We start from the raw sequence: 230,686 nt of genomic DNA on the forward strand, positions 1-230,686 counted from the left end.
CGACCAGCCGAAACCCAATCCCCATCAATTCCCCCTTTCTCAAAGGGGGACTTAGAAAGGGTTTCCCCATGATAGAAAAAATTATTGAATATTCTGCCCGCAACCGGGTCATCATCCTGATGATCTTCGGCCTGATCATCGCCTGGGGGGTCTGGTCAGTCTACAAGACGCCGGTGGATGCCATCCCGGACTTGTCCGACAACCAGGTCATCGTCTTTACCGAGTATCCCGGCCGCTCTCCCCAGGTAGTGGAAGACCAGGTTACCTATCCACTGGCGGTAAACCTGCAGGGCTTGCCCCAGGTGCGCGCCGTGCGTGCCTCTTCGGCCTTCGGCTTCTCAATGATCTACGTTATCTTCGAGGACAAGGCGGACATCTACTGGGCGAGGACCCGCGTTCTCGAACGGCTGAACTATGCCGCATCGCTGCTGCCGCCGGGGGTTGTTCCCACCCTTGGTCCCGACGGCACCGGTGTCGGCCATGTCTTCTGGTACACCATCGAGGGGAAGGGCTATGACCTGGCGCAGCTGCGAACCCTGCAGGACTGGTTTGTCCGCTACCAGCTGAATACCGTTCAGGGTGTAGCCGAGGTGGCCTCCATCGGCGGCCTGGTGCGCGAATACCAGATCGACCTGGACCCCAACAAGTTATTTGCCTACGGACTGCCGGTGGGCAAGGTCATGGAGCGGTCAAGGCCTCCAACAAGGACGTGGGGGGCAAACTCATAGAGCAGGCCGATGCCGAATACCTCATCCGTGGCCGGGGCTATGTGCAGTCCAAGGCGGACCTGGAGAACATTGTCGTCGGCGCGACATGCGCGGCACTCCCATCTATGTAAAAAATCTGGGCACGGTGCAGATGGGGGGCGCCATCCGACGGGGCATGCTTGATATGAACGGCCAAGGCGAGGCGGTCGGCGGCATCGTCGTCATGCGCTACGGCGAGAATGCCAAGGATGTCATCGACCGGGTCAAGGTCAAGATCAAGGAACTGGAAAAGGGCCTGCCTCCCGGTGTGAAAATCATGGTCTCCTATGACCGTTCCGACCTGATCGCCCGGGCCATCGACACCCTCAAACACTCATTACTGGAAGAGTCAATCGTTGTTTCCCTGGTCATTCTCATCTTCCTGCTGCACTTCCAGAGCGCCCTGGTCATTGTCCTGACCCTCCCCATCGCCGTGCTCATCTCCTTCATCACCATGAAACTTATGGGGGTCACCTCCAACATCATGTCCCTGGGAGGAATCGCCATTGCCATCGGGGTCCTGGTGGATGCCGGGGTCATCATGGTGGAAAACTGCTACCGCCACCTTTCGGAGATGCCAACCGAAGAGCGGGCGGCAAAGCGGCTCGAAGTGATTATCACCAGTGCCAAACAGGTGGGGCGTGCCATTTTCTTTTCCCTTGCCATCATCATCCTTTCCTTTGTGCCGGTCTTCCTCCTGGAAGGGCAGGAAGGAAAGATGTTCCACCCCCTGGCCTTCACCAAGACCTTCTCCATGATGGGCTCCGCCTTCATCGCCATCACCCTGGTGCCGGTGCTGATGTATTTCTTCATGCGGGGCAAGATGCCGCCTGAAAGCAGCAATCCCGTTTCCACTTTCTTTATCAGGCTCTATTCGCCGGTCATTCGCTGGGTTCTGGTGTGGAAAAAGACCACCATTGCCTTAAACGTCGTGGCCCTGCTGATTGCCATACCCATGTTCATGAATCTCGGCTCCGAATTCATGCCCCCCCTTGATGAGGGATCGCTCCTCTACATGCCGGTCACCCTGCCCAACGTCTCCATCACCGAGGCGAAGCGCCTGATCCTGGTGCAGGACACCATCATAAAAAGCGTCCCCGAGGTGGAGCATGTGCTGGGCAAGGTAGGGCGTGCCGAGACCTCCACCGACCCGGCGCCGGTCTCCATGTTTGAAAGCATCATCATCCTCAAACCCAAAGAGCAGTGGCGGCCGGGGGTAAGAAAGGCCGACATCGTGGCCGAACTGGATGCCAAACTGCAGATTCCCGGCGTGCGCAATGGCTGGACCCAGCCGATCATCAACCGCATCAACATGCTCTCCACCGGGGTGCGGACCGACCTGGGGGTGAAGATCTTCGGCAATGATCTGAATGTGCTCAAGGATCTGGCGGTGCAGGCCGAGGCGATTCTCAAGCCGATCAACGGTGCAGCCGATGTGGTGGCGGAACGGGTTACCGGCGGCAATTACATCGACATCGACATCGACCGTGAGGCAGCCGCCCGCTACGGGGTCAATGTCGGGGATATTCAGGATGTCATCGAAACATCCCTTGGCGGCGAAATGCTCTCAACCACCGTGGAAGGGCGCAACCGCTTCCCGATCCGCATCCGCTACCTGCGCGACTACCGGGACAGCATCCCCGCCATCCGCCGTATCCTGGTTTCAGGTATGGAAGGCGCCCAGGTGCCGCTGTCCCTGGTTACGAAGCTCAAGATCTCCACCGGAGCCCCTGAGATCAACAGCGAAGGGGGGCTATTACGTTCGCTGGTCTTTCTTAACGTCCGTGGCCGCGACATGGGGGGCTTCGTCACTGAGGCCAAGGAAGTGCTGGAAAAGCAGCTGAAGCTGCCTCCCGGATATTACGTGGCCTGGTCCGGCCAGTGGGAAAACCAGATTCGAGCCAAGGCACGCCTGCAGATGTTGGTGCCGGCCGGAATCCTGATTATCTTCATCCTCCTCTACTTCACCTTCCATTCGGCCCTGGAGGCGAGCATGGTCATGCTTTCGGTTCCCTTCGCCCTGATAGGGGGAGTCTATCTGGTATCGGCGTTGGGATATAACATGTCGGTGGCGGTCTGGGTCGGCTTCATCGCCCTTTACGGCATTGCCGTGGAGACCGGGGTGGTAATGGTCATTTACCTCCATGAGGCCTTGGACAAGAAGCTGATCAATGGCCCCTGCACCGAGCAGGATATCTATGATGCAACCTTCGAGGGGGCGGTTCTGCGACTGCGGCCAAAGCTGATGACCGTTGCCGTCGCCCTCCTGGGTTTGGTGCCAATCATGTGGTCATCGGGTACCGGCGCGACGTCATGAAACCGATTGCTGCGCCGATGATCGGCGGGATGATTTCGTCGGCGATCCATGTTCTGATCATGACGCCGGTTATCTTTGTCCTGATGAAGAAGCATGACCTGAAAAAAGGGAAACTCAAATATTCCGGCATGAAACACTAACAGGCCGTTGAAAAACTATTGCGGGGCCGGTCTGCTGTGTTGCCGCTCACTCGGAAACTCAACGTACATCACGGTACGTTTCGCTCCCTCCTTCACTTGAGCCTTGCATCCCGACCGACCCATCACGTTTTTCAACAACCTGCTAATAAAGGGAGGGAATTCCAGATGAAGAAGAAATTATCGTTTGTTTTGCTATTAGCGGGCCTATGGATGCTACAAGCCTGCGCTGTATTTGATGGTACTACCGGCAGCTCTGATCGGAGTTATTACGGCAATGGAAATTACGGCAATGGGAGTTATGGTAGAGGTGGTCATTCTGGCCATTGAAACGCAATGATTATATAGTAGAATATCCTTCGCAAGTGTTGAATATTCTCTATGGCTATCGGCTTGTTTAAGTCTTAAACGGTGAAATATCGGGAACTTATCTGCTGGCATGACAAATGCTCTACTTGGAACATCTTTACAAAATACTCTCAGTTAAAGGAGAAACCGTAACATGAAGAAAATGAATGTACTGATCGCAGCGCTTTTTGCTTTAGCAGCTCCCATTGCATCCTTTGCTGCCATGAATCATGGAGGTGGTCATGATATGGGACATGGTGGACGTCAGGGCGATGTTGCCCATGAAGAGGTGGTAGATGGTGTCAAGGCGACCTTTAAGGTCATGAGCATGAAAGAGCACATGAAAGCCATGAAGATGGAAATGCCGAAAGAGATGAAAGAGACTCATCATATTGCTGTCGAGTTCAAAGACGCCAAAACCGGCAAAGCCTTGACTGAGGGTGATGTTAAAGTCAAGGTTCAGGGCCCCGATAAAGCAGAGCAGACAAAGGATTTAATGGGAATGCAAGGACACTTTGGCGCCGACTTCGAATTAGCCAAAAAAGGGAAGTACGGTATAATGTCTAAATTCAAGTTGAAGGACGGAAAGGTTCGCAGCTCCAAGTTTTGGTATACCGTGAAGTAGGGCTTCCAATGTTGTGTTTTACGGAGAGTTGCCTCTCCGATTTTCCTGAAGGAGGACATGTTTATGAAAAAATGGGCTGTAATCGTGATGGCAGTTGGGATGTTCGGTGCGATGCCGGTTTTGGCTGCCGAGCATGGCACCATGAAGATGGACACAAAAGAGGGAGTAAGGCAGTGCGCCCTTCAGGCCGAGTCCATCCAGCAGAAGATTAAACGACTCCAGAGTGAAGTTAAAAAAGGCAACAAGAGCTATAGCGCCGAAGAGCTGAAGAATCTGGAAGACAAGCTGAAAGAGGCGAACAAACTTCTCGAAGACATAACCAAAGGGAATTAACCCACACAGCAAGAGTTGTAAAAACGGAGGGGGTGGTTTGCCATATAAACCACCCCCCCATTATTTCTGGGTTTCATTAATGAAAATCACTCATGCCATAGTTATTCTGATTTTAACACTGTCTGCGAACGCGGGTTGCAAACAGCAAGAAAACCCATCCGAGCCAGGAAAAGTCACTACCACATCTGCCTACGAAAAAGCTTTCGGCCCTGCTCCCCCAGTGGACAAAGGAACTGCGTTCGCGTTTGTCATCTATTTCCCCTTGGCCAAAGAACCATCAAAGGTCGTACCGTTTCCTTTCTTCACCTTCGATGAAGCAAGCATGAAAAAGGTTGCCATAGAGCGGCTCTTGAGCGGCATGGATACAGGCAGCTACCAGGGCGAGTTTATGACCTTGCCGCCGGGAACTCGAATCGTTTCCATAACCGATGATAAGGGTGCCGTAACGGTAACTCTCAGTAAGGTTCCTGAAAGCCTTCCTCCTGCTATTGCTCTGACTCTTCAGCAATTCAAGGGAGTTTCCACTGTCCATATTCTGGAGGAAGGAAGCCAAAGTCCTCTCAAGGTGGTAGCAGACGAAACTGCAATTAAGCCACCAGGTCCACCCAGACTTCTCAGTGTGGCGGCCATCAGGGATAAAGGAGCAAAAGAGATCGAAGAAGTCGATGCCTATTTCGACCGCCCTGTGGAGGTTCAAGAGCTGAAGCTGATGTCCAGGGATGGCGAACAACTACCCGGTGATCTCTACCACTCGGTATTCGACATGGCCGGCGTCCTTAAACCCAAGGATCAGGCGCAGTTGAAGGAGCGGATGCCGATCCACGTGCGCTGGAAGGTAGTGGACAAGCTGGGCAGGCAGGCGCAAGGGGATAATGTCTGGCAGCTGGAAGTGAAGGAACATTGAAAAAATGGAGAGTATATGAGAAGCACCATCAGTCTTATCTGCATTATTTCTGCGTTAGCCGCTAACGGAGCCACTTTTGCTTACGGTACCGAACAGCATGGCAAGTCGGCGAAGAATACCCACCAGATGAAGAAGCTGCATGCAATTATGCCGATGCTTTCCACTGCTTCAGCCGACTGGAAAAAGCCTTGGATGAAGGCGACACATCTGCCGCTGAGGCAGCAACACGGCAAATTCTAGCAACGATTCCGGATCTGAAAAAATCCACCCCGCACAGGAATATCAAACAGAAGAAACAGTATGTTGGGCTGGCAGGAGATCTTGAACAGGCTGTAAGCTCGACGCTTGATCTGGCAAAAAAGAGAGATAAAGCCGGTGCAAAAGCAGCCTTCAGGAAGGCAGAGGAAGCATGTGCGGCATGCCATGAGAAATTTCGTGATTGATAGGTAGAATATGGATGAAAGGAGCCAGGTTATGGCAAACGAAACCACTTTAGGCGAAAAGATTACGAGCCGCCTCCAACAGCATAAGCGTGACCTTGCCCAACAACAACAGCAGTTGGATAGCAGAATGAAAGACCTGCTTGAAGAGCGTGAGCAGCTGGCTTCGGTTGGCAAGGTATGGATTGAAAAGGTAATTCTTCCACGCCTGAAGGAACTGGAAAAATACTTCGACAACGGTAAAGTGGAAATCCTGAACCTTGATTCGAATCTGAGCTGTGCCTGTGAATTTGCCCATACAACGAGATTTCCTGCCACTGTCAGGCTTAATATCTCCTTGTTGCCTGGTAACGGATACCTGACGGCGCGCTATGACCTGACTATTCTTCCTGTACTGATGGAGTACACACTCACTGTGGAAGAAAAATTTTCCATTGAAGGCGACGAAGAAGCACTGGCCATCTGTAGAAGACCGTATAGTAGATTTCATCGATACATATCTGCGCCTGGAAACGCATCCGCTCTACCAGAAAGACAATACGGTGGTCGATATTGTCTGTGGAATGCGCATCCCTTCAATCTCGGCAACCAGTAAAGTAGAACGTGATGGCAGAGTATTTTATTTTTGTTCTGAGCACTGCAGGGATGCCTTTATCAAACAGAATAACTAACTACGGTTTTAAAGATTCATGTAATTGATTTATGGCATCAATCGTAATACCACACTCTCTATTTGCCTCCAGACTATTATTCAGCTCTTTCCTCATTCAGATTTCAATTAACCTGCCCACCATTATCGTTCAGTTCATCTGCCTCAAATAGAGAATATCCTCCAATCGCAGATAATAAATGGAGATTATTCTGTAAATTTAATCACCATTATCATTTTCTAGTTCTACAATCAAACCTCATTACAGGTAGTTACATCCTTTTTACTCTTTGGCACGCATGTTGATATTGAATAGTTAACAAGTACAGGCTTACACCTGACATATTTCGACTCTAAAGGAGAGAGAAAAATGAAAAGGAAAATTATTATAGGAATCGCTTTGGCAATGGGGATGGTGTCGGCGGCAGCAATGCCGGCTTCTGCTGCAGGTTCATGCCGGGAAGAAGGAAAATGTGCCGACAAACAGATACTTCAGCAGTTTACTCGGGAAACGTCTGGTTTGGTCAGTGCTTTAAAAGCGAAGGATCTGGAGCTGAGAGAGCAATATGCTTTCGATCGTATCGATGCAAGTAAAGTAGGCGAACTTGAGGCGGAGCTTGATGAGCTTAAAGGCCAAATCAACACTGTAGGAGAGAAATTTGGAATCCCTCTCTGTTGCCGGAGTTGATGTATTCCCGCACAAGTGCCATCACCCAGCAAAAGCTGTACGAGAGGAGAGCGGCAATGAAAAAGAAAATGGTTCTCATGATGATGTTGGGATTGAGTATGCTTTCAGTCGGAATCGCATCTGCATCAGGGCTCGATGCCGCAGGTCAGAAAGCTTGCGCCGAGAACCCGGCTTATGGGCAATTTATGGAAGAGACTGCGCCTTGAGAAATGCTTTGAAGGCAAAGGATGCCGAACTGAGGGAGCAGGAGGGCTATGCAGGCATCGAGCGTGGCTATGAAGGTATGGATTTGGAGAAGGTCGATAAACTTCAGACAGAACGTAAAGCGCTTGAAGCCAGAATAAATCTGGCAGCGCAAAAACATGGGATAAAACCAACTGGCGGAAAAGAATAAATGGGGCAGGATAATTCGATACCAGCTGGAGAACCCTGTTACCAGCGGTGCTAAGCGGTTAAGGCAGGTTCTATAAGATTCCAAAGGTGTTATTGGGCGTACCCTTGGATCCCTCCTTCTTCGGGGTACGCCATTTTTTAAAATCATAGGAAGTCGCGCCAGTGGCGGCGCCAGCGGCTGCTTGATGCAACTTCACAAAAAACGTCTATGGGAATTTCCAAGATCCAGGGCTTTTTTACTTAAGGTTGGCACAGACCATCAGCGGCAAGACCTTCATCCGCATCTCCACTGCGCCAGAACTCGTCCACTTCCCCGAGAATACTATAGGAAACCAGTTCCCTTGCATCCGACCGGAACCAGTCGGCGGGCATGGAGCGGCTGTAACCAGGTTCCGTGAACCTGCTGTCCATGAGGACAATCAAACCGCGATCGGTCTCCGAGCGGATGACTCTGCCGGCTGCCTGGACGGCTTTGGCCATGGCGGGAACGATATAGGCATAGTCGAAGCCGGCGCCGTATCGCCGCTGATAATAGCGCCTCATCTCCTCCCTTTCCAGATCGAAGCTCGGCAGGGGCGGTCCGACAATGAAGGCGCCTATCAATGTATCCCCGGCATAGTCCATCCCTTCGGCCAGGGAACCCCCCTGAACGGCAAAAACGATATTTGCCCCATCGGTCTCCTGGAGCTGCTCATGATCGTTTTCACTTGACTGGTCTTGATGTTCCGCTCCTGCAGGATGAGGGAGAAACCGGCAGGAGGTTGAAAAAACGCTGCCAACCGTTCGAGAAAATCAAAGCTGGGAAAGAAGACGAAATAATTGCCGCGGCGCAGGGAGGTAATGCGCACCACCGCTTCGGCGATCCTCGCATAATTCCGCTCCCTTTGGCTATAGCGGGTTGAAACCTGCGGGATCAGCATCAGCTTTCGCCGATGCGTGGGGAAGGGGGAGGTAAACTCCGCCGTCAGGGTCTTCTCCAGGTCCAGTCCGGAAAGGGTTTTATAGTAGTCGAATGGTTTGAGCGTGGCGGAAAAGGCCACCACTTGCTGATAATTGTCATAGCAGTCCCTGATCATGGCTGAGGCATCGCAGCACGTTATTTTGACCGTGCCGGCCGGATGCCAGGTGGTGAAAAATTCTTCCCGGTCAGGGTCTGCCGCATATTCAAGGGCGCTGGTGAATTCCGACCAGTAAAAACTAAGACGGAGAATGACGTCCTGGGGCTGTATTTCCACCATGGACTCCAGGTAGCGGGTAAGAAGGGTGCGCAGTCGAATGTCCTGCTCAAGAAATGCGTCTACAGGGGGCTCGATAACAGCAGGTTTTTTGCCATGGCCGCAGGAGGCAACGGTACTGAGGCAGCCATCGAGAATGTTTTCAGCTTCCCTGCGAAAACGGTGTGCAATAGATTTTATTTCGTTACGCATTTTCTCCAATACCACCGAGGAGAGCGCCGGCGAATAGCATTCCATCGCCCTTGAAGGAAGGTTGTGTGCCTCGTCGATGACCAGATTCGCCTTGCCTGTCTGGTCGATACCTGTGTTGGTCATGCCGGAGAGGGCCGATCGGGGGGCAAAGACGTAATTGTAGTCGCAGATCACCACATCGGCCCCTTCCATACCCTCAAGCTGCAATTCGAATGGACAGACCTGGTATTTCTCCCCCAGTTCCCGAAAACTACGCGCCGTCAGCTTTCTTTTACGGGCAAGAAGGTCACGAATGCCGTATTCACACACCTTGGTGTAGTAATCTCGTGCATATTCGCAGAATTCAGGGTTGCACAACGGTTCATTCTTGAAGCAGATCTTTCCCTTGGCGGTGATGGAGAGGGATTTGAGGTGGGAACCTGCATCATGGAAACGGCGGATGGCATCTTCGGCAACGGAATGCTGGCTGTTTTTCGGTGTGACGTAGACGACCTGCTGCCCCCTGCCCAAGGCCTCTCTCAGTACCGGATAGAGCACGCCGACCGTTTTCCCCAGCCCGGTGGGAGCCTGGATCAGCATCGGTTTCCCTTCGTTCATCCCCTGGTCGATGGTCTCCATGAGTTCAATCTGGCCGGGGCGCGGATCAGGGAAGGGAAAGACAAAGCCTGCGGCTATCTTTCGCCGCCGGGCTGCCCGTTTTTCAGCCAACCGTGCTTCCCTGACCAGTTCGTCAAGTCTTTCCTCCAGCCACTGTTCATAGAGAGCAATATCCAGTTGCAGCGGCAGATCAAGTGAGTCGGCGCTGCGGGAAGAGACCAGATGAAAGGATAACTCAGGGGTAACCCCTTGTCTGAGCCGGTAAAAATAGCCGTAACTGAACAGCTGCAGGCAGTAGGGATGGTCCAGCGGCTGATTGTCAAGCGCCGGGCCAGTTCCGACAGGTTGAAAGTGGACTTTATTTCCTCAATTTTAGGCGGCTCGGTATCAAACAGGCCGTCCATGCGTCCATCAACCCGGAAGCAAAACTCTTCCTTCTGGAACTCTGCGCCGATGGCCACTTCAGAGCGGTAGGACCCGTCGCTCTTCGCCCGCTTCTTTTGCACCTTGAGATGAATTTCCTGGCCCTCGGCGGCTGCGCGGCCGTATCCCGAGAGGGCTCGATGCTTCCTTTCCTGGGCACAGGTACGGCGAATTCCCTCAGGGGGATGTTGATTAATTTTTGAGCTGCAACCATGGCAAGAGTGTAGAGTATTTTACCGCAGAGATAAAGACCGTAGTGGGTTCTTCGGAAATTGAAAGGCCGTGGCACATGTTGTGCTTGTATAGGTGCAACAGAAGATTTCCAGCGGCAATGGCGCCCGGAGGGAAGTAATGACCCCTCCGGGCGTTTTTGTCTTAAAAGGGGGCGCCATGGAAGGAACCAGCAGCAGTATCGTTATCGACGACACCACCCTTCGTGACGGCGAGCAGACGGCAGGTGTGGTATTCAGCAAAAAGGAAAAGATCGCCATCGCCACCATGCTCGACGCCATGGGCATCCAGGAGCTGGAATGCGGCATACCGGCCATGGGTAAGGATGAACAGGCATCCATTCGTGCCCTGGTGGACCTTGGGCTCAATGCCCGACTTATCACCTGGAACCGCGCCGTCAGGGAGGATGTCGAGGCAAGCATAGCCTGTGGTGTCAAGGCGGTGGATATCTCCCTCTCCGTCTCGGATATCATGATTGCCCATAAATTGGGCAAAAATAGAGAATGGGTAAAGGACCAGTTGAAACGGACCCTGGAATTCTGCAAGAAAAAAGGGCTATATGTCTCGGTCGGTGGCGAAGACTCAAGCCGTGCGGAGATTCCTTTTCTCCTGGAGCTGATGTCCATTGCCCTGGAATTTGGCGCCGACCGCTTTCGTTACTGCGACACCCTCGGTATTCTCGATCCATTTACCATGTTTGACAATATAGCCGCCCTACGCCGGGGAGTGCCCGAACTGGACCTGGAGGTACACACCCACAACGATCTGGCATGGCCACGGCCAATGCCATTGCCGGTATCAGGGCGGGTGCACGCTTTGTCAACACCACCGTCAATGGCCTGGGTGAGCGTGCCGGCAATGCAGCCCTCGAAGAGGTGGTCATGGCCCTGAAACTGGCATGGGGCATTGAGCTCGGAATCGAGACCAAGCAGTTTCATCAGGTCTCGAAGCTGGTAGGGTGCGCTTCCAAGCGGCCCGTCCCCCCCTGGAAGGCAGTGGTGGGGGAGCGGGTATTCTCCCACGAGTCGGGACTCCATACTGATGGGGTTATCAAGGATCCTGCAAACTATGAAGGGTTCAATCCGGAAGAGGTGGGGCTCAGGCGGCACCTTGTGGTTGGCAAACACTCCGGCGCCAGTGGGCTCATGGAGAGGTACCGCTCCATGGGGATCGACATGTCGCGGGAGGAAGCCAAGGTGCTCCTTTGCCGGGTCAGATCCACCGCACAACGGAACAAGCAGGCATTGACCGATAAAGATCTCTCCCGGCTGTACCTGGATAACAAGGCAGATAACTGGGCCGCTTGATGATGATTCAGCGGTGATCAAAAAAGCGGCAATTGTCTTTATTTTTTTAAAGTGTTGGAGGAGAGAAATAGAGCAAACATGATGAAAAGTAATGGTTTGAGAACTTGGCACAAGCAATGCAAATAAAAAGGTAAGCACATAATCACATAAGAGAATACGCTGCAGTATTCATGCGAGTCACCGGCAAAGGCGCCACCATTAAAGAAAAATGGGGCGCCTTTTTTTAGTTGCCCCGACAAATCCCAAAGGGTCCACGGATGAGTGGACGAAAGGAGCAGAACATGAGACAGATCGCGATTTACGGTAAAGGTGGCATCGGCAAATCAACTACAACACAAAACACGGTAGCAGGTCTTGCATCCCTCGGCAAAAAGGTCATGATCGTCGGCTGCGACCCTAAGGCTGATTCCACCAGGCTGATCCTCCACGCCAAGGCCCAGGCCACGGTCATGGACAAGGTCCGGGAACTGGGTACTGTCGAGGACCTGGAACTGGACGATATTCTGAAGGTTGGCTACGGAGATGTAAAGTGCGTCGAGTCGGGTGGCCCGGAGCCGGGTGTCGGCTGTGCCGGCCGTGGGGTTATAACTGCCATCAACTTCCTGGAAGAAAACGGCGCCTATACCCCCGACCTGGATTTTGTTTTCTATGACGTCCTCGGTGACGTTGTTTGCGGCGGGTTTGCCATGCCGATCAGGGAGAACAAAGCCGAAGAGATCTACATCGTCTGCTCCGGCGAGATGATGGCCATGTATGCCGCCAACAACATTGCCAAGGGTATTCTCAAATACGCCTCATCCGGTAAGGTTCGTCTGGCCGGTCTGATCTGCAATGCCCGGAAAACCGACAAGGAATACGAGCTGGTCGATGCCCTGGCAAAAAAACTCAGCACCCAGATGATCCACTTCGTTCCCCGCGACAATCAGGTTCAAAGCTGAGATGCGCCGGATGACGGTCATCGAATATTCCCCGGAACATCCCCAGGCCAATGAGTATCGCACCCTGGCCCAGAAAATCCTTGATAACAAGATGCTGGTGGTGCCGACCCCGCTGGAGATGGAAGAGCTGGAAGACCTGCTCATGGAGTACGGTATCATGGAGGCGGAGGATGAGAGTGTCGTCGGCGTAGCCGAGGCCGCTGCTCAGTAGGTGACGAACGCTTTTGGGCCATTTCGGCGTTGCTTCGTCATCGCTTGTGCGACGTGGCTGGGCCACGTCTCCGCGCTCTTCCTCGGCGCCGCCGAACTGACTCCAAAATCGTTCGCCAGTTGGTTTAAAAAATGAACCGCAACGCCGCGATGGACTTTTTGCGGAGCCGTACAATGAGGCTCCACCCCCCTGCTCACTGTGTTCGCTTCCCCCCTATGAAATAGGGGGGATAGAGGGGGTCTACAACGAAACAGAGGGGATTTCTTATGTCAGATGCGATAACGAAAATAGAAGGCATCACCAAAGAATCAACCAAGAGATGATCGACAAGGCTCTTGAGGCATATCCAGAGAAAGCGAAGAAAAAACGGGCTCCCCATTTGGCTCCCAATGCCGGTGAAGGCGCCTGCGTCAAATCCAACCGCAAAACGGTTCCCGGAATCATGAGCGCCCGGGGCTGTGCTTATGCTGGGGCCAAGGGGGTTGTCTGGGGACCGATCCGCGATATGGTCCACGTCTCCCATGGCCCGGTGGGCTGCGGCTGGTACTCGTGGGGAACCCGGCGTAACCTCATGACCGGCATCAACGGGGTCAACCAGTTCGCCATGCAGTTCACCTCCGATTTTCAGGAAAAGGATATCGTCTATGGGGGGACAAAAAACTGAAGCAGCTGCTGGTGGAGGCGAAGGAACTTTTCCCGCTGGCCAAGGGCATCTCCGTCCTTTCCGAATGCCCCGTTGGCCTCATCGGCGACGACATCAACGCCGTGGCAAAGCAGTCGGCCAAGGACCTGGACATCCCGATCATCCCCTGCAACTGCGAAGGGTTCCGTGGCGTTTCCCAATCCCTGGGGCACCATATCAGTAACGACACCATTCGCGACCACATCATCGGCACCCGTGAGTTTGCCGAGCCTGAAACTCCTTACGACATTGCCCTTATCGGCGATTACAACATCGGCGGCGATGTCTGGTCGGTCAAACCGCTGCTGGAAGAAATCGGCCTCAACGTCAAGTCGGTCTGGACCGGCGACGGGGAGCTGGAGAAGATCGCCGCCACCCATAGGGTGAAGTTGAACCTGATCCACTGCTACCGCTCCATGAATTACATGTGCCGGGTCATGGAAGAGAAATACGGCATTCCCTGGCTGGAGTTCAACTTCTTCGGCCCGACCAAGATCAGGGAGAGCCTGCGCAAGATTGCCGACTTTTTTGACGACACCATCAAGGAGAAGGTTGAAGCGGCCATTGCCAAGTATGACCCGCTGATGCAGGCGGTTATTGACGAATACCGGCCTCGCCTGGAAGGAAAGAAGGTGATGCTCTATGTGGGCGGCCTCCGTCCCCGGCACACGGTCAACGCCTATGCCGATCTGGGGATGACCGTGGTGGGAAGCGGTTACGAATTTGCCCACGGCGACGACTATGAGCGAACATCTCCGGAAATGCCCGAAGCGACGGTCATTTACGATGACGCCTCCGAACACGAACTGGAGGAGTTCGTTCACAAGCTCCGTCCCGACCTTGTGGGAAGCGGCATCAAGGAAAAGTACCTGTTCCAGAAGATGGGCATCCCGTTCCGCCAGATGCACAGCTGGGATTACTCCGGTCCGTATCATGCCTATAACGGGTTCCCGATCTTTGCCAGGGATGTGGATATGGCGATCAATTCGCCGACCTGGCAATTTGTGAAAAGCCCATTCTGATGTAATGTAGGGGCGATCCTTGTGATCGCCCAACTTGTGATCGCCCAACTTGTGATCGCCCGGCTAAAGGGTGAATACAAGATTCACCCCTACAATAAACAACAATCTACCGTGGGATGGATGAGTCCCCGGAGAGGAGAACTATCATGGCTAACAACTTAGGCCTTGCCGTCAAACCAGTCACCGAAACCCCCGAATCAGAAGTTAAACGGGTGGCGGAATGGATCAATACCGAAGAATACAAGGAAAAGAACTTTGCCCGCCAGGCGCTGGTCATCAACCCGGCCCACGCCTGCCAGCCGCTGGGCGCCGAGCTGGCTGCCCACGGCTTCGAGGGGAGCCTCCCCTTTGTCCATGGCTCCCAGGGATGTGCATCCTACTACCGCTCCACCTCAACCGCCACTTCCGTGAGCCTGCCCCGCTGTCTCCGACTCCATGACCGAGGACGGCGCGGTGTTCGGAGGCCAAAACAACCTCCATGAGGCCCTGGAGAATGCCTATACCATCTATAAGCCGAAGATGATGCCGATCTTCACTTCCTGCATGCCCGAGATCATCGGCGACGACCTGACCGCCTTCATCAAGAATGCCCGGCAAAAGGGTTGCATTCCCCAGGATTTTCCGCTCCCCTATGCCAATACCCCCAGCTTCAACGGCTCCCACGTCCATGGCTATGATGCCATGCTCCTCTCCATTCTTCAGACCCTGACGGAAGGAAAGGCCGTGGATGGGCGCTGTACCGGCAAGCTGAACCTGATCGCCGGTTTCGATGCCAATACCGGCAACTATCGGGAGTACAAGCGGATTTTGGGGGAATTCGGCATACCTTATACCCTGCTTGCCGATATCTCCGAAACCTTCGACTCGCCGCTTGACGGAACCTACCGCGCTATCCCGGCGGCACCAAGCTGGAAGACGCCGCCGATTCCATCAACGGCAAGGCGACCATTGCCCTTGGCACCTATTCCACAGCCAAAACCTTCGGCTGGCTCAAGGACAACTATGCCGGCAAGCATGCTGCCCTGCCGACCCCCTTTGGCGTGGCAAAGACCGACGCCTTCATCATGAAGCTCTCCGAGCTCTTCGGCAAGCCGGTTCCCGAATCACTCAAGGCCGAGCGCGGCCGCGCCGTGGATTCCATGACCGATGCCCACCAGTACATGCACGGCAAGAAGTTCGCCCTCTTCGGCGATCCCGACTATCTGCTAGGCTACGTCTCCTTCCTGCTGGAGATGGGCGCCCGTCCGTATCACATCCTCTGCAGCAAGGGGACCAAAAAGCTGGAGAAGGAGATCCAGGCCCTTCTCGATGCCTCACCCTACGGCAAGGATGGCAAGATCTACATCAACAAGGACCTGTGGCACCTGCGCAGCCTGGTCATGACAGATCCGGTGGATGCAATGATCGGCGATACCCACGGCAAGTTCGCCGCTCGGGATGCCAACATCCCCTTGTTCCGCTTCGGCTTCCCTGTCTTCGACCGGGTCAACCTGCACCGCTACCCGCTGATCGGTTATCAGGGGGCGATAAACATGGTGTCGACCATCTGCAACAAGTTCATCGAGATGAGGGATGAGACGTGCGAGGACCGGCACTTCGAGATGATGCGGTAATTAGTTAAAAAAATGGATGGTAGTTCGAAGGTCAGTGACAGCATGATGCGGAGTCACTGACCTTCAATTGCATATGCGGTGTACTTTTTTGCGTACTAGGAGTCTGTCTGACTTAGGGAATCGCAGCGAGAGGATAGCAGGCCGAGGACAGATTTACGGAAATTTGAAGACGAATAGTGGACCTATTGGTCGAAAATTTCGGGAATATGGACCGTTCTGCTATTCTTGCAGCAGATTCATTCCTAAGTCCGACAGACTCCTGGAGCCTACGCTAGTCGATACGGGAGTATAGTGAAGGGAACTACTCTTGCGATTGCAGATGTGTTGGACGATGTGGCAACCCTTGCATTGTTGCACACGGTAATGGGGAAAATTACTGTCAACCAGCTATTGAGAAACCTCCTGTATATCAAACGTTAACTTGAGCCCCAGTAATGGCTTTTCTTTGCTTTATCCTGTTGTCCATAAAATCTCCTAAAAGACTGTTTATCCAAGATTTTTGCTGAAAACATCTTGATTGAATCATATCAAGCCGTTTTTTCTATTACAATATTTGGGGAGCACCCTGTAGGATCAGGCAATAAACGCGTAGGATCATTCTACCGGCTTATTCCGTTGAGCGGTTACGATACAGATCGTCAGGATCAAAAAGATTTGCAAAACAAAGGGCTTTTTCAGGGAGGTTCACATGAAATTCGAGTACTACAATCCAACCCGCCTGATCTTTGCTGCCGGCGCACTCGCACGTCTGGGAGAGGTTGCCAGCCAGCATGGCAAACGTGCCCTGCTGGTTACTGGCGGCGGCAGTGTCAAGCGCAGCGGCGTTTTTGATCGGGCAGTCGCCAGCCTGAAGCTTGCCGGGGTTTCAACGGTGGAATGTTCCGGCGTCGAGCCCAACCCGCGGATCACCACCGTCAGACGCGGTGCCAGGATCGCACGGGACGAAGGATGCGATGTGATCATCGCCCTGGGTGGCGGCAGCACCATGGACGCAGCGAAGGTCATGGCCGCCGCCTTTTACTATGACGGTGACCCTTGGGATATGATCTACCACGGTCAGCCCAAGCCATATGTCCCGACCCGCGCGCTGCCCGTCATCACCGTGCCGACCTTGGCGGCCACCGGTTCCGAGATGAATATGGGGTCGGTTATTTCCAACGAAGAGACGAAGGAAAAGTCCTTTGTCCAGGCCAAATGCCTGTATCCCGTCATCGCCCTGGTGGACCCCGAACTGACGATGAGTGTGCCGCAGGATCAGACGGCTTACGGCATCTGCGATATCATCACCCATGTAACCGAAGGGTATTTCAACGGCGTTGACGGCACCCCCATTCAGGACCGCTTTGCCGAAGGCGTCATCCTCACCGCCATGGAATACGGCCTCAAAGCCCTTGAAGATGGAACCAACCTGGACGCACGCGCCCAGGTTCAATGGGCGTCCATTGTCGCCCTCAACGGCTGGGTTAACGCCGGTACCAATGGAGGGTTTCCCGTGCACATGATCGAGCATACCTTGTCCGCCTATCACGACATCACCCACGGGGCAGGTCTTTCTGTGGTCAATCCGGCCTGGATGCGCTTTGCCGCCAGACACCGGCCGGAAAAGTTCGTGCAGTTTGCCCAACGCATTTTCGGCCTTAAGGGCAAAGGTCCGGATGACCTGGCGTGTGCCATGGAAGGAATCGACCGCTTTGAAGGGTTTCTGCGCTCCACCGGCTGCGACCCGCCTGTCAGAGCTGAAGATTGGGGACGAGCTTATGACACAATATGCCAGTGAAACGGTTCGTATCATCCATGATGACAATGGGCGTCTGCCGGGCCGGCCGCCGATGAGCGAGTCGGACATTGTCCATGTGCTGCGGTCGGCGCTGTGATCTAACAAAGTAAGGGCTGGTGCAGAGGGGTGGGCGGCCAAGCCTATCATATAACTACCTGTGCGGATCTGTACGACCGATTGAATTACATCCCCTTTGACAAGCTCACTTCATTTTTTATCAAAAATTTGAAATAAGGCGACACATGAACAAGAGACTCACGATACTTCCGGCAATCATCCTGAACGCAACGTTCAGCATCATGACCATTTCGGAGGCAAAGACAATGGATAACGGAGTCACGATCGCAACTCAGCCGGAGCAGAAGATCAATATAACCCGGAGTGCATCCCTGTCTTCAAGCCAGGGTTCATCTGAATACTTCACAGGTACCGTAAAAGTCGAAATGCTTTTTACGGCCCCCGAACCCGCTCGTACCACAGGCGGTCGCGTCACCTTCGAACCAGGCGCCCGGACAGCATGGCACTCCCATCCCTATGGCCAAACTCTGATCGTTACTGCCGGTGCCGGTCTGATCCAGCGGTGGGGAGGCCCCATCGAAGAGTTCAAGCAGGGTGATGTGATATGGATTCCGGCTGGGGTGAAGCACTGGCACGGAGCCGCCCCTAATACCGCAATGACCCATCTCGCCATTCAAGAGCAATTAGATGGCAAGGCTGCCGAATGGATGGAGAAAGTCAGCGACGAGCAGTACCGGCAGGCGAAATGACACCCGCAAAATTGGGAATCACTCGGCTTGGAACAGCTCCCCCAAAGAGCCTGCCATCATTTCGCTTGCCAAACAACAAAGGTAAAAGGTATGAAGCTTTCACGCACCGGCGTCTGGAATAAAGGGGACATCAAGAAAAGCCCGGCGGTGAGCCAGGCATATGAAATGGGGAAAAATGCATAGGGGAAAGCCCCCCCTCTCCCCGGCCCTCTCCTTTTAGGCCCTGTGGGTCCACAAGGGGGCGAGGGTGAGCAAGGTTTTTTCTGTCCCCTCTCCCCTCAGTGGGAGAGGGCTAGGGAGAGGGTAAGCAGGAACCGATGAAACGAATCATACTTTATTCCCTGATTACAGGAGTTGTTATCGTTATGGCATCTACGCTGTTTAAAAAGAATAGTTCTGCTCAGACCCGCTCATCTCTATCGCTTGATAGTGATCTGAAACACCCGGTGATGGTGACCAAAGGTGGGCGGCTTGAATCTGCCGCATTATGTGGGATTTCTTTTTTAATAAGCCTGTGAATACGCGTCCATCTGGGAAAATCCCGGTACAGGCATTGACCAGAGAGCAGCTCCTGGCGGTCCCGAACAACACGGTCTATCGCCTGGGCCACTCGACCGTCCTGCTGAAGCTGCATGACGCCTTCTGGCTCACCGACCCGATGTTCTCCGACCGGGCTTCGCCGATGCAGTTCGCCGGACCGGAACGGTTCCACAAACCACCCATCAGCATCGACGAACTACCACCGATCAAGGGGGTAATCATCTCCCACGACCATTACGACCACCTGGACCACGCCTCCATCATGAAGCTGGCTGGTAAGGTTGATTACTTCCTGACGCCACTTGGTGTTGGAGACATTCTTATTGACTGGGGAGTGCCGGCCGCAAAGGTGCGGCAACTGTACTGGTGGCAGGAGACAGAGGTTGACGGTGTCAGTTTTGCCTGCACGCCGGCGCGACACTTTTCCGGTCGTGGCCTGTTCAACAAAAATCAAACCCAGTGGGCGTCATGGGCAATCTTGGCTCGTGATCAGCGAGTCTTCTTTAGCGGTGATTCCGGCTACTTTGACGGTTTCAAGCAGATCGGCGCGAAGTATGGTCCCTTCGATCTGACCCTGCTGGAAACAGGCGCCTACAATGCAAACTGGCCGGAAGTTCATATGCACCCGGAAGAGAGCATACAAGCTCATATAGACCTGAAAGGCAGGAGTCTGCTTCCCATCCACAACGGCACTTTTGACTTGTCCATGCACTCCTGGCAAGAACCTTTCGAGAGAATAGCCGCTCTGGGCACTGTTCAGGGTATCCCGGTCATGACGCCCCTGATGGGTGAGCCTGTCAGCATGCACGACATAAAGAGTGCTCGGCACTGGTGGGGAGAGGTGGATAGAGGTAAAGAAACCGAGCGGGTGCAGGTTAAGGGACAACCGGTGGCTGAGCGGTTTTGAAGAGAGCCGATTTGGTCAGCGTTGGATGCTGGTCGGGCGGCTTTTGGCCTTCTTGGTGACTAATAATTAAGATGCCCCCAGAACGCCCGAAGGGTGAAGTGAAGTGACATACTGGAAGGCCTGCTTTTGACGGGCTTTTTTAGTTGGTGAGGTGTAGCGAGAAATCACATTTTATTGATTCGAAATTCGATATCACCTTGGAGCCTGACTCTCATAGACGAGCGTTTGACCGAATAATCGCACTCGGCAATGTTCAAGGTATTCCGGTCATTACTACCCTGATGGGTGAACCTGTTGGCGTGCGTAACACAAAGGGGGGCAGCGGTGGTGGGGAGATGTGGATAAAATCTTCAACAGTAAAGAACAAAAAAGACATTAAAAAGCTGGTTTTTTACATAAATTAATGTATATCTTGATCATGACTTACGATGAGTTCAAACGGCATATAGGGAAAGCAGGGTTAACCATCAGAGAGTTTGCCGTGCTTATAAAACTCAAACCTGCCTCGATTTCAAACTATGCCAAATCGGGAGAGGTGCCATCACATCTTTCAATCATCGCAGTTCTCCTAGCGGAGCTGGCTGAACATAAGGTTGACTTTCGAGAAATACTGGACCATGTCGAGATAGCTGAAAAGAAGCCTCGCGGTGCCGGAAAAGGAAAATTCGGCGGCGATCCGCAGGCCCTTCTGTTTCCTCCACAGACACCACAAACTGCTTCAGGAGCGGCTCTATGAACGAACTCATTGAGACACTTGCGGAATACGGGGCAGACCTCAGTCCGGACGGCGGATTAAGGCTGCTTGCAGAAAAGCCGGAAATGCTTTCGTACGTGAGTCTGATCGCGGCGCGTTATCGTGGACAGGGTGATCTCAAGGCGCTGTTCGGAGTTTACGAATGGCAAAGTTCTCCGCTTGTCTTTCTAGTAAACGGCGCTGATATTACCGAAGATCAGTTTTGCCATATCCGCCGCTGTATAGCCCTGCGTGGCGATGCGCCTTATCTGGGGGTTGTGCGTCCCGGGCAACTGACCATTCATCGGGTTTCACTGGATAAAGACGGTGACAAGGCCAGCCGTATCAAAGGGCTACCAGAAGAGCGACGAATCATCTTTCCCACTCTTGCCAACTCTCGCCCCGACATTGCGCCACACAAAAAATGGATTTCCGGCATAGTGCTCAAGCTGTTACGCGATGCCATTCGGGACTTGCTGAAATGCCCGGTGATTACTCGCAATGATGCCATTTCTCTTGCCGGTCGCGCCCTGTTTCTCCGTTTCCTTGGTGATCGTAATCTTCTGCCTGACCATCTCAGACCTTCGCATGAGATCTTCAATGACTCCCGCCGCGCCGAAGCTGCATCTCAATGGCTGGACGTAACCTTTAACGGTGATTTCCTCCCGTTTTCCGACGGTCTGCTCTCACGCCTGCCGAATGAAACGCTGAAACCTCTCGGCAATATCATGTATCGTGCTGTGGAGGGGCAGTTGTACCTTGGCTGGGAAGAAAAGTGGGACTACCTCGATTTTGCCCATATCCCGGTCGGAGTGCTCAGCGAGGCCTACGAACATTACATGCGGGAGCATGATCAGGAGCGTCAACGCAACGAAGGGAGCTTTTATACACCACGCGCCATTGCCGACCTGATGGTGAACGCCGCATTTCATCCGCTCCGCCGCAAAGGTATTGCCGCCGATGCCAAGGTGCTTGATCCGGCAGCGGGGGCCGGAGTTTTCATTGTTTCCGCCTTCCGGCAACTGGTGATGGAACGTTGGCAGCGAGACAATAAGCGCCCCGACACCCATGTGCTGCGGGAAATCCTCTACAACCAACTCGTCGGTTTCGATATCAATGAAGCGGCGCTCCGCTTTGCCGCCCTTGGGCTTTATCTCATGTCCATCGAACTGGACCCCGAACCGGAACCGGTGGAAAAACTTCGCTTCAACAAGAATCTTAAAAACAAGGTGTTGTACAACCTGAATGATGGCGTTAGCGATGGCCTTGGCAGCTTGGGCAAGGCTGTTAGCGACTCGCATGTTGGACAGTATGATCTGGTTATTGGCAATCCGCCGTGGCCGGGCGATACAAGACTTCCAGATTGGCATATTGTTAAAGAAGTAGTCGATGCGATTGCTCGTGAGCGCTTACCAGACCAAGCCCCACCTCCTATCCCCAATGAAGTGCTGGACCTGCCATTTGTCTGGCGAGCATGAAATGGGCAAAACCTGGAGGGCAAATTGCCTTTGCCCTGCATGCTCGCATTCTATTCCAACAAGGCAACGGCATGGTAGAGGCACGCGCAGCCCTATTTCGTGCGCTTGAGATAAGCGGCGTGATCAATGGTGCTGAACTGCGCAATTCTAAGGTTTGGCCTGAAATAGATGCTCCATTTTGCTTACTTTTTGCTCGCAATCAATTGCCTTCTGCTGATGTCGCATTCCGATTTGTTACGCCTCATTTGGAAAAAGGTTTAAATGGCGCTGGTTCGATGCGAATAGATGCTGCCAATGCTGATTTTGTGACACCAGATCAAGTCATGGAACATGCAGCATTGTTTAAAATATTATTTCGTGGAACTACACTGGATCTGAAAATTTTTGACAGACTGAGGACACGAGGTTTGATCAAGCTATCACAGTATTGGAAGCAGCATTTTGGGGAATCAAGGGGGCATCTAAAAAATGTAAGCACTGGATACCGACGAGTTTGTCCAAGTACAAAGCAACCTCAACTATCAAAGCATTTGCAAAATATGCCTGATTTACCTTCAGGCACATTTTTGCCAATTCTCATTGATCCTAATGCCCTTAAACCATTTACTGATTCAGAGCTTGATCGTGCAAGAGAACCTGAAGCATATAAAGGACCACTTCTGATTGTGCACAAATCACCTCCGACAACAAACGGCAGAATACGTGTTTCCATGTCGGAAAATGATTTAGTGTTTAATGAAGTATATTATGGCTACAGTGGTAAAACACATCCAAACTCCATTATATTTATTAGATATTTAACTCTTCTCGTTGGTAGCAAACCAGCCTTTTGGTATATGTTGATGACCAGTGGCGAATTCGGTTTTGAACGAGAAGTTGTTGAAAAAATTATTATCGACAACATTCCAATCATTCCCTTTGAATCTCTTGACGCTGCCACATTGGCAAAAGTGGACGAACTATTTGACGCCATTGCCCATGAAGATTGTCCGGAGAATTGGACCAAGGTTGATGCTTGGGCTGCCTCGTTGTACGGACTGAACGAGCAGGATTTACAGGTCATTGCCGATACACTGCGCTATAACCTGCCCTTTGCCGCAAACAAGCATGCTGCTCAGAAGACGCGTACAACTGAGGATGTGGCAGTATTTTGTAATACTCTAAAAATTGAGCTTAACTCGTGGGCCAAGCGGGAAGGCTTGCAGATTGAGGTGCAGACGATGCGGCTGCCTACCGCCTCACCGTGGAGTGTCTTGAGCGTAAGCGCAATTGCTCCGGGCAAAGAAAAAAAAACCACAACGAGCGATGAATGGCCGGTTATTTTACAGCTAGCTGACCGGTTGGCTTCCACCGAGGTTATCCTCCCCAACCCGGACAACAACACCCTTTTGATCGCCCGGCTCAATCAGGCTCGTTATTGGAGCCACAGCCAGGCTCGGCTGGTCGCACGCCGCATAGTCTGGGAACATCTGGACACGCTCTTCGGAAGTGAGACGAAATGAGCCTGTCACCCAACTATCAGCTTGAAGAGTTTATGCGAGGTGTTGAACGGCCTGTACCGCCCCTGCAACCCCGACCACTCAGGGCAATTGCCGAAATGCTGGTCGCGGCATGGGAAGGTTTGCTTGAGGATTACGAAGAAGTTCTGCGTCATGATGAAGAAAAAGTAGTCAATACCCTGATGGAATCCCGGCTTAAAAGCTTGTCTGAACTAAATCCGCAGTGGAGCATGCTTGTTGCCAGTGTGGAGCGTGGCAAAGAAACAATTAATTATGATGGCAGCAAGCTGGAAACCCGCCCTGATTTTTCCATCTATCTTACAAACCGCTCTTCAAAGCTTCCACTCATAGTCGAATGCAAACTGCTTGATACAACTGATACCAAAAGCAAGAAAACGATTAACCTCTATTGCACAAAAGCTGGCGCGATTTATTGAGGGGCAGTATGGTTGGTATGCCCGCGAAGCTTCATGCTTGCCTATGTACGGGACAATTCAACCATTGCCGACTGCCTCTCGCCGCACCTTGAGCAACAACAAAAAGAAATTCCGGACTCTTTTCTGACACAACAACTCCCCCATGCACTCGGCCATTCTTCCCACGAGCTGGCGCTATCGCGTCATGGACGGAACTTTCCTGGTAATCCAGGCACAATTGAAGTGTGGCATTTGTGGCTTAGCTGAGCCAAAGGGGACAGCATATTTAATTGTTAAGAAGATGGTTTACAAAGGAGACCGCAGGGGAATTCCCATACTCAATTCAGCCACCGGTTCAATCTGCCGCTCATTAAGCTTAATACTTATCACTTCGTGTTCTTATCGCAAAGCAGCTCATACCGTACGCTCCGCCCCTTGCCGACCCGCTCCAGTACTCCCCATTCATACAGCTGATCCAATTCGCGGAACGCTGTGCCTTTGCTGGTATGGGTTATGGATGCATAGTTCTTTGTGGTAAGCCCTCCCTCGAAACCACCGGGATTTGCCTCCAGCAAACGGTTGATTACTTTCTTCTGTCGGTCAGTCAACTGCAGATGATCATGCCGCCGCCAGAACTCTGAGCGTGAGAACACCCCATTCAAGATATCCTCTGATCTCCGGATAGCCCTTGCATAACAGCCGAGAAACCAGACCAGCCACGGAGTAGTTTCGCAGGTGCCTTTCTGGCACCGCTCCAGGATGTCGTAATACTCTTCCCGGTCAGCCATGATCTGTGCGGACAGGCTGTAGGACCGGACCCTCTGTTGGTCATCCTGGGAAAGGGCCATATCGGTCAGGGCGCGTGCCAGTCGTCCGTTGCCATCCGTCAAAAGGGTGGATGGTGACGAACCAGAAGTGCGCCAGGGCCGCCCTGATGATCCCTTCCATATTCCCGCGCGATTCCTGCCACCACGTCAGAAATCGTTCCATTTCTGTACCTACCTGACTACTTGGCGGAGCTTCGTAATGACCCTCTCTCTACCGATGGGACCAGATATTACTCGCATCGGTTCAGTACCTTCACGCCACTTACCAACCTGGATTTTGTGCATTCCCGAATAGCCGGAGGGAAACAGAGCCGCCTGCCAGCCCCAAAACGCTCGGCAGAAACTGGCGCTTCGCAATTCTGTGTAGCGTCCATCAGTACCGAAACCAGATCGTCAATGCGCCGGTCAACTGGAAGCCCGGCGCTGGGGATGCCGAGCCTGCGGGCAACAGAAGACCGCACTGAGCGGGGGTCAAGTTGTTCCCCTTCAATGGCGGACGTTTTGATTGTTTCTTCCACCAGAATTTCTGCTTGCGCCTGCAGTTCCAGCGACAAGCCTAAACTGGCAACCTTTGCGATCAGTCGGCCCTAGGCGAGACGGCATTCACCCAGGGGGGCCAGAAGTTGTTCCGCATCCCAGGTAAAACTTGGCCAATTGTTGCTTTGCCAGATATGCCGCACCATGAATCACCTCACTAATTACAGCAAAATATGATGTGATTAGTGACTTTATAATGCAACATATTTATCCGCAACAAATTCTGCCGGTGGCTGAGCAGCTCTGATGCCCGGTGCTGCAAGTTATGAAAGCCTCATGTAATTGCTGTTATGGCATTTCCGGAGGGGATAGATGGTTTTACCGGGTGGGCGGGAATTCTGGAGACAGCATACTTAATTGTTAAGAAGAAGGCGTACAAGTGAGACCGGCTGAAATCAGCCGGTCTCTTTTTTAGTCCGCCCCATCGTACTCAGACCGCTCAAAGCTGACCCGGCCGATTTTACCTGCCCGTAGCTCCCGCAGAAACGCCTCGCTGGCGCGATTCATGTCCACCAGCCCTCCGGAGACGAGACATCCCAGGCGGCGGCCGACCTGTTCCAGCAGTTCGGCTCCGGTCTCCGGCAGGTCCGTGAGTTTGTAGCGGGCGATCAGCAGGTCACGGTACTGCTCCATCATGAATTCTGCGGCAAAAATAGCTACTTCCATGTAGTCGAAGGCGTTGTCACCGATTGCACCGCTGGCTGCCAAACGATAAGCCGCCACCTGATCCTTCATGTCGGGCCAGAGCAGGCCGGGGGTGTCGGACAGGATAATGCCGTTGCGCAGGTCGATCCGCTGGTGGCTGGTTGTGATGGCCGGCCGGTCACCGACCTTGGCCACGCTTTTGCCCGCTAGGGTGTTGATGAGGGTGGATTTGCCCACATTGGGAATGCCGACTACCATGGCCCTCAGTGGATAGCCGGGTTGTTTACCCCAGTTTGGCGCCAGGCTGTAGCAGATTTTGATGAGCTGTGCCGTTTCCCGGTGCTGTTTCGCCGACAGGGGGAGAGCCCTGACGCCGTTTTCCCGTTCAAAAGTGCGGACCCAGGCCTTGGTCACGGCGGGATCGGCCAGGTCGTTCTTGTTCATCACTTTGATGCAGGGCTTGTTCCGGCGCAGCTCGTGCAGCAGGTGATTGGAGCTGGATACCGGAAGACGGGCGTCCACAATCTCAATAATCACATGGGTAGACCTTACCAGTTCGGCGATCTCTTTATGGGCCTTGCCCATATGTCCTGGATACCATTCTACAGTCATTGGCGGTTTCTTTCCCCATTGCCTTCGCTTTCGGCAAGATCCCGGCGTTCACGCGGCTGCTGGGTGTTGGCTTCACTGACCTTCAGTGGCCTGCCCAGCAACAGAGTGCCGTTCAAGGTCCCCATCGCCTGCTGGGCCTCTTCGTCCGAGGCCATCTCCACAAAGGCGAATCCCTTGGGCTTGCCGGTGCGAGCGTCAGTGACGAAGTTGATGGCGTCCACGGTACCATATTGGGCAAAGAGCCTCTCAGGGTTTCCTCTGTTGCCTTGAATGCGATATTCGATACATACAGCCTTTTTCCCATGTCGTGAATCTCCTGTTTCTCTTGGAACTGAGTTGCATCGTGCTTCCCGAAGGCGGGTGCGGATTTATGCACGTCAGTATACTATCACAGAAATCCGGATAATGATTGCCAAACCCCTGATGCATGTCTGAAAGGTTATACATTAAACTGAGGGAAAAGTATCAGCAGATCAGCGAACCTGCCTTAGTCTTCCGCAGTACGATAGAATTAAGATAAGGTCAGGAAAAAACGGCAACGAAACCACATCCATCATATGGAGGAATAACCGATGATCTCTCGACGACAATTCAACAAGCAAAGTATAGCCTTGGTGGCCGGGTTGGCTGCGGGGCACCTTCTTTCGCCAATGCTTCACGCAGAAATGAGTCGCGGCAACAATGGAATGATCTACCGCGCCCTCGGCCGCACAGGCGAGCACGTCTCCATCATCGGCCTGGGGGGCTGGCACATCGGCCAGCTATCTCTTTCCGAGCACGAGTCGATTCAGCTCATCCGCCAGGCCATAGACCGTGGCATCACCTTCATGGACAACTGCTGGGACTACAACGAAGGCGTAAGCCAAGTCCGCATGGGCAAAGCTCTTAAGGACGCTACCGCCAGAAGGTCTTCCTGATGGACAAAATCGACGGCCGCACCAAGGCGGAAGCTGCCCGGCAGATCGACTCATGTCTTCAGCGCCTGCAAACTGACCGCATCGACCTGATGCAGTTCCACGAAGTCATTCGACTGGAAGACCCGGACCGCATCTTCGCCGAGGGGGGGCATTCGAAGCCATGGCGGAAGCTCAGAAAGCCGGCAAAATCCGCTATATGGGTTTCACTGGCCACAAGGATCCGTTTGTTCATTTGCGTATGCTTGATTTTGCCCAAAAGCACAAATTCCACCTGGACGCGGTGCAGATGCCGCTCAACGTGATGGATGCGCACTTCCGCAGCTTTGAGCGCGAAGTGCTGCCCGTGCTTAATCGCGAAGGTATCGCGCCACTCGGCATGAAAGCCTTCGGCCACCCCTACATCCTCCACAGCAACACCGTCAAGCCTATGGAGGCGCTGCACTACTGCCTGAATCTGCCCATCGCTGTGCAGATCACCGGCATCGACAGTCAAAAGATCCTCGACCAGGCCCTCGAGGCCGTTCGCACCTTCAAGCCGCTCACGCAGACCGAGGTCGCAAGCATTCTGAAGCGTACCAGGTCCGCAGCCCTTGAAGGCAAGTACGAGCTATACAAAACCAGCACGCGCTTCGACGGCACGCAGCAGCACCCCGAATGGCTTGGTAAGGACCCGCTTGCAGGCTAAAGAAAAAGGGACGCCAGTGATACTGGTGATGTCCCTTTTTCATTTAAAACATTAAACAGCCGCGTCTAGCCTACATGGGCATGCCTTCTCCCCTGATATCCCACACTCCCATCATGCCTATGTCCTCGTGCTCAATAATGTGGCAGTGGAACATGGTCATGCCATCCAGTCCATGACAGGCACCAGCAGCTTAACGCTCCCCCATTTGGGGACGATGACCACATCCTTCCAGGCGGGGATCTTGGTGTAAAGGGACGCATAACCGGCGTCGCCACCGGTGATGGATAAGACTTGGGCCGAGTTGACGTGCTGGTGGAACGGGTGATCCATGCCGCTCTGGTTGACGATCTCCCATACCTCCCAGCCCCCCAGGTGTGACATGATGGTGCAGGCATTGTCCATGCCGAGGAAGGTCTGGCCGTTGATGTATCCTCTGCCCTGCATCATGCTCAGGGTTAGTCTGCGTTGCGGTAAAGCGGCCGTATCCATGACAACCCGTTTGGCGTTCGTATTGATGGAGGCGGGCAGGGAGTTATTTACCGGTGAGCCTTTGTAGGAGAGGGTGAGAAGGGTGACCTGCTGTTGGGTGCTCATGCCGCCACGGTTGTAGGGGAGGGAAAGGAAGCGGTAGCTCTTTTTCGCCTGGTTTGCCTTGACCAGGATATCTACCCGCTCTCCCGGTGACAGGAGTATTGAGGATACAGGATAGGGCTTATCCAGCAGGCCGCCATCCGTGCCGATCAGATTGATGGAATGATTTTCCAGGGCAAGGTTGAAAAAGCGGGCATTGCAGGCATTGACGATCTGCCATCTTTGCACCTGTCCCGGCTGGATATTCAGCACCGGATTCACCTGGCCATTGACCATGACCAGGTTTCCCTCCTTGCCATGCATGTATTGCATGGTGGAGGTATAGGGCTCGGGCACCGATCCGCTCAGGGTCAAGTCCTTCAGCACCATGATATGCGTTTCCAGGCCGGACAGTGCCGGTGTTTCATCCTCCACCACCAATGGACCGGCCAATCCCCCCCAGTATTGTTCGGCGACCACCCCGTGCACGTGAGGGTGGTAGAAATTCAAGTGTCCCGGTTCTTCAAAATCCATGCAGTAATTGTAATCGTAGATGTCTCCCGGATGCAGTTGGATCATCATGCTGTCAGCCGGCGGTTTGGGCGAGACATGGAGACCGTGGGTATGCAGGTTGGTGATGTTTTTGGTGTGGCCTAAAATGTTCTTTTCCGCAGTGGGAGGGAGGAAGTTCTTCAACTGCACCAGAAGATCCTCTCCCCGCTTCGCCCGAATGGTTGGCCCGGGGAACGAACCGTTGTATGTGAGTAGGGTAGCAAGTGTTCCATTGACATTAATGTTTGTTTCCTCGATGGCCAATTCATAGACTCCGTTGATGTTTTTTACCGCCTCGGGTGGATCACGGAAAACAGCTCCCGGCGGCGTTGATGATCGTAGTTCCTCCCCCCATGCGGCTGTTACCCATCATAGCCTGTGCCAGCCCCGTGTGCAGACTCAGATACGCTCCGGTTATGCCACAAGAGCTAAGAGCCATGAACTTCCTTCTGCTGATCCTTTTTCTTGTCACTTTGTTGCCCTCCTTTTAGTTTTTTTACTGATGTTCCTGGTCAGGTTACCTTTAGCCGGCCATCACCAGATTCATGAATAAAAGCATTTTACTTTTTGCGGGAGGCAGGTTTAACTTGACCATTTTGGTGTAATGGACAATAAAAAAGGCCTGCGGAAGCAGGCCATAAGTCTGTTGCGTCGGAAAGGTCTTACATGTCCGCATTAATACTCTCCACGGAGATCATTTGATAACAGGCAGCGTGGTACTTTCTGAGCGGGATGAAGGAGGATTCTTCCGTTAGCAACTATACCTGTTTGTTAGATCTTTTCAATAATTGCCGTCTTCATCACTCAATAATGCTTTTAAAGCGGAGAGTTGCCCAAATTGTAGGCATTTTCTTTGAACCATAACGAAAAGAATCAGGTAACCGGCGGAAATAACGCTGAAGTATAAACCATGATCATGTTGGCACGGCAAATGCTCAGGAGACGGTAAAGGAATACTTCATACGCAGGTTATTGGCAAAGGCGCCAACCATTTCATAGATGGGGCGCCTTTTGTCATTTTTCAGGCTTCGCGTTGAATGAAAGGGAGAAAAAGTATGGCGAAACCCGACTATTACGATGTAACCGACTGCAAAACAAATGACGCGGGGGCGCCCAAATTCTGCAAAAAATCCGAACCGGGGGAGGGTACGGAACGGAGCTGCGCCTACGATGGCGCCAGGGTGGTGCTGATGCCGATCACCGATGTGATCCACCTGGTGCACGGGCCATTGCCTGTGCCGGCAATTCCTGGGACAACCGGGGTGCCCGTTCGTCCGGTTCGCAGCTCTATCGTCGCGGTTTCACCACTGAAATGCTGGAAAACGATGTGGTGTTCGGCGGTGAAAAGAAGCTGTACAAGGCTATTTTGGACTTGGCAGGACGCTATCCCGAGGCCAAGGCCATTTTCGTTTATGCCACCTGTGTCACCGCCATGACCGGTGATGATGTGGAGGCGGTCTGCACGGCGGCTGCGGAAAAGGTTGCCGTTCCTGTGATACCGGTAAATACCCCCGGCTTCATCGGCGACAAAAATATCGGCAACCGTCTGGCCGGCGAGATCCTCTTCAAACATGTCATCGGCACCGCAGAGCCGCCGGTGCTGGGCGAATATGCCATAAACTTGATTGGCGAATACAACATCGCCGGCGACCTGTGGGGCATGCTGCCGCTTTTCGATCGGCTCGGCATCCAGATCCTTTCCTGCTTTTCCGGCGACGCCAAATTTGAAGAGCTGCGCTATGCCCACCGGGCCAGGCTCAACGTCATTATCTGTTCCAAATCTCTGACCAACCTTGCCAAGAAGATGCAGAAGACCTTCGGCATGCCTTACATCGAAGAATCCTTCTACGGCATGACCGATACGGCCAAGGCTCTCCGCGACATTGCCCGGGAACTGGACGATGCGGTGGGGGGGCTGGAAAAGCGGGTCATGCAGGACCGGGTGGAGAAACTTATCGAGGAGGAAGAGGCCAAGTGCCGGACTGCCATTGCCCCTTACCGGGCGAGGCTGGAAGGGAAGCGGGCGGTGCTTTTCACCGGCGGGGTCAAGACCTGGTCCATGGTCAATGCCCTGCGGGAACTGGGGGTTGAGATCCTGGCCGCCGGTACCCAGAACTCCACCCTGGAAGATTTTTATCGCATGAAGGGCTGATGCACCGGGATGCGAAGATCATCGAGGACACCTCCACCGCCGGTCTCCTCAAGGTGATGCAGGAGAAGATGCCCGACCTGATCGTGGCCGGGGGCAAGACCAAGTTCCTGGCCCTCAAGACCAGGACCCCCTTTCTCGATATCAATCATGGCCGCTCCCATCCCTATGCCGGTTACGAAGGAATGGTGACCTTCGCCAGGCAGCTGGACCTGACGGTGAATAATCCATCTGGCCGGCGCTCAATGCACCGTCTCCCTGGGAGAAAGACAAAGGTGAACTGGTTGCCGATGTGGCGCTGGCTGCCGGCCACGGGGAGGCTTTTCTTGCTTTGCCTATGCCGGCAATCGAATCCTTGCTTCCCCCTCCCCCTGTGGGAGGGGGACAGGGGGAGGGGGATGTCTGCGGGGGAGGGAGGATGAAAAATGCTACCGTCAATCCCCAGAAAAACTCGCCGGCCCTGGGGGCGACCCTGGCCTTCCTCGGCATCGACCGCATGTTGGGCCTTCTCCATGGCGCCCAGGGGTGTTCCACCTTCATCCGTTTGCAGTTGTCGCGGCACTTCAAGGAATCCATAGCCTTAAATTCCACAGCCATGAGCGAGGATACAGCCATCTTCGGCGGCTGGGAGAACCTGAAAAAGGGCATTGGCCGGGTGATGGAAAAATTCACTCCGGGGGTGGTGGGGGTGATGACCTCGGGACTTACGGAAACCATGGGGGACGACGTGCGCAGTGCCATCGTGCACTTTCGCTGGGAAAATCCCCAGTACGATCATGTTCCGGTCATTTGGGCGTCCACTCCGGATTACTGCGGCTCCATGCAGGAAGGGTATGCCGCGGCCGTGGAGGCGATTGTGGAGGCCCTGGTGGAAGAAGGGGACGAAGCGACCATTGTCAACCAAGTCAACCTCCTCCCCGGTGCGCATCTGACCCCGGCGGACGTGGAGGAACTGAAGGAGATCATCGAGTCCTTTGGCCTCACGCCGGTGGTGATCCCGGATATTTCAAATGCCCTGGACGGCCACATCGACGGCACCGTCTCCCCCCTCTCCACCGGGGGCATCGCTGTGGAGCACATCCGGGCGGCTGGGCGCAGCGCGGCAACGCTCTATGTGGGAGACTCCCTGGCAAAGGCAGCGCTGAAACTGAAGGAGCGCTGCGGCATTCCTGCCTACGGCTTTACTTCCGTTACCGGTCTTAAAGAAGTGGATATGCTCATGGAGACCCTGTCGGCCATCAGCGGCCGACCGATCCCGGAAAAGCATCGCCGCTGGCGCAGCAGGCTCACGGATACCATGGTGGACAGCCACTACCAGTTCGGCAATAAGAGGGTGGCCATTGCCCTGGAAGCCGACAACCTGAAGACGTTGACCCGGTTTCTGGCCGGCATGGGGTGCCTGGTCCAGGCAGCTCTCTCGGCCACACGGACCAGAGGACTCGACAGCCTGCCCAGCGAACATATAATGGTTGGCGATCTGGAGGACCTGGAGACGGCGGCACAGGGAGCGGACCTGCTGGTGGCCAACTCCAACGGCCGTCAGGCAGCCGGTAAACTGGGTATCAAGGCACATTTACGAGCGGGATTGCCGGTATTCGACCGACTGGGTGCCCACCAGAAGATGTGGGTAGGTTACCGGGGGACGTTGAATCTGGTTTTCGAGGTGGCAAATATATTTCAGGAGAATGGGAAAGAGGCACAAAAACTGGCACATAATTAGTCTTACCCCCCCCGTTCACGTACGTTCACTTCCCCCCTATGGAATAGGGGGGATTGAGGGGGGTCATGGTATCTTTGAGCGCGAATGGAAGGTCTGTCTTACAACTATACTTCCAAGGAGGAATGAAAAATGAAAGTGGCATTTACCAGCAGTACCGGCGAGATAATCGACCAGCATTTCGGCATGTCGGACAGCTTCCATGTCTGGGAGATCGGTCCTGACGAAGCTCATTTCCTGGAGACGGTAAGGGTGGGTAGTCATGGTGATGACGAAGAGGACAAAATCGGCGCACGGCCGATGTGCTTCTGGACTGTGCCATCGTCTATACCATGCAGATCGGCGGGCCCGCAGCGGCCAAGCTGGTGGCGAGAAAGATAAATCCCATGAAAACAAATACGGAAGTTCCGGTTGCCGAGATAGTCAGCAAGCTGCAGGACGTGCTCAGGGGAACGCCGCCCCCCTGGCTGCGGAAGGCGATGAATAAAGACCTGCCGACGTCATTTGAAGACGATTGACCCGTACGGGCAAACCTTGTGTTTGCCCCAAATGGCTGATGATAGCAAGGATCAGGGCGATCACGAGGATCAGGGCGATCACAAGGATCGCCCCTACAACACGAAAATATGGAGGTAATAACCATGGCTTACATTACAGGACTGAGAAGGAACAAGACCGAGTACACCCCGGAGTTCATCAAGGCCATCGATGAGGAGACCTGCATCGGTTGCGCCCGCTGTTATAAGGTATGTGCCCACGGGGTGCTGGCCTTTGAAGAGGTGGATGAGGACGATTCTGCCAAGATGTACATGAAGGTAGCGAATGCGGACAATTGCATCGGGTGTCAGGCATGTGGCAGGACGTGCGCGAAGAAGTGTTTCTCCTTCGAGCCGGTGGTGATGTAATTGGGACGAGTAGGGGCGGCCCCAAGTGGCCGCCCGCCCATGTGGCCGCCCGCATATTGAGGCAGGCACACGGGCCTGCCCCTACAAAAGGAGGAAGATCATGCTGATCGCCGTAGCTTCGAAAGACGGAAAAGAAATAAACCAGCACTTCGGCCATGCCGAGCGGTTCCTGATTTACGACGTTGCAGGCAACGAGGCGAAGCTGGTAGACGAAAAGCAGGTGGAGCGCTACTGCTCCATGGATCAAGATCACCCCATGCGTGCTCATCTCCTTTCAGCCATTGCCGAAGCACTTATGGACTGCCGGGCGTGGTCTGCGCCCAGATCGGACAGGCCCCACAAATGGAGATGGAGCGCCTGGGGCTGGACGTCTTCGTGACCGAAGGGCCGATCAAGCCGACGCTGGTGGAACTGGGGAAGATGCTGTGAGAGCCAAGACGGACCCCCTGCTCACGTACGTTCGCTTCCCCCCTATGGAATAGGGGGGATTGAGGGGGGTAAATAAGCCTTTTATGGAAAATACTTCTTTCAATCACTGTAATCTTCCCCCCTGGGTCATCGCTTCCCGTCATTTCAACGATAACCCGCAGCCGCTGGAAATCCAGGGAGTCAGGCAGGCGAACCGCTTTCTCTTCGAAAAGCTGGATACTATCCCGGATGCCTCTGAGCGCGCCTTGATTTTCAACGACTACATGTCGGTGAAGTTTCAGCTTCACCAGTGGCAGAACCATACGGTTGCTGCAGGCAAAAGCCTGAAAAACAGCTACCTCCGCTTTCTCCGGGGGTGGATGATGGACTCCAACTCCGTGGAAGGGGCCGTCCTTAAGGGTTGGGTGGAGAGCCGCATGGGGCTTCCTCCCACCTTTCACAAGCTGCGCATCCCAGGGATCCATGGGGAGGAATATATGGTATTTGCCATGGATCGAACCAAGGGGAGCGCCCGCACCAATGCCATCAACTCTCAGCTGGACCTGCTCTATGAATACTGCCAGTATGAGCTGGAAAAGCGGCATCAGGAGAGTTGGCTTACCCTCTACCGTGGGACCTTCGACGCCAGCGAGCACGATATCCTGGAAAAGTTCGACAAGCGGCGGCAACTGGTCCGGCTCAACAACCTTTCATCTTTTACTTCCGTTGAGGAGCGGGCCTGGGAGTTCGGGTTCACTGTCTGGGAGGTACGGGTACCCCTGAGCAAGGTCTTTTTCTATAATGATCTGCTTCCCAACAGCATAATGAAGGGGGAAGGGGAGTACATGGTGATAGGGGGAGAGTATCAGGTGCGGGTGGTGCCATGCACGCTGTAACAGTCAAGGCTCCCACTGCGGCGATAGCCGGACCAGACGCTCGGCAAGCACCGTTACCTCGTCCATGACCTTACTGTCCATCTTCTTCTGCCATCTTCGCGGTATATTTTCCAGGCCATAATAGGCTCCGGCGAGCATACCCATGATGGCCCCGGTTGTGTCCGCATCCCCACCCTGGTTGACCGTATTCACCAGGCAATCCTCGAAATCCTTTCCCCTGAAAAAATGATGGAAAACCGTCTGCATGGTGTCCACCACATAACCGGTGGCCAAACCTTTGTATGGTTCGAAGCGAAAACCGGGATGGGCTTCGATCAGTGCATCCACTTCTTTCCGCAGGCGGGGTTTTGAGTGCCCCTGTATGGAAAGTTGCACCATTTTTCCGAGGCAGATGCAGGCCGAGTCCGAAAGGGGATGATTGTGGGTGAGATGTGCCTGGGCAATGACCTGTCGCTCACATTCCCCACCGTCCCCCATGGTGGATAGAACCACCGGCAGGATACGCATCACTGCTCCGTTACCGGCATCCCATTGGTTGAAGGAGGTTTCAAGCGCTCCTTTCAACATATAATTCCTGATTCCCTTGCGGCAGGTATCACCCACATCAAGGGGCCTCGATTTGAGCCAGGCCGCGAAGTTTTCGGCAATTCCCTTAAGGTCCCACCCACCGGCTGCGACAATTGCCCGGGCGATGCAGAGGGACATCTCGGTATCGTCTGTCACACGGCCGGCCTTGATGCGCAACCATCCGCCTCCGACCAGGTCTTTGAGAAGCCCATACTTGGCCTTGATCTCTCCGGTGGTCATGAATTCCAGCGGCGCGCCCAGGGCATCTCCGATGGCAAGTCCCAAAAAAGCGGCCTGGCTTCGGGAAAGGATTTCCCGCAGCTGGGCATTCATGAACAGCTGCAACCGGTGCAGGAGCCGGTGCAGATGTTCAATTGTCTCTCCTCCGGGGCAGCAGCCTGCCAACGGGCCACCGATTCACTGGTGACGAGCCATTCACCTTCGCACAGTCTGCCTGTCAGGGACTTATTCCTCATCAGCATCAATACCTGCACGTTGGTCGTACCCAATCTGTCTGCCGCTTCTTCGGCAGTGACGAAGGAAGTTTCGTCGATTATCTTTGCCATGATCATTTTCCTCCCAGGATGTCCATTACATATAGCATGCCGGAGTTGTCGTTGCCCATTTTGTACGGCAGGGCGATGGGCTATCGGCCTGATTGCTTAAATCATGGACATTTCTGCCATCATATCCGGCATTATCGGGTCGAATTGCCGCCATTTCTGCCCAACATTTTTGCATAAGGCGGGAAAACGGCCACCTGCCGGGCTGGCATGATACTGGCAATATAATGAAAAACTGAATAATAAGGAAATACAGCGACGTATTTCCAATAGCGCAATGAAGCCCGGTGGATATTTTCTGCCGGGCTTTTTTCGTCCAAATCAAATGATCGGAAGGAGAATTTCTATGGCAAATTCATGCTCTGGAAACAACAAGATGCAGGGGCATCCCTGTTTTGGCGGCAACCATCACCAGAACGGCCGCATGCACCTGGCGGTAGCTCCCCGCTGCAATATCAAATGCGGCTACTGTTCACGCCGTCACGACTGCGCCAATGAGTCCAGGCCTGGCGTGACCAGCAGGCTCCTCACTCCTGAAGAGGCCATGGTAAAGGTGCGCGAGGTGATGGCCAGCAAGGTTCTTGGCTCCATGATAAAGGTTATCGGGATTGCCGGCCCTGGCGATCCCCTCGCAAATGAAGAGACTTTCGAAACTTTTCGTCAGGTGGGGGATGAATTCCCGCATCTGATCAAGTGCATGAGTACCAATGGACTGCTGCTGCCTGAAAAGATCGACCTGCTCCAGGAACTGGGGCTGCACAGCCTGACCGTTACCATAAATGCCATCGACCCAGCCGTTGGCGCAAAAATCTATTCCCACATCCTTTACCAGGGTCGAAAACTGAACGGCTCCCAGGCGGTGGAAATGCTCATTGCTAATCAGCTTGCGGGGTTGAAGAAAGCAGCAGAGTTCGGTATGACCATCAAGGTAAATACGGTGTTGATACCCGGAGTCAACGACGGGCAGGTGCCACTGATTGCAGAAAAGGTCAAGGCACTGGGGGCATTTGTCATGAACGTGCTGCCCCTCATCCCCCAGGCAGACTTTGCCGCCCACTTGCCGCCAACTGAGGCACAGCTGGAGGAGGTGCGACGCGCAAACGAGCGGATCATCGGCCAATTCAGGCATTGCCGCCAGTGTCGAGCCGATGCTGTAGGCTGCTCGGCGCTGATTTCAAAGTCGCAGAGGTCGGCTGTGCGGCCTGAGGTTACCATTGAACCGTTTCGCCCTTACCAGGTGCCGCTCCTTCTTGCCCTGGCGGCAAAAGAAGGGTGGAAATGCGGGCAGTGGGAATTTGATTTTCTCCTGGAGAGCTTTGGCCAAGGGTGTTGGGTGGCGCGTCATAACCAGCACGTCGCCGGTTTCGTAACCTCTGTGAAGTATGGGAAAAGCGGGTGGATCGGTAATCTGCTGGTGCGGGCTGAGTTGCGGGGACAAGGCCTTGGCCGGTTCTTAATGGAGCAGGCCATTGCTTCCCTTGATCGTGCCGGTACGGAGACGATCTGGTTGACTGCTTCCCAGGCCGGCGACCCCTTTACGAAAAACTTGGATTTCGGGCCATCGACAGAATCACCCGCTGGCGCGGGTGTGGCACCGTTCATGGCCGGGATCTGCCCCAGGAGAGCGCGTTGGAGCTGATTGAAGAACTCGATTGCCTTGCATGGGGAGACAATCGAAGCCCCATCATCGGGAAAATAGCAGAACTAGGAACGGTAATAGGTGCTGCTGATGGTTTCTGCATGGTCCAGGGCTCCGAAACAGCACTGCAACTGGGACCATGGTGTTGCCGCAGCCTCCCGGCAGCGGAAAATCTGCTGGAACAGGCTTTGACGATGATGGGGCGGGGAGATGTCTTTCTCGACGTCCCTGATTCCAATGGTAATGCCGCTTTTATCCTGCGCAAGCGGGACTTCACCCCGTGCGGTGGGACCGTCCTCATGTACCGGGGGGCGTCACCCGCCTATCGGTCCCAGCTCATTTATGCCCTTGCCACCATGGGCAGCATCGGCTGATTCCTTTTGCAGTGGCCTGGAAGCAATCCAGGGAGAGTGTAAAAGCTGAAGCCCTGGTTGCAAAGTAAAAAGGAGCGCTCCCGAGGGAACGCTCCTTTTTTGTCTGCTGTGGAATATTTTTCAGATATCCCAGTTGTCGATCTTCATGGTGCCGTTCTTGGCCAGGTTGACCTGCATCTTGAAGACCCGGTCCAGAAGCTGGGGCTCGTGGCCGGCCTTTCTCGCAATGCAATCCTTGGTCGCCATATCAAGGTACTCCTGGAGGAGCGGCTTGTAATCCGGGTGGGCGCACTTGTCGATGATGAGCTGGGCGCGGCTTTTCGGATCGAGGCCTCGCAGGTCGCGAGTCCCTGCTCGGTGACCAGGACGTCCAGGTCGTGCTCGGTGTGGTCCACGTGGGGCACGTGGGGCACGACGCAAGTGATGCCGGTCGGGTCGGTCTTGGTGGGACGTGCCGACGGGGTATGCATGATGGATAGGTAGGCGTTGCGCAGGAAATCGCCGGAGCCGCCGATGCCGTTGATCATGCGGGTGCCGCCTACCAGGGTGGAGTTGGCATGGGCATAGATATCGAACTCAACCGGGGTGTTCATGGCAATGCATCCCAGGCGGCGGATCGGTTCCGGGTGGTTGGCCACGGAGAGGGGGCGCATCATCACCTTGCTGCTATACTTGTCCCAGTTGCCGTAAAAACGCTTGAAGCCGTCAACGGAGAAGGAGAGGGAGACGGTGGAGGCGAAGTCCAGCTTTCCTGAATCAAAGAAGTCGAGCATGGTGTCCTGGAGCACTTCGGTCCAGACATTGAGACCGCTGAACGGTCCATTGGCCAGGCCGCCGATGACGGCATTGGCGATGGAACCGACGCCCGATTGCAGCGGCAACAGGTTTTTCGGCAGCCGGCCGTTTTTCACCTCGAACTGGAAGAAATCGATGATGTTATCGGCAATGGCTTTAGAGGTGTCATCCTGTTCGCTGAAGGAGCGGCCGTTGTCGGGACGGTTGGATTCGACGATGGCGACGATGCGGTCGATGTCGATGCGCACGTAGGGAGAACCGGCACGATCGTCAACCCGGCTGATGAGGAACGGGAGGCGGTGGGAGGATTGACCGGTTCGATGATGTCGTGGAGCCCTTCAAAGCTGGGGATGGAGGTGTTGATTTCGATGATGATCTTGTCGGCGATCTGTACTATTTCAGGGACGGCCCCGCAGGAAGCGGTGAGGACCAGGCCGCCGTTTTCGGTGATGGCGGAACATTCGATGATGGCGATGTCCAGGCGGCCGCCGTTATCCTTGGTGTAAAAGCCATATCCCAGGTCTTGGGCAAACATGGAGAGATGACGGTCTCCCATGCGGATGCGCCCTTCGTTGATGCCGGCCTGGATGTTCTTGCCGGTCTGGTACGGCCAGCGGCGGTCGATCATGTCCAGTGATGCCCAGCGGTCTTCGGTCTCAACCCCGACCGATGCACCGATGAAAAGGTTGAACTTCAGTTTTCCCTGCAGGCCGTTTTTTTCCACATGATCGGCAAGGGCGATGGGGACCATTTTCGGGTAGCCGGCCGGGGTAAAACCGGACCAACCGACATTCATTCCGTTCTTGAACAGCGGAATGACTTCTTCCACCTTGGTGATCTTGGCGTGAAGGCTTGTTTTTCTAATTCTGTCATGAATTTCCGACATCTGCCTACTCCTCTTCTCAGTAAGAAATATCTGCATCAATTGCAGGTCGAACGTTCGTTCGAATTCGGGGGAGGATATTAACATCTAAAAAATTACCCTGCAATCAAATTTGTATACAGTAAGTGGGAAGAGTGGCGGTGGCGGCGTGTGACGGAGCTAGGTGAGAATCCCCTTGCCGAAAAGGTCCATGTAATGGCGGATCAGTTCTTCATCCCTTTCGGGTGAGTGGCTGACGATTTCCCGGGTGGCGAGGGTGCTGAGAAAGTAGTAATTGACCATGCCTATCATGCCAGCACCGTATCCACAGCTCAGTCCCTGGCGAAAATGGCGGATGCGGATGCCCTCCTCAACGGTTTCCATGAGGATGCGAATGACTTTCTTGATGGCCGGATCGACAATGGTGGCAAAATAGGGGGTGGGATTGGTAAGCTCGCTGGTATAGAAACGCATCAGGTATGGGTATTCCCGGTGGCGCCTGATGCTCCAGCGGATGTAGGCCTCGATTTTTTCCAGGGGTGCGGCCTCCAGCTCCCTGATGGTTTCGATCTGCTCGAAACAGGCGAACTGTTCCTGCAGGACCAGTGAATAAAGTCCCTCCTTGCCGCCGAAGTGATAGGAGATCATTGAAATGCTGACCTCTGCAGCTTTGGAAAGCTCGCGGATGCCGACCCCTTTGAGTCCCCGCTCGGCAAAAAGGCGGGTGGCCGTGTCAATAAGGTTGTTGCGGTAGTCTTTTTTTACCATTTCTCACCTTTGGCGTTTGTCTGGGAAATATAACCAAAAAGATGAAACAAGGCAAATGATATGGGTATTCCTATTCATCAAGGGAGGGGGGATCCCAGAGATTCTCCCCCATCGAAACTTTTTGCCGAATAAAAAAAGCCCCTCGTGAAACAGAGGGGCGAAAAGGAGCATCCATGGGCATTCTAACCTACATGCTCTTCACCAGAATCGCACTCACCTTGCCATAATCTTTGGTACTGGTGAATTTGACGGTGATGGCGCCGTTGGTCGCTGTGACCGGAATCACCACGTCATAGGCGACGTTTTTCCCCACTTTGGCATAGATGTCCAGGTTGCTGATGACGGTTTGGCCGTTGATGGCTACGTTGAAGACCCGTCGACCGGCTGCAGAGAAGTATATCTCGCAAACTTCAGCGTGACCAGGTAATTGCCGTTGGCTGCCGGGATGGTGTAGGAGAAATTGCCCCACCGTTCGGACTGGTAGAGGACGTCATTGGTGGTGCCGGCGATGGTCGCAGTGGTCTTGGCGGAAGATCCGCCGCTGAATCTGCCGTCAGCCTGATACACGGCGCCGGTTGAGTCGGTGAACCTGGCGCCGCCGCTGTTGACGGCAAACAGTACTGCCGATGTTGTCGGGACGAAGGCTGCCGCAATAGTGTGATTGGCGGTGACGTTGCTAAAGGTGTAGGTGGATACTGCCCCGACCGAAGTGCCGTCGACGGTAACGGCAGAGATTTTGTACCCGCTGCCCGGAATAATGGTATAGGTCTGACTGCTTCCGCCAGTGACCGTGGTAGTGCCGGCAGGGCTTATGGTGCCGCCGGTTCCGGCGGAAGCTGTGATGCCGTATGAAGCAATGCCTGCTGAGGGGCTTATCTTGATGGCGCTGATCTTACCGTAGTCCCTGGTGCTGGTGAAACCGATGGTTACGGCGCCGGTGGTGACGTTGATCGGAATCACCACGTCATAGGCCACGTTTTTGCCCACCTTGGCGTAGATGTCCAGGTTGCTGATGACGGTCTGACCGTTGACGGTGACGCTGAAGACCCGCTGGCCGGCGGCAGAGAAGTAAATCTCGGCGAATTTGAGTGTTAGTGAGTAGTTGCCGTTAGCCACGGGGATGCTGTAGGAGAAATTGCCGTAACGCTCGCTCTGGTAGAGGGTATCGTCGGTGGTGCCGCCGATTGCGGCTGTTGTTTTTGCGGCACTTCCGCCGCTGAAGGCGCTGTCGGCACCGTAAATCAATCCGGTTGCATCGGTGAATGCCGCACCGCCGCTGTTGGCGGCAAAAGACTTCAGGGTACTGCCGGCGGCTACGAAAGTGGCCTGAATGGTGTGGTTGGCGGTGACATTGCTGAAGGCATAGGTGGTAACTGCCCCCACCGATACGCCATCTACCGTAACTGCGGAAATCCTGTAGCCGGTGGCCGGGGTGATGCTAAAGGACTGGCTCATCCCCTGGGAGAGAACCAGCGAACCGGCAGGCGTTATGGAGCCGCCGGCTCCTGCCGATGCCGACAGGGTATAAACCGGGACTGCGGGCGGCGGTGTCGGTGTCGTGTAGAGCAGTTCGTTGGAAAAGGCGCTGGCCAGACCGGCGGTATCGTAGGCGGTAACGGCGAAATAGTAGGTGGTGGCGTCGTTCAAGGTGGTGAAGGTGTAGGAATTGACATTACCCACGTTGATATTCTGGGAATAGCTGCCGGGGGCCGTTCCGGCATGGACCGGTAGCCTCCCACAGCGGTCAGAGGGCTTCCGTCTGCGTAGGTAGTGGTAGGGTCCCATGACAGTGTTGCCTGGGCTGCCATGGAGTGACCGGCACAGATGTGGGATGCCATGAGAAAAACTGCAAAAATGAAGAGGGCCAGACGGAAAACTGCTGTTGGTGAAGCTTCGGACTTGATGCGATGCACGGGTTACATACCTCCAGGACCTTTTTTTGCCACCGGTGTTGTGGTTGATTGATGTAAGTAACTGCTTGTTAAAAATGCAATGAGAGGTCGTGATGCAAGGCCCGAGCAAGGAAGAAACCAGCCTTGTGGAAGGTGGCTGGTTTCCCGTGTGCGGCAACGCAGCAAACCCCGCAGTGGATTATTGCCGAAGCGATAGCGGGAGTATGTTCAGATTACGGGGAGGTGCAAAATTTTGATGTGATGTAAGTCACCTTACCGGCATGGGGAGGGGGATGGGACAAAGATCTTACTTGCCGGCGAAAAAGATATCCAGGGCGGCGCGGCCCAGTTGCGGGGCACGCAGCCTCAACAGATCGCCGTTTATGGTGAGGGCGACAAAGGCTATCCGGGGATTGTCTGCCGGGGCGAGGCCGGCAAACCAGTTGTAATGACCACGGGGATCATAGCCGATGATGGAACCGGTTTTGCCTGCTACTGGAATAAGGCTGTGGTAGCGAAGGCCTTTGCTATCCCTGAAAGCAGTCTTCGCCGTCCCGGTAATGACCGTGCCGGACATGGAGCGGATCAACTCACCGGCCACATGTGGTGAAGTCATTGTAAAAAGAGGGGATGGTTTCATCTGGTAAATCTCTTTTCCCCCGGGTTTATGGATAGTGTCGACGAAGGAGGGAACGGGCATTGTTCCCCCATTGCCAAGTGCGGCAAAAATCATGGCCACATGGAAGGGGGAAATCTTGATCCGGTAATCGAGTCCGGCCGCCATGCGCATCAGCTCGCCACTGGTGGAGGGTGTGGGAAGTTCCTCTGTGGCAATGAAATTGCCACCGAACGGGGCGGTGCCGAAACCGAACTGTTTAGCCGTCGAAGCAAGCATCGACATATCGAGACATTCCTCTGCAAGCCTGCCGAAGGCCGGGTTTACCGAACGTGCCATGGCATTGCACAAGGGAAGGGTGGTATCTCCGCCTCGCCCCGGCTTGCCCCATCGGCTCGGGCTTTCCGAAGATGCCCTGCCGCGGAAGTGAAGTGGGGTGAGCGCATTGGCCTTACCGGACTCGAAGGCTGCTGCTGCAGTGACTACCTTGAACAGGGAGGCCATGGGATAACCGGTGAATGGGGCGCGATTCTCCCACTCCGTCGACAGGGATGAATGGGAGACACTGGCCAGCACTCGTCCGGTCTTCGGTTCTATGGCGATAAAGACGGCATAGGGGACCCTGCTTTTCTCCATCACGGCACGCAAGCCTGCCTGAAGATCCCCATGCAGGGAAAGTCGTGCGATGTTGCCGTCCTGCAGGAGAAGATCGCCGCCTGATGAGGGGGGGAGCCCGGCAGTAGTGCAGACATAACGGAAGAGGTCCAGGCCGGCAAGAGATGCATAGCGGAAAAGCTGGGGCTTTGCAGGGGCTGAGTCCTTGCCGAAAAGCCTATTGCCCGTGGGGCTTGCGGTCAGAAAAACAGCGCCCGAAATGCAGACACCGGCAATGATAATGGCGTAAAGTACGGTTTTTCTCATCATGCTATGAAGCTGCTCCTTGTTCCGGATCATTCAAGGCTGCCATGGCTTCGGAAAAAAATCAACACCCATGGCCGTTGGAGCACAGCTTTTTAAGGGCTAAGGTGATGGTGGTCACTTGCCGGTCATTGGTCCCATAAAAAACGCTTTTCATTCCTCATAATTCACCATTGAAAAAGCCATTGCAGTTCCAAGTGATATAATTTCTTTCGTTGAGGCACATCCAATGTTAGCTGTGGGGGCTTGTAGTCCTGCCCCCTCTACTAACATATTTTTGTGCTTATTAATCTTCATTGTCAGCCGATACATTCAATAGGCAACGCCGTTACTTTTTATTAAAAGGAGGGCACGCTATGTTGAATTCATTTCTTCCTTCGGTCTTTTCCCCTTTTCATACTCTTCTTACCTGTTCCCGGCGCGTAATCGTTCTGTTGTTTCTATTTTTGCCGATTGTATCTTTTTATGGATGCAGTGTCACTCACAGCACCTTTACCGTATACGACCTTAATGAAAAGACTGTTGCGTCATTGAGACAGGATGTTGGCCTGTGCCGTGCTGCAGGCGCCAGGGCCTTACCGGATCGCACCATGTTCTGGCTTTCCATGGCTGCCCTTTATGGTATCGAACATAATACCAGCGTTGCTACCAACAATTGTCTTCTTTCCCGCGGCTGGCGGCCGAAACTCCAGTTTGCCGGGCCTTTCGGAGCTGTACCGGGGGACCTGGAAACAGCGCTGAAGAAATGCGGAGCTGAGGGGGGATATTCCGGCTTGCTGGCAAAGGCAGAATTCAGCGGCATGGTGGCAGAAAACGTTATAGCCAAGCTGTCGGTGCCGGAAATGTTGAATCGGGCCTGAACGGGCTCAGGCAATGTCTGGACTCTTTCGGGTGGCAGGTCATCGACAGGCCTCCGTGGATATCGCCGGACGACGCTTCTTCCAGTTATGTTGCGGACCCGGTTGCTGAAAACATAGCTGAAAAATTTGTAGTAAGACAAAAAGTAGTGAGGGACACCGGCAAAGCCATTTATTGGCTGCAGGACAATCCCCATGATGCCACCGATTGTGACTGGCACAAGGCCAGACGCTATGTCATCGGACTTAACAAGGGGCGTTTCAGCGGCTATTCCGACTGGCGAATTCCACGCAGGGACGAGGTTGAAAGCCTGCTTGATTTTGCAAGGTGGAACGCAGCCAGCGATATGGCAGCTCTACTGAAGAAATTGGGTTTCAACGGCATTGAAGGTGCAGTCTACTGGACCTCTTCCCCCATCATTGACGATGTTTCCGGAGATGGCATATGGGGGGTGAATTTTGCAACCCGGGAATATATCAGGCTGGGCAGATCTACGTCCTTCAGTGCAAACGTCCTTCCGGTCAGAGGTCGTGGCTGGGGCTCCAGTGAACCGGAACTTTCCCTTTACGAACCGACGGACAAGGAAGGAGAGGGGGAGCTTATAGCTGCCCGCTATCATCGCTGCAAAGCAGGTAACTGTGCTTTAGTTGCCCAAAAACCTAGGAGTCTGTCTGACTTAGGGGATCGTAGCGAGAGGATAGCAGGTCGAGGACAGATTTACGGAAATTTGAAGACGAATAGTGGACCTATTGGTCGAAAATTTCCGGGAATATGGACCGTTCTGCTATTCTCGCAGCAGATTCATTCCTAAGTCCGACAGACTCCTATATTTATCCCTTTAAAACCTCCTTATCAAGGCGCTATTTTCAGGATCTGTTCTGCAAATAGCGTTTTTCTTGTCAGGCCTATCTCGCCCCTGTTGTTAATTGACATGTTCTAATTTACCGGTAGAGTAAAAATGGTGATTCTTCCAAGTCATGTAACGCTGCTGCAAAAATAATGGGGAGACCGTGGCCGAGCAAAACAATTCCGAGGATAATTCAAAAGATCATGTTTCCGGAAAACCTGTGGGAGAGCAGCGATTTAAGAAGGCCTTGCTGTGGGTTTTCAGTATTCTGCTGTTTGTTGCAGTAGTGCTATATGTGGCCTCATTTTTTCTCGACGAGCCGTTGCGCCGCTATACGGAAAAAACAGCCAACAAGCACCTCAAGGGATATTCCATCAGCCTTTCCGGAATGCACCTGCAACTGGTGGGAGGGACAGTGACGTTGGATGGTTTGAAAGTTTTACAGGATGCCCATCCTGTTCCACCCATTGCTGTAATTCCAAACGCCAAAGGCTCCATAAGCTGGCGTGACCTCTTGTATGGAAGAGTGGTGGCGACAATTGGTATCGATCGTCCCATGATGCATATAGACCTGCAGCAGTTAAAGAGTGAGACGGCCAGTAAAGAAAAGTTGAAGGACCGTGGTTGGCAGGAGGCCATTGAGGCGGTTTCTCCGTTAAAGATAAACAATTTTGTCATCCGGAATGCTTCCGTTACCTATGTGGACAAGGATGCCGGCAAACCCCTGCATCTGACTAATTTAAATATAACAGCCGGCAACATCCGCAATGTCCGGGGAAAGAACAAGGTTTACCCCTCTTCTCTGCACATGGATACCGTCATTTTCGGGTCAGGCAGGGGACAGTTCGACGGTAATGCAAATTTTCTTTCACAGCCTGTGCCCGGCATCAAAGGGACATTCAAGCTGGAGGAAGTACCCCTTGATTATTTCAAGCCGGTGGCTTCCCACATTAATCTTTCCGTTCGCAAGGGCGTGCTCTCCCTCTCCGGAAATATGGAATATTCTCCGACAATAGCCGGTGTCCAAGTAAAGGATCTGCAATTTAAAGGGCTGGAGATGGATTATGTCCATTCGGCAGCTACTGCAAAAGCAGAGAAGAAAAGGGCAAAGAAAGTTGGCAAGGCCGCGGGCAAGGTGAGCAACAAGCCGGAGATACAGCTGCGCATCGACCGAATGAGGCTTACAGGGAGCAACATCGGCGTTATCAACAAGGATGCCGACCCCCCCTATCGTGTGTTTATTGCCGAGACTGATTTTTCCATGACGAACCTGACCAATCACTTCATCGAAGGCCCGGCTAAGGCTGAACTGTCAGGCAAATTCATGGGGAGCGGGATAACGAAGGCTTCCGCAGAGTTCAGGCCCGAAAAAAACGGGCCAGACCTTGATCTGCAGGTAAAAATCGAAGATACCAGGCTCAAAGACATGAATGACCTTTTCAGAGCCTATGGCAATTTCGATGTGTCGGCCGGCTTTTTCCTCTTTTACGCAGATATTCATGTGCGGAACGACAGGGTTTCCGGTTACCTGAAGCCGTTGTTCAAGGACATAAAAGTCTATGACAGACGGCGAGACCAGGAAAAGACCGTTTTCCACAAGCTTTATGAAATGCTGGTCGGGGGAGTCGCCAACCTGCTGGAAAACAGACCGAGGGAAGAGGTTGCTACCGTAGTCGACATTGCCGGGCCGGTGACAAAACCGCAGACGAGCACCTGGCAGGTCTTGGCGCAGCTGGTTACCAATGCTTTTTTCAAAGCGATATTGCCGGGATTTGAGAGGGAAGTAACCTCTGCCAGCCGCTGAAATAAATGCATATTACCGGAGTAAAACTGAGCGGGGGATCATGGATATTTCTTCTGCAGGTAAGACAAGAATTCTGATCAATCTGGGCAGCGCTCTTCTGGGAAGAGCGCTGCAGGATGTCATCAGCGCCAATCCGTCTTTTGAGACCTTTGTCGCCACTGACAGCAGATCAAGCCATGTTTTTGATCCCCATCACATCGTGGTGGACGTCCATGCCCTGGCGAAGGACCCGCAGTCCCATTGGCCAAACGCAAAGATGATTCTCATTGATACCGGCTTGCCGGAGGATGAACTTATCTCGCTGCTTCTGCATCATAAATTTTATGGTGTCATCTCAACGGATACCCCTCCTGAAATGTTTTCCAAAGCTCTGCATACGGTGAACAAAGGACAAATCTGGATTGACAACGACAAGATCAAGGCCTTGCTTCACAATCAGCCGTCTCATCTTAAGCCCGCAGGTCGTGCCAATCTCAGCAAGAAGGAACAGGACATAGTGGCCTTTATTGCCCAAGGGTTGAAAAACAAAGAGATAGCCCAAAGGCTCTGCATCAGTGAACAGACGGTGAAGACGCACATAAGCCGTATCTTTAAAAAAGTGGACGTCGTCAGCCGTTCTCAACTTGTCCCTTTAGCTCTGAAACTGAGAATCTGAACTTTGCGAGCCTGCCCCTGTTGTTTGTACAGCCATCTTGACCAGAGGAGCGCATATGTTTTCATTTCGTCGCTACTTCAAGCTGGGTGACCTAAGTTACAAGGAACTTGGCAAGCGGGTTTATGCACAGGTGACTGATCACGGATGTGCTGCCTATGCCGCCGCCATGGCCTACTATCTACTCTTTGCCCTGTTTCCGTTTTTTCTGTTTCTCACCACACTGATCGGATACCTCCCCATACCCGGGCTGCTGGATTTCATCCTCACTACCATGCAGAGATTTCTTCCGGAGCAGGCTTTCAGTCTGGTGCAGGACAATGTAAAATCGCTCTTTGGCAACAAGCAGGGGGGACTCTTGTCGCTGGGATTTGTCCTGGCTCTCTGGACCTCATCCAATGCCATTACTTCCATCATGGACATCATGAACCGGCTTTACCAGGTCCAGGAAGGTCGGCCGTTCTGGAAGGTGCGGCTGACGGCAATTGCCCTCGTGGCGGTTCTTTCCGTTTTATTCATCCTGTCGCTTGTGCTCCTCATGTTCGGGCCAAAGCTGGGTTCCTTCATCGCCGGCATAACGCATTTAGGCCATTTTTTCGAGATCCTCTGGAATATCCTCATTGCACCGGCAACCCTGTTCATGCTGGTGCTGGCCATAGCCATCATTTATTACTTTACGCCCGACGTTGAACAGAATTGGAAATGGATTTCTCCAGGCGCAGTTATTGCCATTCCGGTCTGGATCCTCGCTTCTTTGGCCTTTTCCTTCTACGTTAATAATTTCGGCTCCTACAACAAGACCTATGGCAGTATCGGCGCGGTCATCATTCTTCTGTTCTGGCTTTACATAAGCGGCTTCATCATACTTGCGGGGGCGGAGATCAACTCGGCGGTTGAGCATTCCTCGGAGGAGGGGAAGGAGCCGGGCGAAAAAGTTGAAGGTGAGCGTGAAGGTGAGGCCGGCGCCAAGGGGAAGAATGGCTGAATGGTCAACCCCTGGGAATCGGCCGTTTTAGTCCTTCATCATCTACAGCCACATAAGTGAACGATGCCTCTGTAACCATGAACAACGGGTGTTCCTTCCCGTAACACGTTACGCGCAACACCGGTTTTACCCATACTTCCAGCCGGATGGTCACCGAGGTGTTGCCTATCTTGACTGCTTTACCGTAACAACAGACCACATCACCGACCTTGACCGGCTTAATGAACTTCATGGCATCAACAGCGATGGTAACGCAGCGTCCGCAGGTTATCTCTATGGCCATCATGCCGCCGGCAATGTCCATCTGCGACATGATCCAGCCACCAAAAACATCGCCGTTTGCGTTGGTATCGCTCGGCATGGGCGAAGTCCTCAAAAGCAGTTCCCCATCAGGTCTTGCATACTCATTTGGCATGTTCCCTCCAGTTGTTTTAACAGGCTGTTGTAAAACTATTGCGGAGCCGATCTGCAGCGTTGCCGCTCGCTCAAAACCTCTCCGTACAAGGTATACGCTTCGGCTTTTCGCTCGCTTGCGCCTTGCATCTAGGCTTCCTCATGACGTTTTCTAACAACCTGTTAATTTAGATTATAAAAGGTCGATCCAAATATAACGCAATTTTTGCAGTTTCATCGCCCGGTCCATAAAATTTAACCGATTGAAATGATACAGCGTTTGTACTATAAATAACGAGACACGTTCTTGTCTATATATTTGGTGCTGACATTGTGGCGAACAATGTTTTAAAAAGGGGTTTATGGAGAGCGATAGCAAAAAAAACGGGTGTCACCCCGAAAGCTGCAGTTCCGGCGTCATCAGGCTCGATGCCGACCTCTGCATAGTTTATCTGGACAAAGCGGCTGAAGCAACGCTGGAGCTTCCTTCTGCCGGTCTCATTGGTAAAAAAATTGAACTTGTAGCCGATCTGGCAAACCTTGGCAACTTGATGCACGGGGGAATCAGTTTCAGCGACCAGGTTATTCTCATCGGTGGGCGCCGCATCGTCTGTGATTTCGTTCCCCTTGTGGAGAACGATCTGATGGTTGGCGGAGTTCTGTCACTGCTCGGATCAATCCCGGACAGTTGCAACACTACCGATGACAACCTCAGGGAAATCCTCCGCTCAACCAGTGCTTTCATGAACTTCGATTTTGACGGCATCATTGTCGTCGATCGCAACGGTATAGTGGTTATGGTTAACCAGTCCTTTGCCAGGTTGCTGGATACGACACCACAGGCGATGATCGGCAGGCACGTGGATCAGGCCTACCAGAACTCCCAGCCTTCCCATCTGCCGATGGTCATGGAAACAGGCAAGCCCGACCTGGGAATTATCCATTATTTTAACGGTAAACAGGTTTATGCGAACCGTTTCCCTCTGATCAAGGATGGCAGGGTTATCGGTTGCGTCGGCAAGATCCTCTTCATGGATATCCGTGAGATTCCCCTCATAGCACGACAGTTGCAAGCTGCTCCGGAAAGCAAGGGGCACCCTCACACCCTGAACAGGAAGGAGATCCTTTTCAAGTATGACACCAACAGCATCGTCGGTCAGAGCAGAAAAATTCAGGAACTGAAAGAAACACTGCTCCGGGTTGCCCAGAAAAACTCCAATGTGTTGCTTCGGGGGGAAAGCGGTACCGGCAAGGAACTCTTTGCCCATGCCATTCATGCTGCCAGCACCCGTCATTATTCGCCGTTCGTCAAGGTGAACTGTGCAGCCATCCCCGAGCACCTTCTGGAGTCGGAGCTTTTCGGTTATGCGGAAGGGGCATTTACCGGCGCAAAAAAGGGGGGCAGATCGGCAAATTCGAGCAGGCCCATACCGGCACCATTTTTCTTGATGAAATAGGGGATATGCCCCTCTATATGCAGGTGAAAATCCTGCGGGTGCTGCAGGAAAAAGAGCTTACCAACCTGGGAAGCACAAAGCAGAAAACGGTCGATGTGCGTGTCGTTGCTGCTACAAATCGCAACCTTGAACAGATGGTGAAAGAGGGAAAATTCAGGGAGGACCTGTATTATCGGCTCAATGTCGTTGCCCTCACCATACCGGCTTTGCGGGAGCGAAAGGAGGATATTTATCCCCTGACGATGAATTTTATCGAGCAGTTCAATGTGGAGTTTGGATTGTCGGTAAAGGACCTGGATGCCGATGCATGGGAAATATTCAAGAGCTATGACTGGCCGGGCAATATACGCGAATTGCGCAATGTTGTAGAAAGCGCCTTTAATGTTGTCAGCGGCCACCTGATCACCAGAGCCCATTTGCCGGAACAGCTTACCCAGTTATGCCCGGACACCACTGTGGATTCCGTAGGAATCGAAGATTTCATCCGTGCCAGTCTGGGTAAGAAAGACATCACTCAGATAATGGATCAGTTTGAAAACCTGCTGCTGCGGAAGGCTGTCGAGTTCTGCCATGGGAATAAACAGCAAGCGTCGAGGCTCTTGGGTATTTCCCGGCAAGGCCTTTATAAAAAATTGGGCCGGCAAGCGATTGGAGGAAGCGATATGGACGACTCCGAAACGTGAGGTAGTGTGCCATTCCATCTGCCCGTACCTCATCATGGGTGGGCAGTTTTTAAACTCCTAAACAACGTTTTATTGAAATTTTTAATTTTCAACCTGCCTCTTTCAAACCTTTTATAATCCTCTTTCTTTATCCCTTTATCTCTAAACACATGCTGTGTCGGTCAACTGTAAACTAACGTTGACAGTGTCGCCGAAAATGTAAATAACAGCCAAACCGCTGTAGACAGCGGATCAAGCCTTTATTGATGTTTGTCTTCGAGAGTTGTGTAAACAATTGGTTACAGTACCGTTAGGGCTTATGGTCCAGGTGTGGTCAAGCGAATAAAAAAATTGGCTAGTAATATCAGGTACTAAAGCCTGGATGCGGTTGTTGTGTAAATATAAAAACGCTGTTTGGTATTTCCGTTGCTATATGGAAAGTAGGCACGTTGATGGGGATGGGCGTGAAGTGAAAATCAAATAACAGCAAACCGGAGTTTTATATGGGAACGAACGGTTATTTAGAAAAGACATCAAAGGAGGCTACGATTATGAATTTGGCACTTACCCAGCGCAGCTATGAAAAAGAATATCAGGAAAAGCTCTGTTCTGCCCAAGAAGCGGCGGCAATCGTCCAGTCCGGCGATCATCTCTGTTTCCCTCTCGGGGTAGGGGAGCCCACCTTGATGGTCAGGGCATTGGCAGCACGTAAGCGCGAACTGGAAGGGGTTGTCGTCAATCAGCAGCATCATCTGTGCCCCGACTATTTCACTGAGGATTCCGTACCCCATATCAAGGTAAACGCCTGGTTCACCAGCCACGTATCACGGGAGGCGGTGCAGAAAGGTTGGGCAGACTTTGTGCCTAACCATTTCAGCGAGGTCCCCAGGCTCATACGTGAATACTGGCCTGTGGATGTGGCGGGCACGGTAGTTTCTCCCATGGATGAGCATGGCTTCTTTACCTGCAGCTTGTCCGTCGGCTATACCATGGAAGCGGTGAAGAAGGCGAAGAAGGTTGTGGTGCAGGTTAATCCGCAAGCGCCAAGAACCCACGGTAACTGTCACATTCATATTTCCGAGGTTGCCCATATCATCGAGTGCGATGAACCGCTCCAGGAACTGGCTATTCCCCCCGTTTCTGCTGTGGAGGAGGCAATTGGCGGCTATCTGGCGGAGATGATCGAAGACGGTTCAACTCTGCAGATGGGCTGGGGGGGGATTCCAAATGCGGTATGCAAGGCTTTGCTCAGGAAGAAGGATCTTGGCATCCACACCGAACTAATTTCCAATGGCATTGTCGACCTGATGATCGCCGGCGCGGTAAACAATTCCCGCAAGACCATTCACCGGGGCAAGAGCTCGGCACTTTTGCCTTGGGAACGAAGAAGGTTTTTGAATTCATGAATGAAAATCCCATGATCGAGATGCACCCGGTCGATTATGTGAACGATCCCTATGTAATCGGCCAGATCGATAACATGGTTTCAATCAATGCCACTATCCAGGTGGACCTCCTCGGACAATGCTGCTCCGAGTCCTTTGGCCATCTCCAGTGGAGCGGAACAGGGGGGCAGGCAGACTTTGCCCGTGGCGCCAACAGATCGCGCGGCGGCAAGGGCTTCATCTGCACGGCGTCAACAGCAAAGAACGGCACTGTCTCTTGTATCGTACCCACATTGACCGCCGGCTCATCGACAACAACCAGCAAAAATGATGTGGATCATGTAGTGACGGAATTCGGCGTCGCCAAGCTCAGGGGGCAGACGGCGAAGCAGCGCGCCATGAACCTCATCAACGTTGCCCATCCGGACTTCAGGGGTGAGCTCATGGAGGCTGCACGCAAGATGAACAGGATTTAGATTTACCCGCTTCAGCAAAACTACTCCCATGTTATGCCCCCTTGTCTCAAGGGGGCCTTTTTCATACCTCATTCAATAAGGAGAAATTGCAATAGCTGGAAATTGGCAGGTAGGCACACCCCGCCCCATCTCCGTGGTCATTTCAATCCTTATCATTCCCATATTTGTGCACTGCTCCAGTTTGCCCTGGCCCAGGCTTTTTCCGTTCTTTATGTCAAAATAGTCGACACCGCTCCGGGCAGGGCTATAATTAATCTATTTAGCCATTTGTCAAAGACGGGAATTCCATGTTGACGGTCGGAATCGTTTCCACCATGACTGTTCTTTATCTTGGCTTGCTGTTTGCCGTGGCCTATTATGCGGACAACAAGCGCAAGACGGGGCAGAGCATAATTGCCAATCCCTATGTCTATTCCCTTTCCCTTGCCGTTCATTACACCTCCTGGACCTTCTACGGCGTCATCGGGCTTTCAGCCACCAACGGTATCGCTTTTCTCGCCCTTTATCTGGGCAACACCCTGATGGCCTTCAGCTGGTGGTTTCTGCTGCGTAAAATGGTGCGTATCAGCAAAGAGCAGCACATTACCAGCATCGCCGACTTCATCTCCAGCCGTTACGGCAAGTCACCCCTTCTTGGCGGAATAGTCACCGTTTTCAGTATCATGATAATAATTCCTTTCATTGCCTTGCAGCTTAAGGCAGTGGCCTATACCTTCGATCTGCTGACGGTTTCTCCTGGTGCAGACGGATTCAGGCACATGGTGCCAGCGCTTCCCGAATCCGTCGATACCGCTTTCATTGTCGCCGTATTTCTCGGCATTTTCGGCATTCTTTTCGGGGCACGGCATCTGGATGCCTCGGAGCGACACGAGGGGCTTGTGGCTGCAGTTGCCCTGCAGTCGGTTGTCAAGCTCATTGCCTTTGTTACTGTGGGCATCTTTGTTACCTACGGTATTTTCGATGGTTTCACCGATATCTTCAGCCGTTTTGCCTCGCAATTTCCCGAACGGAAACATCTCTTTCTCCTGGGGACTGGGCAGGCGCCTTATGCCACCTGGCTTACCCTCCTTCTTTCCACCATGGCGTTTGTAATGTTCCAACCCCGCCAGTTCCAGATCATGGTTATCGAGAATTCCCACGAAGAGCACATCAGGGATGCCATGTGGCTTCACCCGGCCTACACTTTTCTTATTACCCTGTTTGTCATCCCCATAGCCTTGGAGGGGTCATTGCATACGGCGGCAATACAACAATGGCCGACTTTTTTGTTCTTAATTTTCCGCTGCAGACAGGGCATCCCTGGTTGGCCCTGCTGGTATTCATCGGCGGCTTTTCTGCTGCTGCAGGGATGGTCATGGTGGAGGCGGTGGTTCTTTCCACCATGATTCTCAACCATCTGATAATCCCGCTCATCATTCATCTTGGCATCGGAGGCTCAGACATATCCGGGGTTCTCATCAACATCAAAAGGGTTGGCATCCTTGGGGTGGTGTTTCTCGGCTACCTTTACTACCAGTTCATCGGCGAGTCATACACTCTGATCAATATCGGCATTATTTCGTTGATAGCTGCCAGTCAATTCGCACCCTCCATAATCGGTGGGCTTTACTGGAAGAGGGCAAGCCGTTGGGGTGCCACCGTCGGCCTGGTGCTTGGCTTTTTTACCTGGTTCCATACCCTCGTCATTCCACTGTTGGTCAAAGAGGCTGGTTGGATAACGGCATCATGCAAAACGGCCCCTTCGGCCTCGCTTTCCTGCGCCCGCTTCACCTTTTCGGTATGACGGAACTGGACATGTTGCCCCATTCCCTGTTTTGGAGCATGCTGTTCAATCTTGGGACGTTCATTGCCTGCTCCCTCTTGAGCGAGCCTTCGGAAGGCGTGGCCGAGCAGGCCGTCAAGTTTGTGGATGTCTTTGAGGCGCGTGAGGAACCGGTCAGGCGCAAAAGGATGAGCAGAGCCCCTGCCATTGTGGAGTTTATCGACCTGATGACCAAGTTTATCGGCGAGAAACAGGCTCACGCGGCATATCCCAGTATCTTGGCGACAAGGAGATCGATGAGCGGGGGAGCCTTTCCGAGTATGAACTGCCCGTTCTGAAGCGTTTCACTGAAAAAGTGCTGGCCGGTTCGGTGGGGGCCGCCTCGGCCGGAATTATCGTCGAAAGCTATATGGCGGCAAGGGGAAGCAAGCTGGAAGATGTTTTCGATATTTTCGGCACGGTGACCCTCAGTCGTACCGCCAGCCGCGAACAGCTCGGTCTCCTTTATGAGGCAGCAAAGGCCGTGGCAGGCAAAGCTGACTTGCTGGCCATATTGGACAATATTCTCGATCACATCAAGCAGCAGTTCAAGTTCGATGCCTGCACCATCCGCGTTCTGGAAGAGAAAAAAAGGCGCCTTGTCCTTTTAAGCCAGAAGGGGATGAGTCTGAAACACCTGGAAGAATCGGACCGTGAACTGAATATGGAGACCTATGCCGGGGCTGCCTTTCTCAACAATTCACCGGAGATAGTCAACGATGCAGATGGGATGAACAAGCCGCTTTCGGCCCAAGTCATCCGCAGAGAGGGAATTAAATCCTTCGTCCATGTCCCTATCACCATTGAAGGACAACCGGTCGGGATACTTTCTGCATTCTCCAAATCCATGAAAGGGATTTTCACAGAAGAATTCATTGAGTTGTTCAACAGCCTGGCGGGACAAATCGGCATTGCACTGCGTAACGCCCGGCAGGCTGAAAAGCTCATTCAGGTAAAGGAACACGAAAAGGAGATGCAGATTGCCAGGGGAATCCAGTCCGGACTACTGCCGGCCAGTCCTCCGGATATCAACGGTATATCCCTTGCCGGTATATGCGTCCCGGCCAGGGAAGTGGGAGGGGACTACTTCGATTATCTGCCCATGGCGGTGAGGACCTGGATTTGATCATCGCCGACGTGTCCGGCCATAATGTGGGTGCTGCACTGATTATGACCGAAGTGCGTACCTTCATCCATGCGGAGGCACGCAGTATCCGCAGCCCCCGCGATATTATGAACGCCCTCAATGAGTTTCTCTATGAGGACCTGACCCGTGCCGAACTCTTCATCACCATGTTTTACCTGAACTACGATGCAGGTCTCAGAAAGCTGTCTTTCGCCAATGCCGGCCATAACCGGCCCATATTGTGGCGGTCGGAATCTGGGGCATGTGAGTATCTGGATGCCGAAGGGCTGATTCTCGGCATAAAGCGGAAGGTCGCCTTTGAGCAGAAACAGTTGTTGCTTGAACCCAATGACGTTCTATTGCTTTACACTGACGGCATCATAGAGGCAGCAAATCCTGCCGGAGAACTATTCGGCGAAGACAGGCTCTGTGAGCTCCTTCAAACGTATCGCCAGCTTCCCCCTCAGCAGCTTGTCGATAATCTTTTTAGCCAGGTCAGGTCTTTTGCCGGCAGCCAGGGTTTTGTGGATGATGTTTCGCTGGTGGTCATGCGGGTGGAGGAATGAACTGGATATGCCGGAACAGGCAAAATTAGGTTGACAACTCTGTTCGATACTTCCTATAACTCCTGCAAATTTATTGTCGCCGGAAGTTCATATGCCCATTGTCAAACTCACGGACGCGAAAACATTGCCTCTCCCCGATGCTGTGCTTGAGGCCCTTGGCCTGACGGCAGGGGATCCTGTCTCCTTGGAGATCGGAGAAGACGGGGCGCTGATGGTGCGGCGGGTGGTTGTCGCTGAGCCCGTTATCCGAGAGGCAACCTCAACTTTGCAGCAGTCCATTCATCGCAAGAACCTGCAAACGCCCATGCAGTTTATCAAGGGAGTTGGTCCTAAACTGGCGGAACAGCTGGCAAAGAAGGGAATTTATGTCGTTGAAGATGCCCTGTTTTTGCTCCCTCACCGTTACGAGGACCGACGGAGCTTGAGTAAGGTAAGCAAGCTTCGTCCCGGCGCCCATGAGGTTTTTTACGCAGAAGTGCTCTCTTTTGAGGCCAAGTCCACCAAGGGAGGGAAACGTTTTCTTGAGGTAACTGCCGGAGATGAAAGCGGCTCGATCACTCTCAAGTGGTTTCGCTTCAATCCTGTCTTTATGAAGAAGACCTGGCGCGTGGGGAGAAAAGGGGTATTTACCGGCGAGGTGGTCCAATACGGTTTTCAGAAGGAGATCCATCATCCCGAGGTGGAGTGGCTGGATGAAGGGGTCGATCTGGCGGCGCTCACAGCAAGGGATCCTCTCAATTTCGGCCGTATTCTGCCGGTTTATCCGCTGACGGAAGGACTCCACCAGAAGACACTGCGCAAGGTGATGAAGGAGGTCGTCGACCGGTTCGTAATTGACGTGGAAAACCACCTGCCCCGGGGGTAATGGAGAGGCACCACCTGATGCCCCTGGACGAGGCCCTGCGAGAGACCCACTTTCCGGGACACGATGCGGACCTGGCCAGACTGAACAACGGCGCAACCGTTGCCCACAAGACCCTTTCATTTGACGAACTTTTTTTTTCTCGAACTGGGGCTGGCCCTGAAGCGGAGCGGCATCGTCCTTGAACAGGGGATTGCTTTCCAGGTGACGCACAAATACACCAGGGAACTGCTGAAACTGCTTCCTTTCCATCTCACCGACGCCCAGCGCCGTGTCCTTTCCGAGATAAAGAACGACATGATGCTCCCCCATCCCATGCACCGGCTGGTACAGGGGGATGTGGGCTGCGGCAAGACCCTGGTGGCCCTTATGGCTGCCCTGGTGGCAGTGGAAAACGACTACCAGGTGGCGATCATGGCGCCGACGGAGATTCTTGCCGAGCAGCATTTCCTTACCATCCACCGCTGGTGCGACGCCTTGGGCATCAAGGTATCCCTGTTGACTTCAGGCATGAAGGGGAAGGCTAAAAGTGCCGTTCTCGAAGAAATCGCCGCCGGCAGGACCAGCATCGTCATCGGCACCCATGCGGTCATCCAGGAAAAGGTGGAATTCAACAGACTCGGCCTGGGAATCATTGACGAGCAGCACCGCTTCGGCGTACTGCAGCGGGGCATACTCAAAAGGAAAGGGATCAATCCTGATATCTTGGTGATGACCGCCACCCCCATTCCACGGACCCTGGCCATGACGGTTTTCGGCGATCTTTCCCTGTCGGTCATCGACGAACTGCCTCCCGGCAGGACGCCGGTGGAGACTCGCGTCGCCTTCGAATCCAGGCGCTCCCAGGTGTACGGCATCATCCGCGAGGAGGTTAAGAAGGGACGGCAGGCCTACATCATCTACCCCCTGGTGGAAGAGACCGAAAAGTCGGAACTGAAGGCAGCGGCGCAGATGGCCGAACATCTGGCACGGGATGTTTTCCCTGAGTTGCGGGTTGGGCTGCTCCACGGCAGGATGAAGCCGGAAGAGAAGGAATCGGTCATGGGTTCATTCAAGGCCAGGGAGACGGACATCCTCGTTGCCACCACCGTCATTGAAGTGGGGATCGACGTGCCCAATGCCACGGTCATGGTCGTCGAGCATGCAGAGCGCTTCGGTCTTTCCCAGCTGCATCAACTGCGGGGCAGGGTAGGACGCGGCAGCGGCCAGTCCCGCTGTATTCTGCTCTCGTCCGGACAACTTTCCGAAGACGGCGAAAAGCGCCTGCGGGTGATGGAATCCACCAATGACGGCTTCCGCATAGCCGAGGCTGATCTGGAGATCCGCGGCCCTGGAGATTTTCTCGGCACCCGTCAGGCAGGTCTTCCCGACTTCAGGGTGGCCAACATACTGCGTGACGGACGTATCCTGGAAGCGGCTCGTGGAGAGGCCTTTGCCGTTGTTGAAAAAGATCCCGGTCTGGTTGACGGCGAAAATGCAGGTCTGCGCCAGGAACTTGCCAGACGCTGGGGTGGCCGCCTTGAACTGGCCGCCATTGCCTGATCCCACCCCCCAAATTGTTATCCTTCCTATACTTCACTCTCCAGCCTGAAACATACTCTCGCGCCGGATAAAATTTCAGCGAAAGTCAGACAGGCAATTATCCCTGATTTATTAGTCCCCATTCAATTGATAAAATGACAATTCTTATTAAAATGTAGGTTGTGGAAGCGCGGCCAGCAGATACAACTTCATGGGGAGGGAGTCATGGCGGACAGCGAATTGAACAGAAGGATCGTCTCCTGCGGAAGAGAGATGTTCGCCGGCATCTATGGAGAGACTCCCTCGCTCTTTGACAAGGGGCGGTGGCTGGGTAAGCTGATGGCCTGGAGCATGAGTGACGAGGAGTTCAAGACCCGGCTGTTCCGTTTCGTCGACGTATTCCCGACCCTTTCCACAGACAGGATGGTAGCCGACCATCTGGAAGAATACTTTGCCGGTGCGCAGCCTCCAGTACTGGCTCTGCTCCGCCAGGCCGCCGGTGTCTTCGGCCCATTCGGCAACTTTATCCAGAGGAAGCTGTCTCAACGGCTATCCGAAAAATGGCGCAGCAGTTCATTGTCGGAGAGAATACCACGGAGGCAATCAGCAACATCGAACGCTTGCGCCATCAAGGTTTTGCTGCCGTTGTCGATGTGTTGGGCGAGGCAACCCTTTCCGAAAAGGAGGCCGATGCCTATGTGGACCAGTATCTGAATCTTATAGGTTCCATTGAGCGGGCCATGGGCCGCTGGAAACCCCTTGGCGCCGGCCGGACTTCAGGCAGTATGGATTGGGGACATGCGCCCCGGATCAACGTTTCCGTTAAGGCAACAGCCCTTTCTTGTCTGGCAAGCCCGATGGATTACGAGGGAAGTGTTGCGGCCATTCTTCGCAGGCTCCGCCTTATCTGTCGTCGCGTGAGGGAGGTAAACGGTTTTCTCTGCCTCGACATGGAGACCTATCGCTACAAGGAAATCATACTTGAGTCTACCGACGCCTGAAATTGGAGAATCCCGACTATCCTCACCTGGGGCTTGTTCTCCAGTCCTATCTGAGGGATACGGACCATGACCTGGATAATCTGGTTACCTGGGCAAGGGAAAATTGTCTTGGTATCTCCATCCGCCTGGTGAAGGGGGCATATTGGGATTATGAGATGATCAGGTCCCGCCAGAGCGGACTTCCCGAACCGGTCTGGACCATGAAGGCGGAAACTGACGCCGCTTTTGAACGTCAGGCACGCCGAATCATGGAAAACAGTGATGTCTGCCATTTTGCCTGTGCTTCCCACAACATCCGTTCCATTTCCGCTGTCATCGAGCTTGCCCAGGAACTGGCCATCTCTGATGATCGATATGAATTTCAGGTCCTGTACGGTATGGCTGAACCAGTGCGCAAGGCAATCCTCAACCGTACCGGCCGATTGCGTCTCTATTGCCCATACGGTCCCATGGTTCCGGGCATGGGTTATCTGGTACGCCGGCTTCTGGAGAATACCTCCAACGTCTCTTTCCTGCGACAGACCTTTGTGGATGCCGCCGGAGCAGAAAAACTGCTGGAGGACCCGGTACATGTGGTGGAACGGCAGCGGCTTGCGGTTCAACCCAGACTGCGTGAGGGGGCAAAACCTTCGGGGAAGGTGATTCCTTTCAGCAATGAACCGGTCATCGATTTTACCAGAGAAGAGCAGCGCCAGGCGTTTCGTGAACATATCGGGCAGGTGCGCAATCGGTTCGGCCGGAAGTACCCGCTGTTCATAGGGGGGCAGCAACTGGAAACGGAGGACTTGCTTCCTTCAGTGAATCCTTCTGATCCGTCCGAGATCCTTGGCTGGGTGTGCCAAGCCGGAACCGATGAGGTAGCCCAGGCGATCGGTGCTGCCAGGAAGTCCTTTGAAACTTGGCGTGATGTAACTCCGGAAATACGTGCTGAATTTCTCCTCAAGGCATGTACAGTCGTCCGTCGGCGCATCTACGAGCTTTCCGCCCTGCAGGTGCTGGAAATCGGCAAGCAATGGGATCAGGCCTATGCCGATGTGACCGAAGCCATTGATTTCCTCGAATACTATGCGCGGGAAATGATGCGTCTCGGCTCTCCCAGATCGATGGGAAAGGTTGCCGGAGAGACGAATCAATACTTTTATGAGCCGAAAGGGGTTGCTGCTGTCATCGCCCCCTGGAATTTCCCCCTGGCTATCAGCATGGGCATGGTCTCTGCCGCCATTGTCACCGGGAACTGCGTTGTTTTCAAGCCTTCCGGCCTCACATCCATCATTGGCTGGCAATTGGTGGAGATATTCAGAGAGGTCGGGCTGCCTGACGGTGTCTTTAACTTTGTCCCCGGTCGTAGCGGCATCATGGGCGATTACCTGGTTGACCATCCCCATGTCAGCCTCATTGCCTTCACCGGTTCCATGGAGGTGGGGTTGCGGATCATCGAGCGCGCTACCAAGGTGCAGCCCGGCCAGGAAATGATAAAAAAGGTCATCTGCGAAATGGGGGGGAAAAACGCGATTATTATTGACGAGGATGCCGATCTGGACGAGGCGGTTCCCCATGTATTCAATTCGGTCTTCGGTTTTCAGGGGCAGAAATGCTCGGCATGTTCCAGGGTCATTGTCCTTGATCGGATCTACGACAAATTTGTCCAGCGGATTGTCGCACTGGCCGAAGCTGTTCCGGTTGGACCAGTCGAAGATCCTGCCAATCTCATAGGTGCGGTTGCCGAAGAAAATGCCCGAAGACGTATAATGAACTACATTGAAGTTGGCCGGCAGGAAGGGAGCCTTCTTTATCAAGGGCAGGTGCCGGAGGTCGGATTTTTCGTACCACTGACCATCATCGGCGATATCCGCCCGGAACACCGGCTTGCCCAGGAGGAAATTTTCGGACCGGTGCTTGCCGTAATGCGGGCAAGGGATTTCAATGAAGCTCTGGCCTGGGCCAATTCCACCCGCTATGCTTTGACCGGCGGCGTCTTCAGCCGCAGCCCCGAACATATTGCCATTGCCACCAAGCGATTCCGTGTCGGCAATCTCTACCTCAACCGCAACTGCACGGGTGCCCTGGTAGGTCGTCAACCCTTCGGCGGTTTCAGGATGTCCGGCGCCGGTACCAAGGCGGGCGGGCCTGATTATCTCCTTCATTTCATGGATCCGCGGGTGGTGACCGAGAACACCATGCGCAGAGGCTTTGCTCCTGTGGGTGCAGGCGATGGATCTTCCTGCCGAAAACGTTAGAACATTTTTGGTTATTTATTGTTGCAAATAGTCCTCGAATGGTTTAATAGATGGACCCTCAGCAACGGGGGGACAGGGTGCGCCGGCAGTTTTACCTTGACAAATGGTGATCCGTCTATATACTGGGTAGCTTTGAATGCTGTGCCCATTGGTGATACTTTGAAAGTTCGGATAGCCGATTTAAAAGATAAAGCGTTGCACATGGAGGCTGAGGAGCCGGTTAATGACTATCCGGACTTGCTTGCCATGACTGGGACCGGCGAGTGCGAATTCCTGTCTCCGCTACGGCTTGATTTTACTGTAGCCAGGGAGTTCGACCATATCAGGGCTTCCGGCAAGGTAGAAACGGCCGTAAGAGTTTCCTGTGCCCGTTGTCTCACTGAATTCGACATCGAGATAGCATCATCCTTTACGATTTTTTATACGAAATCTGCCGAGCCGCTTGACGAAGAGGTCGAGCTGGCCGAGGAAGACCTGATTTCCAAATCCTACCAAGGGGAAGAAATCGATTTCTCCACTGAGGTGGCGGAACAGGTAATCATGGAGATACCCTTCAAGCCCATATGCCGGGATGATTGTAAGGGATTATGCAGTAGTTGCGGAGCCAATCTCAACGACACCGCCTGCGGCTGCGTTACGAGCGAAGGCAGTTTCAAATTCAACGCGTTGAAGGGTATCAAGATAGACAAGTAAAGGAGAATTATTTTATGGCAGTACCTAAGAAGAAGACATCCAAGTCACGCAAGAACATGAGAAGGCCCATGATTTTCTTACAGCCCCGACAGTTTCCACTTGCCCACAGTGCAAATCCCCGAAACTTCCCCACAGAGTTTGTCCCTCCTGCGGCACTTACAAAGGCAGAGAAGTAATTAAGGCTGAAGAGCTTTAAACTGCCATCCGAGGTTCTTTGTATTAAGAGCCGCTGCTAGAGGTCATATGAGAGTTGCTGTAGATGCGATGGGTGGCGACAACGCGCCTGGTGTCGAGGTGGAGGGCGCTGTCGCAGCTGCCAGGGAATTCGATATTGCCATAACCCTGGTAGGCGATACGGAAAAAGTAAACTGCGAACTTGCAAAGCATAACTGCAAAGATCTGGATATAACAGTCAAGCATGCCAGCGAGGTGGTCGGCATGCATGATTCCGCTTCCGATGCGGTAAGAAAGAAGAAGGATTCTTCTATCCGCGTTGCCTTTGAACTGGTGAAGAACAATGAAGCGGACGCTGTTGTCAGTGCCGGTAACTCAGGTGCCACCATGGCTGCCGGCATGTTCGTACTCAAGCGTATCAAAGGTATAGATCGCCCGGCCATCGCCCAGATATTTCCCACTCTCCGCGGAAAAACCCTAGTGCTCGATGTTGGCGGCAACGTTGATTGCAAACCTCTCAATCTCGTCCAGTTTGCCATAATGGGTGAGGTCTATGCCCGGTCCGTTATGGATGTGGAAAACCCGAAGATCGGCGTTCTTTCCAACGGAGAGGAAGAAAGCAAGGGAAATGACCTGACCCGCGAATCAAGCACACTCCTTAAGAGCACTTCCCTCGATTACATGGGATATGTGGAAGGGCGGGATATCTTCAACGGCATGGTGGATGTTGTCGTCTGTGACGGATTTGTCGGCAACGTGGTGCTCAAGCTTTCCGAAGGACTTGCCGAGGCTGTCAGCACAATGCTTAAAGAGGAGATCAAGCAGAGCCTGCTGTACAAGATCGGCTATATCCTGTCTCGCCGGGCTTTCATCAACTTCAAAAAGAAGGTCGATTATACGGAATATGGTGGCGCTCCTCTGTTGGGAATAGATGGTGTCGGCATGATCTGCCATGGCGGTTCCAATGCCAAAGCCATAAAAAATGCCATCCGTTTTGCCCACGAATATGCCCGAAAGGGCGTTAACCAACGCATGGTCGAAAAACTCCAGGAAAACTATCCTCTTTATATGCAGCAGCTGGAAACACTAAAAGCACAAGCGGCAGGGTAGGAAGGTTGTAAATCATGATTCGTACCAGGATAACCGGGACCGGTTCTGCCCTTCCCGATAAGGTGCTGACAAATTCCGACCTGGAAAAAATGGTCGATACCAGTGACGAGTGGATAACAACGCGAACGGGGATCAAGGAACGCCGCATCGCTGCCGAAGGTGAGTATACCTCCACCTTTGCCACCCGTGCTGCAGAAAAGGCCCTGGAGATGGCAGGAGTCAAGGCTGAAGAGCTGGATCTGATCATCGTCGGGACCGTTACCCCCGATTTCCCATTTCCCTCGACTGCCTGCGTGATCCAGAGCAATCTCAAGGCAATCAATGCGGCAGCCTTCGATGTTTCCGCTGCCTGTTCCGGTTTTATATATGGGCTCTCCATTGCCGACCGGTTCATCAGGACCGGCACCGCCAAAAAAGCCCTGGTCATTGGCGGTGAAGTGCTCTCCCGCATTCTGGACTGGACCGATCGCAATACCTGCCTCCTTTTCGGCGACGGAGCGGGAGCTGCCGTGGTCGAGGCACAGGAAGGAGATTGTGGTGTACTTTCCACCCATATCCGCAGTGACGGGTCCTACTGGGAACTTCTTTATCAGCCGGTTGCGGCGGCAGAAATCCCGCCACACAGAAAACCATCGATGAAAAACTGATGTTCATCAAAATGCACGGTAACGAGGTCTTTAAACTGGCGGTGAGGGCTATGGAGGATGTGGCACGTCAGGCACTTGCCGCAAATGACCTGACCACTGACGATATCGACCTTTTCATACCCCATCAGGCCAACCGGCGCATTATCGATGCCATCGGCAAAAGACTCGGCATTGCCGAGGAAAAGGTTTTCATCAACCTGGAGCGCTATGGCAATACCTCGGCAGCTTCCATTCCCATAGCCCTTGATGAAGCCAATCGCTCCGGGCGCCTCAAGGAGGGGGATGTTGTCCTGCTTGACGCTTTTGGTGGCGGACTTACCTGGGGATCGGCGCTGTTTCGCTGGTAATACAAGAAAGGAATGTTTCCATGAGCAAGAAAGCGTTTATCTTTCCCGGCCAGGGATCTCAATTCGCAGGCATGGGCAAGGATCTTGCCGATAATTTCAAGAAGGCAGCCCTCGTTTTCGAGGAAGCTGACGATGCCCTTAATTTCAAGCTTTCCCGACTCTGTTTTGAAGGTCCGGAAGAAGATCTCAAACTTACGGCCAATACTCAACCTGCCATTCTCACTGCAAGCATTGCCGCTCTGAGAGTCCTCGAAGAAGAAACCTCCCTCAAAGCAGATTTTATGGCAGGTCATTCCCTTGGAGAGTATTCGGCACTCGTTGCCGCCGGTGCCATCAAGTTTGCCGATGCCGTTCGTACCGTTCGTGCCCGCGGCACTTTCATGCAGGAGGCGGTTCCTGTCGGCGTTGGTTCCATGGCTGCAATCCTGGGCGTAGAACCCGAAGTGTTGGCTGAAATATGTTCAGAAGCAGCACAGGGTGAGGTGGTTGCGCCAGCTAATTTCAACTCACCCGGCCAGATCGTCATAGCCGGTAACAGCGGCGCCGTCAACAGAGCCATAGAGATTGCCAAAGGGAAAGGATTCAGAAAGGCGATGCTGCTTCCCGTAAGCGCACCCTTCCATTGTGCTCTCATGATACCAGCCGGTGAACGCCTTGCCGGTGTATTGGAGCCTGTTGTTGTTTCACCGTTGACTGTTCCCGTCGTAACCAATGTTGAAGCATCGGCCAATAGTGACGCCGAAAGGGTGAAGGAGCTCCTGGTCAGGCAGGTGAGTGCCCCCGTCAAGTGGGACGCATCCGTAGGGGCTATGGTTGCCGCCGGCGTTGATAAATTTGTCGAAATCGGACCGGGCAAGGTTTTGGCTGGCTTGGTAAAACGGATCGACAAGAGCGTTGCTACATCCAATGTGCAGGATCAGGAGAGCCTCAGGGCTTTGATCCAGGAGGGCTTATGAGTCTTAACGGCAGAGTGGCTATCGTTACCGGTGCTTCGCGGGGCATAGGCAAGGCAGTGGCATTGAAACTGGCTGCCGATGGCGCCGATCTTGTGGTTACCGCCACCTCCCTTGAGACCGCCCAGGCCACAGCTGACGAAATCACCAGCGCAGGGGGCAAAGCTCTGGCTGTTAAGGTCGATGTTTCGGTAACTGCAGAGGTGGAAGGTCTTTTTGCCGCAGCTGTCAAAGAATTTGGCAGGATCGACATCCTTGTCAATAATGCCGGAATAACCCGGGATGGCCTTCTGCTCAGAATGAAAGATGATGACTGGAATGCCGTGCTGGACATCAACCTCAAGGGTGCCTTCAACTGTACCCGTGAGGCTGCCAAATACATGACCAAGGCCAGGTATGGTCGGATCGTCAATATCAGCTCGGTGGTGGGCGAAATGGGCAATGCCGGGCAGGTCAACTACTGTGCCAGCAAGGCAGGCATGTTCGGCTTGACAAAAGCCACTGCCCGCGAACTCGCAAAGCGTAACATTACCGTCAATGCAGTGGCTCCTGGGTTTGTCGAGACAGATATGACCGGAACCCTTTCGGAGAAAGTACGGGAAAGCCTGCTGCAGCAGGTTCCGCTGGAGCGTCTTGGTCAACCTGAAGATATTGCGGCAGCAGTTTCTTTCCTCGTTTCGACCCAGGCAAGTTACATTACGGGGCATATTCTGTCTGTCAACGGCGGCATGTATATGTAGCCCCGTTTAAGAACCGATTAAAACTGATTTTTGTTCGTAAAATACCTTTTGCAAATTTAGCTTTTCATGTTATGTAGCTACAGAGTTGATAAATAAACCAGCCTGAAAAGGTACTAAAAAAAATGGAGGTGCAGGAAATGTCGTCAATCGATAAACGTATCAAAGAAATAGTTGCTGAGCAGCTGGGTGTGGATGAGGCTCAGGTAACCAACGAAGCTTCTTTTATGGATGATCTGGGAGCCGACTCCCTTGATACTGTCGAGCTGGTTATGGCTCTTGAGGAAGAATTCGACATTGAGATCTCCGACGAAGACGCCGAGAAGATCCAGTCCGTTCAGGACGCCATCGATTACATCACTGATCACACCTAAGATGGATTGAGGGGAGGTTTACCTCCCCCTTTTTTGCAGTTCGGTTTAAAGCATGTTTAGAGGATCAGAAACATAAGGAGCTTCAGTCTATGAGAAGAGTTGTTGTAACGGGAGTTGGTGTCGTCTCTCCGCTAGGCACCGGCAACAAGGTAAACTGGGACGCCCTGACCGCCGGAAAATCGGGCATTGCACGTATTACGCGCTTTGACCCTTCCGATTTGCCTGTTCAGATAGCTGGTGAGGTTAAGGATTTCGTTGCCGAGGATTTCATCGACAAAAAAGAAATCAAGAAGATGGACAACTTTATCCAGTATGCCTTGGGCGCCGCCCATTATGCCATGGAAGACTCAGCTGAAGATAACCGAAGAAAATGCTGAACGGGTGGGAGTTCTTGTGGGAGCCGGCCTTGGCGGCTTGCCTACCATCGAGAGATACCACTCGGCTCTTCTGGAAGGCGGATACAAAAAGATATCTCCTTTCTTCATTCCCATGCTGATCATAAACCTTGCTCCCGGCCACATATCTATCAAGTACGGTGCCAAGGGCCCCAATATCTCATCGGTTTCTGCCTGTGCCACCGGCACCCATTCAATTGGCGATGCATATCACATGATAAAGCGTGGTGATGCCGACGCATGATCGCCGGCGGTACGGAATCTACCGTGACCCCCCTTGGTATTGGCGGCTTTGCTGTAATGAAGGCATTATCGACCTGCAATGATGATCCTTCTGCAGCGTCGAGACCTTTTGATAAGGAACGTGACGGTTTTGTTCTTGCTGAGGGCGCTGGTATTGTTGTCCTGGAGGAATATGAGTCGGCGAAGCGTCGTGGTGCCAAGATTTATGCAGAAGTTGCAGGATACGGCATGAGCGGAGATGCTTTTCATCTTACCCAGCCTGCCCCTGACGGAGAGGGTGCTGCCCGCTGCATAAAGATGGCTTTGGCGACCGCAGGTGTGAAGCCTGAGGAGGTCGATTACATCAATGCCCATGGTACTTCGACCCATTTTAACGACCTCTACGAAACAATGGCGATCAAACGCATTTTCGGTGACCATGCAAAAAAACTGATGGTATCTTCCACAAAATCCATGACGGGCCACCTTCTTGGCGCAGCCGGCGGCATTGAAGCTGTTTTTACCGCAATGGCCATGGACAAGGGAGTTGTTCCTCCAACCATCAATTACAAAACGCCCGATCCCGAATGTGATCTCGATTACGTTCCCAACACTGCCCGTGATGCTTCCATTCGTTGTGCCCTGAGCAATTCCTTCGGCTTCGGCGGCACCAACGCCTCACTGCTTTTCAGAAAGATTTAGGGAAGGGTGGGACAATGATAGCACTGGGTAGTGATCACGGCGGACTTGCACTCAAGGTTGAAATCAAGAAACTTTTGCTGGAGCGGGGCATTCCTTTCGAAGACTGCGGGACCGATAACGGTGATTCCGTGGATTATCCCGACTTCGGCGAAAAAGTTGCGAGGAAGGTATCAACGGGTGAAGTGGAGAAGGGAATCCTTGTCTGTGGCACCGGTATCGGCATGTCCATTGTTGCCAACAAATTTCCCCATGTCAGGGCTGCCATTGTTACAGACAGCTTTATGGCCCGCATGGCCAAGGAGCACAACAACGCCAACATCCTCGTTCTTGGAGGCAGAGTCCTTGATAACGATGGAGCAAGAGAAATGGTATCTACCTGGCTCGATGCCGCCTTCGAGGGAGGCCGTCACCAGGGAAGGCTTGACAAGATTGCACTGATTGAAAAAGAACTCTACAAGTAGCCTGCCAGAAAGCGGTGAATGAGCTGTAAAACATTACGGGACTACCACAGTCCCGTTTCCTTTTTATACCATAGCAAAGGAGAATCTATGTCCATACTGGAGAATTTTGATCCCGCCGTAGCAAATGCCATACGAGTTGAAACTGAGCGGCAGGAGTTTAACCTGGAACTGATCGCCTCGGAAAACTTCGTTTCGGAAGCGGTCATGGAGGCTCAGGGTTCGGTCCTGACCAATAAGTATGCCGAAGGATATCCCGGCAAGCGCTACTATGGCGGCTGCCATAATGTGGACATAGTGGAAAATCTGGCCATCGAACGGGCAAAGGAGCTGTTCGGCGCCGAGCATGCCAACGTGCAGCCTCACTCCGGCTCACAGGCCAACATGGCTGTTTACTTTACGGTACTTAAGCCGGGGGATACCGTGCTCGGCATGAATCTGGCCCATGGCGGCCACCTGACCCACGGCAGCCCGGTCAACTTTTCTGGAAAATTTTTCAATATTGTCCCCTATGGGGTGACCAAGGAAAACCAGACCATTGACTATGCCGAGGTTGAAAGGCTGGCTGTTGAGCATAAACCGAAAATGATCGTTGTCGGTGCCAGCGCCTATCCGCGTACCATTGATTTTGCCGCTTTCCGCAAGATCGCCGACAAGGTGGGAGCCGTGGTCATGGTGGATATGGCCCATATCGCAGGGCTTGTCGCTGCAGGACTTCATCCGAGTCCGGTGCCCCATGCCGAATTTGTCACCACTACAACCCACAAGACTCTGCGCGGGCCCCGTGGCGGCATGATTCTCTGCCGTGAGGAATTTGCCAAGGCACTCAATTCCAACATCTTCCCCGGGATCCAAGGCGGTCCCCTGATGCATGTCATTGCCGCCAAGGCTGTGGCATTCAAGGAGGCGCTGTCGCCCGAGTTCAAGCAGTATCAGCAGCAGATAGTCAATAATGCCAAGGCACTGGCGGCAGCACTGATGGAAAATGGATTCAAGCTCACCTCCGGCGGTACCGACAATCACCTGATGCTGGTTGATCTGTCCGAGACACCGTTGACTGGCAAGGTGGCCGAGGAAGCCCTGGACAAGGCCGGAATTACCGTCAACAAAAACGGCATCCCCTTCGACACCCGTTCTCCTTTTATTACCTCCGGGATCAGGATCGGTACCCCTGCTGCCACTACCCATGGCCTGAAGGAGCCGGAGATGGCGCAGGTGGCGGGTTTTATCGCCGATGCACTGGCCAATGTTGACAATGATGCTAAGCTGGCTGAAATAAAGGGACGGGTAAACACCATGATGAAGCAGTTTCCCCTGTATTCCAGCAGACTCGCCTGATAAAAACAACAAAAAGGGGGAGTATCCTGCTCCCCCTTTCTTTCTTTGTCTGTTGCTCTCCTTATTTTCTCTCTTTTCAGCCTCGTTTTTTCTCAAGTTGTTCGTGCTTGCCATGCACCCGGTTATTTTTCAGGTTAACTGATGCAAAAGCTGTGTATAAACAACTGTCTCAAAGAGTTGCTTCTCATGCCAAGGAGGGGAGTATGAAAAATCGCAGGCTTCTCATTCTCGTTATTAGTCTTTGCCTGATTCTCGACATCTCCTGCAGCATTGCTGCAGACAAAAAAAATGCTAAAAAGAGCGCGTTCATTACCCATGGTGAATTTGTCACCGATCTTGTTACAGCGATGGGATGGGACGCAGGTTTGCCCATTAAACCCAGGGAAAAGGATTACTTGGTCATCCTGTCTGGAAAAAGGTTCTTCAAGTTTGAAGCGGAAAAGTACTATGCAGCCCAAACCGACAATGTATCTGTCCGGAACTATGCCCTGTTAGGCCCTTTTTCCGGGAGTGGATGGGTGAGTGGTATTGCCTCGCCGACTACCGCTCATTTCAAGGTCTTGCTTCCCATTGGCGGCATTTATTCTCTAACCGTTGCAGCCAAAGGGGACGGCCAGAAATGGCAGGTAGGCGGCAAGGAGTTCACTGTCAGTACCGGCTCAAAAATCGCCGAGGCAAAGGTTGCCGACATTTCGCTGAATGCAGGCTTCCAGGAGATTAATGTAGTTCTTCCACCCGACGGTGCTGTCGATTATTTTATCCTCGATGCGCCGACACTGCGAGCCATTGCTCCCATTGACGGCTGGGAGACCAAATCCGTCTTCAATCATGGGGACCTGGCAGAGGTTACAGCTGCCTTGCTCGGCCTTGAAAGCAACCTGCCCGATGACGGCAAGCCCCTTGTTTTCCCTGTAGCTGATGTGGCAGAGCTGCCAGTATCGGCCAAGATCACCACCGTCGATTATCTTGGCAAACCGCTGGCCCCAAAATGGGTGCGTGCCGATTATCGCGGAGCTCAGCTGGAAATGCCTTTCGCTGTGGATAAGGATGGCGCCTACAGAATAAGGATAAGAGCTCTTGGAGATACCATTTCTGCCGAGGTGGATTCCGACAAGGTAAAAGGAAACGGCAAGCCCTATCTGGAATGGGTAGACCTGGGACTTTTCCGTCTCGACCAAGGCAGTCACAAGTTGCTGATAAACCTGAAAACCAACCAGGGAGTGGACGTGGTTGAAATAGCCGGGAAAAAATCTTCACCGGCTGAGTACATGGCAGTATCCGCCATAAAGGGCGAACCTGATGCTCCTGTAAAGAGGACTGACCTGGATAAAATCCTTGCTTCTCTGGTGGAACGTTTCAAGGAGAGAAAATAAAAGGTGCAGGGGGTGAAAGGAAGACCACTTTTCATTCCCCTTGCTTCCATTATTGCCGGCATTCTGTCGGCAGGTCTTTACTCTTTCTTTGTCCCGCAAGGAATCCTGCTGCCCCTTCTGCTTTTATCCCTTTTTGCCGTTTTCCTGCCGAAAAGGTACCCATATCTCCTGGCCATTTCTCTTCTGTTCTTTTGCTGGGGTAACCTTTCCCTAAAAGACCTGCTGCACTCTGACTTTCAAAAAAATCATATTGTCAGGTTTGTTTCCGATGAGCTGTGACTCTGGAAGGGGTCGTTGACAGCCGTCCTGAGGCCAGGGCAGCGGGATCACGGCTCCACCTTGAGGCTGAGCGCCTGTATCGGGCTGGTGGTTACGTTCCGGTGACCGGCCGGGTTTTGTTGTATGTGGGGGAGGGGCATCCTGAGGTACTCGCAGGAGACCGGGTAAGAGTTGTTTCGCGTCTCCATAGACCCCGGAACTACGGCTTGCCGGGCGAATTTGATTTTGTTCGCAACCTTGCCCTGAAAGGTATCTTTGCCACCGCATTCGCAAGTCGTGCCGACGATGTGGTGCTGGTCATGGCCAATGTCAGCCATCCGCTGCAGCGTTTCATCGATCAAACGGCAGCGGGCATGGGCAATTTTATCGGTAAGGCCGTGCCCTCAGTAGAAGGTGGCATTCTCAGAGCTCTTCTCATTGGGGAGCGAGGCTATACTCCACCATATATTGAGACCGCCTATGCCAATACCGGGGTCAATCACATCCTGTCAATCTCAGGTTTTCACGTGGGAATCATCGCCCTGTGTGTATTTCACCTCCTGCTGGGTGTTTGTCGAAACTTCCAATGTTTAACCCTCAACTTTAATCTGCGCAAAAGCCTCCTTATCATTACCCTGCCTCTCATTATCTTTTATCTGTTGCTCTCGGGGACGGCCCCGGCAACTGCCCGCTCCGTTATTATGATAGCCGCATTGGTTTTTGCCCTCGCTGTCGAGCGTGAGGTGGAGCCGGTGAACAGTCTGCTGCTGGCCGCCATGGTTATTCTTGCCGTTACGCCAGGCGCCCTTTTCGATATTTCTTTTCAATTGTCATTTGTCGCCCTGTGGGGAATCATCATTCTAACCCCTATTTTCATGTTGCCTTTTGCCAGATTTGCCAGCGGCACGATAGCGTACAAACTGCTGCTCTTTCTGATGGCTTCACTTGCTGCCATCACTGGGACGCTTTTTCCCGTGGCATTTTATTTTCACCGGGTTTCATTCACCGGTCTTATCAGCAACCTGATTGTGGTGCCGCTCATGGGCTATGGTGCTGTAGTGCTGGGTTTTATGGCACTTCCGTTCATTTTCCTTTTCCCCTTTGTTGCGAGACTGCTGCTTGTTGCTGCCGCGTTTCCGGTTAAAATAGCCAACTCCTTCGTTCTGCTGGTTTCAAATATTCCAGCGTTGCCCCTTTTAAATCCAGATTACTTCGATCTTTTTTTATTCTATCTCCTGCTTCTGGTGCTGACCTTTGTCTCCTCAAGAAAATTCCAGATTGTCTTTTGCATTGTCACTACTGTTGCCATTGCCGGTAACGCCCTGTTTTTCAAGGGGCCGGATAAGGGGCTCCTGCAGATAACCTTTTTCAGTCTGGGCCAGGGAGAATCCACGTTGATATCGTTTCCCGGCGGTAAAACAATGCTGATAGACGGAGGCGGTTCTGCCGCGAGGGGGAATCAACGTGGGCGAAAGATTGCTGGCGCCTGCACTGTGGGCACTGGGTGTCACGACCGTAGATTACATGGTGTTGACCCACGCCCACCCGGACCATATTCAAGGCCTTCTTTACATTGCCGATAATTTTAAGGTGGGGGAGTTCTGGGAGAGCAGGCCGGCAATGGACGATAGCGAGAACTACCGCAATCTCAGGGCAATTATCGATAAGCGAAAGATCCCGGTTCGCGAGATCCATGCATCGGACCATCAGATGGACATAGGAGGTGCGAGGCTTGAGTTTTTGTGGCCAGAAGCTGATAGCAGCAACCAGTACCCCGATTTGAACCAGAGATCGCTGGTCTTTCGTCTCGTGTATGAAAAGGGAGCGGTTCTGTTTACCGGTGATATCGGCATGGAAGTGGAGAAGCGACTATTTGCTCACAAGGGGCAGCAGAGCAACGTTCTTAAGGTCCCCCATCATGGGAGCAGATATTCATCTTCCCCTGAATTTCTTCACTGGGCTTCCCCGGAAATTGCCCTGATCTCCGCCGGCTATGGCAACAGCTTTCACCTTCCCGCCGAACAGACGCTGGCGAGGTTGAAGGAGAAGCATGTGGAAGTATATAGAACCGACCTTAACGGGACTATCCGCCTTATTTATGACGAAGGTAAGGGAAAGTTTATCGCCCGTAGGCAAAACTGGCATTTTAATTGACAGAATTCCGATTTATCTGTTAGTTTGGGTCCACAATCGCCTGGATGCCCAATAAAAACCGACTCAGGAGATATTCCTCATGGAGAGGATTCTTGTAGTAGAAGACGACAGTTTCTTCAGGGAGGTATTTGCCGATCTGCTGCGGAGTGACGGCTTTGCTGTCGATGTGGCTGGTTCCGGAGAGAAAGCCCTGGAAATGTTGCATAGCAGCGAATATGCGTTGGTCGTCACCGATCTGGTCATGCCCGATATAACCGGACTTGATCTCCTGTCCAAGGTAAAGCAGTTTGATCCCTCCATAGATGTAATTCTGGTCACCGGCCACGCCAACACGGAGACCGCCGTGTTTGCCCTGAAAAACGGCGCCCGTGACTATCTTGTCAAGCCCATAAACAGCGAGGAATTCAAGCATGCGGTCGCACTCTGTTTCGAGCAGAGGAGGCTTCTTGATGAAAATCAGGAACTGAAAGGACTGCTGAACCTTTTTCAAATAAGTCAGACCATAGCCAATTCTCTTGATTTCGACCGCATTCACACAATACTTGTCGATTCACTGGCCAAAGAATTTGGTCTCAGTCGCTTAACCGGCTACTTCCAGAATGATGACGGTACGCTGGAGTTAAAAGAGATAAAAGGGTTCGACGAGGAAACCGCTTCTTCCCTTGGGGAGCTCATATTCGATATTTTCGATGTTCGCGAAGAGGATAATAGAAGTTTTGTCCTGCTTAATGATCTCGAGCAGCGGTCCCGGTTCTTTGCAGAACACTCCATTACCGAAGCAATGCTGTTCTTCGTCAGGGCAAAAACAGCACTTCTTGGCATCATAATCGTTTTCAACGAATCGCAAAGCGTGTTTCCGGCCCAGTTGGATTTCAAAAACATAAATTTCCTGCTTGATCAGGCATCCCTTGCCCTGGAAAATGCGTCCCGTTACAACAGTGCCAAGAATCTTCTCTACATCGACGAACTGACTGGGCTCTTCAATTACCGTTACCTTGATGTAGCCCTCGAAAGGGAAGTCAGGCGCGCCGAGCGTTATTCTTCCAACATATCCATCATCTTTCTTGACATAGATCTCTTCAAGCGAATAAACGATCAGTACGGACACCTTGTGGGAAGCAAGGCCCTGGCCGAAGTGGGGCTGTTGCTGAAAAAATCGGTGCGTGACGTGGATACGGTAATCCGTTACGGGGGGGATGAATATACGATAATACTCATCGAGACCGGAATAGACGGGGCTTCCGTAGTTGCTGAACGTATCCGCAGCACCATTGAGGGTCATGTCTTCATTCAAAGTGAAGGTCTTGACATAAAACTTACCGCCAGTCTTGGCTGTGCCAGTTACCCGGAAGATGCATGTACCAAACTGGAGCTTCTCGAACTGGCTGACCAGGCAATGTATCGAAGCAAGGCCTGCGGGAAAAACATGGTCTTTCACATATCTGCATATAAAAAGCAATGAACGAGGAGATAAACAGGCGTGAGCATTACCGGCATCAAGGGTTTTAACGATATACTTCCCGGAGAGGTTGAAAAGTGGCAGCATATTGAGGCAGCGGCAAGGAGGGTTTTCGGGCTGTATGGATTCTCTGAGATCAGGGTGCCGATTCTGGAAAAGACAGAACTTTTCTGCCGTTCCATTGGCGACTCTACCGATATTGTCGAAAAGGAGATGTACTCCTTTGTCGACAAGGGAGAGAACAAGGTTACCATGCGCCCCGAGGGCACGGCCAGCATCATGCGCGCTTCATCGAACACAAGCTTTATGCGGCTGATCCGGTTGCCAAACTCTATTACATGGGTCCCATGTTCCGTTATGAACGGCCCCAAAAGGGGCGTTACCGCCAGTTTCACCAGATCGGTGCCGAGGTAACAGGGATAGCCGATCCCAAGGTTGATGCCCAGGTACTGACCATGCTTTGTCACTTCTTTGCCGAGCTGGACCTGACCGAGCCCCATCTGCAGATCAATTCCCTTGGCTGTCCCGAGTGCAGACCGAAATATCGTCAGGTCCTGAAGGATTTCCTCAAGAGCAGGATCGACAAGCTGTGTGATGATTGCCGGAGGAGAATCGACACTAATCCCCTCCGTGCGCTCGATTGTAAAGCCGCCGGCTGCAAGGAAGCCACAGAAGGCGCGCCCTCTGTTCTTGATTATCTGTGTCATGACTGCAATGATCATTTTGCCAAAACCAGGTGCCACCTGGAATCGGTGGGCACGTCATACAGCATAAATACCCGCATGGTCCGTGGCCTTGATTACTATACCCGCACCACCTTCGAGCTTGTCACCGGCCTTTTAGGCTCACAGAGTGCTGTTGCAGCCGGGGGCCGTTATGATGGCCTCATATCAGATCTTGGTGGGCCATCGCTTCCGGGCATCGGTTTTGCCATGGGAGTCGAGAGGGTTGCTCTGCTTTTGGCAGAAAAAGATTTCCGCAAACGCCCGGATTTCTTCATAGCAGCCCTTGGAGAAACAGCACAGGCGGAAGCCTTCAGGCTTATGTCAGGACTGCAGCAGAAGGGCCGCTCAGTGGAAATGGATTTTGCCGGAAAAAGCCTGAAAAGCCAGATGCGGCGAGCCGACAAATTCAACGCCCACTTTACCCTGATTCTGGGTGAAGACGAGCTGGTTAAGGGGTCAGCTGCCCTGAAGAACATGGATTCCGGCACTCAGACCGATGTCAGATTGGATGTGGACGTGCTCTGCAAGGCAGTGGCCTCCTGATCCCTTCATTTTTCATTTAAGGCCGCCTGACTGGTATGCTTTATCAGCAGGCGGTTTTGTTTATAAGGTCCAATGGACAACGTATTCGCACATAAGCTGAGGGTCCGCTACTACGAGGTGGATTGCAACGGATCGGTCAAGCCGGCCGCCATTTTCAATTTTATGCAGGACGCGGCAGCTTCCCATGTGAGACAGCTGGACTTATCCGTTGCCGATCTCGGTAAAAAGAACCTGACCTGGGTAATCTCCCGTTTTCACCTGCGCCTGTTGCACTACCCTCGGGGAAATGACAGGATCACCATTCACACCTGGCCCTCCACAAAGGATGGACTGTTTTCATGCAGGGAATACACAATCAGGGACGAAGACGGAAAAGTCATTGCCCTGGCCACCAGTTCCTGGGCCGCCGTCAATATTACCACCCGCCGGCCTGTGCGCCTTAAGGACCATCTCCGCGACTTTCCGCTTAAGTCAGAGCGGGCAATTGAAGATGATTTCCCCTCTTTACCCCGTCCGGGCAGGATCGATGGCGAGCAGAGTTTCCAGGTACGCCGCAGCGATCTGGACATCAATCGGCATGTTAATAATGCCGTTTATGTGGACTGGGCGTTGGAAACCGTGCCGCCAAGCATTGCCGAAAAATACAGGCTGGCAGAAATCGAAGTTAGCTTTCGCGGAGAAGCATTGTACGGGGACAATGTGGTGTGCAGCTGCGAAGTTTTTCCGGTTTCGGCCGAAGAAGTTGAGTGTCTGCATCAACTGGTAAATGAAATTGATGGCAAAGAACTGACACGCTTCCGTTCCTTCTGGCGGCTGTTGGTTGACAGACAAAAGGCAGCGGCCTGAAAAGCGGAGGATATCTACTTGGCAAAAAAGAAGGGGAAAGGGACAAATAGGCGCAAGAGTTCAGGGGGCAAATACCGGCAACTGGTTACGCTCCTGGCTGTAATAGTTTTGATAGCGCTGGCTTTTTTCCTATTGGAACAGTCCAGGCACACCTTGCCTGGAAAGCAGGAAAGGCAGGGGAGCCTTGAACGACAGAAAATGCCTGCTCGTCCTGTGGCGAAACCCGGGAAGCATGATGTCTATACTGCAGCCAAGGCGAGACCCGTTCCACAGGCAAGAACGAGGCCGCACCTGACCGGTCCCGGCACCGTTGCCATCATTATCGACGATATGGGACGCAGCACCAGAGAAGCCGATTCTTTACTGGCAATCAATCTGCCAATTACCTTCGCCGTTATTCCCGGATATGCCAAGCAAGGGCTGTTGCCGAAATTGCCCATGGCAGGGGAGGGGAGGTCATGGTCCACATGCCCATGGAGCCACAGGGATACCCGGAGAAAAAGATGGAAAAAAACGGCCTGCTGCTTGGGGAGAGTAATGAACAGATAGCCTCCAAGGTGAAGGGGTATCTGCAGGAAATTCCTTATGCGGTCGGCGCCAATAACCATATGGGGTCCAGTTTTACCGAGAGCGAAGAAAAGATGCAGCCGGTGCTGCAGATCCTGCAGGAAAGGGGCTTGTTCTTTGTCGACAGCATGACATCCCCCAAATCGGCAGGGTTCCGCCTCGCCAGAAAGATGGGACTTAAATCGGGGACCAGGCAGGTGTTTCTGGATAACGTGCAGAATGTGCAGGCGATCAATGCCCAGTTGCAACAGGTGGCAGATGCCGCCAGGAGGAGGGGCAGTGCCATTGCCATCTGTCATCCTCACCGGACCACCATTCAGGCACTGTCAGATGATGCCCCAGTTGAAAAAACAGGAATCACCTTCGTTTATGCATCACAAATTGTCAGCTGACCTTGCCTTCCTTATTCTTCAGCAGATCTGTTCCGCAATATGTCTTTTCAGTTTGGCGAATGCCCGGTAGTTTTCCTCCATGAGGATCGCCTCAGGATTGCCGGTGGTTATGGGATGAACAAAAAGAAATGCATCTCGCAAGGTTTCCCCATATCCTCTTAAAGTGTCCAGGGGAGGGGCCAATTCTCCAGGTTGATACGCCTTGCTGGACATGGGCAGGCCGCTGAGATCGAAACGATGGCACTCAACTTCTGTTCCGCTACCTGCGGAGACCGGCTTGAAGGCAAAGGCCGATTCCTTTATGGTGTCCTGCAGCATCAGCCGTACCGGGTCATCGCCCGGCAGACCCTGTGGCAGATTATAAATGGACGACAGCAGGAAACGTGAGAAACATCTTTCTTCCATAAAACCTGCATCACTTCCGTCGGATGTCTCATAAAAATAGGTAACGCCGCTCTTTGCTTGGCTGGATGGGCTGCCGCACATTATGCAGTGGGATTTGACGCCGCTCAGCCGAGCAAAGAATTCCTCTTTCTTGCGGGTGTCTTCAGCGGTGAGCCATTGATGGAAGAGCTGTGACCGTGGTTCGGTGGTGGCATTCATTTCCTGGAGCACACTTCTGGCCAGTTGGGTAAACTGGTTGTAAACGTCGGTACTGCGGGCATGGGTCAGGATCGGATAAATCTTGCCCTCCGGATTGGTGTTGAGACCTTCGACCTTGGGGCTTTTGGATATATAGGTATCGTGGCAGCGGTAACCGCGGTTAATGGCGTAGGCTTGAGGAGTGTCTTCTGATCGCTGAACATCCCTTCGAATTTCACCCTTTCATCCACCAGGCAGGGGATCAGAGAAAGGGTCTTCTTGTCCATGCCACGTTTGTCGAAGAGGTCGAAGATGTTGCGGCAGTTTTCCATGCTGGCCATGTCCTTGATGGGAATGATCACCTGGTCGGCTGCAAAGAGCGCATTCTGAGTAAGTATGTCCAGGTCAGGTCTGGTATCGATGATCAAGACGCCTGAGATTCCGGAAGATGCCAAAAGCCTTGCCAGAACCATGGGACCCTTCATCGAGGTTTTCAGACCGGAGAGTGCGCCGGAAGAGGGTATGTAATTGACCCCATACTGCCCCGTGTGAAGCAGGTCGAGACCAGGCGTTTCAAGGAGCAGGTCGGAGACATCCTTATCCTGTTTCTGTCCCTTGATGGCGAACATCTTGTCTATGGTGAAGTGATTGTCGAAGGAGAAAATGGAAACGGGCAGGTTTTCATCCAGTGCCTTAAGGAATATGGCCAGGTTTGTCGCCAGGGTGGTCTTGCCGACCCCCCCTTTTTCCGAAGAGATGGTGATTACATATGGATAGTTTTTCATGGCGGCATCATACAATGAAGCTATTCCCATGGTCAACCGGTAGTTTGACAGGCTATGGCGCCTATGGTAGAAACAGCTGTGAGTTGGGGGAACACAGGGGGCATGGTGCTTTTTGCCGAAAAGAATATTCTTAGCGTAAGCCAGCTGACCGGACTCGTCCGCAGCGTGCTGGAGGATAATTTTGATCATGTCTGGGTGGAAGGGGAAGTATCAAACCTTGCCACGCCGGGTTCCGGCCATCTGTACTTCACACTGAAGGATGCATCTGCACAGCTCCGCTGCGTCATGTTTCGCGCTTCTGCCCGCGCTCTGAAATTCAAGCCCAGCGATGGCATGGGGCTTATTGCCCGTGGCCGGCTCTCGGTCTTCGACGCACGTGGGGAGTACCAGCTTATTGTGGAATACCTGGAACCGAAAGGTATTGGCGCCCTGCAGCTCGCATTCATCCAGCTAAAGGAGCGACTGGCCAAGGAAGGACTTTTTTCCGATTCACACAAGAAGGAGATACCCAGACTGCCCCAGCGCATAGGTATTGTGACCTCGGCCACCGGTGCGGCTATCCATGACATTCTGAACGTACTGAACCGGCGCTTTGCCAACGTGCAGGTACTGCTCAGGCCGGTGAAGGTTCAAGGTGAAGGAGCTGCCGAAGAAATAGCGGCTGCCGTGAACGATTTAAACAGATATGGAAGCATAGATGTCATGATTGTCGGTCGTGGCGGAGGTTCGCTGGAAGACCTGTGGGCCTTCAACGAAGAGATCGTGGCGCGTGCATCTATCGATCCTCTATTCCTGTAATTTCTGCCGTAGGCATGAGATAGATTTTACCATATCAGATTTCGTTGCCGACCTGCGTGCCCCAACGCCATCCGCAGCGGCGGAGATGGTGATAAAAAGCAAAACGGAAATCTCCGCCGAACTGGAGGCGTTGTCCCACCGCCTGGGGATGGCCATGCGTCGACTGCTCAATGAACATTGGGGAGAGCTCAATGGCTTGGTCCGTGCTGTCAAAGATCCGTCGATGCTCCTTGGCCATCTGGCCCAGCGGCTTGATGACCTGGAAGGCAGATCATGCGCTGTATTCGTCAGTTGCTGATCAGAAGCGCCGATAAAAATCATTTTCTTCATGACCGCCTTAGCTTGCAAAACCCCGTCCTGCAGTTGGAGCGGTGCCGGGAGCAGCTCCTTCTTGTGCAGTCCCGAATGGAAAAGACAATGATGCATACTGTCGAGCGGGCGGGGCAGTCCCTTGCCTTCAATGCCGGCAAGCTTCAGGCCCTTTCACCGTTGGCCACCATGGCCCGTGGGTATTCTATCGTGAAAAAGCTTCCGGGTGGTGCGGTGGTAGCCGATCGGGACCAACTGGCCGCCGGCGATTCCATAGATATATTGCTTAAAAAAGGACGCGCTACCTGTAGAGTGGAGTGCACCCATGACTGACAGCGGTCATCAAACCTTGACTGCTTGGCACTTATCTGTATAATAACGCTGTTTTTTCCCAAAACTCCTGTCGGAAAGAGCTAATCCATGGCCGTTGAAAAATTCGAGACCGCACTGAAAAAATTGGAAGAGGTAGTGAAGAAACTGGAAGGTGGAGAGCTTTCCCTTGAAGACTCGCTTAAAGCCTTTGAGGAAGGGATCAAGCAGGCCGCTTTTTGCTCGAAGAAGCTCAATGAAGCAGAAAAACGGGTGGAGGTTTTGCTCAAGCAGAAGGATGGCCGATTTGTAACCGAACAGTTTCAGCCTGAAGATGAATGAATGTCTAATATCCCAACGTATGAAATGAGATTTGAATGGATTTGAAAAGTTACCTGAAAGAACGCTGCCAGCTGGTAGATGATGCACTCGACCGATTTCTGCCCCTTGCCGATGACCTTCCTGCTTCGCTCCACAAATCAATGCGTTACTCCATCTTTGCGGGGGGGAAAAGGATCCGCCCCATACTGATGCTCGCCGCCTGTGAAGCCGTGGGAGGGAATATATCCCAGGCCATGCCTGCCGCCTGTGCCATGGAGATGATTCATACCTATTCACTGATACATGATGACCTGCCTGCCATGGACGACGATGATTTTCGTCGCGGCAATCCCACCAACCACAAGGTTTTCGGCGAGGCCGTAGCAATTCTTGCCGGAGATGCCCTTCTTACCGAGGCATTCATACTGCTCAGCAATGTGGCAGCGGCCCAAACTATCCCGCCGGCTGCATTGGTCCAGGTAATTCAGGAAATTTCCTGCTGCGCCGGATCAAGAGGGATGGTTGGCGGACAGGTGGTTGACATGGAGAGCGAGGGCAATGCCGAGATAGATCTGGCGACAGTCCAGTACATTCACACCCATAAAACCGGCGCATTGATCAAAGCTTCTGTCAAATCCGGGGCACTGCTTGGCGGTGCAGGCAGCAAGGACGCCGAAAGTCTCACCCGTTACGGTGAGGCTATAGGGCTGGCTTTCCAGATTGCCGATGATATCCTCGACATTGAGGGAACCACTGAGGAGATCGGTAAGGACGCCGGCAGTGACGAAGCCAGGGGAAAGGCGACCTATCCCGCTGTGATGGGCTTGGCAGAAGCCAAAATACGTGCTGCGGAACTGGTGGACATCGCCCTTGATGCCCTGTCTGCTTTTGATAGAAAAGCTGATCCCTTACGTGAAATTGCATCTTACATCGTGAAACGGAAGTCCTGATGGCTGGTTTACTAGAGACAATCAGCGGTCCTGAATCACTGAGGAAACTTTCGCTCAGAGAGCTGAATATCCTGGCCGGTGAACTGCGTGAAGTCATCATCAGCACTTGTTCCGGCAATGGCGGACACTTGGCGCCCAGTCTTGGGGTTATCGAGCTTACCATTGCTCTGCACGCTGTCTATAACAGTCCTAATGATAAAATAGTGTGGGATGTGGGACACCAGGCCTATGCACACAAGCTGCTGACCGGTCGCCGTGAACAGTTCGGCACCCTGCGCCGGTTGGGAGGCATAAGCGGGTTCCCCAAGCGCTGCGAGTCACCCCATGATGCTTTCGATGTGGGACATTCTTCCACTTCCATCTCCGCTGCCCTCGGCATGGCCTTGGCCCGTGACCTGAAACGGGAGAAAAACAAGGTGCTGGCCGTTATCGGTGACGGCTCCATGACCGGCGGACTTGCCTATGAGGGGCTCAATCACGCCGGACACCTCAACCGGGATATGGTGGTGATTCTCAACGACAACGAGATGTCCATCTCCGAAAACGTCGGAGCCCTTTCAAGCTTCCTCAGCCGGACCATCACCAGCGAATTTGTCCACAAGATCAAGAAGGATGTGGAGGGATTCCTGGAAAATATGGACGGTCTTGGCCGTGGTGTTCTGCAGGTGGCGAAGAGGGCGGAGGAAAGCCTTAAAGGGCTTTTTACCCCTGGCATGCTCTTTGAGCCTCGGCTTCGAATATGTGGGGCCCATCGATGGCCACAACATCGAACTGCTCATGCAGACCCTGGAGAACGTCAAGCGTTTCGACGATGCAGTGCTGATACATGTATTGACCAAGAAGGGGAAGGGTTACGGGCCTGCCGAAACCAATCCGTCCCTTTTTCACGGGGTCGGGCCTTTCGATGTAACCACCGGCAAGGTTGCCAAGGGGAAAGGGGGGGCAGCCTCCTATACCTTGCTCTTCGGTGAGGCTCTGAACAAGATAGCCGATGACAATGAAAAAATCGTTGCCATTACCGCTGCCATGCCCGATGGTACCGGACTTTCGGCCTTTGCCGCCAAGCATCCAGACCGTTTCTTCGATGTGGGGATTGCAGAACAGCATGGTGTCACCTTTGCCGCGGGTCTTGCCGGCCGTGGATTAAAGCCGGTGTTTGCCGTTTACTCCTCTTTCCTGCAAAGGGCCTATGACCAGATCTTTCACGACGTCTGCCTGCAGAACCTGCCGGTGGTTTTCGCCATCGACAGGGCAGGAGTGGTGGGCAGTGACGGCCCCACCCATCATGGGGTCTTCGATCTGTCATACCTGCGTTCCTTTCCCCAGATGACCCTGATGGCGCCCAAGGATGAAAACGAATTGCAGCACATGCTTTTTACGGCCATCAATCATGATGGTCCTTCGGCCGTTCGCTATCCGCGCGGCAACGGTCATGGAGTTGCCATTGATCAGGAGTTCAGGGAATTAGCCATAGGAACAGGTGAGCTTCTCCGTGATGGTGACGATGTCGCCATTCTGGCCCTTGGCACCATGGTTTACCCGTCCATGGAGGCAGCCGATCTCCTTGCTGCTGAAGGCCTCAATGTGGCGGTAGCAACATGCGCTATGTAAAGCCCATTGACAGGGAGCTGGTCCTTGAAATGGCTGCCAAGACCGGCAGACTGGTAACGGTTGAGGAAAATGTCCTGCAAGGGGGCTTCGGGTCGGCTATTCTTGAGCTTCTTGAAGAGGAAGGCCTGAGCCACTTGCCAGTCACCCGGATCGGCTTCCCCGACTGTTTTATTGAACAGGGTGAACAACCTGAGTTACGGACCCGGTATGGACTGGATCCCACCGGGATTGCCAAAAGCATTAAAGGAAGTATGCTGTAGCAGTGAGAGCCGGGCCATGCCCGGCTTTTTAAATTTTGAATTAACGAGGCTGTCATGCAAAAAATGACCTTTGCCTGTTTGTCCGTTGTATACCTCCTTGCTTTTCTTTTTTGGCCAATTCCTTCCTGGGCCGACGATCCTTTGATCCGCAATGATTATGCACTTGAGTTGTTGAATAAGGGGGAATACGAAAAAGCCCTTGAACAGCTGCAGAGGGCCTTTTCTTTCTACCCCTACGATGAGACATTGCGCAAGAACCTGGCTGTGGCCTACATGTATATGGGTAAAAAAGAGCTGGAAAACAATCGCTATCTGGAGGCTGCCGAAAATTTTGACCATGCGCGGGAACTTTCCCCAGGAAATTCCACCTACGGAATGATGCGCGGAATAGCATTTTACCTGGCAAAGAACTATGATGCTTCAAAATTCGAACTGCGCAGAGCCATTGATGACGGCAACAGGACCACTGATATTTACTATTTCCTTGGGCGTGCCCACTATGATTCCGGTGAGCTGGAATCAGCCGTAGAAACCCTGGTCAAGGCCCAAGAGCTTGAACCAGGCAATAAAGTTGTGGCTGAGCTTCTGGAGAAGATCCGCAGGGAGGTCGCTGTCGAGTCAAAGATGGGCAAAGGGCACAGCTCTAAATTCGAGATATCCTATGATACGGAGGCTACCTCCAGTCTGGCCGATGCAGTTCTCGATGCACTGGAGACAGCCTATAATCAGGTAGGTTCGGACCTTGATTACTTTCCTTCAGCAAGGATACCGGTCATCCTCTATACAAAGAAGGACTATCGACTGGTAACCTCAAGTCCGGAATGGTCGGGAGGGCTTTACGACGGCAAAATCCGTCTCCCCATAGGCGGGGCGGCGGAACTTACTCCACAACTCAGAGCAATTTTATTCCATGAGTACACTCACGTTGTCGTCAATGAGCTTGCAAGGGGCAATGTTCCCACGTGGTTAAATGAAGGACTTGCAGAGTATGAAGGACGAAGGGAGTATAATCCCCCTATGGCTGAGCTGGGAGGGGCTGCAAAAATCGGCAGTTACCTGCCGTTCTCTTCCCTTGAAGGCTCTTTTGGAGGTCTGAGCAGCAAACAGGCTTCACTGGCATATCAACAGAGCTATTCCCTGGTCAACTACATGATCGGCGCCTATGGCTGGTTCAATGTGAAAGAGATTCTGGTGAATCTCGGCAGGAGGATACCAGTAGACGCCGCTTTAAGTAAAGCCCTGGGTGGTTTTGCCATGGATTATGCCGGCATGGTGCGGGAATGGCAAAACTACATGCGGAAAGAATTCGGCAGGTGAATGCGCCCAAGAGGTAGTTCCCTGGAATCTTTTCCTTGACAGAGGAGCATACTTCAATTATAAAAAGACAAAACTGGTCCTAAAGGTTGTTTTGATGATGGAGTTGACCCGCAAGGGAGAATATGCAATCAGGGGCATCATTTATCTGGCCCAGCAGCCCCCGGGCAAGGTATCTCTCATAAGCGAGATTGCTTTGGCCACTGATGTGCCCCAGACATTTCTTGCCAAAATTTTTCAGAGCTTTGCCAAGCTGGGTATGATAAATTCATCTCGTGGCACCGGGGGCGGGTTTGTTCTGGGACGTCCTGCTTCTTCCATAACCCTCCGCCAGGTGGTCGAAGCCGTTGAAGGCCCGATCATTCCCAACCGCTGTCTTATGGATAGCGGCGCATGTGACAGGGGAGGATACTGCAATGTGCACAATGTGTGGAGAACCGTGCAAAACAACGTGATAGGGATTTTGGATAGCGTGACCATCGAGGAACTGGCAAAGCGACAAGCTAAGAATTTTGGCAATAAAGAGAGTAAAAGGGCAGGATGATTAAAAGAAGGCCCTTTTACCACGCGAAAGGGGCCTTTTCCTTTTTTGCTGCTGGTTTCAGCAGTAAATACTTCTTTCTTGACACAGATGGCATCGTTTGTTATTTTTACAAATCCATTTTTAAGTGCGTAGGTAGCTTTAAAGCCCATCAAGAGGGGTTCGATAACCATCCTAAAATTCTGCTCCTGTTTTTCCCGCCCAATATCCATGTCTGAACCATGGCAGTAATCCTGCCTGTTAATTACCTGATAAGAGAGGAATAAAATGCAGATCAGTGTCGAGTCGTTAACTTCCGTGAAAAAAAAGATCAATTTTGAGATCCCGGCAGCGCGGGTTGCTTCAGAAGTGGAAAAAGTCTATGACGAAATCAGAAAACATGCCGCCATTAAAGGCTTCCGGAAAGGCAAGGTGCCCAAAGATATAATCAAGAAGCATTACCATGAAAAGATGGCTGACGACGTCCTGAAAAATATTGTTAACGACACTTACTTCAAAGCCTTGACTGACGAAAAGATTTATCCTGTATCATACCCGGTCATAGATAGCGATGAACTGAAGGTAGGGGAAAATTTTAAATATTCTGCAACCGTCGAAGTGTTTCCGGATGTTGAGGTTAAGGATTATGACGGGCTGGAAGTTAAAAAGGAAAAATTCGTTCTGAACGATGAGGTGGTTTCAGGCCGCCTGCGGGAGATGCAGGAGAATATGGCCCATCTTGAACCTGCTGAAGCCGGTGTTGCAGCAAAAAGCGGAGATTATGTTACCTTCGATTTCAAAGGCTCCATTGATGGTGTACCCTTTGAGGGAGGAGCTGCTGACGATTTCCAGCTTGAACTTGGTTCAGGCCGTTTTATTCCCGGTTTTGAAGACCAGCTTGTGGGTATGAAATCCGGTGACGAAGGTGAAATCAAAGTGACTTTCCCTGAAAACTACGGCCAAAAAGACCTTGCCGGTAAAGATGCCACCTTTGCCGTTAAAATAAAGGAAATCAAGGTAAAGGAACTGCCCGAGCTGAATGATGATTTTGCCAAAGACTTCGGCGAATTCGAAACATTGGAAGATCTGAAGAAAAAGATCGCGGAAGTGCATAATCTGCAGGAAAATGAGCGAATAGAGGCTGACCTCAGGGATCGACTGATAAAAGCCTCATCGAAAAAAACAGTTTCGAGGTTCCTGACACTCTTGTTGACAAACAGCTGAATCTGATGCTTGAGAACAGCAAAAGAAGGCTGGCCATGCAGCGACTTACCATGGAGATGATGGGCCTTAACGACGAGGGCTATAAAGCACAGTTTCGCAGTGCTGCCGAGACACAGGTCAAAGGTTCCATACTGCTGGATGCACTTGCCCGCAAGGAATCCATAGAGATCACTGCTGCTGAGGTGGATGAAAAGCTAAAGCAGATCGCTCAACAGAATAATCAGGACTTTGAGCAGGTGAACAAATTTTACCAGCAGAATGCCCAAGCAAAGGAAAATCTGAGCGCCCAGTTGAAGGAGGACAAGGCAATAGAGCTTTTATTGTCAAAAGCCACCGTAACTGAGGTTGAGCGCAAAGAACTGGATAAATAATTTAGCCCTAGGAGTTGACATGCTTGTGCCAATAGTAGTTGAGCAAACCGGAAGAGGTGAACGGTCCTACGATATATATTCCAGACTTCTCAAAGACCGGATCATCTTTCTGGGTGGAGCAATAGATGACACGGTTTCGAATCTTGTCATTGCTCAACTCCTCTTTCTTGAAGCGGAGGACCCTGACAAGGATATCCATCTTTACATAAATTCTCCGGGTGGCGTAGTTACTGCGGGGATGGCTATTTACGATACCATGCGCTATATCAAGGCACCGGTATCGACCATCTGTGTCGGTCAGGCTGCTTCCATGGGTGCATTTCTGCTTTCTGGTGGTGAGAAGGGAAAAAGGTTCAGTCTCGCCAACTCCAGAATAATGATTCACCAGCCGCTTGGAGGATTTCAGGGGCAGGCCACCGACATACATATTCATGCTCAGGAGATATTGCGCATGAAAAAGAAACTCAATGAGTTGCTGGCTGAACATAGCGGACAGACGGTGGAAAAGATCGAGGCGGATACGGAACGTGATTATTTTATGTCTGGTGAAGATGCGAAAACCTATGGTATCATAGATTCCATAATTACCAGAAACACCATTACGGGAGGTTCCCGGTGAGTAGAAGAGACGACCGGTCCGATAATCTGATCTGTTCCTTTTGCGGCAAAAGCCAGGAAGAGGTAAAAAAACTGATCGCAGGTCCCACAGTTTACATCTGTGACGAATGCATCGAGTTGTGCAACGACATCATAGCCGAAGAGTCGAAACTTGAAGAGGCAACGGGACCGGATGTCAAAAAACTGCCAAAACCCCTTGAAATAAAAGATGTCCTCGATGAGTATGTGATAGGACAGAAACAGGCCAAAAAGGTTCTTGCCGTTGCAGTCTATAACCACTACAAACGCATTGAAGCCATGACCAAACCGGGCGAAGTGGAGATGCAGAAAAGCAACATCCTGCTTCTGGGTCCGACAGGTTCGGGTAAAACCCTGCTGGCTCAGACTTTGGCAAGGATCCTTAAGGTTCCATTCGCCATGGCAGATGCAACCAACCTGACAGAGGCTGGTTATGTAGGTGAGGATGTGGAAAATATCATTCTTAACCTTTTGCAGGCTGCCGATTATGATGTTGAGCGGGCACAGAAGGGCATAATCTATATAGATGAAATCGACAAAATAGCCCGCAAATCGGACTCTCCTTCCATAACCAGGGATGTTTCCGGCGAAGGCGTACAGCAGGCTCTTTTGAAAATCATCGAGGGCACTGTTGCCAGCGTGCCTCCCAAAGGCGGACGAAAGCACCCTCAGCAGGAATTCCTTAAGGTAGATACGACAAATATTCTCTTTATCTGCGGTGGCGCTTTTGCTGGTCTGGAAAATATCATCCAGCAACGGATTGGGGTCAAGACTTTAGGTTTTGGCGCTGACGTTAAAAAAGAAAATCGAGAAAAAAGCCGGGGAGCTGCTTATCGGCGTAACGCCAGAGGACCTGCTGAAATTTGGATTTATTCCTGAATTCGTAGGGAGGCTGCCTGTTCTTGCTTCTCTCACCGAATTGGATGAAGAAGCAATGGTTCAGATACTCAAGGAACCCAAAAACGCCTTGGTCAAACAGTACCAGAAACTTTTCGACATGGAGCACGTCAAGCTCAAATTCACGGATGGTTCCTTGGTTGCCATTGCCAGAGAGGCTTTAAAAAGAAAAACCGGAGCGCGAGGCTTAGGTCCATACTGGAGAATGCCATGCTCGACATCATGTATGAGATACCATCTCAGACCATGGTTAAAGAGGTGGTAATCAGCGAAGATGTTATCTACAACAAGGAAAAACCAATTATAGTATATGAAAGCGTGGCGGAGTCAGCCTGACGCATGGGAAACTGTTAAATGTCTGAGAAAACCAAGACCAGCAGCATCAAGAGAGGGAAACCGACCAGGTTCCCTCTCTTTCCTTTAAGAGATATGGTGATTTTCCCCCACATGGTGGTGCCTCTGTTCGTGGGGAGGGAAAAATCGATCCATGCCCTGGAAGCGGCGATGAATGGCAATAAATACATCTTTCTTGCCACCCAGAAAAATGCCAAGGTTGAAGACCCTAAACCGGATGAAATATACAGCACCGGAACCATCTGTCACATCATTCAACTACTTAAACTTCCTGACGGCACGGTAAAAGTGCTTGTCGAAGGTGAAAAACGTGGAACGATCCTCTCCTACCTGAACTGTGACGGCTACTTTACCGTGGAAGTCGCAGATGTTTCAGAATCTTCCAACAAGACGGCTAAATTGGAGGCTTTTGTCAGAGGAATCCGCAGTTCTTTTGAAAGGTACGTCAAACTTACCAAAACCATACCTGCTGAAGTGACCAATGTGGTTTCCGGTATTTCGGAACCTTCCAGGCTGGCAGACAGCATAGCTACCCATTTAAACCTGAAAATAACGGACAAGCAGGACCTGCTTTCCCTGGCTGATCCACTGAAAAGATTGGAAAAGCTCCTGGTATTCATGGAATCAGAGATTGAAATACTGCAGATTGAAAATCGCATTCATTCCCGCGTCAAAAAACAAATGGAGAAAGCCCAGAAAGATTACTATCTCAATGAGCAGATGCGGGCAATCCAGAAGGAACTGGGAAATAAAGATGAGTTCAAGCAGGAATTGGCAGAATTGGAAAAGAAAATAGCCAGACTGAAAATGCCTGTTGAAGCCTCAGAAAAAGCTCTGTCTGAATTGAAGAAGTTAAAGTCGATGTCTCCTGCCTCCGCTGAGGCTGCGTTATAAGAAATTACCTGGATTGGCTCCTTTCCGTGCCCTGGACTGAATCGTCTGCTGAAAACAAGGATATAGCCACTGCCGAATCTGTTCTCGATGCTGATCACTTTGGACTTGAGAAGGTAAAAGAGAGGATACTGGAGTACCTGGCAGTTACTTCTCTTGTTGCCTTGAAAGGACCTATAATATGTCTTGTCGGGCCCCCAGGGGTCGGCAAGACATCCCTGGTTAAATCCATCGCCAGAGCCACGGGACGGAAGTTTATCAAAATGTCTCTTGGAGGAGTGCGTGACGAAGCAGAAATCAGAGGACACAGACGTACATATGTTGGAGCCATGCCGGGTAAGATCATACAGAGCATGAAAAGAGCTGGTACAATCAACCTGTCTTCCTTCTGGATGAAATCGATAAAATGAGCACGGATTTCAGGGGGGATCCTGCTTCAGCTCTTCTTGAAGTGCTTGATCCTGAACAGAATTTCACCTTCACCGATCATTTCCTCGATGTTGACTATGATCTGTCCAGGGTAATGTTCGTGACGACCGCCAATTCCCTTCATTCCATTCCACGACCGCTTTTGGACAGGCTTGAGGTTATAAGGCTGGATGGTTATCTGGAAATGGAAAAACTTGCCATCGCAAAACAGTACCTGGTGAAAAAACAGCTGGCAGCCCATGGCCTGCAGGGAAAAAATGCGACATTTACCGATAAGGCCATATTGGAGATAATTCGCCACTATACCCGTGAGGCAGGAGTAAGAAACCTTGAGAGGGAAATAGCCAATATTTGCCGAAAAACCGCCCATGCTCTTGTAAAAGGTGAAAATTCAAGATCAAAGAAGATTGCCATTTCGGACAGAGAGATTAAAAACTTCCTCGGGGTTCCGCGTTTCAGATATGGGATGGGAGAGGAAACGGATTCCATAGGAGTTGTTACGGGACTTGCCTGGACAGAAGTGGGGGGGGACTTGCTGAAGATTGAAGTTGCCACTCTTCCCGGTAAAGGTAAAATGATCATAACAGGTAAACTTGGTGAGGTGATGCAGGAATCCGCCCAGGCTGCCATGACCTATGTCCGTTCCCGAGCATTGATGCTGGGGCTGGAGCCCGACTTCTATCAGAATCTGGACATACATATTCATGTCCCTGAAGGAGCGATCTAAGGATGGTCCATCTGCGGGGATAACCATGCAACGGCGATAATCTCTGCTTTGACAAATAAGGCAGTTCTGAATTCCATTGCCATGACCGGTGAAATTACTCTTCTGGGCAGAGTTCTTGCCATAGGCGGTTTAAAGGAAAAGATTCTTGCTGCCAGGCGTGGTCTGATAAAAAAAGTGCTTATCCCGGTAGATAATGAAAAGGATCTGGTGGAAATGCCCAAAGAACTCATTGCAGGGTTGGAAATAAGATCAGTAAAACATATGGATGATGTCATTTTGAACGCTTTTGTTTCCAGTCCATTAGTTGCAAAAGCGGAGAGTTTTCAGATACTGGCGGTATGATGAAATCCCAGTCTGAAAAAGTTACATCCCATTGAGGCTTTTTTTGCAAAATAGTCTTGACACAATTGGCGTTGTTTTGATATAAGATGTGTCTGCTTAAGACGGGATGTCAAGTCTAGCAGGTCATGGGGTCGTAGTTAAGATGGTTATAACGCCGGCCTGTCACGCCGGAGGCCGCGGGTTCGAGCCCCGTCGACCCCGCCATTAAGGGCGAATAGCTCAGCTGGGAGAGCGCCAGCCTTACAAGCTGGATGTCACAGGTTCGATCCCTGTTTCGCCCACCAAAACACTCGCGGGAGATAACATCTCCCGTTTTGTTTTACCACCACCACAATTTATTTGGGGTCGTAGTTAAGATGGTTATAACGCCGGCCTGTCACGCCGGAGGCCGCGGGTTCGAGCCCCGTCGACCCCGCCATCTAGAGAAGCCATGCTTATAGCATGGCTTTTTCTGTCAGATTTACCTCTCCTCAACAGTCTGCCGGTCCTTTCGCTTGACTTAGAAGCTCCAAATCGTTTATCCTTCAGAAGTTACGACACCACAATTCAGTTTCCCAAAAGTCATGTCCTCTATAAATATGGCTCAAAATATATGAAGTTTAAGGGGGGTATCGGTGAAGACTGTTGTAGTTATACCCACCTACAACGAGTGTGAAAATCTTGAGAGACTGACGACGCAAGTCCTTGCTCAGGATGTATCCATCTCCATTTTGATCGTTGACGACAATTCCCCTGACGGGACCGGTGACCTAGCAGATAAAATGGCTGCATTAAATCCAAGGATCAGCGTTCTTCATCGCAAAGGAAAGCTTGGCCTGGGATCAGCGTACAGAGAAGGATTCCGTCTCGCGATGCAGCAAGGTGCAGATTATATAATCGAAATGGATGCAGATTTTTCCCATGACCCGGAGATACTGCCGCACTTTCTTCAAAAAATGTCCGAATTTGATCTGGTCATAGGATCGCGGTATCTGAATGGGGTCAGTGTTGTTAATTGGCCCATAAGACGACTTATTCTCAGCTACTCTGCCAGTGTCTACACACGCCTTATTACTGGCCTCAAGATTTCCGACTGCACCAGCGGGTTTAAATGTTTCAGTCGTAAGGTTTTAGAAAAGATAAACCTGGACGAAATAAAATCTGATGGATATTCCTTTCAGATTGAGATGAATTTCCGCTGCGTCGAGCAAGGCTTTAAGGTCGGGGAAGTGCCGATCATATTTATAGACAGGCATGCTGGGTCATCCAAGATGTCAAAAAAAATCGTCCGCGAGGCGGTGATAATGGTCTGGAAATTGAAACTCGGCTCACTTTTACACTATAAATAAGGATATGAATAAGGAACCACCATGTCGTCCCAACAATGGGCCATTCTTACATTACTCGGTTTTTATGGCTGGATTTCATCTACTGTAGCTTTCATTCTGACCAGCTTTCCATCAAATGGAGGATTTCTGATAAAAAAAGGAATCAGAATCGGAAGCTGTGTTGTTTTCTTTTTTGCCATGTGGATAATCGGCATGCTTAACGCCTGAAAGGGGAGTGGCTATTGCTTTGTAAAGCTTTTCTTACCGTTTCCCTGCTCCTGCTTACTGCCTGTGCAGCTGTTGAGCCGCTTACTCTCCACGATCCCCAGATTAATCTTGCTTGGCCTTATCCCCCCAACGAACCTCGAATCAGGTTTCTCCGGACCATCAACGGCCCGGACGATATTCTGCCCCCTCGTGGAAAGGTCAGAAAATATTTTGATTATTTGACGGGTGAGTCGGACCAGGGAATAAAGCTCGATCTGCCCTTCGCTATTGGAGGGGATGGCGAATCCGTATTTTACATAGCAGATTCCGGCATGGGGATTGTTCACAGATACGACTTGGAGTCACGGGAGGTGGGATACCTTTTCATGGCCGGGGAGGATCTGCTGTCCAGTCCTGTAGGGGTCGCGGTTGATTCCGCTAAAAACCTGTATGTCTCCGATTCGTTGAACGGCAAGGTGTATAAATATGATAAGAATGGAAAATTTCTTAGGGAATTAAAACCGGAAAAACCCTTCTCCAGGCCGGCCGGTATTGCAGTAAACAGCAAAGACGAAAAGTATGTGGTGGATGTTCTGGCACACAAACTGTATCTTTTTGACAAAGATGATCGCTTTAAGAGTCCTTTCCCACGACAACGTGAAGATCAGGAACTTAGTTACCCATCCAATGTTGCAGTGGATAGCAGTGATAACGTGTATATTACCGATTCAATGAACTTCACCATTAAAAAGTTTACGCCTGATGGCGAACTTAAGGGCAAAATCGGCGACATAGGCGATGCACCCGGTTCTTTCGCCAGGCCAAAAGGGATAGCTATTGACGGGGAAGGTCATCTCTATGTTATTGATGCCACCCTTGATGATTTCCAGATCTTTAACTCCGAGGGAAAACTCCTTCTGCATGTGGGGAAAAATGGCGCAAGACCTGGAGAATTTTATTTGCCCAGCGGTATATATATCGATAAAAAGGATCATATCTTCATCGCAGACACTTACAACAGCAGAGTGCAGGTTTTTCAGTATTTGAGAGAGGGTACGAAACAGTGAAAAAGGTTCTTGTCGGATTGGCTGTTCTCATTAGCCTGATAATTCTCCAGAAAAACAGTTTTGCCATTTATGGTCCCAAGGTAACCGAGACAGGCAACAAGCACAACTTGTCCTATGACAATACCGGGGTTACATACAAGGCCTCCGATTCCAGTGATCCTCGCGCACGCCAGATATGTATATTCTGCCATACACCTCATAATGCGGTGATCAATCGTGGATTGTGGAACAGGATGGAGACCACCCAGGTCTTCGGACAATACACCGCTACAGGTCTTCGCATCAGAACCGATCTCAAAGCCATAAGCGATTATAACGAACCAAATGGTGCATCACGGCTCTGTCTCAGTTGTCATGACGGAGTTACTGCACTCGGAGCCGTTGCTCGTGGCACCAACATAGCCATAAACGGTGATCTTGCCAAGGTTATGGCCGGAATCAACGTTTTCGATCGCACTAAAGTTACCAATTCCCATCACCCTGTTTCCTTCAATTATGCCCGAGTGCAGCAAGCCCTGCCTGATTACAAGGTCGTTTCTTCCGATGGGAAAGTAAAACTTGACGGACAAGGCAGGATGCAGTGCACCACCTGTCACGATCCTCATCAGACCAGGGATACGACCATGCCTTTCTGGGTATGGGACTACATACCGCCGGATCCCCCTTCGGATCCTGCGAACTCACACGATGCAGTATGTGTTACCTGTCATCAATTTCCTAACAATACCTTTTAAGGAAATTCCTTATGTATAAAATACTTTTCATATCTGTGTCGCTGCTAGCCATGTCCCTATCGATATCAGCGTTCGGGGCCGACAAAGTTACCCACCTGGATGGGACAAAGGTACCTCGTGGTTGCGCCACCTGTCATAATCGTTTCAATTTCAAGACAGGGGGCGGCGTTGCAATATGCATTGTTTGCCATGGTGATCCTTCCCGGATTTCCCAGGAATACAAGTTTATGCCGAAAAAGTTTGCTCCCAAAATGTCCGACCAGAAAAACGTCGAGGCCGAGTTTAAAAAGCCCTATCGCCATCCTGCCTTCGAATTTTCAGCAGGAGTGCACCGGGCTCAGGAGAATTTTCCTGAAACGGATTCCAGGGCACAGCGTCATGCAACTTGCGGCGATTGCCATAATGTTCACTATTCCACCCCTACCAACAAATTTGCCGGATTAAAGAATAAAAGGGGGTTGGTAACGTCCATATCCAATGAGTATGAGCTTTGCTACCGGTGTCATGGCGATAGTGCAAATCTTCCCTCACGATCTACAAATAAAAGAGTTCTGTTCGCTTCAACAAATCCATCCTTTCATCCCATTGAAGCCGAAGGTAGAAATTCGGCTGTAGTCAGTCTGTTGAAACCATACAAGGAAAAGAAGATTATTCCGGGAGATGTATCCCGAATTTCATGCAGCGACTGCCATGGAAGCGATAATTCCTCATCTCCTTCCGGACCACATGGCTCCAACTATGAGTTCATCCTGGTAGAGAATTACTCTATCAGGGACAACCAGTCCGAATCGCCGCAGAATTATGCTCTATGCTATCGGTGTCATAGTCGCACCAGCATCATGAGCGATGAAAGCTTCAAGTATCACTCGCTGCATATCAACGGAAGGGCCGCCGGTTCATCTTTTTCAGGTACTTCCTGCCACACCTGCCATGATTCCCATGGAAGTACCGAATACAAATATCTTATTAGATTCAACCAGGAGATTGTTTCCGCCAATGCAAACGGAACCTTGAAATTTGTGGAAAAAGGAGTGGCTTCATTCCGTGGTGAATGTTATCTTTCGTGTCACGGCGTGGATCACGATCCAAAAAAATATTAAATATCTACATTTATCTGTTAAAATGTGATAATTAAAAACCACAGTCTTTTGTGCTGTGGTTTTAATTATTCTAATTTCAAACTTTTTATGGTAGATTCTGCCTCTATGCCTCTCTTTAAATGTAAAATCGGTGCCGCAGACGGCAAAATTCTTGAAAAGGAACTTGAAGCTGCAAATGTTTCCGTTCTTAAGCAAAGTCTTGAAGAGCAAGGCTTTTTTGTTTTTGAGCTTAGGAAAAAACCAATGCAGTTTCTTCAGGACGTTGGTATCAGTCGACGCAAGGTCGACAATAAAGCCCTCCTTACCTTTAACCAGGAATTACTGGTGCTGATCAAAGCCGGTCTACCGATCATTCAGGCGCTTGATACCATTTTGGAGCGGGTAGAGAAGGGGCGTTTGCCGGAAATACTGAATGAAGTCCGGGAGGATGTTAAGGGAGGCGCCGCTTTATCAACAGCATTTCAAAAGCACCCGAAGGTCTTCCCCCATCTGTACATCGCTTCGGTCCAGGCTGGCGAGAGAACCGGCGATCTACCCCAGACCATTTCCCGTTATATTGCATTTCTTAAGAAATCAGAAGGCTTTAAGAAAAAGGTCATCTCCGCCCTTATTTATCCCGGAATCATCCTGACTGTTGCATTTCTCGCCGTAACCATGCTGCTGGTCTATGTAGTTCCCACATTCAGCCAGGTTTACGCCGACTCAAAATCGAGTCTTCCGTTACCAACGCAAATGTTGATCGGATTTACCAGCGTTCTCAAACGTTATTTCCTTGTCGCTGTCGGTCTCATTATCATTTCAGCTTTCCTTTTAAGGAAATGGTCGGAAACGGAAGCCGGCAGATTCAGGTGGATAGCCTCAAGATCAGAATTCCGTTCATTGGTCCGCTTCTCATTAAGTATGCCATGACCACCTTCATGCGGACTTTGGCTACTGTTATGGGGAGTGGTATTCCCATTGTGGAGTCACTCAGAATGTCAGTGGGTACCCTGAATAACATGTTACTTGAGCGGAAGCTTTTGGCTGCCGTTGTGAGAGTGGAAGAAGGGGTCCAGCTATCTTCAGCCCTTGAAGGAACCAGGATGATGCCTCCCCTTGCTTTGCGCATGTTGGGTGTCGGTGAGACAACCGGTTCGCTGGAAGAAATGCTGGGGGACATATCTGAGTATTTTGAGGAAGAAATAGAACGAAACCTGAACGTGCTGACAACTTCCATTGAGCCTGCCATCATGGTAGTTATGGGAATAATTATCGGCGGCATCATCATAACCATGTACCTGCCCATATTCAAAATAGCAGGGACAGTAGGTTGAAGGTATACATGAACAAAACGTTCAAAAGGAAAAAACTCGGAGATATTCTGGTCGATAACCAGACTATTACTCCGGAACAACTTACTTTTGTCATTGATAAACTGAAAAGCACCAGTGAGCGCTTTGGGGCCATCTGCCTCAATGAGGGGCTGATCACCGATGCCGATCTGGCTCGGGCTTTGGCTGAGCAGTTTGGCCTGGAATATCTTGACCTGCAGGATTTCAAGCCTGACGAGACGGTTCTGGAATTACTTCCTCCCGATGCAATGCAGCGTTTTCATTTTGTACCGCTTGAACTGCTTGGGGATGCTCTGGTAGTGGCCATTTCAGATCCCACTGATGTTCTTAAGCTCGATGAGATGGAGTTACTGCTCGATAGGCCAGTAATTCTGAAAATTGCTCCTGAGTCACAGATTCTGATCTTGTTAAAAAAAGGAGAAGGAGCAAGAAGCGTCCTCAAGGAAGTCTCTGAAGACTTCATGCTCCAGTTGGTAACCGAGACGGATAAAGGGGAAGAAGTCCTGTCGGTGGAAAAAATTTCAGCCGATACCAGCCCCATTATCAAGCTGGTCAACTCAACGATCCTTGATGCCTTAAACCGCCGTACCAGCGATATTCATATAGAGACCACCCAGGAAGGGTCATCATCAAGTACCGCATCGACGGGGTGTTATACAAAGCGACAGAACCTATCGATTTGCACTTCCAGGGGCCGATCATTTCCCGTCTCAAGGTCATGAGCGAGCTGGACATCTCAGAACGCCGCATCCCCCAGGATGGGAGATTCAAGGTCCGGATCAATGGCAAATCCATAGATTTTCGTGTATCCATCATGCCCAGTGCTTTCGGCGAGGACGCCGTAATAAGGATTCTTGACAAGGAAAGCATTGCAACGGATCTCAAGGGACTTACCCTTGAGACACTGGGCATGGACAGCAGGGAAATAAAACGGTTTCGCAAGATGATCAAGGAACCGTACGGGATGGTGCTGGTAACGGGGCCTACCGGTTCGGGGAAAACTACGACCCTTTATGGCGCACTCACGGAGATCCATTCAGGCGAAGAAAAAATCATTACCATAGAAGATCCGGTTGAATATGTTCTTCGTGGCATTGTTCAGATCCCGGTAAATGAAAAAAAAGGCCTTACTTTCGCACGGGGGCTTCGTTCCATTCTTCGCCACGACCCCGACAAGATAATGGTAGGCGAAATAAGGGATCCTGAAACTGCGCAAATCGCCGTCCAGTCGGCTCTTACCGGCCATCTTGTATTTACTACCGTTCATGCAAACAACGTCTTTGACGTGATCGGGCGTTTTACCCACATGGGGATCGATCCCTACAACTTTGTCGCCTGTCTCAACTGTGTCATGGCCCAACGCTTGGTACGAAAGATCTGTCCGAAGTGCAAGTATCCAGTAGTCATTCCCGATGAAAAGCTGATAGAGTCAGCCATAGACCCGGAAAGATGCCGAAACGTTACATTTTACGAGGCCAAGGGCTGCGACGATTGCAATGGTACCGGTTATCGCGGAAGGTCGGCCATTGTAGAGCTTCTGGATCTCAACGATGAAATACGGGAGCTTATAATAGCCAAGGCTTCGGCAATTCAGCTGAAAAAAGCTGCCAAAGAGGCGGGAACCGTTTTTTTACGTGAGTCTGCCGTGGAAAAAGTACTTGCAGGTGATACCACATTACGGGAAATAAACCGCGTCACCTTTGTTGAATAAATAGAACATTCGGGTCCACATCATGTTTTTGTCGAAAAAAGCCATAGGAGTTGAAGTATCGGGGGAGGCCATCAAAATGGCCGTTGTAGACGGAAGTCGTAATTCCTTAAGCCTTGCAGCTTACAATGCGACCCCTGTTCCACATGATCTTCTGAAGTTCGGCATGAAGGAGCAGAATGTTCTCAATCCTTCTGCTTTTGTTGGCATTATCCGAGATGCCTATCTCAGACTCCTGACAAAAGAAACAGTCATTTCCCTGTCTTTGCCAGAAACCGCAGGACGAGTCATGCTTGTGGATATTGAGACCCGTTTTAAAAGCAAGGAAGAAGGAAAAGAAATCATCCGCTGGAAGCTGAAAAAGAATTTCTCCTTCAATATAAGCGAGACTCACCTGGATTATCAGGTGCTAGAAGAAAAAGATGACGGTGCAATGTCCCTTCTTGTGTCTATCATAGCCAAACCGGTGATTACACAATTTGAAGAACTCTTTCTTCAGGCAGGGCTTGAACCCAAATTTATAGATTTTACCGGCTTCAATGTTTACAGGCTATTTTCAAACCGTTTGTCGGTAACAGAAAATGTAACTTTCTTTACTTTCCATAACGGCATTTTCACCATGATGGTTTTTTATGGCGAGGTACTTGTCTTTTATCGCTCCAAAGATCTCTCACAAGGTATTTTCGAGCCTAACCGACTATATCGGGAGATCAACAACTCACAGCTGGTGTTTAAGGACAAATTTCCCGGTTTCTCTGCCAATGAGGTCTTTTGCTTTGCTGCCGGCGAAGACGCCGAATCTTTTAGTGGTGTAGTTAGTGATGCAATAGGCGCGGAACCGATTTTGCTCGACGTGAGCCGCGTGATCTCCAGCCAAAGCGGAGTCGCCACAGATCGAAGATTGCTGCAATCTCTGGCTGGTGCTTTAGGTGCCGCAGTGAGGGATTTCTGATGCAGTTTACTACCAATCTTGCAACCAGAAGCTATATCAATCTTCGTCAGCTGCATCTGATTATTGCCATTACGGCAATTCTTCTCATACTGTGGCTTGTTTTTAACATCAGGGAAATATTCTTCAATCTTGGCGAGACCAAACGCCTTGAGACGCAAATCATATCTCTGGACAGGAAAATTAAGGGTGATTCAAAAGGTGTACCCGCAAAAGAATATGAAACGGTGCTGGCTAAAATCCGCTTTGCCAATTCGATTATTGAAAAGAAAAGCTTGAACTGGCTTAATTTTCTGGAACAGCTCGAATCGGTAGTCCCGGAAGGGGTTACTCTTAGTACTGTAGAACCTGATGTGGAGAAACGCACTCTCAAGCTGACCGGCTATGGTAAATCCTTTACCGATTTGCGGCGCTTTTTTGAAGTTCTTTCCTCTTCAGCATATTTCAAGAACGTTTTCCTGGAAAATCAATCGGCAATCAAGGTAGGACAGAATCAGAAAGGGGTAAGTTTCACCATTACCTGTACGGTAATATACAAATGAATCTCCAACTTTTAAAAGAGACGCTAATAGCCAAGAAGCGCTTGGTTTTACCGATAATTTTTTTGTTGTTCATCAACATTGTTTCCTTCATTTATCTTACTTTCTATCAGGAACCACGGGTTGCATCACTGCAAAGCAGTTGGTTTGAAAAACGGCAGAAGAGCAGCCAGATGAGTGTCCTTGACACTGCCACAATCTATGCCCAAGGGAAGAGAGACCTACAGACGTGGCACTCAAGAATCCTTTCTAAGAACGATTTTGCACGCATGCTGGGCGAGCTTTTTGAAACTGCGAGCAACAATAGTCTGGTCGTAAACAATGTTACCTACAAACCGAACAGCATGAAAGAGCAAGGACTTCTTGCCTATACCATCGATTTTTCCGTTTCCGGTAATTATGCCGGGATGAAAAGCTTCATTTCCGATTTGATGCGCTCCCGGCAGATAATTTTATTGGACAATCTGTCCCTTGCCAATGCCAGCCAGACAAAAGAGGACGTGCAACTCAAGTTGAAACTGATCACCTATTTCCGGATGGAGGGGCCATGAACAGGAAAAAACTGACCCTCGCCATTCTGGTGCTTTTGCTTATCCTGTCCATAATTTACAGTGTTTTCAGCCAACCCAGACAAAAAAAGGCCGGAACGCTCAAATATCCAGGCAAAGGCGCCACCGTCAGTCAAACGGGCTCCAAAGCATTCTCCAGCTCCACTTCCGCCAGGTTGGATGACAAAAAGCTTCATCTGCAATTACTGGACAAAGAGTATCCAAAGTTTGCCGGTTTTAGACGTAATATTTTTGCTCCCATTTTTCACGAGGATGTTAAACCGGAAAGCAGGCCCACCGGCAGAATCAATTTGCCAATACCGCCGCCTCCACCTGTGAGGCCTGCCCCACCTGTGGCGCCTCCTGCGATGCAGATGCCCGAGCAGACTCCGGTGCAGCGTGACATGGCCAGGTTTACCTTTCTTGGTTTTTTGAAAAAGGACAACAGTAAGACGATCTTTCTCTCCAGCGACAAGGAGATTTTTCTCGTGAAAAAAGGGGACACCATTGCCGGTAAATATGAGGTTGCCAATCTTACCGAAGATGCGTTGACCATTCACCCGCTGTCAGGTGGGGGGGAGATAGTTATCCCTCTGATCGAGAACAAATCCCTGGCTGCACCGAAACGCTGAAAAGACTGCCCATAAGGAGTTTCAATAATGCATCCCATAAAACAGCTGCCCACCATAATTCTTGGACTGGCCATTTTAGCCGGTTGTGCCGGCGGTCGCTCCGCACTCAGCAATGCCGAAAAGCTGGAGCGGGAAGGGCGTCTGGATGAAGCCGTTTTGAAATATGCAGAGGTTTCCGGCGCCAACCCCGATGTGGGGGAATATCGCGTAAGGTTTCTTCAGGCCAGTGCGGCTGCTGCAAAAAAGCACATGAAAAAGGGAGAAGAATTCCTGGCGGCAGATAAATATGATGAAGCGCTACGCGAATACCAGACAGCCTTTGCTCTCGATCCTTCACTACAGCAGGCAAAGCAGCAGAGCGATCTGGTAATCAGGTTGAGGAACTCTCTGGTTTATCTGAAAGAAGGGGAGGAGTTCGAAAAAAGCCGGAAACCCAAGGAGGCCATACGCTCCTATCAAAAGGCTCTTGAATTCAATCAAAAGAATGAGGCAGCGAAAAATGCAGTTGAACGCCTGCTAAAGAGCAAGAAACCGAAGATGGACGGCTATGAGCTGAACCTAAAATCCAACAAGCCACTGACCCTTAAATTCAAGGACGCCAAGATAAAAGAGGTCTTCAATATAATTTCGCAACTTTCAGGCATCAATTTCGTTTTTGACGAAGGGGTAAAAGACCAGAACTTTTCCATTTATCTGGAAAACGCCACCTTTCAGCAGGCACTGGATATTATTTGCGGCGTAAACAAGCTTGGCAAAAAAGTGTTAAACGAGAACACGATTATCATTTATACCAAAAGCCCTGAAAAGACCAAACAATATGAAGAACTCATTGTCCAGACCTTTTATCTTAACAAGCTCGATGCCAAAAAAGCGGTAAACCTGATCCGCACCATGCTGCAGGTGAAGAAGATCTATGTAAATGAAGAGATGAATGCACTGGTGATCAGGGATACTCCCGAGGTAATCGAAGTGGCTCAGAAAATCCTGGATGCCAATGATGTACCCGATGCCGAGGTCGTACTCGAGGTTGAGGTCATCGAAATATCCAAGGGCAACGTGGAGAACTTCGGTCTGGCTTTGAGCCAATATGCTGTTTCAACCGCTGCAGCTAAAGAAGGGGCATCGACTTTTCTTTCCGACGTGTTAGTACCGCCGACAACAACCTCGTCATCAACTACACCGTCTACAACCAACACAGACAATCTTCTTAATCTTTTCCGTTGGCGTGGCTTCAACGGTTTCCTGACGGTGCCCAACGCCACCTTCAACTTCGGCAAGACCCTTTCCAATGGCGAGACCCTGGCAAATCCGAAGATAAGGGTGAAAAACCGGGAGAAGGCAAAGTTCAATGTGGGTACCAGGGTGCCGATAACCACCACATCGACCAATGGGACGAGCATCGGCGTTAACGTCAACGTCCAGTACGTGGATGTGGGGGTCAAGATGAATGCCGAGCCCACCATCCAGCTGAACAATGAAGTCTCCATCAAACTGAGCCTGGAGGTAAGCTCCATCCTCAGCAAGGACAAGATCGGCGATGCAAGTTCGCTGACGACCGTTGTCACCATAGGTACCGCAACCTTGACACCGTGTTGAGCCTCAAGGATGGGGAGACCAGCATCATCGGCGGCCTTATTCAGGACTCCAAGACCAAGGGCAAACGTAAAGTGATGATTCTCGGCGATATCCCGATTATCGGTCCGTTATTATCCAGTAACGATAATTCCAACAGCAAGTCAGAACTGGTGCTGGCGATTACTCCCCGGGTAGTTCGCTCCATCAGCGTGCCGGAAGGTGATGCTGCCGGATTCTGGTCGGGTAAGGAAGATGAACCATCCTTGTCCAAGCCCTATTCATCCTTTGTTCAGGAGCCGGAACTCGTTCCAGCCGTGCAAACCACGCCGCTTCCACCGGCCGAAGCACCAGTAAAACCCGAAACCGAGCCGAAGGCTGCCCCATCTGTTCAGCCTCCACCACCAGTTCCCGCACAACCAGAGCCCCCCACTGCTGCCGAACCGCAGTCGCCGGCTCCCAAGGTTACTGTCAATCTGGCTGCCCCTGCTTCGGTGGAGCTTAATAGTCAGTTCAGCGTCGAGATCAAGGTTGCCAATACGACCAATCTTGTCAGCGCGCCCTTCACTTTTGCATATGACCCGATCTTTCTTGAACTGATCAGGCTAACAGAGGGCCCCTTCATGAAGAAAGACGGTAAGCCTACCACGTTTCGTCCAACCATAGACAAAGTCACCGGGCAGGTTGCAATCAGTCTTTCTCGACCGGCAGAGGTAGGGGGGGTAACCGGCAGCGGGACACTGGCAATCGCCACCTTCAGGGCAAAAAATCAGGGACCGGCAAGTATGGGATTTCTTGATACCAATCTCACAGCCGTCGGCGGGAAGCCTGTAGATGCCCTCTCCTATAGTGCCGTCGTTGAAGTGAAATAGAATTTGACGTGAAAACCAATTCTCTGATTAGAAATAACAGCGGCGTAAGCCTGGTTGAGCTTGTTGTGACCTTGGTCATTCTTTCCATTCTGGCCGCAATAATACTGCCGTCGGCGCAGATGACGGCACGACGTACCAAGGAACTGGAGCTGAAGAGAAACCTGAGGGTGATCCGCACCGCCTTGGATGAATTCAAGAAGAAATATGACCAGGCTGTGGCCGACAAAAAAATTACCCCTTCGTTGAACGATATGCAGTCCGGGTACCCCAAGACCCTCAATATGCTAGTGGAGGGATATGATTTTGGCGGCTTGACGGAGAGCAATATCAAATTCCTGCGCAGGATTCCCCGCGACCCCTTCAACCCAGCAAAGCCGGGCGAAGAAGTCAAAGAAGAGGAACTCTGGGGGCTTCGCTCCTATAAGGACAAACCGGACAGCACTACTTGGGGGAAGAGGACGTATATGACGTTTACTCCCTCAGCGAAGAGACTGCCATCGACGGTACAAAATACAAGGATTGGTGATGAAAATATCCGTATCTGACAAGTCGCCGCAGATGATCAGGCCATGGGCCAACAAAAAAGCATTCACCCTCATAGAGTTGTTGATAGTCATGACCATTGTTGGTATCCTTGCCTCCATAGCCGTTCCCAACTACAGATGGGGAATAATCAAGGCAAAGGAAGCGGTGTTGCGGGAGGACCTCTACAACCTGCGTACCACCATTGACAATTTCTATGCGGATCAAGGAAAATACCCCGATGCCCTCCAGGAGCTGGTGGATAAAAAATACCTGCGTGATTTGCCGAAAGACCCTTTCACCAACGATAAAGAAACTTGGAAAGTTGTGCCTCCTCCTGCCGGAGCTGAGGGAGAAGAAATCAAAGGCTCCGTGTACGATGTCCATAGCGGCTCCGATCTCATCGGCACCAATGGCATATCCTACAACGAGTGGTGAAGTTCTTGCCGGTAGTTGCTTATGCTAACAATGAGGCGTGATAAATGATCCAGTTGCATAACGTATCCCTTGCCTATCAAAACGATATGGCTGCTCTCAACAATGTCAGTCTAAAGGTCCCCAAAGGGGATTTTATTTTTTTAACCGGCCAATCAGGGGCTGGTAAATCGACCCTTTTGAAACTGCTCTATGGGGCGCTGGATCCTACCCAGGGGCAGGTGGTCATAGACGGCCAGAATATCTCTCGCCTCTCCCGCTCCCAGATTCCCCACCTGAGAAGAAAAATTGGCGTCGTTTTCCAGGATTTCAAGCTGCTGCCTCAAAGAACGGTTCTTGAGAATGTGGCCGTCACCCTGGAAGTCTTGGGTTGGGGGAAAAAAGACATCGGCAAGAAGGTCTACCACATTCTGAAGCAGATGGGGTTGGAGCATAAAATCAACAGCAATACACTGAGGCTTTCAGGTGGGGAGCAGCAGAGGGTTGCCCTGGCCCGTGCACTGGTAAACGATCCTAAAATTCTCTTGGCCGATGAACCTACTGGAAATCTGGACGAAGAAAATAAGGAACAGATTCTTTCCATTTTCAAGGAAGCAAACATCAGGGGAACAACAGTTGTTGTCGCGACCCATGATCGGCGTGCCATTGAAAACTCCCATCGAAGATTGGTGGTGCTGGAAAAAGGGCGCATCGTGGAGGACTCAAATGTCATCGCGGAATAGACCGACAAAAAGGCCGAAGCTGGATGGGGATGGCTCTTTTGGCAGGCTTGGCTACTTCTTTTCCAGGGCTGTTGCCAATTTAAGACAGAATATTCTTGTCAGTGCTCTCACTGTTGGTACGATCTCACTCTCCCTGTTGATTATCGCCCTTTTTTTGCTCGTATATGTGAATCTTGAGAAAGTGGCGGAAACCTGGAGCGAAAAGGTCCAGTTGACTGCCTTCTTTGAGAAAGAGCTTTCCAATGAGGAGTTCTCTGCCTTCAAAGGTCGCATTGCCTCCCTCGGCGGCACTGAAAAAATTGTCTATGTCTCAAAAAATGAAGCGATGAAAAGGTTCCGCGACAGGCTCAAAGGACAGGAAACATTTCTGGAAGGGGTTGTCCCGGATGTCTTGCCTGCAGCCATTGAAATAAGTCTCAACAAGGCCAGCAGAAACAGCGAAGCTGTCGATTCCTATGCTTCCCGCCTGAAAAACATCCCCGGTATCACTGAGGTCCAGTACGGTGAGGAATGGGTAAGGCGGTTCAACACCTTTCTAAATTTCATGCGCCTGATCGGCGCTCTGGTGGGGGGATTTCTCGTTCTTGCCGGGCTCTTCATAGTTTCAAATACCATTAAACTGACTATTTATGCACGAAAAGACGAGCTCGAGGTGCTGGGGCTGGTTGGAGCAACACGGTTTTTCATAAAAGCTCCTTTTCTAATAGAAGGGATAATTCAGGGAGCAGCAGGAGGACTGGTTGCACTTGTGACGCTTGCCGCCTGTTATTTCGGGTTTCTGCATAATGCTGGAAACTTCTTGTCATTTAATGTGACCACAGCAGGTCTGTCATTTTTGCCCTTATCCCATCTGATTGCCATCTTTGCAGGGGGAGTCCTTGTAGGGTTTATCGGGAGTCTCACTTCCCTTAAGCGTTTCATCACCATTTAAAAATGCACCTTCTAACGTTAACCATCTTGGTCCTTACTTGCCTGTTTCCTCCATTTCAGTGTCTGGCTGATGTGAAGGACGATCTGCAAGGTATTAACAGGGAAATCAACCAGAAAAAATCTCTCCTTAACAAGACGAAAAAGGTTGAGACAAAGGTTTCGGGTGAATTGCAACAGATCGAGAAAAACCTTCAGGAAAAAGAGACCAATCTTCTGTCTCTCGGACGTGATCTCCGTGGCGTGGAGAATAATCTGGGCCGTATCAAAGGGCAGATAGAATCGGTGGAAGCGGAAGCTCTTCGGAAAAAACAGCAGATCAACAGTCGGGTTTCCGCCCTATACAAAGCAGGCGATGCTGGAAATATTCGCATATTCTTTTCTTCCGGCTCCTTTTCACAGATGATGGAAAACCTGCGTTACATGAAGGCGGTTCTGGAGAACGACAGGAAACTTTTTACCGATTACCAGTCTAAAACTGAACAACTGAGACTGCTGAAAACGGAGCTTGAGCACGATCAGGCGAATAAAGAAAGAATCCGAAGCAAAATAGAGGCGAAGAGACTTGAGATTGCAGAGGAGAAAAAGATAAAGACCGGGCTGCTTCTTAAAGTCAGAGAAGACAAACAGGGTTACATAGTCTCTTTAAAAAAGCTGCAGGCCAATGCAAAAAGGCTGCAATCAATGGTTGAAAGGCTTGAAGCAAGGAGTAGAAAGGGTTATACTGTTCGAAAAAACAAGGCGGTAACTGGTGCAGAACGTTACGTCTCCATTCCCGATAAGGGTTTGGGCGCACAAAAGGGTAAATTGTCATTACCGGTAAAAGGCAGTGTAACAGCCCAGTTCGGCAGGCACAAACATCCCCAGTTCAACTCCTATACCGTTAACAACGGCATATCCATCAACGCTCCCGTCGGCACGCAGATACATGCCATTTATGATGGGCAGGTCATATTTGCCGATTACTTCAAGGGTTACGGAAATATGATCATTGTCGATCACGGTGGTGGGTTCTTCAGCCTCTACGCGCACGCATCGTCCATAAACAAGAGAGTGGGCGCCACCGTGGCCAAAAACGACGTTGTGGCCAGTGTCGGGGATTCGGATTCAAGCAATGGGGCGATGCTGTATTTTGAAATACGATATCAGGGGAAGCCGGTTGATCCTTCCCCATGGTTCAGGTAAAAGCAGGGCGAGTTACATAAAGCTAATCAGAAATATAAACAATAGTTGCGGGAGGAAAGATGTCGAAAAGCGGTAAGAGCAGGAAAATGCTGGCCATTGCCACCGTTGTCACCGTTGTGGTGGTATTCTTTGGCGTAGGAATTCAGCGTCGCTGTGCAGCTCAAGGAGGAAACGACTATGAATCCATCGAGCTCTTCACCGATGTCCTTTCCATAGTCAAGAAAAGTTACGTGGAAGATGTGGACACGAAAAAGCTCATCTATGGAGCTATCAATGGCATGCTGTCATCCCTGGATCCCCATAGTTCCTTCATGCCTCCTGATACTTACAAAGAGATGAAGATCGATACCAAAGGCTCTTTTGGAGGACTGGGCATCGAGATAACCATCAAGGATGGCATTTTGACCGTAATTTCGCCTATTGAAGACACCCCGGCATTCAAAGCGGGAATCAAGGCCGGCGACCAGATCCTGAAAATCGACGACAAGTTCACCAAGGATCTGACCATAACGGATGCGGTCAAACGTATGAGAGGACCCAAGGGAACAAAGGTCACCATTTCCATTTTCCGTGAGGGTCTCGACAAGCCGAAAGATTTCACACTTGAACGCGACATAATTCAGGTAAAGAGCGTCAAGTTCAAAACCCTGGATGATGGCTATGGATATGTGAGAGTTTCCCAGTTCCAGGAAAAAACAGATGACGACCTGGAGAAAGCGCTGAAGACCTTGCGTGAGGAAAACGGCGGGAACCTGCGTGGCCTGGTTCTTGACCTGCGCAACGACCCGGGCGGACTTCTGGACCAGGCGGTCAAAGTGTCCGAACATTTTATTGATGAAGGCAAGCTGATAGTTTACACGGAAGGGCGTGAAAAGGATTCGAAGATGAGGTTCACCTCCCGGAAGGGGGGTAAGGAGCAGAACTATCCAATCGTGGTGCTGATCAACAGCGGCAGTGCGAGCGCTTCAGAAATTGTTGCAGGGGCATTGCAGGACCATAAACGGGCAGTGGTAATGGGCACCCAGAGCTTCGGCAAAGGATCGGTACAGACGATAATTCCCCTTTCAGACAACTCAGGCTCAGGCTCACCACGGCCAGATATTTCACTCCGAGCGGCCGCTCCATCCAAGCCAAAGGAATAACTCCCGACATCGTTGCCGAGCGGATCGAACTTTCTGCAGTGGAAAAGAAAGAGGGAATGCACATCAGGGAAAAGGATCTTGATAATCATTTCGAGGTCGAAAGCAAGGAAGCGACTGAAGATAAAAAACCCATGAAGATATCTACCAATAAAATGGATGAACAGATGAAATCCGATTCCCAGTTGTTGAGAGCACTTGATTTACTCAAAGGATGGGACATACTAAAATTGATGAATAAATCTTCATGACAATATCGGCTGGAGGGTATCCCCTCCAGCAGGAGGCATTACAACATTCCAGTTAAAAATACGATTGAAAGGAGTAATTATGCGAAAAAGCACTAGTTTTCTCCTTCTGGGTGTCTTTCTGGCTGTTGTTCTTTCGGCTTGCGGTGGGGGTGGGGGCGATGCTTCCGCTCCTACTCCCAGTCCTACTCCCAGTCCTACTCCTACTCCCAGTCCCAGTCCCAGCCCCAGCCCCAGTCCTAGTCCTAGTCCTAGTCCTAGTCCTAGTCCTAGTCCTAGTCCTAGCCCCGGTCCTGCTGTAACTGCTTCCAAAGGTGTTGGCCTGGCTGATAATGCCGACACTATTACCATAACAACCACCTTTACGGGAACTGTTCCGGCGGATGGTACAGTTGTCAATTTCTCGGTCACTCCAGCGACTGCCATACTGGGAAACACTACTGCAACTACGACTAACGGTGTTGCAACGACAACAGTCAAATCTGCAACGGCCGGAGCAGTTGTGATTACCGCTGTCTCTGGCGCCGCAACGGCTAACACTACTGTTAAATTTATAGCCCAACCGACCACCATGGATGTTTTCATTGCTTTAAACCCAGCTGTAAGCGCTGGCAAGTCTGCAAATTTCCCTGGTCAACGGTTCAGGAGCAACTTTCACCTCTGGTTCCGAGACTGCCGTCAATGGGGCGACAGGGTCCCTTATTGTTGCCAACCAGGCTTCCGGCAGTGACACCACGGTGGTTGCCCTGATCAGCGCCGCCGGTTTCAATACCGGGACTACGCCCATCATCAAACTTTCCTATGGTATAACTTCGGGTCTGCCCGGCGTGCAGGTGAGCACTTCAGGGATTTCGGCGACCAGGCTGGCCAATCCAGCTGATCCGTTGAGTGGTGTGCCCTTGGCTCTTACTCCGCAGAATTTCATAGTTACCATCAAATATAACACAGACACGTTTTGAAAACTGACTGAAGGGGCGTTTTCGCCCCTTCAGCATTAAAGGAGAAGCTTTACATGAAATTATTTGATTCTGCAGTGATGTTTATGCTTAGTCTCTTTTTCGCTGCATCCGCTTTCGCCGCTGCAAATGTGTCAATGGTCCCGTCAGATGACGGCAAATCATGGACTCTGAAGGCAAGCGATTTCGAAAACATTAGCGGAATCGATCTCACCATCACCTACGACCCTTCCATCCTCAGCAATCCCAATGTCACGCAGGCTCCTTTGTTGCCGGCTCAATGCTGGTGCCTAATGCTGATGTCGCGGGAATTGTTCGTATCGGGATTGTTACAGCCAAACCCCTGACCGGTTCCGGGCCGATAGCTACAGTGACTTTTCAACGTAAAGCCAGCGGTTCGGCCAAACTCAAGCTTGCAGCGAAAATTGTCAACAAAGATCTTGCTCCTACACCGGTAATTCCCGTGAGCCCCACGGATTCAGAGGCAGAAGCTACAGATACTTCTTCAGACGGCACTCAGGGATCTTCGGGCAGAAAGGCCAACCAGCAAGCACAGACGCCTCAAACATCTGGAAATCAGTCACAATCTAACGGCTCATCCACAGTTGTAGTTGGTGGTAATGTCACCCTGCCGTCCGACATGACAGCGTCAACCGAGGAGAAAAAAGCTCAGCAGACAACGCCCGAATACAGGGAAGAGCAGCAACGCGAAGCACCTTCGTTTCCAGACCAACGTCTGCACCTGAGGCTAAGCAGGAGGCGGAAGCAAAAGCCTCTGCGCTCAAGATCGAGCCACCTGAGAATATCCTTGGTCGGTTCAACGGATACAAGGGGGAGATGACAAGCAAAGCTTTGATCCAGTTGTTCGCCGTGGATGAAAAGGCCACGGTTAAACAGGACCCGCCCATACTTTTGGCTGATGGCAAGGCAAATCTCAAATTAACCGTACGAAACCCGCAAGGCAAACATGCTCCCAACTTTGCACTGAAGAAGGCCAAGCTGGTGAGTCTGAAGGTAGCTTCCAACAGCACCTGGGTTGTGGTGGCCAAGCCTGAAAAAGGGGCATATGACGCATCCGTAACCATGCTTGTTGATGATACCGCAGTTGAAATGCCCTTGACTGTTGCGCCAAAGGTAGACATTGACCTTGACAAATCCGGGAAGGTCGATGACAACGACTTCAAGATCTTCCTTAAGGACCGAGGCAGCAGCAAGGCGCCTAAACATGACCTGGATAAGGATGGTCGCCGTAACCATATTGACGATTACATATTTACCGCCAACTTCCTCGTACTCGATCAAATAGCAAATGAAAAACCAATGGCAGGCAAGGTTCCGGTGGGAACCAAACAGAAGTCTGATACTGTCCGGGGGGGCAGTAAACCCCAGGAAAAATAAAAATTTACCTTTTATATGAAGAAGTGCCTTTTAAAGGTCGGCTTGTTTTCCAAAAGCCGGCCTTTTTTGTCCATTGGACAACATTTCAATAATTGACAAAACAGCTTAAAAATTGTATACAGTATGCCATTTGATCGTCGGCATCTGCAGTGTTCTTAAGAGTTTCTACGTATTGTCTGTAAAAAAGACGACAATAAAATAACCGGAGGATTGAAAAATGATCGAAGCCTATCTGGCCCATGAAGCCGAACGTAAAGCGCAAGGCATTCCTGCGTTGCCGCTGAACCCTGAGCAGACAACAGGGTTGTGCAAGTTGCTGGAAAACCCGCCCGCAGGCAAGGAAGAATTTCTCCTCAACCTCCTGAAAGAGCGTGTTTCTCCTGGTGTTGATCCTGCAGCAGAAGTTAAAGCGGCCTTTCTGGCAGAGATTATCAAAGGTTCCAAGAAATCCCCGCTGGTGAGCCGCAAGGAAGCAGTACAGATCCTGGGTACCATGATGGGTGGGTACAACGTCACTCCTCTCATCGAGGCCCTTGGCGATGCAGAGCTTGCTGACGTAGCCGCAACTGCTCTCTCGGGCATGACTCTTGTCTATGACGGCTTTGACAAGGTAGTTGCACTTTCCAAATCCAATGCTGCGGCCAAAAAAGTACTAGAGTCCTGGGCCAATGCGGAGTGGTTCACCAAGCGTCCGGGGGTTCCCGAGACCATCAAGGTCAAGGTTTTCAAGGTGGAAGGGGAGATCAATACCGACGACTTTTCTCCTGCCGGTGATGCCTGGAGCCGTCCCGATATCCCGCTCCATGCTCTGGCAATGGGCAAGACCCGCTTTCCGAACCGCCTTAAGGACATCGCCGCATGGCGTGCTGCCGGCAATCAGGTAGCCTTCATCGGCGACGTTGTCGGTACCGGTTCTTCCCGTAAATCCGCCTGTAACTCCGTCCTTTGGCACATCGGTAACGATATTCCTGCTGTCCCCAATAAGAAGACCGGCGGTGTCATCATCGGCGGCGTCATCGCTCCGATTTTTTTCAATACCGCCCAGGATTCCGGGGCACTGCCTCTGAAAGCAGATGTAACCAAGATGAATGATGGTGACGTCATAACCATAAACACCAAAAAAGGTGAGATTTCAAACGAGAAGGGTGAGGTTATCTCCACCTTCAAAATTGCACCCAATACCCTGGCTGATGAATTCCGTGCCGGTGGTCGCATTCCTCTGATCATCGGTCGTGCTGTTACCGATAAAGCCCGTGCCGCCCTCGGCCTTGGCGCTACCGATATCTTTACCCTTCCTGTCAATCCCGAGCCCAAGGCTGGCCAGGGCTACTCGCTGGCACAGAAGATGGTCGGCAAGGCCTGTGGCGTTACCGGAGTTCTTCCGGGAACAGCCTGCGAGCCAAAGATGACAACGGTCGGCTCCCAGGACACAACCGGACCTATGACCGCCGACGAACTGAAGGAACTTGCCTGTCTCAAGTTCCTCTCACCCATGTTCATGCAGTCTTTCTGTCACACTGCCGCCTATCCCAAGCCTGCTGACGTTAAGATGCACAAGACCCTGCCCAATTTCATCACCGACCGCTGCGGCGTACCCCTCAAGCCGGGCGACGGGGTCATCCATTCCTGGCTGAACCGCCTGCTTCTTCCTGATACTGTCGGTACCGGCGGCGATTCACATACCCGTTTCCCGATCGGCATCAGTTTCCCGGCCGGTTCCGGTCTGGTGGCATTTGCCGGCGCCATGGGCTTCATGCCGCTGGATATGCCCGAGTCTGTGCTGGTGCGATTCAAGGGTAAACTGAACCCAGGCATAACCCTGCGCGATGCGGTCAATGCCATTCCCTACTGGGCCATAAAGCAGGGCAAACTCACGGTGCCCAAGAAAAACAAGATCAACATTTTCAACGGCCGTATTCTTGAAATGGAAGGTTTGCCTGAATTGACCGTTGAACAAGCTTTCGAGCTTACTGATGCTGCTGCCGAAAGAAGCGCCGCGGCAGGCTGCATCCAGCTGTCCAAAGAGTCAGTTGCCACCTACCTCCGCTCCAACGTGGCACTAATGAAAAAGATGATCAAGGATGGCTATCAGGATGCAAAGACGCTGCAGAACCGGATTGATGCTGTCAATGCCTGGTTGGCCAAGCCCGAGCTGCTTGAGGCAGATAAAAATGCCGTTGAGACTGGTGCCTATGCCGATGTAATCGAGATTGATCTGGCCCAGATCACCGAGCCGATCCTGGCTTGCCCCAATGATCCCGATGATGTCAAGCTTCTCTCCGAAGTGGCTGGTACGCCGATTCAGGATGTGTTCCTCGGTTCCTGTATGACCAACATCGGTCATTTCCGTGCAGCTGCTGAGATATGGCGCGGACTGAAATTTAACCCCAATGTTCGTACCTGGATCTGTCCTCCTACCCGGATGGATCAAGCTCAGCTCAAAGATGAAGCTTACTTCTCGGTCTACAGCGCCTTTGGCGCCCGGATTGAGATAGCCGGCTGTTCCCTCTGCATGGGTAACCAGGCTCGCGTTCCCGATGGAGTCAATATGTTCTCCACCTCGACACGCAATTTCGATGACAGGATCGGGGATGGCGCCAAGGTATTCCTGGCTCCGCCGAACTTGGTGCGGTAGCTGCGACAATGGGTAAGCTGCCTACCGTTGCCGAGTTCATGGCTGCCTACAAGGAAAAGGTTGAGCCTAAGAAAGATGTAATTTACAAGTACCTGCAGTTTGATGAGATGCCTGAATACAAATAGTCACTCTGCATAATAAGCCACAAAAAAGCCCTTCGCCTGAAATCTCGGTCGAAGGGTTTTTGTGGGTGTTGGGAGTGATTCGGAAGAAATGTCAACTGAGTAAAGGGTGCTATAATAATGATAAACAAATAATGTACAGGAGGGGTGAGATGCTTTCTGATACCTATCGTATTTCCATTAATGCTCAACCGGACACTGTCTGGAACTTGCTGCCAAGCTTGCTGGAGAGGCCGGATATGTATATTCACAAAATAGATTCGATGAAAACGATCGAAAAATCTCAGGATATCCTTGTCCGGGAGATGTCGTGGCGAGGAACGCTGTTCAGGGAAACGGCAATCTTTGACTCAAACAGCAGGAGTATCAGGCATGTGTTGCAGGAACATCCCCTTTACCAGGGAAAGTATGGCACCAGTGTCGTGCCGACTTCTGTTCAGAACCCCATGTCACCTGTGGAACTTCAGATTTACCTGGAGTTGGAGCGAAGATCATTCAAGGTAGAAAGAATGGTGCAGACGGAAGCAGAGCTGGCTGCAGACATAGAGAAGGTGCTGAAGTCTGTAAAAGGAATGGCTGAGGAACGGGAACATGAACTGGAGGGTAGGGGGCAACACCTCAGCGAAGGTGTGACACATCGCTGAGGTGTTGTTTTGTTTGTTCTAGCTGGTATACATGAACTTGCGTTCCAGATCCATGGAATGTGACAGTCGTTTTGCATCTTCCAGTGTTATAAGATCCTGTTCATACATCTGCAACAGATGCTGATCCAGTGTCTGCATATGGTACTGGGTCTGTCCATTCTCAATGTGCTTTTCAATCTCATCGAGCCGCCCTTCGCGAATACAGGCCTGGATGGTCGTAGTGGAACGCATTATCTCAACCACAGGGAAGATGTTATCTCCTGTTTTGTCTTTGACAAGCCGTAATGAAACGGTAGCGACGAGGATGTCCGCCAGTCGCTGGCGGATGATTTCCTGGGCATCGGGTGGGAAATGTCCGACAATCCGGTTTATGGTTGAAACTGCGCTCTGGGTGTGCAGGGTAGACAGGACCAAATGCCCGGTTTCTGCCGTTTTTATGCAGGCATCGATAGTCTCCTTGTCACGCATCTCTCCAACCATTATCACATCCGGATCCATTCTAAGGGCTGATTTGAGTGCAGAGTTAAAGCTATCCGTGTCAATCCCCACTTCTCTCTGAATGATGCAGCTTTTTTGCGAAGTAAAGAGAAATTCAATCGGATCTTCAATGGTAATGATATTGTGGTTGAAATTTTCATTGAGGAATCTCAACATTGAGGCAAGGGTGGTTGACTTTCCGTTACCGGTTGGGCCGGTGACCAGGATCAATCCATTGGGAGCAGTCGCTATTTCCGAAAGGACAGTCGGTAGGTGCAATTCCGAAAATGTGCCGATATTAGGTGGGATGACACGCATGACGACACCGAAATTGCCCCTCTGGCGGAATATACTTACCCTGAAACGACCGCCGCTGGATAAGGAGTATGATGCATCGAATTCACGCAAATCGGCGTTGAATTCACGACCATTATGTTCCATTACTGTTTTGGCGATAAAAAGGGTGTCATCTGCCGAAAGGTTGGGCATTTTAGCTCGGATCAGCTGTCCTCTTGCCCTGAAAAACGGAGGATTGTCCACTTCGAAATGGAGGTCGGATACCTTCTTCTGAAAGGCGATTTCTAATATCTGGTGTAAAGTTCGCGCGTCCATAATAGCCCTTTTCGTTGAAATGTATTTTTATCTATTGCTATTGAGCTTGTTTTTCAAGTTTTTTTCGCATCAGAATATTATCGAAAATAAGGCTTGCATGTTTTGACAGAGAGGCGATCATATCTGTCGGAGCCGGTGTTGCGGCCTTGGCGCCAAAATCGGCGTAGGTTAGGGCGATGACACGGCCAAAACTCACTATGGGCACGACCAGTACCCTTGTCTCGGCTGGTGGGCCGATTTCTTTGTATAGAGATCTCAATGCCTCATCCTCACCATGTTCAAAGGATATCTTTAAGTCATCTATGGCTTTCTGGAAAACTGAGAGTGGCGCAAGTGAAACTTTAAAACGTAATGGAGCCGTTGCCCCGGTGCTTTTGTCGGATCTTATGCCAATACCGCGTTCAGCTATCAATTCTCCGTTGGTAACAATAAAAGTTATCGATCGTTCGAAAATTTCCGAGATAAATTTAAGCAGGGCAAATGAGAGGTCAGGTATCTCCTGGGCGATACCCAGTTCATGTATGCATCTGTTAAAAGCATCAAGTGGGATATCGGCGTCGTGTGAAAAAGAATTTTTCTGCATGTAAGAGCGGAAAGATTCTGTGAAACTAATGCTCCCTTCTGCGAAACCGACTTTGGATTTATTTATATCCGGTTTGGGGAATATGGTGCGAACACCATCTTTCAGAGCCGCCAAAGAGGAATCTATGTCACCTGATACCAGCTTTATCACAGACAATGTCTTGTAAGCTGAAAGCTTTGTGTTTATGAGTCGTGAGTATTTCTCATCAGTTCCAAAACTATCTATTATCAGAACAGGTGAGGCCTTTTTGGCAAGGGTCTGATCGATGATAGGGTCAAGATCGGTTTCATTGTCGGTTGTAAAGACTGCCAATTCATCAGCCTTGCAGGCAGCTGACAACAGGTTTGTGATCAGCCTGTCGCAGCTGTATATTATAACGACAGGTCCGGGAATTCGGGGCGAGCCTGCATCTTTTTTGGGTGCGTTTCCGCACAAATCAACCATGTATGAAACAAGCTTTTGTTGTTGGTCTGCCGGTACGTCAAGAAGTTCTTCCTTCAGTCTCTGGCGCAAGTCTTCTGCCGGATCGAAAAATTTTACCCCGGTAAATACCTCAGGGATTTTTTTATCAAGCTATCCAGATCATCCAGGCCAAGATCGCTTGCCGAGATCAGAGGAGCGTCGCTTTCACATTCAAGAAAACCGGGTTGCTCTGCATCACTGGTAACAAATGTAGGTTCATTCAACGTCCCGTCACGTTTTTTCTCATCGTAGATGCGGAGTGCGTCCATGAGAATGCTTTGGGTGTTAAGGTTCAGGGTTTCTTTCAGCGTATCGGGAAAATACCTATATTCGTCGGAGACTGTCAACTTGTCGATTTCCAGTTCAAAAGTACCGGTGGTCCAAGTCAAAACATCGACGATAGTCATCTCTATCAACATCTCCAGCCCTTTGAAAGCTGTGTCCCTGTTGATCAGACCATTTTCTATCAGTGTGGCAATTAAAGGCTTGCGGTTGTTACCAGCATTCTTCTGTTCCTGCAGAGCGTTTTCCAACTGCGCGGCACTGATGGCATTCAGGTCCACCAGTATCTGACCAACTTGTATGCTGTTGTTATGGTGATTTGCACTGACAATGTAGCCTTCATTGAAGACAATCTGACTCTGGCCCCGTTTGCTTTTCAGCAAGGTGCCGGATTTCTTGGTAGAGTGAAGCAGTTGAATCAAATCGACAATGGGGAGATGTTCAAGATCGCCGACAAAGGACATGCACCACCTTCACTTTCTGTAGATTTTGAATTTTCCTTCCATACTTCCCTTTGGGACTGGGATTATAACCAAAATTTTCCAGAAAATCCTCAAATATTATTATTTGAAAGACCAGACCAGTGTTTTTTTGAAACTTTTATTGTTTTCATGGCTTTAATCCTTGAAGCGTTAAAGCTTTTTGAGTATAATTTGCAGGTTTTTTAACTGAGACAGGACAGGGGGATTCTTTAAATGATAGATTTTCTGGGCGATTGGAAGAGAACACACTACTGCGGTACTCTGACTGCAGATGATACAGGAAAAGAAGTTGTCCTGATGGGATGGGCTCATCGGCGCAGGGATCATGGCGGACTGATTTTCGTTGACTTGCGCGATCGAGAGGGTTTGGCGCAGATTGTTTTCGATCCTGATAACAGTGCTGAAGCTCATCACAAAGCCGAAACCATTCGCAATGAATATGTCGTTGCTGTGAAAGGCAAGGTTATCCCCAGGCCCGAGGGGACTGTAAACACTAACCTTCGGACCGGAGCTGTTGAAATACTTGTATCGGCATGCAAGATCCTCAGTCGCTCCAAGGCACTTCCATTCACCCTGGACGATTATGTCGATGTGGCTGAAAACCTGCGCCTTAAACATCGATATCTTGACCTGCGCCGTCCCGTATTGCAGGATAATCTTATTCTACGCTCCAAGGTGGCTCAGGTTACGCGCCAGTATCTGACAGGCAATGGTTTCCTTGAACTTGAAACTCCCTTTCTCACCAAATCGACCCCTGAAGGCGCCCGGGATTTTCTCGTTCCATCACGCATCAACCGCGGCGAGTTCTATGCATTGCCGCAATCGCCTCAACTATTTAAGCAAATTTTGATGATCTCCGGCTTTGATCGTTATTTTCAAATTGTACGCTGTTTCAGGGACGAAGATCTTCGTGCCGACCGACAGCCGGAGTTTACCCAGATCGACTGCGAAATGTCGTTTATAGATCGTGAAGATATCATCACGGTTATGGAAGGACTTATTGCCCGCATTTTCGCCGATGTGAAGGATATGTCGATAAGCCTTCCCATCAAGCGCATGACCTATGCCGAGTCAATCAGCCGTTTCGGCGTTGACAATCCGGACCTTCGTTTCGGTCTCGAACTGGTTGAACTCTCCGACATTGTCAAGGGCTCAGGGTTCAAGGTCTTTGCCGATGTGGTCGCCGGCGGCGGAATTGTCAAGGGACTCAATGCGAAGGGCTGCGGTGGCATGTCCCGCAAGGAGATCGATGATCTCACGGAATTCGTGAAAATTTACGGGGCTAAAGGCCTGGCCTATGTAAAAGTGACCGAAGATGGCTGGCAATCCCCTATAACAAAGTTCTTTACTGATGAAGAAATATCGGCAATGACAAAAACTTTTGCCGCTGAACAGGGAGACCTGCTCCTGTTCGTTGCCGACAAGCCCAAGGTAGTCAATGATTCATTGGGGAAATTGCGAAATCAGCTGGCTAAAATTCTTGGTCTGCTGGACAAGAATACCTTTAACTTTGTCTGGATTACCGATTTCCCCCTTCTTGAATGGGACGAGGAGGAGAAGCGGTGGGCTGCTGTGCATCACCCCTTTACCGCCCCCATGGATGAAGACCTGGAATATGTTGAAAACGACCCGGGACGTTGCCGTGCCAAGGCTTACGATCTAGTATTGAACGGTAACGAAATTGGTGGAGGAAGCATAAGAATTCATCAGGAAAAAGTTCAATCTCTCATGTTCAAGATGCTTGGCCTTAGCGAAGAGGATGCAAAAGCAAAATTTGGATTCCTTCTAGATGCCTTGGAGTATGGTACACCTCCCCATGGGGGAATTGCTTTTGGTCTTGACCGCTTGATCATGTTGCTCACGGGCAGCGATTCCATCAGGGATGTAATTGCTTTTCCAAAGACTCAAAAAGGAGCCTGTCTCATGTCGGAGGCGCCTTCTCCGGTGGATTTGAAACAATTGAGAGAACTGGGTTTGAAAACGACCGGCAAATGAAGGTAAATGATGTATCGTTTTCATCTAATAAAGTATCTGCAGACTCTTATGCTCATCTGCCTGTTCGCCGGGTGTTCAGCCCCGGCTCCGGTATGGAGCAGGACGCCCTCAGCCTCTTGGAAAGGGTCAGGATTCATGACGGGCAGAAGATTCTTCCCGCTGAATACAAGAGTATCGAGGATCTGGTATTGAGAGGCGATGCCCTGGTGAGGAAAGAGGAGATCGAGGCGGCCGACAAGCTGTTTCTCCTTGCCTGGTCAAAGGCTAATCTCCTCGAAAAAAACCTCCTGCTGGAAAAACGAAGGCTTGCTGAGGAGAAACTGCGCAAGGAACAGGCAGAGCGTCTTGAAGCTGATCGCAAGCGAGCCATGGAAGAAGAGATTCGGAAGCAGGCGGAGCAAAAAACAGTCGAAGAAAAAGCCGCCCGAGCAGCAGAGACACGCAGGCTTGCGGAAAAAGCCGAAAGAGCCAAACAGGCCAGAGAAAGGCAATCCCCCGCATATCACACTGTCAAAAGAGGGGAGAGTCTACCGTTTATAGCTTCACAGCCCGAGGTTTACAATGATCGGAATCTTTGGCCTCTTCTCTACCGTGCAAACCGTGATCAGATCAGTAATCCTAAGCATCTATGGCCTGGGCAGGTGTTGCGTATCCCTCGAAACCCAAGTCGAGAGGATATTGCAGAAGCAAAGAAATATGCTCAGGATCGGCCTCTTCATTAGTTTATTTCCCCTGTAGCCACCGATGATTCTTTAAAGATACTGGTGTCTTAAAAGTCGTAAATTACACCGTTTTCGTCTATATTTTTCCTTGACACTGAAATCGCTTTTGTATACTGTATACAATTTCTCGCAACTATAATGATATTTGTCTAATTTAACCTGGTGGGTGATAGCTTCGCGCGATGTATGCTTCCGGCTCAAATTTTCAATTACGGCGTCAAAGCATGAACTGCATTATTTTCCATTATAGCTCCGGCGATGGCATAAAAACTAAGGAGAGAATATGACAACAGAAACAGCAAAGATTATCTGGTCGAAAATTGATGAAGCCCCCGCACTGGCAACATACTCTTTACTGCCGATCGTAAATGCTTTCACCAAGGCAGCTGGTGTTGTAGTTGAAACCAGGGATATTTCCGTTGCCGGCCGAATTATCGCAAACTTTCCTGATTATCTGACCGAGAGCCAGAGAATGCCGGATTATCTGGCTGAACTGGGCGAGCTCACCCAGAAGCCTGAAGCGAATATTATTAAGCTGCCGAATGTTAGTGCTTCTATCCCCCAGTTAAAAGCCGCTATCAAGGAATTGCAGGATAAGGGATACAAGCTCCCGGATTATCCTGAGGAGCCGAAAAACGATGCCGAAAAAGAGTTGCATGCACGTTACGCTAAATGTCTTGGAAGTGCTGTAAACCCTGTTTTGAGAGAGGGTAACTCCGACAGAAGATCGGCACGCGCGGTGAAGGAATATGCAAAGAAGCACCCGCACAAAATGGGAGCATGGACCCCCGAGTCAAAGACGCATGTATCGAACATGGACTGCTGCGATTTCTTCCACAATGAAAAGTCCATTACCATGGAGAAGGCCGGTAACGTAAAGATAGAGCTCGTCGATAAGGCCGGCAAGGTCACTGTTCTGAAAGAGAAGCTCTCCCTTCAGGCGGGAGAGGTATTTGACGGCACGTTCATGAGCGTGCGTGCCCTGCGCAAGTTCATTGAGGAGCAGATCGAAGACGCCAAGGCGAAGGGTATTCTGTTCTCTGTTCACCTCAAAGCTACGATGATGAAGATCTCCGATCCCATCATGTTCGGTCACTTCGTCTCCGTCTACTTTAAGGACGTTTTTGAAAAGCATGCCGCTACCTTCAAGGATCTCGGAGTCAATCCGGACCTGGGACTGGGCGACCTTTACCTGAAACTCCAGAAACTACCGGACGCTAAGCGTGCCGCGATCGAAGCCGACATCAAGGCTGTTTACGCTAAGAGACCACCACTGGCGATGGTTGATTCTGACAAAGGGATTACTAACCTGCATGCCAGCAACGACATCATTATAGATGCTTCCATGCCGGTTGTTATCCGTGATTCCGGCGGCATGTGGGGCCCGACGGGAAACTGCACGATGTAAAATGTGTGATCCCCGATACGTCTTATTCGGAGTGGTATCAGGTCTGCATTGATTTCTGCAAGAAAAACGGCCAATTCGATCCGACTACCATGGGCAGCGTCTCCAACGTCGGCCTCATGGCGCAGAAAGCAGAGGAGTACGGCTCCCACGACAAGACATTCAAAGTCTCGGCCACCGGAACGGTGCGCGTAGTTGACGAGTCAGGTGCTGTGCTTATGCAGCATGACGTGGAGGAGGGCGATATCTGGCGCGGATGTCAGGCCAAAGACCTGCCAATTCAGGACTGGGTAAAGCTTGCGGTGAGAAGGGCACGGGCTACCGGTGCTCCTGCAGTCTTCTGGTTGGACAAGAACAGAGCGCACGACGCCAGATGATCGAAAAGGTGAACAAGTATCTGAAAAATAATGATACCAATGGCCTTGATATTCGCATTATGGGGCCCGTCGATGCAATGCTTTTCGCTTGTCAGAGAGCAAAAGAAGGTAAAGATACCATCACGGTAACCGGCAACGCTCTGAGGGACTACCTGACCGACCTCTTCCCGATCCTGGAACTCGGCACCAGTGCAAAGATGCTTTCCATCGTGCCGCTTTTGGCAGGTGGCGGGCTTTTCGAGACCGGTGCAGGCGGCTCGGCACCCAAGCATGTTCAGCAGTTTGTTCAGGAGGGGTACCTGCGCTGGGATTCACTGGGTGAATTCCTTGCTCTAGGCGTTTCTCTGGAGCATCTGGCTGCAACCTTTAAAAATGAAAAAGCTCAACTGCTTGCTGACACCCTTGATCAGGCAAACACCAAGTTCCTCGAAAACAACAAGAACCCGGCACGTAAGGTTGGTCAGATAGACAACAGGGGGAGCCACTTCTACCTCGCCATGTATTGGGCTGAGGCGTTGGCCGCGCAGACTAAGGACAAGGACCTTGCGGCACGTTTTGCCAAGGTTGCGCAGCAGCTTAAGGACAACGAGGCGAAGATCAACGAGGAGCTGATCGGCGCCCAGGGGAAACCCCAGGATATCGGTGGCTACTATATGCCTGACCCGGTAAAAACGGAAAAGGCAATGCGTCCCAGTGCAACTTTGAATGCAATAGTAGACTCTATAGCATAAGGTGCAGTAATAAACCCTAAAACTACTCAAGGAGGAAATCATGGCAAGAAAGAAAATTGCATTAATCGGTGGTGGGCAGATTGGTGGCGTGCTGGCTCAGCTTTCAGCCTGCGTGAACTGGGCGACGTGGTTCTTTTCGATATCGTCGAAGGCCTGCCACAAGGCAAGACCCTCGATATCGCTGAGGCATCACCTGTCGATAACTTTGATGCAACTCTTACTGGTGCAAACGATTATGCAGACATCAAAGGCGCAGACATCGTCATCGTCACTGCCGGTCTTCCCCGTAAACCAGGCATGAGCCGTGATGACCTCATTGCCACCAATGCTAAAATCATGCAGTCCGTTTCCGAAGGCATCAAGCAGTATGCACCCAACTCCTTCGTCATCGTCATCTCCAATCCCCTTGACGCCATGGTCACCCTCTGCCAGAAAATTACCGAGTTCCCCTCCAGCCGTGTCATGGGTATGGCCGGAGTTCTCGACTCCGCCCGCTTTGCTGCTTTCATCGCCTGGGAACTAGGCGTATCTGTAAAAGACGTCAACGCAATGGTTCTTGGTGGCCATGGAGATACAATGGTCCCCATCATCCGCTACGCCAACGTCAATGGTGTTCCGGTCATGGAATTGATTGAGCGCAAGTACAACGGCGACAAAGCCAAGGCCAAGGAAGTTATGGCTGCTCTGGTCAAGCGTACCCAGGGTGCAGGCGGCGAAGTTGTCGGTCTGCTCAAGACTGGTAGCGCTTTCTACTCACCTGCTTCCAGCGCCATTGCCATGGCTGAAGCCATCCTCCGTGACCAGAAGCGTCTTCTCCCGGTATGCGCACTGCTGAATGGTGAGTTCGGTGTTAAGGGATACTATGTTGGCGTACCTTGCGTTCTCGGCGCCAATGGCATCGAGAAAATTGTCGAATTCTCTCTGGATGCGGAAGAGCAGGCAATGTTCGACAATTCGGTTGCAGCAGTCAAAGAACTCGTCGACAGCATGAAATAATTAGTTTTAAAGGATGTAAGCTGGAAAAGAAGGGCAACAACAGCTGCCCTTCTTTTCCTTTTTTAGCGTCCCGAAAAGACCCTAAAACGTTGTTACATGACTGAAGAGGGTCAGTAAACAACTCTTTCTTGCTTTTTGTATACAGTATGTGCTATACAAGCACAGTTTTGCCTGAAAAGGCATATTCCAGCAAAGGAGTGTACGTAGATGGATAAGAAGCTTCCGACAATTGAGATCATCGAGAAGTACTGCAAGGGATGTCACATCTGTGTCGAGTTCTGCCCGACCAAAGTTCTCGAAATGAAGGGCTTTGTGGCGTCGGTTAAAAATCTTGAAGCCTGCATCAAATGCATGCAGTGCGAACTGAGGTGTCCGGATTTCGCAATTAAGGTCAGCGCTTAATAATTAATCAGGAGGTAGAGAAAGTGGCAAAGAAAGTTGCTTTTATGCAGGGTAACGAAGCTGGTGCCCAAGGTGCATTGTATGCCGGCTGCAAATTTTTCGCCGGTTACCCGATTACTCCGTCAACCGAGGTTGCGGAAGTGATGTCGGCAGAGTTGCCTAAAATAGGTGGCAAATTCATACAGATGGAAGATGAAATCGGGGCGATGGCTGCTGTCATCGGTGGTTCACTCGCCGGCTCCAAGGCTCTTACCGCTACTTCCGGCCCTGGACTGTCGCTTAAGCAGGAGCTGATCGGCTATGCCTGCATTGCTGAGACACCTGTTGTCATTTTTAACGTTATGCGTGGCGGCCCTTCAACGGGTATGCCGACAGGCCCAAGCCAGTCAGACGTCATGTCTGCCAAGTGGGGAACCCACGGCGACCATCCGGCCATCTGCCTTGTTCCTGCGTCGGTTCAGGAAATATTCGAAGAAACTGTCCGTGCCTTTAACCTTGCAGAAAAATACCGTACTCCCGTTATGGTCATGCCTGATGAAATCGTTGCCCATATGAGGGAGAGAATTGTTTTCCCCGAGCCGGGCGAACTCAAAGTTATCGACCGCACCGCTCCTTCCGTTTCCCCTGATCAATATAAACCATACGATACCAAATTCGGCGATGTTCCTCCCTTGGCTGCATTCGGCTCCGGCTATCGCTTCCATGTGACCGGCCTCAATAAAGCAGAAGACGGCTTCCCCACCACCAAGGCTGCTCTTGTTCAGGCCGAAGAAGAGCGTCAGGTACGTAAAGTGGATGCAAACATCGATGATATCGTCACCTTCGAAGAATACATGCTTGACGATGCCGAAGTTGCCATTGTCGCTTTCGGCTCCACTTCCCGTTCCGCACGTTTTGCAGTTAACGAAGCTCGCAAGGCTGGCATCAAGGTGGGCTTGTTCAGAATCAAGACCTTCTGGCCATTCCCTGACAAGCAGATTAAGGCACTTGCTTCAAAGGTAAAAGCAATCATAACACCGAGATGAACCTTGGCATGTGCACAATTGAGGTACAGCGTTGTGCCGAAGGCAAGGCACCGGTTCACGGCATTTTCCGCGTAGATGGAGAGCCGATCAACCCTGGTCAGATCCTCGATAAGATCAAGGAGGTTAAGTAAAAATGGCTTTTGATTATGATAAATATATCCGTCCCGGCAAACTGCCGCATATCTGGTGTCCAGGCTGCGGCCACGGCATAATTATGAAAGCTGATCCGGGCCATAGATACCCTTGGCCTTGAAAAGAACAACACTGCAATCGTTTCAGGTATCGGTTGCGCTTCCCGGCTTCCCGGTTATTTGGATTTCTGTACGTTGCACACTGCCCATGGGCGTGCTGCAGCTTTCGCTACCGGCGTAAAAATGGCCAAGCCGGAGATGAACGTCATAGTAGTCGGCGGTGACGGCGACGGTACTGCAATCGGCGGCAACCACTTCATCCATGCCTGCCGTAGAAACATCGACATGACCTACATCATCATGAACAACAACATCTACGGCATGACCGGTGGTCAATTCTCTCCCTGTACGCCGACCGGCGCCAAGGCTTCCACAACTCCTTATGGAAACCCTGACCCTGCATTCGACATAGCCAAGCTTGCTATCGGCGCAGGTGCTACTTTTGTTGCCCGTGGCACTGCCTATCATGCGACCCAGATCGACAAGCTCATTGCTGAAGCAGTTCAGCATAAAGGCTTCTCCGTCGTCGAAATCCTTGACGACTGTCCTACTACCTACGGCCGTCGTAACAAATTCAAGTCCGTTATCGAAATGATGAACAGATTGAAGGATATTGCTGTTCCCGTTAAAGCTGCCGAAAAAATGACCCCTGAGCAGCTCCAGGGCAAGATTCTCACCGGCGTGCTTTACAAGGAAGAAAAGCCGGAATACACCACCGAGTATGCAAAGGTTATCGACCGCGCCAAAGGCGGCAAGTAATTAAATCCTAAAGGAGAAAGTCAGATGTCACAAAGATATGAAATCAGATTCTCCGGGGCAGGCGGACAGGGTTTGATCCTTGCCGGAGTTATCATGCTGAAGCCGCCTCGATATATGATGGAAAGCAGGCCGTTCAGTCCCAGAGCTATGGCCCCGAGGCTCGCGGTGGTGCATCCAAATCCGAGGTTATCGTTTCGGACTCCCTTATCGACTATCCCAAGGCCACTGTTGTTGATGCGCTTCTGGCACTGACACAGGAAGCCTGCGACAAGTATTCCCATGACCTTAAAGAAGGGGGCATACTGCTTATTGACTCCGACCTGGTGACAAGGCAGCCCAAGGGCAACTTCAAGGTTGTTTCATTTCCCATTATCAATACCGCTAAGAATGATGTCGGACGCGAAATCGTTGCCAACATCGTAGCGCTTGGCGCGATGGTGGCACTGACCGGTGTCGTCACCAAGGAAAGTGCAGAGAAGGCAGTTCTTGCCCGTGTTCCCGAGGCATTTGTGGACCTGAACAAGAAAGCTTTCCAGATGGGCTATGACAAGGCTATTGCCGCAAAATAATCCAGTTTGTATCAGCTGAAAAAAGCCCGATATTGTCATCGGGCTTTTTTTTTCTCTTGTAAGAACCCCTCTCACCCATCAGGCCACCCTGTCCATTTTCCGCAATGTGCTTCTCGGGGTATTTTTCAAGATCGAGCATCTCTTTGACAAGATTTATGAGAGCTTCAACGTTAATCCTGCCAATTGATACTTTTATTTCCACCCATTTTGACATATAGTATCAGCATTTTATTTCCCGGATATTCCTGCCGAAGAAGGAGCCTCGGATGTTTCTCTTGCCAAAGGGAAATCCATTGTATGAAAACGTTGCTGCAGCCAAAGTCAAGCTGCCGGAAATACTGGACAAGCTGAAAAACGGCGGTTTCACTGGATATCTCAACTTTGTTTTTCCATCTTCAAACGTGATTCTTTTCTTTGAGGGGGGAAAACTTATCAGCACCATGTGTGAGCAGGGCAATACCAGGTTGTCGGGCTTTGAGGCTTTAGCCGCATTGTGCAGTCATATTTTCGCTGGAGGCGGCAGCCTTTCCGTCTACAGGCTCTCACGTGATCTGGTTATGGGACTGCACGCACTGTTGCATGGCGAAGTTCTATACAAAGGGCAGGAACTGAAACTGATCGATGTGAAGGGACTCCTTGAAAAGATGAGGCGCAACAGCTCAACGGCTGCCTGAGAATTTACACCGAGGACAGGTCGGCACTCATTTTTTACAAGGAGGGGTCCCCCCTGGGCTTTTTCCATGATGGATCCAATGATATAGAGACCTCTGCCACCGAATCACAGAAGATTGCCGGGCTACCGGGTGCAAAGGTAGACATTCTTTCCACAAAAAGCGCTGACGAGTTGATGCTCCTTGACCTACTCGAAATGGTCAATATCGATAAAATATGGGAATCGACCAAAATCCGCCATGAGGCCCAGCTGCAGCAACAAAACAAGGACGCCCGGGAGCGGGACAACAGGCAACAGGATGCGAAACTGCTGGAACTGGAGGAAGATCTGAAAGAAGTCGCCGCAGCCTACCTGGGCAAAATGGGGCGGACTCTGATCGATAAGGAGCTTGCGGACTGCGGCGGCAGAAAGGGCCTGCTTGATGCGGATCAGGTGGCAAAATTCCTGGCAGGGGTGGAGAAATCATCGAAGCTGCTTACCAGTCTTACCAAGTTGAAGGAGATGACCGATCTTTTGCGGAAGGAAATCAGCCGCCTTTCCATTTAATGTGACGTTTTGCAGGAGGAGCAGCAATGGATTTATTTTCTAATGTCAGTACCATTTCACTGATCCAGACCGTTTTCTGGTTTCTGGCAGGCATCATCAGTTTTTACTTCAGTATCGGCAACGCCCGCATCTGGACCAGCATTTCCCTTGGGTTTTTCCTGATCTTCATCAGCCAGGCGTACATGCTTGCCCCTTGGAGTGATTATCCGCGGCTGGCTGCCATTCATTATATAATCGGCACCGTCTCCATAATGGTCATGACCCATGGCTTTCAGGAATACTATGTTTTCAGCCGGACGCTGGAGGTTGGAGGGAGCAAGGCCATGGTATACTTGACCTGCCTGGCCGTCATCCTGCTTTCGGCCGCATTCGTCTTTATAAACCCGGAACCCACCTACAACATTCTGCGTAACATCCGCATGATCGAAAATGCCAACTGGGTCTTTCTCTCTCTCATAAATATCGACATGATCAGAAAGATATATCTGCAGGTTCGGGACTCCGTCATAGCCAACGGCTTTATTGCCTTCGGCATCGTCTTTGTCTGCATTTTCCTCTGGAAAGGATCGGAGCTTTACCTGCAGGTATTCTGCTGGGATAACGACTGGCACCTGTTCATGCAAAGCATCGGTGCCTATCACAACATAGACTATCCGGGTCGAGTCAACTTCTCTTTAATGGTGAATCAGGCTGCTGGCCTTCTATCGGGTCTTTCCGTGGGAGGGACCTTCATCTATCTGCTAAGGCTGTTGCGCTGATAACGTTTCTGCAATTGGCTTTCCTCGGAAAAGCGTCATTATCGGCGCTTTTCTTTTTCATATGCAGACCGCCTGTCCTTGACCTCTCACTTCATATCAGTTATCTTATCAACCTCAACGGAGCTATTTATGAGCCGTCCCAGCTGGATGAATATTTTATGGGGATTACCCACCTGGTTGCCAAAAGATCGACTTGTCTGCGCCGTCAGGTTGGGGCCATCATCGTCAAAGACAAGAACATTCTGGCAACCGGCTATAATGGAGCTCCGTCAGGTGTTTCCCACTGCTTGGATGTGGGGTGTCTGCGGGAGAAGCTTGGCATTCCGTCCGGAGAACGCCACGAGCTTTGCCGTGGTCTGCATGCTGAGCAGAATGCCATAATACAGGCGGCAAAGCACGGCACCGGTATCGAAGGGTCAACTTTGTACTGCACGACCATGCCGTGTATCATATGCTCCAAGATGATTATCAATGCCGGGATCAAGCGGATTGTCTTCGAGATGGGATACCCTGACCAGCTGGCCGAAGAAATGATCCGGGAGTCGGGGATTATCGTGGACAGCTTTCAGAAAAGGGATTCTGCACAGGAGGAACGATGAAGTGTCCATTTTGTGCCTTTGCCGACAGCAAGGTGGTTGATTCCCGTCCCGACAAGGAAGGTTCGACGATTCGCAGAAGGCGGGAATGCGAATCGTGCGGCAAAAGGTTCACGACCCATGAACGGTAGAAGAGATACTTCCGCTGGTGATCAAGAAGGATGGCCGCCGCGAGCCATTCGACAGGATGAAGCTGGTGGCCGGCGTCATGAAGGCATGCGAGAAGAGACCGGTCTCGGTGGAAACAATCGAGCGGCTCATCGACCGCCTAGAAGTACAGATGCAGGAGAGCGGGGAGAAGGAAATTCCCAGCAAGTCCTTGGGGGAATGGGTGATGACGGAACTTCATGCAATCGATCAGGTTGCCTATGTGCGTTTTGCCTCGGTCTATCGCTCCTTCAAGGACATAACCGAATTCATGTCCGAATTGCAGGAACTGTTGAAGAAGTGACGGACTTTGCCGAAAACATGATGAAACGTGCCGTGGCCCTGGCACGGAAAGGTGTGGGAAAAACCGCACCCAATCCGGCTGTGGGCTGTGTAATCGTCAAGGATGGCGCAATAGTAGGTGAGGGGTGGCATAGGAAGGCCGGTACACCCCATGCCGAAATTCATGCCTTGAGGCAGGCAGGGGCTCTGGCAGAAGGTGCCGATGTCTTTGTCACGCTTGAACCTGCTCCCACTTCGGCAAGACCCCGCCGTGCGCCGACGCCTTATTGCCGCCAAGGTTGTCCGCGTTTATGTGGGCATGGTCGATCCGAACCCGAGGGTTTGCGGCAAGGGAATTTCCAAGCTGCGTGCTGCCGGTATTCAGGTGGAGGCGCCGCTGCTGGAAGAAAAATGCCGGGCCCTTAACGAACCCTTCATCAAGCATGTGACTACCGGACTTCCCTTTGTCATTTTGAAAACCGCCATGACCATGGATGGGAAGATTGCCACTGCCGGGATGGACTCAAAATGGGTAACATCTGAAAAGTCAAGACGATATGTCCATAAACTTCGATCAGAACTTGATGTTATCATGGTGGGTGTGGGAACCATAATCAAAGATGATCCTCTTCTGACTTCCAGGATCCCAGGTGGCAGAAATCCCCTTCGGGTTGTTGTCGATTCAAAGCTGAGAATTCCTCCGGACGCTCAGGTTTTGCATTGCGATTCCACTACAAAGACTGTCGTTGCCACTATCTCTTCAGATGAGGTACAGGTCTCCCGCTTGGCAGGTTTGGGCGCCGAAGTGCTTTCTTGCGGCGAAGATGGCGATCGGGTCGACCTGTGTTGCTTGATGGCGGAGCTGGGAAAGCGAGGGGTGCAGTCCGTCCTTTTGGAGGGAGGGGCTGAACTGGCCGGCGAGGCACTCCGCAAGGGCATCATTGATAAGTGCATGTTCTTTTATGCCCCTAAACTGGTTGCCGGCGATGGGCTCGGGCCCTTTGCCGGCAATGGGGCAGGTAAAATGGCTGATGCGCTCAAGCTTCAAGGAGTGACCGTGACGAAAATCGGTGTCGATATCCTGGTGCAGGGGTATCCGGAGAAGATATGTTTACAGGGTTGATTGAAGAGATCGGTACGGTTGCAGGGATGGAGATGAAAAGTAGTGCGGGTATCTTGACCGTTTCCGCCGCATTTCCGTCTGACCGGATCGCCATAGGCGATTCTATCGCTGTAAATGGAGCTTGTCTTACGGTCGTCGGCAAAGGAGCCGGCACCTTTTCCTTTGATGTTTCGCCGGAAACAGTTAACAGAACCTCTCTAAAGGAACTGAAAAAAGGGACGCCGGTAAACCTGGAACGTGCTCTTGCCGTTTCGGGACGGCTTGACGGCCACCTGGTTTCAGGCCACGTGGATTGTCTGGCCGTGGTCCGTGATCGACGCACTGTTTCGGGCAACACAGTCTTTTTCTTCCGCATGCCGGCAGAATATCTCAGATATGTGGCGGCAAAAGGCTCCATTGCCATCGATGGCGTAAGTCTGACCGTAAATACCGTCGATGATGACGGTTTTTCAGTGAATATCATTCCCCATACCCTTGCAAAGACCACTCTTGCTGGGAAAAAGGCCGGCGATGTCGTCAATATAGAAACGGACATACTGGCTAAATATGTGGAACGGCTGTTGGGGCATCGCGACAGGGGGGAGAGCACTGGCATCACATTGGAACTGCTTGCAAAAAGCGGCTTTATGTGACATAAGGTTATGCTGTCCGATATAATATCGTTTTATTACTTTGAAAGAAGGAAGGTTTGGTTATGACCGTAGCAAAGATAGAGGATGCCATCGAGGATATCAGGCAGGGAAAGATGGTTATTCTGGTTGACGATGAAGACCGGGAAAATGAAGGTGACTTGACCATGGCGGCTGAAAAGGTCACGCCTGAAGCTATCAACTTCATGGCCAAATACGGCCGTGGCTTGATTTGCCTGACCTGACCGGGGACAAATGCGATCAGCTAAATCTACCGCCCATGGTTTCCACCAATACCTCCTCATTCGGCACAGCTTCACTGTCTCCATAGAGGCGAAGAAGGGGGTCACTACCGGGATTTCCGCCGCTGATCGTGCCCATACCATACTAACGGCGGTTGCTGATGATGCATCGGCCGATGACCTGGCCAGACCGGGCCATGTTTTCCCCTTGAGGGCAAAGGCTGGCGGCGTTCTTGTCAGGGCAGGGCAGACTGAGGCTCTGTTGACTTGGCCAGGCTGGCCGGGCTTAAACATGCAGGGGTCATCTGCGAGATAATGAATGATGACGGAACCATGTCCCGCATGCCCGAACTGAAAAAATTCGCCAAGGAGCACGGCATCAAAGTTTGCACCATTGCCGACCTGGTTGCATACCGGCTGAAACACGAATCGCTGGTGCGCAGGGCTGCCGAGGTAAGGCTTCCCAGCCAACTTGGTGAATTCAGCGCCATTGCCTTCGAAAATGACATCGACAAACTGGAACATCTTGCCTTGGTCAAAGGGGAGATTCGCGGTGACGAGCCGGTGTTGGTCCGTGTCCACTCCGAATGCCTTACCGGAGATGTCTTCGCCAGCATCCGTTGCGATTGTGCCGAACAGCTGCATCGTGCCATGGAAATGGTCGAAGCTGAAGGGAAAGGGGTTGTCCTTTACATGCGCCAGGAAGGGCGTGGCATCGGCCTGATCAACAAGCTCAAAGCCTATGCACTCCAGGATCAGGGAAAGGACACCGTTGAAGCCAATCTTGCTCTTGGCTTCAAGGCCGACCTGCGCGATTACGGCATTGGCGCCCAGATTCTCGTCAACCTCGGGATTAAAAATATCAGGCTGATGACCAACAATCCCAAGAAAATAGTCGGCCTAGAAGGATACGGTATCAACATTGTTGAGCGGGTACCCATAGAGATTGCCCCTTCCATGAGCAACAAGAAGTATCTGAAGACCAAAAGGGAAAAAATGGGGCACCTGCTGGAAAACATCTGAGATTAAAATGGAGGGAGTCATGCCTAAATTTATAGAAGGAAAATTGGATGCTAAGGGCCTTCGCTTCGGCATCATTGTCGGACGTTTCAACAGCTTCATCGGTGAGCGGCTTCTGGAAGGTGCGCTGGACGCCCTGATCCGCCATGGGGCTGACGACAAAAACATAGAGGTTGCCCGGGTCCCCGGTGCCTTTGAAATTCCCCTGGCCACCAAGAAAATGGCTGCAACTGGTAAATACGATGCCATCATTTGCCTCGGCGCCGTCATCCGTGGAGCAACGCCACACTTTGATTATGTGGCTGCCGAGGTTTCCAAGGGTGTTGCCCATGTCTCACTGGACAGCGGCGTTCCGGTCGCCTTCGGCGTTCTTACCACCGACACAATTGAGCAGGCCGTGGAAAGGGCAGGTACCAAGGCCGGCAACAAGGGCTTCGATTCGGCCATGACGGCAATTGAAACGGCCAATCTGTTCAAGGGGATAAAGTAGTGAGCAGCAGAAGAGAAGGGCGAGAACTTGCCCTGCAGGCACTGTATTCATCCGATGCGGAATCCCTCGGCGGAACTTTTGCTTTGAAGAAGATCATGGATAATTTTGCCGATGGCTCGGAGCCCTCACTGGATGTCCATGGGCGATCCTTTACCTTTGCCACAGAACTGGTCAATGGGGTACTCTCCAACAGCGAGGCGATCGACCGCAAAATCGAAGAGAAATCCAAGAACTGGTCCATAGCCAGAATGGCGAAAGTGGACTTGAATATCCTGCGGCTTGCCGTATTCGAGCTTTTTTACCGGCCGGATATACCGAAGAACGTTACCATCAACGAAGCGATTGAAGTGGCGAAAAAATCGGCGCCGAAGACTCACCAGCCTTTATCAACGGCATACTTGATGAAATAGCGTCATCGTTGCCCGACAAGGAATGACGCCCAGTGGCAAGACATGTTATCTGTTAGCGAGGGAATATGAACGAGATCAAGATTGGTCTGATCGGCTTCGGCACCATTGGTGCCGGTGTCGTCAAATTGCTGGATAAAAATGGCAGCCTTCTGGAGGAAAAACTCGGAACAAGACTCTTCCTGAAAAAGATCGCCGATCTGGACATCACTACCGATCGTGGCGTGGAGGTGGAGCCTGGAGTTCTCACTACCAATGTGGACGAGGTCCTGTGTGATCCAGAAATATCCATAGTCATAGAATTGATCGGCGGTTACGAACCTGCCCGCAGTTTTGTCCTCAAGGCCATTGCCAACGGCAAGCATATCGTCACCGCTAACAAGGCTCTTCTTGCAGTACACGGCGAGGAGATATACGCCGCTGCCGAAGAGAAAGGGGTAGAGGTCCTTTTCGAGGCTGCAGTAGGAGGCGGAATACCAGTCCTTTCTTCCATCAGGGGAAACCTGGCCGGCAACAATTTCAGCACCGTGCTCGGTATTCTCAACGGCACTTGCAATTACATCCTCACTAGAATGACACAGGAAGGGGCCGACTTCGCCGAAGTACTGAAAAACGCCCAGCAGCTGGGCTATGCGGAGGCTGATCCTACCTTTGATGTGGAAGGGATCGATACCGCCCCATAAGCTGTGCCTTCTCCTTTCCCTTTGTTTCGGCACCAGTTGATCTGAAAGAGGTCTCCACTGAGGGAATAAGCTCCATTGCAGCGGTCGATATCAATTTTGCCAGGGACTTCGGCTATAAGATCAAGCTGCTGGCCATCGGCAAGCGTGATGGTGAGCGCATCGAGGCCAGGGTCCATCCGACAATGATTCCGGTAAATTATCCCTTGGCGGATGTGAACGGCGTCTTCAATGGCATCAGGTTGTCAGGTGACTTCGTGGGCCCGGTTATGTTCTACGGGCGCGGTGCCGGGATGGAACCCACTGCCAGCGCAGTAATCGGCGATGTGGTGGATATCGCCCGAAACCTTGTGGCAGGAATCTCCAGACGCTCCGCTCCTCTGGGTTTTGGTGACGACAAGGTGAAGAACCTTACCATAAAGCCCATGGGAGAGATCACCAGCAAGTATTACATCCGCTTCAATGCATTTGACAGACCGGGGGTCCTGGCCAAGATTTCGGGGGCGCTGGGTGACAATAACATCAGCATCGAATCCATGATGCAGACGGCGCGGAGCACCAATTGCACCGTACCTATCGTCATCATGACCCATGAAGCCCGGGAAATGGATATACGCAAGGCGCTTTCAGTGATCGACAACTTTGACGTTATCAAAGAAAAGAGCAACGTCATCAGAATAGAGGATAACCTGGAATAGGTCATCTTCCATTTGGATTGCACCTAACCGCTTGTTCGGCCACCTGCCGACGGGCGGTTTTTTTTGTGCTTGAAGAAGGCAAAGAATGCCAGCCTTGAGGATGGAAAGATGGCTGTTAAGATAATAATAACAACATGTGACCAAAAGGCGATACCTCAAAGGAGGTTGACAATGCTACTTAACGCGGGTTTTTTCAATCGTTTTCGTGCAAACAAACGGAAAAGGGCAGATATAGAGCCGAACAGCGACAAGCCACTCAATTTCAACCGGGATCAACTGCCTAATATCAAAGGAAAACTAAGACATTTAAACATGGAGCGAGGCCTGGACATGGCGATGACTTCCACAGCGCTCATGTTGCTGGGGAGTGGTCTGGGCTTCCTGATGGCGCGCAGATACAGGCTGGCATCTTTTTTGGGTGTCGCTTTTATTGTCCAGCAAGTTTTGGAAAACCGGCGGATCGATCGTCATGACCCCAACGAGATCGAGTTCGAACGCCGAGCCTTGAAATTAGAGAGGGGAGATTTCGGCAAGCTGGAGGTGATTCCGTTCAAATAGAATCAGGCGGCAACATTTTTACCTCGGCAAGATCCACCCCCGTAGAGCCTTCCTTGGGGATCAGCTGGCTGAAATAGTGAATGGATGAGAAGTTGGCAGAGGGTCTCGGTGTGAGGGCGGAACTGAAACGGCTTACGTAGATCAGATATTTGATGCCGTACTGGGCCGCTGTGGACAAGTTTGTCTCGCTGTCTTCACCAAGTAGCGTCCTTTCGGGATCGTAGCTGATGCGGGAGGCCAACGCAGGCCAGAAAGCCACATCTTCCTTGGGCAGGCCAAGATCGTGGGCGGAAATGATGCCGTCAAAGTAGGAGCCGATGCGGGTTTTTCTCATCTTCAGGGTCAAAGTTTTGCTGTGGGCATTGGTCACCAGGTAAACGGCCTTGCGCTGCTGTCTGAGATAAAGCAGGAACTCGACGACAAAGGGGTGGACGGCGATAAGATGATCCACCTCTTCCTTCAGCAGTGGTATATCCAGACCTAGCTGTTCGGTCCAGTAATCTAGGTCTGTCCAGTTGAGGGTGTTTTCCTGGGAGCGGAAACGGCTGATTAGCATGGCCTTGGCATCTTTCAGCGCAATGCCGTGCTTGTCGGCATAACGTCTCGGCACATGTTCCAGCCAGAAATGATCGTCGAAATGGCGGTCCAGGAGGGTCCCGTCCATATCCAGCAGGATCGTGTCTATGTCTTTCCAGTTCAGTTCCATGGATTGTCTGGTTACCTTAAGTAAATGAAAAACCCCGCCTGAAAGACGGGGTTCTCTTGTCATTACCTATTTAAAGAGCCTTTTCAGCCACGTAGTTCTGTATTGTTGCCCGGTCCGCAGGCATAATCTCGCAACGGGTCGGCAGCTGTTCTATCCCTTCCAGTGAGTCCGGCAGGGGAGGGGGATTGCCGGTGGCCTTTTCTACTGCTTCGGCAAATTTGGCCGGGTGGGCCGTAGCCAGACATACTACTGTGCTGCCTGCCGCACAATCCTGAGCGGCCTTGACCCGACCGCGGTATGGGGATCCAGGATATAGGAAGTTTCCCGGTGAAATGCGGCAATGGTTTCAAGGGTTTCCTCTTCGTTGACAGAGCGGGAAGCAAAGTCTTTGCGCACCCTCTCCAATTCTTCGGCCGTAAAGGTCATCCTGCCCGTTGCGGCAAACTGACTGAAACATTCGCGGACCCGGGCAGGGCTTTCATCGAACAGGTAGTAGAGGTAGCGCTCGAAGTTGGATGCCACCTGAATGTCCATGGATGGAGAGACCGTCTGGACTACCGATCCTTTGGAGTAGTCGCCATCATTGATGAAACGGGTAAGAATGTTGTTCTCATTGGTTGCCAGCAGCAGTTTTGCTATGGGAAGTCCCATACGTTTTGCCACATATCCGGCAAAGATATCGCCGAAATTGCCGGTGGGAACGGAAAAAACCACTGGGCTTTCCTGGGCATCGGTTACCCGGAACCATGCGTAGAAATAGTAGACGACCTGGGCCAGGACCCGTGCCCAGTTAATGGAGTTAACGGCGCCCAGGGCATACTGTTCCTTGAAGGGAAGGTCGTTGAACAGGTCCTTGACTATATTCTGGCAGTCATCGAAGGTGCCATTGACCGCGATGTTGAAGACGTTTGCGTCAAGAACGGTGGTCATTTGCCGCGCCTGAATGGGTGAAGTCTTGCCGTATGGATGGAGGATGAAGATATTGATGTTTTCCTTGCCCCTGACGCCATAGATGGCAGCACTTCCCGTATCGCCGGATGTGGCACCGACGATGTTCATTTTTCTGCCGCTTTCTTTCAGCAGATATTCGAAAAGGTTGCCGAGAAGCTGAAGGGCCACATCCTTGAAGGCCAGGGTAGGTCCATGGAAAAGCTCCAGGATATGGACGCCGTTTTTGGCTATGACCGGGGTGATTTCTTCGTGGGCGAAGCTGTCATATGATTTATCGATGAGGTTTTTCAGGTCGGTGGCGGGAATATCGTCCACAAAGCGGGAGATTACCTGAAATGCCAGTTCACGGTAGGGGAGAGTACGCCATGCAGAAAGGGTTCCGGCGTCTATGACCGGAAAACGTTCGGGTAGAAGCAGGCCGCCATCTGTGGCAAGGCCCATCATTACAGCGTCTTTGAAGCCAACCGGAGCGATATTTCCCCTGGTGCTGATGTATTTCATGGTCTTGTTCTCTCTGTGGAAATTGATGGTGTTGCCATTGAATCCAGGCATCTTAGCAGGTAAGAGGCGAAAAGTGAAGGGTTGCAAGGCCGTTTTTATTCCTGTGGCCGAAATTATTGTTTTTCTGTCTCCTTGAGCAGTGATTCCCGCTCTTCCATGAGCTGCCGGCATTTCTTCTGGTTGCCCATCTTGTCATGGAGCCTGGCCATGAGGAGCAGGTCTTCCGCCGCAGCTTGCCGATCTCCATCGTTCATGCTTACGCTCTGGGCACGCCCGTAGAAGGAGATGGCTTCTGCATTACTATTCGTATAAGCATGAACAGCGGCAATACCACGCAGATCAGCGGCGATTTTTCGACTTTTGCCGAGAGTCTTGTCCAGTTGGAGAGCCTTGCCGAAAGCATCAAGAGCTTCAGCGGTGCGTTTACCGTTGGAATGAATAGTGCCCAAAAGGCGCAGCGCATTCGCCTCTTCTTCTGTCTGGCTGTTATTTCTACTTAAGATAAGCGCCTTATCAGCCTGCTCTTTTGCCGCATCATGCTGTTTTCCCAGATACAGTATCCTGGCAAGCAGGTTGGTTGCCGCCGTTGTCTTGCTGCCAGTTGCTGCCGCAATTGACTTTGCTGCCCATTCCTGTGCGCCGGCCAGGTTCTTCAACTGGAGTTCGACGCTACTTTTTTCGAAGGCTACTTCAGAAAAGATATCTGATTCAGGCGTTACCAGTTCCAGTGCCTGATTTACTGCTTTCAGGGCCGAGTCTGCATCTCCCGTGTGGCGATTGACCCTTGAGATGTTCACCAGTGCCACTAACTTGCCTTCCGTATTATCGACAGACCCGTTTATTCTCAGTGATTCACTAAACTCTTCCAGGGCCAGTTCGTGGTTTCCCCGGGCCTCGGCCTTGATCCCTCGCAGGTTGTGATTGACAGCCTCCAGCTGAGGCCCCGACAGGCGCGGCAGGTCCTTACTGCAACCGGAACCGATAATTGCCAAGAGTGAAAGCACGATGTAACAGAAGGTGAATATTCTGGGGCTAATCATGGCTGTCACCTGGGACGAACTGACGTTGATCCGCAGCCGGGACGTGGTTTTTAAATGGCCACATATCCTTGACGGCATTCAGCACCGTATCTGCCCCGCCATGACGTCTTCAGCCTTGTTCATCAGCTTCGGAACCCTCGGCATGGCTTTTTCCGATGTTTTCTGCAACTGCAGTGTGGTCTTTTCCAGATGATCCATGCTTGCATCGACCTTTTGCAGTAATGGGGGAAGGCTTTTCTCCAGATTGGCCACTGACCTGTCCACCTTTTCCAGGGTAGGACAGGGCTGAAACCTTGGCGTTGGTGTTGTTCAGAACATCGACTCCGCTTTTGGTCAGGGTGCTGACATTGTCCCTGGAGGAGACGAGCAGGTCGTCCACCTTTTCCCTGGTACCCTGCAACTGCTGAGTCAGCAGCTTTATGTTGCCCAGCGACTGCTTGATATCACCATTGGGGTCATTGATATAGCTGATGATTTCCTTGACCTCAATCAACACCGGCTTGACCTCTTCGGCTATATCATTGGCAACTTCTTCCAGGCCTTTGCTCTTTTCAAAATTTATCGTATCGCCGTTCTTGAGGACCATTGCCTTGGCGGAACCTGCTGTTACCTCTATGATGCTGTCACCAACCAGCCCTTCCTTTACCAGTCTTGCACTGGAATCACTCTTGATCCATTTTTGATATTTCTTGTTAACCTCTATCTCGATGTCAACCATGGCCTGTTCATTGAGGTTTATGCTTTTAATTCGCCCTATCCTGAACCCTGAAAGTTTCACGGGCATTCCTTTGGCGAAGCCGGTGCCCTTTTCAGTAGTAAACTTCAGCTTGTACTTGGGGGTGAGAAGGTCCTTGTCGGCCCCGATGAACAGTACGACTGCCAATGCGCCTACTATGGCAATAGCTGCAAACAGCCCGATCTTCTTTTCCAGATGTTTGAAACGGACATCTTCTTCTTTTATCATGATAGCAGTCCCTGGTTTATGTGGATGGCCCTGGCAGCCTTTATCATGGTAAGGATATCAGGGCTGGATGAGATGAAAAGGGAGGTTCTCCCGGCTTTTTCCCCATGGAATTCCATGGCTGTGTTTATAAAAAGACGTCTTTCCTCATGGTTCAGCCCCAGAAGTGGGGATTCATAGACCATCAGTTCCGGATCCATGAGCATGGCCCTGGCAAAACCTGCCATTTTTTTATGATGGAACGGCGTGTGACCGGGCAGTTGCATCAACTCTCCCGGATAACCCACCCTTTTCAGAGCAGAACTACCAATCTTTTCAATCTCGCGTCGTTCAGTCTGGTCATGTATGAAAGGGGCAGGGTGACGTTTTCCCATATTTTCAGATTCGAGATGAGGCCACCGTTGGCATAGACAAGGCCGATCCGTTTTCGAAATTCATACAGCTTGTTTCCGGTCAAGGAAGACGGGGTGTTGCCGAAGACGGAAAATTCTCCCCGGTCCGGATCGATGAAACCAAGGATCAGCCTTGCCAGCCAGGCGTCAACTTCTTCCTTGGCAGTAATGATGACGGTCATGGATCCTTTTGTTACTGCAAAAGAGACATCATGCAGCAGGTCGCTCCAGGCGATCTTTTCAGCTTTTATTATCTCAGGCACATTGTCCATAGTTGATGTATTTGCACCTTATAAAAGAGAGATCAGCGTTATGATGCCATCGAGCACGAATACGAGAAAGAGACTCTGCATGACCCCCTTAGTCGCCGCCTGGGGAATCTGTGTCGCACTTTTCCCTACGCCAAGTCCATGTCTGCAACAGGCGGCAGAGAGAAAAAGGCCGAAAAACAGGCTCTTGATGAAAGACATCCCCAGCTCTTTGAGGGTCAGTATTGAGAATATGCTCTGGGCGAATTTGTCGAAAGGGACATGCCAGCCGATTGCAGCGACAACAAAACCTCCCAATATGGCGGCAATCTCGAAATAGATCGTCAGTATTACTACAGAGGTGGTGACACCGATGATCCTGGGCATTATAAGGTAACGGTCAGCAGGAATTCCCAGGGATTCGATGCTTTCAATCTCATTGTTGATCTTCATGTAGCCAAGTTCTGTGGCGATAGCAGTGCCACTTCTGGCAATGATAATGATGGCCGTCAACACAGGGCCCAGCTCTCTGATAACCACCCACACCAGAACGCGTCCGGTCAGTGTCTCGTTCGCCCCGACCAGGCTGATTATCTGGGTGATGATGACAATGCCAATCGTTACCGAGATGATGACAATAACTTTCAACGATTCAAGGCCGGTGAAATAAATCTGTTTTCGCAGGACAGCCATGATCGGACGTCTGCCCTGTTTAAAGGAAAGGAACAAGTTCCTGAAGGCCTGGATGATGGTTTCAACAAGTCCCATCCCGGTCAGCAGCAGTTTCAGTATCCATTTACCGAGGGCTGTGATCATCGGTTGGGCACGCTGTCAGAATTCATAAATATTGCCGTCACGCAGCAGCTCGATCTGTTCCACGCCCAGATCGTCAAGTTCGGATGCTATTTTGTCGTAGTGCTGCGGTTTCGGGTGGGTGATCAGGATGCGTGGCGGCAGATTTTTCATCTTCTTAAGTTCTGTGGCAAGCAGGGCTGGCGTAAGATGTCTGGTCAGAAGCGCCAGCTTTTCCATTTCATTGGGAAAGGATACTTCGACAATAAGAGCTGAAATGTTGTCTGTGAAATCCCAGAGCCTGTCAGTGGGGCCGGTATCACCGGTATATATGATGGACTTGTTACCCTTGCGGACAATGTATCCCACCGCAGGTACGGTGTGATTGACTTCGACGGCCATGACCTTATAATCGCCGACTTCCAGTTCCACCTCCGGAACAATCGGATTGTATCGTATGACCGGATGGGTGGACGGAATCTTGCTGAAATCGGGCCAGATCACATCGTTGAGTAGGTGTGTACTCAGTGATTCAATGGTTTCCCTGATGCCGTAAATGGTCAGACTCTTGTTGAGTTCCTTGATGACGATGTTGTCGGCAAGCATGGGAATGCCACGAATATGGTCCAGATGAGCGTGGGTGATGAATATCTGTGCAATCGCCCATTGTTCATGTTCTGAAAGCACTGCGCCAATGGTGCCTGCATCGAGCAACAGGCTGTCATCCACCAGAAATGCCGAGGGGTGAAAATGGGGGAACTCAGCCCCGGCACAACCCAGTACACGTAATTTCATGCGATTTCCTCAGTACTTCCGTATTGGCGAATGGACTTGTTTGCCTTTAATTCATGTGCCGCAATTCATACTCGCGCTATGTTATATCTTTTGACTAATGAAAACCAGCAGTTTCTATCAAATACTACCGTGAAACGCTTTTTCGTCAATGCAAGCAGAAGACCGTTGGGAAAAGGATTTATACGATAAAATTTTCTAAAATAAATGCTTGCCTTTTGGCCATCTGCATGATAAAGAGAAGATCACAAGTAAATGTTCACTGAAAGTGAGCTCCTCCGGCTCACTTTTTTTTATGGGAAAATTATGGCAAAAGTCGATGTGGTCTCCCGGGTAACCGAACTTGCAGAACAGGTACTGTCCTCTCTGGGCATGGAACTTGTTGAGCTTGAATATAAGCACGAGGGAAGAGAACTGGTGCTGCGGCTTTTCGTAGACAAGGATGGCGGTGTTACCCTGGACGATTGTACAGCGGTCAGTCGTGAATTGTCCGAGATTCTCGAAGTGGAAGATATTATTCCTGGACATTACCGTTTCGAAGTCTCTTCCCCCGGTCTGGATCGCCCCCTGAAAAAGGATTCAGATTACGAGAAATACGCGGGGAGGCTGGTAAAAATAAGAACTTTTGAAGCCCTGGCCGACGATGCAGGTAACAAGCGAAAAACCTTTCTCGGCGAACTGAAAGGCCTCAAGGAGGGACAGGTGCATATTGCCCTGAAGGAAGGACAAAATGCCGCCATCCCCCTGGATAAAATTGCCAAAGCCAATCTGGAATTCGAATTCTGATTCAGTGAAATAATCTATATCAAGCAGGTATTAAGGAGATAGAAACGTGGAAACGAACTTCAACCTCAAGCATACTATCGATCAGATCGTAAAAGAAAAGGGGATTGATAAAGATGTGGTGCTGGAGGCTCTTGAGCAGGCGGTTCTGACCGCTGCCAACAAAAAATTCCGCAACACCCGTGACCTTGAGGCCCATTATAATCCCGAGATCGGTGAAGTTGAATTGTTCGAGTTTGTGACCGTTGTTGATGAGGTGCAGGATTCCTATAAGGAGATCGACCTTGAAGAGGCGCGGGAGATCGACCTGAAGTGGAAGTAGGGGACTCTCTCGGGATGAAGATGGATGCCAGCGGTTTCAGCCGCATCGCTGCCCAGACTGCCAAGCAGGTCATTATTCAGAAGGTGCGTGAAGCGGAACGGGAAACTATCTTCAATGAATTTCAGGAGCGCCAGGGAGAGGTTATCAATGGCGTGGTCCGTCGTTTTGAAAAGGGAGATCTGGTGGTGGATCTTGGTCGCGCCGAGGCACTGCTTTCGCATAAGGAGCAGGCTCCGCGGGAGGTATATCGTCAAGGGGATCGCGTCAAGGCACTCATTACCGAGATCAGAATGACCACCAAAGGGCCGCAGATTCTTCTTTCCCGTACCCATCCCATGATGCTGGCCAAATTGTTCGAGCTGAAGTGCCGGAAATTGCAGAGGGGATCGTCGAGGTAAAGAATGTTGTCAGGGAGCCGGGCAGCCGGGCGAAGATAGCAGTCTATTCCCACGATTCGGATGTGGATCCGGTTGGCGCCTGTGTAGGTATGCGCGGCAGCAGGGTGCAGAACGTAGTGTCCGAACTTCGTGGAGAAAAGATCGATATAATTCCCTGGTCCGAGGATGTGGCACGTTTTGCCTGTAATGCGCTGGCTCCGGCAGTTGTTTCCAAGGTCTACGTGGATGAAGACAATCGGGCCATGGAGATAGTCGTTGCCGACGACCAGTTGTCCCTTGCCATTGGCAAGCGGGGACAGAATGTGCGCCTGGCGGCAAAGCTTACCGGCTGGAGGATCGACATAAAGAGCGAGACCCGCGTAGCCGAAGCCGAACTGCTGCAGTTTGCCTCCTACGATGCACCGAAGAAGAGGCCGTTGAAGAAGAAACCCCTGAGGAGATTACTCCTACCGAAGAATCGGAGGAGTGATAATCAGAAGTCTGCCCATGGTAGAAAACGGCCCGGAAAGAACCTGCATTTTTTGCAGGACCACCAGAGGCAAACAAGAGTTGCTTCGCTTTGTTCTGTCGCCGGACCGTCTGCTGGTTCCCGACCTTTTGGCCAAGCTTCCCGGTCGAGGTGCTTACACCTGCATGGCCGTATCCTGTGTGAAGGGTGCTGCTGAAAAAAAACAATTCAGCCGCGCATTCAAGGGAGAGGTCAAGGGGGCAGATGCTGCAGCTGGTAAATCAGCTCAGGATCAGGATGGAGGAACGGATAGCTTCCTACGTCTCACTGGCTAACAAGGCTGGCAAGGTTTCTTCAGGAACGGATATGTTCTGGAGCGGATGAAAGACCGCCTGCCCGGCTTTCTTTTCATCGCCTCGGACATCTCCGCGGATATCGGACAGAAGGTAAAAACCCAGGCTGAAAGAAACGGGGTTGAATACTGCACCCTTTTTGATAAAGAGAAGTTAGGTGCATTGATCGGCAAAGAAATGAGAGTTGTAGTGGCAATCCAGGTGGGCGGTTTCATTGGCCCACTAAAGCAGGAGACAGCAAAGTTGAGGAACTTCTTCGAGGAGGGACGATAGTAGATGAGTAAAACCCGTGTATATGAGCTGGCACAGCAAATGGGCATCGATAATAAGGAACTGATGGCGAAGTTGGCTGCGGTAGGTGTGGAAGTGAAAAACCACATGGCAGCCATTGATGATGCCGACATTAAAAAGCTGAATGCTCCGGCTACTGTCAAGGAAGTCTCTCAGGAAGAAGTTCGCGTCAAGCCTACCCTGATCCGTCGTCGGGCCAAGGTTGTGGAAGCTGTTGCTGAAGAGCCCCCCGTCGAGTCAAAGGCGGAACCTGCACCGGCAGAAGTGACCACCGAGAAAGTTGCCGAAAAAGCCAGGGTAGAGGAAGCTCCTGCCCCTGAGGCTCCTGCTCAGGTTGCAGAACCTGTCAAGGCAGCAGCAGAGGAGGCGGCACCGGAGAGGGCCACCGCAAACAAGGCGAAGATTCTTGGCAGGGTGGAAATCCCCGGATTGACCCAGAGGGCGAAACCACCGGTGCAACGTGAAGCCCAGCCGGCTGCACGGGGCATTGAAAGGCCTGAAACACGGCCCTCTGCGGAAAGACCAGCCCCTGGCCAGCGGCCCGAAGGCCAGAGACCAGGGCAACGACCGGAAGGCGGATATCGTCCCGCCGGACCGCGGCCTGCAGGTCAGCGACCGGAGGGACCGAGACCTGGCTACACCGAACGACCTGTCTCCCGTGGCCCTGAAAGGCCCGGACAAGCCCGTGGACCTGAGAGGCCGGCTCCTGTCGTGCCATTGGAAATGCCACCCGCTGGTGAAGACAGGAGAAAAGGACGCAAGGGGAAAGAAGTTGCAGGCGCCGGTAAAAAAGGTCCTGCAGGCGCCGCTGTACCCAAGCGCAAGGAAGAGTTCAAAAAAACAGAGTTGTTCGAAAAACATGAGAGGGTTTTTGAACCGGGGCCTAGGGGTAAAGGAAAGAAGAGGCAGGCCGAAAAGATTCAGATCGGTAAAAAGACAGAAATCACTGTTCCAAAAGCCATCAAGAGGATCATCAAAATATCTGAGACCATCACAGTCGCGAGCTCGCCAAACGTATGGGGACCAAGGCCAATGATCTGATCCGCGCCCTGATGAAGATGGGGGTCATGGCCACCATCAACCATGCCCTTGACTTTGACACTGCGACCATCCTTGCCACCGATTTCGGTTATGAGATCGAAAACGTGGCCTTGGACATAGATGAAATTCTCGAATCGACGCCTGATACTCCGGAGAGCCTGGTCAAGAGACCGCCCGTGGTCACCATCATGGGTCACGTCGACCACGGCAAGACATCACTGCTGGATGCTATCCGCCAGGCCAACGTCATCGCCGGCGAGGCCGGAGGCATCACCCAGCATATCGGCGCCTACGATGTTACCCTAAATGGCCGCAAAATAACCTTCCTCGATACCCCGGGTCACGAGGCATTTACCGCCATGCGTGCCCGCGGAGCCAAGGTTACCGACATCGTCATCCTGGTCGTTGCGGCGGACGACGGCGTCATGCCCCAGACGAGAGAGGCTGTCAATCACTCCAAGCTGCAGGCGTACCGATAATTGTTGCCGTCAACAAGATCGACAAGCCGGAAGCCAAACCGGAACGGGTCAAACAGGAACTGATGGAACTTGGGCTCGTCTCCGAGGAGTGGGGTGGAGATACCATTTTTGTCGATGTATCCGCCAAGAAGAGGGTGAATCTTCCCACATTGCTGGAGATGGTACTGCTTCAGGCCGACGTGCTGGAGCTGAAGGCCAACGAAGATAAGGCCGCCCGTGGAACCATCGTTGAAGCCAAGCTGGATAAGGGGCGTGGACCGGTGGCAACGGTACTGGTTCAGGAAGGTACCCTCAAGGTGGGTGACTACTTTGTTGCCGGTATTCATTTCGGCAGGGTAAGGGCTATGCAGAATGACCGTGCCGAAAAAGTCCTCTCGGCAGGTCCCTCAATGCCGGTCGAAGTGATCGGCTTTACCGGCGTACCCGATGCCGGCGATGTTTTTGTGGCCCTGGCCGATGAAAAGCAGGCCAAGGAGATCGCCAGCCTCCGCCAGCAGAAGGTCCGGGAGACCGAGCTTGCCAAGCACAGCAAGCTGTCTCTGGAACAGCTCTACGAAAAAATCCAGATGGGCGAGGTCAAGGATCTCAACACCATCGTCAAAGGTGACGTCCAGGGTTCAGTGGAAGCTGTATCCGAATCCCTGCGCAAGCTTTCCACCGACGCATCCGTCTCAATGTCATTCACGCTTCGGTCGGCGCCATCACCGAGACCGACGTCAACCTGGCAACGGCAAGCAACGCCATCATCCTCGCTTCAACGTCCGTCCCGAGGTCAAGGCACAGACGCTTGCCGAAAAAGAAGGAGTCGATATCCGCCTCTATAACATCATCTACGACGCCGTGGATGATATCAAAAAGGCCATGGAGGGTCTGCTTGAGCCGACTCTGAGGGAGAAGTTCCTCGGCCGTGCCGAGGTCAGGGAAACCTTCTCAGTGCCTAAACACGGCACCGTTGCCGGTTCTTATGTCCTGGACGGTAAAATGATCAGAAATTCCCAAGTCCGCCTGCTTCGTGACAACGTGGTGGTTTTTGAAGGGAAAATGGGCAGCCTGCGCCGCTTCAAGGACGATGTTAAAGAGGTTGCCTCGGGCTACGAATGCGGCATTTCCATCGAAAACTACAATGATATCAAGGTGGGCGACATCATAGAATCCTTCGAGATGGAGAAGGTTGCCACCAAGCTCTGAGAGATTCACCAGAGACAAACAGAGGAGTTCAAGGTTGTTCAAACGTTCTGAAAAAGTAGCAGAAGCGGTCCATGAGCTGGTCTCCGAGTTGCTGGTCAAGGGACTCAAAGACCCGAGGATCGGCTTTGTCACAATTACCGGGGTCAAGGTGACCGACGATATGCACCTTGCCACCATTTATTTTACGGTAATCGGCAGCGATGAAGAAAAGAAGGCTACTGAGCAGGGGCTGAACAGCGCACGGGGCTTTATCCGCAAGGAGATGGGCAAAAGCTTCCGCATGCGCTATGTCCCGGACATTGTCTTCAAATACGATGCATCAGTGGAATATGGCTCACGCATTGAATCGATACTCAAGGAAATCGGCTCACCGGAACACGATGATAATGATAAAGAGAATAGCTGAAGAAATTGCAGCCCTGAATTCGTTCCTCATTACCACCCATGAAAGTCCCGATGGCGACGCCGTTGGTTCAAGTCTGGCTCTGGCCCGATATCTCACCTGCCTCGGCAAGGATGTAACCGTTTATCTCTGCGATCCGGTGCCCGATGTCTACCAGTTCCTCCCCATGGCCGAAAGGGTCGTCCAGGAACTTCCCGACCGTTCATTCGACGCCTGCTTTGTCCTGGACGTGGGTGAATTCAGGCGTGCCGGCAAAGCCATTACCGATTGCCGGACCATCGGCAAGTTCATCAACATTGATCATCACCTTAATTGTGAAGATTTCGGTGAGATCAATTATGTGGACACCACTGCCTGTGCAACCGGCGCCCTTGTCTACCGCATCATTGAAGCGGCAGGCCACGAGATAGATTACGATATCGCTCTCTGCATCTATACTGCAGTAATTACCGATACCGGTTCCTTCCGGTATTCCAATGCCAATCCTGAAGCCTTTGCCATTGCTGCCAAAATGGTTGAAAAGGGAATCAATGCCTGGGATGTGGCTGAAAAGCTCTATGAGAGTCAGCCACAGAACCGCCTGCAACTTCTTGCCATGGCACTGGCCACCCTGTCGTTTTCACCTTTTGGCGATTATGCATCCATCGCCGTCACCCTGGACATGTACCAAAAGTGCAATGCCAGTGCCGAGCTGACCGACGGCTTCGTCAACTATCCCCGCTCGATCAAGGGGGTCGAGGTTGCCATCTTCTTCCGGGAGATCAGGGACGGGCTGTTCAAGGTCGGCTTCCGATCCAAGGGCAAGGTGGATGTTTCGGCTCTTGCCGCTGCCTTTTCCGGCGGGGGACACCACAACGCTGCCGGTTGCACCATTGAAGGTTCGCTGCCAGCCGTCAAAGAGAAGGTATTCACCCTTCTTGAAAAATCCCTTCGCAAATGATCGATGGCTTTATCGTAGTTGACAAGCCAATCGGCGTGACATCCCACGACGTGGTCGGCATGGTGCGCAGGATGGCCGGACAGAAGAAGGTCGGTCACACCGGCACCCTCGATCCTTTCGCCACGGGTGTACTGCCGGTAGCCCTCGGTGAAGGTACCAAGGCCATTACCTTCCTGGACGAAGGGGTCAAGGAATACCAGGCGGTGATGATGCTTGGTTCAGCCACCGATACCCAGGACTGCACTGGTACCGTTACCAGCAGCAGCGACTGGTCGAATCTGACAGAACAGGCAGTTGCAAAAGTATGTCTTTCCATGGTCGGCAAGCAGAGCCAACTGCCCCCCATGTTCTCCGCCCTGAAAAAAAATGGCGTGCCCCTGTACAAGCTGGCCAGGCAGGGAACAGAGGTGGAACGTGAGGCCAGGGAAATAGAAATATTTTCCCTGGCCATTGACCGGATGAATCTCCCCCAGGTGAGTTTCACCGTCAGGTGTTCCCGCGGTACCTATGTGAGGACCCTGGCCCACGATATGGGCCTGAAGCTTGGTTGCGGCGCTCACCTGGTGCAACTTCGCCGAACCATGAGTGGCCCGTTTACCATTCAGGATGCCGTTACTCCCGATCTTCTGCAGGAGCGTCTTAAACTGGGCGCAAATGCTGTAGGACTGGTCTCTCCCTATGCCGCTCTTTCCCATTTGCAGGACCTTGTTCTTACGGAAAAAGGTGCGGCCAAGGCGATGTGCGGTATTGCCCCTGGGGAAGGGGATTTCCTGAAAATGCCGGGCGCAAGACCGCATCAGGGGCAACTGGTTCGGCTGTCCATTGGCGGGGGCCTTCTGGCAGTAGCCGCGGCAGTACTTCCGTCAGGGGATGGGGGACAGCTGTCTTTTCGGCTCTGCCGGGTATTTAATCATGATAATTCCTTTACAGATCAACGGGTTTGTGATAATAGTATCTAGCTTTATCCGATATTTTGCTTGTGCATCAAGCTAAAATCCTAATCTTAAAGAAAAAGGGGGTGTAGTAAATGTTGGCAACTGACAAGAAACAGGAAATCATAGGTGCGTACAAACTCCATGACAGCGATACCGGGTCTCCGGAGGTTCAGATAGCAATCCTCACCGAGCGCATCACCTATCTGACTGAGCACTTCAAGACCCACAAAAAGGATCACCACAGCGTCGTGGGCTTCTGAAGATCGTCGGTCAAAGAAGGGGACTGCTTGATTACCTCAAGAAGAAAGATGTGGAAAGATACAGAAGCATTATTGAAAAGCTTGGTATAAGAAGGTAAGAGAAGGCAGTATACCTCTTCCGGGGTATATTGCCTTTATTTTTTCTCTCAAAATGGGCTGTAATGGCCCTTTTATTTTGTTGGGGGCGTGGATAAACAAGTCATTGACCGGTTGTGAAAAACATCCGCAGCGGTTTTCAATGACTTCTTTATCGGCGGCCCCAACAGTCAACGAAAAGGCTAGGAGACCGAACGAAAATGGAAACTAAAGTACAGGTTGAATGTGGTGGAAGAACCATCACCATAGAAACAGGCAAGATGGCCAAACAGGCCAGCGGCGCCGTGGTTGTCAGCAGCGGCGATACCAGGGTACTGGTGACTGCGGTTGCCACCAAGACTGCCAAGGAAGGCAGGATTTCTTCCCCCTGACCGTCAATTACCAGGAAAAAGCATATGCGGGAGGCAAGATTCCCGGCGGTTTCTTCAAGCGCGAAGCGCGTCCTTCAGACAACGAGACCCTGACCTGCAGGCTCATCGACCGTCCGATCAGGCCGCTCTTTCCGGATAATTTCCTCAATGACACCCAGATCATGGCCACGGTCATCTCTGCCGACAAGGACAATGATCCGGGTATTCTCTCCATGGTTGGCGCTTCCGCCGCCCTGATGGTTTCGGACATCCCTTTCCAGGGGCCGATCGCCGGGGTGAAGGTGGGCAGGATCGATGGCCGCTTCGTCGCCAATCCCGGTTTCGAGGAGATGGAGAAGAGTGACATAGAAATAGTTGTGGCAGCAAGCAAAGACGCCATCATCATGGTTGAAGGAAGCGCAGCAGAGGTTTCGGAAGAGGATATGCTGGAGGCCATTTTCTTCGGTCACGCAGCCATTCAGGGCCTTTTGTCCGCCCAGGTGGAACTGGCCCAAAAAGCCGGTGTTGCCAAGCGTGAAGTTCTTCCCCCGGTTGTAAACGAAGCGCTGAAAGCCAAGGTAAAAGAACTGGCCTATTCCCGCATGAAAGAAGCCGTGAGGATCAAATCCAAGGTTGAGCGGCACAACACGATAGATGCCATCACCGGAGATGTTCTGGTTGCCCTGGCCGAAGAATTCGAAGGCGCCGCCAAGGAAATCAAGGGTTTCCTTGGCGATTTCGAATACGATCTGGTGCGTGAGCACATCATCAAGGACGGCGAGCGCATCGACGGTCGGGATACCAAAACCATCCGCCAGATAACCACCGAGGTCGGCTTGCTTCCCAGAGCCATGGTTCGGCTTTTTACCAGGGGGGAGACACAGGCCCTGGTTGTGGCTACGCTTGGCACATCCATCGACGAGCAGCGCATCGACTCCCTGTTCGGCGAGAGTAAGAAGCGCTTCCTCCTCCACTACAACTTCCCGCCGTTCTCCGTTGGTGAGACCAGCTTCCGTCTCGCTCCGGGGCGCAGGGAAATCGGCCATGGCATGCTGGCCGAGCGGCTCTCGCCAGGGTAGTGCCCAAGCATGAAGGTTTCCCCTACACCATCAGGATCGTTTCCGACATCCTGGAGAGCAACGGCTCTTCATCCATGGCCTCCGTCTGCGGTGGTTCCATGTCCATGATGGACGCCGGCATCCCCATCAAGGCCCCGGTTGCCGGTATTGCCATGGGTCTGATCAAGGAAGGTGACGACTTTGCCATTCTTTCCGATATTCTCGGTGATGAGGATCATCTGGGGGATATGGATTTCAAGGTTGCCGGAACTTCAACCGGTGTTACCGCCCTGCAGATGGACATCAAGATCGGCGGCGTCACTCGCGAGATCATGGGCGTTGCCCTCAAGCAGGCCCATGAAGGGCGTCTGCATATCCTGGGCAAAATGGCCGAAACCATCGGTACCTCCAAGGCCGAGCTTTCCACCTTCGCACCGCGTATTACTACCATCTATGTGAAGACCGACAAGATCCGCGACGTCATCGGTTCCGGCGGCAAAAACATCCGCGGCATAACCGAGGCCACCGGCGTCACCATCGACATCGACGACACCGGCAAGATCAATATCGCCAGCACCGATAAGGCTGCCTGCGACATGGCTATCAAAATGATCAGGGATCTGACCGCCGAGGCCGAAGAAGGCAAGCTCTACATGGGCCTGGTGAAAAAAGTCATGGAATTCGGCGCCTTTGTCGAGATATTCCCCGGCACCGATGGCTTGGTTCACATCTCCGAGCTGGATACGGAGCGAGTCAAGAACGTCACCGACGTCCTCAAGGAAGGGGACAAGGTACTGGTGAAATGCATCGGCATTGACAAACAGGGTAAGATCAAACTGTCCCGGAAAGAAGCATTGGGTGCCAGCCTGCCCGAGTAGCGGCTGGTAATTTCCCGATTCCGGGGTATAGTTCTTACCATGATAAAAAAAACCACCCTTAAAAACGGCGTACGTGTCATTTCAGAGGCACTGCCTAACCTAAGCTCAGTATCGATCGGAATCTGGGTCGCCAACGGCTCCCGCCATGAACGGCGGGAGTCGAATGGCGTCGCCCACTTCATAGAACATCTCCTGTTCAAGGGAACAACCAACCGTACCGCCCTCGACATCGCCCGGGAAATAGACTCGGTCGGGGGCATCCTCAATGCCTTCACCAGCCGCGAATATGTCTGCTACTACGCAAAAGTGCTGGACCGGTTTCTGCCCAAGGCGGTGGACATCCTTGCCGACATCTTCACCAATTCCATCTTCGACCCCGAAGAGATCGAAAAAGAACGGAAGGTCATCCTCCAGGAAATAAACATGGTGGAGGACAACCCCGAGGATTTGGTCCACGATCTTTTCCACCAGAAATTCTGGAAACACCACCCCCTCGGCATGTCCATCCTGGGGGACCAGCAGTCGGTATCCGGTCTGACACGGGAAAAGATCATCGGCTTCAAGGACCGCATGTACCGGGCTGAAGACATCATTATCGCCGCCGCCGGCAATGTGGATCACCAGGAACTGCTGGCTCTGCTGGAGAAAAACCTCCCCCAGATTGCCACCGGCAACGGCCGGGAAACTGCGACCGAACCGGTGCATAAAAAGCGTATCGAGACAATGGAGCGGGACCTGGAACAGGTGCATATGTGCCTGGGTATCCGCGGCCTGCCCCAGAACCACCCCCGGCGTTTCGACGCCTTCGTCATGAACACCATCCTCGGCGGCAGCATGAGTTCCCGCCTCTTTCAAGAGGTGAGGGAGAAGCGCGGCCTTGCCTACTCCATATATTCTTACATGGCTTCCCATGCCGATACCGGCTCCCTGGTCATCTATGCCGGGTCGGGGCCGGACCACTACCGTGAGGTGATGGAACTGTCCCTTGGGGAGCTGAAACGGCTGAAAAGGGAACCGGTGCCCCAGGTGGAGCTGGATGCTGCCCGGGAGCAGCTTAAAGGAAACATGATCCTTTCCCTGGAGAGCAGCGACAATCGCATGTCCAAGCTGGCCAAGAACGAGATCTATTTCGGCCAATACCAGCCCATCGATGCCATTATCGCCGGTTTCGACTTGGTCACTACCGACTCCATCATGGAGATTGCCGGCCAACTACTGGACGACGATTACCTGACCCTGGTGATGCTGGGCAAGGTGGAAGCCGGCCACACCTTTTCGGGCATTTCCCTTCAATAACTATCCATGAATTCAATTGACGTAAAAATAAAACGCATCAGCCTGAAAAAGGCAATCCGCTTCCCCGGTACATGACCGCCCATGCCGCAGGCGTGGATCTGTGTGCCGATCTGGACCAGGAGCTGGTGCTTGAACCGGGGGAGAGAACCCTGGTCCCCACCGGCATTGCCATCGAACTGCCGGAAGGTTATGAAGCGCAGATCAGGCCCCGTAGCGGTCTGGCCCTGAAACACGGCATTTCTCTGGTCAATTCGCCCGGCACCATCGATGCCGATTACCGGGGGGAGATCGGGGTGATTGTCATCAACCATGGCAATGAACCGTTCGTTATCAGCAACAACGAACGGATTGCACAGATGGTCTTCGCACCCTTTACCCGAGCCGTCTTTCAGGATGTCGCCGAACTTGGAAAGACCGAGCGGGGAGAAGGTGGTTTCGGCCACACCGGTAGATGATATCTCCCTCAAGCTTCCCTGCTGCCATAGGGGGAAGCGATCGTAAGCGAGCAGGGAGGGCGGGGCGCTCCCATCGTTTTCGGATGGAAAATAGATAACTGGCAGTCGGGAGGTCATATGAAAGACACGCGCGTCAGGCAATTGGCCGAGGTGCTGGTAAATTATTCGACCAAGGTAAAGAAGGGGGACGTGGTCCTCATCTCGGCGACCGGGATGGAGTCGATTCCCCTGGTCAAGGAGCTTTACGCCCTCTGTCTGGAGAAGGGGGCCAAGTATGTGGAATACGAGTTCAACGTCCCCGACATCAACCGCTATTTCTACAACAACGCCAGCGAAGACCAACTCTCCTACTTCCCCGAGCATAAGCTGGACCTGATGAAGAAGGCAGATGTCTACATCGGCCTCTCCGCTGCCGATAACTCCATGGTCATGGCCAAGGCCGACCAGAAGAAGATGATTGCCTGGTCCAAGCTGACCCGTCCCATCGTCGACTGGCGGGTAAAGAACACCAGGTGGGTCATCACCCGTTACCCTACCCACGGCGCCGCACAGGAAGCCAAGATGAGCCTGGATGAGTATGAGGACTACCTCTTTGCCGCCTGCTGCATCGACTGGCATGCCGAATCCCTGAAACAGGACAAGCTGAAAAGGCTGGTGGATGCCGCCGACCGGGTGCGCATCAAGGCTTCCGATACGGATCTTTCCTTCAGCATCAAGGGGCTGCCCGGCATCAAGTGCGACGGCCGCTACAACATCCCCGACGGCGAGGTCTACACGGCGCCGGTGAAAAACTCCGTTGAAGGACATATCACCTACAACTGCCCCACCGTCTACCAGGGCAAGGAATTCAACGACATCCGCCTGGAATTCAGCAAGGGGCAGATCGTCAAAGCCACCTGCCGCGGGATGGACAAGGAGTTGAACGGCGTCCTGGACACCGACGAGGGTGCCCGCTACGTGGGGGAGTTCGCCATCGGCGTCAACCCCAACATCCGTGTCCCAATGCGCAACATCCTTTTCGACGAGAAGATCTTCGGTTCCATCCATTTCACCCCCGGCCAGTGCTATGATGAGTGCGACAACGGCAACCGTTCGGCCGTCCACTGGGACATGGTCAAGATCCTCACCGGAGACGGCGAGCTGTGGTTCGATGATCAATTGATCCAGAAGGATGGCCGTTTCGTTCACCCCGACCTTCTGGAACTCAACCCTGGTGACTGATGCTACTGGAAATAAACCCACAGAATCCCCAGCCACGGCTTGTCGCCCAGGCTGTAGAAATCCTCGAAAAGGGCGGGGTAGTGGCTTACCCCACCGACACCACCTACGGCATCGGCTGCAGCATCTTCAACAAGAAGGGCATCGAACGCATTTACGCCATCAAACAGCGTGACAGGAAAAAACCCTTTTCCTTCATCTGCGCCGACCTCTCCGATATCGCCCATTACGCCCAGGTGAGCAACTACGCTTTCAAGGTCATGAAACGGTTCCTGCCAGGGCCATACACCTTCATTCTCGACGCCACCAGCGTTGTTCCCGACCTGTGCATGACAAAGCAGAAAACCGTCGGTATCCGCATTCCCGCCAACAAGATCTGTCTTGCCATAACCAAGCTCCTGGGGCATCCCATCATCACCACCAGCGCCAATCTATCCGGGGAAGACCCCATCGGAGATCCCTTCCAGGTGGAAAGAACGCTGGGCAAGCTGATCGACCTGACGGTGGACGGCGGGGTACTGACAGCGGATGTGAGTTCGGTTGTGAGCCTGATCGGCGACCGCCCGGAGGTGCTGCGTAAAGGGGTAGGGGACGTGAGCTGGTGCGAGTGAGGCTCTGCTGAATGCGCAAGAGAACGGTCAGGCTCGGACTCAACTACATCCTTGTCGCCATGGTGCTGATCACCATCGCCACCTTTTTCCACGAGGAACTGGCCTGGCTTTTCATGCTGTCGCCGGTGGGGGAAACGGAGCTTGCCCTGACCGGGCTGGTGGTGGGCTGGATGTTCGGCGGGGTGGGGGTAGTGATCGCTGCCGTCGGTTTCCTGCAGAGTGCGACGCGGGAAGCGGATGTGCAACTGAGGCCGATCATCATCATCCTTGCGGCAGTCCTTGCCATCTTCATGATGCTTTTCTACACCTCCCTCATCAAACCGGAGGAGCCAAGGCTGCGGCCCGGCGAAACCATTACCATTTAGGACTGGGGCCAAAGCTGCCGCTCATCCTTGATGTACGCCTCGTCTCCTCGTTCGCTTGGGCCTTGCATAGCGACCTCCTCGTTGACGTTTTTCAACACCTGTTAGGCACTGCGGGTCCTCGCTGCCTTTTTCAAATGTCTCACTGAGGCCGGCTGTCGCGCCTTCGTCCCTTAGTTCTTCAATGATCCATCACATATCTATCGATCAGCTCCTCTATCATCTCACCGATGGTGGTCCGCCGATGGGCAGCGGCGATCTTCAGCTTCAGGTGCAGGTCCTGGCGAATATTTGCCGTCAGGCGCACGTCCCCTTCAGGAACCAGCCCGATACCGCCTTTACGGTTGCAGCCTTCACCGCTCTTTTCACCGGTTTTGCCACCGGCTGCCTCTGCTTCTTTAACGCCTGGTTTTGCGTCTTCTCAATTGCTTTCCTTACCGGTGCAGCCTTCTCCGCAGCCTTTTTTACCGGTGCCGGTTTATTGATCTTCGGTATCTCGAAAAGCCCCATCTGGTTTTCCACATCGTCCATATGTCCCTCTGTTGCATCGGCAGTATTATTTGCGAGCAGGAAATATATCAACAAATACTTACCTGTTCAAGTAATTGTGCCGCGTGAGGCAGGTTTTTGTGACAACAAGGCCTCTTACCGGATGGGAAGGGGCCTTGTTTCTGGCAGAGGATATGATTAATAAAAGAATTATAAATTTTAATGTATTGAACCGGAGGCAGTATAGGCATATATTCACCCGAAATCTCAATTATCTTAATGATATATTTGTTGTAAAATTTTTTTACACTGTAAAGAATTTTTACACTATCACTTCACCCTTTAAAAAACGGAGGTTTTTCGTGAATATATTGTGGTGGCATTGGCTGGTGCTCGGTCTGGTTCTCATCGGTCTTGAGCTGGTCCTTCCCTCCTTCACCATCATCTGGTTCGGCCTTGGCGCGATCCTGGTCAGCATCTTCCTGGCTATTTATCCTACCTTTTCCCTTCCTCTGCAGATACTCACATGGAGCGTCGCCTCCATCATCTTTACCTTCGTCTGGTTCCGATTTTTCAATCCCCGCACCAGTAAGACCTTTTCCGGCTCCGCCAAAGGGACCGTCCTTGGCGAAACCGGTCTCGTCATCCGTGGCGCCCAGCCGTACACCAAGGGCACGGTCAAGTTTCAGCTGCCGCTTCTGGGGGCCGATGAATGGCCGTGCATGGCCGATGAACCCTGGAGATAGGGGACCGGGTGAAGGTGGTCGACGTGGAAGGGCACGTTATGAAGGTGGCAAAACTCAAAAAAGGAGAAAGCTGATGAATCCAGGTACCGTTGTCTTGGCTGTTCTGTTTGCCTGGTGGTAATAACCGTCTTCATGGGGGTGCGGCTCGTACCCCAGGGATACGAATTCGTCGTCCAGCGTCTCGGCAAGTACCACTCCACCCTCAAGCCGGGCTCAATTTCATCATTCCCTATGTGGACATCGTCGCCTACCGCCTGACCACCAAGGACATTGCCCTGGAAATCGGCGCCCAGGAGGCGATCACCAAGGACAACGCCGTCATCGTCGCCAATGCCATCGCCTTCATCAAGGTCATAGATCCGGTGAAAGCAGTCTATGGCATCAGCAACTACGAGTATGCCATCCAGAACCTGGTCATGACCTCGCTTCGGGCCATCATCGGCGAGATGGAGCTGGACAAGGCGCTCTCCTCCCGGGACATCATCAAGGCACGCCTCAAGGAGATCATTTCCGACGATGTCACCGACTGGGGCATCCTGGTCAAATCGGTGGAGATCCAGGACATCAAACCCTCCGATTCCATGCAGCGGGCCATGGAGCAGCAGGCCACCGCCGAGCGGCTGAAACGGGCCATGATCCTGGAGGCGGAAGGGAAGAAGGAAGCCATGATCCGCGAGGCGGAAGGAAAGCTTGAGGCAGCCAAGCTCGAAGCAGAGGCCCAGGTCAAGCTGGCCGAGGCTTCGGCCAAGGCAATTCAGGATATTGCCGGAGCAGTAGGGAGAAGGAGTTGCCTGCTTTATTCCTCCTCGGGGACCGGTATGTGAATGCGATTCAGAAGCTGTCGGTATCTGCCAATGCGAAGACGTTTGTGTTGCCTGCGGATATTCTGGGGGCGGTGAAGGGGATTGCGGGAAGGTCGTAGAATAGGAAATACGGGCAGTGTCCCGAATTTTTCCCGAATTTTTCCCCCAGGAAGGAGGCCTCTGCCTTCAGAAGAAAATTCGGTGATGCAATCTTATTACGGAAGGCACTGGTTGGCGATGGGAAGCAGTAAGCAACGAGGAGTGCTGTCAGGATTGCGATGTGGATTTCTGACAGTAAGTCAACGGTTTGGGCGGTGCGTCCAGAGAAGGTGGCGAAAAGTATCGAGAAATACGGGGAGTGTCCCTAGTTTCCCCTAGTTTTCCTAGTTTTTCCTAGTTTTCCCCTATTTTTCCCGATGGCGTTGAAGAAGGAATACATTTATGAAAAAGTGGAAGATATTAAGAGTTTGTGCCAGTTTTTGTGTTTTTGCAGCCATAGGATCGTGTGTTGCTGGATCGCCAGCGCCGGAATCTAAAATATTAATGACATTGTCGAGTATATTCTGGTTGCTTGCTATTAGCATTTTTATTTGGTACAGAGTTGGTGAATGGTGGCATCGCAATTAGATTAAGCTGAGTCTCAGTTAGTCAAACGATATAACAACAAAAGGAGTGTCAAATGTTACTAATAACAGGAGATTACAGGGTCGGGTCTACATTCACATTTTATGTAGAATGTAGATCCGCCCCCTAAGCCTTTCTCTAACTTTGATACTGTATATACTAGAGAGTAAAACTTAATGATACTTACAGCAAACTACATCACTCTACCAGACCTTTACCTCGCCTATCGTAAAGCTAAGGCCGAGGCTTTCTTTGCCAAAACTCAACAATCTGCGCTTGCATTTACTGATTTTGAACAGTCTCTTGATACCAACTTATCTCAGCTACTAAGTTCTATTAGATCTAAGACAGCACCTTGGTATGAAGACAGCGCAATAATCGGTGGGTTCTATTACATTCCCAAGAGTATTGATTTATCGGTTTGGAACGGGCATGACACAACTCATTATCGCGCTATAGATCCTTTTGTTGATTGGAATAACAGATTTCAACAAAGCGGACAGGTTCTTGTGTCGGCGAAATATCGGCTAATGATGGCGCCTACAGTTCAGTTCCAAATCTTGTCTGCCCTATGGATACTGAAAGTGGGCCATTTATACGAGGCAGCCCTTGATCATGATAAGTCATTCGGAAACAGATTGAGACGGATTCACGACTGGGGATCCTCGCGTCGCCCAAGGTATGGTGGGATCAACGAAGACAGCTCGGTTTGTTCCAGCCTTACTTTACTGGGTATCAGCGCTGGAGAGAGAGTGGATTGTCAACGATGCGAAAGGCCATTGTTGATGGTAATTCGGTTGACGCAATTACCATGGACCTAGCCAGCTTTTACCACCGTGTCAGTCCCGACTTTTTGCTGCGGAAGGCTTTTCTGGAACAGATGGGAGTGCGGTTAAGGCGCGAAGATAGGATATTCACAAAACATTTCGTCTCAGCAATTTGGACTTGGTATAGGTCGACTCCCGACTATGCCGATCGCCCTGAAGGAGCATTGCCTGTAGGGTTGTCAGCGTCAAAAGTCATCGCCAATGTGTTTTTGCACCAATTTGATAATGAAGTATCTGAACATTTAGATCCTTTATATTATGGAAGATATGTAGATGATATTTTCTTGGTCATTAACCCGAATGAGGATGCTATAGCCGGTGATGATGTTATTTCATTCATTGCTGATAAAGTACCATGCATTTCTCAAGAAGATAATGGAGCCCTCCGTATAAATTTTTCATATGGGAAAGACTCAGACCTCATCTTTTCGGGCGACAAACAAAAGATTTTTTGCCTCACCTCAAAGCACGGGCTTGATCTAGTTGACCATATCGCAAGTCAAATCAGGAAGCATTCGAGTGAGTACCGACTTCTCCCCGATGTGCCTGACGCAGGTCCTGACATGGCCTCACGCGCACTGTTGGCCACTCCGAGTGCTGCTTTAGAGGCAGATGCCCTTCGTAAGGCTGATGTTGTATCAGTACGAAGACTGGGTTTTTCTCTTCTTTTGGGTGATGTTGAGGGATACTCCAAGGATTTAGATCCCAAAGCTTGGCCTGCCTTACGCAAAGAGTTCTATGGCTTGGTCCATAGACATTTGCTTACACCACTGGGGATTTTTGAGTTCACCCAGTATTACTCTCGCATTTTCTCACTTATGATAGCCTGTGGTGATTTTGTCGATGCAACACTCTTTGTAGATTCTTTAAAGCGTGTTTTTGATGTTTTAGGAGAGACAACAAGAGATGGTACTGACGACGAGACGAAAGCTACGTCATGTAAACTTTATTTGGCTCAGATGCTATCGGAAACAGCGCTGAAGGCATCAACTGCTCGGAAATTTTCAGACTGGCGAAAGCTTCAAAAACTCTTTAGGAAGGTATTTGAAGTTGATCGCCGTGCATCTGTCACAGTTACAAGACCACGGATCCAACAGAGAAGTGCACAGATCTTACTGGCTGATTTTGGTGTTCGCCCATACAAAGACTATTGGTATTATGATCAACCAGCAGACGCTGACGGTCCTGCTATCCCTCGATCGAGGAACGTTAGGAAAACACTGCGGCTGGCAACTATTCGTAAATTCCGAGATTCCGCAAATCTGAAGCTCCCACACTGGCCTGCTCTTGCGTTCCCTACAAGACCTTTGACCATTAACGAGATTGCGCTAGTGTCACCCGAGGTTCTGGATGACACTTCGATTTTTCAAAGGTTTATCTGGGGCTTAAGAGGTGCGCGTGTACCAGATAGCCCCAATATTGGCTTCATCGAGCAGCGGAAGAATCAAAAGCTGCTGTCAGTTCCGTTCGGCAAAGACAACTCTCAAAGAGACAAAATCAGGATTGGTCTTACGAGTATCAAAACTTCTGATGAACAATGGACTTCTGCTGCCTGCGGTACTCCTGATCGTTCACTTGCACGCTACAAGAACATCATTCGATTAATAAACAGAATTCTAAAAGATGATCCTCGGCCTGACTATATTGTTTTTCCCGAACTAAGCATTCCGCGACGCTGGGCTTTTAGTATAGCCCAGAAGCTTGCGAAGGACGGAATCTCATTTATAGCTGGACTTGAATATTTTTCATTGGAAAGAAGAGGGGTTAAGAAGAAGCTGATAAATGATTGCATGGTGTCATTGGCAACAAGGTGGCCGGGATATGACAGTTCAATTGTCTGGTTACAGCGCAAACTCGAACCAGCGCATGGTGAAAAGATGGAGCTCAAGAAGCTTGGAAAGGTTCTTCAGTCGCCGACAAAAGAAGAAAAGGACCTTGTAATTTACGACCACGGGAGGTACTTCTTCGGTATTCTAATTTGTAGCGATATGACTAATATAAGCCGTAGATCAAACCTTCAAGGGAAAATTGATACTCTATTTGTCTTAGAATGGAATCCTGACCTGGAGACCTTCGGGTTTTTGGTTGAAGGAGCTGCGCATGACCTCCACACATTTGTTGTTCAGGTAAATAACAGAACCTACGGTGATAGCCGAATTAGGGCACCATACAAAGAAGATCACAAGAGGGATTCGATACAAATCAAAGGGGGAATAAGGGACTTCTATGTCCTTGGGGATATCGATTACCTAAGCCTGCGTAAGTTTCACAATACTCGGAGGCATTCTAGATACCCTCTTTTTAAGCCACTACCAATCGGATTTGAGGTTGCAAGGTGGCGGAGGAGGTAAATGAATGCAACTGACCTTCCCCCCTTATTAGGTTAGTGTTTTCGGGGAATTCCGGGGACACATACGTATTCCTTAGCTCTCTTTGAGGGGCTTAAATATGCGAGCTTAACTTAGTCTGTCAACTCTAAAAATCGGAGCACTTTTTGTTCTGATAGGGAGTAATAAGGGCCTTGAAAAGGGAAAACGCAATCAGAAAAAAAGATAGCCAAAATTCTCTTTTCAAGACCCTTCTTCTCCCATTATTCGAGCGATAACAACCGCGGTTCAACAACCAGCTTGAAAGAAAAAGGTCCAACAATCGCCCTTTGAGGGGCCTAACCATTCGAACTTAGCCTTTCAAAAATCGGAGCACTTCTTGTTCTGTCCCCAATGCAAAACCGAGTACATCGATGGCATCAAAGAGTGCGCAGACTGCCGGATTTCCCTTGTCCATACCATCCCTGCAATCGTCCCGAAAGCCGCTGTTATACCTGAACCAGGATCAAGGTTGATCACGATAATGGAAACCGGCGATTCCTACGAATTTCTCACCGCTGCAGACGGTCTGCGGAATGCCGGCATACCGTTTACCGGCGATGAACACTACACCGGCGAGTTCCGCCCCAGCAAAATAGCACAGGCACCTTATGTCTGGACTCTGCTCGTGCCGGAAAACAGGGCAGAAGAGGCACGGCAGGTGCTTGATGGCGAACCGATCAGCGGCCCGGCTGCAGTCCACCTGATGAGCCACGACACCGCGGCACGAGAATACAGCACCACAGAAAAGGTGCTGCTTTTGGCTGTCTCCCTTATTCTTCTCAGCGGAATCGTGTTGCTGCTGAAGAAATGAGAGAAACAGAGGAACATAGTCTTATAATGGAACTGTTTTCACCACCCTGTCGGTGTGAAAGCCTTGGGTAGCTTCTGATGACCAACCTCACCAACCATAAAATCAACTTCACCGAGCGCTTAAAGCGCCGCCATGCCCTGCGGTTCCACATGTCGTTGATCCTGCTGGCCACGTTCAGTTCAGGCTCCTGGCGACCAAGCTCATGCTGGTGCTGGATATGACCAACGTCATGTGGCGCTACCCACTGGCGGTCTTTTTTGCCTATGGCGTATTCTTCGCTTCAGTCAAGATCTGGCTGCATTACATATCTCCCAGCGCGGCGGCAAAGAAAGCCCATGACAGTCATGTGGATGCGGGTGACCTGCTGCCCGACTTGCCCATCTCCGGTGGTGGGAGTTCAAACATCACACCTGCCTTTGAAGGGGGTGGGGGAGAATTCTCCGGCGCCGGCGCATCGGGAAGCTTCGAGGTTGACGGTCTACTTGCCGATACCGGCAGTCCCGTATTAGACGGTGCGGTCGATACTGGCAGCGGCATAGGGGATGTGGTTGGCGACGCGGCGGGGGAGGCCGTTTCGTCGGCATTGGGAGATGAAGGCGGTTGTCTGGTGGTGGTTATTATCGGCGTGCTGGCTGCGATGCTGGCGGTAATTGTCGGTGCCGGGGCCTACCTTGTCTACGAAGCGCCGTTCATTCTGTCTGAGGCGGCATTCGAATTCATCCTGGCGGCGAGCCTTTGCGCGGGGCCAGGCGCATGAACAGCGGCGACTGGTGGGGGAGTGTGTTCAAAACGACCGGCATTCCTTTCTTCGTCACCCTGGCACTGGCATTTCTTGCCGGCTACCTGATGCACCGTTACTTTCCCGGCGTAACCAGAATTGCTGAATTGATAGCACATTTATGAATTTGGGGTCATGCATGTGTCGCAGTAACTGTCGAAAAGTGACCAGGCTCTGCCGGATCTTTGTCTATGGACATAACCTATAGGATCGATGGGAGGAAATATGCCGATCAAAGTAACTTGCAGTTGCGGCGCAACAGCCATGGTAAAGGATGAATATGCCGGACGGACGGGAGAATGCCGTACCTGCAAGGTCCAATTGTCGTCGGGCAATCGCCAGTCCTTGATGCTGTAACTATCCCGGCTGCGCCGACTCTTGACTTTACCCAGCCAACGGTTGAGCGGATGGCTCCTGAACCCCCACGGGTAAAGCCGTCCTCTCCGGCGTCGGATCCCACCTTCAGTCGGGACATCTTTCTGCTGCGGCAAAAGCACCTGGCGATCAACGAGAAATATGCAGTGTGGGACGAAAATGGCAGCGATCTCCTCTTCATCGAGCGGCCGGCACATCTGTTGCGCAATCTGCTGGCCTTGTTTGGTGGATTGACTGCCGGCGGAGCCATGTTCGTCCTGCTTGGATTCACCTTTCAGAGCATGCCCCAGGCCGTGCAGGTCGGCTATCTCCTGTTCGGCAGCCTTATTGCCGTCATTGTCATCATTGCCGTTTACGTTCGCCTGGAGCAGAAACGCCACGTGGAGTTTTATCGGGACGAATCCCGGAGCACCAAGGTCTTGAGGGTAATTCAGGATAAGAAGTTCGAGATCATCACCGCAACCTTCACGGTTACCGATGCGGCCGGCAAGGCCGTCGGCACCTTCCGCAAAAATTACCTCTACGACCTGCTGCGCAAGAAGTGGGAGTGCCGTGACCTGCACGGCAACCTGCTCTTCATTGCCCGGGAAGATTCCATTATCAAATCCCTGCTGCGGCGTCTTTTGGCCCATTGTTCGGCCTATTGCGCGTCAACTTCATTTTCTGCGAACCGGTGAACGGAGAGGTCGTCGGAATGTTCAATCGCTCGTTCACCATTCTCGATCGGTACGTTCTCGATATGACCCAGGACAATGGACAGCGGATCGACCGGCGGCTGGCGCTGGCCATGGGGGTTCTGCTGGATACCGGCGAGCGGCGGTGAAAGGGAAGGAGTTTCCAGGAGTTACAGAGTCAGCTGATTACCCGTCATCAAAATTTCTCCACTGGCAGTGTGCCAGTAAGAAGCAATGGTGCCAGGCTTGCAATTATGCAATTCGCCTTTGTATAGGGTTCTGAGGGCAGTACTATAAAATTTGTAGGAGCAAATATTATGATCTTTTCAATTAGCTGTACCCGTGACATTGTCGGTTATCGCATTGACGTGCAGATAAAGGCTGAGGGATCAGAAGCAATTACTCTGGTCAGTACGAGTTACGAAGGTTCTTCGTTGGCTGACGACCAATTATCTCCACCTGAAGTTCAGTATCAACGCATTTTTTCACAGGTGGGCGGATACACGCCGGGAGTGGAACGCACGGTTAAGGTAACAGCGACCACCGATGCCGGCAAACAAAAAACAGCAAGTAAAAGGTGGCAAGATTAGCCATTGTTCAGGAAGTAACGCAGGGGAGCAGGTATAGCACAGACGGTTTATAGTTGCCCCCGCGCAATCACCAATAAGGGAAAGGATAAAGGCCGGCCCTTGACATGGGACAAAGTGCAGTAGTTGAGGACGAAACAGCCGGGGAGTCTCGTGTCGAAGGCGACCTTCTGTTTTTCAAAAATTTGCCGGCCAATGAGGCTACGTAGTCTGACCCAGAATCCACAGACTTAATATCGGAGGGCTGGATGGCAGGAGAAACTGAAACAAAATCATGCTCGGTCTGTGCAGAGACAATCCGCAGGGATGCACGGAAATGCAAGGTCTGCGGCTGTTATCAGACGTCTTTCGCCCGTGCTATGGATGTTGTGAGTTCATCCTTTGGAGTCATAGCCGTCATTGTTTCGGTGTGCACGACGCTGTATGTGACCTATGTTACCTATGCCTCTATTTCCGGCAGAATAAAGATGTTCTGCAGGCTGGTAGATAATAGCTCCATAGCGATTAATGCCGGCAAAACGGGCAATATTCCCGCAACCATAGAAAAGGTTACCATGCGGGTCATATCCAGAGGGAGCAGTACCGAACCTAAGGAACTTGCCAGGAAAGAGAAATCGACATTTCCGGTTGTCACACCCAGAACCTATTCCACGTACATCTACCAGAATGAAGCCAGTGATGTGCCTACGGCATTCGATCCGGGCGGGGATAGCGAATGCAAATACGAGATTACGGTGCTGTTTCGGGATCTGACCGATAATGACACGACTCTGAAGGAGACGTTGCCATGCATAAAATGATTGTCGCTCTGCTGCTGCTCTGCATAGGGACTCCTGCTGTCGCGACAGGGGAGGACCCACCTCGCCTGAAAATTACCGTTTTCAGGTATATCGGCATGAATGAGAGGGAGAACTCCTACAACGACCTTGTGATGAGACGGCTTAAAGAAAAAGTGGACGATATCAAGCGGGAGTTTGCCGATTCAACGTATATCAAGGGGCTCTTCGTCGAACGGGGCATCCGTGAACCCAGGAGTTATGAAGAATTTGTCGATCAAGCCAAGGCTCTGCAGGCATTCACCGGAGCCATGGACCAAAGCCGCCTCCATACGACCATCTACCTTTGCAAGTTGCGGGGAAGCTTCCCAAGGAAAAGGTAACCATTTCGACGAAAATTGCCATGGCTGAATACCAGGAGCTTCGAGATCTCTACAAAATGGTTACCCTCTATGCTCTTGCGATGGATGCCAAACGGCTGCACAAGACCGCCGAGGCAATCCGATTCCTGCAGAAGGCTAACAGTCTGAGCTATGGGAGAAATGTAAGCAAAGGTGATGACACTGCCATGTTGATAAGGGCCATAAAAACCGAGTTGAAGAATCTTAGCGGGAAGGGGTAACCGTGATGTTGATACGTCTTGTTTTGGCTCTGATGGTTTTGCATCTCATTTCCGGCAATGCATCTGCCGAAAAGTTTCGGCTTCTGCTTCCTCCCTTCTCCGGCGATCCTGTAGGCAAAAACGTCTCATCCTTTCTTAACATCGAGATACTGAAGTCCTTTCGGATAAACACTCTGGAAAAAGGCCGCTCAATCAGGCGTGCCACCATTAATCATAAGGATCTCGTGCTTTCGAACCATTCAAGTGCAGAAGGAGCGGGGCGGAGAACAAAATCGGATATGGTGTACTGGGGAAAGGCTTTCAAATACGGTGACGGTGTTATCGTTGAAAGTTCTCTGACCATTCCTGCGGACAAGCTGCCGAAAGGTTCGTTCTGGGTGGTCAAAAGCCCAAAGGCGAAGGCACAGCTTTCTATCGACTTACCGAACCGCTACTATGAGTTCAAACCATTCCTTTTGGACAGAAAGATCTACAAAGAGTACACCGATGTCTCCCAGGCGGTCGTCTACACCGACCGTGCTTTCAGGACCCCTGTAGGAAAGGTTGGCCCGGTGTTCAGGGCCATATCCATGGAGTATGAATCCATAAAGGTGAAGTATCAGGGAAAAGAAGGGTACATCAAATACCCGGCAATATCAGAGAAACCCGAGGGCGCCATTAACTTCATCAACGGGATTATCAGGGTCTTGCGTGGCGATCGGGTCCGCGGGAAACAGAGCTGCTGAAGGTTCTGGACGCTCAAGATGTTTCCCGTGAGGTACAGGAAGATACCCGGTTGTTTCTTGGGTATCTTGCTTTCGCTACAAAGGACTATGCCCAAGGGAATAAGTATCTGCGAGAGGCCTATGACATAAACCCGTATTCTGTAACGGTTGTCAAATACTACCTGACAGGTCTTATAGCAGCGTCACTGTCACCTGATGGGACGCCAAATATAGATGTTGTCGAGCAGGTCGCCGGTTTATTGAAGCAGAATGAAAAATTATTCGAACCGGGTGACACGTGGCTTGCTGCATGTCAGAAGATTCTTGAGGCTGGGAAGCAATAGTTGCTCTGTGAGAAAGAGGTATGTGGGAGGATAAAGGTGGGGAATTCCAGGGACAGCATACGTAATTTCGGCTTCGGGCGATTGTAGTGCCCTTGAACCAGCCCCAAACGGCCACTCAAAGAGAAAACCAAGGGGAAGTTTAATACGAGGTGGACCCCAAGGTGGACCGTACTTGAGGCTTGACACCGGAGAAATATGAAGAAACAGTTTTGTGCCTGGGATGGTGATACGCTGGTGCTTAATATACTCGGCACTCCCAATGCCAAACGGGACGCCATCGGCAAGGTGAAGGGGCATCAGCTTTGTGTCAGTGTGACGGCGGTTCCCCGTGCCGGGCGGGCGACCGACCATATGGTGCGGTTTCTGGCCGAAGAGTTTGGCGTCTCCGTCAGCGATATTCAGGTTGTGTTCGGGCGGATGAATGTCAATAAACAGCTGCGGATCAAGGCGCCCAAACGGTTGCCCTCAGTCATCGGGCAGCAGGAATTATGATAGTTCGGATAACATTCAATCTAATTTAGCGGAGGACGTCGTGGGAAAATTCTTGTTTATGCCGATGGTATTACAGCAGATGGCCCAGGAAAAATTCTTCAGGAGGATCTGCGCAATCGCCCTGCGACTTTTGGCCCTGGTCGCGATATTTGCCGGGCTCAGCGGTTTCGTCCACATCTGGAATCATATTGTCAAGCAGCGGGGAAGCGAGATCCCCGGCGGCGTCATTTTTATCCTGCTGTTTGCGGTGGCGGTGTACATGGTGGCGCATACCCTCCTGATCCGCGCCGAACAGTTGCTGGAGCTGCCGGAGACCGAATTCGGCATCGTCTCCATCGCCTCTGTTTTTCTCAGGCTCGGCGGCGAAGTCTATGCCGGTTTTGCAGTCCCCATAGCGGTCGGCGGCGGCATCTTCATCTGGTTCGGTGGTGAGGACGCGAGGGATTTCATCGGAAGCATGACCCCCATGGTGAAGGGGTTCGGCGACGGGACCTTTCTCGGTGGGATCGAATACATGCTGGGAGGTGGCTTCTGCGCTTTGTTGGTACTGCTCCTCTCCTATCTCCTGGCAGAGCTCCTGGAGATCGCGCTGAAGCTGACTGGCCCCCGTTAAATTCTATTCTTCAAAAATCAAAAAGGATTCAAGACCGACACATCCCTGAAGACCTTCATCGGCCGGGGCAGCGGAGAATCGCTGCAGACGAAGGTCCAGGGAGACAGCATGTCCTGGCACCTTCAGGCCATGCGGCGGTATGAGCGAAATGCTGAAAGTGACATTGCGAGGGTCAATGCCGAATTTAAAGCACGGCACAGGCAGTTTACGGTTTCAAAATATTCCATAGCCTGCTCTGCAATTAGCCTTGGCCTTGGCGCAGCACTTCTCATTGCCGCAATTATCTTTGCTCTTACCTGAAAAAAGCCCGAGGTTCTTTAAAAGTGAGTTTTTCAGGATCTCCGGGGCTCCTTGATTTGCCGATCTCTGTAAAACAAATTCTTAAGCCGATAATCAGCGCGTCAGGCACAGGTCGCGATTTTTAGGGCGAGATTTTATCTTGCACTGCGTCACAAAGAGTAGCACTTTATGGGGAGCCCGAAATTTAGACCTGATCAAATCAAGAAGAGGACCGGTTTATGAGTGTCATTTACCTGCTGATATCCGCTCTCTGCGTCCTAGCGCTGGCGTACCGTTACTACTCGGCCTTCATTGCCGCGAAGGTGTTGATGCTGGACGACCGCAACGTGACGCCCGCCGTTACCTGCAATGACGGCAAGGACTATGTGCCGACCAACAAATGGGTTGTTTTTGGCCATCACTTTGCGGCCATTGCGGGAGCCGGGCCGCTGATCGGTCCCACGCTGGCAGCCCAGTATGGTTGGGGGCCCGGATTCTTCTGGATTCTGCTGGGATCTGTTTTTGCCGGCTGCGTCCATGACATGGTCATCCTCTTTGCCTCGATCCGCCACCAGGGGCAGTCCCTGTCGGTGATCGCGAAAAAGGATGTGAGCAGGCTGACCGGTATTACCACCGCCTTCGTTACCCTGTTTATCATCATCGTTGCCCTGGCCGGGCTGGCCGTGGCCGTTGCCAATGCCCTTTACAACAACCCCTGGGGTGTGTTCACCATCGGCATGACCATTCCCATAGCCATGGTGGTGGGTCTCTACATGTTCAAGTTCAGGCCGGGAGCAATCCTGTCGGGGACGGTCTTCGGCGTGATCGCCGTCCTTGCCGCCGTCTATTTCGGGGCGCCCCTTGCCCAATCCTCCATCGCCCCATGGTTCACCTTCAGCAAGGAGAGCCTTTCCATCATCCTGCCGGTCTACGGTTTCTGTGCCGCGGCTCTGCCCGTATGGCTTTTGCTGGCGCCGCGGGATTATCTCAGCACCTACATGAAGATCGCAGTTATCGGCGGGTTGGCACTGGGGCTTCTCTTCGTCAACCCGACTGTGCAGATGCCCTTTGTCACCCGGTTCATCAGCGGCAACGGACCGATCATCCCCGGACCGGTCTGGCCCTACGTTTTCATTACCATCGCCTGCGGCGCCATTTCCGGGTTCCATGCCCTGATCGGGTCCGGCACCACCCCGAAAATGCTGGAAAAGGAAACAGAGGTACGCATGGTGTCCTACGGCGCCATGCTGACCGAAGCCTTTATCGGCCTGATGGCGCTCCTTGCTGCGGTGACACTGGTGCCTAACGATTACTTTGCCATCAACACATCGTCCGCTGTCTTTGCCAAACTCAACATGCCGGTCAAGAACCTGCCCGAGTTGTGCAGCCTGGTGGGGCTCGACGTGGCCCACCGCCCCGGCGGGGCCATCTCTCTGGCGGTCAGTACTGCGTACATCTTCTCCAATATCGGCGATGGGCTGCAGCATACCATGAAGTACTGGTTCCAGTTCATAATCATGTTTGAAGCGCTCTTCATTCTGACTACGATCGACGCGGGAACCCGGGTGGCGCGGTACATCCTGCAGGATATCCTGGGGCATCTCCATGCCCCGTTCAAACAGACCAACTGGCTGCCGGGAGTCATCCTGACCAGCGGTGCAGTCTCATTTGCCTGGGGGTATATCCTCTATACCGGCGATGTATCCTCCATCTGGCCCATGTTCGGGGTAACTAACCAGACGCTGGCAGCCCTGGCGCTGGCCATCGGCACGACGATCATCCTCCGTATTTCGGCCAAAAAGAAGTACGCCCTCATCACGCGCTGCCCTGTGCCTTCATCACGGTGACGACCTTTGCAGCAGGGTTAATGAACATCAAGCTCTACCTGGCGAAAGGGATGATGCTCAATACCGTTCTCAGCATCGTCATCATTGCTCTGGTGACAGTCATCATCGTGGAAAACGTCCGGGTCTGGCTGACGCTTCTCAGGACGGCTAAGCCGGTCGGCATGAATGACGAGCGGGAGAAAATATACTGCCCCCTCGTTTCCCCTCACGCACCTGATGATCTGCCCCTTGCGTGAGAAAAAGGCACTATACAAGGTGTCGCCCCTTCGGTTGGTCGTCGAACCACATGAATAGGTAATTTTTCTGAATTATCGGCACCGTGGTTTCTCCCTGCTGTGTCCCAGGGGCATCACTTCTTCCGGGTGTAAGTACCTCCATCATCTTCTCTTCTTTGCCACTTTTGCCGGTGCTGTACATTTCCATGGCCAAAGTATCGTTATCCACGATCCTTGTCACGGAACGCCACTCCATGGGACCTTGGATAGGGTCGTCGTATCTGCTTACCTGGGTGATACTTCTTTCATCCGCGCCCATATCTCCTTCAAATAAGTAGATGCCGGTGCCCATGGTATCCATCCAGGTAGAGACAAACTTTTTGGTGTTGTTGTCGTACCCCATGAAGCCGATGCCGTTGAATGGACTACCCATCATGTCGCCGCTGAACTCCTGCTGTAAAAAACGTCCATCGAGAACCATTTTCTGTTCGCAGGCGCCAGTGGTTTCCGTGGGAGGCTTGTCAGGTTCCATCCACGACTTCATCCTGGCATTCCAGCTTCCCGCCATCCTGGACAACAGCCTGTGGGGAGCGCCTGGCGTTGCCAGCTTCTTGTACGCTTCCATCATCGCCTGCATATCCATCTTGCCTTCTTGTCTCTCTTCTGCGGCCATGAGATACCTCCCTGTAGAGTATTCACCCGAGGCCGCCGCCGGGCAGCGGTCTGGTGAATGGGCTTATCAGCAATGGGTTCTTAATCAAAGTCTATCGAAAAAGGATTGTGGCACAAGGGAACCGGCAAGAGGGGATTCTGATTAAATAATTATAGTGTTAATGTCGTTGAATCCACTCTGCACTTGCCTTATATTTCCATAAACTTAATTAAGATAACCATATACTGCCACTATTTCAGAATTCCTGGTAGTTGCGCAAAAGAAAAGGTACTCCTCCTGTCAAGTATCCCTGTGTCTATCCAAAAAACAAAAGAAGGGGCGTCATGTTTAAAAATGTTTATAAGCTTTTAGCAGGTGCATTTTTAGTTGTGACATTCATATTGTGTTCGTCGCAGCGTGCCAGCGCGACCGAAGAGTATGCCAAAGAGACCGGTCAGACGTGTGCGTCCTGCCACCTTGACCCGGCCGGCGGCGGCGAACTTACACCGGCAGGCAGGGCATTCGCTGCTTCACATTCCCCTGAGACACATAGCTTCAAGACAGGCATTGCCCCCAGAGTATTCCGCCTTCTGATCGGCTACATCCACTTCTTGACCGCCATTTTCTGGTTCGGAACGATCCTCTATGTGCATCTGGTCCTCAAACCGGCATATGCAGCCAGCGGTCTGCCGCGCGGCGAGTTGCGTGTTGGAATTTTCTCCATGGCCATCATGGGGATGACAGGCGCAATACTTACATTTTACCGGTTTAACGCCCTCGACACCCTGCTTCATACCCGCTTCGGAATTCTCCTTCTCATGAAGGTTTCCCTCTATTTGGTCATGGTTATTTCTGCCGTGATCGTCATTACCGTAATCGGCCCGCGTCTCAGGGCGAAAAGGAAGGAACCGGTATCTGTTGTCGAAGCAGGTGATTTAACACCGGAGGGACTGGCACACTGTGACGGGAAAGAAGGGCGCCTGCATATTTTGCCTTTGAAGGTAACATCTATGACGCATCTGGAAGCCGTTTGTGGAAACAGGGGCTGCACATGGGTCGACACCAGGCTGGAGCCGACTTGACAGAAGCCCTTAAACTTGCTCCCCATGGACAGGATAAAGTATCGGCAATGAGGGCGGTTGGTTTACTTCTTGCCGCTGAACCCAAAAGAATGGCACTGCACGAAAGAGTTTTCTACTTCATGGCATACATGAATCTTTCCATCGTTCTCATAATCATTCTGATTCTTTCTCTCTGGCGTTGGGCATAATTGCAGTGCCGATGATGATGTGGATGCTATCAAGGACACCACAGAGATCGTACGAAAGGCTTTCCCTTTCCTTTTTAACTCCTACCGCTCTCTGCTCCGCCGCCGACCGAGCTTGGGGGCGGGGCGCTCGATGGCGGCCTTATTCCGGCCGAGAGATGAGGCCTTCGACGAAGCTTTCGCCTGCTTCGCCGGAGCTTTCGCCTGCTTCGCCGGAGCCTTCGCCTGCTTCGCCGGTCTTGCCTCTCTCTTCCTGGCCTTTGACGGGCCGTTGTCCGGCTTGATTTTGTTGGCGCCACTCCGTTTGACTGCATACTGGGGGAATTCCGCCAGCTCTTTCAGCGGAATGTTAAATTTAAGCAGCTTTTCTATCGCCTTCAGCAGCGGCTGTTCTTCATGGCTCACCAGCGAGAGGGCAACCCCGTCCTTTCCGGCACGGCCGGTACGACCGATGCGATGGACATAGTCTTCGGGAACCTGTGGGAGGTCGTAATTCACCACATGGGGCAGGTGCTCGATGTCCAGTCCCCGTGCTGCCACATCGGTTGCCACCAGCACGCGAAATTCACCGCGCTTGAACTCGGCCAGGGTGCGATTCCGAATAGACTGGCTCTTGTTGCTGTGGATTGCGGCAGCTTTGATCCCATCGTAAAGCAGCTCTTCAGTCAGTTTATCGGCGCCGTAGCGGGTGCGGGCGAAGACCAGCACCTGGCTCCATTTCCCCCTGCTGATCAAGAACGAAAGCATTTCCCGCTTGCGGCTCTTTTCAACCTGGTAGACTGCCTGGGTCACTGCGTCAGCGGTGATACTGCGGCGTGCTACTTCTATGTGCCGCGGCTTGTTGAGCAGGTCGTCTGCAAGCTGCTTGATGCTCTGGGAATAGGTCGCCGAAAAGAGCAGCGTCTGGCGCTTTTCGGGCAGGTACTCCGCCACTTTCTGGATATCATCTATAAAACCCAGATCGAGCATCCGGTCGGCCTCGTCAAGGACCAGAAACTTGATCCGGGAAAGGTTCACCGTCCCCCGTTCCGCGTGATCCAGCAGCCGCCCGGGCGTGGCGACGACAATATCGACTCCTCGGTGCAGCCGCTCGATCTGGGCCTGAATATTTACCCCGCCATAGATCATGGTGGAGCGAAGCGACAGGCGCCGGGCGTAGTTGTTCATCTGTTCGCTGACCTGGGCTGCCAGCTCGCGGGTAGGAACCAGAACCAGGGCGCGTGGCCGACGACGCTTTTCCGGGGGAATGTTTTCGCCCAGCATCTGTACGATCGGCAAGGCAAAGGCTGCTGTCTTGCCGGTGCCGGTCTGGGCGCCGGCAAGCAGGTCGCATCCCTCAAAGATAACCGGGATCGCTTGTGTCTGGATGGGGGTCGGCATGGTGTACCCCTGGCTGGCAATGGCACTCAACAGTTCGACGCGCAGGCCGAGAGGATCAAAGGACATGTATCGTACTCCTGAATGTAAGCGTGGCAGCTTGACTGGGAAAACAAAAACCACAGGCAGAACCTGTGGTTCGAAAGTATTTCATGTATAGCACGTCATCCCTGTGGCGACAATGTCTTTCATGGCCAGATCTGTTTGGGTGGGTTTGAATTCATCCAGCCACAGTGGTATCCTCTTTTCAGGTATCGAGGTGACAATGAACGGCATCATTTTCGTTTACAACGCCGACAGCGGCCTTTTCAACACCCTCACCGACATTGCCCACAAGGTGTTTTCACCAGAAACCTATTCATGCAACCTCTGCGCAATTACCCACGGCAACTTCGGCATGCGACAGGAGTGGAAGGATTTCCTGGAGACGCTGGAGATATCCATGCAGTTTCTCCACCGCGACGAGTTCCATGAGCGTTACGGGATGCAGGGACTGGCGCTGCCGGCGGTGCTGGTGCAGGAAGGGGGACAGCTTCGCCTGCTTGTTTCGGCAGACGAAATCGGCCGATGTGCCGATATGGCGGATCTGAAGGGGCTGTTGCAGGAAAAATTGAAGTAGTACATGGTTGATTCGGGAGAGGACAGGCTGTCTTGTCTCAGGGTAAGAATGCAGCCTGTCCTTTCAATATTGTGTGGCGCTAAACCGGTGCGCTCAGCATCAAATGTCCACCAGCTCCTTTTCCAACTCCTCCGTTCCCGCAACCTCCCAAAGGTTTCCCCCTCCATCTGACGGAATGCGGCGAGCTCCAAGGAAGCGGGAGAGGAAATAGGGGGTATCTACTCTGGAAATCATCACTCTCCCACCTTCGGAAGAGGCGTGAATCATCAGTCGTTGCCGATATAGATCCCGACATGGGAAGGGAAGCCTGCATATGTACGGTAAAAGAGAAGGTCACCCTTCTGCAGCTCTCCGGGTGACACATCTTTCCCAAGTGCATATTGCTCTCGTGCCGTTCGCGGCAGCGACAGACTTTGAGATGCAAATACCTTTCTCACGAAAGCGGAGCAATCGATACCGGCATAGCTGCTTCCTCCGAAACGGTACCTGATCCCGAGCAGACCGAAAGCCTTTTGCAGCACTGCATTTTCCTGAGGTTCCAATTCCGATACGAGATATTGTTCTTCCAAATGCAAGGGACGCTGACGGGAATCATTGTGTGAAATCTTTCTGGATGACTGCTTCATTTTGATGGCAACAGCTTTCTTCTTGCTGGCAGCTGCTACTTTTTTCTCCTTGATGCGGGCAGCTTCACTGTTGGACACGACAACCAGAAACGAAAAAACCATGAACAGGGAGAAGAGCAGAAGCAAGCGACGACGAATCGACATGGTGCAACACCTCCATTTGTTATTCCAGCGGCCAGAACTCTTTAATCACCTCCTTGCCCCGCTTTTCAATCCGCTGTAAAAAAGAAAGCCGGGTGCCGGAAATGTGATATTTCGGCAGCCCGGCTGTCTACTGGAGACCCATGGGTTTTCCGCCCCATCCTCGCGGATGGTTTAGTATTGTCGTCTATCGTGAAAATTTTTAATCTATGTGCAAGATGAATTCCTTCTTTTTCGAATTACAGATAATCTACTGAGATTATTTAATTTATTTTCTGCCATTTTTCGGCCTGAGAAATTTTTGATAGACAAATAGCTACTTAATAGGTCCCATCTCTGACAAAAATTGTCACCAATGAGGAGTCATTAGGAGTGTTATCATCTTACATGCCTGCATGCCTGGGCTGCGCTTTTCTGCGACTCATGGCTACCGCGCCAATGGCGATGGCTCCGATACCCAGGGCAGTACGGACTGTCGGGGTCGGCATCCACTTCATGGCTGTGAGCATGGCCTTGGGCGGCTCATTCCTCTGGGGCGCCGATGCTGCATGGGCAGGCGCCCGCTCTGCATAGGGGGCGGCACCGGAGAATGCATCTATAATCGCCGGAACAAAATCCATCAAGTCCTGTGGACCTCTGCTGGTGATAATGTTGCCGTCGCGGACCACGGCCTGATCGAGCCAGGTCGCCCCTGCATTTACCACGTCATCACGGATACCGGGCCACGAAGTTATGGTCCGCCCCCGCAGCATACCAGCCGAGGCCAACACCCACGCCCCATGACAAATGGTGGCAATGGGCTTGCCGGATACATCGAATGAATGGACGAACTCTCTGGCCTCGGCAGACTGGCGCAACAAGTCCGGGTTGATGAAGCCGCCGGGGATGAATATACTCGTAGTTCTTGGGATCGGCCTCTTGCACAGTCATGGTTACCTGAACCTTTCCGGCAGGCTCATGCATGTTCACACCTCTGATACGACCTGGCCTGAGCGAGATCACGTCTACTGTCGCCCCTGCCAGCCGTAGCGCTTTAAGGGGGACCTCCAGTTCCACCTTTTCAAAGCCATCTGCGGCAAGTAATGCGATGCGCTGGCCATCGAGCCTGGTGCTTTCGATCATGGCAACCTCCTTTTGTGGATATCACTTTAATTTTCTTTCACCATTTGAGCATGTCAAGGGGATGCGGTTATATCTGCCCATCTTTAGCCCTTGCCGTCGGAACTAAGCGATGGCTGGAAATTCCTTTATTATTTCAGGGAATTTGACAAATCCCATTACGACAGTATTATTTCCACTGACATTTCTGACCTGTTATTCGCATCCCCCTTCGGGAGAGGGAATTTTACTTCTAAGGAGGCACATATGAAAAAGGTTCTGTTGTTATTGGCTTTAACCATTGCCCTGACAGGCAGTGCATTCGCAGGCCAGGCTACCCAGAACACCGGCTGCGGTCTGGGGACCTTGCTCTGGCAAAACAAGGCAGATAACTCCATCCTGTTCCAGGTATTCCAGGCTACCACAAACGGATCGTTCGGCAATCAGACCTTCGGCATTTCCTCCGGCACCTTGGACTGTCAGCAACCCTCCAAATTCGTCCAGAACGAGAAGCTCATGCACTTTGTCCAGTCCAACATGGATAATCTGGCCAAAGATATGGCCATGGGGAAAGGTGAGACCTTGAACACCTTTGCCGAAATGCTCGGTGTCGCTCCCTGGCAGCAGGCTTCCTTCAATACAAAGGTCCAGGCCAACTTCGGCAGGATATTCACTTCTGAAAAAGTTGTCCTGGCAGAGGTGATCGACAATACCATCACCGTCATGAACAACTGACCAGCCAAATCAATTGAAGCAAAGGTAGACAGCATTTTGTCTACCTTTGCTTGTCTTAGCGGATACGAATAGTGACCTTTTCTTTACCATTTCCCCCTCTGTCGCTGCTACTTTCACTCCTCTTAAGCATTTCTGTTTACCCCATATTCTTGTCGCAGGCCAAGGCTGAAACTGAACCGCACATGGATAGCATGTTGGTGCGGGCCGGCCAGCTCGTGCTGGACGAGGAACGAACGTGGGAGGTGCTGCTCCACTATACCAAAACCTATGGGGGAGGGTATAAAAGCAGGATCGATGATGGGAAGTTTTTCCTGGCCCCGAACGGCAGGACCGACAAAAAGGCCGAACTTGAAGCTACCGTGAAAAGCTTTTTCAAAACTGCCAAGGACGGAGAGCATACCGCTTGCCGTTTTCCGGCACGTTACGAGTGGCTCAAAGAAAAACTGGAGATTGACCCGGCACAGCTGCCGGCGTTTACCTGTTCTGAAAAGGATAAGATCTTCAAGGAAGTGGATGCAAAATCGGCGGTGCTGGTTTTTCCAGTGGGCCACATCAACAGCCCCGCATCCATGTTCGGCCATACTCTGCTGCGCATTGACGGCAGCAGCCAAAGCAACCTTGTCTCATATGCAGCGAATTATGCTGCCATTACCACCGACAGCAATGGCCTGGTCTATGCCTGGAAAGGGCTGTTCGGCCTGTACCAGGGCTTTTATTCCATAAATCCATATTACCTGAAGGTGAAGGAGTACAACGACCTGGAACACCGTGACATGTGGGAATACCGACTGAAATTATCCGAAGATGAGGTCAGGCGGATGCTGAACCACATCTGGGAGCTGCAGAATATCCATTCGCCCTATTACTTCTTTGACGAGAACTGTTCCTACAATCTGCTTTTCCTCATCGAGTCGGCCCGCCCGGAACTGCACCTGACAGACAAGACAGGTATTTTTGTCCTGCCAACCAATACCATCAATATTGCCATGGAAAAGGGACTCCTGGAGAGTGCCCGTTATCGGCCCTCCCAAGGCACGAGGATCAGAAAGATTCTCTCCCTCCTGGACCGGACGGACCAGCAGTTGGCGTTCCATATGGCCATGGGAGCAAAAGCCCCGGAGGTTTTGAGGGTTCTTGATCGCGCGGACGTGACAAGGATCAAGGTACTGGATCTGGCTGCCGAGTTCGTTCAGTTCAGGCTGTCGAGGGAAGAAATAGACAAGACTGCTTATTCCGGGCTGTACCTGAAGATTCTGGCGGAGAGAAGTCGCCTGGGAGCGGCTCCCGATGATTTGTACAAGCTGCATGAGCCATCGACGCCGGAAACAGGTCATCGAACTACAAGGGTATCAGTGGGGGGAGGGATACGAAAGGGGGAGCCATACGGCGAGGTCAGGCTTCAACCGGAGTTTCACGCTCTGCTCGATCCTGACCAGGGATACCTCAGGGGGGCGCAGATCAAGTTTCTGGACACTGCTTTAAAATACAATTTTTCCACGGATAAGCTGCAGCTCAGGTACCTTCACGTCATCGACATCTTCTCCATTGCTCCCAGGGACGTCTTTTTCAAGCCGAAGTCCTGGAAGGTCAATGCCGGGATGGAAAGGGAAGCCATGGCAAGCGGCGAAGACCACCTCATTGGCAGGCTCAATACCGGCGGGGGCTATGCCTATGATTCACCATTCAACGGCATCATGTACTTGTTTGGTGAAGTGGATATCAACGGGGGTGGTGGAATCAGAGCCGGAGTTACAGCTGGTCCCGGAATCAGCATTGGCGATGTGGAACAGCTGACCGACTGGTGGAAACTTCACTTTTCAGCCCGAGGTTTCATCTATAAAGTCGGAGATGATCGCCATAGCCTGAAGTTTTCCCTCGGGCAAAACTTCCGCCTGAGCAGGAACAACAGTATCAACATCGAAAGCTCCCAGGAATTCGTCAATGGTCATTCCATACCGGAAGCCTCAATATTCTGGAATCACTACTTTTAATCAGGTAAGTATGTATCCCGGTACGCCGGTCTGTGCATGTACCAACCCCGGTTTTCTTCATCAAGTTACACAGAGAAAGAAATCCTTTCTCCAAAATTCACTTTATCAGGTAAAAGTTAGCCTTGAAAAAGGTGTGATTGTCTGTATGATCGAGCTCAAATCAACCTCATGCGGCTCATTACCGCAGTATGCAATGGAGATGGCATGCCTATTAAAACACTTGATCTTAACTATGCGGCTTACGAGCAGAATTTTAATTACCGAATGGGCTTTGACACTGCCTACCACACCCAAAACTTCATCTATAGCAATCTGGTTAATGGGGTCTTCGTCGATCCTCCAATGGTGCAGGTGTTGACCCAGTTCCTGCAACCGGGAGATACGTTTATGGACATCGGGAGCCATATCGGCTACTACTCCCTGCTGGCCCGGCAAGTTATAGGCCTTCCGGACGAGTGTTCGCCTTTGAGCCGAATCCAGCTACATTCAGCGTGCTTGTTCTTAATAGCCTGTTGAACAACCTGGGTAACCTGCATGCCTTCAACTGTGCTTTAGCCGACCAGCCCGGTATTGCCACCCTTCATATCAACCAAACGGACGAGGGGTTGTCATCTCTCCACAAGCCGGCTGACAGCGGGACTGCACCAGCAGAACAAAAGAGCGTAATGGTAACGGCCATGACCCTCGATCAGCTTTATGACCTTTATTCCTTTACCCGCGTACAGGTCGTAAAAATAGACGTCGAAGGCTACGAGTGGCAAGTAATTCAAGGTGGTGCCAGATTTTTTAAAGAATGTGCACCGCCGTTCATTGTCTTCGAAGTAAACAATATGGACGATTCTCGTGTCAGCGACGACTTTGTCATACGCAACCACTTCCATGCCATGGGCTATCATGCCTATTTGATACGTCCCTGGCCTGCCAATGCCGATAGCGAGGAACAGTTCAGGGATAAAGCGGTGTTGCCTCTGGCCAGTGATGTGAAATTGAATATCGGTTATGGCAATATTCTGCTCAGTAAGCATGTTCTATAGCGGAATTTGTGGAAGGCGGGTGCTTGGCACTGAACAGATCGGAAAAAATGGAACCAACGATGAAAATATGGATCGATGCCGATGCCTGCCCGCGTGTCATCAAGGAGATCGTCTTCAGGGCGTCCGGGAGGTTGAAGATTCCTGTCTGCCTGGTGGCCAACAAGAGCCTGGCAAAGCATGAGACCCACCTGGTCCAGTGTGTCGTGGTAGGTGAGGGCTTCGACGTTGCCGACGATTACATTGCCGACAATGCTGCTCCTGAAGACCTGGTAATTACGGCGGATATACCCTGGCGGCCAGAATCGTCGCCAAAGGTGGCGTGGCACTGGATCCACGGGGAGAACCCTATACGGAAGACAATGTGGGGGAGCGGCTATCCATGCGCGACCTGATGGCGGAACTCCGTGGGGGAGGCCTCCTGCAGGGAGGTCCCGCCCAGTTCAGCCTGACCGATCGGCAACGATTCGCTTCGTCTTTGGATCGTCTGCTTACCCGAATGGTTCGAGGAGAGAAACCGTTGTGAGATGATTACTTGTGTGGAGGCTTGTTACTACTGGAAGGGGAATCAATGTAACTTTTAAACTATACCCTGAAATTTTTTTTTTAAATAGCCTGTTTTTTAAATTTTTCGGTGCTAAATTAAAATCAGCAGGAAGGAAGTAGAAACTGCATAAAGGAGGATAATCTTATAGACGATACTCCACCAGGCAGGTTAAATAAAAGGCAAGTTGCATAGATCCGGAGTTAATAAGAGCCGGAACAGACCTTGAAAAGGTATCCAAGATTCAGAATAAAAAGAAGCCCACCTAACGCTGGTGGGCTTTTCATTTTGCGAAATTTTACGGCAACTCCAGCGGCGGTTCTTCAATGGCCGCCAGTTGTTCGCGCAGCTCCAGAATGTGCTCACCCCAGTAGCGTATGGTGTTGAACCAGGGGAAGGTGCGGGGGAAAATGGGGTCTTGCCAGCGGCGCGCAAGCCAGGCGCTGTAATGGAGCATGCGCAGAGCCCGCAGGGCGCCGATCAGCCGCAGCTCTGCCGGATTGAAGTCGCAGAACTCGTTGTACCCTTCCATAAGGCCGCCAGCTGGGCCGTCTGGCGCGGTCGCTCGCCTGAGAGCATCATCCACAGATCCTGCACCGCCGGCGCCATCCGGCTGTCGTCGAAGTCGACAAAGTGAGGCGCCTCGCCCCGCCAGAGGATATTGCCGCTGTGGCAATCGCCGTGGACACGGATGGCACGGAACGGCACTTCTGCCGTGATTCTGTCGACTGCTGACAATAACTGGCCGGTGAGAGCTGTATAGCTGTCCCGGTACTCATCGGGGATGAAGTGTTTGCCGATGAAAGAAACACTGGCATGGCCGAAGCTCTGGCTGTCCAGGGTGGGGCGGTACTGAAACGGGCGAATGGCGCCGATGCGATGGATCCTGCCCAGCAGCCGGCCCAGGATCAGCAGGTTGTCCAGGTTGTCGAACTCCGGGGCGTGTCCACCCTGGCGCGGATACAGGGCGAAGCGAAAGCCGTCGTGGTGAAAGAGACTCTCGCCGCCAGTGTTGGTGCATGGAGCTACCACCGGCAGTTCATGTTCCGCCAGTTCAAAACAGAAGGCGTGCTCTTCGATGATCTGGCTGTCGCTCCAGCGGCCGGGGCGGTAAAACTTGGCAATGATGGGCTCGCCGTCTTCAATCCCAACCTGGTAAACGCGGTTCTCGTAGCTGTTCAGGGCCAGGGTGCGGCAATCGCAGCGATACCCCTGGCTTTCGACGGCGTCCATTATGAAGGTGGGGGTGAGGGTGTGAAACGGGTGTGGGCTTGCAGACATCGGTTCTCGCTCCAAGCGTTTAATGGTCCGGATGGACCACCATACCATCGATTCCCGCCGGAACCAAGGGGAAGCGCCGTCAGGTCTGCCAACATACGGTCATACCTGAGAAGAAGTACCGCCCATTCGCCTGGTTCCTTTGGATCGCCGGGATTGTTAATTTTATTTTATTTAATATAATATTATCGCTCCCCGGACCAACTTGATCGACAGGGGGAAGAATGTCCAGGTTGCGAAATAGTGCCATGTCAGTATTGCATATTACGGTAGTGGCCATCTTTTTTGTGGCAAGCGGTATCTGTCCACCTGTCTGTGCCGGCGGATCGTCCACGGTGACCCCAACTCCGGCAGGGAACCCTGTCGCTGGTATACCTGTTTCGTTACAGGACAGCAACACGATCTTTACGCTGCTCCTTGGAGTAACCCTTTTCTCCTATAGTCTTATAATCGCGGCAATCATAGCAGGTCTGCTCCTTTATGTTCTGATCTTTCATTTTCTCCATAGAGCGGAGAAGTACGGCTGGATATTGTCCGATCCGCGAATGGTGGACCGGTTGGCTGCTCCAGCTCGTATCATGCTGCCATTGTTATGCGTCATTATCATCTCGCCCTATCTGTTGTTCCAGGAACAGATAACAGCTTTCCTGCAGCATCTGTTTGAAATTTCCCTGATCGTGGCTTGTACCTGGTTGCTCATGAGCCTGGTTCTGGGACTTCAGGATGTCATTCTCAGCAGGTATGATTTGATGGTCCATGACAACCTGAAGGCGCGTGTCGTTCATACCCAGGTGAACGTTCTAGTCAAGATTGTACTTGTTGTCTTTCTCATTCTGGCTTTTGCCTGGCACTGACCACCTTCGAACAGATCAGGCGAATCGGTATCAGTATCCTTGCATCAGCGGGCATTATCGGTGTGATTGCTGGCATCGGTGCCCAGCGATCCATAGCCATATTTTTGCCGGTATCCAGATAGCCCTGTCCCAGCCGATTCGCATTGATGATGTGGTAATAGTTGAAGGTGAATGGGGGGTAATTGAGGAAATCACCCTTACCTACGTGGTGGTAAGGATCTGGGACTTGCGGCACTTGGTGGTGCCCATCACCTATTTTCTCGAAAAGCCGTTTCAGAACTGGACGCGTGCCACCGCCCACCTGCTTGGAACGGTGATGATCTATGCCGATTATACGGTGCCTGTGGAAGAGCTGCGGTCCGAGTTGAAACGGATTCTCGACCACGCGCCGAAATGGAACGGAGAGGCCTGGGCGCTGCATGTAACCGATGCGAAGGAGCGGTCGCTTGAACTACGAGCTTTGGTCAGCGCCGACAATGCCGGTAACCTTTGGAACTAAGATGCCATGTGCGCGAGAAGCTGGTCGAGTTCATGACCAAAAGCCACCCGGAAAGCCTGCCCCGCTTCAGGGCCGACTTGGGGAGCTGACAGGTCAAGGGTGTAGAAATTCAAGCAACCAGTGTCTTGCTTGGTTGCAGAGAGCCGATAAGCAGCGCTTCCTTCATCTTCCACAGCTTTATGAACTCCCAGGGAGGTTGGGGATTATCCTGTTTCCATAGTCCGCGGCGCTCCCCCCTGGCCTGTTCTTCGGCTTTCCCGTACTCTGTAGCCAGAATTCCCTTTGAACGGGACTGACGAGCCCAGGCCAAACCTTCCCGTACCATTTCCAGCCCGATATTTCGCTTGTCCAGCCGTATTATCCCCATCTGTTTTTCTGAACGACCTTCAATTCCGATTATCTCGACCTTTACCTTTCGGTTTTGCAATTTGCCCTTTAGAGCCTGAAATGCTTCTTCGCCGAAAAGTTGTCCCGGTCTCTTCAACATTCCCGTTTGCGCATCTCTTTTCTCCTTTTTAGGAGAATCAATTCCGTAAAGGTGAATCTTTATCTTTTCGCCGGAGGGAATAGTGATCGCAACGGTGTCGCCGCTAAAGACATCGGAGATAATACCTTCCAGCACTGACTCTTTTGCCGGGGCAGGGGAAGCAGCACAGATTGCCAGTAGACAGAGGCAGACCTTTTTCAAAAAATGTCGCATATTTTGTATTACCTTCTAAACGGGTTTGCCTGGAACCATCACAATCTGAATGACTTTATTCCTCATTAGAAAAATTGGCAACATTTTTCTGAAGTCTGCACTTTCTTTGTCGGATGCCGATGAAGCCTTTGTTGATACATGATTGCATATAACTGTGAGCAGGTAAGTATTTACTTCGATAAGTCCATACGTCGCCTTTTTTACCTAATCTGTTCTCATCTCAAAGACCGGAATTCCCGTAGGTATGGTTTGGTTTTCATTTTACAACGATCCCCGTTTTTGCTAGGATGTGAGCCGCAATCCAGCTGTAAAAAAGGTTTCCATGTCTCAAATCACCCCCATGATGCGGCAGTATCTGGAAATAAAGGCCGACTACCCCGACGCGGTCCTTTTTTTTCGCCTTGGCGACTTCTACGAGATGTTTCTGGACGATGCCGTCAAGGCATCACGTATTCTGGACATCACCCTGACTTCCCGCAATAAGAACTCCGATGGCGCCGACGTACCCCTGTGCGGTATTCCCTATCATTCAGCCGGTCCATACATAACGAAACTCATCGAAGCGGGCGAAAAGGTAGCCATTTGCGAGCAGGTTGAGGACCCGAAGAGCGCCAAGGGGATCGTCCGCCGCGAAGTGGTGAAGGTGATAACACCCGGTCTGGTTGTGGATGGTTCCAGCTTGTCCCCCAAAGACAACAATTACCTCTTGTCCATCCACAACGATGACGGCAACCGCTGGGGGCTTTCTTACCTGGATCTCTCCACGGGAGAATTCCGACTCACCGAACTGGATAGCCTTGATGCAGTCGTTGCCGAGATTGCCTGCGTCGGCCCCAGGGAGATCCTGCTGCCGTCATTTTTTCGCGATAACGGCAAAATGAAGGAGCTGGCCCGTGCCACTGCTGGTCTGGTAGTTACCCACGTGGAAGATTGGGTATATGACCATGAATACTGTCGGCGGCTTCTGGCCGGTCATTTCGCCGGCGCCTCACCGTCGTCCCTGGGATGTGACGGTCTGGTGAGTGGTCTGTATGCAGTAGGTGCGGTCCTCCATTACCTTCAGGAAACCCAGAAGGGGAAAGCGGCCCATGTTACCTCAATCAAGGCCTATACCAACGCCGAGCATCTGCTTCTGGACGAGGCTACCCGAAGAAACCTGGAGTTGACTGCCACCCTTGCCGAGGGAAAACGCAAGGGCTCTTTGCTCGGGCTCATGGACAGGACAACGACGGCCATGGGGGGGAGAAAGATAAAGCAGTGGATTAACTATCCACTAGTAACTATTCGGGGTATAACGGATCGGCAGGATGCGGTTGAGGCTCTGCTGCAGGATGCTGGCTCCCGTGCCGAGATTACCGCCCTTTTGAATGGCGTCTATGATCTTGAAAGGTTGAACGGGCGGATAAGCCTGGCCAGTGCAGGGGCCAAGGACCTGGTAGCCATGAAGGAATCACTGGCTAGAATTCCTGCAATCAAGGAGATGCTTGCCACATTTTCTTCCAATCTGCTGGCAGGGCTGAACGAGGGTCTGAATCCATTGCCTGAGCTGATAGAGCTGATCGAGCGGGGTATCGTCGAAAACCCTCCCTTCGTACTGCGTGAGGGAGGTATCATCGCCGACGGCTACAACGCCGAACTGGATGAGCTGAGGGCCATCAGTCGTGAAGGGAAGGGCTTTATCGCCAGGCTTGAGGCCCAGGAAAAAAAGCGCACCGGCATCAGTTCCCTGAAAATACGCTACAACAAGGTCTTTGGTTATTACATCGAGGTCACCAGGACCAACCTTGATTCCATTCCTGCCGATTACATCCGCAAGCAGACCCTTGCCAATGCGGAGCGATATATAACGCCCGAATTGAAAGAGTATGAAGACAAGGTCCTGGGGGCGGAAGACCGGATCCGGGATCTTGAATTTTCCCTCTTTCAGGAGATCAGGGAGCTGCGGCCGGTCATGGGAACTTCATCGCCCGTACCGCCGATTGTCTGGCAACGGTGGACGTGCTTGTATCCCTGGCAGAGCTGGCCCATGAGAACAACTACTGCCGACCAAAGGTGGATGACGATACCAACCTGGCCATCGTTGATGGGCGGCACCCGGTCATAGAGGCCCTTAACCAGGGGGAGCGTTTCGTCCCCAACGACACACTGCTGGACAATGACGAAAACCAGATCATCGTCATCACCGGACCCAATATGGCAGGCAAATCCACCTTCATGCGTCAGGTGGCCCTGATCGTCCTCATGGCCCACATGGGAAGCTTCGTGCCTGCGACAGAAGCACGAATAGGAATGGTTGACCGCATTTTTACCAGGGTCGGCGCTTCCGACAACCTGGCGCGTGGCCAATCCACGTTCATGGTGGAGATGATGGAGGCAGCCAATATTCTGCGTAACGCCACGCCGAAAAGCCTGGTTATACTTGACGAGATCGGCCGTGGTACTTCCACCTTCGACGGGGTGTCCATAGCCTGGGCCGTGGCCGAATATCTTCACGATAATGGAGAGCATGCGGCAAAGACCCTCTTTGCCACCCATTACCATGAGCTGACCGAACTGTCGGTGACACGGAGGCGGATCAAAAACTTCAATATTGCGGTAAAGGAGTGGAACGAGCAGATCATCTTCCTGCGCAAGATCGTACCTGGTGGCGCTTCCCATTCATACGGCATCCAGGTGGCGAGACTGGCGGGGCTTCCCCTGGAAGTTATTGAGCGGGCAAAGGAGATACTGGTCAATCTTGAAAAAGGGGAGTATGCCGAAGAAGGTATTCCCCGTATCGCCCGGGGGAAAAAGGCCACTGTACCTACTTCCCAGCTTTCACTGTTTCAAAGCACCGAAGACCTGCTGCGCAAGAGGTTGCTATCTATTGATGTGGCGACACTGACTCCTCTTGAAGCGCTTAACCTGCTGGACGAACTTAAAAGGATGGCATGAAAAAATGCGAAGGATTCTGATTTTTTCCTGGATAACGATAGTTGCAGTTTTATTCTTTTCCACAATGCCTTCATGGGCAGAAGAGGGTACCACCGCCAAAACGGCTAAGCATGCCAAAAAAGCCGGCAAAAAAGTGAATGTAAAGCAGAAAGAAAAGAAAAAGTCAGGCAAGAAGGACTCTGGCAAGAAGAAAAGCTCTGGCAAGAAGAAGACCAAACAGAAGACTGCTGCACACAAGCCTGTCGTTACCAAGGCTGAAGAGCCGGAACCGGCTGCAGTGGTCACGGAAATCCGCCACTGGTCCAACCCTGACTATACCCGTATAGCTGTTACCCTAGATCGAGAAGCCAGATTTGAATATCACAAGATTCCCGCCACCGGTGACGCGGGCGCACCGAGGGTTTACATCGACATCACGGATGCCCGTCTGGATTCCGGCGTCAAGGATCACCCCATCGGAGACGGACTGCTGAAGACAGCTCGCGTTGCCCAGTACAAAGCCGATGTGGTCCGTGTAGTTCTGGATCTGGACAGCATCAAGGACTACAAGATCTTCTCCTTTTCCAATCCTTTCCGCATTATTATCGATGTTAAAGGTGATCGTAAACCGGAGATCTCGGCCATAAAAGAGACCATTCAGGAAGCGCCTCCCATGGCCGAGGCAGCGAAGATTTCGGCTGTGGAAGAAAAAAATCTTCCGGCAAAGAAGGGGAAACCGGGCAAAATCCGCAGGATCGTGGTCGATCCCGGACATGGCGGCCATGACCCGGGTGCTGTCGGTGCCGGTGGTACCAGGGAAAAGGACGTCGTGCTGCAGATCGGGCTGAAGCTCGCCCAAAAGTTGAAGGAGGAGCTTGGACTTGACGTTGTCATGACCCGTTCCACCGATGTTTTCATCGAGCTGCAGGAGCGCACCGCCATCGCCAACAAGGTCGGAGCCGACCTCTTCGTTTCGGTGCATGCCAATGCCTCCTTGAATCGAAACGCAAGCGGCATGGAAACCTACTATTTAAATCTGGCCAAGACGGAAAAGGCTGCCCAGCTTGCAGCCAAGGAAAACGGCACCTCGCTTGAAAAAGTAAGCCTGCTTCAAGCTGTGCTCTTCGACCTGATGGCCAACTATAAACTGAACGATTCGGCTCACCTTGCAGACGAGGTGCAGAAGGCTGCCTATGGGAAAGCCAACGGCTTGTTCCCCATGAAGAATCTGGGGGTAAAGCAGGGTCCCTTCTATGTCCTGGTGGGGGCAACGATGCCGAGCATCCTGGTGGAGGCCGCTTTCCTCAGCAACGAGCGGGAAGAGGAGCGCCTGAAGGATGCGCGCTATCAGGAAGCAGTGGCAGAAGGAATAATGGCAGGGGTCAAAGGCTACATCTCAAGCCTCAAATAAATAAGCACGGCGTATTTATCCAATACAAATCCTGCGGGGCGCAATGGAATACCAAATCGATCATTATTTTCCGGAAATGGGCAAAAAAGGCCACGGCTCATTCGAGGAGATGCGTCCGGTTCTACTGTCGGCCAGCAAGGAGTATCTCGGCTACTATCGCGAGCAGATAAAGGAACGGCATCGTGCCGGAGAGTCCGGCGAATGGGTGGTAAAAGCAATTACCGCCATGACCGATACCCTTATCCGCAAGCTTTTTCTCAGCATCACCAAGTGGCTGGACAACTACAAGCACGCCAGGGAGCAACTTACCCTGATTGCCGTGGGCGGTTACGGCCGTGGCGAGCTCAATCCCTATTCAGATATCGATCTGATGTTTCTCCATGGGGGTAAGGATTCCCAGAGGATTGAAGATATTGCCCAGAAGCTTCTTTATTTTCTCTGGGACATGCGCCTCGATGTGGGGTATTCGGTGCGCACCCTCAACGATTGCATTGAGATGTCCAATGCCGATACCACCGTCAAAACGGCTATGCTCGACGGCCGTTTCATAATCGGCAGCAGGTTGCTTTTCCAGGCCTTTCAAAAAACTATGCTGACCCAGATACTTGCCAAGAGAAGCGATGCCTTTATCAGGGAAAAACTGGATGAGCTGAAGAAACGCCGGGATAAATACGGGTCCAGCATCTATATTCTTGAGCCGAACATCAAGGAGGGGGAGGGGTGTCTACGGGATCTGCATACGGCAATCTGGGTCGCCAAGATCAAGTACAAGATCGATGATCCCCGCGAGCTGATCGTCAAGGGGGTGCTGTCCGAAGAAGAACTTGCCGTTTACAACGCTTCGCTTTCCTATCTGTGGCGGATACGGAATGAAATGCATTACCTTGCCGGGCGCAAGAACGATCAGCTGACCTTCGACACCCAGACCAGCCTTGCCCAGTTCTTCGGCTACAAGGACCGGGGAAAGGTATTGGCGGTAGAAGATTTCATGCGCGATTTTTATCTCCATGCAACAAGGGTCGAGCATTTTTCATCTCTGGTCATCACAAAGTGTGCATTGCGTGAGGATGGCCCACTCAAGATACTGGGCTACTTCACCCGCCGCCCCGTGGGAGAAGGCTTCTATGTGCTGAAAGGGGAGTTGGTGATCCCCGATGAGATGATCATCGAGAAGGACCCGGCCCGGCTGATGAAGCTTTTCGAATACGCCCAGAAGCACAGCGTATCCCTGAACATCAAGGTAAAGGCATTGGTAAGGAGAAACCTGGACCTGGTTAACGACAAATTCCGCCGTTCGAAAGAGGTTAACAGCTCATTTTTTGCCATCCTTCGCTCGGAAAAGGGGGTTGCAGAAACACTGAAACTGATGCACCACCTGGAGTTTCTCAACGTGTTCCTCCCGGAATTCGAGAGGATCTACTGCAAGGTTCAGCACGACATCTACCACATTTATACGGTGGATATCCATTCCCTGTTCTGTGTTGAGGAGATTGTAAAACTTTGGAGAGGCGAGCACCGAGGATCTGCCGCTGCTGACACAACTTGCCTGCGAGGTGGACAAGCGGGAGTTGCTTCTGCTTGCCGTGCTGCTCCATGATGTGGGCAAAGGGGAAGGTGGAGGCCATGCGGAAAAGGGGGCTGACCTGTCCCGGACCATTGCCCGCCGTATGGGGCTCAGCAAGGAGGACAGCGAACGTCTCGATTTTCTGATCAGAAACCACCTGCTTTTCGCCCATATTGCCCAGCGACGTGACCTGCACGACGAGAAGATGATCATCGAGTTTGCCCGACAGATGGGTAAGAGCGAAAACCTGAAAATGCTCTATCTCCTGACCTATGCCGATATAAAGGGAGTGGGTCCCGAGGTTTGGACCGAATGGAAGGCCCTGCTTCTGCAGGAACTGTATGAAAAGGCTTTCCAGGTTCTGGAGCGAGGAGACTTCGAGTTTGAGGCCAGCAGTGAGCGGGTGAAGAAGGTCAAGCGGCAGGTTCTGGAAATCATCGATGACGAATATCCTGCTACTGTCGTCAAAGATGAACTCAAAGCGCTTACGACGAGGCATGTCCTTTCCAATGCCCCGCCGGTGATTGCCGACCACGTGCGAATTCTCCTGCAACTTGAAGAAAAACCGCTGGTGCTGAAGGTATCCCATGAAATAGACAGGGGTTTTTCCAGCTTTACCATCTGCACCTTTGATACCCCCGGCCTCTTTTCCATGATAACGGGGGTTATGGCGGCAAACGGCATGAACATTCTCGGAGCGCACATCCTGACCAACCTCAACGGCAAGGTGCTGGATGTGCTGCAGGTCAATTCTCCCCAAGGCTTTGTCATAACAGATGAGGCGCGCTGGCAGAGAGTTGAAGACGACATGCGCCAGGTTCTTGAAGGTAAGACAAAGATCGCTGCCCTGGTGAAAAAACGGCACCGGGCCGCCTTCCTTGCTGAAAAGGCAAAACCGAAGTTTCCCACCAGGGTCGAGATCGATAACGAGGTTTCCGCGGATTACACGGTTATCGACATCTATACCCACGACAAGGTGGGACTCCTCTACAGGATCACCAGCACCCTGAGCGAACTTGGTCTCTATATCGGTGTCTCCAAGGTTTCCACCAAGGTCGACCAGGTTGCGGACGTATTTTACGTGAAGGACATTTTCGGCCAGAAGATTATCGATCAGGACAAACTGGAGGAGATCCGCGGCCGGTTGCTCCAGAGCATAGATGAGGCATGAACGAATATCTTGACCTCTTTCTCAACTACCTTCAGGTGGAGAAGGGTTTGACAAAAAACACCCTTGAGCCTATAGTCGTGATCTTAGCGTCTATCTTGATTTTCTTGCAGGCCAGGGACGCCTGGATCTGGACCACATAACGGCCATGGATGTTATTGAACACCTTGCAGGTCTGAAGGAGAGGGGACTTTCCCCCAGAAGTCGGGCCAGGGCCCTTTCTGCTGTTAAAATGTTTCACCGTTTCCTGATGGTGGAAAACCATTGCCCGAATAATCCTGCTGTCATTATCGAAGCACCAAGGAGCCTGAACAGGCTGCCTGACATACTGTCGGGGCGAGAGGTCGAACTGCTGCTTGATTCTGCTCGCTCTGCGGACTTAAATGACCTCAGGGACCTGGCCATGCTTGAGGTACTCTATGCCACCGGTCTCCGCGTTTCGGAACTGGTGGCGCTGAAGCTTCGGGATGTCAACCTGGACGCCGGCTATCTTCTTACCATGGGCAAAGGGGAAAAGGAGCGTCTGGTTCCGTTGGGAGAAACTGCACGGCTTGCCACAGCCGAGTATCTGCGCTCTGCCAGGGTAAAAGCCGATCGAAAAGGAGACTGCGAGATCCTTTTTATCAGCAGGCTGGGTGACGGGATGACCCGCCAGGCCTTTTGGAACATCATCAAGAAGCGTGCTGCCGCCGCCGGCATCAGGAAAAGCATCTCGCCCCACAGTCTGAGGCACTCCTTTGCCACCCATCTGCTGGAAAACGGGGCTGATCTGCGCAGTGTGCAGATAATGCTGGGCCATGCGGACCTGTCTTCTACACAGATATACACCCATGTGACCAGAGAGCGGCTAAAGCAGCTCCACCAGGATATACACCCAAGAGGTTAGCTTTTTTGTAATGCATTAATTCCATTAACGAAAGGAAGTTCCATGAAGTACATTGTCTTGCTCGGCGACGGCATGTCCGACGAAAAGGTCGGGGAACTGGGGGGTAAAACTCCACTGCAGGCGGCTAAGACGCCGAATATGGATTTCATGGCAAAGCGCGGCAGGTTGGGGCTTGCCAGAACAGTTCCCGATGGTCTGCCGCCGGGTAGCGACGTGGCAAATCTTTCCGTTTTCGGTTACGATCCTGCAAGTTGTTACACCGGCAGGTCGCCGCTGGAAGCAGCGAGCATGGGGGTTGAGCTGGGAAAGGATGATGTTGCTTTCCGGGTTAATCTGATCAACCTTCAACCCCACGCCGGCAAGCTTTACATGCGCGACTATTCGGCAGGGCACATTTCCACCGATGACGGCAGAGAACTGATCGAGGCGCTGCAGGAGAATCTGGACAGCGATGAGTTCCAGTTCTATCCGGGGGTGGGCTATCGCCATCTCATGGTCTGGCGAAAGGGAAAGGACAAGATTTCTGCCACCCCTCCCCACGATATCACCGGCAAGGAAATCCTTGAATTTCTGCCCCATGGAGAAGGGGCTGAGGAGCTTATCAACCTAATGAACTCTTCCCAGCTGGTTTTCTTCAACCATTCCCAGTATAAGCGGCGTCTGGAGAAAGGCGAAATGCCGGCCAACTCCATCTGGCTCTGGGGACACGGCAAATCCCCGAAAATGGCCACCTTCGCCGATAAATTCGGCCTCAATGGCGCCGTCATCTCGGCAGTGGATCTGATCAAGGGGATCGGGGTCTATGCAGGCCTCGACATTATCAATGTGCCGGGAGCGACCGGTTACATAGATACCAACTACAAAGGAAAGGCTGATGCTGCTTTGCAGGCTCTGCAAGAGCACGATTATGTCTATCTTCACGTTGAGGCCCCCGATGAGGCTTCACATTCAGGTAACCTGCAGGATAAGATAAAGGCCATCGAGCAGTTCGACTCACTGGTAGTGGGCCCGGTCTTGGAAGGAATCCGTCAGTTCGGTCAGTATCGGATTCTCTGTGCACCGGACCACCCGACCCCGGTCAGCCTGATGACCCATACTTCCGACCCGGTTCCTTTTATCCTCTATGGGGGCGAAGAGAAGGTCAATGACGGCGTGGCCGGATATGACGAGGAATCTGCAGCTGCCACAGGCCTTTTTGTCGAAGAGGGCTTCAGATTGATGAATATGATGATGGCTAAAGCCTGATTCAGGACATAAAGGCGGCTTTTTTCGCCAGGCATTTTTCTTGATTTGCACTATTGTTTGAGCTAAGCTTACAAAAATTTAATTTCATTTAAGGGGGCAACAAAATGTTAAGCGAGCCGGGGAAGTCAAAATTTCAAATCGATCTGCGTCGTCATCTGCGCAGTCAGAATATCTGTGACAAGCTTGTACACCTCATCTGCGAAATTGCCGAGGCAAGCAAGTATGTGATTAATGCGGTTCGTACCGGCGATCTGGGTGTTGCCGGTACCTCCAACCTTTACGGTGAAGAGCAGCTGGCTCTGGATGTACTGTCCGACCGGATCATGAGGAAGCGGCTCATTCATTCTGGAGTAGTCTGCAACATAGCCTCCGAGGAGATGGATGAGATCTATCAGGTTACAACAGATTCCGACGGCCTTTACTCGGTTGCCTACGACCCCCTTGACGGCTCGTCTCTGGTGGATGTCAACCTGGCCGTAGGCACCATCGTTTCCATCTTCAAGGGAGACAACCTCCTGCAGGAAGGACGCAAGCAGGTAGCTGCCATGTATATCCTTTACGGACCCCGCGTCTCACTGGTATACTCCGTAGGTGACGGTGTACATGAGTTCACCATGAACCAGTTGATGGAGTACAACCTGACCAGGGAAAACGTCCGCATGCAGCGTGACGGAAATATTTACTCCCCCGGAGGACTGCGCAACAAGTACAACGAGGGGGATGAGAAGTTCATCCGTTACCTTGAGGCAAAAGGTTGCAAACTGCGCTATTCCGGCGGATTCGTGCCTGACATCAACCAGGTTCTGATGAAAGGGAAGGGGCTTTTCATGTACCCGGCGCTGAACGGTTCACCCAATGGGAAACTGCGCCTTCTGTTCGAGCTCAATCCCATGGCCTTTCTTATTGAACATGCAGGGGGGGCTGCAACAAACGGCAAAACTCCCATACTGGACCTGAAGCCGGAAAGCCTGGACCAGCGAGCACCAATTTATATCGGGTGTGTGGAAGACGTAAATCGCGCCATGGAGTACGTGGACAAAGCATAATGATTCAACGGAGTAAATTATGGAAGATGTACAAAATCAACGGAGACTTTGCACGGAAATACAGCTCTTTGACCTGTGTGACAGGGATGCCTGTTCGCACCGCGATGGGCGCTACTGCACCAAAGGAGACATCCTCGCAAAATTCGAAGCAATAAAGGAAGAGGACGAGCGCTCCCCCGAACAGTTCATGGCCGAAGAACTTGATGACACTGAAGCGCCGGTGACATGGGCTATGATGAATCATTCGGCGTCGACGAATACGGGGATGATGAACCTGACGAAGATGATCTGTAATTGCACCATCAATAACCACCATCAAAAAGCCGCTTTGCAAAAGGCGGCTTTTTTATGGATCAACGCCAACCGCTAAAGGAGTATGTTTTGCAGCCGATACGTATTTATAGAAAGAGGAGATCCAACCAATGACGGCAAAACTGCTTATCCTTGATGACGACCCAGATATTCTCCTGATGCTGAAAACTGTTTTTCATGGTGAGGAAATGGAGGTAATGCTTGAGAGCGAAAGTGATGCCGCACTCAAGCTGATACTGACCGAACGTCCTAATGTGGCCATTTTCGATATAAGCATGCCAGGCAAATCGGCTTTCAGGTTTTGCAGGAGGCGAAAAAAATTGACCCCGGGCTGTCAATTATCATGACCACCGGCCACAAGACTACCCAGAATGCAATAGAAGCCATGAAATTTGGCGCTTACGATTATGTAACGAAACCTTTCGATACCAACAAACTTAGATCATCCGTGCAAAAGGCTTTGGAATGCAATCTGCTCAACAGGAAGGTGAGATACACCAAGGACACCAATCAGCTCAAACTTGAAGAAGACGCAGATGACATCATGATCGGTTCCTCTGCGGAAATGATCGAGATCTGGAAGATGGTGGGCAAGGTTGCCGATTCCGATGCCACGGTTCTGATTCAGGGTGAAAGCGGGACGGGCAAGGAGCTCCTGGCCCGGGCCATCTATGACAATTCCCGGCGGAAAAACCGTCCGTTTCTTGCAGTCAATTGTGCGGCCATGCCGGAAGCTCTGCTGGAATCGGAACTCTTTGGCCACGAGAAAGGGGCCTTCACCGATGCCTATGCCAGAAGAATAGGCAAATTCGAACAGTGCAACGGCGGCACCATCTTTCTTGACGAAATAGGGGAGATGAGCCCGGCTAATCAGGGTAAGCTTTTACGGGTGCTGGAATGCCAGGAGTTCGAGAGGGTCGGGGGCAACGATACTATCCGCGTCGATGTGCGCATCATTGCCGCCACCAACAAGAGCCTGGTGACCTCGGTCAAAGAAAAGACCTTCAGAATGGATCTCTTTTACCGGTTACGGGTTGTCAATTTTTTTCTTCCTCCCCTGAAAGACCGGGCAGAAGATATTCCGCTGCTCATTGACCTGTTCGTCAAGAAATTCTCCCGCAAATACGGAAAAACCATCAGGCGCGTCGCGCCGGAAACAACGGACCTGCTGCTGAAACACCCCTGGGAGGGAAATATCAGGGAGTTGAAGAATGTCATCAATTCGGCGACGGTATTCTGCAAGAGCGACGTGCTGATGCCGGAAGATCTGGAATCATTTCTCACCGCAAAAGCCGGATTCAAGGAAGTGGACCTGGACTGTGCCGGGGATGATTACTACGAGGTATTCTGGAAGATGCTGGAGCCGGTTTTCGACGGGATCTGCCTCAAGAACAAGGGGACCATTTATGAAAGCGTCAACATGGGATTGGAAAAGGCCCTGATCCATATGGCCATGGAAAAGAGCAACAATAACCAGGTCTTCGCTGCGAAACTGCTGGGAATCAGCAGAAATACTCTCCGCGATCGGCTGGAGAGGTACAAGAGCGGGGCAAACGAATAAGCTTCAATTCTTAGGTAACTCTGCAAACTCATTTAATTCTCGCCGGGGGGAATGCCTCGCCATTGGCTGATCCGGCGTTTCCAGATGAAAACTACCTAAGAAAAGAATTTTCCTGCCGCAGCTTCCCATTCCTTTTTATCGATTTGCAAGAAGATGTCCACGAGTTCGGGATCGAACTGAAAGCCTCTGCATTTGATGACTTCATCGACAACTGCCTGGAAAGGCAGAGCTTTTCTGTAAGGCCGGTCTGAGGTCATGGCATCCAGAGTATCGATCAGACCGAAAATGCGGGCGCTGACAGGTATGTCCTTCCCTTTGAGGCCATTGGGATAACCATTCCCGTCAAAGCGTTCATGGTGGCAGAGTACCAGTTCTGCAGCCCCTTTGAAGTATCTGATTCCCTTCAGAATATCATGTCCCACTTGCGGGTGCCGCCTCATCAGTTCCCACTCTTCAACATCCAGTTTCCCGGGTTTCAGCAGAATATTGTCGGAAATACCTATTTTGCCTATGTCATGGAGCAATGCTCCCTTTGCCATGGCAGTTGAATCCTCCTTGTCGATGCCAAGTTTTTGCGCCATGAGGAGGGTATATGTCATGACCCTTTCTGAATGGGAACCGACTTCTCTTTCCCGTGCGTCCAGCGCCCGTATGAGCGCCGTCAGTGTGTGCTCATAGGCAAGGTTCACCTCACCCATGGCTTCTCTGATTACCTCTGTCTGTTCACGGACCTTTAGTTCGAGATTTGACTGATACTCCCTGTTGTCTTTTATCAGGCGGCGCTTTTCCGAGATATTCCGCACTGTCAAGAGCACCCTGTCCAGATTGAATGGTTTGGTGATGTAGTCCTCTGCGCCCAAATGTATGCAGGATAGAGCCGTATCCATGTCGTTAAGTGCCGTTATCATGAGGACGCTGATGTCGGGCTTGACTTTCCTGGCGTCCTTCAACAGCTCCACACCCGACCTGCCGGGCATCATGATATCGAGAAATGCAACTTCTATGGGTTGGCTTTCCAGTACGGTCAGGCCTTCATCGGCATTACTCGCCTGGTGGCAGTGATAACCTTCCTTGCCCAGGGTTGCGCAAAGCAGGTCCCTGATCATTTCCTCATCGTCGGCAATGAGTATGTGTTCTTTCATCTGTCCGCTCCTAGCTCAGTAGTTCTATCCTCTAAATTTGCAAGTGTACGGGCTATTTTCGTCACCAGCGCCCCGTTGGTAAATGGTTTGGCTATAAAGGGAGTGCCATTTTCCAGGATCTTCTCGAAGTTGACCTTGTCATCGGTGTGTCCGGACATGAATATGACTTTCAACGCGGGTTTTTTTCGGGTTAATGCCTCGGCCAGTTTCGGCCCGTTCATGAACGGCATCACCACATCCGATAAAAGAAGGTCTATTTCATTCCCGCGCTGATCGAAAATTTCCAGGGCCTCAAGGGGATCGGTCGTCCCAATGATATTGAAGCCTTTGTTTTTCAGGGTATGGGTGACCAGGTTCAATACTCCCGGTTCATCTTCGACCACAAGTATGGTGTGGCTTCCCTCAGCAGGTACTTCTGATACAAGTTTCACCGGCGTATTCTGCTGCTTTAACCTGGGCAGGTAAATTCGGAAGGTGGTGCCTTTCTCCAACTCACTGGCCACGTCAATATAGCCGCCATTCTGCTTGACGATACCATAAACCGTGGCCAGCCCCAGACCTGTACCGCGTCCCATTTCCTTTGTAGTGAAAAAAGGCTCGAATAGCCGGCTTTTTACTTCTTCTGTCATGCCGGTACCATTGTCGGTAACGGCGAGCATGACATAGCCTCCCATGACGGAACCAGGGTGTATCGATGCGAAAGACTGGTCAATTTCAGCATTCGTCGTTGCAATGCTTATCACACCACCGTCTTTCATGGCATCCCCCGCATTGACAACCAGGTTCATGACGATCTGCTCCACCTGTCCCGGATCAATCTTGATCAGGCCGATATCCCCGGCCAGAGATGTCTCCAGATAAATATGCTCACCGACAACCCTGTGGAGCATTTTTTCTATGCCACATATCTGATCATTGAGATTCAACATCCTGGGGGCCAGAATCTGTCTGCGGCTGAAGGTCAGCAGCTGCCGTGTCAGGTCTGCTGCACGGTCTCCTGCCTTCAAGATCTGTTCAGCCTCCTGATGCTGTGGGCTTTCCCGGTCCAGGGACCGGAGCAACAGAGTGCTGTAACCATTGATAATGGTGAGAAGATTGTTGAAATCATGTGCTATGCCGCCGGCAAGCTGGCCCAATGCTTCCATTTTCTGTGCCTGTCGCAACTGTTCGAATGCTTTTTTCCTCTCAGTTATGTCCAGAAGGGTGCCTATGATGCAGGTCTGCCGTTGAGCTCGGTTTTGGTCCCGTGCATTTCCAGCTGCAGATCTTTGCCGCACTTACCCTGTCCCCTGAAATAACAGGGGGGACCATTGTCGGAATAACCCAGTATTGTCTCGCAGATTTCAGCGACAGCCTGCCGGTCTTCATCAATAACCAGATCGAGAAGCGCCCTGCCGTCGACCAGTTCGCTCTGTTGAAAATTGAAAATCTCCGCAAATTTGGGATTAACATAGGAAAAAATCCCGTCCTGCAGGAGGTATATGCCCACAAGTGACTGCTCGACCAGGCTTTTAAAGCGCGCTTCGGTGGCATGAAGGGCTGCTTCAGCTTTATGTCTTTTATCGCGATCCGATGCTTCCTTAAGCTCCCGTTTTATTGCCGGTATGAGACGGCTGAGGTTTCCCTTGACCAGATAGTCATGGGCGCCGGCTCTCATTGCTTCAACGGCAAGCTCCTCGCCCATCTGACCTGAAACCATGATGAACGGGAGATCCCGATTCTGCTGATGAAGGATGCTTATGGCCGCAAGTCCATTGAACTCCGGCATGACGAAGTCGGAAACAACCACATCCCATTTTCCCTTTTCAATGGCGGAAAGCATTGCCTCTTCCGTTTCGACACGCTCCATTACCGGACTGAATTCCTTTTTCAGTTCCCTGACGAGCAGGACGGCATCTTCAGGAGAATCATCGATAATAAGTATTCGGAGCGGCGGCTTCATGATCACCTGCTTGAAAAGTTGACAATCAGTGTTCTTATCGGGCTGCAGCAGGAATATGTTAACAAATTGTTTGCAGTTGCGGCAATATGAAGAAGTTTAGTGCCTGCCGCTTCGCAAGTAGCTGATTTATTGACACAAGTTGCCTTGGTGCAAGTACGGCCACAGCGAATATGGATAATAGCGGGAGAACTAGTTTAATAAATCCGATAAATATGCTAAAAAACAAATGACCTGAAATCATTGCTGGAGGCCCCGGGTGTTCAAATCTACCCATAAGCGTAATTATTACATAAGCCTTCGATTAATATTGTTTCTGCTTTTGCTCAACTTTCTGTTGACCGGCTGTGCCAAGAAAAAGGAAAAACCCAAAGGAAAGCCTCCAGTGCCGGTTGCCGTAGCCACCGTCCAACAGAAGACTGTGCCCATAACCGTCAATGCCGTCGGCAATGTGGAACCCTTTAACAGCGTACCGGTCAAGGCACAGGTCAACGGGATTATTTCCAGGGTTCATTTCCGTGAGGGACAGGATGTGCAGAAGGGGGACCTCCTTTTTACCATAGACCCCGGAACTTACCGTGCCGCGTTGAAACAGGCGGAGGCAAACCTGGCCCGTGATCTGGCCCAGGCCAGGAACGCTGAGGAGCAGGCAGGACGTTATGCAGCGCTGGTGAGAGATGGAATCGTCACCCAGGAACAATATGACCAGCTAAGGACTAATGCAGAAGCCTTTTCCGCAGCGGTGGCTGCAGACAGGGCGGCAGTGGAAAATGCCAGAATACAGTTATCCTACTGTTATATCCGTTCACCTATCCCCGGCCGTACCGGCAGTCTGCTGGTAAATGTGGGCTCTCTCGTCAAAGGCAACGATACTGCTGCTCTGGTTACCATCAACCAGATATCTCCCATTTATGTCAGTTTTACCGTTCCTGAAAAACAGCTTACCGTCATCAAGCCGCAAGTGGCTGGTGGCAGTATGACTGTGGAGGCACTGGTGCCCAATGATGCGCAGGGAAGTTTGCGGGGTGTCGTCAGCTTTCTCGACAATACCGTCGACACGACCACCGGCACCATTCGTCTCAAAGGCACTTTTCCCAATGGAGACAGACGTCTGTGGCCCGGGCAGTTCGTTAATGTATCGCTTATCCTTGGCACCAGGCCAAATGCCATTGTAATCCCTGCCGCCGCTGTGCAGACCTCCCAGCAGGGCCAATTCGTCTTTGTAATCGGCGCCGATAAAAAAGCGGAGCTTAGACCCGTATCTCCCAGCATTAGTGACAAGGGCCTGGTAGTGATCGACCATGGGCTGCGTCCTGGAGAAGTAGTCGTTACCGATGGGGTGATGAGACTGACCCCTGGCGCTCAGATTGAAATCAAAAAAGGGGGATCGGGAAATCTGCAGCCGTCTTCACCAATGGGACAAAAATAGCTTTCTTAACCCTGAGTTACCCGCAAATAACAGTTTCAGGTCCAAGGTGCCATGCACATCTCTGAACTCTTCATAAAACGTCCGGTCATGACATCGCTGATCATGCTGGCTGTCATGATTTTCGGCCTTTTTGCCTATCGTCTTCTGCCGGTCAATGACCTGCCGCGCATCGATTACCCCACCATCCAAGTTACCGCAAACCTGTCCGGGGCAAGCCCCGAGACCATGGCCAGTGCCGTAGCCACACCGTTGGAAAGGCAGTTTTCCACCATCTCCGGATTGGATTCCATGAGTTCCACCAACGGCCAGGGCGTTTCCATCATTGTTCTCAAGTTCGACCTGGACCGGGATATCGATGCTGCTGCCCTGGACGTGCAGGCGGCAATCTCCAAGGCCGCCCGTCAACTGCCACAGGACATGCCCAATCCACCGTCGTTCCAGAAAGTTAATCCTGCCGATCAGGCCGTGCTCTATCTGGCACTGAGTTCACAGACCCTTCCATTGTCGGCGGTCAACGAGTACGCGGACACGATCATCGCCCCACGGATTTCCATGATCAGCGGTGTTGCCCAGGTACAGGTCAACGGTTCGCAAAAATATGCCGTTCGGGTACAGCTGGACCCAAATGCCTTAACTTCCTTGAAAATAGGCCTGGACGAGGTTGCTGCCGCACTTGACAGGTGGAACGTCAATCTGCCCACCGGAGGCCTGCAGGGGGAACGTCAGGCATTCACCATCCAGGCCACAGGACAGTTATACAATGCTGAGGCTTTCAAGCCGCTCATTGTTGCCTACCGCGGCAACTCCCCCGTCAGGCTTTCAGACATAGCCACGGTTTCGGACAGTGTTGAAAACGACAAAGTCGCTGCCTGGTACAACACCAAGGGGAAATCCACCGGGCCATCATTCTGGCCGTCCAGCGCCAGCCGGGGACCAATACCATTGAAGTCGTCGACAGCATCAAGAAGCAGATTCCCAGCTTTCGCAGCCAGATTCCAGCTTCGGTACAGCTCGATGTTTTTTTCGACCGCACGGTTACCATCCGGGAATCGGTTGCCGATGTGAAGTTCACCCTGCTGTTGACTATCGCCCTGGTTATCCTGGTCATATTTCTCTTTCTGCGCAATCTCTCCGCTACGGTCATCCCCAGTCTTGCCCTGCCGCTGTCCATCATCGGCACCTTTGCCGCCATGTACGCCTTCGGTTTTTCCGTCAACAACATCACGCTGATGGCACTTACCCTGTCGGTGGGTTTCGTTGTCGATGATGCCATCGTCATGCTGGAAAACATCGTTCGCCACATGGAGCATGGCGAGAATCCCCACGAAGCGGCATTACGCGGCTCTCGGGAAATAGGTTTCACCATTATTTCCATGACCATTTCCCTGGTGGCGGTCTTTATTCCGGTGCTGTTCATGTCGGGGATGCTGGGCAGGATGCTCCATGAATTTGCCGTCACCATTACCGTCGCCATTCTTATCTCCGGCCTGGTGTCACTTTCCCTTACCCCCATGCTCTGCAGTCGCTTTCTCAAACCGCCGGCAGAGGTTCGGCACGGCAAGTTCTACAACTTCATGGAGCGTTTTTTTCAGGGAATGCTTGAGCTGTACCGGCTGACCTTGTCCAGGGTTCTAAGGTACCGGCGCACGACGATGCTGATAACTCTGGTGATGACTGCCGTCACCATCTGGCTTTTTATGATAATGCCCATGGGGCTGTTGCCTTCCGATGACATCGGTGCCATCTCGGCTCCCACAGAGGGTGCCCAGGGCGTGTCATTCGAGGAGATGAAGAGGCACCAGCAGGAACTGGCAAAGATTGTCCTGCAGGAGCCGAATATAGAGGCTTTCATGTCCACAGTGGGGGCCAGCGGCTCCCGCGTCGGCTCCAACAGCGGATTCATGTTCATAAAGCTGAAGCCGCGCCATGAGAGAAACCTGAACGCGGACCAGATCATCCAGAAACTGCGGCCGAAGGTGATGGGCATTCCGGGCATCACCATGTTCATGAACAATCCCCCACCGATCCGTCTCGAAGCGACATCATCCAAGTTACAGTATCAGTTCGTCCTGCAGAGTCCGGATACGGAGGATCTCTACCAGAACGCCTCTGCATTCGAGGCGAAGCTGCGCGGGCTGCCCATGCTTCAGGAGGTGACCAGCGACCTGCAGTTGAAAAACCCGCAGATCAATCTGCAACTGGATCGTGACCGGGCTGCTGCCTTGGGGATAACTGCAGAACGCATCGAAGATACCCTTTTTTCCGCTTACGGAAGCCGCCAGGTTTCCACCATCTATTCGCCCATAAATCAGTACAGGGTAATCATGGAACTGGCTCCCCAATATCAGTCTGATCCGGCAGCCCTGTCCATGCTCTATGTGAGGTCCAATGCCGGACAACTGGTGCCCCTTTCCTCCCTGGCAACTCTGACTACGGGGGTGGGGCCACTGTCGGTCAATCATCTGGGCAGATAACCTCGGTCACAGTCTCCTTCAACATCAAACCCGGAACTCCATTGGGTGATGCGGTGGCAGCCGTGGAAAACGAAGCAAAATCGCTGCCTGCGTCCATTACCACCGGTTTCCAGGGAACGGCGCAGGTTTACCAGGCCTCCACCAAAGGGCTGGCCCTTCTGCTGATCATGGCCATTTTAGTCATATATATCGTTCTGGGGATCCTGTACGAGAGCTACATCCATCCGCTGACCATTCTTTCGGGGCTACCCTCCGCCGGTTTCGGCGCCTTGATCACGCTTCTCATCTTCGGCAAAGACCTGAACCTGTATTCATTTGTCGGGATCATCATGTTGGTGGGAATCGTCAAGAAAAACGCCATCATGATGATCGATTTCGCCCTGGAGGCGCAGCGGAATCAAGGCCTGAGCCCCCTCGACGCCATCTATGAAGGTTGTCTCGTCCGTTTTCGGCCGATCATGATGACGACCATGGCGGCGCTGATGGGCACATTGCCCATTGCCATGGGTTTCGGTGCCGGCGCAGAATCCAGACGGCCTTTGGGGCTGGCAGTTGTCGGCGGGCTTCTCGTTTCCCAGCTCCTGACCCTCTTCATTACGCCGGTCGTCTACTATTACATGGACCGTTTTCAGCAGTTTCTCCGCAGCAGGGCAGGCGATCTCTGAAACAAATGTGCCATGAACCGGCAGGGAGCTGATAATGCTGATCAATGATGAGATTCAGAAACAACTTCTCCAATTATTCGCCAAGTCTTCCAACTTGCCTAAAGTCGAGGCAGAACAGCAATCGGCCTCCCAGCTGCAACTGACACCCGGGCAGCAGGTCCAGGCCGAGGTTGTGGCAAAACTCCCCAATCATCTCTTTCTGGCCCGCATTGCCGGTGAACTCTTCAAGATGGAACTTCCCCTGAATGTGCAACCGGGCGAGACCATGCACATGACCTTCGTCAGTGCCGAACCTCGCATTACCTTCGAGTTGGCGAGGGCCGATAACGGGAAGGTTCCAGTAACTATCAGCACCACCGGAAAGTGGCTCAGCTCGCTGATGAACAATGTGATTGCCCAGGAAAGTAGCAGCTCCCAATCCCTGTCACCGATATTGAATGGACCGCCGACAGATACCGAGCTCTTTGCAGTCAGGCTTAAGGAGGCCATGACATTGGGCGGCCTGTTCTATGAATCCCATTTGGCCGAGTGGGCGAGGGGAGATCGCCAGATCGCCCAACTCCTGGTAGAACCCCAGGGAAAGCTGTCCCGAAGGTTTGTGAATCCTGATCCAGACGTGCTGCAGAAAGGAAACGAAGGAAACGGCATTTTGCCCAAGAGCATTGCCGAGGAAGCGACAGCTTCTAAACCAGCTGCCGGCTTTATTGCAGACCCTCAGACCCTTCACATTATCAAGGACCAGTTGGCAACCCTCAACTCAGGTGTGCTCATCTGGAATGGTCAGGCCTGGCCGGAACAAAAGGTGGAAATCTCGGTACAGGAACGTGAAGCTGACGGTTCAAGCCCGCAGGAAAGGGGGTGGGAAACATCTCTCCGGCTGCAGCTGCCTGCCCTTGGCGAAATCTCAGCCACACTGCGCCTTTCTGGAGCCGGTCTGAATATTGTTTTGCAGACTGATGACACCAGGACTGCGGCAATTCTCCGGAAAGGGTTTCCTGTATTGAAAGAGCGGGTGGATGGAGCGGGGATTAATTTGACCGAGATGGTGATAAAAGATGAAAAAGGCGGAGAATGACCTGAAAAAGGCTGTGGCCTTGGCATATAACCCGGCTGGAGATTATGCGCCGAGGGTTGTGGCGAAAGGCTGTGGTGTAACTGCAGAAGCGATTATCGCATTGGCAAGGGAAAATGGTGTTTACGTCCACGAATCGCCCGATCTGGTAAATCTGCTGCTCAAGGTGGACCATGATCGCTATATCCCCCCTGAACTGTATCGCGCAGTAGCTGAATTGCTCGCCTGGCTCTATCAGCTGGAACAAACTTCCGCTACGCCTTCCGGCAATGCCGGTAGAGAGGAAAATAAGTCTGGAGAATAAATTTAAAGGTTGAATTTAATAGTAAAAAAAACTTTAATAGGCGGATATCTTTTCGAAGAACCGGCTGTCAAGCGGTTGTTCGTGATGTGATGTATCAAGGAGGGTTGGACGATGTCTTCCACAGAACCGGAAAAACTGTTTGCACGGGGCCTGGCTGCCTTCAAGAGTAATGACACCCTGTCAGCTCTGGTCCTTTTTGAAAAAGCCTGCCAGCTTGATTACAATCCCGGCTTTGTCTCCTATCTGGCCTTTTGCCTGGCAAAAGAGCGCGGACAATACAAAAAGGCAATAGCCCTTTGTAAGGAATCCGTGGAGAAAGAGCCTGCCAACCAGGCCCATTACCTCAACCTGGGCAGGATTCATGTGTTGATGGGCAATAAGCCCGATGCCATTCTGGCATTCAGGGAAGGGCTTTCCTACGGCAACTGTCCCGAGCTTTCAGACCACCTGGAAAGGCTTGGCGCGCGCAAGAAACCTTTCATTCCGTTTCTGAAAAGGAACCACCCCATCAACAAGTTTATAGGCATTATTCTGGGCAAGCTGGGACTGAGATAGTTCAGGCGGGCGTCCTACTTCGAATACACGACTTTTCTTCCATCAACTTTCAAGCGACCCTCTGCGAAGAGCCTGATGGCTTCAGGGAAAATTCGATGTTCTTCCATCTGGATCCTGGCAGAAAGGGTGTCTTCGCTGTCGTTTTCCTCCACCGAAACAATGGCCTGCATGACGATCGGCCCGGTATCGGTGCCTGCATCGACAAAATGAACCGTGCACCCGGTTACCTTTACTCCATACTCCAGGGCCTGTCGTTGGGCATGCAGGCCGGGAAAGGCCGGTAAAAGGGCCGGATGGATGTTCATGATGGCGTTGGGGAATGCCTCAATGAAGCCGGGGGTGATGATGCGCATGAATCCCGCCAGGACCACCAGTTCTACGCCGTGAGACTGTAAGACCTTAACCAGCTCGGCGTCGTAAGCAGTTCTGCCGTTGAAATCGGTGTGTTTCAGGCAGATTGCTGTTATTCCATGGCGGCGGGCTCTTTCAAGTGCATAAGCTTTTTCATTATTACTGATGACGCAGGATATGACTGCCGGGAGGGAACCATCCTGGCAGCGGTCAATGATCGACTGCAGGTTAGTACCGCTACCGGATACAAGTACTCCTATTTTAAGCCGTTTGCCCATTGGATGACCTATACCATTTCGACACATTCGGATCCGGCATCGCACTTGGCGATTTCACCGATTACAAAGGCAGTTTCGTTCAGACCGGAAAGCCTGATCAGGATCTCTTCCACTTCCTTTTCAGGGGCGGAGAGAACCATGCCGATTCCGCAGTTGAAGGTTCTGAACATTTCCTGTTCTTCAACGTTACCGGCATTCTGTATCAGGTTAAATATTTCCGGAACCTGCCAGGTTGTTTTGTCGACGACTGCCTTGCAACCGTTCGGCAGTATCCTCGGTATGTTCTCCAGCAATCCACCGCCGGTTATGTGGGCAATACCGTGGATGGTGAAATCCCTAAGCAGGTTGAGTATGGATTTGACATAGATACGGGTTGGGGTGAGAAGCTCATCGGCAACGGATTTGTCAAGGCCGGGGATGGTGTCGTTGATACCGAGTCCCATCACATCCATAATCACTTTACGGGCGAGGGAATAGCCGTTACTGTGCAGACCGCTGGAGGCAAGACCGATCAGTTTGTCGCCGACGGTGATGGACGAGCCGTCGATAATCTTGTCGCGCTCGACAACGCCCACAGTGAAGCCTGCCATATCATATTCACCACCAGCGTAGAATCCTGGCATTTCGGCGGTTTCGCCCCCTATAAGCACAACCGGCCTGAAGACAGCCTTCTGCAACTCCCTTGATAATCGCAGCGCCTTTTTCGGGATACAGTTTGGCTGTGGCAAGGTAATCCAGGAAGAACAGCGGTTCTGCCCCCTGGACGATGATATCGTTGACGCACATTGCCACGAGATCGATGCCGATGGTGTCGTGACGGTCGGCGAGAAAGGCTATTTTGAGTTTTGTTCCCACTCCATCCGTGCCCGATACGAGCACAGGGTTTTTGTACTTGCCGGAACTGAGGGAAAAGAGCCCGCCGAACCCACCGATATCGGCAAGGACTTCCGGTCTTGAGGTGGCCTTAACGAGTGGCTTGATCAATTTGACGAAGGTATTCCCGGCATCTATGTCTACACCGGCGTCTTTGTACGTAATCCTGGCTTTGCTCAAAACATTCCTCCCTTTAAATGGAACGAAAAATCTAAACCATCGGAAGGTAAATGTCAAATTCAAACTGGCCACCAAAAAAGGGTTTACATTGAAACCCTCTTTGCTTATGATGCCCGTAAATGGACAACCGGCTTGAAGAAATCACAATCTGCCCCATGTCTGAATCTGATCTCGATGGCGTTCTCGCCATCGAGATCAATTCATTCCCCCCGTCCCTGGACCAGGACTCATTTTCTTGCCGAACTTGAAGCCCCGCACTCTTTTCCCCTGGTGGCACTGGGCGCTGAGAACAATGTCATGGGTTACATCTGTCCAATGCTTGTGCTGGACGAGGGACACATTCTTGACGTCGCTGTCCACAGCAATTACCGCGGCAAAGGGATTGGCAGAATGTTGGTGGAAAGGGTGCTGCACGACTGCAGCGAAAGAGGGGCGGAATTCGTCTCCCTCGAAGTGAGGCAGTCCAATGAATCCGCCATAGGCCTGTACCGGCAGCTCGGTTTCCTGGAAACCGGCCGCAGGAAAGCCTATTACGAGAACGGCGAGGATGCTCTACTGATGGAATATATTTATTAACGGAAAAGGCAGGTCTTGCATGCAATTCAAATCCATGGTCATATCAAATGTTGAAGTCTCCCCTGATTATTTCAGGATGAGAATGACGGCCCCTCCGGCCATTGTCGAAGCCATACCGGGTCAATTTGTCATGGTCAGGGTGCGCGACGCCATTGATCCCCTTCTCAGGAGGCCCTTCGGCATTTTCGACCTGGGTACCTTCGCGACGGAATACACCGATTGCGGCAGACAGACCTTCTGTGAAATTCTTTACAAAGTTGTGGGCAAGGGAACGGAGATGCTTTCTTCCCTGCACCATGGCGACCATCTGGACATTCTTGCCCCGCTGGGAAAGGGATTTGCTGCCGGTGATCCTGCAGACGAAAAGATTCTGGTCGGTGGCGGAGTCGGTCTTGCCCCCCTTTACTACCTGGCAAAGGAACTGGCAAAGAATTCCAGGGTCCGGCTTTTTGCCGGAGGCAGAAACAAGGAGGATATCCTCTGCATCACCGAATTTGAACGGCTGGGGGTGGAGACGTATGTTTCCACCGATGACGGTACCTTAGGGGCGAGTGGTCTTGTCACCGAAGTTCTTGAAAAACATCTGGCAGAGGATAACGGCAGAAAAAGCCTTTTCGCCTGCGGGCCGTTTCCCATGCTTAGGGCCGTGGCCGGGATCGCCGGCCGTCATGACCTGGAGTGCCAGGTGTCTTTAGAGGCGTATATGGCATGTGGTGTAGGTGCCTGCCTGGGATGTGTCATAAAAGGCAAAAACCACTCCGATCAGACCCCCGATTTTCGCTGCGTGTGTAAGGATGGGCCGGTATTCTTTTACCAGGACTTGAAGTGGGATTAAAAAACTGCTGATGACTGTATCGAAGGAGATGTGATGGCAAAACCCGACCTGTCGGTTGAAATTTCAGGCATCAAGCTGCGCAACCCGGTAATGACAGCATCCGGCACTTTTGGTTATGGGAAAGAGTTTTCCGACTACCTTGACCTGGAGAAGATCGGTGCCATTATCACCAAGGGTTTGTCCCTCCGCCCTAAAGCGGGTAATCCGACTCCGCGCATTGTTGAGACCCCTGGCGGTATGCTCAATGCCATCGGCCTGCAGAACGTCGGGATCGATGCTTTCATTGGGGAGAAACTGCCCTTTTTGCGCACCGTTGATACGCCGGTGATTGTCAACCTATATGGCAATACCCTGGAAGAATACGGGGAGTTGGCGGAAAAACTCGACAGGTTGCCGGAGGTTGCCGGGCTTGAGGTAAATATTTCCTGCCCCAACGTGAAGCAGGGAGGAATCGTTTTCGGAACCGATCCCAATGCCGCCGCCGAAGTGGTCGGGCTGGTTCGCAGATCCACCTCGAAGCCACTGATCATCAAGCTTTCGCCAAATGTTACCGATGTTGTCCGCATGGCAGATGCATGCGTCAGTGCGGGCGCCGATGCGTTGTCACTGATAAATACCTTACCGGGATGGCCATTGATCTGCAGAAGCGCCGCCCGATTCTTGCCAATATAACCGGCGGACTCTCCGGTCCTGCGATCAAACCGGTGGCATTAAGGATGGTCTGGCAGGTATCACAGGCTATGGCTGTTCCCATCATCGGCATCGGTGGTATAATGTCGGCAACGGATGCCCTGGAATTCATACTTGCCGGAGCGACTGCCGTCCAGGTGGGCACGGCAAATTTCCTTGATCCCTCGGCAGCCCAGACCATTGCTGCCGGCATTGAAGATTACCTGGCAAAGAACGGTATTGCAGACGTCAAGGAGTTGATCGGGGCTTTGAAAATCTGACCTAAGCTAGCTGCAGGATACCCGAAAAGGCGGAGAATGATTTCCCCGCCTTTTTTCATTTCAAGGAATAAATGCATGAACCGTTGGCAAAAAAATCTGCAAACCTGTGTTACCGCACCGGATGAATTGTCACCGCTTTTCAATCTGGATACTGAAGACATCGCACAGGTGGTGAAACGCTATCCAATGAGGATAACACGCTATTACCTGGGGTTGGTAGAGAGGCCCGGCGACGCATCTGGCGCCAATGTATACCGGACCCCCTTGAATTTGAGGATCAAGCCCAGATGGAAGACCCCCTCGATGAAGAACTGCTCAGCCCGGTACCCGGATTGATACATCGTTATCCGGACCGTGTTGTGTGGCTAGTTTCCTCTGTCTGTGCAGTTTACTGCCGTTTCTGCATGCGCAAACGGCGGGTTGGCTGTACAGAAGCCACAGGAACCGGCACGCGGCAGGCGGCACTTGCATATATAGCCAATCATCCGGAAATCAGGGATGTGATATTGTCCGGAGGGGATCCGCTTCTCCTGGAGGACGATGCCCTGGAGGAAATACTGTCCGGCCTGAGACGGATACCCCACGTGGAGATCATCAGGATCGGCACGAGAACAACGGTTACCTTGCCGGAAAGGATTACCACCGGTCTCTGTCGAATGCTGAAAAAATTTCATCCGATTTATGTAAATACCCATTTCAACCACCCAAAAGAGATCACCGCCGCATCGGCTCGGGCATGTGCCAGGCTTGCCGATGCCGGCATTCCACTGGGGAACCAGACCGTGCTTCTGAAGGGAATCAATGACGACCCACAGGTGATGAAGCGGCTCATGCAGCTTTTGCTGAAAATCAGGGTCAAGCCCTACTATCTCCATCAGATGGATCTGGTCAGAGGAACGGCGCACTTCCGAACAAGCATAGACCGGGGCCTACAGATTATGGAAGGGCTGCGGGGACATACTTCGGGGCTTGCATCGCCATATTATGCAATAGACCTGGAAGGGGGGAAGGGGAAAGTGCCGCTTTTGCCGGAATATGTGAGGCGGGATGATGATAGTCTCCTGATCAGGAGTTATCGAGGTGAAGTGGTTAGGTACCGGGACGTGGAAAAATCATAGGTCCTCGTTGGTAAAAGATACTACTCCATCGATTTCCGGAACGTCGAGAAGAAGCATGACAAGCCTGTCAACACCCAGTGCGATGCCGGCGGCCGGCCCCATCCCAGACAATTCATCAAGAAATCTGTCCGGCGACGGATAGGCCGTTTTACCCATTGAAGCCCTGAATTCGGCTTCTTTTGCGAACCTTTCCCTTTGTTCCTGGCTATCGTTTAGCTCAGAAAAGCCGTTTGCCAGCTCGATTCCTCCCATATACAGCTCAAAGCGCTCCGCCAGTTTCCGGTTTTCCTTTTTCAGGCGGGCAAGAGCTCCTCGTGCAGCAGGGTAATCGTAGATAAAAGTAGGGTGGTTAACACCAAGATTAGGTTCTATATCGTTAACCATCAGTTCATCGAAAAGGTCCTTTTCCTCAGCTTCTTCCACAGACATGGCAGTATAACGGAGAAAAGCCTCTTCAACGGTAATTTTTTCCCAGGGAGCTTCCAGTTCAATGATCTTGCCCAGATAGGATATGCCGGCGCTTTTGTGCACAGCACATGACAGAAACCGCACCAAGGCCTCGCAGTCATCCATCAGATCACGGTAGTCGGACTCAAGTCTATACCACTCCAGCATGGTAAACTCAGGAAGGTGCCGTTTCCCGCGTTCTCCCTCTCTCCAGCAACGGCATATCTGGAAGATGCGCTCGTAGCCCGCAGCCAGCATTCGCTTCATGCAAAGCTCCGGAGATGTCTGGAGAAACCAGTTTCCTGAAGGAACGGCATCGATATGGGATTCGGGCGCAGGAGCGGGAATGCGAAGGGGGGTATCCACTTCAAGATACCCCCCTTCGTTAAAAAACTGCCTGATTTTCTGGATTATAAGACTTCTGCCCTTGAGTGCCTCTTTACGATTGGCCAAGGACCTGTTTTGCACCATCCAGTTATCCTTTTACCCTGGTCGAGTACTCTCCGGTGCGGGTATCTATGGTTATAAGCTCCCCTTCTTCAATGAAGGGGGGAACACGCAAGGTATAACCGGTCTCTACCGTTGCCGGTTTGGAATCACTGCCAGAGGTGTCTCCCTTGGCCCATGGATCTGTCTGAACAACACGCAGATTGACAAAGTTGGGAACATCGACACCAATCGCCTTGTCCTTAAAAAGAAGTACATCGACCGGGAGATTGTCGATCAGGTAGTTTTTAGCGTCTCCGAGAGCGTTTTCATCCACATGGAACTGTTCGAAGGACTGGTTATCCATAAAGCAGTAATGATCATCTTCCTTGTAAAGGTATTGCATCTTGCGGTCTTCAAGGCTGGCAGGTTCGAAGGTTTCACCGGAACGATATGTTCTGTCAAGGATAGTGCCGTTAATCATATTGCGCATTTTTGTACGATAAAGGGCTTGTCCCTTGCCGGGTTTGGCAAAATCGAAGGCGATGACGATATATGGATCGCCGTCGAGGGTAATTTTCAATCCTTTTCTCAGGTCCGCGACTGTGTACATTTTTGCTTCCTCTATTCCAATATAAATGGAGTTTTGCCTTATAAAGGCAACTTATGACCGGCACGTTAAAACGCAGAGGTTATTTAAAGATGATTCGATTTGATGGCGGGTTATTTTGCTCGATAGGTTATACGGCCCCTGCTCAAATCATATGGGGATAGTTCGACGGTAACCTTGTCGCCGGGAAGGATCTTGATGAAATACTTGCGCATTTTGCCGGAAATATGGGCGAGGACGATATGGTCGTTTTCCAATTTCACCTTGAACATTGCATTTGGCAGTGGTTCAATGACAGTTCCTTCAACTTCTATGGCCTCTTCTTTACTCATCTCAGCTCCTTAAGATCCCGTTTTCAACCGCAAATTATACGAGATGCTGCAACCAATTGCAACCATTGTTTTCTTTTTCATGTCAACCCGCCACGACAAGCTCTGCGATAAATGCCTTTACAAAACAATAAAAACCATATTATTAGTAACTTACACATAATTGTAAAAGGGACGTACTTTCATGCACAACTGCTGTCAGGAGAAGCTATTCCGGAATGAAACCTTAAACATCACCTGTCGGGACCTTTCGCATCGATATTTTGGAGATTTTCATGTGGTTTCTCTTGAAATTAAATGCGAAATGGATATACTGCCTCGTCATTTTAAAAACGTATCGATTCCCGAAGAAATCAAGTCCGCCATCGGCGAAAAAATTACTATCCTCAGGAAAATACAGCAAATGGGGGTTCCCTCGGCACGAGTAAACCAGGTGAAAGATGAAATTATTCACAACTTCAAACGAAATTCACTTCCCTATTTTACCTCGTCTTCCTTCCCTGCAAAGGCCATATTGTCTGAAATTCGTAAATCGAGAAAATCCGATCATATTTCTGCTGCAACCATTGAATTTCTATGCGCCAGGTAGAAGTCGCCATTGAAAAGCTCGCCAATGGCGGTGCCGGCTTCGGCCGTTGTGACGGGAAGGCCTTCTTTGTACCCTTTACAGCTCCCGGGGATGTTGCCCGCGTTCGCATCACCTGTGAAAAAAGGTCCTATGCCGAGGGCGAACTGATCGAACTGGTAAGTTCTTCTGCGCTAAGGGTAAAACCACCGTGCCCTGTCTTCGGCATATGCGGCGGATGCAACTGGCAGCATATGGAGTATTCAAGCCAGATCAGGGAAAAGACCCAGATATTTGCCGACCTGTTATGGCGGGCGGCGCGTATTTCGCCGGAAACCCTTTTGCCGCTTTTGCGGGCGCCAGATCCCTATGGATACAGGTCAAGGGTGCAGTTAAAGGTAAATTGCCAGGGAGGGAAGACCCGCTTGGGCTTTTACCGGCCGAAGTCCCATCAAGTGGTAGATATTCCGGGACATTGCGCCATTACCCACAAAAGCATCAATGATACTCTGGAAAGTCTGCGCTTGCTACTGGAAGGGTGTCCTGATCCAGGTAACATAAACCAGATCGACATAGCCAGGGGGGATGACGAAAGCATCAGTGTCATTGTCAACTATGCAGGTGCTTCTGTCGCTGAAGTCTCGGAGTATCTCCTGCAGTACAGGGAAATCTCTGACTTGATCGGTTCCATGTTTGTCAGGCATAAAAACAGCACAACCAGTATTTTCGGCACTGAGCATCTTTCCTACAGAATCAGGGGAAATATGCTGCCAGGTGGGTCTGAAAAGACGCTATTCTTCAGCAAAGATGCATTTTCTCAGATAAATTACCAACAAAATATGCAGTTGATTAGTGTCGTCTCGGATTTCGCCGCCCTGACCGGCAAGGAAAAGGTTCTCGATCTTTATTGCGGCAATGGTAACTTTTCCATACCTCTGGCTGATAGGGCAGCACATGTCACGGGTTTTGAAGGATATGAGCCTTCCATTGCCGATGCCAGAAAGAATGCTGAGTGGAATGGTGTGACGAATATTTCCTTTCATTGCAGTGATTCATTGGCCGCTGTCAAAAAACTTGCTGCCGCCGGAGAGACTTTTGATGTGGTTGTGCTCGATCCCCCTAGAAATGGTGCAGCAGAAGTGATGCACCACATCCAGGCACTCGATGCCGACAGAATTATCTACGTTTCATGTGATCCGGCGACCCTCGCCCGTGATTTGGATATTTTGAAAAAAAAGAGTTTCCAAGTGATAAGTATCCAGGGTGTCGACATGTTTCCCCAGACATACCACTTGGAAAGTGTCACACTACTGACAAAAAGTTGACCAGAACGGGAGGTATATGTTCAGTCTTTTCAAAAAGGATTATCGGCATTATCTGGCAAAAGGGGAGAAGTATTTACAACAGGGACGGTATGTGGACGCAAAATTTTCCTTCCACAAGGCGTTGGAAACAGTGGATAAGTCCAGCGGCGAAGGAAAAAGTAACGAGGCCTGGTTGCTGACAAAATTGTCAGGAATTAATAACTCCCTAGCCGCGATGAATCTCAAGGAAGCAGAGTATGCAGTAAATTGCGGGAATCATGGAAAAGCTGACGAACATCTGCAGATCGTCATGGAACTGGCAGAAGACGTAACCCTTAGGGAAAAGGCTGAAAAACTTACGGCTAATTTAGTTAGCCGAAATGATATTCATAACTTAAGCAATAATAATAATGCCTGTTCCAGCTGCAAAGGGTCTCACGTCCAAACATCTGAAAGCATGGAAAGCAGCTTTCATGCTGATTCACATCTGTCCATGGAGGAGAAATTCGATCTTCTGACCAGCACGTTACCAGCGCCTCTTCCTGAACGCTACGCCTCTTTGGGAAAGGAATTTGCATGTTGCTACCTGTCCATTAATGACGGCGAAGATGACAAAGCACAGCCGATACTGGAACAACTTCTGCAACACACTGAAGATGATATTCTGTATTATGAGCTAGCCTTAATAAAATTCAGGCAGAATGATTTCATCAACTGTGAACAATATCTGAAAAGAGCCATTGCAATAAACTCGCAAAACCCGTTATGCTATCTGGCACTTGTTCAACTGAAGATCGAGTCTGGTAGTTTTGCCGATGCCATACCTCTGTTGGAACATATGATAATGTCCAATCTTCTTTCAGGACAGGCACAGATCATTCTCGGTGATGTCTATGCCATGCTCGGTGAAGATGTAAAAGCTTCCGAAATTTTTTCTGTGGCACTGTCCTTGCCGGGTATCTCACGTGAGGCAGCCGAAAGGCTGGTGCCTTTACTCTTAAAGCAGGATAGGGTACCAGAAGCCGAATACATCAAAAAACAATTTCTCAAGAAATGCTGTTGAATATTTGTTACATCAATTCTGGTGGAGGCTGTGAAATATGAACAAATCTGAATTAATCGAGCTCTGGCCGCTAAAAAAGGTTTGTCCTACAAAAAAGCTGAAGAAATAATAAATTCCATTTTTGAATCCATGACCAATGCGCTTTTGACCGGTGACAGAATTGAGATCAGGGGATTTGGCAGTTTTGTCGTCAAGTCTTACCAATCCTATATGGGAAGAAATCCGAAAACGGGCGAATCCATAGCCGTCAAATCGAAAAAACTGCCATTCTTCAAGGTCGGTAAAGAACTCAAGGAAAAGGTTTCCGGCTGAACTTGTTGTTTCGGGTTTTAATTGCTGACGGCATTTAAGCTATGGTTATTACTGTGTTAATTACATGAGAATCTTCCTTCTAATTTTTATTTTATCTTTAGTCTCTGCCCAGGCTTTGGCCAACCCCACGCAAACAGGTGTCACAGGGCTTATCAACGTTCCAAGCGCTGATACCCTCGATGCCGGCAATATTTGCGTCGGTGTGTGGGGAAATGTCGGTAAAGCAGCAGGCAAAGACTTTGCAATTATGCCGGCTACGATCACTCTAGGTATAGGCTCATTCTGGGAAATTTACGGAACCTACCCGAACCTGCTGTTCAATGGTCAAGAAAGCAGGTCAGGTAGAGGAACCGCTGACATCGGCTCCAAGATCAGATTTTTCGGCAAACGCAATTCAAATATTAAACTTGCGGGCGACGTATTTTTACAGAGACATGTTTCCGAAGATATGACCATAGACGGCGCCACAGATATTGGCGGCAGGCTTATTGCGTCATTGAAAATGGACTGTGAGTTTCCATCTCAACGGCGGCTACCTGTCAACCGATGCTGGTGAAAAGGAATATATCTACGGCGGTGGAGTTGAATATCTTCTTACTCCAAAAACCAAAGTGACCCTGGAATTAACAGGAAAGGGTTCAGCTCCTGTCGAAGCACTTGTCGGCTTGCAATATTATCTATCACCGCATCTTACTTTGAATTTGGCAGGTGGAGGGGGTATTACAGCCGGTAGCCCTGACTGGCGAGCAATTGTAGGTTTCAGCACTTGTCAGGGGGTTGGTAATTATATCAAAACAATACCGACAATTGCTTCCGAGGAAGAGGAAAAAGATAAAAAAGCCCAGGTGGTCAGGCCGGTTAAAATAATGCCGATCAGTTCCTTGATCAAGACGGCATTGCCAGCTGTACCGGTCAGTAAACTGGAAGTGCCTGTTGACCCTGATAAGGAAGAAATCGTTATAAAACCCTTCGGCCAGATAGTAATTCCTGCGCAACCGGTTGCTCCTCCTGTCGTTTTGCCTCTGATGCCCCGTGAACCTAAAGCGCAGCCGGTCCAACCGAAAGTCCAGCCGCAGGTTCAGCCAGTAGTACAACCCAAGGTTCAGGAACCTAAAATAACAAAGCTGGAAACTGAAATAACGGTAGAACCTAAAAAGGAAATTCCCACGAATCTTAATCCCATAGAGGAATCAACAGCTGAAGGCGTATCGCCACTTTACGGAATTGAGACCAGGGGAGACAGCCTGGAAATATCCACCGCCAAGGCTGCACCCATTGCAACCAAGATGTTGGTTTATCGCAAATTCCGCTTTGCCGACATCATGTTCGAATTCGGCCAGGCGGATTTGTCCAACGAGGTTAAAAAATCCCTGTCCGAGGTGGCAGAACAGGCCCGTACTGACAAGAATTGGACCTATATGCGCATTGACGGCCATACCGACAGTATCGGCTCAACTGGCTACAATATGGATCTTTCCGTTAAACGGGCAATAGCCATAGCCAGCTATTTGATCATCAAAGAGGGCATCGATCCTTCGAAGGTATTTATCAAAGGGCTCGGCAAATCAAAACTGATAGGTGACAACAGCACCACCGAGGGACGAAGGTTGAACCGGCGTTTCGAGATTCTTTTCCTGGTGCCGAAGGGAAATAAATGAGAAGTCTTCTTTTTATATGCTGCCTACTGATAATAAGTAGTCATTGGCTGGTTTTTGCCGAAGAGGGTAACAGTTTCTCGGAAGACTCCCTGTTGGTCGGAGAAGCAGTCGTGAAATCGGAATCTTTCAAGAAAGACAAAAATGCCATGCGCAGCGTGGATGCCATGGTTCCTCTTTTAAGAAAACTGGGTAAGGGGAAGGTTGTGAGGATTGAGGGAAGCTTCGCTCCAAGCCTGAACAAGGCTGAAAAAGTCAAAAAATCACTGAACCTTGCCAAAGAAGTGGAACAGTATCTTCGCCAGAAGCACAAGCTACCCCTTGACTTGTACATAGCCACTCAGGATGATATTGTTGATAAGCATTCACGAAAATCTGTACGGATCCTGGTTTTTCAGACGGAATTCAGCGAGGCCAGATTATAAAATTGCACCCGAATTTCAAAGGGAGAAACACCATGAAACAGTCTTTATTTTCCTTTGTCATATGCATGTTCCTTATAACAGGTTGTTCTCACAAGGTAGTGCCTGTACCGGTAGAGTCGGGTGTAATTGATTCAAAGCAGCTCGCCCAAACCATTGCCAGGGAAAATATCTCCATAACTGCGGGCAGCGCCGAGTCACAACTCTATAGTTATAACCTTGACGGCGCGTATCCGCTTTTTCCCTTGTCATAGACAATCTGGGCAACGGTGAAGTGGCTGTCGATCCGGGTATGTTCCTGCTGGTTGATGACGAGGGAAACCAGTATTTCCCCCTAACCCCGGAGAAGGTAAAGGAGATTATCTCAAGAGACTCCTATTATCTTATTCCCTATCCGTATGTGGGTTTTTATTATCTTGAAGATTATGAAAAATCCTCCTTTTACAACACATTCACCTCTGAGAAACCTTATTACTATGAGGTCTATCCCCAGGATATCTACACCAAAGCCTTGGCTGGCGGAACACTGATTCCCAAGGCCAAGATGTCGGGGCTTGTCTACTTCAAAATCAACCTGAATGCCAAAAAAGGTGTGAAATTACTTGTATATAAGCCAGGAACATCCAAATCCGCTCCAGCCGATTTTACCTTTCCCTTCAAAATCGAGTAGCACAGCCGGAGAACAGCTTCCATGCCTGTTTCCTTCCTGATGGAGGCATTAGGCGGTCTTGGACTCTTCATACTCGGTATGAAGTTCATGTCCGAAGGACTGCAGAAACTGGCCGGTGAAAAGCTCAGGCAGGTCCTGGAAAAAGTTACCGGCAATCGCCTTACCGCCGCCCTTACGGGGAGTGCCTTGGCGTCTCTGCTCCAGTCTGGCAGTACCGCATCCATCATCGTCATAGGATTCGTCAATGCCGGGCTGATATCATTGTATCAAGCCTTGGCAGTCCTTCTCGGTACCGGCTTGGGCACTACCATCGCCATCCAGTTCATAGCCTTCAAAATTTCCTTTTTCGCCTTGCCGATAATTTTTGTCGGGGTCATCTTAAGGTGCTTCAGCAGCAGAAGGCGCTGGGTTAATGCCGGAACTCTTCTTTTGGGTGCAGGCTGGTATTTTTCGGCCTCCATCTGATGGAAAACGGCTTTGCTCCTTTACAAAACAATACCCTCATCCACGGACTGGGTCAGCACTTTCTTTCCTGGCGATTGCCGGCCATGTTGCTGGGAGCCGTTCTCTCGTTCTTAATGCAGTCCAGCAGTGCTGCAATAGGCATTGTCATTGCCGTCGCCAGCAGTGGTCTGATAGGTTTCGACACTGCGGTGGCCATGGTCATCGGCGAATCACTGGGAAGTTCCCTTATCGCAGCTATTGCCTCTATAAATGGGACTCTGGCGGCAAAGAGAACCGCCCTTATCTACATCATCGTCAACCTGATTGCCATCAGCCTTGCAATGATCGTCTTTCCTCTCTTTCTTCAACTGGTCAGGTCCTTTTCTCCAGGGGAGGCTGACCTCACCGTACGCGGTATTCAAACCCTGAATGTTTCTCCACTCGCCTCCGAAACAAAGCCCTTTATTGCCAGACATCTGGCCAATGCCCATACTATTTTCACTGCTTTCTCAGTCTTCTTGTTTCTGCCGTTGGTGGGTTTTTTGCCAGATCGGCGTCAATCATCGTTCCCGGCAGGGAAGGGGAAGGGGACATGGATCCCCGTCCGCGGTTTCTTGACCATAGGGTAGTAAATACCCCAACTATTGCTCTTCTGCAGGCAAAAAACGAGATCAAAAGAATGGCCCAGGTTGCCGGTACCATGTTTTTGGAAATGGCAGAGCAGTTCAACAGTTTCAATGTCCGCACTGCCAGCCGCCTCAAACAGAAGGAAGAACTTCTCGATATACTGCAACGGGACATTTCAGCATTTCTTATCACCCTTTCACGTCAGCAGCTCTCCACGGAAAATGCCATGGAAATACCTGCCCTGCTTCAGCTCATCAATGATCTTGAACATCTGGGGGATCAGGTTGAAGCTATCATGGAGTATATGCGGCGGAAAAAAGAGGACAAACTCAGATTCTCAGGTGCGGCCATGTCCGAGATCAGAACCCTGTCAGCTCTTGTCTCACAGGTGGTAACGGTGGCAGTAGGTTCCCTTGACACTCTACCGATATCCTCTGATAGGAATGATCTGGAAAAGGTCATGGCTGAAATCGAATCTACACTGGCAACGCTACACCTGAGTCACATAAAAAGACTTCACAGTGGCAAATGCAGTGTCATAGCAGGTCTGCTTTTCTCCGATATCATCGCCTCCTTTGAGAAAATTGCACAGATTGCATACAACACGATCAAAACAAGCAGGGAATTAAAATGACAGAACTTAAAGCATCAATTGATCTTGGAACAAACACCGCCCGTCTGCTGATCGGCTTCAAGGAAGATGAACATACCATCAGGCCGGTACTCCTGAAACGGCAGATCACCAGACTCGGGGGAGGCTTTACCCGCGAAAGCGGGATTTCACCAGAAGCTGAAGCCAGATCTCTTGCCGCCATGCAGGAGTTCGCTGGCGAAATCCGGCGCCACAACGTCGGCAAAATTCGTGCTGTTGCCACCAGCGCCGTCCGGGATGCTGCTAACGGAGCTGAATTTTGCCGCAAGGTCCTTGATGAAACGGGTATACAGCTTCAGGTCATTTCCGGTGAACAGGAGGCTCTTTTCACCCTGCGCGGTGTGCTGGCAGGCCTTGATAACAAAAAAGGGAAGTTCCTCGTTTTCGACGTGGGTGGTGGCAGCACCGAATATACCCTTGCTGAAGGCAGCTTGCCGATTTTCACCCGGAGCCTTCCCTTGGGTGTGGTGCGACTTACCGAAGGAAAATCCGGCCCTGAGGCAATGACGGAGAAGATCCGCCGTGAACTGGCTGCACTGGGTGGAGAAATGAACAGATCTGCAGTAGACTTGGGCGGAACTATTCTGGTGGGCACCGCCGGCACGGCGACCACCCTGGCAGCAATCCATATGGAGATGACGGATTACGATTACCGGCGTGTCAACAACCATACCATGACACTGGCAGACATAGAGAAAATCCATGCTCGCCTTCTTCCATTATCACCGGAAGAGCGACTGAAGGTAAAAGGGCTGGAAAAGGGGAGGGAAGACCTGATTGTGGCCGGGACCCTGATAACGATCAACACCATGAAACACTTCGGTTTCAACAGTCTCAAAATCAGCGATTTCGGGCAACTGGAAGGTTTGTTGCTTGAGGATTAAAAGGGCCTTGTTGGCTCGATGCAGCTATTGCCGTAAAAGCACATCTTGACGATAAATCCCCTTCGTTCGGTTCAAGTCGGCTCACCCGGAAGACTAATCTAAAACATTTCATCGCCAACCTGCTACACAGCCGATTCGGTGTAACCCCGTTCTACAAACAGATTGACTATACCTGCTTCTTTCTGTATATTTTTGGCTCTTTACGGGGCTAGGAGTCTGTCGGACTTAGGGATCGAAGCGAGAGAATCCGACAGACTCCCAGGTCCCCTTATTTTATTTGAAAAAGGTGTCTAATGAAGGAAATTCTTTCCGGCAACGAGGCAATTGCCCGCGGTGCCTTCGAAGCAGGGGTAAGGGTGGCCAGTGCTTATCCGGGCACCCCATCCACAGAAATACTTGAAAACATCGTCCAGTATAAAAACATCGATGCGTCTTGGGCGCCAAACGAGAAAGTTGCATTAGAGGTGGGTATCGGCGCCTCTTTTGGCGGTGGCAGGGCACTGGTCACCATGAAACATGTGGGCGTCAACGTTGCCGCAGATCCGCTCTTCACCTTTTCCTACACCGGTGTCAATGGCGGACTTGTCCTGGTCAGTGCTGACGACCCTGAAATGCATTCCTCCCAGAATGAACAGGATAATCGTAATTATGCCAGGTTTGCCAAGTGCCCATGCTGGAGCCGTCAGATTCCCAGGAGTGCAAGGACTTCACCCGGCTGGCTTTCGACATATCCGAGCAGTTCGACACCCCGGTCATGCTGCGCACCACCACCCGTACTTCCCACGGCAAATCCATCGTAACTCTGGAAGAGCCTGTTACCGGTCTGCCCATTCCAAAACTGACCAGAAACGCTGCTAAATTCGTCATGCTTCCCGGCAACGCAAGGTCCGTCATCCGTTTATCGAAGAGCGGACCCTCAAGCTCAAGGAGTACGGGAAAAATCTTCCCATCAACCGCCTGGAAATGAGGGATACTGCCATCGGCGTTATCACATCGGGCGTCCCCTACCAGTATGTGCGCGAAGTATTGCCCGAGGCCTCGGTGCTGAAGCTCGGCATGGTCTACCCCCTGCCGGACCAACTGATCCGTGAATTTGCGGCAAAGGTAGACAAGCTCTATGTGGTCGAGGAGCTGGATCCGTTCATGGAAGAGCAGATAAAGGCTCTCGGCATACCTGTTACCGGCAAGGATATCATCCCTATCTGTGGAGAACTGACCCCAGGCATCCTGCGTAAAGCCTTCAATCTGCCAGAGCCGGAAAAAAACACCGTGGAGAAGCTGCCGGGGCGCCCCCCCAACATGTGTCCGGGTTGTCCCCATCGTGGTGTCTTCTATACCCTCAATCAGCTGAAGGCCTATGTCACAGGCGATATCGGCTGCTACACCCTGGGTTTTCTGCCTCCCCTTTCCGCCATGGATACCTGTGTCTGCATGGGGGCCAGTATCGGCAATGCCACCGGCATCACCAAGGTTCTCTCCCCGGAGGAGCAGAAAAAAATCGTGGCTGTCATCGGCGATTCAACCTTTCTCCATTCGGGCATAACAGGTCTGCTGGACATGGTTTACAACAAGGCGCCCGCCACGGTCATCATTCTCGACAATCGCATTACCGCCATGACCGGCAGACAGGAAAACCCCGCCTCCGGCTATACCCTCATGGGCGAAGAAACCTTTCAGGTCGATCTGCCCCAGTTGGTAAGCGCTCTGGGGGTAAAAAATATCAGAATTCTTGATCCACTGGATCTTGCCGAAACAAAAAAGGTCCTGCAGGAAGAGATGGACAGAGCTGAGCCATCGGTAATCATCACCCAAAGGCCATGCGTGCTCATCAAGAGGGAAGGGGTCTTCAAGAGAGGAAATACTTTCGAAGTGGACCTGGAGCTCTGCACGGGGTGCCGGGCCTGCCTGAAGCTCGGCTGTCCTGCTATCATCTGGCAGGCGGAAGGGGAGAAAAAGGGAAAGGCAACCATCGACCCACAGCTCTGTACGGGATGCACCATCTGTGAGCAGGTCTGCAAATTCAACGCAATCGGGGCAAAAAAATGAGCGGCAAGATTACCAATATACTCATGGTAGGTGTGGGCGGACAGGGAACCCTTCTCGCCTCGGAAATACTCTCCGAAGTTCTCAAGGAGGCGGGTTTCGACGTGAAGAAAAGCGAGATCCACGCATGTCCCAGCGAGGCGGCAGTGTCGTTTCCCATGTGCGCTTCGGTAATGAAGTCAATTCACCGATAATTCCCGAAGGAGAGGCCGACATTCTGCTCGGTTTCGAACTGCTCGAATCTTATCGATACCTGCCTTTGTTGAAAAAAGGATGCAAGCTGGTCGTTAATGACCTGAAAATAAACCCTTCCATCGTTTCCACCGGGGGAGAAGCCTACCCTGAAGGCTGGAAGAGAAGATCCGGCAGCGTTTTCCCGACTGCATTCTTCTTGACGGTCTGAAGCTTGCCACCTCTGCCGGCAACGCCAAAACTGCAAACACGGTGTTGATCGGTGCCCTCTCTAAATGCCTGGATATGGATGAAAAATACTGGCTTGCAGCCATCGAAAAAATGGTTCCCCCCAAGGCTGTAGAAATAAACCGGAAGGCATTTTACCTTGGCAGGGAAGCAGCTTGACCGCTTGCCGCTGTAAAATTAAAGGGGTTTCTGCCCATGTTCAATGAAGAATTTGAAACTCTTCCCAGACCGGCGCTGGAAGCACTGCAGCTTAAACGTTTGCAGGCTATGCTGGAGCGCATCTATGCAAATGTTCCCTTTTATAAAAATGCACTGGACAAGGCAGGAGTAAAGCCGGGACAGATCACCTCATTGGCCGACCTGCAGCGACTCCCCTTCACCTACAAGCAGGATATGCGGGACAGTTATCCCTATGGTCTCTTTGCCGCCAAAATGGAAGACATTGTCCGCATTCATGCCTCTTCCGGCACCACCGGCAAACCGACAGTGGTAGGCTATACCCGCAAGGATATCGAGACCTGGTCCGAACTGATGGCCCGTTCTTTTGCTGCTGCAGGGGTCCACAAGGGTGACATCATCCATAACTCCTATGGTTACGGCCTCTTCACCGGCGGTCTCGGCGCCCATTACGGTGCAGAGAAGCTGGGAGCCTCGGTTATCCCCATGTCAGGGGGCAACACCAAAAAACAGATCATGATCATGAAGGATTTCGGTTCCACCGTCCTTACCTGCACTCCGTCCTATTCCCTATTCATGGCCGAAGCGGCGGTGGAGGAGGATGTGGATTTCAGGAATCTCAGTCTGCGGGTGGGCATTTTCGGTGCCGAGCCATGGTCTGACTCCATGCGCAAGGAGATCGAGGGCAAGCTGAACCTGTCGGCCATAGACATATACGGACTGTCGGAAATCATGGGGCCGGGCGTCGCCATAGAATGCCAGCAGGCAAAACAGGGACTGCATATCTGGGAAGATCACTTCATACCGGAGATTATCGATCCCATGACAGGAGAGGCGCTTCCTCCAGGCGTCAAGGGGGAACTGGTCATAACGACCATCACCAAGGAAGGCATCCCGCTCCTGCGCTACCGGACCAGGGACATTACCAGCATCACTTTTGAGCCGTGCGTTTGTGGCAGGACCCATGCACGGATCGCCAGGATGAGCGGCCGGAGCGACGACATGCTCATCATCCGCGGTGTCAATGTCTTTCCGTCCCAGATTGAATCGATCCTCATGGGGATCGAGGGGGTCGAACCCCATTACGTGCTGATCGTAGAGCGTAAGGGAAACCTTGATGTCCTGGAAGTGCAGGTGGAAGTGGGAGAAAACCTTTTTCCGATGAGGTCAAACACCTTCAGGCACTTTCCCATTCCATCGAAAAAGAGATCAAGGACATGTTGGGCGTAAGCTGCAAGGTGCGGCTGGTTGAGCCTAAAACCATCGCCCGTAGCGAAGGCAAAGCGAAACGGGTTATCGACAACAGGACCATGGGGAACTGAAAACTGGTTCACATGGTTGCAGGCCAAAAAATCCATTTACCGGAGGTATCGATGCAGGTAGAACAGATCTCCATTTTCATTGAAAACAAGTCTGGTCGTCTGGCAGAGGTGACAAGGATACTTGGGGAAAACGACATCAATATCCGCACACTCTCCCTTGCCGACACCTCGGATTTCGGGATTCTGCGGCTCATTGTCAATGATCGGGAAAAGGCATGCGGTGTGCTTAAGAGCAATGGCTTTACCGTCAACAGGACGGAGGTGGTAGCCGTGGAGGTCCCCGATCGTCCCGGAGGCCTCTCTGCAATCCTCCAGGCACTGGACCGGGAATCCATCAACGTGGAATACATGTATGCCTTTGTGGAGCGATGCGGTGAAAATGCGGTCATGATTTTCCGTTTCGACGAAACGGCAAAGGCTATCGAAACCCTTCTGAATAATAATTTCAACATCCTGCCCGGTGAGCGGCTCTACAGCATGTAACCCATTAAGGAGCAAGCATGAAAAGAATCGTTTCGTATGCAATAGCAATGGTGACGTGCTTTTCTGTAGGCACGGCAACGGCAGCATCTTTCGTCCGCATCGGTGCATTATTCTCCGTTACCGGTCCTGCTTCCTTTCTTGGAGAACCAGAGAAAAACACTCTGGAGATGCTGGTCAAGGAAATCAACGAAAGTGGGGGGATCAACGGCACCAAACTGGAGGCCGTTATTTACGATACCGGTGGTGACGCCACCAAGGCAAAGCAGCTGGTCAACAAACTGATCAAGAACGACAAGGTGTCGGTCATCATCGGACCAAGCACCACCGGCGAGTCCATGGCTATTATCGACGACGTGGAAAGGGCGGGTATTCCGCTTATTTCCTGTGCTGCGGGGCTAAAGATTACTGAGCCGGTGAAGAAGTGGGTTTTTAAAACTCCTGCCAACGATCATGTTGCCGCTGAAAAGATCATGAACTACATGGCGAAGCAGAAGCAGAAATCCTTCGCCCTGCTGACGGTAACTGACGGTTTTGGCCAGTCGGGCCGGGAGCAGATCAAGGCTCTGGCCAGGCAGAAAGGGCTGAAGATTGTTGCCGATGAAGTTTACGGGCCGAAAGATACCGATATGACGGCACAGCTGACCAAGATCAGGGGGCTGAAGCCCGAAGCCATCATCTGCTGGGGGACCAATCCAGGGCCGGCAGTGATTACCAAGAACATCAAGCAACTGGGGATCAAGACTCCCATCTATATGAGTCATGGTGTGGCATCAAAGAAATATATCCAGTTGGCTGGCGCCGATGCCGCAGAAGGTGTAATGCTGCCGGCCGGCAAACTGGCCATCTATGATGTTCTGCCAAAAACCGACGCCCAGTATAAACTGCTGAAATCCTATGACAATTCTTACAAAAAGGCTTACGGTACCGAAGCTTCCACATTCGGTGGCTATGCCTATGATGCTTTTCTCCTGCTGACCCAGGCCATTAAGAAGTCGGGGACTACCCCGGAGCAGATCCGCAACGGTATAGAGCAGGCCCGCAAACTGGTCAGCATCTCCGGAGTCTTCAACATGTCGCCCACAAACCACAATGGTCTTGATCTCTCCGCATTTGAAATGGTCAGGGTCACCAAAGGTGACTGGGTGGTTATCAAGTAAGCGGGAGTTATGAAATAATTTATCGGGGGGTCGTATGCGGCACAGATTACTGTCACTTTTTTCTGCAGCAACCTTGATACTGTCCAGCGCAACAGCCTTTGCGGCGCCAACCATAAAAATCGGCGCACTTTTTTCCGTTACCGGCCCGGCTGCTTTCCTTGGCGAACCAGAGCGTAATACTGCCGTAATGGTTGTCGATCAGATCAACAAGGCAGGGGGCATCAAGGGCAAGAAGCTTGAGCTGGTGGTTTACGATACCGGCGGTGACGCAACTAAAGCCAAACAGCTGGTCAACAAGCTGATCAAGAATGACAAGGTCGCGGCAATCATCGGCCCCAGTACTACCGGTGAATCCATGGCAATCATCAATGACGTTGAAAAGGCGGGTATACCCCTGATCTCCTGCTCAGCAGGAATAAAAATTACAGAGCCTGCCAGAAAATGGGTCTTCAAAACCGCCCAGAATGATTCCCTTGCCGTGGCCAGGATATTTGACTACCTGCAGAAGCACAAGCTGACCAAGGTAGCCATCCTCACCGTTTCCGACGGCTTCGGCCAGTCCGGCCGCGAGCAGCTTAAGGCCCAGGCTGCCAGGTATGGCATCTCCGTTATTTCCGATGATACTTACGGACCGAAAGATACCGACATGTCGGCCCAGCTGACGAAGGTCAGAGGCTCAAAGGCCCAGGCGCTCATCTGCTGGGGGACCAATCCCGGGCCGGCGGTTGTCGCCAAGAATGCGCGCCAGCTTGGCATCAAAATTCCCCTATTCATGAGTCACGGGGTCTCATCGAAGAAATTCATTCAACTGGCTGGGGATGCAGCCGAAGGGATCAAGCTGCCGTCAGGTAAGGTTATAGTTGCCGATGTGCTGCCTGCTTCAGACCCACAGAAGAAAGCGCTCCTGTCCTTCGTCAACGACTATAAGAGACAATTCAAAGCTGAAGGCGACCATTTTGGCGGTCATGCCTGGGATGCTGTCATGCTCCTGAAAGGGGCCATCGAGAGGGGAGGGGATACTCCTGCAGGTATCCGCAACCAACTGGAAAAGACCAGGCAGTTCCATGGCATAGGCGGTACCTTTACCTTTACGCCCCAGGACCATGCCGGTCTGGGCAAAGATGCCTTTGTTCTGGTGGAAGTTAAAAACAGGGACTGGGTCCTCGTCAAATAAAGACAACC

The 230,686-nt window shown here is 51.7% G+C and carries 208 protein-coding genes, 3 tRNA genes, 53 pseudogenes and 1 riboswitch; of the genes and pseudogenes, 211 read left to right on the plus strand and 53 right to left on the minus strand.

Going from position 1 to position 230,686, the window contains the following annotated elements:
• The 13 genes from JCM15764_RS29055 to JCM15764_RS20795 all read left to right on the plus strand — a co-directional run.
• On the plus strand, window positions 1–728 hold a 728-nt coding region (locus tag JCM15764_RS29055), incomplete at its 5' end, for an efflux RND transporter permease subunit (RefSeq protein WP_279384151.1).
• The gene (locus tag JCM15764_RS29060; RefSeq protein WP_279384152.1) at window positions 710–838 is read left to right on the plus strand and encodes a hypothetical protein; all 129 of its coding nucleotides are present in this window, start codon (window positions 710–712) and stop codon (window positions 836–838) included. The genes JCM15764_RS29055 and JCM15764_RS29060, both read left to right, overlap by 19 nt.
• Window positions 814–3,063, plus strand: a complete 2,250-nt coding sequence (locus JCM15764_RS20775) for an efflux RND transporter permease subunit (protein ID WP_279384153.1) — start codon at window positions 814–816, stop codon at window positions 3,061–3,063. The genes JCM15764_RS29060 and JCM15764_RS20775 overlap by 25 nt, the downstream gene beginning before the upstream one ends.
• Entirely contained in the window at window positions 3,060–3,203 is a 144-nt protein-coding gene (locus JCM15764_RS29065; protein ID WP_243688040.1) for a hypothetical protein, read from the plus strand. Before JCM15764_RS20775 ends, JCM15764_RS29065 begins: the two co-directional genes overlap by 4 nt.
• 499 nt (window positions 3,204–3,702) lie before the next feature.
• The gene (locus JCM15764_RS00015) at window positions 3,703–4,173 is read left to right on the plus strand and encodes a hypothetical protein (RefSeq protein WP_054691494.1); all 471 of its coding nucleotides are present in this window, start codon (window positions 3,703–3,705) and stop codon (window positions 4,171–4,173) included.
• Between the two features lie 63 nt (window positions 4,174–4,236).
• On the plus strand, window positions 4,237–4,506 hold the full coding sequence (locus tag JCM15764_RS00020; protein WP_054691496.1) for a hypothetical protein: 270 nt from the start codon (window positions 4,237–4,239) through the stop codon (window positions 4,504–4,506).
• Between the two features lie 79 nt (window positions 4,507–4,585).
• Window positions 4,586–5,410 (plus strand): GerMN domain-containing protein, encoded by an 825-nt coding sequence (locus tag JCM15764_RS00025; RefSeq protein ID WP_054691499.1) that lies wholly within the window; start codon window positions 4,586–4,588, stop codon window positions 5,408–5,410.
• A gap of 15 nt (window positions 5,411–5,425) precedes the next feature.
• The gene (locus tag JCM15764_RS00030) at window positions 5,426–5,650 is read left to right on the plus strand and encodes a hypothetical protein (protein WP_054691501.1); all 225 of its coding nucleotides are present in this window, start codon (window positions 5,426–5,428) and stop codon (window positions 5,648–5,650) included.
• Complete coding sequence (locus tag JCM15764_RS20785; protein WP_243688041.1) at window positions 5,599–5,853, plus strand: cytochrome c; 255 nt, start codon at window positions 5,599–5,601, stop codon at window positions 5,851–5,853. Before JCM15764_RS00030 ends, JCM15764_RS20785 begins: the two co-directional genes overlap by 52 nt.
• Window positions 5,854–5,884: 31 nt before the next feature.
• Window positions 5,885–6,445, plus strand: a complete 561-nt coding sequence (locus JCM15764_RS00040) for a hypothetical protein (protein WP_243688042.1) — start codon at window positions 5,885–5,887, stop codon at window positions 6,443–6,445.
• Window positions 6,414–6,521, plus strand: a complete 108-nt coding sequence (locus JCM15764_RS20790) for a YHS domain-containing protein (RefSeq protein ID WP_243688043.1) — start codon at window positions 6,414–6,416, stop codon at window positions 6,519–6,521. Before JCM15764_RS00040 ends, JCM15764_RS20790 begins: the two co-directional genes overlap by 32 nt.
• Window positions 6,522–6,869: 348 nt before the next feature.
• Complete coding sequence (locus JCM15764_RS00045; protein WP_054691506.1) at window positions 6,870–7,187, plus strand: hypothetical protein; 318 nt, start codon at window positions 6,870–6,872, stop codon at window positions 7,185–7,187.
• Window positions 7,159–7,581, plus strand: a complete 423-nt coding sequence (locus tag JCM15764_RS20795) for a hypothetical protein (protein WP_243688044.1) — start codon at window positions 7,159–7,161, stop codon at window positions 7,579–7,581. The genes JCM15764_RS00045 and JCM15764_RS20795 overlap by 29 nt, the downstream gene beginning before the upstream one ends.
• A 239-nt stretch (window positions 7,582–7,820) precedes the next feature.
• Here the strand turns inward: JCM15764_RS20795 and JCM15764_RS20800 are convergent, their stop codons facing one another.
• Genes JCM15764_RS20800 through JCM15764_RS20810 form a run of 3 tightly spaced genes read right to left on the minus strand, consistent with a single transcriptional unit; the run spans window position 7,821 to window position 10,110 of the window.
• Window positions 7,821–8,243, minus strand: a complete 423-nt coding sequence (locus JCM15764_RS20800; protein ID WP_243688102.1) for a helicase C-terminal domain-containing protein — start codon at window positions 8,241–8,243, stop codon at window positions 7,821–7,823.
• Window positions 8,180–9,715 carry an ATP-dependent DNA helicase gene (locus JCM15764_RS20805; protein ID WP_243688045.1) on the minus strand — a complete coding sequence of 512 codons (1,536 nt, stop codon included), beginning with the start codon at window positions 9,713–9,715 and terminating at the stop codon, window positions 8,180–8,182. The genes JCM15764_RS20800 and JCM15764_RS20805 overlap by 64 nt, the downstream gene beginning before the upstream one ends.
• Complete coding sequence (locus JCM15764_RS20810; protein ID WP_243688046.1) at window positions 9,679–10,110, minus strand: hypothetical protein; 432 nt, start codon at window positions 10,108–10,110, stop codon at window positions 9,679–9,681. Before JCM15764_RS20810 ends, JCM15764_RS20805 begins: the two co-directional genes overlap by 37 nt.
• Before the next feature lie 307 nt (window positions 10,111–10,417).
• Here JCM15764_RS20810 and nifV point away from each other — a divergent pair.
• From nifV to JCM15764_RS00120, 12 genes and pseudogenes are all read left to right on the plus strand, one after another.
• Window positions 10,418–11,565: pseudogene (gene nifV, locus JCM15764_RS00065) on the plus strand (homocitrate synthase).
• A 281-nt stretch (window positions 11,566–11,846) separates the two neighbouring features.
• A pseudogene (gene nifH / locus JCM15764_RS00070) lies at window positions 11,847–12,714 on the plus strand (nitrogenase iron protein).
• A gap of 266 nt (window positions 12,715–12,980) precedes the next feature.
• Window positions 12,981–14,418: pseudogene (nifD, locus tag JCM15764_RS00075) on the plus strand (nitrogenase molybdenum-iron protein alpha chain).
• A gap of 146 nt (window positions 14,419–14,564) precedes the next feature.
• A pseudogene (gene nifK, locus JCM15764_RS27570) lies at window positions 14,565–16,031 on the plus strand (nitrogenase molybdenum-iron protein subunit beta).
• Window positions 16,032–16,719: 688 nt separating this feature from the next.
• A complete protein-coding gene (locus tag JCM15764_RS00085; protein ID WP_243688047.1) occupies window positions 16,720–17,808 on the plus strand; it encodes an iron-containing alcohol dehydrogenase in 1,089 nt (362 codons plus the stop codon).
• Between the two features lie 242 nt (window positions 17,809–18,050).
• Window positions 18,051–18,575 (plus strand): (R)-mandelonitrile lyase, encoded by a 525-nt coding sequence (locus JCM15764_RS00090; RefSeq protein ID WP_243688048.1) that lies wholly within the window; start codon window positions 18,051–18,053, stop codon window positions 18,573–18,575.
• Between the two features lie 317 nt (window positions 18,576–18,892).
• On the plus strand, window positions 18,893–19,093 hold the full coding sequence (locus tag JCM15764_RS29070) for a hypothetical protein (RefSeq protein WP_243688049.1): 201 nt from the start codon (window positions 18,893–18,895) through the stop codon (window positions 19,091–19,093).
• 35 nt (window positions 19,094–19,128) lie between these two features.
• Window positions 19,129–20,022 carry an MBL fold metallo-hydrolase gene (locus JCM15764_RS00095; protein ID WP_243688050.1) on the plus strand — a complete coding sequence of 298 codons (894 nt, stop codon included), beginning with the start codon at window positions 19,129–19,131 and terminating at the stop codon, window positions 20,020–20,022.
• Between the two features lie 418 nt (window positions 20,023–20,440).
• Window positions 20,441–20,758, plus strand: a complete 318-nt coding sequence (locus JCM15764_RS00105; protein WP_054691727.1) for a hypothetical protein — start codon at window positions 20,441–20,443, stop codon at window positions 20,756–20,758.
• Window positions 20,755–22,233 (plus strand): N-6 DNA methylase, encoded by a 1,479-nt coding sequence (locus tag JCM15764_RS00110; protein WP_054691514.1) that lies wholly within the window; start codon window positions 20,755–20,757, stop codon window positions 22,231–22,233. Before JCM15764_RS00105 ends, JCM15764_RS00110 begins: the two co-directional genes overlap by 4 nt.
• Window positions 22,230–23,735 carry a hypothetical protein gene (locus tag JCM15764_RS00115; protein ID WP_054691515.1) on the plus strand — a complete coding sequence of 502 codons (1,506 nt, stop codon included), beginning with the start codon at window positions 22,230–22,232 and terminating at the stop codon, window positions 23,733–23,735. Before JCM15764_RS00110 ends, JCM15764_RS00115 begins: the two co-directional genes overlap by 4 nt.
• Window positions 23,732–24,169, plus strand: a complete 438-nt coding sequence (locus JCM15764_RS00120; protein WP_054691517.1) for a hypothetical protein — start codon at window positions 23,732–23,734, stop codon at window positions 24,167–24,169. The genes JCM15764_RS00115 and JCM15764_RS00120 overlap by 4 nt, the downstream gene beginning before the upstream one ends.
• Window positions 24,170–24,534: 365 nt before the next feature.
• On the opposite strand, the gene JCM15764_RS20820 is transcribed toward JCM15764_RS00120, so the two are convergent.
• From JCM15764_RS20820 to JCM15764_RS00135, 5 genes and pseudogenes are all read right to left on the minus strand, one after another.
• A complete protein-coding gene (locus JCM15764_RS20820; protein ID WP_243688115.1) occupies window positions 24,535–25,038 on the minus strand; it encodes a Fic family protein in 504 nt (167 codons plus the stop codon).
• The gene (locus JCM15764_RS20825) at window positions 24,977–25,138 is read right to left on the minus strand and encodes a Fic family protein (protein ID WP_243688051.1); all 162 of its coding nucleotides are present in this window, start codon (window positions 25,136–25,138) and stop codon (window positions 24,977–24,979) included. Before JCM15764_RS20825 ends, JCM15764_RS20820 begins: the two co-directional genes overlap by 62 nt.
• A gap of 67 nt (window positions 25,139–25,205) precedes the next feature.
• Window positions 25,206–25,658 (minus strand): annotated as a pseudogene (locus tag JCM15764_RS20830) (DUF4172 domain-containing protein).
• A gap of 265 nt (window positions 25,659–25,923) precedes the next feature.
• Complete coding sequence (gene ylqF, locus JCM15764_RS00130; RefSeq protein ID WP_054691519.1) at window positions 25,924–26,769, minus strand: ribosome biogenesis GTPase YlqF; 846 nt, start codon at window positions 26,767–26,769, stop codon at window positions 25,924–25,926.
• Window positions 26,766–27,137 carry an RNA recognition motif domain-containing protein gene (locus JCM15764_RS00135; protein WP_279384186.1) on the minus strand — a complete coding sequence of 124 codons (372 nt, stop codon included), beginning with the start codon at window positions 27,135–27,137 and terminating at the stop codon, window positions 26,766–26,768. The genes ylqF and JCM15764_RS00135 overlap by 4 nt, the downstream gene beginning before the upstream one ends.
• A gap of 204 nt (window positions 27,138–27,341) precedes the next feature.
• On the opposite strand from JCM15764_RS00135, the gene JCM15764_RS29075 reads away from it, so the two are divergent.
• Together JCM15764_RS29075 and JCM15764_RS29080 are read left to right on the plus strand one after the other, a co-directional pair.
• Window positions 27,342–27,686 (plus strand): aldo/keto reductase, encoded by a 345-nt coding sequence (locus JCM15764_RS29075; protein ID WP_243688052.1) that lies wholly within the window; start codon window positions 27,342–27,344, stop codon window positions 27,684–27,686.
• Between the two features lie 160 nt (window positions 27,687–27,846).
• Window positions 27,847–28,371, plus strand: coding sequence for an aldo/keto reductase (locus JCM15764_RS29080; RefSeq protein WP_243688053.1), 525 nt, complete (start codon window positions 27,847–27,849; stop codon window positions 28,369–28,371).
• A 70-nt stretch (window positions 28,372–28,441) separates the two neighbouring features.
• Here the strand turns inward: JCM15764_RS29080 and JCM15764_RS27580 are convergent, their stop codons facing one another.
• From JCM15764_RS27580 to JCM15764_RS20845, 3 genes are read right to left on the minus strand one after another with little or no spacing between them, the layout of a single operon-like run.
• Window positions 28,442–28,531, minus strand: coding sequence for a multicopper oxidase domain-containing protein (locus JCM15764_RS27580; RefSeq protein ID WP_369412210.1), 90 nt, complete (start codon window positions 28,529–28,531; stop codon window positions 28,442–28,444).
• Window positions 28,528–29,757: a multicopper oxidase family protein gene (locus JCM15764_RS00145; RefSeq protein WP_279384155.1), complete on the minus strand. Its 1,230-nt coding sequence runs from the start codon at window positions 29,755–29,757 to the stop codon at window positions 28,528–28,530. Before JCM15764_RS00145 ends, JCM15764_RS27580 begins: the two co-directional genes overlap by 4 nt.
• A gap of 40 nt (window positions 29,758–29,797) precedes the next feature.
• Window positions 29,798–29,965 (minus strand): hypothetical protein, encoded by a 168-nt coding sequence (locus JCM15764_RS20845; RefSeq protein WP_243688054.1) that lies wholly within the window; start codon window positions 29,963–29,965, stop codon window positions 29,798–29,800.
• 583 nt (window positions 29,966–30,548) lie between these two features.
• Here JCM15764_RS20845 and JCM15764_RS27585 point away from each other — a divergent pair.
• The 5 genes and pseudogenes from JCM15764_RS27585 (at window position 30,549) to JCM15764_RS00170 (ending at window position 35,568) form a co-directional block, all read left to right on the plus strand.
• Window positions 30,549–33,362 (plus strand): annotated as a pseudogene (locus JCM15764_RS27585) (bifunctional nitrogenase iron-molybdenum cofactor biosynthesis protein NifEN).
• A 129-nt stretch (window positions 33,363–33,491) separates the two neighbouring features.
• A pseudogene (nifX, locus tag JCM15764_RS00155) lies at window positions 33,492–33,877 on the plus strand (nitrogen fixation protein NifX).
• Window positions 33,878–34,000: 123 nt separating this feature from the next.
• Window positions 34,001–34,264 carry a ferredoxin III, nif-specific gene (fdxB, locus tag JCM15764_RS00160; protein ID WP_054691524.1) on the plus strand — a complete coding sequence of 88 codons (264 nt, stop codon included), beginning with the start codon at window positions 34,001–34,003 and terminating at the stop codon, window positions 34,262–34,264.
• Between the two features lie 100 nt (window positions 34,265–34,364).
• Window positions 34,365–34,643: a NifB/NifX family molybdenum-iron cluster-binding protein gene (locus JCM15764_RS00165; RefSeq protein WP_279384159.1), complete on the plus strand. Its 279-nt coding sequence runs from the start codon at window positions 34,365–34,367 to the stop codon at window positions 34,641–34,643.
• Between the two features lie 133 nt (window positions 34,644–34,776).
• Window positions 34,777–35,568, plus strand: coding sequence for an NAD(+)--dinitrogen-reductase ADP-D-ribosyltransferase (locus tag JCM15764_RS00170; protein WP_054691526.1), 792 nt, complete (start codon window positions 34,777–34,779; stop codon window positions 35,566–35,568).
• Window positions 35,569–35,571: 3 nt separating this feature from the next.
• On the opposite strand, the gene draG is transcribed toward JCM15764_RS00170, so the two are convergent.
• Window positions 35,572–36,468 carry an ADP-ribosyl-[dinitrogen reductase] hydrolase gene (gene draG / locus JCM15764_RS00175; RefSeq protein ID WP_054691528.1) on the minus strand — a complete coding sequence of 299 codons (897 nt, stop codon included), beginning with the start codon at window positions 36,466–36,468 and terminating at the stop codon, window positions 35,572–35,574.
• Entirely contained in the window at window positions 36,465–36,701 is a 237-nt protein-coding gene (locus JCM15764_RS00180; protein WP_243688055.1) for a hypothetical protein, read from the minus strand. Before JCM15764_RS00180 ends, draG begins: the two co-directional genes overlap by 4 nt.
• A gap of 343 nt (window positions 36,702–37,044) precedes the next feature.
• On the opposite strand from JCM15764_RS00180, the gene JCM15764_RS00190 reads away from it, so the two are divergent.
• Complete coding sequence (locus tag JCM15764_RS00190; protein ID WP_279384160.1) at window positions 37,045–38,337, plus strand: GNAT family N-acetyltransferase; 1,293 nt, start codon at window positions 37,045–37,047, stop codon at window positions 38,335–38,337.
• Window positions 38,328–38,711, plus strand: coding sequence for a GNAT family N-acetyltransferase (locus JCM15764_RS00200; protein WP_054691536.1), 384 nt, complete (start codon window positions 38,328–38,330; stop codon window positions 38,709–38,711). The genes JCM15764_RS00190 and JCM15764_RS00200 overlap by 10 nt, the downstream gene beginning before the upstream one ends.
• Before the next feature lie 120 nt (window positions 38,712–38,831).
• Here JCM15764_RS00200 and scpC read toward each other — a convergent pair.
• From scpC to JCM15764_RS00220, 4 genes and pseudogenes are all read right to left on the minus strand, one after another.
• Window positions 38,832–40,392 (minus strand): annotated as a pseudogene (gene scpC / locus JCM15764_RS00205) (succinyl-CoA:acetate CoA-transferase ScpC).
• 156 nt (window positions 40,393–40,548) lie between these two features.
• Window positions 40,549–41,136, minus strand: coding sequence for a TetR/AcrR family transcriptional regulator (locus JCM15764_RS00210; RefSeq protein WP_054691538.1), 588 nt, complete (start codon window positions 41,134–41,136; stop codon window positions 40,549–40,551).
• Window positions 41,137–41,323: 187 nt separating this feature from the next.
• A pseudogene (locus JCM15764_RS00215) lies at window positions 41,324–42,921 on the minus strand (malectin).
• Between the two features lie 414 nt (window positions 42,922–43,335).
• On the minus strand, window positions 43,336–44,568 hold the full coding sequence (locus JCM15764_RS00220) for a penicillin-binding transpeptidase domain-containing protein (protein ID WP_054691541.1): 1,233 nt from the start codon (window positions 44,566–44,568) through the stop codon (window positions 43,336–43,338).
• Between the two features lie 350 nt (window positions 44,569–44,918).
• Between JCM15764_RS00220 and JCM15764_RS00225 the strand changes: the two genes are divergently transcribed.
• The 5 genes from JCM15764_RS00225 to JCM15764_RS00245 all read left to right on the plus strand — a co-directional run bounded on the left by JCM15764_RS00225 (window position 44,919) and on the right by JCM15764_RS00245 (window position 49,708).
• On the plus strand, window positions 44,919–45,422 hold the full coding sequence (locus JCM15764_RS00225) for a hypothetical protein (RefSeq protein WP_054691543.1): 504 nt from the start codon (window positions 44,919–44,921) through the stop codon (window positions 45,420–45,422).
• Between the two features lie 146 nt (window positions 45,423–45,568).
• Window positions 45,569–46,231: an Lcl C-terminal domain-containing protein gene (locus tag JCM15764_RS00230; protein ID WP_054691545.1), complete on the plus strand. Its 663-nt coding sequence runs from the start codon at window positions 45,569–45,571 to the stop codon at window positions 46,229–46,231.
• A 199-nt stretch (window positions 46,232–46,430) separates the two neighbouring features.
• Window positions 46,431–48,071: a DUF748 domain-containing protein gene (locus tag JCM15764_RS00235; protein ID WP_054691547.1), complete on the plus strand. Its 1,641-nt coding sequence runs from the start codon at window positions 46,431–46,433 to the stop codon at window positions 48,069–48,071.
• Between the two features lie 40 nt (window positions 48,072–48,111).
• Window positions 48,112–48,726: a response regulator transcription factor gene (locus JCM15764_RS00240; protein ID WP_054691549.1), complete on the plus strand. Its 615-nt coding sequence runs from the start codon at window positions 48,112–48,114 to the stop codon at window positions 48,724–48,726.
• Window positions 48,727–48,781: 55 nt separating this feature from the next.
• Window positions 48,782–49,708 carry a YihY/virulence factor BrkB family protein gene (locus JCM15764_RS00245; protein WP_054691551.1) on the plus strand — a complete coding sequence of 309 codons (927 nt, stop codon included), beginning with the start codon at window positions 48,782–48,784 and terminating at the stop codon, window positions 49,706–49,708.
• A gap of 4 nt (window positions 49,709–49,712) precedes the next feature.
• Here the strand turns inward: JCM15764_RS00245 and yciA are convergent, their stop codons facing one another.
• Window positions 49,713–50,123: an acyl-CoA thioester hydrolase YciA gene (yciA, locus tag JCM15764_RS00250; RefSeq protein WP_054691553.1), complete on the minus strand. Its 411-nt coding sequence runs from the start codon at window positions 50,121–50,123 to the stop codon at window positions 49,713–49,715.
• 340 nt (window positions 50,124–50,463) lie between these two features.
• Here yciA and JCM15764_RS25710 point away from each other — a divergent pair, with 340 nt between their 5' ends.
• The 31 genes and pseudogenes from JCM15764_RS25710 to JCM15764_RS20920 all read left to right on the plus strand — a co-directional run bounded on the left by JCM15764_RS25710 (window position 50,464) and on the right by JCM15764_RS20920 (window position 79,662).
• Window positions 50,464–51,558 (plus strand): sigma 54-interacting transcriptional regulator, encoded by a 1,095-nt coding sequence (locus JCM15764_RS25710; RefSeq protein WP_279384161.1) that lies wholly within the window; start codon window positions 50,464–50,466, stop codon window positions 51,556–51,558.
• Window positions 51,540–52,241, plus strand: coding sequence for a sigma 54-interacting transcriptional regulator (locus JCM15764_RS25715; RefSeq protein ID WP_279384188.1), 702 nt, complete (start codon window positions 51,540–51,542; stop codon window positions 52,239–52,241). Before JCM15764_RS25710 ends, JCM15764_RS25715 begins: the two co-directional genes overlap by 19 nt.
• 530 nt (window positions 52,242–52,771) lie before the next feature.
• Window positions 52,772–54,081 (plus strand): annotated as a pseudogene (locus JCM15764_RS00260) (succinyl-CoA:cyclohexane-1-carboxylate CoA transferase).
• A gap of 287 nt (window positions 54,082–54,368) precedes the next feature.
• A complete protein-coding gene (locus tag JCM15764_RS20865; RefSeq protein WP_243688057.1) occupies window positions 54,369–55,466 on the plus strand; it encodes an SLC5/6 family protein in 1,098 nt (365 codons plus the stop codon).
• Window positions 55,436–55,864 (plus strand): hypothetical protein, encoded by a 429-nt coding sequence (locus JCM15764_RS20870; RefSeq protein ID WP_243688058.1) that lies wholly within the window; start codon window positions 55,436–55,438, stop codon window positions 55,862–55,864. Before JCM15764_RS20865 ends, JCM15764_RS20870 begins: the two co-directional genes overlap by 31 nt.
• Window positions 55,865–55,875: 11 nt before the next feature.
• Entirely contained in the window at window positions 55,876–56,181 is a 306-nt protein-coding gene (locus tag JCM15764_RS20875; RefSeq protein ID WP_243688059.1) for a hypothetical protein, read from the plus strand.
• A 17-nt stretch (window positions 56,182–56,198) separates the two neighbouring features.
• On the plus strand, window positions 56,199–57,008 hold the full coding sequence (locus JCM15764_RS20880) for a GAF domain-containing protein (protein WP_243688060.1): 810 nt from the start codon (window positions 56,199–56,201) through the stop codon (window positions 57,006–57,008).
• A complete protein-coding gene (locus tag JCM15764_RS20885) occupies window positions 57,005–57,574 on the plus strand; it encodes a PP2C family protein-serine/threonine phosphatase (RefSeq protein ID WP_243688061.1) in 570 nt (189 codons plus the stop codon). The genes JCM15764_RS20880 and JCM15764_RS20885 overlap by 4 nt, the downstream gene beginning before the upstream one ends.
• Before the next feature lie 91 nt (window positions 57,575–57,665).
• A pseudogene (gene recG / locus JCM15764_RS00275) lies at window positions 57,666–59,978 on the plus strand (ATP-dependent DNA helicase RecG).
• Between the two features lie 252 nt (window positions 59,979–60,230).
• Window positions 60,231–60,422 (plus strand): annotated as a pseudogene (locus JCM15764_RS29085) (hypothetical protein); the annotation flags it as partial.
• 95 nt (window positions 60,423–60,517) lie between these two features.
• Window positions 60,518–60,958 carry a proline dehydrogenase family protein gene (locus JCM15764_RS29090; protein ID WP_279384162.1) on the plus strand — a complete coding sequence of 147 codons (441 nt, stop codon included), beginning with the start codon at window positions 60,518–60,520 and terminating at the stop codon, window positions 60,956–60,958.
• Between the two features lie 2 nt (window positions 60,959–60,960).
• Window positions 60,961–63,195: an L-glutamate gamma-semialdehyde dehydrogenase gene (pruA, locus tag JCM15764_RS20900; RefSeq protein ID WP_279384163.1), complete on the plus strand. Its 2,235-nt coding sequence runs from the start codon at window positions 60,961–60,963 to the stop codon at window positions 63,193–63,195.
• A gap of 201 nt (window positions 63,196–63,396) precedes the next feature.
• Window positions 63,397–63,888, plus strand: a complete 492-nt coding sequence (locus tag JCM15764_RS00285; RefSeq protein WP_243688062.1) for a YceD family protein — start codon at window positions 63,397–63,399, stop codon at window positions 63,886–63,888.
• A gap of 14 nt (window positions 63,889–63,902) precedes the next feature.
• Window positions 63,903–64,084: pseudogene (gene rpmF / locus JCM15764_RS00290) on the plus strand (50S ribosomal protein L32).
• 47 nt (window positions 64,085–64,131) lie between these two features.
• Window positions 64,132–65,172: a phosphate acyltransferase PlsX gene (gene plsX, locus JCM15764_RS00295; protein WP_054691555.1), complete on the plus strand. Its 1,041-nt coding sequence runs from the start codon at window positions 64,132–64,134 to the stop codon at window positions 65,170–65,172.
• 14 nt (window positions 65,173–65,186) lie between these two features.
• Window positions 65,187–66,166: pseudogene (locus JCM15764_RS00300) on the plus strand (beta-ketoacyl-ACP synthase III).
• A gap of 20 nt (window positions 66,167–66,186) precedes the next feature.
• Entirely contained in the window at window positions 66,187–67,122 is a 936-nt protein-coding gene (gene fabD / locus JCM15764_RS00305) for an ACP S-malonyltransferase (protein WP_054691557.1), read from the plus strand.
• Entirely contained in the window at window positions 67,119–67,859 is a 741-nt protein-coding gene (gene fabG / locus JCM15764_RS00310) for a 3-oxoacyl-[acyl-carrier-protein] reductase (RefSeq protein ID WP_054691558.1), read from the plus strand. The genes fabD and fabG overlap by 4 nt, the downstream gene beginning before the upstream one ends.
• A 137-nt stretch (window positions 67,860–67,996) precedes the next feature.
• Window positions 67,997–68,230, plus strand: coding sequence for an acyl carrier protein (gene acpP / locus JCM15764_RS00315; RefSeq protein ID WP_012647694.1), 234 nt, complete (start codon window positions 67,997–67,999; stop codon window positions 68,228–68,230).
• 89 nt (window positions 68,231–68,319) lie between these two features.
• Window positions 68,320–69,549, plus strand: a pseudogene (gene fabF, locus JCM15764_RS00320) (beta-ketoacyl-ACP synthase II).
• A gap of 14 nt (window positions 69,550–69,563) precedes the next feature.
• Entirely contained in the window at window positions 69,564–70,010 is a 447-nt protein-coding gene (gene rpiB / locus JCM15764_RS00325) for a ribose 5-phosphate isomerase B (RefSeq protein WP_054691560.1), read from the plus strand.
• An 87-nt stretch (window positions 70,011–70,097) separates the two neighbouring features.
• Window positions 70,098–71,345, plus strand: coding sequence for a serine hydroxymethyltransferase (gene glyA, locus JCM15764_RS00330; RefSeq protein WP_054691562.1), 1,248 nt, complete (start codon window positions 70,098–70,100; stop codon window positions 71,343–71,345).
• A 203-nt stretch (window positions 71,346–71,548) separates the two neighbouring features.
• On the plus strand, window positions 71,549–72,718 hold the full coding sequence (locus JCM15764_RS00335; RefSeq protein WP_054691564.1) for a carbohydrate-binding protein: 1,170 nt from the start codon (window positions 71,549–71,551) through the stop codon (window positions 72,716–72,718).
• A gap of 12 nt (window positions 72,719–72,730) precedes the next feature.
• Window positions 72,731–72,997, plus strand: coding sequence for a hypothetical protein (locus JCM15764_RS20905; RefSeq protein WP_243688063.1), 267 nt, complete (start codon window positions 72,731–72,733; stop codon window positions 72,995–72,997).
• Window positions 72,994–74,559: a ComEC/Rec2 family competence protein gene (locus JCM15764_RS00340; protein WP_243688064.1), complete on the plus strand. Its 1,566-nt coding sequence runs from the start codon at window positions 72,994–72,996 to the stop codon at window positions 74,557–74,559. The genes JCM15764_RS20905 and JCM15764_RS00340 overlap by 4 nt, the downstream gene beginning before the upstream one ends.
• A complete protein-coding gene (locus JCM15764_RS20910; protein WP_243688108.1) occupies window positions 74,501–75,130 on the plus strand; it encodes a ComEC/Rec2 family competence protein in 630 nt (209 codons plus the stop codon). The genes JCM15764_RS00340 and JCM15764_RS20910 overlap by 59 nt, the downstream gene beginning before the upstream one ends.
• A gap of 79 nt (window positions 75,131–75,209) precedes the next feature.
• Window positions 75,210–76,592 carry a GGDEF domain-containing response regulator gene (locus JCM15764_RS00345; protein WP_054691568.1) on the plus strand — a complete coding sequence of 461 codons (1,383 nt, stop codon included), beginning with the start codon at window positions 75,210–75,212 and terminating at the stop codon, window positions 76,590–76,592.
• A gap of 18 nt (window positions 76,593–76,610) precedes the next feature.
• A pseudogene (gene hisS / locus JCM15764_RS00350) lies at window positions 76,611–77,857 on the plus strand (histidine--tRNA ligase).
• Between the two features lie 72 nt (window positions 77,858–77,929).
• On the plus strand, window positions 77,930–78,703 hold the full coding sequence (locus tag JCM15764_RS00355) for an acyl-[acyl-carrier-protein] thioesterase (RefSeq protein WP_054691570.1): 774 nt from the start codon (window positions 77,930–77,932) through the stop codon (window positions 78,701–78,703).
• An 18-nt stretch (window positions 78,704–78,721) separates the two neighbouring features.
• A complete protein-coding gene (locus JCM15764_RS20915; RefSeq protein WP_243688116.1) occupies window positions 78,722–79,252 on the plus strand; it encodes a divergent polysaccharide deacetylase family protein in 531 nt (176 codons plus the stop codon).
• Window positions 79,177–79,662 (plus strand): divergent polysaccharide deacetylase family protein, encoded by a 486-nt coding sequence (locus tag JCM15764_RS20920; RefSeq protein ID WP_243688109.1) that lies wholly within the window; start codon window positions 79,177–79,179, stop codon window positions 79,660–79,662. The genes JCM15764_RS20915 and JCM15764_RS20920 overlap by 76 nt, the downstream gene beginning before the upstream one ends.
• 18 nt (window positions 79,663–79,680) lie before the next feature.
• On the opposite strand, the gene JCM15764_RS29095 is transcribed toward JCM15764_RS20920, so the two are convergent.
• Both JCM15764_RS29095 and JCM15764_RS29100 read right to left on the minus strand, forming a co-directional pair.
• A complete protein-coding gene (locus JCM15764_RS29095) occupies window positions 79,681–80,277 on the minus strand; it encodes a hypothetical protein (protein WP_439645237.1) in 597 nt (198 codons plus the stop codon).
• A 53-nt stretch (window positions 80,278–80,330) separates the two neighbouring features.
• Window positions 80,331–81,029: a ParA family protein gene (locus JCM15764_RS29100; protein ID WP_439645238.1), complete on the minus strand. Its 699-nt coding sequence runs from the start codon at window positions 81,027–81,029 to the stop codon at window positions 80,331–80,333.
• A 102-nt stretch (window positions 81,030–81,131) separates the two neighbouring features.
• Between JCM15764_RS29100 and xseA the strand changes: the two are divergent.
• The 34 genes and pseudogenes from xseA (at window position 81,132) to JCM15764_RS00525 (ending at window position 111,039) form a co-directional block, all read left to right on the plus strand.
• Window positions 81,132–82,469, plus strand: a pseudogene (xseA, locus tag JCM15764_RS00370) (exodeoxyribonuclease VII large subunit).
• Between the two features lie 87 nt (window positions 82,470–82,556).
• Window positions 82,557–82,787, plus strand: coding sequence for an exodeoxyribonuclease VII small subunit (locus JCM15764_RS00375; protein WP_054691572.1), 231 nt, complete (start codon window positions 82,557–82,559; stop codon window positions 82,785–82,787).
• Between the two features lie 35 nt (window positions 82,788–82,822).
• Window positions 82,823–83,716 (plus strand): polyprenyl synthetase family protein, encoded by an 894-nt coding sequence (locus JCM15764_RS00380; protein ID WP_054691575.1) that lies wholly within the window; start codon window positions 82,823–82,825, stop codon window positions 83,714–83,716.
• Window positions 83,716–85,587, plus strand: a pseudogene (dxs, locus tag JCM15764_RS00385) (1-deoxy-D-xylulose-5-phosphate synthase). The gene JCM15764_RS00380 and the pseudogene dxs overlap by 1 nt, the downstream one beginning before the upstream one ends.
• A gap of 54 nt (window positions 85,588–85,641) precedes the next feature.
• Window positions 85,642–86,904: a peptidase MA family metallohydrolase gene (locus JCM15764_RS00390; RefSeq protein ID WP_054691577.1), complete on the plus strand. Its 1,263-nt coding sequence runs from the start codon at window positions 85,642–85,644 to the stop codon at window positions 86,902–86,904.
• A gap of 94 nt (window positions 86,905–86,998) precedes the next feature.
• Window positions 86,999–87,445, plus strand: coding sequence for an RrF2 family transcriptional regulator (locus tag JCM15764_RS00395; RefSeq protein WP_054691578.1), 447 nt, complete (start codon window positions 86,999–87,001; stop codon window positions 87,443–87,445).
• Between the two features lie 264 nt (window positions 87,446–87,709).
• Window positions 87,710–89,016: pseudogene (gene tig / locus JCM15764_RS00405) on the plus strand (trigger factor).
• 19 nt (window positions 89,017–89,035) lie between these two features.
• Window positions 89,036–89,635 carry an ATP-dependent Clp endopeptidase proteolytic subunit ClpP gene (gene clpP, locus JCM15764_RS00410; RefSeq protein WP_012647713.1) on the plus strand — a complete coding sequence of 200 codons (600 nt, stop codon included), beginning with the start codon at window positions 89,036–89,038 and terminating at the stop codon, window positions 89,633–89,635.
• On the plus strand, window positions 89,632–90,531 hold the full coding sequence (gene clpX, locus JCM15764_RS00415; RefSeq protein ID WP_279384165.1) for an ATP-dependent Clp protease ATP-binding subunit ClpX: 900 nt from the start codon (window positions 89,632–89,634) through the stop codon (window positions 90,529–90,531). The genes clpP and clpX overlap by 4 nt, the downstream gene beginning before the upstream one ends.
• A 55-nt stretch (window positions 90,532–90,586) precedes the next feature.
• The gene (locus JCM15764_RS25735; RefSeq protein ID WP_279384166.1) at window positions 90,587–90,814 is read left to right on the plus strand and encodes a ClpB D2-like domain containing protein; all 228 of its coding nucleotides are present in this window, start codon (window positions 90,587–90,589) and stop codon (window positions 90,812–90,814) included.
• A complete protein-coding gene (locus tag JCM15764_RS25740) occupies window positions 90,760–90,885 on the plus strand; it encodes a hypothetical protein (protein ID WP_279384191.1) in 126 nt (41 codons plus the stop codon). Before JCM15764_RS25735 ends, JCM15764_RS25740 begins: the two co-directional genes overlap by 55 nt.
• 18 nt (window positions 90,886–90,903) lie before the next feature.
• Window positions 90,904–91,797: an LON peptidase substrate-binding domain-containing protein gene (locus tag JCM15764_RS20925; RefSeq protein ID WP_243688065.1), complete on the plus strand. Its 894-nt coding sequence runs from the start codon at window positions 90,904–90,906 to the stop codon at window positions 91,795–91,797.
• Between the two features lie 26 nt (window positions 91,798–91,823).
• Window positions 91,824–93,292 (plus strand): annotated as a pseudogene (gene lon, locus JCM15764_RS27595) (endopeptidase La).
• Window positions 93,293–93,419: 127 nt separating this feature from the next.
• Window positions 93,420–93,496, plus strand: a tRNA-Asp gene (locus tag JCM15764_RS00425).
• A gap of 4 nt (window positions 93,497–93,500) precedes the next feature.
• Window positions 93,501–93,576: transfer RNA gene (locus JCM15764_RS00430), tRNA-Val, on the plus strand.
• Between the two features lie 57 nt (window positions 93,577–93,633).
• Window positions 93,634–93,710: transfer RNA gene (locus JCM15764_RS00435), tRNA-Asp, on the plus strand.
• Window positions 93,711–93,906: 196 nt separating this feature from the next.
• Window positions 93,907–94,620: a polyprenol monophosphomannose synthase gene (locus JCM15764_RS00440; protein WP_054691581.1), complete on the plus strand. Its 714-nt coding sequence runs from the start codon at window positions 93,907–93,909 to the stop codon at window positions 94,618–94,620.
• Window positions 94,621–95,138: 518 nt separating this feature from the next.
• Complete coding sequence (locus tag JCM15764_RS00450; RefSeq protein WP_243688066.1) at window positions 95,139–95,873, plus strand: 6-bladed beta-propeller; 735 nt, start codon at window positions 95,139–95,141, stop codon at window positions 95,871–95,873.
• On the plus strand, window positions 95,870–96,607 hold the full coding sequence (locus JCM15764_RS00455; protein WP_054691587.1) for a cytochrome c3 family protein: 738 nt from the start codon (window positions 95,870–95,872) through the stop codon (window positions 96,605–96,607). Before JCM15764_RS00450 ends, JCM15764_RS00455 begins: the two co-directional genes overlap by 4 nt.
• 11 nt (window positions 96,608–96,618) lie before the next feature.
• The gene (locus JCM15764_RS00460; protein ID WP_054691589.1) at window positions 96,619–97,707 is read left to right on the plus strand and encodes a cytochrome c3 family protein; all 1,089 of its coding nucleotides are present in this window, start codon (window positions 96,619–96,621) and stop codon (window positions 97,705–97,707) included.
• Between the two features lie 105 nt (window positions 97,708–97,812).
• A pseudogene (locus tag JCM15764_RS00465) lies at window positions 97,813–99,020 on the plus strand (type II secretion system F family protein).
• 8 nt (window positions 99,021–99,028) lie between these two features.
• A pseudogene (locus JCM15764_RS27600) lies at window positions 99,029–100,749 on the plus strand (GspE/PulE family protein).
• Between the two features lie 22 nt (window positions 100,750–100,771).
• Window positions 100,772–101,698 (plus strand): type IV pilus biogenesis protein PilM, encoded by a 927-nt coding sequence (gene pilM, locus JCM15764_RS00475; RefSeq protein WP_279384169.1) that lies wholly within the window; start codon window positions 100,772–100,774, stop codon window positions 101,696–101,698.
• Entirely contained in the window at window positions 101,698–102,237 is a 540-nt protein-coding gene (locus tag JCM15764_RS00480; protein ID WP_054691592.1) for a PilN domain-containing protein, read from the plus strand. Before pilM ends, JCM15764_RS00480 begins: the two co-directional genes overlap by 1 nt.
• A gap of 170 nt (window positions 102,238–102,407) precedes the next feature.
• Window positions 102,408–102,785, plus strand: a complete 378-nt coding sequence (gene pilO / locus JCM15764_RS00485) for a type 4a pilus biogenesis protein PilO (RefSeq protein WP_243688067.1) — start codon at window positions 102,408–102,410, stop codon at window positions 102,783–102,785.
• Window positions 102,782–103,414 carry a hypothetical protein gene (locus tag JCM15764_RS00490; RefSeq protein WP_054691596.1) on the plus strand — a complete coding sequence of 211 codons (633 nt, stop codon included), beginning with the start codon at window positions 102,782–102,784 and terminating at the stop codon, window positions 103,412–103,414. Before pilO ends, JCM15764_RS00490 begins: the two co-directional genes overlap by 4 nt.
• Before the next feature lie 27 nt (window positions 103,415–103,441).
• Window positions 103,442–105,010: a secretin GspD/PilQ domain-containing protein gene (locus tag JCM15764_RS27605; RefSeq protein ID WP_369412211.1), complete on the plus strand. Its 1,569-nt coding sequence runs from the start codon at window positions 103,442–103,444 to the stop codon at window positions 105,008–105,010.
• On the plus strand, window positions 105,004–105,858 hold the full coding sequence (locus JCM15764_RS27610; protein ID WP_369412212.1) for a cohesin domain-containing protein: 855 nt from the start codon (window positions 105,004–105,006) through the stop codon (window positions 105,856–105,858). The genes JCM15764_RS27605 and JCM15764_RS27610 overlap by 7 nt, the downstream gene beginning before the upstream one ends.
• A gap of 8 nt (window positions 105,859–105,866) precedes the next feature.
• A complete protein-coding gene (locus JCM15764_RS00500; protein WP_439645239.1) occupies window positions 105,867–106,403 on the plus strand; it encodes a type II secretion system protein in 537 nt (178 codons plus the stop codon).
• Complete coding sequence (locus JCM15764_RS00505) at window positions 106,384–106,818, plus strand: type IV pilin protein (RefSeq protein WP_279384170.1); 435 nt, start codon at window positions 106,384–106,386, stop codon at window positions 106,816–106,818. The genes JCM15764_RS00500 and JCM15764_RS00505 overlap by 20 nt, the downstream gene beginning before the upstream one ends.
• 44 nt (window positions 106,819–106,862) lie before the next feature.
• Window positions 106,863–107,537 (plus strand): cell division ATP-binding protein FtsE, encoded by a 675-nt coding sequence (ftsE, locus tag JCM15764_RS00510; RefSeq protein ID WP_054691598.1) that lies wholly within the window; start codon window positions 106,863–106,865, stop codon window positions 107,535–107,537.
• Window positions 107,521–108,468 (plus strand): permease-like cell division protein FtsX, encoded by a 948-nt coding sequence (gene ftsX, locus JCM15764_RS00515; protein WP_054691600.1) that lies wholly within the window; start codon window positions 107,521–107,523, stop codon window positions 108,466–108,468. Before ftsE ends, ftsX begins: the two co-directional genes overlap by 17 nt.
• Window positions 108,469–108,539: 71 nt before the next feature.
• Complete coding sequence (locus tag JCM15764_RS00520) at window positions 108,540–109,649, plus strand: murein hydrolase activator EnvC family protein (protein ID WP_243688068.1); 1,110 nt, start codon at window positions 108,540–108,542, stop codon at window positions 109,647–109,649.
• An 86-nt stretch (window positions 109,650–109,735) separates the two neighbouring features.
• A pseudogene (locus JCM15764_RS00525) lies at window positions 109,736–111,039 on the plus strand (S41 family peptidase).
• 586 nt (window positions 111,040–111,625) lie between these two features.
• On the opposite strand, the gene JCM15764_RS20955 reads toward JCM15764_RS00525, so the two are convergent.
• A complete protein-coding gene (locus tag JCM15764_RS20955) occupies window positions 111,626–111,826 on the minus strand; it encodes a hypothetical protein (protein WP_243688117.1) in 201 nt (66 codons plus the stop codon).
• Between the two features lie 222 nt (window positions 111,827–112,048).
• Here JCM15764_RS20955 and JCM15764_RS00535 point away from each other — a divergent pair, with 222 nt between their 5' ends.
• The 4 genes from JCM15764_RS00535 to JCM15764_RS00550 all read left to right on the plus strand — a co-directional run bounded on the left by JCM15764_RS00535 (window position 112,049) and on the right by JCM15764_RS00550 (window position 116,791).
• Entirely contained in the window at window positions 112,049–112,339 is a 291-nt protein-coding gene (locus JCM15764_RS00535; RefSeq protein ID WP_054691606.1) for a cohesin domain-containing protein, read from the plus strand.
• A 490-nt stretch (window positions 112,340–112,829) separates the two neighbouring features.
• Window positions 112,830–113,390: a hypothetical protein gene (locus JCM15764_RS00540; protein ID WP_054691608.1), complete on the plus strand. Its 561-nt coding sequence runs from the start codon at window positions 112,830–112,832 to the stop codon at window positions 113,388–113,390.
• A gap of 217 nt (window positions 113,391–113,607) precedes the next feature.
• Window positions 113,608–116,025: a bifunctional aconitate hydratase 2/2-methylisocitrate dehydratase gene (locus JCM15764_RS00545; protein ID WP_279384171.1), complete on the plus strand. Its 2,418-nt coding sequence runs from the start codon at window positions 113,608–113,610 to the stop codon at window positions 116,023–116,025.
• A gap of 274 nt (window positions 116,026–116,299) precedes the next feature.
• The gene (locus tag JCM15764_RS00550; protein WP_054691610.1) at window positions 116,300–116,791 is read left to right on the plus strand and encodes a hypothetical protein; all 492 of its coding nucleotides are present in this window, start codon (window positions 116,300–116,302) and stop codon (window positions 116,789–116,791) included.
• 18 nt (window positions 116,792–116,809) lie between these two features.
• Here JCM15764_RS00550 and JCM15764_RS00555 read toward each other — a convergent pair whose 3' ends face one another.
• Genes JCM15764_RS00555 through JCM15764_RS00565 form a run of 3 tightly spaced genes read right to left on the minus strand, consistent with a single transcriptional unit; the run spans window position 116,810 to window position 119,620 of the window.
• Complete coding sequence (locus tag JCM15764_RS00555; RefSeq protein ID WP_054691615.1) at window positions 116,810–117,880, minus strand: type IV pilus twitching motility protein PilT; 1,071 nt, start codon at window positions 117,878–117,880, stop codon at window positions 116,810–116,812.
• Between the two features lie 37 nt (window positions 117,881–117,917).
• On the minus strand, window positions 117,918–118,976 hold the full coding sequence (locus JCM15764_RS00560; protein WP_054691617.1) for a hypothetical protein: 1,059 nt from the start codon (window positions 118,974–118,976) through the stop codon (window positions 117,918–117,920).
• Window positions 118,977–118,999: 23 nt separating this feature from the next.
• Window positions 119,000–119,620 (minus strand): DUF4388 domain-containing protein, encoded by a 621-nt coding sequence (locus JCM15764_RS00565; RefSeq protein ID WP_243688111.1) that lies wholly within the window; start codon window positions 119,618–119,620, stop codon window positions 119,000–119,002.
• Here JCM15764_RS00565 and JCM15764_RS20960 point away from each other — a divergent pair.
• The 10 genes and pseudogenes from JCM15764_RS20960 to JCM15764_RS00610 all read left to right on the plus strand — a co-directional run bounded on the left by JCM15764_RS20960 (window position 119,504) and on the right by JCM15764_RS00610 (window position 128,861).
• A complete protein-coding gene (locus JCM15764_RS20960; RefSeq protein ID WP_243688118.1) occupies window positions 119,504–119,875 on the plus strand; it encodes a hypothetical protein in 372 nt (123 codons plus the stop codon). The two genes, JCM15764_RS00565 and JCM15764_RS20960, sit on opposite strands and share 117 nt — an antisense overlap.
• Window positions 119,876–119,902: 27 nt before the next feature.
• Complete coding sequence (aspS, locus tag JCM15764_RS00575) at window positions 119,903–121,684, plus strand: aspartate--tRNA ligase (RefSeq protein WP_054691625.1); 1,782 nt, start codon at window positions 119,903–119,905, stop codon at window positions 121,682–121,684.
• Window positions 121,685–121,800: 116 nt separating this feature from the next.
• Window positions 121,801–122,406: a LysM peptidoglycan-binding domain-containing protein gene (locus JCM15764_RS00580; RefSeq protein WP_243688069.1), complete on the plus strand. Its 606-nt coding sequence runs from the start codon at window positions 121,801–121,803 to the stop codon at window positions 122,404–122,406.
• Window positions 122,407–122,689: 283 nt separating this feature from the next.
• Window positions 122,690–124,919, plus strand: a pseudogene (locus JCM15764_RS00585) (NADP-dependent isocitrate dehydrogenase).
• 40 nt (window positions 124,920–124,959) lie between these two features.
• Window positions 124,960–125,915 (plus strand): annotated as a pseudogene (gene mdh, locus JCM15764_RS00590) (malate dehydrogenase).
• Between the two features lie 207 nt (window positions 125,916–126,122).
• Complete coding sequence (locus tag JCM15764_RS00595; protein WP_054691627.1) at window positions 126,123–126,317, plus strand: 4Fe-4S binding protein; 195 nt, start codon at window positions 126,123–126,125, stop codon at window positions 126,315–126,317.
• Between the two features lie 23 nt (window positions 126,318–126,340).
• The gene (locus JCM15764_RS00600; protein ID WP_243688070.1) at window positions 126,341–127,342 is read left to right on the plus strand and encodes a 2-oxoacid:acceptor oxidoreductase subunit alpha; all 1,002 of its coding nucleotides are present in this window, start codon (window positions 126,341–126,343) and stop codon (window positions 127,340–127,342) included.
• 8 nt (window positions 127,343–127,350) lie between these two features.
• A complete protein-coding gene (locus tag JCM15764_RS29105) occupies window positions 127,351–127,473 on the plus strand; it encodes a hypothetical protein (RefSeq protein WP_279384172.1) in 123 nt (40 codons plus the stop codon).
• A gap of 2 nt (window positions 127,474–127,475) precedes the next feature.
• Window positions 127,476–128,292 (plus strand): annotated as a pseudogene (locus tag JCM15764_RS00605) (2-oxoacid:ferredoxin oxidoreductase subunit beta).
• Window positions 128,293–128,316: 24 nt separating this feature from the next.
• Window positions 128,317–128,861, plus strand: a pseudogene (locus JCM15764_RS00610) (2-oxoacid:acceptor oxidoreductase family protein).
• Here the strand turns inward: JCM15764_RS00610 and JCM15764_RS00615 are convergent.
• Window positions 128,845–129,075: a hypothetical protein gene (locus JCM15764_RS00615; RefSeq protein WP_054691629.1), complete on the minus strand. Its 231-nt coding sequence runs from the start codon at window positions 129,073–129,075 to the stop codon at window positions 128,845–128,847. The pseudogene JCM15764_RS00610 and the gene JCM15764_RS00615 sit on opposite strands and share 17 nt — an antisense overlap.
• Before the next feature lie 52 nt (window positions 129,076–129,127).
• Here JCM15764_RS00615 and JCM15764_RS20965 point away from each other — a divergent pair, with 52 nt between their 5' ends.
• The 13 genes and pseudogenes from JCM15764_RS20965 to JCM15764_RS00670 all read left to right on the plus strand — a co-directional run bounded on the left by JCM15764_RS20965 (window position 129,128) and on the right by JCM15764_RS00670 (window position 137,710).
• Complete coding sequence (locus JCM15764_RS20965) at window positions 129,128–129,535, plus strand: DUF2226 domain-containing protein (protein WP_243688071.1); 408 nt, start codon at window positions 129,128–129,130, stop codon at window positions 129,533–129,535.
• Window positions 129,536–129,708: 173 nt separating this feature from the next.
• Window positions 129,709–130,080: a hypothetical protein gene (locus JCM15764_RS20970; protein WP_243688072.1), complete on the plus strand. Its 372-nt coding sequence runs from the start codon at window positions 129,709–129,711 to the stop codon at window positions 130,078–130,080.
• 26 nt (window positions 130,081–130,106) lie between these two features.
• A complete protein-coding gene (locus tag JCM15764_RS00625; protein ID WP_054691631.1) occupies window positions 130,107–130,838 on the plus strand; it encodes a hypothetical protein in 732 nt (243 codons plus the stop codon).
• 129 nt (window positions 130,839–130,967) lie between these two features.
• Window positions 130,968–131,437 (plus strand): annotated as a pseudogene (locus JCM15764_RS00630) (deoxycytidylate deaminase).
• Window positions 131,434–131,885, plus strand: a pseudogene (nrdR, locus tag JCM15764_RS00635) (transcriptional regulator NrdR). Before JCM15764_RS00630 ends, nrdR begins: the two co-directional pseudogenes overlap by 4 nt.
• 20 nt (window positions 131,886–131,905) lie before the next feature.
• A pseudogene (locus JCM15764_RS29110) lies at window positions 131,906–132,058 on the plus strand (bifunctional diaminohydroxyphosphoribosylaminopyrimidine deaminase/5-amino-6-(5-phosphoribosylamino)uracil reductase RibD); the annotation flags it as partial.
• A gap of 28 nt (window positions 132,059–132,086) precedes the next feature.
• Window positions 132,087–132,986, plus strand: a complete 900-nt coding sequence (gene ribD, locus JCM15764_RS00640; protein WP_439645240.1) for a bifunctional diaminohydroxyphosphoribosylaminopyrimidine deaminase/5-amino-6-(5-phosphoribosylamino)uracil reductase RibD — start codon at window positions 132,087–132,089, stop codon at window positions 132,984–132,986.
• Window positions 132,971–133,618 (plus strand): riboflavin synthase, encoded by a 648-nt coding sequence (locus tag JCM15764_RS00645; protein WP_054691632.1) that lies wholly within the window; start codon window positions 132,971–132,973, stop codon window positions 133,616–133,618. The genes ribD and JCM15764_RS00645 overlap by 16 nt, the downstream gene beginning before the upstream one ends.
• Window positions 133,619–133,680: 62 nt before the next feature.
• A pseudogene (locus JCM15764_RS25765) lies at window positions 133,681–134,880 on the plus strand (bifunctional 3,4-dihydroxy-2-butanone-4-phosphate synthase/GTP cyclohydrolase II).
• Window positions 134,881–134,899: 19 nt separating this feature from the next.
• On the plus strand, window positions 134,900–135,367 hold the full coding sequence (gene ribH / locus JCM15764_RS00655) for a 6,7-dimethyl-8-ribityllumazine synthase (RefSeq protein ID WP_012647756.1): 468 nt from the start codon (window positions 134,900–134,902) through the stop codon (window positions 135,365–135,367).
• Window positions 135,367–135,803 (plus strand): annotated as a pseudogene (gene nusB, locus JCM15764_RS00660) (transcription antitermination factor NusB). Before ribH ends, nusB begins: the two are co-directional and overlap by 1 nt.
• A 39-nt stretch (window positions 135,804–135,842) precedes the next feature.
• Window positions 135,843–137,152, plus strand: a pseudogene (locus tag JCM15764_RS00665) (homoserine dehydrogenase).
• A gap of 171 nt (window positions 137,153–137,323) precedes the next feature.
• Window positions 137,324–137,710: a hypothetical protein gene (locus tag JCM15764_RS00670; protein WP_054691634.1), complete on the plus strand. Its 387-nt coding sequence runs from the start codon at window positions 137,324–137,326 to the stop codon at window positions 137,708–137,710.
• Here JCM15764_RS00670 and yrfG read toward each other — a convergent pair.
• The 9 genes from yrfG to JCM15764_RS00710 form a co-directional block, all read right to left on the minus strand.
• Entirely contained in the window at window positions 137,703–138,416 is a 714-nt protein-coding gene (gene yrfG / locus JCM15764_RS00675) for a GMP/IMP nucleotidase (protein ID WP_054691636.1), read from the minus strand. The two genes, JCM15764_RS00670 and yrfG, sit on opposite strands and share 8 nt — an antisense overlap.
• 70 nt (window positions 138,417–138,486) lie before the next feature.
• Window positions 138,487–138,750, minus strand: coding sequence for a hypothetical protein (locus JCM15764_RS29115; protein WP_439645241.1), 264 nt, complete (start codon window positions 138,748–138,750; stop codon window positions 138,487–138,489).
• The gene (gene thrC / locus JCM15764_RS00680) at window positions 138,663–139,868 is read right to left on the minus strand and encodes a threonine synthase (protein WP_279384174.1); all 1,206 of its coding nucleotides are present in this window, start codon (window positions 139,866–139,868) and stop codon (window positions 138,663–138,665) included. Before thrC ends, JCM15764_RS29115 begins: the two co-directional genes overlap by 88 nt.
• A 113-nt stretch (window positions 139,869–139,981) precedes the next feature.
• On the minus strand, window positions 139,982–140,908 hold the full coding sequence (locus JCM15764_RS00685) for a tetratricopeptide repeat protein (protein ID WP_054691637.1): 927 nt from the start codon (window positions 140,906–140,908) through the stop codon (window positions 139,982–139,984).
• Between the two features lie 109 nt (window positions 140,909–141,017).
• A complete protein-coding gene (locus JCM15764_RS00690; RefSeq protein ID WP_243688073.1) occupies window positions 141,018–141,872 on the minus strand; it encodes an MlaD family protein in 855 nt (284 codons plus the stop codon).
• Window positions 141,869–142,135 (minus strand): P-loop NTPase family protein, encoded by a 267-nt coding sequence (locus JCM15764_RS00695; protein WP_054691638.1) that lies wholly within the window; start codon window positions 142,133–142,135, stop codon window positions 141,869–141,871. The genes JCM15764_RS00690 and JCM15764_RS00695 overlap by 4 nt, the downstream gene beginning before the upstream one ends.
• 26 nt (window positions 142,136–142,161) lie before the next feature.
• Entirely contained in the window at window positions 142,162–142,533 is a 372-nt protein-coding gene (locus JCM15764_RS00700) for an ATP-binding cassette domain-containing protein (protein WP_054691639.1), read from the minus strand.
• Between the two features lie 18 nt (window positions 142,534–142,551).
• The gene (locus tag JCM15764_RS00705; protein ID WP_054691640.1) at window positions 142,552–143,325 is read right to left on the minus strand and encodes an ABC transporter permease; all 774 of its coding nucleotides are present in this window, start codon (window positions 143,323–143,325) and stop codon (window positions 142,552–142,554) included.
• Window positions 143,326–143,340: 15 nt separating this feature from the next.
• A complete protein-coding gene (locus JCM15764_RS00710; RefSeq protein WP_054691641.1) occupies window positions 143,341–144,096 on the minus strand; it encodes a 3',5'-cyclic-nucleotide phosphodiesterase in 756 nt (251 codons plus the stop codon).
• Between the two features lie 303 nt (window positions 144,097–144,399).
• Here JCM15764_RS00710 and rimP point away from each other — a divergent pair, with 303 nt between their 5' ends.
• The 15 genes and pseudogenes from rimP to JCM15764_RS00780 all read left to right on the plus strand — a co-directional run bounded on the left by rimP (window position 144,400) and on the right by JCM15764_RS00780 (window position 158,261).
• Window positions 144,400–144,879, plus strand: a complete 480-nt coding sequence (gene rimP, locus JCM15764_RS00715; RefSeq protein ID WP_054691737.1) for a ribosome maturation factor RimP — start codon at window positions 144,400–144,402, stop codon at window positions 144,877–144,879.
• A gap of 46 nt (window positions 144,880–144,925) precedes the next feature.
• Window positions 144,926–146,065: pseudogene (nusA, locus tag JCM15764_RS00720) on the plus strand (transcription termination factor NusA).
• Window positions 146,066–146,082: 17 nt separating this feature from the next.
• Window positions 146,083–146,241: pseudogene (locus tag JCM15764_RS20985) on the plus strand (YlxR family protein); the annotation flags it as partial.
• A gap of 183 nt (window positions 146,242–146,424) precedes the next feature.
• Window positions 146,425–146,670: a L7Ae/L30e/S12e/Gadd45 family ribosomal protein gene (locus JCM15764_RS20990; protein WP_243688074.1), complete on the plus strand. Its 246-nt coding sequence runs from the start codon at window positions 146,425–146,427 to the stop codon at window positions 146,668–146,670.
• A 3-nt stretch (window positions 146,671–146,673) separates the two neighbouring features.
• Window positions 146,674–149,396: pseudogene (gene infB / locus JCM15764_RS00730) on the plus strand (translation initiation factor IF-2).
• 34 nt (window positions 149,397–149,430) lie between these two features.
• Entirely contained in the window at window positions 149,431–149,802 is a 372-nt protein-coding gene (locus JCM15764_RS00735; RefSeq protein ID WP_012647771.1) for a ribosome-binding factor A, read from the plus strand.
• Window positions 149,783–150,739 (plus strand): DHH family phosphoesterase, encoded by a 957-nt coding sequence (locus tag JCM15764_RS00740; protein ID WP_054691642.1) that lies wholly within the window; start codon window positions 149,783–149,785, stop codon window positions 150,737–150,739. The genes JCM15764_RS00735 and JCM15764_RS00740 overlap by 20 nt, the downstream gene beginning before the upstream one ends.
• On the plus strand, window positions 150,739–151,698 hold the full coding sequence (gene truB, locus JCM15764_RS00745) for a tRNA pseudouridine(55) synthase TruB (protein WP_243688113.1): 960 nt from the start codon (window positions 150,739–150,741) through the stop codon (window positions 151,696–151,698). The genes JCM15764_RS00740 and truB overlap by 1 nt, the downstream gene beginning before the upstream one ends.
• Window positions 151,699–151,766: 68 nt before the next feature.
• Window positions 151,767–151,966, plus strand: a pseudogene (gene rpsO, locus JCM15764_RS00750) (30S ribosomal protein S15); the annotation flags it as partial.
• Between the two features lie 264 nt (window positions 151,967–152,230).
• Window positions 152,231–154,316 (plus strand): annotated as a pseudogene (gene pnp / locus JCM15764_RS00755) (polyribonucleotide nucleotidyltransferase).
• Between the two features lie 39 nt (window positions 154,317–154,355).
• Window positions 154,356–155,612 (plus strand): M16 family metallopeptidase, encoded by a 1,257-nt coding sequence (locus JCM15764_RS00760; RefSeq protein WP_054691648.1) that lies wholly within the window; start codon window positions 154,356–154,358, stop codon window positions 155,610–155,612.
• 71 nt (window positions 155,613–155,683) lie between these two features.
• On the plus strand, window positions 155,684–156,067 hold the full coding sequence (gene dut, locus JCM15764_RS00765; RefSeq protein ID WP_054691651.1) for a dUTP diphosphatase: 384 nt from the start codon (window positions 155,684–155,686) through the stop codon (window positions 156,065–156,067).
• Between the two features lie 117 nt (window positions 156,068–156,184).
• A complete protein-coding gene (locus JCM15764_RS00770) occupies window positions 156,185–157,288 on the plus strand; it encodes an aminopeptidase (RefSeq protein WP_054691653.1) in 1,104 nt (367 codons plus the stop codon).
• Window positions 157,288–157,896, plus strand: a complete 609-nt coding sequence (locus tag JCM15764_RS00775) for an L-threonylcarbamoyladenylate synthase (RefSeq protein WP_054691655.1) — start codon at window positions 157,288–157,290, stop codon at window positions 157,894–157,896. The genes JCM15764_RS00770 and JCM15764_RS00775 overlap by 1 nt, the downstream gene beginning before the upstream one ends.
• Window positions 157,897–157,907: 11 nt before the next feature.
• Window positions 157,908–158,261 (plus strand): hypothetical protein, encoded by a 354-nt coding sequence (locus tag JCM15764_RS00780; protein ID WP_054691656.1) that lies wholly within the window; start codon window positions 157,908–157,910, stop codon window positions 158,259–158,261.
• A gap of 178 nt (window positions 158,262–158,439) precedes the next feature.
• Here the strand turns inward: JCM15764_RS00780 and JCM15764_RS25770 are convergent, their stop codons facing one another.
• Window positions 158,440–158,565: a hypothetical protein gene (locus JCM15764_RS25770; RefSeq protein ID WP_279384175.1), complete on the minus strand. Its 126-nt coding sequence runs from the start codon at window positions 158,563–158,565 to the stop codon at window positions 158,440–158,442.
• Window positions 158,556–158,789, minus strand: a complete 234-nt coding sequence (locus tag JCM15764_RS00785) for a hypothetical protein (RefSeq protein ID WP_243688075.1) — start codon at window positions 158,787–158,789, stop codon at window positions 158,556–158,558. Before JCM15764_RS00785 ends, JCM15764_RS25770 begins: the two co-directional genes overlap by 10 nt.
• A gap of 320 nt (window positions 158,790–159,109) precedes the next feature.
• Here JCM15764_RS00785 and JCM15764_RS00790 point away from each other — a divergent pair, with 320 nt between their 5' ends.
• Entirely contained in the window at window positions 159,110–159,493 is a 384-nt protein-coding gene (locus JCM15764_RS00790; RefSeq protein ID WP_279384176.1) for an NfeD family protein, read from the plus strand.
• A 54-nt stretch (window positions 159,494–159,547) separates the two neighbouring features.
• Here the strand turns inward: JCM15764_RS00790 and JCM15764_RS29120 are convergent, their stop codons facing one another.
• Complete coding sequence (locus tag JCM15764_RS29120; protein ID WP_279384177.1) at window positions 159,548–159,688, minus strand: hypothetical protein; 141 nt, start codon at window positions 159,686–159,688, stop codon at window positions 159,548–159,550.
• A 38-nt stretch (window positions 159,689–159,726) separates the two neighbouring features.
• Between JCM15764_RS29120 and JCM15764_RS00795 the strand changes: the two genes are divergently transcribed.
• From JCM15764_RS00795 to JCM15764_RS29125, 19 genes are all read left to right on the plus strand, one after another.
• Window positions 159,727–160,317 (plus strand): paraslipin, encoded by a 591-nt coding sequence (locus tag JCM15764_RS00795; protein WP_279384178.1) that lies wholly within the window; start codon window positions 159,727–159,729, stop codon window positions 160,315–160,317.
• 1,369 nt (window positions 160,318–161,686) lie between these two features.
• Complete coding sequence (locus tag JCM15764_RS00800) at window positions 161,687–164,098, plus strand: RNA-directed DNA polymerase (protein ID WP_054691658.1); 2,412 nt, start codon at window positions 161,687–161,689, stop codon at window positions 164,096–164,098.
• A 355-nt stretch (window positions 164,099–164,453) separates the two neighbouring features.
• Window positions 164,454–164,927 (plus strand): hypothetical protein, encoded by a 474-nt coding sequence (locus JCM15764_RS00805; protein WP_243688076.1) that lies wholly within the window; start codon window positions 164,454–164,456, stop codon window positions 164,925–164,927.
• Window positions 164,928–165,004: 77 nt separating this feature from the next.
• Window positions 165,005–165,148, plus strand: coding sequence for a hypothetical protein (locus JCM15764_RS20995; RefSeq protein WP_243688077.1), 144 nt, complete (start codon window positions 165,005–165,007; stop codon window positions 165,146–165,148).
• Window positions 165,130–165,684 carry a hypothetical protein gene (locus tag JCM15764_RS00810; RefSeq protein ID WP_054691662.1) on the plus strand — a complete coding sequence of 185 codons (555 nt, stop codon included), beginning with the start codon at window positions 165,130–165,132 and terminating at the stop codon, window positions 165,682–165,684. The genes JCM15764_RS20995 and JCM15764_RS00810 overlap by 19 nt, the downstream gene beginning before the upstream one ends.
• Window positions 165,681–165,830, plus strand: a complete 150-nt coding sequence (locus JCM15764_RS21000) for a hypothetical protein (protein ID WP_243688078.1) — start codon at window positions 165,681–165,683, stop codon at window positions 165,828–165,830. The genes JCM15764_RS00810 and JCM15764_RS21000 overlap by 4 nt, the downstream gene beginning before the upstream one ends.
• Before the next feature lie 174 nt (window positions 165,831–166,004).
• Window positions 166,005–166,757, plus strand: a complete 753-nt coding sequence (locus JCM15764_RS00815; protein ID WP_054691664.1) for a hypothetical protein — start codon at window positions 166,005–166,007, stop codon at window positions 166,755–166,757.
• Window positions 166,758–166,774: 17 nt separating this feature from the next.
• On the plus strand, window positions 166,775–166,903 hold the full coding sequence (locus tag JCM15764_RS25780) for a hypothetical protein (RefSeq protein WP_279384179.1): 129 nt from the start codon (window positions 166,775–166,777) through the stop codon (window positions 166,901–166,903).
• A 168-nt stretch (window positions 166,904–167,071) separates the two neighbouring features.
• On the plus strand, window positions 167,072–167,344 hold the full coding sequence (locus tag JCM15764_RS00820) for a hypothetical protein (protein WP_054691666.1): 273 nt from the start codon (window positions 167,072–167,074) through the stop codon (window positions 167,342–167,344).
• Between the two features lie 245 nt (window positions 167,345–167,589).
• A complete protein-coding gene (locus JCM15764_RS00825) occupies window positions 167,590–168,141 on the plus strand; it encodes a hypothetical protein (protein ID WP_054691668.1) in 552 nt (183 codons plus the stop codon).
• A complete protein-coding gene (locus JCM15764_RS00830; RefSeq protein ID WP_054691670.1) occupies window positions 168,129–168,500 on the plus strand; it encodes a hypothetical protein in 372 nt (123 codons plus the stop codon). The genes JCM15764_RS00825 and JCM15764_RS00830 overlap by 13 nt, the downstream gene beginning before the upstream one ends.
• A gap of 20 nt (window positions 168,501–168,520) precedes the next feature.
• A complete protein-coding gene (locus JCM15764_RS00835) occupies window positions 168,521–168,739 on the plus strand; it encodes a hypothetical protein (RefSeq protein ID WP_054691671.1) in 219 nt (72 codons plus the stop codon).
• Between the two features lie 5 nt (window positions 168,740–168,744).
• A complete protein-coding gene (locus JCM15764_RS00840) occupies window positions 168,745–169,464 on the plus strand; it encodes a hypothetical protein (protein ID WP_054691673.1) in 720 nt (239 codons plus the stop codon).
• A gap of 50 nt (window positions 169,465–169,514) precedes the next feature.
• Entirely contained in the window at window positions 169,515–169,787 is a 273-nt protein-coding gene (locus JCM15764_RS00845) for a hypothetical protein (RefSeq protein ID WP_054691676.1), read from the plus strand.
• A 195-nt stretch (window positions 169,788–169,982) separates the two neighbouring features.
• The gene (locus JCM15764_RS00850; protein WP_054691678.1) at window positions 169,983–170,279 is read left to right on the plus strand and encodes a DUF167 domain-containing protein; all 297 of its coding nucleotides are present in this window, start codon (window positions 169,983–169,985) and stop codon (window positions 170,277–170,279) included.
• A gap of 40 nt (window positions 170,280–170,319) precedes the next feature.
• Complete coding sequence (locus tag JCM15764_RS00855; protein ID WP_054691680.1) at window positions 170,320–170,892, plus strand: hypothetical protein; 573 nt, start codon at window positions 170,320–170,322, stop codon at window positions 170,890–170,892.
• A 108-nt stretch (window positions 170,893–171,000) separates the two neighbouring features.
• Window positions 171,001–171,192 (plus strand): hypothetical protein, encoded by a 192-nt coding sequence (locus JCM15764_RS00860; protein ID WP_054691682.1) that lies wholly within the window; start codon window positions 171,001–171,003, stop codon window positions 171,190–171,192.
• Window positions 171,193–171,410: 218 nt separating this feature from the next.
• Window positions 171,411–173,018 carry a carbon starvation CstA family protein gene (locus JCM15764_RS00865; RefSeq protein ID WP_243688079.1) on the plus strand — a complete coding sequence of 536 codons (1,608 nt, stop codon included), beginning with the start codon at window positions 171,411–171,413 and terminating at the stop codon, window positions 173,016–173,018.
• Window positions 173,019–173,038: 20 nt separating this feature from the next.
• Window positions 173,039–173,254 (plus strand): hypothetical protein, encoded by a 216-nt coding sequence (locus JCM15764_RS29125; RefSeq protein WP_243688080.1) that lies wholly within the window; start codon window positions 173,039–173,041, stop codon window positions 173,252–173,254.
• A 10-nt stretch (window positions 173,255–173,264) separates the two neighbouring features.
• On the opposite strand, the gene JCM15764_RS00870 is transcribed toward JCM15764_RS29125, so the two are convergent.
• On the minus strand, window positions 173,265–173,906 hold the full coding sequence (locus JCM15764_RS00870) for a DUF1579 domain-containing protein (protein WP_243688081.1): 642 nt from the start codon (window positions 173,904–173,906) through the stop codon (window positions 173,265–173,267).
• A gap of 368 nt (window positions 173,907–174,274) precedes the next feature.
• On the opposite strand from JCM15764_RS00870, the gene JCM15764_RS00875 reads away from it, so the two are divergent.
• Entirely contained in the window at window positions 174,275–174,967 is a 693-nt protein-coding gene (locus JCM15764_RS00875; protein ID WP_243688082.1) for a CopD family protein, read from the plus strand.
• Window positions 174,964–175,155: a hypothetical protein gene (locus JCM15764_RS21010; RefSeq protein WP_243688083.1), complete on the plus strand. Its 192-nt coding sequence runs from the start codon at window positions 174,964–174,966 to the stop codon at window positions 175,153–175,155. The genes JCM15764_RS00875 and JCM15764_RS21010 overlap by 4 nt, the downstream gene beginning before the upstream one ends.
• Window positions 175,156–175,236: 81 nt before the next feature.
• On the opposite strand, the gene JCM15764_RS00880 is transcribed toward JCM15764_RS21010, so the two are convergent.
• On the minus strand, window positions 175,237–176,598 hold the full coding sequence (locus JCM15764_RS00880; protein WP_054691683.1) for a DEAD/DEAH box helicase: 1,362 nt from the start codon (window positions 176,596–176,598) through the stop codon (window positions 175,237–175,239).
• A 121-nt stretch (window positions 176,599–176,719) separates the two neighbouring features.
• Between JCM15764_RS00880 and JCM15764_RS00885 the strand changes: the two genes are divergently transcribed.
• A complete protein-coding gene (locus JCM15764_RS00885; RefSeq protein WP_243688084.1) occupies window positions 176,720–177,148 on the plus strand; it encodes a hypothetical protein in 429 nt (142 codons plus the stop codon).
• Between the two features lie 99 nt (window positions 177,149–177,247).
• Here JCM15764_RS00885 and JCM15764_RS21015 read toward each other — a convergent pair whose 3' ends face one another.
• The 3 genes and pseudogenes from JCM15764_RS21015 to JCM15764_RS00895 all read right to left on the minus strand — a co-directional run bounded on the left by JCM15764_RS21015 (window position 177,248) and on the right by JCM15764_RS00895 (window position 179,037).
• Window positions 177,248–177,385 carry a hypothetical protein gene (locus JCM15764_RS21015; protein ID WP_243688085.1) on the minus strand — a complete coding sequence of 46 codons (138 nt, stop codon included), beginning with the start codon at window positions 177,383–177,385 and terminating at the stop codon, window positions 177,248–177,250.
• A gap of 29 nt (window positions 177,386–177,414) precedes the next feature.
• Window positions 177,415–177,918 (minus strand): C40 family peptidase, encoded by a 504-nt coding sequence (locus JCM15764_RS00890; protein ID WP_243688086.1) that lies wholly within the window; start codon window positions 177,916–177,918, stop codon window positions 177,415–177,417.
• A 110-nt stretch (window positions 177,919–178,028) separates the two neighbouring features.
• A riboswitch (cyclic di-GMP riboswitch) is annotated at window positions 178,029–178,104 on the minus strand.
• Between the two features lie 194 nt (window positions 178,105–178,298).
• Window positions 178,299–179,037 (minus strand): annotated as a pseudogene (locus JCM15764_RS00895) (type 1 glutamine amidotransferase domain-containing protein).
• A gap of 243 nt (window positions 179,038–179,280) precedes the next feature.
• On the opposite strand from JCM15764_RS00895, the gene JCM15764_RS00900 reads away from it, so the two are divergent.
• The 4 genes and pseudogenes from JCM15764_RS00900 to JCM15764_RS00920 all read left to right on the plus strand — a co-directional run bounded on the left by JCM15764_RS00900 (window position 179,281) and on the right by JCM15764_RS00920 (window position 183,296).
• Complete coding sequence (locus tag JCM15764_RS00900) at window positions 179,281–179,748, plus strand: DUF3015 family protein (RefSeq protein ID WP_054691741.1); 468 nt, start codon at window positions 179,281–179,283, stop codon at window positions 179,746–179,748.
• A gap of 182 nt (window positions 179,749–179,930) precedes the next feature.
• Window positions 179,931–181,739 (plus strand): Lnb N-terminal periplasmic domain-containing protein, encoded by a 1,809-nt coding sequence (locus tag JCM15764_RS00905; protein ID WP_054691743.1) that lies wholly within the window; start codon window positions 179,931–179,933, stop codon window positions 181,737–181,739.
• A gap of 449 nt (window positions 181,740–182,188) precedes the next feature.
• A pseudogene (locus JCM15764_RS00915) lies at window positions 182,189–182,773 on the plus strand (FkbM family methyltransferase); the annotation flags it as partial.
• 59 nt (window positions 182,774–182,832) lie between these two features.
• Window positions 182,833–183,296 (plus strand): annotated as a pseudogene (locus tag JCM15764_RS00920) (YaiI/YqxD family protein).
• A gap of 316 nt (window positions 183,297–183,612) precedes the next feature.
• On the opposite strand, the gene JCM15764_RS29130 reads toward JCM15764_RS00920, so the two are convergent.
• Together JCM15764_RS29130 and JCM15764_RS00925 are read right to left on the minus strand one after the other, a co-directional pair.
• Window positions 183,613–183,846: a protein kinase family protein gene (locus JCM15764_RS29130; protein ID WP_279384180.1), complete on the minus strand. Its 234-nt coding sequence runs from the start codon at window positions 183,844–183,846 to the stop codon at window positions 183,613–183,615.
• Window positions 183,795–184,595 carry a serine/threonine protein kinase gene (locus tag JCM15764_RS00925; protein ID WP_279384181.1) on the minus strand — a complete coding sequence of 267 codons (801 nt, stop codon included), beginning with the start codon at window positions 184,593–184,595 and terminating at the stop codon, window positions 183,795–183,797. The genes JCM15764_RS29130 and JCM15764_RS00925 overlap by 52 nt, the downstream gene beginning before the upstream one ends.
• Window positions 184,596–184,816: 221 nt before the next feature.
• Between JCM15764_RS00925 and JCM15764_RS21020 the strand changes: the two genes are divergently transcribed.
• Together JCM15764_RS21020 and JCM15764_RS21025 are read left to right on the plus strand one after the other, a co-directional pair.
• Window positions 184,817–185,446, plus strand: a complete 630-nt coding sequence (locus JCM15764_RS21020; RefSeq protein WP_243688088.1) for a hypothetical protein — start codon at window positions 184,817–184,819, stop codon at window positions 185,444–185,446.
• Window positions 185,447–185,597: 151 nt separating this feature from the next.
• Window positions 185,598–185,945, plus strand: coding sequence for a mechanosensitive ion channel family protein (locus JCM15764_RS21025; RefSeq protein ID WP_243688089.1), 348 nt, complete (start codon window positions 185,598–185,600; stop codon window positions 185,943–185,945).
• Between the two features lie 109 nt (window positions 185,946–186,054).
• On the opposite strand, the gene JCM15764_RS00935 is transcribed toward JCM15764_RS21025, so the two are convergent.
• Entirely contained in the window at window positions 186,055–186,633 is a 579-nt protein-coding gene (locus tag JCM15764_RS00935) for a thermonuclease family protein (protein ID WP_243688090.1), read from the minus strand.
• Between the two features lie 334 nt (window positions 186,634–186,967).
• Here JCM15764_RS00935 and mutS point away from each other — a divergent pair.
• From mutS to JCM15764_RS21035, 9 genes and pseudogenes are all read left to right on the plus strand, one after another.
• A pseudogene (gene mutS / locus JCM15764_RS00940) lies at window positions 186,968–189,579 on the plus strand (DNA mismatch repair protein MutS).
• Between the two features lie 4 nt (window positions 189,580–189,583).
• The gene (locus JCM15764_RS00945) at window positions 189,584–190,969 is read left to right on the plus strand and encodes an N-acetylmuramoyl-L-alanine amidase (protein ID WP_054691693.1); all 1,386 of its coding nucleotides are present in this window, start codon (window positions 189,584–189,586) and stop codon (window positions 190,967–190,969) included.
• A gap of 43 nt (window positions 190,970–191,012) precedes the next feature.
• Window positions 191,013–193,704, plus strand: a pseudogene (gene glnD, locus JCM15764_RS27615) ([protein-PII] uridylyltransferase).
• 127 nt (window positions 193,705–193,831) lie between these two features.
• Complete coding sequence (locus JCM15764_RS00955; protein WP_279384190.1) at window positions 193,832–194,587, plus strand: site-specific tyrosine recombinase; 756 nt, start codon at window positions 193,832–193,834, stop codon at window positions 194,585–194,587.
• Window positions 194,588–194,629: 42 nt separating this feature from the next.
• On the plus strand, window positions 194,630–195,832 hold the full coding sequence (locus JCM15764_RS00960) for a cofactor-independent phosphoglycerate mutase (protein WP_054691694.1): 1,203 nt from the start codon (window positions 194,630–194,632) through the stop codon (window positions 195,830–195,832).
• Between the two features lie 104 nt (window positions 195,833–195,936).
• Complete coding sequence (locus JCM15764_RS00965; RefSeq protein ID WP_012647843.1) at window positions 195,937–196,878, plus strand: class 1 fructose-bisphosphatase; 942 nt, start codon at window positions 195,937–195,939, stop codon at window positions 196,876–196,878.
• A 19-nt stretch (window positions 196,879–196,897) separates the two neighbouring features.
• Window positions 196,898–197,248 carry a hypothetical protein gene (locus tag JCM15764_RS00970; RefSeq protein WP_243688091.1) on the plus strand — a complete coding sequence of 117 codons (351 nt, stop codon included), beginning with the start codon at window positions 196,898–196,900 and terminating at the stop codon, window positions 197,246–197,248.
• Window positions 197,249–197,348: 100 nt separating this feature from the next.
• Window positions 197,349–198,424, plus strand: a pseudogene (locus JCM15764_RS21030) (sigma-54-dependent transcriptional regulator); the annotation flags it as partial.
• 219 nt (window positions 198,425–198,643) lie between these two features.
• A complete protein-coding gene (locus JCM15764_RS21035; RefSeq protein ID WP_243688114.1) occupies window positions 198,644–198,751 on the plus strand; it encodes a helix-turn-helix domain-containing protein in 108 nt (35 codons plus the stop codon).
• Between the two features lie 95 nt (window positions 198,752–198,846).
• Here the strand turns inward: JCM15764_RS21035 and JCM15764_RS00980 are convergent, their stop codons facing one another.
• The 3 genes from JCM15764_RS00980 to JCM15764_RS21045 all read right to left on the minus strand — a co-directional run bounded on the left by JCM15764_RS00980 (window position 198,847) and on the right by JCM15764_RS21045 (window position 201,835).
• Complete coding sequence (locus JCM15764_RS00980) at window positions 198,847–199,893, minus strand: response regulator (RefSeq protein ID WP_054691695.1); 1,047 nt, start codon at window positions 199,891–199,893, stop codon at window positions 198,847–198,849.
• Window positions 199,890–201,038 carry an ATP-binding protein gene (locus JCM15764_RS21040; protein WP_243688092.1) on the minus strand — a complete coding sequence of 383 codons (1,149 nt, stop codon included), beginning with the start codon at window positions 201,036–201,038 and terminating at the stop codon, window positions 199,890–199,892. Before JCM15764_RS21040 ends, JCM15764_RS00980 begins: the two co-directional genes overlap by 4 nt.
• 62 nt (window positions 201,039–201,100) lie before the next feature.
• Window positions 201,101–201,835, minus strand: coding sequence for a response regulator (locus tag JCM15764_RS21045; protein ID WP_243688093.1), 735 nt, complete (start codon window positions 201,833–201,835; stop codon window positions 201,101–201,103).
• A gap of 256 nt (window positions 201,836–202,091) precedes the next feature.
• Here JCM15764_RS21045 and JCM15764_RS00990 point away from each other — a divergent pair, with 256 nt between their 5' ends.
• From JCM15764_RS00990 to JCM15764_RS01010, 5 genes and pseudogenes are all read left to right on the plus strand, one after another.
• The gene (locus JCM15764_RS00990; protein ID WP_054691697.1) at window positions 202,092–203,261 is read left to right on the plus strand and encodes an efflux RND transporter periplasmic adaptor subunit; all 1,170 of its coding nucleotides are present in this window, start codon (window positions 202,092–202,094) and stop codon (window positions 203,259–203,261) included.
• Window positions 203,262–203,312: 51 nt separating this feature from the next.
• Window positions 203,313–206,416 (plus strand): annotated as a pseudogene (locus JCM15764_RS00995) (efflux RND transporter permease subunit).
• Window positions 206,417–206,434: 18 nt separating this feature from the next.
• Window positions 206,435–207,475, plus strand: coding sequence for a flagellar hook-length control protein FliK (fliK, locus tag JCM15764_RS01000; protein ID WP_054691699.1), 1,041 nt, complete (start codon window positions 206,435–206,437; stop codon window positions 207,473–207,475).
• Window positions 207,456–207,776 carry an EscU/YscU/HrcU family type III secretion system export apparatus switch protein gene (locus tag JCM15764_RS01005; RefSeq protein ID WP_054691700.1) on the plus strand — a complete coding sequence of 107 codons (321 nt, stop codon included), beginning with the start codon at window positions 207,456–207,458 and terminating at the stop codon, window positions 207,774–207,776. Before fliK ends, JCM15764_RS01005 begins: the two co-directional genes overlap by 20 nt.
• 111 nt (window positions 207,777–207,887) lie before the next feature.
• Window positions 207,888–208,331 carry a tetratricopeptide repeat protein gene (locus JCM15764_RS01010; RefSeq protein ID WP_054691702.1) on the plus strand — a complete coding sequence of 148 codons (444 nt, stop codon included), beginning with the start codon at window positions 207,888–207,890 and terminating at the stop codon, window positions 208,329–208,331.
• A 14-nt stretch (window positions 208,332–208,345) separates the two neighbouring features.
• On the opposite strand, the gene purN is transcribed toward JCM15764_RS01010, so the two are convergent.
• Together purN and purM are read right to left on the minus strand one after the other, a co-directional pair.
• Window positions 208,346–208,960, minus strand: coding sequence for a phosphoribosylglycinamide formyltransferase (gene purN, locus JCM15764_RS01015; RefSeq protein ID WP_054691703.1), 615 nt, complete (start codon window positions 208,958–208,960; stop codon window positions 208,346–208,348).
• Window positions 208,961–208,968: 8 nt separating this feature from the next.
• Window positions 208,969–210,013, minus strand: a pseudogene (gene purM, locus JCM15764_RS01020) (phosphoribosylformylglycinamidine cyclo-ligase).
• Between the two features lie 132 nt (window positions 210,014–210,145).
• Here purM and rimI point away from each other — a divergent pair.
• From rimI to JCM15764_RS01040, 4 genes and pseudogenes are all read left to right on the plus strand, one after another.
• Complete coding sequence (rimI, locus tag JCM15764_RS01025) at window positions 210,146–210,589, plus strand: ribosomal protein S18-alanine N-acetyltransferase (protein WP_243688094.1); 444 nt, start codon at window positions 210,146–210,148, stop codon at window positions 210,587–210,589.
• A 19-nt stretch (window positions 210,590–210,608) separates the two neighbouring features.
• Window positions 210,609–211,424 carry a dihydroorotate dehydrogenase electron transfer subunit gene (locus tag JCM15764_RS01030; RefSeq protein WP_054691705.1) on the plus strand — a complete coding sequence of 272 codons (816 nt, stop codon included), beginning with the start codon at window positions 210,609–210,611 and terminating at the stop codon, window positions 211,422–211,424.
• A gap of 90 nt (window positions 211,425–211,514) precedes the next feature.
• Window positions 211,515–212,374 (plus strand): annotated as a pseudogene (locus JCM15764_RS01035) (dihydroorotate dehydrogenase).
• Window positions 212,375–212,449: 75 nt separating this feature from the next.
• Window positions 212,450–213,492: pseudogene (locus tag JCM15764_RS01040) on the plus strand (KamA family radical SAM protein).
• On the opposite strand, the gene epmA reads toward JCM15764_RS01040, so the two are convergent.
• The 3 genes from epmA to infA all read right to left on the minus strand — a co-directional run bounded on the left by epmA (window position 213,487) and on the right by infA (window position 215,307).
• Window positions 213,487–214,410: an EF-P lysine aminoacylase EpmA gene (gene epmA, locus JCM15764_RS01045; protein WP_054691707.1), complete on the minus strand. Its 924-nt coding sequence runs from the start codon at window positions 214,408–214,410 to the stop codon at window positions 213,487–213,489. The pseudogene JCM15764_RS01040 and the gene epmA sit on opposite strands and share 6 nt — an antisense overlap.
• 4 nt (window positions 214,411–214,414) lie before the next feature.
• Complete coding sequence (gene efp, locus JCM15764_RS01050) at window positions 214,415–214,978, minus strand: elongation factor P (RefSeq protein ID WP_012647860.1); 564 nt, start codon at window positions 214,976–214,978, stop codon at window positions 214,415–214,417.
• 110 nt (window positions 214,979–215,088) lie between these two features.
• Window positions 215,089–215,307: a translation initiation factor IF-1 gene (infA, locus tag JCM15764_RS01055; RefSeq protein ID WP_012647861.1), complete on the minus strand. Its 219-nt coding sequence runs from the start codon at window positions 215,305–215,307 to the stop codon at window positions 215,089–215,091.
• A gap of 274 nt (window positions 215,308–215,581) precedes the next feature.
• On the opposite strand from infA, the gene JCM15764_RS01060 reads away from it, so the two are divergent.
• From JCM15764_RS01060 to JCM15764_RS01130, 18 genes and pseudogenes are all read left to right on the plus strand, one after another.
• Window positions 215,582–215,893 carry a hypothetical protein gene (locus tag JCM15764_RS01060; RefSeq protein ID WP_243688095.1) on the plus strand — a complete coding sequence of 104 codons (312 nt, stop codon included), beginning with the start codon at window positions 215,582–215,584 and terminating at the stop codon, window positions 215,891–215,893.
• Window positions 215,881–217,194 carry a 23S rRNA (uracil(1939)-C(5))-methyltransferase RlmD gene (gene rlmD / locus JCM15764_RS01065; RefSeq protein ID WP_054691711.1) on the plus strand — a complete coding sequence of 438 codons (1,314 nt, stop codon included), beginning with the start codon at window positions 215,881–215,883 and terminating at the stop codon, window positions 217,192–217,194. The genes JCM15764_RS01060 and rlmD overlap by 13 nt, the downstream gene beginning before the upstream one ends.
• A 16-nt stretch (window positions 217,195–217,210) precedes the next feature.
• Entirely contained in the window at window positions 217,211–218,236 is a 1,026-nt protein-coding gene (locus JCM15764_RS01070; protein ID WP_054691713.1) for a tetratricopeptide repeat protein, read from the plus strand.
• Between the two features lie 37 nt (window positions 218,237–218,273).
• A pseudogene (locus JCM15764_RS01075) lies at window positions 218,274–218,548 on the plus strand (HU family DNA-binding protein).
• Window positions 218,549–218,612: 64 nt separating this feature from the next.
• The gene (locus JCM15764_RS21050; RefSeq protein ID WP_243688096.1) at window positions 218,613–219,104 is read left to right on the plus strand and encodes a hypothetical protein; all 492 of its coding nucleotides are present in this window, start codon (window positions 218,613–218,615) and stop codon (window positions 219,102–219,104) included.
• Window positions 219,058–220,206, plus strand: a complete 1,149-nt coding sequence (locus JCM15764_RS01080; RefSeq protein ID WP_243688097.1) for an OmpA family protein — start codon at window positions 219,058–219,060, stop codon at window positions 220,204–220,206. Before JCM15764_RS21050 ends, JCM15764_RS01080 begins: the two co-directional genes overlap by 47 nt.
• Before the next feature lie 110 nt (window positions 220,207–220,316).
• On the plus strand, window positions 220,317–220,628 hold the full coding sequence (locus JCM15764_RS01085) for a hypothetical protein (RefSeq protein WP_243688098.1): 312 nt from the start codon (window positions 220,317–220,319) through the stop codon (window positions 220,626–220,628).
• A gap of 32 nt (window positions 220,629–220,660) precedes the next feature.
• Entirely contained in the window at window positions 220,661–220,879 is a 219-nt protein-coding gene (locus JCM15764_RS21055; protein ID WP_243688099.1) for a hypothetical protein, read from the plus strand.
• A 20-nt stretch (window positions 220,880–220,899) separates the two neighbouring features.
• Window positions 220,900–221,295, plus strand: a complete 396-nt coding sequence (locus tag JCM15764_RS21060) for a hypothetical protein (RefSeq protein WP_243688100.1) — start codon at window positions 220,900–220,902, stop codon at window positions 221,293–221,295.
• A gap of 87 nt (window positions 221,296–221,382) precedes the next feature.
• A pseudogene (locus JCM15764_RS21065) lies at window positions 221,383–222,368 on the plus strand (Na/Pi cotransporter family protein).
• Window positions 222,332–223,000, plus strand: coding sequence for a PhoU domain-containing protein (locus tag JCM15764_RS21070; RefSeq protein WP_243688101.1), 669 nt, complete (start codon window positions 222,332–222,334; stop codon window positions 222,998–223,000). The pseudogene JCM15764_RS21065 and the gene JCM15764_RS21070 overlap by 37 nt, the downstream one beginning before the upstream one ends.
• Entirely contained in the window at window positions 222,997–223,902 is a 906-nt protein-coding gene (locus tag JCM15764_RS01100; protein WP_054691717.1) for a Ppx/GppA phosphatase family protein, read from the plus strand. The genes JCM15764_RS21070 and JCM15764_RS01100 overlap by 4 nt, the downstream gene beginning before the upstream one ends.
• Window positions 223,903–224,195: 293 nt before the next feature.
• A pseudogene (gene iorA, locus JCM15764_RS01105) lies at window positions 224,196–225,948 on the plus strand (indolepyruvate ferredoxin oxidoreductase subunit alpha).
• A pseudogene (locus tag JCM15764_RS01110) lies at window positions 225,945–226,524 on the plus strand (indolepyruvate oxidoreductase subunit beta). Before iorA ends, JCM15764_RS01110 begins: the two co-directional pseudogenes overlap by 4 nt.
• A gap of 36 nt (window positions 226,525–226,560) precedes the next feature.
• A pseudogene (locus JCM15764_RS01115) lies at window positions 226,561–227,864 on the plus strand (phenylacetate--CoA ligase family protein).
• A gap of 51 nt (window positions 227,865–227,915) precedes the next feature.
• Window positions 227,916–228,347 (plus strand): ACT domain-containing protein, encoded by a 432-nt coding sequence (locus JCM15764_RS01120; protein ID WP_012647874.1) that lies wholly within the window; start codon window positions 227,916–227,918, stop codon window positions 228,345–228,347.
• Window positions 228,348–228,364: 17 nt separating this feature from the next.
• Window positions 228,365–229,504, plus strand: coding sequence for an ABC transporter substrate-binding protein (locus JCM15764_RS01125; RefSeq protein WP_054691718.1), 1,140 nt, complete (start codon window positions 228,365–228,367; stop codon window positions 229,502–229,504).
• Between the two features lie 34 nt (window positions 229,505–229,538).
• A complete protein-coding gene (locus JCM15764_RS01130) occupies window positions 229,539–230,678 on the plus strand; it encodes an ABC transporter substrate-binding protein (RefSeq protein ID WP_054691720.1) in 1,140 nt (379 codons plus the stop codon).
• The last annotated feature ends 8 nt before the right edge of the window (window positions 230,679–230,686 follow it).

The organism is Geotalea toluenoxydans JCM 15764, assembly GCF_001311985.1.
GTDB lineage: Bacteria > Desulfobacterota > Desulfuromonadia > Geobacterales > Geobacteraceae > Geotalea > Geotalea toluenoxydans.

What these genes read in the sequence shown, in the direction of transcription:
- JCM15764_RS20775 (WP_279384153.1), top strand. Translation starts at nt 814, where the DNA reads ATGCGCGGCACTCCCATCTATGTAAAAAATCTGGGCACGGTGCAGATG.
- JCM15764_RS29065 (WP_243688040.1), top strand. Translation starts at nt 3,060, where the DNA reads ATGAAACCGATTGCTGCGCCGATGATCGGCGGGATGATTTCGTCGGCG.
- JCM15764_RS00015 (WP_054691494.1), top strand. Translation starts at nt 3,703, where the DNA reads ATGAAGAAAATGAATGTACTGATCGCAGCGCTTTTTGCTTTAGCAGCT.
- JCM15764_RS00020 (WP_054691496.1), top strand. Translation starts at nt 4,237, where the DNA reads ATGAAAAAATGGGCTGTAATCGTGATGGCAGTTGGGATGTTCGGTGCG.
- JCM15764_RS00025 (WP_054691499.1), top strand. Translation starts at nt 4,586, where the DNA reads ATGAAAATCACTCATGCCATAGTTATTCTGATTTTAACACTGTCTGCG.
- JCM15764_RS00030 (WP_054691501.1), top strand. Translation starts at nt 5,426, where the DNA reads ATGAGAAGCACCATCAGTCTTATCTGCATTATTTCTGCGTTAGCCGCT.
- JCM15764_RS00040 (WP_243688042.1), top strand. Translation starts at nt 5,885, where the DNA reads ATGGCAAACGAAACCACTTTAGGCGAAAAGATTACGAGCCGCCTCCAA.
- JCM15764_RS20790 (WP_243688043.1), top strand. Translation starts at nt 6,414, where the DNA reads ATGCGCATCCCTTCAATCTCGGCAACCAGTAAAGTAGAACGTGATGGC.
- JCM15764_RS00045 (WP_054691506.1), top strand. Translation starts at nt 6,870, where the DNA reads ATGAAAAGGAAAATTATTATAGGAATCGCTTTGGCAATGGGGATGGTG.
- JCM15764_RS00085 (WP_243688047.1), top strand. Translation starts at nt 16,720, where the DNA reads ATGAAATTCGAGTACTACAATCCAACCCGCCTGATCTTTGCTGCCGGC.
- JCM15764_RS00090 (WP_243688048.1), top strand. Translation starts at nt 18,051, where the DNA reads ATGAACAAGAGACTCACGATACTTCCGGCAATCATCCTGAACGCAACG.
- JCM15764_RS29070 (WP_243688049.1), top strand. Translation starts at nt 18,893, where the DNA reads ATGAAACGAATCATACTTTATTCCCTGATTACAGGAGTTGTTATCGTT.
- JCM15764_RS00105 (WP_054691727.1), top strand. Translation starts at nt 20,441, where the DNA reads ATGACTTACGATGAGTTCAAACGGCATATAGGGAAAGCAGGGTTAACC.
- JCM15764_RS00110 (WP_054691514.1), top strand. Translation starts at nt 20,755, where the DNA reads ATGAACGAACTCATTGAGACACTTGCGGAATACGGGGCAGACCTCAGT.
- JCM15764_RS00115 (WP_054691515.1), top strand. Translation starts at nt 22,230, where the DNA reads ATGAAATGGGCAAAACCTGGAGGGCAAATTGCCTTTGCCCTGCATGCT.
- JCM15764_RS00120 (WP_054691517.1), top strand. Translation starts at nt 23,732, where the DNA reads ATGAGCCTGTCACCCAACTATCAGCTTGAAGAGTTTATGCGAGGTGTT.
- JCM15764_RS20825 (WP_243688051.1), bottom strand. Translation starts at nt 25,138, where the DNA reads ATGGAACGATTTCTGACGTGGTGGCAGGAATCGCGCGGGAATATGGAA.
- ylqF (WP_054691519.1), bottom strand. Translation starts at nt 26,769, where the DNA reads ATGACTGTAGAATGGTATCCAGGACATATGGGCAAGGCCCATAAAGAG.
- JCM15764_RS29075 (WP_243688052.1), top strand. Translation starts at nt 27,342, where the DNA reads ATGATCTCTCGACGACAATTCAACAAGCAAAGTATAGCCTTGGTGGCC.
- JCM15764_RS29080 (WP_243688053.1), top strand. Translation starts at nt 27,847, where the DNA reads ATGGCGGAAGCTCAGAAAGCCGGCAAAATCCGCTATATGGGTTTCACT.
- JCM15764_RS27580 (WP_369412210.1), bottom strand. Translation starts at nt 28,531, where the DNA reads ATGACCATGTTCCACTGCCACATTATTGAGCACGAGGACATAGGCATG.
- fdxB (WP_054691524.1), top strand. Translation starts at nt 34,001, where the DNA reads ATGGCTTACATTACAGGACTGAGAAGGAACAAGACCGAGTACACCCCG.
- JCM15764_RS00165 (WP_279384159.1), top strand. Translation starts at nt 34,365, where the DNA reads ATGCTGATCGCCGTAGCTTCGAAAGACGGAAAAGAAATAAACCAGCAC.
- JCM15764_RS00170 (WP_054691526.1), top strand. Translation starts at nt 34,777, where the DNA reads ATGGAAAATACTTCTTTCAATCACTGTAATCTTCCCCCCTGGGTCATC.
- draG (WP_054691528.1), bottom strand. Translation starts at nt 36,468, where the DNA reads ATGAATGCCCAGCTGCGGGAAATCCTTTCCCGAAGCCAGGCCGCTTTT.
- JCM15764_RS00180 (WP_243688055.1), bottom strand. Translation starts at nt 36,701, where the DNA reads ATGGCAAAGATAATCGACGAAACTTCCTTCGTCACTGCCGAAGAAGCG.
- JCM15764_RS00190 (WP_279384160.1), top strand. Translation starts at nt 37,045, where the DNA reads ATGGCAAATTCATGCTCTGGAAACAACAAGATGCAGGGGCATCCCTGT.
- JCM15764_RS00210 (WP_054691538.1), bottom strand. Translation starts at nt 41,136, where the DNA reads ATGGTAAAAAAAGACTACCGCAACAACCTTATTGACACGGCCACCCGC.
- JCM15764_RS00220 (WP_054691541.1), bottom strand. Translation starts at nt 44,568, where the DNA reads ATGATGAGAAAAACCGTACTTTACGCCATTATCATTGCCGGTGTCTGC.
- JCM15764_RS00225 (WP_054691543.1), top strand. Translation starts at nt 44,919, where the DNA reads ATGTTGAATTCATTTCTTCCTTCGGTCTTTTCCCCTTTTCATACTCTT.
- JCM15764_RS00240 (WP_054691549.1), top strand. Translation starts at nt 48,112, where the DNA reads ATGGATATTTCTTCTGCAGGTAAGACAAGAATTCTGATCAATCTGGGC.
- JCM15764_RS00245 (WP_054691551.1), top strand. Translation starts at nt 48,782, where the DNA reads ATGTTTTCATTTCGTCGCTACTTCAAGCTGGGTGACCTAAGTTACAAG.
- yciA (WP_054691553.1), bottom strand. Translation starts at nt 50,123, where the DNA reads ATGCCAAATGAGTATGCAAGACCTGATGGGGAACTGCTTTTGAGGACT.
- JCM15764_RS25710 (WP_279384161.1), top strand. Translation starts at nt 50,464, where the DNA reads ATGGAGAGCGATAGCAAAAAAAACGGGTGTCACCCCGAAAGCTGCAGT.
- JCM15764_RS20865 (WP_243688057.1), top strand. Translation starts at nt 54,369, where the DNA reads ATGTTGACGGTCGGAATCGTTTCCACCATGACTGTTCTTTATCTTGGC.
- JCM15764_RS20870 (WP_243688058.1), top strand. Translation starts at nt 55,436, where the DNA reads ATGGTGGAGGCGGTGGTTCTTTCCACCATGATTCTCAACCATCTGATA.
- JCM15764_RS20875 (WP_243688059.1), top strand. Translation starts at nt 55,876, where the DNA reads ATGTTGCCCCATTCCCTGTTTTGGAGCATGCTGTTCAATCTTGGGACG.
- JCM15764_RS29090 (WP_279384162.1), top strand. Translation starts at nt 60,518, where the DNA reads ATGGCGCAGCAGTTCATTGTCGGAGAGAATACCACGGAGGCAATCAGC.
- JCM15764_RS00285 (WP_243688062.1), top strand. Translation starts at nt 63,397, where the DNA reads ATGGAGGCTGAGGAGCCGGTTAATGACTATCCGGACTTGCTTGCCATG.
- plsX (WP_054691555.1), top strand. Translation starts at nt 64,132, where the DNA reads ATGAGAGTTGCTGTAGATGCGATGGGTGGCGACAACGCGCCTGGTGTC.
- fabD (WP_054691557.1), top strand. Translation starts at nt 66,187, where the DNA reads ATGAGCAAGAAAGCGTTTATCTTTCCCGGCCAGGGATCTCAATTCGCA.
- fabG (WP_054691558.1), top strand. Translation starts at nt 67,119, where the DNA reads ATGAGTCTTAACGGCAGAGTGGCTATCGTTACCGGTGCTTCGCGGGGC.
- acpP (WP_012647694.1), top strand. Translation starts at nt 67,997, where the DNA reads ATGTCGTCAATCGATAAACGTATCAAAGAAATAGTTGCTGAGCAGCTG.
- rpiB (WP_054691560.1), top strand. Translation starts at nt 69,564, where the DNA reads ATGATAGCACTGGGTAGTGATCACGGCGGACTTGCACTCAAGGTTGAA.
- glyA (WP_054691562.1), top strand. Translation starts at nt 70,098, where the DNA reads ATGTCCATACTGGAGAATTTTGATCCCGCCGTAGCAAATGCCATACGA.
- JCM15764_RS00335 (WP_054691564.1), top strand. Translation starts at nt 71,549, where the DNA reads ATGAAAAATCGCAGGCTTCTCATTCTCGTTATTAGTCTTTGCCTGATT.
- JCM15764_RS20910 (WP_243688108.1), top strand. Translation starts at nt 74,501, where the DNA reads ATGGTGTTGACCCACGCCCACCCGGACCATATTCAAGGCCTTCTTTAC.
- JCM15764_RS00345 (WP_054691568.1), top strand. Translation starts at nt 75,210, where the DNA reads ATGGAGAGGATTCTTGTAGTAGAAGACGACAGTTTCTTCAGGGAGGTA.
- JCM15764_RS00355 (WP_054691570.1), top strand. Translation starts at nt 77,930, where the DNA reads ATGGACAACGTATTCGCACATAAGCTGAGGGTCCGCTACTACGAGGTG.
- JCM15764_RS20920 (WP_243688109.1), top strand. Translation starts at nt 79,177, where the DNA reads ATGGAGCCACAGGGATACCCGGAGAAAAAGATGGAAAAAAACGGCCTG.
- JCM15764_RS29100 (WP_439645238.1), bottom strand. Translation starts at nt 81,029, where the DNA reads ATGAAAAACTATCCATATGTAATCACCATCTCTTCGGAAAAAGGGGGG.
- JCM15764_RS00375 (WP_054691572.1), top strand. Translation starts at nt 82,557, where the DNA reads ATGGCCGTTGAAAAATTCGAGACCGCACTGAAAAAATTGGAAGAGGTA.
- JCM15764_RS00380 (WP_054691575.1), top strand. Translation starts at nt 82,823, where the DNA reads ATGGATTTGAAAAGTTACCTGAAAGAACGCTGCCAGCTGGTAGATGAT.
- JCM15764_RS00390 (WP_054691577.1), top strand. Translation starts at nt 85,642, where the DNA reads ATGCAAAAAATGACCTTTGCCTGTTTGTCCGTTGTATACCTCCTTGCT.
- JCM15764_RS00395 (WP_054691578.1), top strand. Translation starts at nt 86,999, where the DNA reads ATGATGGAGTTGACCCGCAAGGGAGAATATGCAATCAGGGGCATCATT.
- clpP (WP_012647713.1), top strand. Translation starts at nt 89,036, where the DNA reads ATGCTTGTGCCAATAGTAGTTGAGCAAACCGGAAGAGGTGAACGGTCC.
- JCM15764_RS25735 (WP_279384166.1), top strand. Translation starts at nt 90,587, where the DNA reads ATGGTTCAGATACTCAAGGAACCCAAAAACGCCTTGGTCAAACAGTAC.
- JCM15764_RS25740 (WP_279384191.1), top strand. Translation starts at nt 90,760, where the DNA reads ATGCTCGACATCATGTATGAGATACCATCTCAGACCATGGTTAAAGAG.
- JCM15764_RS20925 (WP_243688065.1), top strand. Translation starts at nt 90,904, where the DNA reads ATGTCTGAGAAAACCAAGACCAGCAGCATCAAGAGAGGGAAACCGACC.
- JCM15764_RS00450 (WP_243688066.1), top strand. Translation starts at nt 95,139, where the DNA reads ATGGGGATTGTTCACAGATACGACTTGGAGTCACGGGAGGTGGGATAC.
- JCM15764_RS00460 (WP_054691589.1), top strand. Translation starts at nt 96,619, where the DNA reads ATGTATAAAATACTTTTCATATCTGTGTCGCTGCTAGCCATGTCCCTA.
- pilM (WP_279384169.1), top strand. Translation starts at nt 100,772, where the DNA reads ATGTTTTTGTCGAAAAAAGCCATAGGAGTTGAAGTATCGGGGGAGGCC.
- JCM15764_RS00480 (WP_054691592.1), top strand. Translation starts at nt 101,698, where the DNA reads ATGCAGTTTACTACCAATCTTGCAACCAGAAGCTATATCAATCTTCGT.
- pilO (WP_243688067.1), top strand. Translation starts at nt 102,408, where the DNA reads ATGAGTGTCCTTGACACTGCCACAATCTATGCCCAAGGGAAGAGAGAC.
- JCM15764_RS00490 (WP_054691596.1), top strand. Translation starts at nt 102,782, where the DNA reads ATGAACAGGAAAAAACTGACCCTCGCCATTCTGGTGCTTTTGCTTATC.
- JCM15764_RS27605 (WP_369412211.1), top strand. Translation starts at nt 103,442, where the DNA reads ATGCATCCCATAAAACAGCTGCCCACCATAATTCTTGGACTGGCCATT.
- JCM15764_RS00505 (WP_279384170.1), top strand. Translation starts at nt 106,384, where the DNA reads ATGAAAATATCCGTATCTGACAAGTCGCCGCAGATGATCAGGCCATGG.
- ftsE (WP_054691598.1), top strand. Translation starts at nt 106,863, where the DNA reads ATGATCCAGTTGCATAACGTATCCCTTGCCTATCAAAACGATATGGCT.
- ftsX (WP_054691600.1), top strand. Translation starts at nt 107,521, where the DNA reads ATGTCATCGCGGAATAGACCGACAAAAAGGCCGAAGCTGGATGGGGAT.
- JCM15764_RS20955 (WP_243688117.1), bottom strand. Translation starts at nt 111,826, where the DNA reads ATGATGGGCGTAGTCCCGGTATTGAAACCGGCGGCGCTGATCAGGGCA.
- JCM15764_RS00535 (WP_054691606.1), top strand. Translation starts at nt 112,049, where the DNA reads ATGAAATTATTTGATTCTGCAGTGATGTTTATGCTTAGTCTCTTTTTC.
- JCM15764_RS00540 (WP_054691608.1), top strand. Translation starts at nt 112,830, where the DNA reads ATGACAAGCAAAGCTTTGATCCAGTTGTTCGCCGTGGATGAAAAGGCC.
- JCM15764_RS00545 (WP_279384171.1), top strand. Translation starts at nt 113,608, where the DNA reads ATGATCGAAGCCTATCTGGCCCATGAAGCCGAACGTAAAGCGCAAGGC.
- JCM15764_RS00550 (WP_054691610.1), top strand. Translation starts at nt 116,300, where the DNA reads ATGCTTTCTGATACCTATCGTATTTCCATTAATGCTCAACCGGACACT.
- JCM15764_RS00555 (WP_054691615.1), bottom strand. Translation starts at nt 117,880, where the DNA reads ATGGACGCGCGAACTTTACACCAGATATTAGAAATCGCCTTTCAGAAG.
- aspS (WP_054691625.1), top strand. Translation starts at nt 119,903, where the DNA reads ATGATAGATTTTCTGGGCGATTGGAAGAGAACACACTACTGCGGTACT.
- JCM15764_RS00595 (WP_054691627.1), top strand. Translation starts at nt 126,123, where the DNA reads ATGGATAAGAAGCTTCCGACAATTGAGATCATCGAGAAGTACTGCAAG.
- JCM15764_RS29105 (WP_279384172.1), top strand. Translation starts at nt 127,351, where the DNA reads ATGTGCACAATTGAGGTACAGCGTTGTGCCGAAGGCAAGGCACCGGTT.
- JCM15764_RS00615 (WP_054691629.1), bottom strand. Translation starts at nt 129,075, where the DNA reads ATGTCAAAATGGGTGGAAATAAAAGTATCAATTGGCAGGATTAACGTT.
- JCM15764_RS20965 (WP_243688071.1), top strand. Translation starts at nt 129,128, where the DNA reads ATGTTTCTCTTGCCAAAGGGAAATCCATTGTATGAAAACGTTGCTGCA.
- JCM15764_RS20970 (WP_243688072.1), top strand. Translation starts at nt 129,709, where the DNA reads ATGCTCCTTGACCTACTCGAAATGGTCAATATCGATAAAATATGGGAA.
- JCM15764_RS00625 (WP_054691631.1), top strand. Translation starts at nt 130,107, where the DNA reads ATGGATTTATTTTCTAATGTCAGTACCATTTCACTGATCCAGACCGTT.
- ribD (WP_439645240.1), top strand. Translation starts at nt 132,087, where the DNA reads ATGTCTTTGTCACGCTTGAACCTGCTCCCACTTCGGCAAGACCCCGCC.
- JCM15764_RS00645 (WP_054691632.1), top strand. Translation starts at nt 132,971, where the DNA reads ATGTTTACAGGGTTGATTGAAGAGATCGGTACGGTTGCAGGGATGGAG.
- ribH (WP_012647756.1), top strand. Translation starts at nt 134,900, where the DNA reads ATGCCTAAATTTATAGAAGGAAAATTGGATGCTAAGGGCCTTCGCTTC.
- JCM15764_RS00670 (WP_054691634.1), top strand. Translation starts at nt 137,324, where the DNA reads ATGCTACTTAACGCGGGTTTTTTCAATCGTTTTCGTGCAAACAAACGG.
- yrfG (WP_054691636.1), bottom strand. Translation starts at nt 138,416, where the DNA reads ATGGAACTGAACTGGAAAGACATAGACACGATCCTGCTGGATATGGAC.
- thrC (WP_279384174.1), bottom strand. Translation starts at nt 139,868, where the DNA reads ATGAAATACATCAGCACCAGGGGAAATATCGCTCCGGTTGGCTTCAAA.
- JCM15764_RS00685 (WP_054691637.1), bottom strand. Translation starts at nt 140,908, where the DNA reads ATGATTAGCCCCAGAATATTCACCTTCTGTTACATCGTGCTTTCACTC.
- JCM15764_RS00690 (WP_243688073.1), bottom strand. Translation starts at nt 141,872, where the DNA reads ATGATAAAAGAAGAAGATGTCCGTTTCAAACATCTGGAAAAGAAGATC.
- JCM15764_RS00695 (WP_054691638.1), bottom strand. Translation starts at nt 142,135, where the DNA reads ATGCAACTGCCCGGTCACACGCCGTTCCATCATAAAAAAATGGCAGGT.
- JCM15764_RS00700 (WP_054691639.1), bottom strand. Translation starts at nt 142,533, where the DNA reads ATGGACAATGTGCCTGAGATAATAAAAGCTGAAAAGATCGCCTGGAGC.
- JCM15764_RS00705 (WP_054691640.1), bottom strand. Translation starts at nt 143,325, where the DNA reads ATGATCACAGCCCTCGGTAAATGGATACTGAAACTGCTGCTGACCGGG.
- JCM15764_RS00710 (WP_054691641.1), bottom strand. Translation starts at nt 144,096, where the DNA reads ATGAAATTACGTGTACTGGGTTGTGCCGGGGCTGAGTTCCCCCATTTT.
- rimP (WP_054691737.1), top strand. Translation starts at nt 144,400, where the DNA reads ATGGCAAAAGTCGATGTGGTCTCCCGGGTAACCGAACTTGCAGAACAG.
- JCM15764_RS20990 (WP_243688074.1), top strand. Translation starts at nt 146,425, where the DNA reads ATGAAAGACCGCCTGCCCGGCTTTCTTTTCATCGCCTCGGACATCTCC.
- JCM15764_RS00740 (WP_054691642.1), top strand. Translation starts at nt 149,783, where the DNA reads ATGATAAAGAGAATAGCTGAAGAAATTGCAGCCCTGAATTCGTTCCTC.
- JCM15764_RS00760 (WP_054691648.1), top strand. Translation starts at nt 154,356, where the DNA reads ATGATAAAAAAAACCACCCTTAAAAACGGCGTACGTGTCATTTCAGAG.
- dut (WP_054691651.1), top strand. Translation starts at nt 155,684, where the DNA reads ATGACCGCCCATGCCGCAGGCGTGGATCTGTGTGCCGATCTGGACCAG.
- JCM15764_RS00770 (WP_054691653.1), top strand. Translation starts at nt 156,185, where the DNA reads ATGAAAGACACGCGCGTCAGGCAATTGGCCGAGGTGCTGGTAAATTAT.
- JCM15764_RS00775 (WP_054691655.1), top strand. Translation starts at nt 157,288, where the DNA reads ATGCTACTGGAAATAAACCCACAGAATCCCCAGCCACGGCTTGTCGCC.
- JCM15764_RS00780 (WP_054691656.1), top strand. Translation starts at nt 157,908, where the DNA reads ATGCGCAAGAGAACGGTCAGGCTCGGACTCAACTACATCCTTGTCGCC.
- JCM15764_RS00785 (WP_243688075.1), bottom strand. Translation starts at nt 158,789, where the DNA reads ATGGACGATGTGGAAAACCAGATGGGGCTTTTCGAGATACCGAAGATC.
- JCM15764_RS00800 (WP_054691658.1), top strand. Translation starts at nt 161,687, where the DNA reads ATGCGAAAGGCCATTGTTGATGGTAATTCGGTTGACGCAATTACCATG.
- JCM15764_RS20995 (WP_243688077.1), top strand. Translation starts at nt 165,005, where the DNA reads ATGACCAACCTCACCAACCATAAAATCAACTTCACCGAGCGCTTAAAG.
- JCM15764_RS00810 (WP_054691662.1), top strand. Translation starts at nt 165,130, where the DNA reads ATGCTGGTGCTGGATATGACCAACGTCATGTGGCGCTACCCACTGGCG.
- JCM15764_RS21000 (WP_243688078.1), top strand. Translation starts at nt 165,681, where the DNA reads ATGAACAGCGGCGACTGGTGGGGGAGTGTGTTCAAAACGACCGGCATT.
- JCM15764_RS00815 (WP_054691664.1), top strand. Translation starts at nt 166,005, where the DNA reads ATGCCGTACCTGCAAGGTCCAATTGTCGTCGGGCAATCGCCAGTCCTT.
- JCM15764_RS25780 (WP_279384179.1), top strand. Translation starts at nt 166,775, where the DNA reads ATGTTCAATCGCTCGTTCACCATTCTCGATCGGTACGTTCTCGATATG.
- JCM15764_RS00820 (WP_054691666.1), top strand. Translation starts at nt 167,072, where the DNA reads ATGATCTTTTCAATTAGCTGTACCCGTGACATTGTCGGTTATCGCATT.
- JCM15764_RS00825 (WP_054691668.1), top strand. Translation starts at nt 167,590, where the DNA reads ATGGCAGGAGAAACTGAAACAAAATCATGCTCGGTCTGTGCAGAGACA.
- JCM15764_RS00830 (WP_054691670.1), top strand. Translation starts at nt 168,129, where the DNA reads ATGCATAAAATGATTGTCGCTCTGCTGCTGCTCTGCATAGGGACTCCT.
- JCM15764_RS00835 (WP_054691671.1), top strand. Translation starts at nt 168,521, where the DNA reads ATGGCTGAATACCAGGAGCTTCGAGATCTCTACAAAATGGTTACCCTC.
- JCM15764_RS00840 (WP_054691673.1), top strand. Translation starts at nt 168,745, where the DNA reads ATGTTGATACGTCTTGTTTTGGCTCTGATGGTTTTGCATCTCATTTCC.
- JCM15764_RS00850 (WP_054691678.1), top strand. Translation starts at nt 169,983, where the DNA reads ATGAAGAAACAGTTTTGTGCCTGGGATGGTGATACGCTGGTGCTTAAT.
- JCM15764_RS00860 (WP_054691682.1), top strand. Translation starts at nt 171,001, where the DNA reads ATGTCCTGGCACCTTCAGGCCATGCGGCGGTATGAGCGAAATGCTGAA.
- JCM15764_RS00865 (WP_243688079.1), top strand. Translation starts at nt 171,411, where the DNA reads ATGAGTGTCATTTACCTGCTGATATCCGCTCTCTGCGTCCTAGCGCTG.
- JCM15764_RS29125 (WP_243688080.1), top strand. Translation starts at nt 173,039, where the DNA reads ATGAACATCAAGCTCTACCTGGCGAAAGGGATGATGCTCAATACCGTT.
- JCM15764_RS00870 (WP_243688081.1), bottom strand. Translation starts at nt 173,906, where the DNA reads ATGGCCGCAGAAGAGAGACAAGAAGGCAAGATGGATATGCAGGCGATG.
- JCM15764_RS00880 (WP_054691683.1), bottom strand. Translation starts at nt 176,598, where the DNA reads ATGTCCTTTGATCCTCTCGGCCTGCGCGTCGAACTGTTGAGTGCCATT.
- JCM15764_RS00885 (WP_243688084.1), top strand. Translation starts at nt 176,720, where the DNA reads ATGGCCAGATCTGTTTGGGTGGGTTTGAATTCATCCAGCCACAGTGGT.
- JCM15764_RS00890 (WP_243688086.1), bottom strand. Translation starts at nt 177,918, where the DNA reads ATGTCGATTCGTCGTCGCTTGCTTCTGCTCTTCTCCCTGTTCATGGTT.
- JCM15764_RS00900 (WP_054691741.1), top strand. Translation starts at nt 179,281, where the DNA reads ATGAAAAAGGTTCTGTTGTTATTGGCTTTAACCATTGCCCTGACAGGC.
- JCM15764_RS00905 (WP_054691743.1), top strand. Translation starts at nt 179,931, where the DNA reads ATGGATAGCATGTTGGTGCGGGCCGGCCAGCTCGTGCTGGACGAGGAA.
- JCM15764_RS29130 (WP_279384180.1), bottom strand. Translation starts at nt 183,846, where the DNA reads ATGGAAGGGTACAACGAGTTCTGCGACTTCAATCCGGCAGAGCTGCGG.
- JCM15764_RS00925 (WP_279384181.1), bottom strand. Translation starts at nt 184,595, where the DNA reads ATGTCTGCAAGCCCACACCCGTTTCACACCCTCACCCCCACCTTCATA.
- JCM15764_RS21020 (WP_243688088.1), top strand. Translation starts at nt 184,817, where the DNA reads ATGTCCAGGTTGCGAAATAGTGCCATGTCAGTATTGCATATTACGGTA.
- JCM15764_RS00945 (WP_054691693.1), top strand. Translation starts at nt 189,584, where the DNA reads ATGCGAAGGATTCTGATTTTTTCCTGGATAACGATAGTTGCAGTTTTA.
- JCM15764_RS00960 (WP_054691694.1), top strand. Translation starts at nt 194,630, where the DNA reads ATGAAGTACATTGTCTTGCTCGGCGACGGCATGTCCGACGAAAAGGTC.
- JCM15764_RS00965 (WP_012647843.1), top strand. Translation starts at nt 195,937, where the DNA reads ATGTTAAGCGAGCCGGGGAAGTCAAAATTTCAAATCGATCTGCGTCGT.
- JCM15764_RS00970 (WP_243688091.1), top strand. Translation starts at nt 196,898, where the DNA reads ATGGAAGATGTACAAAATCAACGGAGACTTTGCACGGAAATACAGCTC.
- JCM15764_RS21035 (WP_243688114.1), top strand. Translation starts at nt 198,644, where the DNA reads ATGGAAAAGAGCAACAATAACCAGGTCTTCGCTGCGAAACTGCTGGGA.
- JCM15764_RS00980 (WP_054691695.1), bottom strand. Translation starts at nt 199,893, where the DNA reads ATGAAAGAACACATACTCATTGCCGACGATGAGGAAATGATCAGGGAC.
- JCM15764_RS21040 (WP_243688092.1), bottom strand. Translation starts at nt 201,038, where the DNA reads ATGGAAGCATTGGGCCAGCTTGCCGGCGGCATAGCACATGATTTCAAC.
- JCM15764_RS21045 (WP_243688093.1), bottom strand. Translation starts at nt 201,835, where the DNA reads ATGAAGCCGCCGCTCCGAATACTTATTATCGATGATTCTCCTGAAGAT.
- fliK (WP_054691699.1), top strand. Translation starts at nt 206,435, where the DNA reads ATGCTGATCAATGATGAGATTCAGAAACAACTTCTCCAATTATTCGCC.
- JCM15764_RS01005 (WP_054691700.1), top strand. Translation starts at nt 207,456, where the DNA reads ATGAAAAAGGCGGAGAATGACCTGAAAAAGGCTGTGGCCTTGGCATAT.
- JCM15764_RS01010 (WP_054691702.1), top strand. Translation starts at nt 207,888, where the DNA reads ATGTCTTCCACAGAACCGGAAAAACTGTTTGCACGGGGCCTGGCTGCC.
- purN (WP_054691703.1), bottom strand. Translation starts at nt 208,960, where the DNA reads ATGGGCAAACGGCTTAAAATAGGAGTACTTGTATCCGGTAGCGGTACT.
- JCM15764_RS01030 (WP_054691705.1), top strand. Translation starts at nt 210,609, where the DNA reads ATGCAATTCAAATCCATGGTCATATCAAATGTTGAAGTCTCCCCTGAT.
- epmA (WP_054691707.1), bottom strand. Translation starts at nt 214,410, where the DNA reads ATGGTGCAAAACAGGTCCTTGGCCAATCGTAAAGAGGCACTCAAGGGC.
- efp (WP_012647860.1), bottom strand. Translation starts at nt 214,978, where the DNA reads ATGTACACAGTCGCGGACCTGAGAAAAGGATTGAAAATTACCCTCGAC.
- infA (WP_012647861.1), bottom strand. Translation starts at nt 215,307, where the DNA reads ATGAGTAAAGAAGAGGCCATAGAAGTTGAAGGAACTGTCATTGAACCA.
- rlmD (WP_054691711.1), top strand. Translation starts at nt 215,881, where the DNA reads ATGCGCCAGGTAGAAGTCGCCATTGAAAAGCTCGCCAATGGCGGTGCC.
- JCM15764_RS01070 (WP_054691713.1), top strand. Translation starts at nt 217,211, where the DNA reads ATGTTCAGTCTTTTCAAAAAGGATTATCGGCATTATCTGGCAAAAGGG.
- JCM15764_RS21050 (WP_243688096.1), top strand. Translation starts at nt 218,613, where the DNA reads ATGAGAATCTTCCTTCTAATTTTTATTTTATCTTTAGTCTCTGCCCAG.
- JCM15764_RS21055 (WP_243688099.1), top strand. Translation starts at nt 220,661, where the DNA reads ATGAAACAGTCTTTATTTTCCTTTGTCATATGCATGTTCCTTATAACA.
- JCM15764_RS21070 (WP_243688101.1), top strand. Translation starts at nt 222,332, where the DNA reads ATGGATCCCCGTCCGCGGTTTCTTGACCATAGGGTAGTAAATACCCCA.
- JCM15764_RS01100 (WP_054691717.1), top strand. Translation starts at nt 222,997, where the DNA reads ATGACAGAACTTAAAGCATCAATTGATCTTGGAACAAACACCGCCCGT.
- JCM15764_RS01120 (WP_012647874.1), top strand. Translation starts at nt 227,916, where the DNA reads ATGCAGGTAGAACAGATCTCCATTTTCATTGAAAACAAGTCTGGTCGT.
- JCM15764_RS01125 (WP_054691718.1), top strand. Translation starts at nt 228,365, where the DNA reads ATGAAAAGAATCGTTTCGTATGCAATAGCAATGGTGACGTGCTTTTCT.
- JCM15764_RS01130 (WP_054691720.1), top strand. Translation starts at nt 229,539, where the DNA reads ATGCGGCACAGATTACTGTCACTTTTTTCTGCAGCAACCTTGATACTG.